Origin of the sequence: Microbacterium aquimaris, from assembly GCF_039531285.1 — a bacterium.
Classification (GTDB): Bacteria; Actinomycetota; Actinomycetes; order Actinomycetales; family Microbacteriaceae; genus Microbacterium; species Microbacterium aquimaris.
In genome coordinates this window covers 794,758-1,024,833 of the sequence record NZ_BAAAPT010000001.1, presented here as the reverse complement: position 1 = coordinate 1,024,833, position 230,076 = coordinate 794,758, and the positions used below count along the sequence as shown (strand labels likewise).

Genomic DNA, 230,076 nt, shown 5'->3' with positions numbered 1-230,076 from the left:
TTAGCCTGCTCGACTCTCCTCTTGAGCGTGACGCCAAGAACGGTGATCTCACTGATATCGGGCCAGAGAAGCAACACGACCAAGAACAGGAGGACAAGTACTGTGGCACTCGTGACCGTCGGCGGCGCGCAGGTCGCCTCCGCCGGGTCGGTCCCCACGCGGAGCACGCTGCATTCGCGATACCACCAAATTGCGGCGACCGCGTAGGCAGCCAACATCAAAAACGCCACGATCAGTCGTGTTCGCCTCCACGGCACGGGCGCGTCCACATTCTCCGTGGCGGCGGTCACATCGGTCACTCCCCAATCATGGCGACGGATCGATCGCAAGCCAATGATTCAGCGGCGCTCCGTTCGAAGAGCTCGGAGCCACGGGCTGGGTCGCCGGTATGTCCTGGTCGCGCGGATCGCCTGTGAGTCTCCGCCTTCGTCCGCGGTGCGGCAGAGGCGACGAAAACGATACGTCCAAGGGGAAGTGACGGGTCGAGATGCCGATGCTCGACCAGCGACAGTGTGACGCAGTAGGCGAAATGGCAGCGCCGCCTTTGTTTGACAAGAATGAACGTCCTATCGATGGGATGCGCACATTTAGCGGATCGAGAGGGACGCACTTTCCGCACCGGACGATGCGTCATGCGATCTAATACAGTCATGTCCACTCGCGACGTCGGCTTCGTTTCAGCTTCGGTCTGTTTGCGGCCGCCGCGCGTTGCCATCGTCGTCAGAGACGACAACCAGTGGCGATCCTGGGGGATGCTCGCCCTGGCCGCAGCTGCGCAGTACTGGGGCGGGGCGGGGTTCATCCTTGTGCCATTCGATCCGAGCACGAGCCGCCCAAACCACGTACTTGCGCCCGTCGTTCGCGCATATGACCCTGACCACGTGGTAACGCTCAACGCCGGTCCGGAAGTGTGGGAGGAGCTGTATCCGGGATCGGTGACCTTCGAGGGCGAACATTCTGAGGAGGAATGCCGGCGCATGATCGCTTCGGCGAGCTTTCCGGCACGAGATGAACAGGCAGCCCGGGCCCGGGCGACGGTGGCGGGCTGGTGCTCGCCGCTTCGCTCGGCGTTGCGAATGGAACGCCCGGGCGAGGACTACGAGACGATTCGTTCCATCGACACCGCACCGCGTCGCGACACTCGGAGCGGATCGCTGACGCCCCGTTCGGACCAGCACTACGGGCTTGCCGCCGCGAAAGACTGGCGTTCTGATCTCGGATTGCTCGCGGCGCTCCGGCTCGGGGCGGATGACTCCAAGGGACGCTCCGAGCCGTCCGAGTCTTCGATTCCCTGGCTGCTTCATCCCGACGGGGACGATGCACCTGAAGAGCTGCGAGTGGCTGACGCTGACGAATCTGGAACCGTCAACGACGGACTCTTCCGAGCCGGCCAGCGCTTGCTGTCCATCACGCGGGGATTTCAACCCGATGGCGTCGCTATTGTGGCGGGTGATACGGCCACCGACTTCGCACTCGCGCTTGCGTACGACCGCTTGCTGGGCCGGGCGATCTGGCTGCCCACGTCGGTGGTTGAGCCCGGGAGTGACTTCTGGCAACGGGCGAGACGTGCGATCCAACGCGTCATCTGGGATCGGCAGCACCATGGCGGGCCGATCCCACTCACCTCGTCCTCTGTCTCCGAGGAAGACTTGAGATCCTTGGCCGAACGACTCCGCGAGCCGGAGTTTCGAGCAATGTGGATCAGCCAGGACGGCGAGGAGGTTCCTGACGTTCCAGAGGAAGAGAAGCTCGCTGTTCGGAACCCCGACCTCACGTCCGGCTTGTCTGAGTTCGTCGCGGACGAGCATGTCGGCGCGAGCGTGTTCTTCCCCGTTGTTTCAACACCGGACGGATTTGAAGAAGCTCCGCTCGGCCTCGAGACTCCAATTCCAAGTCGGCTCCTCTTCGCCGAGGAAACGGGCTTGGTGCCGTACTGGTACGTCGATGTGCAGGTCGCAGATCGGGTACTGCCCACAGGGAGGAACCTGTCGGCGAACGCCCTGGCTGTTCAGGGAACACCATTCCCTGAGGTGAACATTCGATCCGCTCGGAACGGCGTGTCATTCACACCCCATTCGCAGGGCTTCGTGCCTGGCGGCGCGCTCCTGACATCTCGTATTGGACGCCCTCGCCTCAAGATTCCGACTATGGCCGCATGGGTCCGCACGATGGCGGCTCAGTCCGGGATGAACGTCCGCCTTTCGGATGCCGGACGGCGTGCGGAACTGGTAGCTGCCCGGGTCGGTTCGCGGTCTCAGCTTCTAGACCTGGTGTCACCCGTGCGTCTCCGCCTGCTTAAAGAGTTCGTGCGGCTTGACCATCCGCCTCGTGAGCGAGACCCGCGAACCGTTGTAGTTGGCGTCGACCCCTACCTGTCGTTTGATGCCATAGCCGCCCACCTCGGCGACCAAACCAGGAGCTTTGTTGACGAGCTCCTCGGGCAGCGACTTCTTCGCCGCGGGCTGGCTCTCGATTGCGCCGAGTGTGGCCGGTTGTCTTTCGTTGATGCCGACCGTGTTGGCCAAGAGTTCGAGTGCCCCCAGTGCTCATCCAGCAACACGCTGGTATCGGATCGGTGGAAGCGTTCAGCCGATGAACCCCGCTGGTTCTACGATCTCTACACCCCTCTTCGAGAGCTCCTCGGCGCACACGGCGATGTTCCGCTGTTGGCCAGCAGGAGCCTTCGGAGCGGCTCACGCTCCTTCACCGATGCGCCGGAGCTTGAGTTCATCGATGCGGAGTCAGGCACCCCAATCGCAGAGATCGACGTTCTCGCCTACGCGGACGGTCAGGTCGTGGTGGGGGAGGCGAAGTCAAACGGCACCTTCGGTGGACGAAAGGCGCGAGCAGACAGGTCCGCAAAGTTGCTTCGAGTCGCTGAGGCACTTCGAGCTGACCGGCTCCTCCTCGCTACAAATAGAAGCGAGTGGGCGCCAACAGATCTGACCCACCTAGCAGCTCATGCGCAAAAGGTGACTCCGTTCTCGCCGGAACTGACGGTTTTCTGCGACCTCGGAGCGCCGGACTAGGGAACAGAGCAGGCGTCGTGCAGGGTAACGCACCCAAACGCTTGCCCTTCGACTGACTGCCGGCGACGCTTGAGAATCCGGCCAAGGCGACGGCGTCGTTTTGGCTGGGAACTGGAGAGTCGTCGACACTGACGCGCTAACCTGCGTGCGTGCGATGGTCCGCTTCCGGGCATTGCTCGCAAGGGGATCGGCGCAAAGGGGATGTCATCCCATTGTTCGTTCCGTCCTTGTGTACGATCGCCCCCGTCCCACGGCCGAAGGCGTAGGCGACTGTCCGGCTATCCGGAGCGGGCCGCCGCAGTCTGCGTCAGGAACTACTGACGGCTGACCGCCGGCGCTCCAAAGCGAGCGGCGATGAGCTGAATTACCCCTGCCGGATCTGGTGCCGACGCGTAGACCGTGAACTCAGCGTACAGCGGGTCGTCGATCTGGAGCAGGGGTAGCGGATGCTCGCGCAGGCGGATGACTTTGAGTCCGGCTGCGAGTAGATCGAGGGACTTGTCCGTGTCGACCGCCACCTTGTCCGCGTGCCAGTAGGCCCCGTCATACTCGATGGCGACGTCACCGACGAGGATGTCAACTGTCCAGCTCCCGCGACGTCTAAACGCCTCGTGGCGGACTGTCCGGCCGGAGAGCGCCTCGCCATAGGTCTCCGCAGCGGCCGCCAGGTAGAGCACCTCGACCTTCGATTTGCCGGAGACTCGGCAATCCGGACAGCCAGCGCCGTTGACTCGAGAGGTGAGCGGTGCGGACCAGCGGTGTGCTGAGTCATGTGCGCACACCCACTCGGGCGTGAAGTCCATCCGTCCTGTTGGTAGAACATGGAACGGCGTGACGGGGTTGGTGTCGGCCCACTCTTCCGCTAGCTCCGGGTAGTTCCACCCGAACGAGTTCGTGCGCGTGCGGCAGATCGGGCAACGCCAGACGGGTTGCTGCATCCGTTCCCGTGGGGACGCCTCCCACTCATGTCCGCAGACGGGGTCCTTCCACCATCGCGGTCTACTCGAGCCTGGTGTGACCTTTTCGATGGGCGTCGAGTTTCTCTCGGCGTATTGGTTCGCGATCTCCGGCTCGAGGTTGACGACGCCGGCCCGCGCGCTTCGTGTCTTGGCTGCGGCACAGTGGTCGCACCCGTGGAGGTACCAGCGAGAGATCGATAGCCGCGGGTGGTGTCCGTTTGGGCACTTCCAGCGGAAGCCGACACCGAAGGTCGGTCGGTCATCGAGCACCATCACTTGCGCGGGGTCGTACGCGGGGTCATCCCAGGTTTCCGCGAGTTCTGAGACCTGGGAGATGGTCAAGTGCGCGATGGCTTGGATGCGGACCATGTCAGACAGTCGTGCCTCTTCGGCACACTCTCCGCAACGCGGAGTCTCGCTCATGGTGCGGATCGGGGCGGTGAAGCGGTGCCCTTTGGGGCAGATCCAGTCAGCTTCACGGTTCGCCTTCATGGTCGCCGTTGCGAGCAGGACCGCGTCGTTGTCCTCCGCCCACCAATCCAAGGCGGGCGAGCCCGAGTCTTTGAACAGCTTCTTCCGCGGCGGCGCTGTGCGGATTCGGCTCTTCGTGCAACCACAAACGAAGCCCATGTCGCCGACGCGCTGCACACTGCGCACCCCGCATCGCTCGCACTCGGTGAGGTGCGGATCATCAGGCAACGAAGGGTCAGTGAGCGGCCTGATGTAGACGTAGAAGTGCTCTTGGGCGAGCTTCGCGACAGCGTCGAGGTCGTTCGGCGTTGTTCGCGCGGAGCGTCCCGCCGTCGCCCTCGCTGTCTCCGCCCACGCACGCCACCTGCAGGCGTCGCACGCGGTTTCCCTATGGTCTGTGCGCTCCTCGACCGTCACCATGCGGTAGTCCGCCTCGACAGCACACGCTAGACAGCGGCAGCGCCGCATCTTTTCTGGCTTGTGGAACGTGCCGATCGGTTCAAGCCCGCCTCTGCGGAAGATATCGTCGACATGGGTCAGGCAGTACGCCGGCTTGGTCCTGGTGCGATACGCGGAGGGTGTCACGCACCCCTCGGCGCTACAGCTCTGTTGGGTGGCCGGCACGGCGCCATACTGCCAGAGTGGACGTCCAGGACCCCGCAAGCTGAGGTTTGGCAACACCCTGCGCAGGGAGTGAACGCGGTGGCCGCGTCGATCGGGAGCAAATCGCGCGTACGTGCACCGCCGCCCCCGAACGATCGGTGTGGTCAGGGCTGATCCTGGAGCGCACCTCCGTCCGGGATCGTTCCCGCACGTTGACGCGCCGTCACCGGGCATCGCCCGAAAGGGGATCCCCTTGCGGGCGATGCGTGTTGTATGGGGGCGGCGTGCATTCTCGAGGTTGATCGGCCGCCGCCCGGACACCGACCCGTAGGGTGGCGGTGTGAGCGACGACCACAATCCGTTGATCCCCGCCGGCTACGACCTCGTCTGGTCGATCGTCGTCGTGCTCGTCATTATCCTCACTATCGTTGCGCTCGCCACGCTCGCTCTGTCTGCGCGCCGGCTCACTGCGACGCAAGCATTGGTCTGGACGGTCGTCGTGCTTCTCGTACCGCTCATCGGTTCGGTCGCGTGGTTGACTGTCGGCCGGCGCGCCGTCCCCGTGGATCCGACTACCTGATCCTGGCTGGCAACGCCGCCACTCCATCCATCCCAGGTGCGCCTGAGCGCTGCGGCGAGCACGCTCGGCAGCATGAATGGAATACAGATTCGCTATGCCAGAGCCTCTACCGCCGATCAGGGCCCCACGTCACAGGCCTCCTCCGTCGAGTCGATCACCGTCGCCGGGAAACCGGCCCGGCCGGCGTGTTGACGAGTACGTCGACCTGACCGAACTCGGCGAAAGCGTAGTCGGCGAGCGCCTCGGCGTCTTCACGCTTGGAGATGTCGCACACCTGATAGCGCGCCTCGACGCCCTTGCCGGCGAGGTCCTCGACGGCCTCACGCAGCCGGTCCTCGCGCCGGGCAGCGAGAATCATCTTCGCGCCCTCCGCGCCGAAGCGGTCCGCAAGTGCCTTGCCGATTCCGGTCGCGCCACCCGTGACGACGACCACCTTGTCTGTGAAGTCCGTCATCTCCTACCTCCTTCTGCGCGCACCGTCGCGGCACGCTCATAGCTGACGCCGCGCAGGCGGCGCGATCTGTGTGGGGGAACACCCCGTCGATCACAAGTTCCACTCGAAGCCGACTTCCTTCTCCGACAGATCCCAGAGCCGACGCGTCGTGTTCTTGTCGTAGGCGAACGGCTCGAGCGTGCCCTTTCCGACCGGCCCGACCCACTCGTTGCGGCCGGTGGGGCCGTACAGTGCGCGCTGCTCCAGGCCGTCCTCCGTGGCGCACATGACCTCGGGATACGATCCCTTCTCGGCCGACTGGACCATCGGCGACAGCGACATGAGTCCGAACATCATGCGCGTGGCGAAGTTGCCACTGGTCGTGATCAGCGAAGTCCGCGAAGATCCCGGGTGGCAGACGTAGACCTTCACGTCCGTCTTGCCCGCCTTGGCCAGCCGGTCCTGCAGCTCGTAGGCGAACATCATCTGCGCCAGCTTCGACTGGCTGTAGGTCTTGTTCTGGTGGTAGTTGTGATCCCAGTTCATGTCATCGAACTGGATCGTGCGGATGCCCATCTTGTAGCCGAGGCTCGACACGACGACGATGCGCCCCTTCGACTCCTCGATTCGCTCGAACAGCAGGCCACTGAGCAGGAAGTGGCCGTAGTGATTCGTGCCCAACATGCTCTCGAAGCCGTCAGCGGTGATCCGCTGCTCGGGGACCTGGGCGATCGCGGCATTGCAGATCAACGCGTCGATTCGGGAGACGCTCTTCAACACCGTCGCGGCCGCTTCACGCACCGAATCCAGCACCGAGAGGTCCATCTTCACGAACGAGACCTCGGCGCCGGCGCCGAATTCCTCCTTCAGCTTCGTCACCGCATCCGTCGACTTCTCGACACTACGGTTCAACATGACCACGGTGGCGCCGTTGCTCAGAAGCGTGCGCGTCGCCTGGAATCCCGCACCGGCGGTCGCACCGGTGATCAGGTAGGTCTTCCCGGTCAGCGATCCCAGTCGCTCCGGCGTCCACCCCTGCGGTCCGAACGTCTTGTCTGCCATGTCTCAGTTCTCCTCGGTCTCGTTCACCATCTGACCTGATCAACGGTACGTATCACCGAGAGTTTGTTTCTAGGCGAAATGGTGTCGATTATTTGCCTATTCGTCTCTCCGCGTCGCAATCCGGTGCATATGACACGTATCGTCGTCGCATGAGCAAGCAGCAGATCCGCGACATCATCGATCGACGCCTCGCGCAAGACGGCCTCGTGGACAGCGGCATCACGGGCGTGCAGCTGTTCCGCGTGACCGAATCGGTTCGCTGCACGCCCGCGGTGTACGAGCCGAGTCTCATCGCGATCGTGAGTGGGGCGAAAGAGGCGATCCTCGACGGCCGCTCGCATGTCTACGACAGTGAGCGCTACATGGCGTGCTCGATGTCGATGCCCGTCGAAGCGGGCACCCCGATGGCCTCGCCCGAGAACCCCCTCCTGGGCGTGCAGATCTCCTTGGACACCAAGACCATGACCGAGCTGGTCCTCGAGACCGAGCGCGCCGCGGGCCCCATCCGCTCCCCCAAGGCAGGCCCCCTCCCGCAGGGGATCGCCCTCGCGAACTGGGACGACTTCTTCACCGATGCCCTCCTTCGGCTGGTGCAACTCGTCGAGGATCCCGGCGACACGGCCGTCCTCGGCGAAGGGCGCCTCCGCGAGGTGTACTACGCGTTGCTGAAGGGCGAAGCGGGCGAATCGGCTCGACGCGCCTTCGGTGTCGGCAACGAGATCGCCCGGTCGATCGAGTACCTGTCCGCCCATCTCGACGACACCGTCACCATCGACGACATGGCAGCGCAGGCGGGGATGAGTCGTGCGGTGTTCCACCGCAAGTTCAAACAGGCGACGACGATGTCACCCATCCAGTTCGTCAAGTCGATGCGCCTCAACAGTGCGGCCATGAACATCGCCAGCGGCATGAGCGTCAACGAGGCGGCCTTCGAGGTGGGCTACGTCAGCACCTCCCAGTTCAGCCGCGAGTTCAAACGCGCCTACGGCCAGTCCCCTCGGCAGTGGGGCACCACGCATCGTCCGGCCGTTCTCGCCTGATCCTGTCCGGCACCGTCAGCGGACGACCCGCCCGACGGCGCGGATCTGCCGCCTGGCCTCATCGATGGTCGCGAGGATCGAGATGGTCTCCTCGTGGGTGTGGAGTGGGGATTCCACACGCCCCTCGTCGACGTAGCGCGCCAACGCCGTCGCTTCCCATGACAGCCCGTCGAAACCGGTCATCCCGGTCGGTTCCCGCCATAGACGGGATTCGCCGAACAAGGCGGTGTCCGCCAGCCGGAACGAGGTCGGCATGAAGAACGGCGACGCGAGCTCGACGCGGGCCGCGGAGCCGGCGACGTTCGCGACGATCGGGGTACGTGTGAGCAACCCCGCGCTGAGCGCCGCATGAGCGTTCCCGTCGTGGTCGAGCGCGATGGTCGCCCACGCGTCGACCCCGGTGGATGTCACCATCCCCTGGGCGAGGATCTGCGTCGGCACCCCCAGCATTTCGGACGCGAACGCGATCGGATAGATACCGATGTCGCCGAGGGCTCCCCCGCCGAGCTCCGGCCGCCACAGACGGCGCGAGGGATCACGCGGTACGGCCTGGCCGTGATCGGCGAGCACCGACTCGACCTCGCCGAGCACACCATCGGCGAGGAGGCGGCGGATGACACTCGACTGCGGCAGGTATCGCGTCCACATCGCTTCCATCGCGAACACACCCGCGTCCTCCGCCGCGGCGAACAGCCGGCGCGCATCGTGGGCGGTCGTGGCCAGCGGCTTCTCGACGAGGACGTGTTTGCCCGCACCGACCGCGAGCAGCCCGAGACGCACGTGCTCGGACACGGGTGAGGCGATGTACACCACATCGACATCGCCCCGCTCGACGACCTCTTCGTATGAGCCGAACGCGTGGGGGATCTCGAAACGCGCCGCGAACGCCGCTGCGCGGTCCCGGGAGCGAGACCCGACAGCGACCACCCGCTGGTCGGTGAACCGGAGCAGAGCGCGGACGAACTCGACCGCGATGCCGCCGGGCGCGAGCACGGCCCACCGCAACGAGGGTGCGCTGTCCCGCACGAAGAACTCCGGTGCGGGGAACGCCTCGGGGAGGGTCACGCCGGCGCGCTTCCCGCGGGCATCGCTCCTTTCGCGGGGTCACCCAGGGGCACCGGGTCGAGGAACCACACATCGTAGGGCCGTTCGAGCAGGTCGGCATTGAGCTCGTTGAGCCGGGCCAGCGGTGCGCCCGCAGCGTGCGCGTCCAGATCGGCCCGGGTGGTCCACCGTTCGACCATCACGACGGTGTCGCCGTCCTGCTCGAGGTGAGCGGCGTAGAGCTCGCAACCGGGCTCGTCGTGCACGCGCGGCGAGACCTCCCGGAAAGACTCGATCACGGCAGGGCCCATCCCGGGCTTGGCGGTGAGGACGGCGACGACGGTGACGGCCATGATCACACCGTCCGGAAGTCGATGCCGAGCAGCGACGCCGCGGCCCGATACGTGGCCGAGCGGTGTCCGAGGGACAGGCTCCAGTGATGCCCCACCCCGGTCGCCGACCAGGCATCGACCCACTCCCCCGGATCCCGGCCGAAGTCCACGCGACTCGTGGTGTTGCCGATCTCCAGAAGCGGACCGGGGACCACCGTGCCCTCGGAGGCGATGAACGACAGCGCCCCGTCGCGGTCCTGTCCGAGTCCGAGGAGGGTCACCGGACCGTGCTGCACGTCGAACTCGACCGACACACCCCACCCACGCTTCCCGTGGTACACCCCGAGTCCGCGCAACAACGGGTCACGTGACGACACGGCCAGGTGGGCCGGCCCGTCGTGTCCCATTTCGACGACGTCGTCCTCGAAGTTCAGGGCCTGGATCTCGCAGAACGAACCCCCGGCGCCGACGACCTGGGTGGCCAGCTGGGCGAGAGTGGTCCGCAGCTCGTACTCCCCCGTGGTCGGGATGCCGCGGGCGGTGAGGAGCGAGGCCCCGAGGATCATCCCCGCACCGAGCCGCTCGTGCTGCTCTCCATCGAGTCCGCGATGGTAGTACGCGAGCGAGTCGAGGTCGAAGTCCTCCACGAGTCGGTCGAGACCGACCGACACGCGCGCACCCCACGCGAAGTCCTCGTCGACGACGGTGTCATCGAGCGTGAACACGCTGCGGGCCAGGTCCATCCGCGCGGCCGTCTCCTGCTCCGTCACCGCATCCACCCGCACGCGCAGGTCGTCGAACTCGAGCACCTCCACGTGCGAGCCGAACGTCACCGGCAAGAGCGTCAGATCGGTCGAGACATCGAGCATGCCCGGGTAGACGTGGCCCATCAGTCCGTGACGTGCGTGGCGAAGTGCCGCACGCACATGCGCCGCCGCGATCCACTGCTCGATGCGCCGCCAAGCCGACTCCTGCCGCAGGTGTCCCGACACCGACCGGAACGGGATACCGGCGCGCATGAACACGTTGCCGACCTCGGGCACCGGGCACTGACCGCAGTAGGCCAGCCACGCGCCGGTGTCGAAGGACGCGTGATCCATCTTCTCGGTGGGCTGCAGGTCGATCACCAACACCGGCGCTCCGGAGCGCTGCGCGATCGGCAAGACCATCGAGCTGGTCAGGTAGGTCGTGAGGAAGAGCACGATGAGGTCGCAGTCGGCCTTGCGCAGCGCTTCTGCCGCGGCCGCACCCTCCTGCGCATCGGAGATGAACCCGACGTCGGTCACCTCGGCGTCCATCTCGGCGAACCGCTCCGAGACGTACCGAGAAGACTCCTGCAGCTGCGGCAACAGACCCGGGAACTGCGGCCAGTAGGTACCGAGCCCACCGGCGACCAAACCGATCCGCGGCTTGCGCCGCGACTTCGGGGCCAGCACCGAGCTCAGCTCGTTGAGTGCGGTCGTCATATGCACCTTCTTTCGTTGTCGCGGCTATGCCGCGGTCTGTGTCCGGGTCGCGTGGCCGTCGACGGAACGCGCTTTCTCGGCGCGGCGCGCCATAATGAGAAGACCCGCGTCGGGTGTCGGCGGTTCGGGAGAGTCAGGGGGAGCGGTTCGATGGCGCGCGCACGGGTTCACATCAGAGACGTGGCGCGGGCCGCGGGCGTCTCGGTGGGTACGGTGTCGAACGTGCTGAACGGCCGCGCGACGGTGAAGCCGGAGCTCGTCGCCCGCGTCCACGCCGCGATGAGAGACCTCGAGTACGTGCCCAACAGCCACGCGAGACAGCTCTCGTCCGGTGCGAGCAAGACCCTGGGCCTGCTCGTCCTGAGCAACTACGACTCGTTCTTCAACGCGCTCGCCGAAGTCGCCGAGGACGCCGCGGAGAAGGCCGGTTTCTCCGTGCTTCTCGGCGGAAGCTCGCAACGGGCGGAGCGCGAGAGCCGCTACCTCGACCTGTTCGAGTCTCAGCGCGTCGGCGGGATCATGCTCGCGCCGATCGACGGTGTCACCGCCCGCATGCGCTCGATCCAGGCCGGCGGCACCCCGATCGTCCTCCTCGGCGTCCCGGACGCCGAGCCCGACTTCAGTGTCGTCCAGTCGGACGCCGAGCACGGCGGATACGTCGCGGTGCGGCATCTCATCGAACAGGGCCGGCGCGACATCCTCGTCGCCGGCGGTCCCATCCATCAGGTCCGCGGGCGCGTGGACGGCGCGACCCGTGCCGTCGCCGAATCCCCCGGCGTGCGCATGGACTACCTGTCGACGGTCACCCTCACCATCGACGAGGGACGCCGCGTCGGCGCGCGGATCCTCGCGACGCCGCCCGACCGCCGCCCCGATGCGATCTTCGCCGCCAACGACCTGCTGGCGATCGGCCTGATGCACGAGATCACCCGGGAAGGCGCCATCCGCATCCCGGAGGATCTCAGCCTGATCGGCCACGACGACATCGAGTTCGCCGCCACCGCGCAGGTGCCCTTGACCACCGTGCGTCAGCCCGTCGAGCTGATGGCGCAGGCCGCAGTCGACCTCACGGTCGCCGAGATCGCGGCGGGACCGGGCGTCGAACACGCGCGGCGCGTCTATTCGCCCGAGCTCGTCGTGCGCCATACGTCCCTGCCCACGTCCGTCGGCGCTCATCGGTAGAGCGCACCGCCGCCCTGGCGCCGGAGCTCGAACTCGTGCCCCCCGCGCGAGAGCTCGCGCACCTCTCCGCCGACGCGCACACGGGCGGCATCGGACAGGTCCAGCCGGTAGCGGATGAGCTCGTCGCCGACCTTCTGCCACTCCACCTCCGCGGTCCGGGCTCCCGCAAGGTGGGCCAGGCCCGCCACACGATCGCGGCCGAGGTCGTTGACCCGCAGGTCCGCGATCGGACCGTGGTCATCGACGTCGACATGCAGTCCGAGACCCCACCGCGACATCTGCCAGGTGGGCGCGCCACCCCAGTAGTGGCATTGGCTCCACCGCTCGTCGAAGACCTCCCACCATGTCGTGGCACCACGGTCGAGCATCCAGCCCCAGCCGGTGCGCCACAGGTCCGCGACCTGCTGGCCCCGACCGGAGTCGAGGAGGATCGGGAAGGAGTAGTTCGTGAAGTACGGTGTGGCCGCACCGGGGCGGACCTGGCTCGGATCACGCAGGCGATCCGCCGTGCGGTCGAACGGGAAGGCGCGGGAGACGTGGTCCTGGATGTGCTGCGCCGCGCCCTCGGGGTCGACGATGCCGCTGTGCACACCGAGGGTCCATGAGTGATACGGGTTCGCCGGGTCGACCATCCACCGTGCGAGCACACGCGCGAGCCGATCCTCGTCGGCTGCGTAGGCGGCCGCCTGCTCGGGCTTGCCGAGCAGCTCGAGCCAGCGCCGCCAGCTGCGCACCGCCTGATGGACGTGCGAGAGGACGGCGAGGTTCGGCTGATCCTGCGGCACGCCGTATCCCCAGTCGACGAACGACCACGGCAGATGGTGGTCACCGTTGTCCTCGATGCACCCGAGGAGAGCATCGACGTTGGCCCCGGCGCTCTCCTCCAGTTCGCGAAGGATGGCGAGCTCGCCTTCGACCCGCGCGACGTTGATGCACGCGGTGACCCACTGGGCGGCGTACGTCCCCAGGTAGAGCACCTCACCGGGGCCACACCCGGAGACGAGCCCGTCGTCGCGTGCTCCGGCGGCGGAGTGCAGCAGAGCACGACGCACGAGGCGCACATCCCCCCACCCGGCACTGAGCAGATGCAGCGCGCTGGAGACGACGTCGCCGACCCACTCCCCGCGCTCGCGAACGGAGTCGATGAGGCTGTCTTCCGCCGTGGCACGCAACGTGTCCAGTCCGGTCATCCAGATGCGGTCCAGCAGCGCGTCGCCCGACTCGAAGCGACCGGTGGGCGCTCCGAGGAAGTCGCGTTCGACGAAGCGCGCCTCGGTGACGTCACTGTCGAGACCGCCGCGGACACGCACCTCGACGTACCGACCCCCGAGTGACTGCAGCGGTTCGATGGTGGTCTCGCCGGCGTCGACGGTGAAGTGCTGGAGCATGCGCGTCGGGCCGGCCGACAGCGCCACGACCGGAGAGGGACGACCATCGGGCGTCAGCCGCTCGGCGAACCCGACGGTGACCTCCGCCCGCGCGGAAGAAGTGATCTTCAACGCGACCGATCCCACGCGTACGCGGCCGAGGTCGTACCGGAACCAGCGACCGTCGAGGTCGTCGAGCGGATCGGGGTCGTCGTCGGCGAGGAGGAACTGCGTGCCGATGTCATCGAACTCGTATCCGACGTACGTGTCGCGGTACACGCCGGACGACTGCGGTGTCAGGGTCCGTGACCGCCACGCGGGCAGCGAGATGTCCGCGCAGGTGGCCTCGGGTCCGAGGACCGACAGATCGACCGTTCGGGTCGCGGACCATCCGGTATGCAGATCGTCGTCCCACCACGCACCGGTGAACGGGACCGCCTGCCACTCGACCCATCCCAGCAGAGGGCTCACCCGAAGACCGGTGGCGTGGTACTCCTCCAGCTCACGCCCCCGCCACGCGAGCGGGATCTCGACGCCGTCGTCTCCGGCCAGGCGCACCCACACGAAGGGGGGCACCGCCGCAGACATGCGTGTGGTGAGGAGTTCGGCCTGCGCGTGCAGTGCCAACCGGTGGCGGCCGGCCGGCAGGTCGATGGACTGTTCGTGGTACTCCGGAAGCGCAGGTGCATAGCGCAGTGGACCGTGCACGACGGTCTCGGAGTCGATGCGAAGACGGAAGGCGCCCGACGCCTGCACGGCCAGACGATACGAACCGTCGGCGGGGACGACGACGTCCGCGACGAACCCCGCGTGCTGGTCGGGCCGCGGGTCCTCGGCCAACCAGAACGCGCCGGGGAAGGTCGGCTCGAGGGGCCGACGGACCGCACCGGCGGGCCGTCCTTCGAGTCCCGAGTACCCGTGCGGCTCGATCTGCACGCCTTCGACGAGGGCGTGGGTGCTGCGCGGGCTGTCCTGCGGGCGGATGGTCTGTCGGATGTCGACGTCACTCATGTCTGGTCTCGCTGTCGTTCTGGTGGCCTGCGGGCGCGGTCGGCTCCTGCAGGACGGGTGGGGCGCCGAGTGCACCGTGGGTGGGTGCCGCGGCGAAACTCGTCGCGATGTGGGCGATGAGCTCTGCCATGAGGTCCGCGCGCACCGCGAGGTGGGCGGGATCGTCGTAGAGGTTGTGCCACTCGCGAGGATCGGCCTGCAGGTCGTAGAGCTCGCCCTGCGCGCCGGCGGTGTTCGGATCGACGAACACGATCAGCTTGTAGCGGGCGGTTCGCCACATCCAGGCCGGTACCGGCTCGTGCATCTCGGCGAACGATCCCGACCGGGCGGCACGCTCCAGCAGGGACGCCCCCGCGGCGCCTGGATGGATGTCGAATCCGGCGGCGTGGGCGATGGTCGGATACACGTCCACCAGTGCCGCCGGCCTCTCGTCGACGGTCCCGCGCAGGTGCGGCGCGATCGCCGCGCCGGACAGGACCAGCGGCACGCGTACGCTGCTGTCGTAGAGGCAGTACTTGGAGAACTGGAAGTTGCGTTCGCCGAGCAGCTCACCATGGTCGCTGGCGAAGACGATCAGGGCGTTGTCGAGACGGCCACGCGCCGCGAGCCGGTCGAGGGCCTCCCCGAACAAGGAGTCCAGCCAGCTGCAGTTCGCCCAGTAGCGGAGCGTCGCAAGGCGGCGTTCGCGGGGGGTGAGTGTGCGCCACGCCTCACGCCACCGCTGACTGCGGGCCCCGAGGAACGGGGAGTTCTCGTCGCGCACCCGGATGTGGTCGTAGCGCGACTCGTCCCAGGGCGGCACCTCCAGGTCCGGGATCTCGTCGAGGTCGTACAGTGCCTCGAACTCCGCGGCCGGATTGTGCCCGGCGTGCGGCTTGACGAAGCTGAGGTAGAAGAAGAGCGGCTTGTCGGTGTCGAGATCCGGACCCTCGAGCCACTCGAGAGCCCGTTCCGCGATCCAGCCGTCGGGGTGGTTGCGCGTCGGGATGGTGGAGGTGGCGCCGAGGTAGCCGACCGGCTCCTCCTCGCCCGGTCCGTACTCGCGCGTCATCTCGAGATAGGCGGCACGCCCCTCGGGGTCTTCCTCTTCCTGCCAGCCGACCGCCCCGACCTCGAGACCGAGGTCCTGCGTTCCGACGACACGCACGTCGAATCCCCGGGTCGAGGGGGTCTCAGGGGTGCGCCCCCAGTGGGTCTTGCCGAAGCCGGCTGTGAGGTAGCCGGCTTCGCGCATCGCCTCGGCCAGAACAGGGGCGGCGATGGCGGCGTCGCCCGGGGTGGCCGATTCGTTCGAGCGCACGCCGTTCTGCGACGGGTACATCCCGGTCATCAGCGAATGACGACTCGGCACACACATCGGTGCCTGGCACGTCGCCTGGGGGAAACGGATCCCGGTCTGGATCAGCCGATCCAGGTTCGGGGTCTTGACGAGGGGGTTCTGGACGCCGAGGGCGTCCCAACGCTGCTGGTCCGTCATCAGGAAGATGATGTCGGGCCTGTCATCCGCGGTCATCGTGGATACCTTTCAAGAGGGCGGCGCGCTCGCGCGGGCCGGTGCGTCGGTCGCGGTGCGGATCACTCGAGGCCGGAGCCGACGATTCCGCGGGTGAACCAGCGCTGGAACAGCACGAAGACCAGCAGGACCGGGATCATGGCCACGACCGCCGCCGCGAATCCGACCGACGGCGAGATGTTGCTGAACTCTCCCTGCGCGAGCGGCGCGAGGGCGAGGGTCAACACACGCGTGTCGGGCCCGGGAGCGGCCACGAGCGGCCAGATGTACATGTTCCACGCGGTGAGGAAAGTCACCACCGAGTAGGACGCGATCACCGGCTTGGCCAGCGGCAGCGCGATCGAGAAGAACGTGCGGAACCATCCCGCCCCGTCGAGCCGGGCCGCTTCGATGAGGCCGCCCGGGAACGTGACGAAGAACTGTCGGAACAGCAGGATGCCCAGCGAGGCGTGCCCCACGACCGGAAGGATCAGTCCGGCGAAGGAACCGACCAGGCCCAACTCCAGCGTCACGATGAACGTCGGGATCAGGGTGAGGTTGGCGGGGAGGAAGATCGGCACCACGAACATGGCCAGCAGCACACCGGCGCCGCGGATCCGGATCTTCGCCAGAGCGAAGCCGGCGGGCAGACAGATCGCCAGTTGGAGCACGAGCACCGAGATCACGAAGATGAAGGTGTTAAGCACCGTGCGGGGAGTCAGGTACTCCCAGGCCTCGGCGTAGTTGCCCCACACCAGCTCGCTGGGCAAGAGCTTCGGCGGGTATTGCGAGATCTCCTGGAAGGACATCAACGACCCGGACAGGAGGTACAGCAGGGGGAAGGCGGTGATCAGGCCGAACACGACGATGGTCGTGTAGCGGCCGAACCGCATGGTCGTGGGTTTCATCGGGTCGACCTCGATCCCAGGACGCGCCCGAGGGCGACGATCCCGACGATGAGCAGAAGTTGGAAGATCGACAGGGCGCTGGCGTAGCCGACGTCCTGGAAGCTGAAGGCTTGTTCGTAGGCCAAGAGCGCGAGGCTTCGGGTGGCGCCGAGAGGTCCACCGCCGGTCATGATCAACGAGACGTCGAGCGAGTTCGCGACGAAGTTGATGACCTGCAGCACCACGACGACATACGTCGTCGGCATGACGTTGGGCCACGTCATCGACCACAGCATGCGCCAGGGCCCGGCGCCGTCGAGCGCGGCCGCGGAGTAGATGTCCTCGGGGACCCGCTGCAGACCGGCCAGGTAGAAGATGATCACGATGGGCAGGGCGAGCCAGATCATCATGAGCACCAGCGACGGCAGCGCGAGCACCTCACTGTTGAGGAAGTCGACCGGAGGAAGACCGAGCAGCCGGAGCAGGGCCGCGATCGGGCCCTGACGGGGGTCGTACATGAACGACCACAGCACGGCCGAGACCGCCACCGAGAGCACGACGGGCACGAAGTAGAGAACACGCAGGACCGGGACGCCGGGCATGTTCACGTTGATCAGCACGGCGATCATGAATCCGAGCAGGATCGTCGGGATGACGCCGAGGAAGACGTACTGGATGGTCACACCCAGCGCCTGCCACATGTCCGGGTCGGTGATCAGTCGGCTGTAGTTGTCGAAGCCCACGAAGGTCGGGGGATTGAAGAAGTCCCACTCCATGAAGCTCAGGGCGATTCCGACCACCGCGGGGACGATGACGAAGACGGTGAACATCACGATGGCCGGGGTGAGCATGCCCCAGGCCGCCATGACGTCGAATCGGCGCGCTCGGCCGCCCGCCGGGCGCGGGGGTTTCCCCGCGCCCGAACGAGTGACGATGCGCTGTGTCGCGCGGGTGTCGGTCATCACGGAAGGAGCGCGTTGAGCTCGTCCTGTGCGGCGGTGAAGGCGACCTCGATCGACTCATCACGCAGCATGACCATCTGGATGGCTTCCTGAAGGGCCGGCAGCACCTCAGGCGCGACGTCAGCCGGGTAGGGCTTCTGCAGGATGGCGTCCTCGATGGAGATCTGGACGGCCGGCACGAAGTTCGACGGCACGGGCGGCGGGTCCTGCTGCCAGGTACCGTTCTCGATTCCGTCGGTGGTCGCCGGAATGACGCCGTCGTCCTTGGCGGCCTCGAAGCCGCCGTCGACGGAGTAGAACCACGCGAGGAACTCCCACGCGGCGCTCTTGTTCTCGGACTTCTCGCTCAACGACAGCGAGTAGGCGCCACCGCCGGTGGTGCGCACGCCGTCGATGATCGGCATGGGCGCGACATCCCAGTCGCTCTGCATCTGCTCGCGCAGGGCGGCGATGCGGGCGGTCGAGGCCACCTCCATCGCGGCCTGCTCGCTCGGGAAGAGGTTCTTACCGGGGTCGTTCGCCAACGCCGAGTAGGGCACACCGAAACCGTCCGTGTAGGGCTCGAGGAGCGTGGTCCACGCTTCGATCCCCGCGGCGTCGGCGAAGATGAACTCGCCTGCCGCCTCGTCGTACATGTCGCTGCCGTACGCGCGGATCACCGGGTACCACTGGAACGGGGTCTCCGCCACACCCAGCGGGGTGACGATGCCGTACACGTCACCGCCGGAGCCGTCATAGATCGTGCGTGCGGCGTCGTACATCTCCTCGTAGGTCCAGTCATCGGTCGGCAGCTCGGCGCCGTACTTCTCGAACTGGTCGATGTTGTAGACGATCACGCCGCTGTCGGCGCTGACGGGAAGGCCGGTGATACGACCGTCCTCGGTTTCGAACAGACCGAGGAAGTTCGGCGAGAACTCGGCGGAGTCAAGGCCCGAACGGCCCTCCTCGAGCCATTCCGACATGTCCCAGAGAAGCCCGTTCGAGTCGAGGGTCTGGTTCAGTCCACCGGTGTTGAACAGGACGTCGGGAACCGAGTCGCTGAGGTTCTCCGTGGCGAGCTGCTGAATGTAGTCCGCCGGGGATTCGGCCACCGACTGAACGGTGACCTTGATGTCGGGGTGGGACTCCTCGAAGACCTTGGCGTACTCCTCGAACTGCGGGGTGAGCGACGCGATCATACCCACGCGGATCTCACCGCTGGCCTCTGACGGATCGGAGTCGTCCGTCGGGGAGGATTCCCCTCCGGTCGAGCAGGCGGCGAGCGAAACCGCGAGGGCGAGTGCACCGGTGCCGGCGACGAGCCGGGATGCTGACTTTCGTGTGGTGGCCACTGTGACAACCTTCTTTGCTTGGGACAGGGATCCGATCGGCAATGAATCGGTTCACGAGACGGTAGCAGACGATCCACCGATCCGCATAGCCCCCGCGTGACACCCGAGTCCGCGCAGCGCGGATATTCGCGAAAGACCGGGGCGATCGCCTGCCTTTCCGATGGAAACTGTGTCATGATGCCAAGCATGAACCGGTTCATTGACGAACAAGAAGAGTCCGATCCGACGGCGGCTTCCCCGCAACGGCCCAACCTCGTGTTCATCTTCTCGGACCAGCAGTCGCGTGACATGTTGGGCGCCTACGGACTCAGCGACGTGAAGACACCGCACCTGGATCGGCTCGCCGAACAAGGCCTCCTGTTCGACCACGCGGTCTCCAACTCGCCCGTCTGCACCCCCGCGCGGAGCATGCTCATCTCCGGCGAGCACCCGCTGTGGAACAACTGCTTCACCAACGACCGCCGGCTTGCGACCGATCTCGGTGAATCGTTCGCCGAGGTCACCCGCCGCCACGGCTACCGGAACGGCTACGTCGGCAAGTGGCACCTCTACGGCGGCGACCGGAACCGCCCGATTCCAGCAGGCCCCGACCGCCACGGGTTCGACGATGAATTCCTTTCCAACAACTGCGCGGTCAACTACGACCCCGACAACGCCTTCTACTGGGACGGCGACCAGAAGGTGCTGTTCGGATGCTGGGAAGTGGAGGGGCAGACCGATCAAGCGGTGAGGTTCATCGAAGACCAGACACCGGAAGACCCCTTCACCCTGTTCGTGTCCTACCACGCGCCGCACAACCACAACGGCGGAGACGACGCGAAGTACACCTCCTTCGACGCGCCGGAGGAGTTCAAGGACCTCTACGACCCCGAGGACCTGACTCTCCGCCCCACCGTCCCGGTCAACGAGCGCACACGTCTGATGACGCAGGGATATCTCGCCCTGTGCAGCGAGGTCGACACGAACGTGGGTCGCATCCTGGCCGCCCTCGACGAGCGGGGCCTGCGAGAGAACACCATCATCGTCTACACGAGCGATCACGGCGAGACATTCGGCGCGTTCAACAATCACTGGCACAAGTCGAGCCCCGAGGATGTCTCCGCCCGGGTGCCACTGATCATCACCGGTCCGGACATCGCGCCACGTGCCCGCAGGTCGGAGCTGATCGTCGGCACGATCGACCTGATGCCGACCCTTCTCGGGCTGATGGGCCTCGACGTGCCCGACCACGTCCATGGCAAGGACCTGTCATCGGCCATCCGCGCCGAGGACGACGACGCGGTCGAAACCGCCCCGCTGTTCTACTTCACGACACCGTGGCGCGGTGTGTACACGAAGGAATGGACCTACTCGACCGAGAACATCGACCGGTCCGACGGAACCGAGCCGCACCCCGAATCGGACGTCGGCCGCACGGTGCTGCTTCGCCGCATGGATACGCTGTTCCGTCGCGGCGACGACCCCCACCAGCTCGACAACCACTTCGGTCGCATCCCCCTCCCCGGCGTCCCGGGCACGGCGGAGATCCAGGCCTACCTGCACCAGAAGACCGAGGAGTGGCTGGCGTACTTCGAGGACCCCTTCCCGAACCAGCACGAGCTGTGGACCTACGTCGACTCCGATATGACACCACCGATCCACCGGATGCGGGAGATGAGTCCGGTCGCACGCGGGCCGGTGCCCCGATGAGCTGCGAAGCCGACACGACGGTGGACGCCGTGGAACCCGCGCAACTCCGCGGCCTCGTCGCCGAGGGCTGCGGGCGCTTTTCGACCGCCGATGTGCGCGACGACGACAACGCCCTCGCCACCATCCGTGCCGCCTACGACGCCGGCGTGCGCGTGTTCGACACCGCGCGCGCGTACGCGACCGTGGACGACGATCTGCACAACGAGCATCTCCTCGCCGACGCGCTCTGCGGGCGGGAGGACGTCGTGATCATGACCAAGGGCGGCCACTTCCGCACCGGACCCATGAGCTGGGACATCGAAAACACCGTCGACCGGGTGCGACGGGACGTCGAGGCGAGCCTTCGCGCCCTGCGTCGCGAGCGTCTCGACGTGTACTACCTGCACCGCGCGGACGGCGGCGGCGACCTCGAAGCCGTCTTCGGTGCGCTGGAAGACCTTCGACGCGAAGGCACGATCGGCGCCATCGGAATCTCAAACGCCACCGTGGCGCAGATCGATGCGGCGCAGTCTGCGTGCCGTCTGACCGCCGTGCAGAATCGTCTGGTGGCCGGCGAGCGCACCGCCGAGTTGACCCACGCCGAACGCCTCGGGCTGGCCTTCTTCGCATACTCGCCGCTGGGCGGCCCGACCCATGCCCGTGATCTGCCGGCTCGCCTGCCGGCGCTCGCCTCGCTCGCCTACGAACGCGGTGTGGGGGTGCACCGACTCGCGTTGCGCGGGATGCTCGCGAACTCGCAGGCGCTTTCGGTGATCGTCGGGATGGGCAGCCCCTCCCGAGCCGCAGAGGGCGCCGCGGCGATGACCGAGGAGTGGGATGCCGCCTGCACTGCGGCGTGGGAATCCGACACCACGCAGGGGTGAGCGGCGGGGTATAGGCCGAGACACCGCCGAAACGCGCCGTGTTCTCAGGGGAACCCGTGCTCCTGGTCGTATCCGCACGCTCGCCAGCCGGTGATGGCGGTCGCGCGTGCCGCACACGTCAACCCTTCACGCTCCCCGCAGCGAGCCCCGCCTGCCAGTACCGCTGCAGAAGAAGGAACGCCGCGATCAACGGAATGATGGTGAGGAGCGATCCGGTGATCACAAGGTTGTAGACCGCGTCACCGCCCACCGTCGCCGCCTGGTTGTTCCATGACGTGAGACCGATGGTCAGTGGATACAGGTCCGGGTTGCGCAACATGATCAAGGGCAAAAAGTAGTTGTTCCATGTTGCGACCACATTGAACAGCAAAACGGTCACCGTTCCCGGCGCCAACAATGACGCGACCGTCAAGAACGCGCGCCCTTCGCCGGCACCATCGATCCGCGCAGCTTCGAGCAGCTCCACGGGGATCGCGTCGCGCGCAAGCGCCCACATGAGGTAGAGACTGAAAGGCGCGACCAGCGAAGGCAGGATCACGGCGGCGGGCGTGTTCGTGATTCCGAGCTCGCTGAAGAGCAGGAACGTCGGCACTGCGAGCGCGGCCCCGGGCACAGCGACAGCCGCGAGCACCGTCGCGAGAACGATCTTCTTGCCACGGAACTCGTACATCGCGAGTGCGTACCCGGCAAGCACTGCAAGAAGGGTCGCGCCGCCCGCACCGAGTACAACGTACACAAGGGTGTTCCAGAACCAGCTCAGGAAGATTCCGTCCTGGTAGGTAAGGGTCTCGACGACGTTGTCCCACAGCGCAAACGACGTTCCGAACCACAAACCGAAGGTCGTTGCGAGCTCGTCCTCGGTCTTCGTCGCGTTGACGACGAGCCAGAAGAGCGGGATGACCGTGTAAATCACCGCGATGCCGGCGATGGCGGAGAGCGGAAGGCTCTTGCGCGGGTTCAGAGGACTCGCATAGGCGCGACTCATTGCGCGGACCGCCTCTCCGCGCGGGCCTGCACCGTGTAGGCGAACAGTACGGTGACGAGCCCGACCACGATCGCAACGGCGGCGGAGTAGTTCAGTTGTTGCCCGGCGAACGAAAGATTGTACGCATACATGTTTGGCGTGAAGTAGGTTGATATCGCGTTCGGCGCAAGACTCTGAAGAATCTGCGGCTCACTGAAGAGCTGGAACACTCCGATGATCGAGAAGACCGTGGTCACAAGGAACGCCCCCTGCATAGCAGGGAGCTTGATCGCGCGGGCGATTCGCAATTCGCCAGCGCCGTCAATCGCTGCGGCCTCGTACAACGACCGGTCGATGACACGCAACGCTGCGTAGAAGATGAGCATGTTGTAGCCGATGTACTCCCACGTGACGATATTCCCGATCGAGGCGAGGACGAACTCGTGTGCGAGCGGACTGGGGAGGTCGCTGCCGAGTGACCTGTTTATTTCACCGATGAGCCCGTACCTGGTGCTGTACATGAACCCCCAGATGAGGGTCGCGACGACAGCGGGAACCGCGTAGGGAAGAAAGACCGCAATCCGGAAAAAGCGCACTCCGTGCAAGCGTCCACTATCGACGACTATCGCGAGAAAGACCGAGATGGCGAGCATGATCGGGACCTGAATGAACAGGAGCAAGATCACGTTGAACACGCCTCGCCAGAGCTGTGCGTCGGTGAAGACGGTGACGTAATTGTCGATACCGACGAACTGTGTTCCCCCGACCAATTGGGTTCGAAACAGGCTCATGACGATCGCGTACGCGATCGGCGCCAGGAAGACGAATGTGAAGGCGATCACGAAGGGGGCAAGGAAGAGCCAGGGAGGCAGCTGCGCCCGCAGAGAACGACGCTTGCGCGTCGAGCGTGCGGCAACAGTTGGTGATGCTGTGACGATCGGGTGCATGGTGACCTCTCGACCCGTCGTCCCGAGCGCGATCAAGCGCTCGGAACCACGGTGGGCGGACTACTGGATGGTGAACCCTTGCTGGGCGCCGTAGGTGTCCAGCGAATCCTGCCAATTCGCAAAGCCCTCCGCGACCGTGACGCTGTGGTTGTACGCCTGGCCGACCGTGTCGTTGTAGATGCCGTTCGCGTATACCTGGAAGGGCAGGAACTGGAAGGTGTCCGGAACGTTCGCCGAAGCGGTCGCATACTCCTCGTTGACAGCTTGGCCGCCGAAGTACTCGGACGGTTCACTGAGGAACGCCTCGTCGTTCGCCGCATCGATGCTCGACGGCCACAGGCCGCGTTCCTTGAGGATCTCGACCCCGCCCCCCGCTGTTGCGAACTCGGCGAACTCGAACGCGAGGTCCTTGTGGTCACTGCCTTCCAGGATGGTGAAGCCGCCGCCGCCGTGCTCGGCCGAAGTCGCAACTCCGTCCTCCCACTCAGGCAGCTGGGCGACGCGCCACTTGCCCGCCCCCTCGGTCACAGCCTGTGTGAGAGTGCTGCCCATCCAGCTGCCGGCGGGAAGGGTGGCGATCTGATCCTCATTGAGCATCTTGGTCCAGTCGTCTGTCCAATCGGCCACGGGCGCGAGGAGGTCTTCGTCGATGAGTCGCTGCCACACGTCTGCATAGCGCTGCGTGCCTTCGTCGTCGGCGAGATCGATCGCGACGGCCTCGCCTTCGACCGAGAACGGCGTGCCTTGGGCCTGCCAGATCAGGCTCTCGGCGAGCCCGGCGTTGCCGACATCATTGAGGATGTAGACGGCAGGATCCGCCTGTTGGATTTGCTGCGCCGCAGTGACGTACTCATCCCAGGTCCCGGGGACGGCGACATCGAGTCGATCAAAGATCGCCTGATTGTAGAAGAGCACCATCGGGCCCGATGCCCACGGGAGCGAGTAGACGACGTCGTTGACCTTCGAGGAGGCCCACGGGCCGGGCGCGTAGGTAGACGCGAGCCCGTCGGCGCCGAGCGGGCCGAGGTCGGCGAGAGCCCCGGTGAGCGCGAACTGCGGCAGCGCGTAGTTCTCAATGAAGGCGACGTCGGGGAACCCCTCGCCCGCTGAGATCGCGTTCTGCAGCGCTACGTACTGATCGTTGCCGGTTCCGACGTTGACGACCTCTACATCGACATCGGGATTCTCCGCCATGAACGCATCGGCCGTTTCCTCCGCATTCAGATCCCAACTCCAGACGGTGATCTTCTGCGACTCCGCACCGCCGCCGTCACCACCCTCATCACTAGCGGCGCATCCCGCGATCGACGCGGTGCAGGCCACCACGGCGAGACCTGCGAGTCCTACTCGACCTGCTGTGTTCATCGTTCCTCCTCATTGAGCGAGATGGGGGGGCATCGAGGTTGCCGCCACGGATCTGCGTCACCGCAGACCCACCAATCCGTGCGTTATCTCCAGGCTAGATTCACCGTCGCTCGCGCAACAATGCGACGTTCTATGAACAACATGGACTATCGTCCACGAAGAGCACGTCAAGGTCAGGCGCGCGCATCGCCTCTGCCTACGCGTCGTACAGCGACGCTTCGCGGGCGAACAGGAGAAGCTCGGGCAGGCTGGTAGCGAAGTAGTCCGTCGCCCCATCATCGCGCCGCGCGAGAGGTGGCATGTATTGCGGCCGCGCCTCCCCGAGCGTCGGCGGCGGGTCGACCAGCGGGCGTCCCAACGCATGCAAAGTGAGGTCCCAGGCAGCCAGAGCTTCACCCTCTCCCCCTTCCCAGGGGTGGAAGGAACGCGAGGTGAGGATCTCGTACGCGCGATCGGCCATGCCCTGCGCGACCAGGAGTCGCACGTAGGCAATCGTGAAGTCGTCGCGTGTGAGGACCAGCGGCTCGACCGGCTCGAGCCGCTGAAACCGCTCCTGCGCGGATTGGTCGAGCCGAATCGCCAGCTGGTCCTGCTCATACCGCAAACGCGCGTCGTCCGGAGCGACAGCCACCGCCATCTCATAGAGTTCCCACGCCCGTGCGTCATCGTCCCCGACGTTGTATGCCGCCACGGCAGCGTTCCTGAGGAGCACGGGGTCGTGGTCGCCGAGAACGATCGCCCGCCTCCAGTCTGCGGCGCCGTCTCTTCGACGGCCGTGCGCGTAGAGCAGCATGCCCCGAAGATGGAGGGCGCGCGAGTCCTGCGCATCCGCATCGATGGCGGCACTCAGCGCGTCATGCGCATCGGCCCCGGAGGGGAACGCCCACAGTGCGTCCTCACGACGCGCCATCTCGCGAGCCTCACGCGCGGCGTCTATCTCCCCCGCGGCGTCGAGGATCGTGGCGCGGAGGTACTGTGCAATCGGTCTCAGATTGCCGGCCGGCGTCTGCGGCCCGCGAGCCACCTCGTCCAGAAGTGCCAGCGCCCTGCGTGTTTCGCCCGCGTCGCGCAGGGCGATCGCGACATCAAGGAGAACCCCCGCACCCGTCGGCTCCCGCACACCGGAGAGGACGCGCAGGGTGGCATCCAGCGGATCGCGCTCAAGCGCATCCGCAATAGTAGACGCGGCCTCGTCCTTCCGGCCCAGACGCTCAAGCGCGATGGCCTGCAACGCCGTCCGGCGCGTGTCGTGCCCCACGACGCCAGCCAGGGAGTCGAGCACGCGCAACGCGGCACGATTGACACCTCGGAACAGAAGGGATTGCGCGAGCGCAAACCCCGCGGGTGCCGCCCACGTCCCGTCCCACCCCGCCTTGCCCCAGGCCTGTTCTGCCTCAAGACGGCGCCCGAGCCTCATCAGCACGAGGCCCCGCAAGTAGAAGGCCTCGGCGTCGATGGGATTGGCATTACGGCGCGTCAATCGGTCGATCGCGAGCTCGACACGGACCAGCGCCTGTTCGTAGCGAAACGCTCGATAGTCCCGATCTGCCATCGCGAGGTTTGTGCGCACGTCCCCCGGATCCCGCGCGAGCGCAGCCTCCCAATAGGGAAGAGGTGAACGGGTCGGGTGGCGGTACTGGCTGAGGTGCAAGCCGGTGAGGTAGAGCTCTTCGACCGTCTCGATCTCCTCCGGCGCGGGCGGTTCGCTCGCCACCCACGGCTCACCGGGCTCGCCGTCCACCGGCTCCCAAGCCACCAGGAGCCGACCGTCGCCATCACGTAGTTCGACACGCGCCTCCAGAGGGTCAAACTCGGCATCGAGCTCGATCACCGCGCCGGGCTCGAGGTCTGCGGTGCGGGACGCCGTCGCGACGCCGCCTTCGAGGACCGACAGCACCACCCCGTCTCGCGGGGACGTGACTGCGGCGCGAACGGAAGTTCTTCCCTCCGCCCGGCCGACGTGCAACGCCGCGTCCGGCGTCGCCTGATGGGCGACCCCGATGGCGGGAATGGGATACCAATACTGGCTGAAGACCTTGGTCTCACCCGGGAGGATCCACGTGAAGTCCGGTTGGTTGTCGGTGTACACCCCGGCCATCAACTCGACATACGGCCCGTCGCCGTCAGTGAGTTGGTCGTCCCACGCGTGCCCGAACGGCGCGTCGCCCCACGTCCAGAGCTTCTTCCCCGGAGAAATGCGCCGCTCCGCCCAGTGCACGAAGCCGCCACCCGCCGCATGATCGTAGCCGCCGAAGAAGTCTTGCTGCGAGTCGACGATCATGTACGAAGTGGGGACAGGGATGTTCTTGTACCAGTCGATGCGGTCGGCACCGGGTCGCTCAGAGGCCAACGCCGGGTAGTCGACCCCGTAGTAGGGACGATCAGCTTCGGGAAAGGCTGTCAACGCGCGGCGTGCGTGGTCCGCCACGTACCTCACGTCTTCCGGGAAGAAGGCCTGGTAGTCGTCGTGGACGCGTGCCGCCACGTTGGCCCACCACAGGAACGTGTGACGCTCGTTCGTTCGATTATGCAGACGAACCACCAACTCGACCACCGAACTTTCCGGGCGGAGCCGCACACCGTGCTGCGCGGACATCCGCGCGAAGGGGTCGTGATCGTGGCACCACACCGTGACGGTCCCATCGGCGCCGGTTTCTATGCTGGTCTCGACCGGAAGATATGTGGCCGGGCGGTGATGCTGCGGCCAGTTGAACTCGACCCCTCCCGAGATCCATGGCCCGGCCAGTCCAACGAGGGCAGGCTTGATCACATTGTTTCGGTAGAAGAAGTCATAGCCGGTTCGCTTGTCGTAACCGATGTGGATCCGACCGCCGAGCTCGGGCAGAACCACCAAACGCACGTAGCGGTTCTCCACATGCACCGCGTCCCACTCCCGCAGAACGCCCTCGTCGGACACGCCCTCTGTGAACGGGAGGGGATAGACCTTGCCACTGGAGCCCTGATACACACGGTGATCGAGGAACATCGGATAGCGACTGGGCGCATCCGGCTCATAGGTCGTAATCGCCAGTGGCTCAGACCATGCAATCGCGGCACCCTCCGCCAACGACGCCGCCAACTCGCTCGGCGCGTGTGGCAGGGTAATTCCCGGCGAGTCCGCGCGAGCGTCACACCCCTGGATGGCTTCGGAACCGATGGTGGCCACCACTGACCTCCTCTTCTGATTGTGCTTGACCTGCCCGCTGCGTACAGCCGGGGCTTTCACACGAGCCTAGGAATCGGACGGAAGTCCCGGTATGGTGAGATCTCGGACAAACATGGATGATTCAACTGTGGGGACGCCGCACTATCGAGTGGACGGATTCGCAAACCAGCGTCTCTACGTCGTTCCGCGGCCACTCGTCGAGACTGCGCTCACTCAACCGGTCACGCGGCGGCTCGTGGTCACCGACGCCGGCTACTACCCGGCAGCGACAGGCCACCGGATGCACCGCGACCGCGGCATCGTAGAGACAGTCGTCCTGCTGTGCGTCGAAGGTCGAGGAAGCGTTCAGGTCGACGGGTCCGGGATCACCCTGGTCCCCGGCGCCGCCATCGTGATCCCTGCCGGAATGGCTCACCGATACTTCGCCTCCGAGACCTCGCCATGGACGATCTGGTGGATGCACGTTCGTGGCCCTGAAGTGTCCGAGCTCATTACCCCCCTCGTATCGCCGACCCCTCACCTCGTACACCTCCACTCCCTCGACCGCATCGTGTCGCTCTTCGACGAAGTGGTCTCGACCCTGAGCAAGCGTCCGACGCCCGTGCAACTACTCGCCGCCTCCGGGGCTGCCGCTCATTTGCTCACGCGTTTCGCGGTTGATGCCGCGCTCCCCGCCGAGGGGACACCGCTGGAGCGCGCGATGCGACACCTTGAGGCCCGGGTGGATGCGCGAGTGAGCGTCGCCGAGCTTGCAGCTGTGGTTCAGGTGTCGCCGTCCCACTTGAGCGCTCTGTTCCGACAGGCGACGGGAAACGGCCCGGCAGCCTTCCACGCGTCGCTCAAGATGACCCGTGCACGCCTGCTCCTCGACACCACACGCATGACGATCGCGGAGGTCGCGACGGCGGTCGGCTATGCCGACCCCCTCTACTTCTCGCGCCAATTCAGCCGTGTTCACGGAGTGAGCCCTCGCGCGTATCGCGCACAGCACAAGGCGTGAACGCCAGCGGAGCGCGGGCGCGCGGCTGGCGAACTAAGAGGCGATCGCGGTGTCAAAAAGAAAGCGATTCAGGTGCTGCTGCCATGCGACATTACGCCACCCGGGGTGGTGCGGCGCGGAGTTCGACCCGAGAACCACCCCCCACAATCCGAGGTCAACGGCCCGCTGGACCGCGTACTCGGCGATCGCCGTCCCCAGAGGTCCGTCCTCGTACTCACTGTGTAAAGGTGTGTAGCCGATCCATCCCTCGCCGACGACCGCGGGAATCCCACGCTGGCGTGCGAACGCCGAGATTGCGGTGAGCTTGTCGTCGATCGCCCATCGCATCGCTTCGGCATAGAGATGGTGCTTCTCATAGAGCCACCGATCCCATAGCCGCGGATCGACGTTGTCGTAGGTATAGAACATGCCGGGAGAGATGCCCGTGGCGTCGTACCGCCAAGAAGGAACCAAGCCCGTGCTGGCGCCTCCGAACTCCGGCGCCCCGTCCCGCAGCAACGATCTCAGATTCGCTGAGGGGTAGTCATCTCCGCCCCGAACACCGGCCCATCGCTCGAGCGCGCCGAGTGCGCCGTAGACATAGACATGGAAGTGCGCAACGTCGCTGTTCTCCGCCGCTGCCGGCATGTCCAGATAGGGGGTGATTCCGTAGCTTGTCGTGACCATGTGCTCGGGGCACTGCTCCCGTAACCACTCGATCGCCCGCTCATTGAACGGCTTCTGCGGCCAGTACGGATCCGCCTCGCTACCGCCCCCTGCATCTCGCAGATGCGAGAGGTCGACCTCGTTGTGGAGCTCGAGGTATGCAATCTGTCGGTCTAGCCCGCCAGCGGTTCGCAAGTAGTCCACAAGGCGAGCGAGACTCTTGGCGAGCGCCAGGAAGCGCTCCTCCGGCGGTATGGCTTCGAGGGCGCGATACCAGTTGTCACTTCGGGAGAAAGCCGGTGACTGCTGATACTCCCAAGACGAGACGATGACGCGTACGCCCCGCCGTCTCGCCGTCTCGAATAGCTCACGAAGGCGAGCGCGCCCGTCCACGCTCACCCCTCCGCGCACGTTGTACCACCGCGTCGCGTGGCCGACCCCAGGCGCCATCTCCTCAATGTCGAGGCGGGACGCGTCGATGTCATGGTCACCGAAGAGGAGAAACGGCATCGCGCAGATCCGGATGGTGTTGTATCCCCGCTCGACCGCGGCAACCATGGCCCCGTCGAGATCGGCGAATGGTTCGCCGGGCCCCGCTTGGGTGTACCAAGAGAAGTCCCATAGCGAGATCGTCAGGCGAGCGGGAAGATGCTCAGGAACGGCGTCGAGCAAGGACACTGCGGCAGAAGTCACATGCAGAGCGTATGCCCGACGTCGACGTACGCAACTGCCCATTTCCTATGCGAGGTATGGACGATTCTGCGGCTTCACAACGCACGGCGTCGGACGCCGGGGGCGACTCCGACGGAGAGGAATCGGGCGTTGCACTGCTGCTGAAGCTCGATGTCTCCCCACATCGGGTGCTGCGGGGCCGCGTTGGAGCAGACGATGGTCCCCCAGGCGCCCACGCGGATCGACTCCTCGATGGCGTGCCGACAAAACGCAGATCCGATCGGACCTTCCTCGAACGTGCCCTCAAGGGGCGTGTAGCCGATCCATCCCTCAGCAAACACCAGCGGAACGCCTCGGGCTGCGGCGAAGTCAGCCGCGACATCCAGCCACAGGCGGAGAATCGCCCGCATCTCGAAGTGGTGCACCTGGTACCGCTCGTAGAGGAACCGGTCGAATGCCCCCTCGTCGATCCAGTCCATGAGGAACGTTTCCGGCTTCCCCATGATCGTGGCATCCATCTTCCACGCGTCGTCACCCGACAGGACCCACGTCTGCGCGGGCGGCGCGTCGTCGCGAAGGAGACCCAGGGCGCGGACCTGCTGCTCGGGAAATGCCGCGAGATCACCGCGAAGATCGAAGGCGGCCGTCACTTCGTCGAGGACGCCGTAGACGTACGGGTGAGCGACGAAGACATCGATATTGCGGGGTACGTAGCGCATGGCGTCAACCGGCACTCCGGAGTAGTTGACGGTCACAGGATGTGCCGGATGCCTCTCGTGGAAGGTCGAGAGGCCGGCCTCGAGCCTCGGCCGGAGCGCGGCCATGAGACCGACGGGGTCCTCATACCAATTCGGCAACCCTTCCGTGAGATGTCCGCCCTGGACCTCGTTGTGAAGTTCGGTGAATGCGATGCGGTGCCCCAAGCCTGCTTCCTCGACGAAGTCCACGAGCGACGCCAGCGCCCCGGCGAGTGCCGTCGGACGGTCCTCGGCGGGAACGCCACGAAGGGCGTCCCACCAATCACGGGACTCGGCGAACGCCGAAGACTGCTGATACTCCCAGGAGGAGAGGATCACGAACAGATTGTGCCGCTCGAGCGTCTCGAACAACTCGAGAAGATGTCGACGCGCATCGATCAGCGTGCGCTCTTTCACGTTGTACCAGCGAACGCGCTGGCCGTACTCGCCCCCCAGCGGCCCGAGCGCAAAGGCCGACGTGTCGATCCCCGAACCGAACAGCAGGAAAGGCATCGCGCAGATGCGCACCGTGTTGTAGCCGCGCTCGACAGCTTCCGCCGCCGCACGATCAAGATCCTCGAATGGTTCCCCGGGCCCGGTGCGCACGTACCAGGAGAAGTCCCACAGCGTGATCGTCAGACGCTCGGGCAGCCCCTGTCGAAGCGGAACCGGGCGATACGAGGCATCGGCGGCGAGGTTCTCCTCCGCGACCGCAGGGGCGAGTGCATCGTCATGAGACATGTTCGTAGGCATCCTTCTCTCGTGCGGACGGGCTTTCCTTAGACGGCTTTGCGCTGGTTTCCGGCGGCCAGATGGCCCGACCCTCAGCGTCAGTGAGGGGGATCCGCGGTTGCGGGATCAAGCCGCCGACGTCTTCGATCCAGGTGTCCAACAGGCTTCGGAGTCGATCCGCCTCCCCGGGGAGGACCGCACACAGATCATGCTGCTCCGAGACATCCGCTTCGAGGTCGAACAGCAGTTCGGTGTCGTCCTCGTAGAGGCGGATGAGCTTGTATCGCCCGTCGCGAACCGCTGCCCCAGGGGTGCCGCCCTGGTTGGCATAGTGCGGGTAATGCCAGAAGAGCGGGCCCCGCTCCGCTGGCTGCCCCCGCCAATGCGACGACAGGTCGACTCCGTCCACGTGCTGTTCCGGGACAAGCGGCAGTCCGCACATCCCCAGCACGGTTGGGTAGATGTCTGCGGAGATCGCGGGCACGTCGGAGATGCTCGCGTGCGGCACGACGCCGGGCATGCTGACCAGAAGCGGGATACGGACACCTCCCTCCTGCATCCATCCTTTGCCTTCCGAGAGGGGAAGGTTCGAGGTCGGCGAGCCTTCGGCGGTCGCCAACCCGCCGTTGTCCGACGTGAAGATGATCAGCGTGTTCTCTCGAATGCCTTCGCCGTCAAGCGCATCAAGCAGTCGACCGACGCACGCATCCAGGTGTTCGACCATGGCGGCGTAGTCGGGATCTCCTTGCCGTTGGCGACGTCGTACATGAACGCCGCGCAGGTGCCACGTCGGCATCTCCTCCTCGTCTCGCAGGACATCGAGGTCGCGCCCCATCCGTCGGGCCTTCGCCTCGTACTTCGCCGACAGCCCGCCCGGGGGCTCGATTGGGGTGTGTACCGCGTAGTGCCAAAGGTTCAGGAAGAACGGACGCTCGTCACGCTCACGGATCAACGTGATCGCTTCATTCGTGAGCCTGTCCGTCAAGTACTCTCCTTCGGGGCCCTCCTCAAGAGTGTCGATGCCGTACGGCGAGTGATAGGTCGTCGGGGAACCCATGTGACACCCGCCGATGTTCACCTCGAATCCGTGACGGTCGGGCCACGTGCGTCTCGGACCGAGATGCCACTTGCCGACGTGCCAGCTGGCGTATCCGGCGTCGGCGAGGGCGCGCGCCAGCGTGTACTCGTCCTCCGGAAGCTCCCGGAAATACGGCACGTCTCGCAACGCACCGGTGGCGAAACCACCGATGTACTGTGTCACACCGACACGCGCCGGACTCTTGCCCGTCAGCAAGCTCGCCCGTGTCGGGGAGCACACCGGTGCGCTCGCATACGCGTCCGTGAACCGCATTCCCGACGCGGCCAGCGCATCGAGGTGCGGTGTCTCATAGAAATCCGAACCCGTGCAGGCGAGGTCCACCGCCCCCAGGTCGTCCACGACGATCAGGATGACGTTCGGGCGATCCTGTGCCGTCTTCTTGGCACTCACGCCGCGTGCCCTGCGGGCGCGACACGGCCGGTGCTCCGCACCGGTCCGAGCCCTTCCGGACGCTCGGGCACCGAGGGCGCGCCGGGGCGGAACTCGCCCGCGAAATGACACGCGACGCCGTGCAGGTCGGCATCGTCCACCATCGGACGCTCGGTCCGACAGATCTCCCGGTCGGTGTTCACCATCGGCCCGATGGGACACCGGGTGTGGAAGCGGCATCCGCTCGGCGGATCGAGGGGGGTGGGCACCTCGCCCTGCAGCACGACACGCTCACCCTTCGCCTGAGACGGGTCCGGGTCGGGTACGGCCGACAGCAGGCTGGCCGTGTAGGGGTGCAGCGGTCGCGCGATGACGTCTTCGGAGGGCCCCGACTCCACGATCTGCCCGAGGTACATCACAAGGATCCGATCAGCGACGTAGCGCACCGTGGCAAGGTCATGTCCGATGAAGAGGTAGGACAGGCCGAGACGCTCCTTCAGCTCCTTCAGCAGATTGAGGATCTGCGCTTGAAGTGAGACGTCGAGAGCGGCAACCGCCTCATCGCAGACGATGAGTTTCGGCTCCATCGCCAGAGCTCTGGCGATGACCAGTCGTTGCTTCTGCCCACCGGAGAACTCGTGTGGGTACCGGTCGAGGGCCGAGGCATCCAAACCGACGAGTTCGAGGAGTTCGCGGCTGCGCGTGTCGACGTCCGTGTCCTTCACGCCCTGACCCCGCAGGGTGAGTCCGAGCATCTTCCGGACGACCATGCGCGGGTTCAGCGCCGACATCGGGTTCTGGAAGACGATCTGCACGTCGCGGTTGTAGCGCCGCCGCGCGGCGGCGTTGAGGCCGGTCGCATCCTTCCCGTCGTAGACGATCGCCCCCGAGGAAGGCTCATCGATACCGAGAACGAGCCGCGCGATCGTCGACTTGCCACACCCGGACTCGCCCACAAGACCCACGGTCTCCGAGGCGCGGATCTCGAAGTCCACTCCATCGACGGCGCGCACTTCACGTCGGGAGAAGAAGCCCTTGCGCGAACCGGGGAAGTGCTTGACGAGGTCTCGGACCTCGAGGACCACCTCCTTCTCCGTCGACGAGATCGCGGACTCGGCGGAGCCTTCTTCGACGCGTGACGCCGGGAGAGGTGCGCCACCGAGCCAACACGCGTGTGAACGCCCCTCGCCTCCGGGCGTCAGCGCAGGGTCAGACACGAAACACTTCTCAAACGCGAGCGGGTCGCGCGGCGCATAGGCACAGCCTGTGATCTCTTCCCGCAGCGACGGCGGCCTGCCCTCGATCGAGGTCAGCGGAAGGTGCCGCGGATGCGTCAGCGTGGGGGTGGCCTTCAGAAGATCTCGCGTATAGGGGTGACGCGGGTCGGCGAACACCGACGCGGTGTCGCCGATCTCGACGATTCGCCCCGCGTACATCACCGCCACGCGCTGACAGAGCTGCGCGACGACGCCGAGGTTGTGGGTGATGAACAGGACACTGGTGTTCTGCTCCCTATTGAGCTTCGCGATGAGTTCGAGGATCTGCGCCTGTACGGTGACATCCAGCGCCGTGGTCGGCTCGTCGCAGATGAGGAGCTCCGGCTGGTTCGCCAGCGCGATGGCGATCATGACGCGCTGCGCCATTCCCCCGGAGAACGCCAACGGATAGTCCTTCAGACGCGCGGCGGGATCGGGGATTCCGACCATCTCCAGGAGGTGGACTGCTTCTTCGTGGGCGACCGTGTCGCTGACTCGGCGATGCGCGCGGATCGACTCGACGACCTGGTCCTCGATCTTCATGAGCGGGTCGAGCGCGGCGACGGAGTCTTGGAAGATCATGCTCATCCGGCGACCGCGAACGCCCCGTAGCTCGTCTGCGCCCATAGCGAGGACATCGCGCCCATCCAGCATGACCTGGCCGGCCTCGATGACGCCGGGCGATCGCACCATGTTCATGATCGACATCGCCGTCACCGACTTGCCCGAGCCGGACTCGCCGACCAGGGCCAGTGACTCGCCTCGGCGGAGGTCGAAGGAGACGCCGCGCGCAGAGGTGACGGGGCCACTGCTGGTGTGGAACGTCGTCGCGAGGTCGCGGACGCTGAGAAGAGTCGACACGTGAATTTCCTTCGTTCTGGATCAGCGCTTCAGCAGACCGCGGTTGAGCCCGTCGCTGATGACGTAGAAGCTCATGACGAGCGCGGTGAGGACGATCATGGGAGCGAGCGCATATTGAGGAGAGATGGACATGAAGTCGGTGCTGCTGCGCAGCAGCGCGCCGAGCGACGGCTCGGGTGGGACGACGCCGATACCGACGAAGCTCATCCCACCCTCGATGAAGACGGCGATCGAAAGGCTGAGCGCCGCCTGAACCACGAGCGGGTCCACCGCGTTCGGAAGCACATGCTGTCCGAGGACCCGGACGGGCCCCGCGCCCGTCACGCGCGCGGCGACCACATAGTCGCGACTGAGCTGCGCACGCGCGGCGCTGCGGGTGAGGCGACCGAAGAGTGGGATGTTGATCAACGTGACCGTGACGAGAACGGCCATGATGCCCGGCCCGAGGATGGCGGCGACGGTGACACCCATGACGATTCCCGCGAAAGCGAGCGACACGTCGAAGATTCGCTGCAGGACGATGTCGAGGTACTTCGATGTGGTGCTCACCAGGCCGAGCACGACGCCGATCGCCGCGCCGAGGGGGACAGCGATCGCTCCCACCAGTGCGTCCTGCCGAATGCCGTACACGACGCGGCTGAAGAGGTCGCGGCCGAATTCGTCCGTGCCGAGCCAGTGCTGTGCGCTGGGTGGCAGGAACGCGTCGGGGCTCTGCGCGTACGGAGAGGGGATGGGCAGGATTGGCGCGAGCAGTCCGATGGCGATGATGGACACCGCGACGATCACGCCGACGATGGTGGACGGATAACGCAGCCCGCGCAGGAGTCCGTTGCGGTCGCGCGCAGCCCGGCGCACGGGCGGGAGGACGGTCGGCTCGCTCATGCCGCCAACCTCAGTCGGACGCGGGGGTCGATGGCCGCGTCGGCCAGATCGGTCAGCAGCTGGGTCGTGATGAACACAGCCACAGCGAGCAGCAGAAGCGCTTGAGTCAAGAGGTAATCCCTCGTTTGCACGGATGTGAGGATGAGCTGCCCCACCCCTGGCCAGGCGAAGATCACCTCGACCAGGATCGCGCCGGCCAGGAGGTTGGCCACCTGGAGTCCGACGATGGTGAGGACAGGCGGGAGCGAGTTCGGCAACACATGGGTCCGGAACAGTCGGCCTGCTCGGAGACCACGCGCCGTCGCCGCGACGACGAAGTCTTCGTCGCGCTGCTGTCTCATCGAGACGGCGAGGAATCGGGCGATCGTCGCGCCCGTCGGAATCGCCAATGTCACGGCGGGGAGGACGAGAAAGGGAAGCATCCCGATCGGGTCGTCCAGGCCCGGCCCGATCCCGACCGACGGTAGCCACCCGAGCTGCACGGAGAACACCAAGGCGAGCAACAAGCCGACGACGTACGGCGGGATGGCGAACGCGAAGGAGTTGACGGCACCGACCAAAGCGGCGGTGTTCTTCCGTCGGGTGACTCCGAGGAAGATCCCGACCGCACCCCCGAACACCAGCGAGAGAATGATCGCCGCGCCGGCGAGCACGGCGGTGTTGGCAAGTGCTTCCCCCATGAGCTCGCCGATCGACGCGTTCAAGATGTAGGAGGTTCCGAGATCACCGGTTACGACGCCGCCGATCCAGAGCAGGTACTGCAAGATGAGCGGTTGGTCGAGACCGAGATTCGCGCGGATCGCGTCGACGGTTTCGGGAGAGGCATCCGGCCCGGCGAGGACCACGGCCGGGTCACCGGGAACGAGTCTGAGGATGAAGAAGATGACGATCGACGCGAGGAAGAGAACGACGATCGCCGACGGGATGCGTCGAAGGGTGTAGTAGAGCATGGAACTCCCGGGTAGAGAGGTCTCCAGCGGCGATGCTGAGACCCCGTTTCATCCGGGCCGGCGCGACGTTCGGATCCGCACCGGCCCGGGACGCCGTCAGTCGAGATACGCCGTGTCGAGGATGGGGTAATCGAGGATCGTGAAGTCCATGTCCTTGAGCTCCGCGGTCGTCGTGTAGGTGTGATAGCTGGCGATCAGGTCGGTGACGAACTGCTGGTCGATGAGGAACTCGTTGACCTTCTCGATGTTCGCCGACACGGCCGCTTCATCGGTTTCGACCCACAGGGCGTCCGCCAGCTCGATGTACTCATCGTTGACGAAGCCGGACACGTTCGAGTCCGCGCGGTACGGGAAAGCACCCTTGATGAGGCTGGCGGGCGCCATCTGACCGAAGCCGTGCGGGCTCAGCCACGCGCCGCCGAACGATGACCCGAGGAACTTGGTCTGGAAGTCGGCTTGCGGCAACGGATCCGCGACGGCCTTCAGGCCCGCTTCTTCGAGGTCGAACACGATGATCTGCGCGAACGCCGAAAGGATGCTGTTGCCCGAGGGGTAGGAGATCGTCAGCTCTTCTCCGACGACACCGGCGGCCTCGAACAGCTCGCGCGCCTTGTCGAGGTCGTACGAATAGTAAGCATCGAGCTCGGCGTCATATGCCGGTGAGACCGGGCTCCACGGAAGGGAGGCCGGCTCACCGTTGCCGAGGAGCACCTGGTCGATCAGCCGCTCGCGATCGATGGCGTACGCAAGTCCCTGCCGGGCCCGCTTGTCCTGGAGAACCGGGGAGTTCACGTCGGAGCCGATGTAGTACGCGGCGTCCTGCGCAGGGGCGTTGACCACGACGAAGTTCGAGTCGGAAGACACCGAGACGGCGTTGCTGGGCGCGAGATCGACCGCCATGTCCACCTCGCCCGAGCGCAGCGCGGTGACGGTGGACTGCGGGTCCGGGATGACCGTGACCTCGACGCCGTCGAGGTACGGCGCCCCGGCCCAGTAGTCCTCGAACTTCGAAAGCGACAGGCCCTGCCCGGGCTTGTAGTCATCCACCGAGAACGGACCCGTGCCGTTGAAGGCCGTCCCTTCGAGAAGGCCCTCGATGCTCTCATCGTCGACGATCGGAACCAGCGTGAACACATCGAAGAGGTTAGTGACCGAATGCTCCAGCGAGATCGACACCTCCGTGTCGCCGATCGCCTCGACCTCCGTGATGATGTTCGCCACCGACTTCATCTGCGACGGCACCTCGGGAAGCTTGACCGCCTCGATGCTGGCGATCACGTCAGCGGAGGTGAGCGGCGTGCCGTCGTGGAAGGTCACGTCCTCGCGCAGCTGGAAGGTGATGGTCCGCCCATCCTCGGAGAGCTCCCACGCCTCGGCGAGGGAGGGCTTGGGCTCCTTGGTCTCCAGGTCGAGTTCGATGAGGGTGTTGAAGATCATCCGCTGCACGGCGAGGTTCCCCTGCGCCTGGCTGAAGAAGCTGGCCGGCTGGATGTCCGTGCCCTGCGCAACCGTGAGGATTCCGCCCTCCTTGGGCTCCGAGGCCTCGCCCGAGTCGCTCTGTCCCGCGGCGCAGCCGCTCAGGACGAGCGCACCGACAGTGGCGGCGGCAGCGAGAATCGTCCCCGCCTTCGGTCGACGTGTGCTGTTTGTCATGTGACTTCCTTGTCTGGTAGCGATCTTTCAATCGATTGAAATGACTGTATAGAGGGATCCATCAGCCGTCAAGGCATTACTCCTCGCGACCCGCGAGAGCCCGAGCGCCCATCGTCATCCCGCCGTCGATACGCACCGTGTGAGCGGGCAGAGTCTCGGTCTGTGGAACAGAACGCAGAAGATCGCTGCGATGCACAGGCCAGGCCCCGAAGGTGGTCGAGACGTGGGCGATGAGGTCACGCACCAGCGCATCACGGATCAAGGCGGATTGCGGATCCTCGTAGATATTCACCCACTCGTTCGGGTCCGCGACGAGATCGTACAGTTCGCCCTGCGCCGTCCCCACGGCCGGGTCGACGAAGTAGATGAGCTTGTGACGCTCGGTTCGCCACATCCAGGCGGGCGCCGGCTCGTGCATCTCTGCGAAGCTGCCGCGACGGGCAGGTCCCGTCAGAAGCGACCGACTCGGATGGCCCGGCGCGTTGCCACCGGCACCCGCCACGTCAGAGAGCGTGGCGTAGAGATCCAGGATCTCCGTCGGGCGAGGGTCCACGGTCCCCCGGAGCGTCGCCGGCAGAGCCGTTCCCGACAACACCAGGGGAACACGTACGCTGCTGTCGTAGAGGCAGTACTTCGAGAAGTGGAAGAACCGCTCCCCCAGAAGCTCACCGTGGTCGCTCACGAACACGATGAGGGCGTTTCGAAGCCGCCCCCGGCGTTCGAGACGCTCCATCGCCTCGCCGAACAGCGAGTCCAGCCAGGTGCAATTCGCCCAGTACCGAAGCGTCGCCAGACGTCGCTGCTCCGACGACATGCCCTGCCATATCGTCCGCCAACGCTCGCTTCGCCCGTTGAGGAACGGCGAGTTCTCGTCGCGCACGCGGATGTGGTCGTACCGCGTGTGATCCCACGGAGGCATCTGCAGATCGGGAATGTCGGTGATGTCGTAGAGCTGCTGGAACTCGGCAGGCGGGATGTGCGCCGCGTGGGGTTTCGCGAAGCTCAGATAGAAGAACAGGGGCTGGTCGGTGTCGAGGTCGGGCCCCTCCAACCACTCGACCGCCTTCTCCGCGATCCACCCGTCGATATGACGACGCGAGGGCAACTCCCCCGGCGTCCCCACGTACCCGGCAGGCTCCTCTTCCCCCGGCCCGTAGTCCTTCACCGCCGCGGCGTACTGCGCATAGCCTTCGGGATCGTCTTCGTGCTGCCAGTGCGTGGCACCGTCCTCGAGCCCGAGATCAGGGTCGCCGACGACGCGCACGTCGAACCCTCGTGTGGACGGCGTATGCGCGGTCGTACCCCAGTGAGTCTTGCCGAACCCGGCGGTCAGGTATCCGGCGTCTCGCATGACCTCGGGAAGGACCCGAACGGGGAGTTCATCGTCGTCGGGCGTCGACCACCAGTTCGCCCTCACTCCGGACTGCGAGGGATACAGTCCGGTCATCAAGGAGAATCGGCTCGGCACGCACATCGGCGCTTGGCACGTGGCCCCCGTGTAGCGCACGCCGTGACGCGCGATGCGATCGAGGTGGGGAGTCAGGACGCGAGCATCCTCGACCCCCAAGGCGTCCCACCGCTGCTGATCCGTCATCAGGAAGATGATGTCCGGCCGCTGATCCGTCATGCCCGCACCTCTTCGCTCTCCCGGCCGACCCGATCTTCATGCCCGGCATGGTGGGCTGCGATCACATCGCGGTACCAGTGCGCAGAATCCTTGGGCCACCGGTCCAAGGTCTCAGGGTTGATTCCGTAGATGCCATACCGCTTCGTGAATCCCGCGTTCCACTCGAAATTGTCCATGAGGCTCCAGAGGTAATAGCCGCGGACATCCGCACCGTCCTCGATCGCTCGAGCGATCCACTCCAGGAAACCCTCGATGTAACGGATGCGATCCCCGTCTCGACGCGGATCACGTCCTTCCGAGTCAGGGTCGAAGACGCCGTTCTCGGTGATGACGATCGGCTTCCGCCATCCATACTCGTCACGCACCATCATGATCGCGTCGTACACGGACTTCGGGTAGAACTCGTTGCCGTTGTCGAGGAAGTTACCGCCTGGTTCGGGATCGCTCTGCGCCCATCCCGCCTGGTCCTGCTCCGAGTCGACGACCACCCGGGAATACACGTTCAGACCCAGGTAGTCGATCGGACGCGAGATGGCTTCCACGTCACCGTCACGGATGTCCGGCAGCTCGTCTTCCTCCTCGAGCCTGTCGAGGAGGTCAGCGGAATAGGCGCCTCGGAGCAGAGGATCCATGAAGAATCCGAATCCGTCTTGATCACCGCGACGCGCAAGTTCACGATCCGCGAGCGAGTCGGTCTTGGGATGCCGCTTCCACACGTCGAGGACGACTCCGATCTCACCCTGACGCGCGGCAGAGGAGCAGAAGGCGGAGACGGCTTCGCCGTGCGCGAGCAAGGCGTTGTGCATCGCTTGCCGGCCCGCACGCCGATCCGCGCGCCCGGGCGCGAACCAGCCCAATCCGTATCCCGCCCAGAGCGCGATCGGCTCATTGAGGGTCGCCCACGTATCAACACGGTCGCCCAATGCGTCGAACGCGACGGCCGCATACTCTCCGAACCACGAGGCGACATCTCGGTTCGGCCACCCGCCGAGGTCTTCCAGCGCTTGCGGGAGATCCCAGTGGTAGAGCGTGACATTGGGGCGCACTCCCGCCTCCAGCAGCGAGTCGATCAGGCGCTTGTAGAAGTCGAGGCCGCGCTGATTGACGGCCCCCACACCGTTCGGGAGTATCCGAGCCCAGCTGAGGGATAGTCGGTACCGGTCCACCCCCAGCTCCTTGAGCAGCTGGATGTCTTCGGGGTATCGGTGGAAGTGATCGCACGCAACATCGCCAGTACGACCGTCGACCACATTCCCCTCCCCATGCGTGAAGGTGTCCCAGATGGACGGCCCCTTGCCGTCTTCGGACCAGGCCCCCTCGATCTGGTAGGCGCTCGTCGCCACCCCAAACTCGAACCCCTTCGGCATACGCATGCTGTTCACCGCAGCCTCCTTGCCCTGGCAATCATGGTCGATCGTAATTTCAATCGATTGAAATTACCCTAGTCGGGCAAGGGTGACCGGGTCAACCGAACACCTCAGGAGTCCTGTGCGCACCCGCAGGATTCGCGAACGATGAGCTCGAGCGCCGGCTCGGCGGCTGGCTCGAATGTACTCCCCATCAGCGCCAGGAGCGTTCGCCCTGCCAACTCACCGAGGCCTCGGGCGTCTGTTCGGACCGTGGTCAGCGACGGCGTCATGTCGGCTGCGAAATCGAGGTCGTCGATCCCCACGACCGGTATCTGAATCCCCATGTTCGCCAGTGCGCGAAGGACCCCCATCGCCACGGTGTCGCTGTGGCAGATGACGGCATCGATCTCCATGCCACGCTCCGCCACGAGGGTCATGAACGTGTCGCGTGCCTCGCCGGTGCTCGTCGACGGTGGCGAAGCCCAGGCCGGGAATGACGGCAATCCCGCGGCGGCGATGCGCGACGCGAAGTGTTCGAGACGGTCTCGCCGGGGCGAGGCGTCGATGAAACCACCGAAGTAGGCGATACGGCGAGCGTTATGCGCGACGTAGAGGTGATCGAACGCCAGATCGACGATGTCGGCGGCGGAGCGCGCCACGACGGGCGCCGGAAAATCCTCCACCATTCTGTTAAGAAGGACGGCGGGGATCTGGGCATTGGCCAGGCCGGCGAGTTCTGCCGCTGTCGTCCCGATGACCGACGTGATGATGACTCCACCGACTTGCTCTTCGATGAGAGAGCGAAGCACTCGACGTTGGATCACGCTGTCCTCGAACGTGCTCGAGACCAACAGGACCCGCTCTTGCTCACCGACGACCCGCTGCAAGCCGGCCGCGGTCGCGGCGACCAAGGGGTTGGCGAAGTCTGGGACCACCAGGCCGACCAACCGACGCTGATGCGTCCGCAGCCTCGCGGCGCTGCGGTTCGGCACGAACCCGAGGCGGTCAGCTTCCTCTCGTACCGCCTGTCGCGTCGCCTCAGCGATCACCGGAGCTTCGCGAAGAGCAAGGGATACGGTCGATCGGGAGACCCCGAGGGAGTCCGCGATCGTCTGCATCGTCACCGCACGCCGGTCGACCATCCGGCCTCACCCTCCTCACGACGCTCCGTGGCACCGTTTCGGGAGTGACAGTATCAGCCGCGGTGCACCGGGGGCTCTTCAGGGGCTGACCACCGGAAGAACGTGCTCCCCCTCTTCGAGCTCGATGTCTGCCGTCCCCGCTACCCGCACAACCGCGGAGGCGCCCCGAGGAATTGTCACGTGCATTCTGACATCGCGTCCGCGCCGCTCCCACGACACCGCTGCCGGACCCTTCGGTGTCTCCAGCGATCCACGCGCCCACGACAAGTTCCGCGGGAAGATCGGCTCGACCAACAGTCGCCGGTACCCCGGCTCTAGCGGCGCCAATCCGGCGATCCGGCGATGCATCCAATCTGCGACGGCACCCAGCGCGTAGTGATTGAAGCTCGTCATCCTGCCCGGGTTCACACTCCCGTCCGGAAGCATCGAGTCCCACCGTTCCCACACCGTTGTCGCACCCATCGTCACCGGGTAGAGCCAGGATGGGCACTCGCGTTGTGTCATAAGCCGGACGGCCGCGTCGACATGCCCCGTATCGGTCAATGCGGGCAACACGAAGGGGGTGCCGGCGAACCCCGTCGATATGCGATATCCCGCTTCTTCCACCAGTCGCTCGAGCCTGTCACCCGCGAGCTGCAGTTCCGCCCCGTCGAGCAGCCCGAAGACGATGGCGAGTGCGTACACCGTCGCACAATCACTCTCGATCCGTCCGCCGTCGACGAACTGCGAGTGGAACCCTCGGCGAAGACGAGCTGCCAGACGGACCAGCTCCTCCGACGGGCGTCCAAGCAGCTCCGCCGCGCGCGCCGCGAGGGTCGCAGACCGAAATGCACATGCGGTAGCGACGACACGCGGGTCCGCCTTCGCCGCGCCGGGCCGGTCAGCCGGGGCGTCGGGATCGAGCCAGTCGCCGAACTGGAAACCCGTATCCCACACGCCCTCGGCCGACAGACGCTTCTCCACCTCGCGACAGTGAGCCGCCATCGCATCGAATGACGCCTCCAAAGTGGCCAGTTCGCCATACGCCTCCCAGAGCGCCCAGGGCACCCATACGGCCGCATCGCTCCATAGCGCGACAGGGTCCCCATGGGGCAGACGGTCCGACGGGGCCACCGCACGTTTGAGGACATCGGGCACAACGAGCGGGACCACACCTTGAGCGTCGGCCTGCTCGAGCGCGAGGTCGACCAACCAATCCGCGAGAAAGGTCTTCACGTCGAAGAGATAGGCGGCTGTCGGTGCGAACACGGCGATGTCCCCCGTCCAGCCCATCCGTTCGTCGCGCTGCGGACAGTCCGTGGGGATGTCGACGAAGTTCCCGCGGGCGCCCCACACGATGTTCTGATGCAGACGATTCAGGTCAGGATCGGAGCACTCGAAGTAGCCCGTTCGACAAAGATCCGACGAGACGACGACAGCCGATAGATCGTAGGTGTCGGGCAAATTCTCGATCTCGATGTATCGAAACCCGTGGAAGGTCATGGTCGGCTCGAAGTGATCGTCGCCGCCACTGAGCACGAACTCGTCCGTTGCCAACGCGGACCGGAGCGGACGCGTGCACAGCGCGCCCTCCTGCAGAACCTCCGCATGCCGCACGCGGACGATGTGGCCCTCGCGGCCCCGCGTACTCAGCCGCACCCAACCCACGAGGTTTTGACCGAAGTCCACGAGGGTCGACCCTGTCTCACTCTTCCACCACGACACCGGCCGCACCTCGTCGATGCGTCGTACCGGTGGCGCCTGATCCCGCACGAGCTCCGGCGTGTCGGACACGACCCGGACTGTATGCCACGCCGCGACGTCGTGGTCGACGTCCAGCCACGAAGAATCATGCAGTCGAGCATCGATCGTCTGTCCGTCGTAGAGATCGTCGCGGAGCACCTCGCTCCCGTTGGCATGCCACTCGCGGTCGGTACTCACCGTCTGGGTGGTTCCGTCGCGAAACACGATCCTCACGTGCGCGTAGGCTGCCGCCGCTTCGCCATAGGCGAGCGTCGGCTTCCACCCCAAACGTCCGCGGAACCACCCGTTCCCGATCAGGATCCCGATCACAGACGTCTGCGCCAAGAGATGCGTCACGTCGTACTCGCGGAAGTGAACGCGGTGCTCATACGCCGTCCAGCCGGGTGCCAGCACATCCTCTCCGACCGGCTGACCGTTGATCCATGCTTCGTAGATGCCCAGCGCGCTCAGACTCAGCGTTGCGGACGCGACGTCCTCCAGCTTCTGATCGAGGACGAATTGATGGCGGAACCGCGGCGCCCCCCGCACCGCGGTTCCTGTCGTGATGAAGGTCGCCGAGTCGACCTGACCCGCCGCCTCCCGGTCTGCGGCCGTCATCCCTTGATCGCTCCGCTGGTCATCCCTGCGACGATCTGACGGTTGAAGAAGATGAACATCACCAGCGGAGGAATCGTGATGAGCAGAATGTCCATGAACAAGAGGTTGTACTGACTCAGTTCCTGCGAGGAGAAGTTGTACAACGTCAACTGGACCGTGGCGTTCTGAGCACCTGGGAGGAAGTACAGCGCGTTCTGGAACTCATTGAACACGGCGACGGACTGGACGACGATGATGGTGATCAGCACTGGTCGAAGCAAAGGCAACACGACCTGAAAGAACAACCGAATCGGCCCAGCACCGTCAATCACCGCTGCCTCATCGAGTTCCCGCGGGATGCCAGCGACGAACGCGCGCACGAGCAGGATCCCGAACGAAAGCCCAAAGGTGGCTTCGATGAGGATGAGACCGGGAATCGTCTTGAAAAGCCCCAGGCCTTGAAGGATCCAGATGGTCGGAACAACAGCCGGGGGAATGATGAGACCCGCGAGCACGAAAAAGTTGATGATCGCATTCCACCGGGACTGCCGTCGCTGAAGTACGTAGCCCACCATCGCCGCGAAGAGCACCTTGAGAGTGACAGCAGCAACAGTGATCACCGTGCTGTTGATGAAAGCGCGCAGGACGATCCCGTCGCGGGTCGTCAGAACTGCGACGACGTTGTCCCATAGCGCCCACTCCGTCGGGAGCGAGAATGCAAGTTGATTCGCCTCGGGGGCGGTCTTGGCCGCAGTGACGAAGATGAACGCGAACGGGACGAGGAAGACGACCACCGTCACGAGGATCGCGAGGATCCCGACGACTCGGCCACGAAGGGCGACAGCTCTCATTGCTCTGCATTCCGACGGTTGAGGAAGTACGACAGGGGGAAGATGACGGCGGCGACAACGAGGAAGAGCACGACGTTTCCGGCTGTGGACAGACCGTAGAACCCTGCTTGGTATTGCTTGTAGATCACCGACGCCAACACATCGCTGGAGAAGCCGGGTCCACCGCCGGTCGTCGCCCAGATGAGGTCGAACGAGCGGAGGCCTCCGATCAGAGAGAGGATGACGACTGTCGCCATCGCGGGACGGACGAGCGGCAGCGTGATGTGCCACAACAAACGACGCCCGCCAGCGCCGTCAACGCGAGCAGCCTCGTAGTACTCGCGGGGAATCGTCGACAGTCCTGCGATGAAGATCAGCGTCGCAATGCCGACACCCTTCCAGATATCTATGCCGACGACCGTGAGAAGGGCCGTGCTCGGATCCGTCAGCCAGCCGGGGCCGTCGATGCCGATGACCGCGAGCGACTCGTTCACCAAGCCGTCGAACGGGTCGAGGAGCACCTTGAACGTAAGCCCGATACCGATTGTCGAGACCAGGACCGGGAAGAAGATGGTCGAGCGCAGGAAGCCCTGTCCGAGAATCTGCGACGTGAGCAGGAGCGCGAGCAAGAATCCCAGGACGACCTTCGCTGTTGCGGTCAGAACCGCGTAGATGAAGGTATTCGTCAGCGACTGCAGGAACTGGCGCTCGCTGAAGAACTGAACGAAGTTGTCAAGGCCGATGAACTCGACATCGAACAGCGTCCACCGCGTCAACGCGAAGTAGAAGGACGCGAACGTCGGTACGGCGAAGAGCACGAAGTAGAGGATTCCGGCGGGCGCGTGGAACCACATCGGGTACGGGCTCTTCATGCGCTTGCGACGAGGCTCTTCCGCCGTGGCGCCGGAAGATGCGCGCGTCGCTTCAGCTGTCTGCGACATTGCTGCTCCTGATCGTGGGGGTGCGGGTTCGGGCCAGCCGAAGCGGGCCCGAACCGAAGGCGATGCCACCCGGGTGGCGAGTGTGTCACCAGCCGGGAAGTCCGAGCTGTTGCGCCTGCTTCTTCACATCGGCGTCATACGCCTCTGCGCCTTGCTGAGCACTGCTGATTCCCGAGCCCACCTCGACGAGGATGTTCTCGAGGTTCGGGCCCTTGACGGGGGAAAGGAATCCGATGGAGAGTCCCGTCTTTCCTTCGTCGAACCACTGCTCGACGTCGGTCACAATCGGCGCAACGTCCTCCGGCAGCTCACATGAACTGATGACGTACGGCCCGCCGGGCTCGCTCTCGTTCTGGATCTCGCATCCAGCGGGCGAGTTGAAGAACTCAACGAATGCGAGTGCGGCATCACGTTTCTCACCCTCCGTGGACGCCGGCACGTAGAGCGCGTTCGGCTGCCACATCGTCAACCGCGTGTCTGCTGGGTCGTCGGCGGGAATCGGGAAGATACCGAGGTCGTCGATTGCGTCGGGGTAGTTCTGACGCACGTTTCTGATCATCGCGTTGGTCAGCAACGGGTACTGCGCCGCGGTGCCCTCGACAAGTGCACCCACCGCTTCGTTGTAGGTTGCCGAGGCGTAGTCCTCGTTGAACAACCCTGCGTCGGCCAGTTCCTGCAAGTGCTCGAAGCCCGCGAAAGCAGGCTCGTCAGCGTACTTGCGCTTTCCCGCCGTGAACTCCTCTGCCCAGTCCGGGTCGACGGCTGTCACGTTCGCGAAGGACCCGAGGACGATCATCTGCGCGGTCCAGGTATCGGCGTACGACTGGAACACGGGAGTGATCCCCGCTTCCTTGATCTTCTCGTTGTTCGCCATGAAATCGCCCCATGACTCAGGGACGCTCAGACCAAGCTCGTCGTAGACCTTCTTGCTGTAGATGATGCCGCCGGCCTGAGCTGTCCCGGTCGGGGCGCCGTACACCCCCTGGTCTGTGGCGACCGCCGCTTGGAAGTCATCCGCCACCTCTGCCATCCAGGGTTCGTCCGCGAGGCTGTACAGCGTGGAATCGGGATTGAGCGCTTGCATGAGCGCGCCGGAGTTGTAGAGGAAGACGTCGCTCATCTCGCCCGTTGCCAGGCGGGTCTTGACGATGTTGTCTCCTTCGGCGCCCGCTGGATAGGTGTCGAGGACGATCTCGATGTCTGGGTTCTCTTCTTCGAACGCGTCGATCATCGACTCGGCTTGCTGAACCGCCAAATCGTCAGTCCACGTCAAGAACGTGATCTTGGTCGGGCCTGCGTCGCCGCCGGGAGAGGAACATCCGGCGAGGACGAGCGCGGATGCCGCGACGATCGCCGGCAACGCGATCCGGGTGCTGCGTCTACGGAACATGTATGTGCTACCTCCTTGTAGTGGTCCGTCTGGACCGTTTCTAGTGAGCGCCGTGAATCGCCGGCTTCTGGTGGACGACCCGTTCGGGCGAGTCGGGGAATCCGTAGACGCCCCGCGACATGTCGAATTGATCGATCCGAACCAGAGGACGCTCGGTGTAGGGAAACTCGCGAAGTCGATCTTCCTCGAGGGCGTCGTGGACTCCGGCGCACCGCAGGTCGTCGAGGAGAGCATCGCGAAGATCCGCGACTACCTGCGGATACTGCGCCTGGAGCGGTGAGAGCTCGGAGGGGTCTTGGGCGACATCGAAGAGCAGAACCTCTCCGCCGTTCGCCATCCAGATGAGTTTCATGTCGCCACGGCGCACCATCGCCTTGAACTGATCTGTGCCCGGCCTTCCGTGATACCCGAACAGCGTTTCCCGTGGGGCTGCCGCGCCGGTCAGGGCTCCGACGATGTCGACGCCCTGCCGCAGATCTGTGTCGCCGGCTGCCGTCGTTGCGATTCCAAACAGATCAACGAGGCTGACCAGGTCGTTGCGTCTCTCCCCTGGTTCAATCCGGCCGGGCCAGCTGAGCAGGAACGGAATACGTGTCGACGCTTCGAAAAAGCTCTCCTTCTGCCACCCGTGGTGGTCACCCAGCAGGTCACCGTGATCGGAGTAGAAGCAGATGACCGTGTCGTCGGCTTGCCCCGACGCCTCGAGCGCATCCAGCAGGCGCCCGACGCAGGCGTCGATATAGGTGATCTCGCCGTAGTAGCGGGCCTTGAGCGCGCGAGCACGATGATCGTCGACATCCTCGGCATACACCGCGTAGTTCATCCACGGGATCTGCTGATCGAGGTGGTCGATTGCCTTCGAGCCGCGCACGGGAAGTTCCATCCGATCCGGGTCGTACATGCGGTTGTAGGGCAACGGCGGCGCGAACGGCGGGTGGGGACCGATGTAGGACACGAAGCCGAACCAGGGCCGCGGGTCCTCGCTCGTCGCCAGTTCGACCGCACGATCCGTCGCCCACGCTTCGACGGTGATCTCCGCCGGCAACGGACTCATCTGCGGCATGTAGTACATGTCGGTGCGCTCCCCCATGAGCGCCTCGATCCAGTCGAACTCGGGGTGCTCGTCGGCGATGTAGGCCGCGTAGGCGTCACCGCGACGGGCCTCGTCGGTGAAGTAGAGTTCCTCGCTACGCAGTTGCACATCGAATCCCAGCTCGGCGTTCCAGGGAATGGTGTGAAACTTCCCGACGCCCCACGTGCGATACCCGCGCTCCCCCATGGCCTCCGCGAGATACGGGCCGACGCGCTCGACGATACGGTCGTGCCCACCCTCAGGAACGGAGTTGTCGTAAACATCGGTCGCTGTCGGCTGCGCCCCGGACATCAGCGAGTAGCGAGAAGGTACGCACACCGGGCAGGTTGCATACGCGTTCTCGAAGACCGCGCCACGTGCGACGAGCCGGTCGAGGTTGGGAGTCGAGATGCGCTCGTTGCCGATCGCCCTCAGGGTGTCGAATCGCTGCTGGTCAGTCATGATGAACAACACGTTTGGGCGCGCATCCTGCGCTTGCTTCAACTCGATTTCCTCAACGTGGGACGACATCGTCACGCTCCTTCGCTTAGCGAGTTCACACTAGACAGCGGCGGCCACCGTCTGCAATTATTCGGATGAGATTCGAAAACTTTCAAGAAAAGTCGCTCGACCATCACCTGAGATAGTCCGTGCGGTGAAGGGATTTATGTCCGGCCCGACGCAGCGCCCGACCCTCTCGGCAGTAGCGAGCCGCGCCGCCGTCTCAGTGTCGACAGCATCGAAAGTGCTCAACGGCAAAGCCGATGTCTCGGAGGAGACGCGGCGCCGTGTCGAACGTGCGTTGACGTCTCTGGGCTACTCGCGCCGCGGAGATCCACGCCCGCACGGCGAGTTGATCGAGGTGGTCTTCGAGCGGCTGGGGCCCTGGGCAGTCGAGCTCTTGAAAGGCGTCGAAAGCGTCGCACAGCGTGAGGGCATCAGTACCGTCGTCACGATTGGCGGGACATTCGACGCGCAGCCGGAAACGTGGATCGATGCGGTCATGCGGAGGCAACCGATCGGCGTGATCCTGGTGTTCTCCACGCTATCTGACAAGGAGAAACGCCAGCTCCGCACTCGGAACATCCCCTTCGTGATCGTCGACCCGGCGGGCGACCCCGCCCCGGACATGCCAACGATCGGATCAGCAAACTGGGACGGTGGCGGTGAAGCCGTTCGACACCTCCTGGGTCTCGGTCATCGCCGAATCGGAACGATCTGCGGCCCGCCTCAGCTACGAAATGCGCGGGCGCGGTTGGCGGGCTACAAGTCCGCGTTGGAGGCGGCTGGCATAACCCCCGATCCCGAGCTGATCGTCGAAGGCGACTTCAGCACCGACGCCGGATTCCGCGGCGCCTCTACCCTCATGGACCTGCTGAACCCTCCCACGGCGATCTTCGCCCAGAGCGACCTGGAGGCGCTCGGCGCCTACCGTGCAATCCAGGGCAGAGGGCTGCGAATTCCCGAGGACGTCTCGGTGATCGGCTATGACGATCTGCCGATGGCAGAACTCGCCTACCCGACTTTGACCACGATTCGTCAACCGCTGTTGGAGATCGCGAGCACCGCGACACGCCTCATCCTCCGCCTGCGCAACGCCGAGCCCCCGCTCAACGTGCGTACGGAGCTCGCCACGACACTCGTCACGAGAGAAAGCACCGCACCGCCGAAGTCTTGATCTCGGCGCGGAGGACCCGCGATTCCGACGAGCATCGAAGGAAGGGCTTGCGAGACGGATCCGCCGATTCGGGTGAGAGAAGGGCACCCGGCACGCTTCGTCCGCGTCGTACACCACCCCCATCTGCCGGTGGATCTCATCCAGGGTGTGAATCACTGACAAAGTGTCCTTCCATGAGCGAGCAGGGCTCTCACGGGCGCCCATCGCGGTGTTGCGCACGCACTCCGCAACCTCGAAATCGAACCCGTTCTGGACCTCCTGGGAGAGAAGTGGGAGACGGTGCAGTTCTCTCGCGTGATCGTCAACGACGAAGGCCGCCAGACGGGACCCGCGACATCGATCCGTCCCGCTGTACCAACGCCTAGCGAGAGCCTTGTGCCGCTTGGCCTGATTCTTGGTCAGCGTAGTACGCGGTCTCGACCTCGGCGGGTGCGCATGTCAAGCGCACCTCCGGCTCGGTGACGTAGATGCGACGGAAACCGCCCTCGGTGGCGGCCAGGTCCGCGTCATGGAAGAGGAGCTCGTTCATCGACTCGAAGTCGAAGGCCAAACTGCCGCGTGAACCGTTGATCTCGATTCGTACGCTGTTCGGTGCAGATGTCGACGATGTCGATGTCGTCCCGAGCGACAACTTCCCGCCAGTCGGCGCTGCTCTCGCTCCACCCCAGCTTGGTGGCCGCCTCGCGCGTGCGCTGGGGGTCGCGCCCGCAGATCACGGCGCGCTCGACGGGCGTGATGTCGAACACGTGCGGCCGGTCCGCCACGCGTGCGAGTGAGCGGCGCCCATGAATCCGGTTCCGATCAAGGCGAGCCCGCAATCGTCCGGACCCACTCATGTGGCCACCTCCTTCCACGCAAGAGGGGCGGGTCGAGCCGTCGTGGTCGACAGATTCACCACTCCGTGGCCAGCACCCGCCTTGAGCACCGATTCCATGATCTCGAGCACGTGAAGTGCCAGCTCCCCCGAGGCACGATGCTCGCGATCCTCGCGCACCGCCTCAGCCATATCGATCAGTCCCAACCCGCGACCACCCTCACGATGACCGGCGCAATGGTCGACCGGGGTCCATTCGCCCGTGTCGGCGGTGTAGATCTCCACCGGGTCGAAGAACCGGTTCGGGTCGGGGACGGCCAGGGTGCCGGCGGTCCCGTAGACCTCGATTCCCGCCATGCGGGTGGCCCACACCTCGAAGCTCATCGTGACCGTCGAGGCGACACCGGAGGCATGCTCGAGCACGGCTGTCACATGCGTCTCGACATCGACCGGAACGGGAAGCCCTGTCTTGGGGCCTGTTGCCACCTCCCGCTGTCGCTCGGAACGCGACGCGTGACCGGACACACGGACGACGGGTCCGAGCATCGATACCAGCGCGGTCAGGTAGTACGGGCCCATATCGAACAGCGGACCGGCTCCCGGCTGGTAGTAGAACTCCGGTGAGGGATGCCAGAGCTCATGCCCGGGGGCCGCCCAGACAGCAGAGGCTCCGACCGGGACCCCAATGTCGCCCCGGTCGATGACCGCCAGTGCGGTTTGGACACCCGCACCGAGGACGGTATCCGGAGCGCACCCCAGCCTCACCCCCGACTCGCGCGCAGCGCGCACGAGCTCCACACCGTCGGAGGCACTCAGGGCGAGCGGCTTCTCGACGAACACGTGCTTACCTGCAGCGATCGCCCGGCCGCAGATGTCCGCGTGAGCGGCGGGCACGGTCAGGTTGAGCACTGCGTCGACGGCATCCGAAGCGATCAGATCGTCTACGGACATGGCCGAGACACCGATCTCGGCGCCGACCGTCTCGGCCCGCAGTTCATCGAGATCGGCCACCGCGACGATCTCGATGTCGTCTCGGTCGGACAGGGTATTCAGGTACTGCCCGCTGATCTTCCCGAGGCCAACGACCCCGATCTTCATCGACTCGCCCACAGCATTCCCCTTTCGACGATGGTTCGGACGTTCTCGTCGGCGAGCACCGACGGGTCGTGACCGGGCGTCGCGACGAACACCTTCCCTTCGCCCCATGTCCTCGTCCAGACCGCCGGGCAGGTCACCTCACGGCTCCAGGGGTCACCAGGCTTGCGAGGATGGGTGGTGGTGGCCAACACATCGTTGTACTCATCGGTGAGCACCCAGTACTGCTCCGTCATGAGGTCGAACGACCCGATCCCCGCAGTGATCGGGTGCGTCGACCCGAGCTCGGTCACTTCCACGGTGTACGGCACGAGATTGTCGCTCGGATCCCCCACGCGCTGCTCCGCCGGCTTCTGCGGATGAGTGGCGAACTGCCCACCCACCAAGTGCAGGTAGTGGTTGCTGTTGCGAAAGGAGTCAGCGATGCCCCCGTGCCAGCCCGCGAAGCCCATGCCCGCACGGACTGCGCCCTCCAGGCCACGAAGCTGCTCGTCTTCGATCGTCGACATCGTCACACATTGCACGAGGAGGTCCACCTCGCCCATCGCGGAACCGTCGGCATACACTGCGGTGTCCTCTTCAACCTGAACGTCATATCCGGAGTGCTCCAGGAAGGGGAGGAAGGCATCTGTCGCCGCGACAGGCTGATGCCCCTCCCAACCGCCTCTCACGACCAATGCGTTCTTGCGTCGGGTCGATGTCATCGGTGGGTCAACTCCTTAGTTGATGGATCACTTGCCGAAGCCGGCGATGAGCTGGCGACGACCGAAGAGGTGGCGGACGAGCCCGGCGCAAGGCCGACCGCACGACCGCGGCCATAACGCCTCGGGCATGTTCGTCGTGCACTCGCCCTGGGATGACCACAGGGAGAGTGAACGCGGGCAGATTCAGAGAAACACGCGCCACCTCCGAGCGCAATATTTTGCGACCGATACGAAACTTTTCGCTACATGAGAACGAGCACCGGCCAACCGTGCACCGCGGCTTCGCCTTTGAGGTCGCCGCGAGCGATGGTCGAGAAACGTGCGCGTCACCTTGCGATGCACGGTCGTGCGGGCCGGAGAGCGGACACTCAATTTATGGGCGCCAATGTGCCGATAATGGCGCCGCGCGTCCGGTGACTGCCATCGTCGCCGCGACGACAGGACTCACAGAGGCCCGGACGGACGAACCGCCCCTCCTAGACCGAAGTAGGGCCCGAACTCAAGCACCGAGTGCGGGTCAGTGCGGGGTTACCGAGAAGGTCGACACCGCGGGCCCTGTCGTCGCCGCGACCTGCAACCCGACGGTCATAGTCTGGCCCGGGTAGAGCGACCTGGCCCATCCCGCACCGTCGCAGGTGATCGTCGCGCCGGCGAGGGTGCAGTCCATGCCCCACGCGTTGACGATGCCCGTCGCGTTCGGTGAGGTCCACGACACCGTCCACCCGGACTGGTTGGAGGACGCCGAGACCACGACGTTCGCCACGTACCCCTGCGCCCATACGCTCGTCGGCTGCAGCGACCCCGACAGTGCCGCGGTCGGCGCGCTGGGGGTCGGAGTGGGCGTCGGGGTCGGAGTGGGCGTCGGCGTCGGCGTGACGGTCGGAGTCGGCGTCGGAGTCGGGGTCGGCGTCGGCGTCGGCGTCGGGGCGGGAGTCGCGCCATCCCCCAGGATCGGCGCGAGGGCGTCGAGCTTGCCGGTCTCGGGGGTGCGCCAGTCGTCGGCGACGATGCCGCCGGTGTCGCCGGAGTTGGGGTTGAACGACCAGAAGGCGAAGCTCATGTCGTTCTCATCGAGATAGGCGATGATCTCGTCGAACCACAGCCGGTCGCTTTCGCTGGCCAGCTTCGTCCCGAATTCGCCGAGCAGCACCGGGGCCAGGCCCTGCTGCTGGATGTATCCCCAGTTGGTGTCCCACAGTGAAGTGAGGTTGTTCGGGTAGTCGGCCGCGCCGAACCAGTTCTGCCATGCGACCGAAACGGGGTAGTCGTGCGGCGAGTAGACGACGCGGTCGGCGACGTCGAGCACCACCGGGTCTTCGGCGACACCGCGCAGGCCCCCTCCCCACCACGTGTAGCTGCCGTCGACGTCGCGCCCGACGCCCTCGACGACGATGAGCAGATGCGGGTTCACCTCGAGGATGGCGTTTCCCGCCCGGGTCGCGGCAGCCTGCCAGTCGACGCTCGCGTCGCCGCACCCCCAGCACGCGCTGTCGTGGGGCTCGTTGTGCAGGTCGGCACCGATGACCGTCGGATCCTCGGCGTAGCGTTCGGCGAGCATCACCCAGTCGTCGATCCACTGTTGCTCGTCGACCTGGGCGGTGTACCACAGCGCGGACTGCCCCGACGTGGTGGGGCGATGACGATCGAGGATGACGTCCAGCCCGTGGGCGTCGGCGCGTTCGATCACGGCATCCATCACCTGGAGCGGGGTGAGGCCGACGAGGTCGGGGTTGGCGTTGGCGTCGATCGACGACGTGCTCGAGGCGGTGAGGCACTCGTTCGCGTACGGCAGGCGGATCGCATTGAAGCCGAGCCCGGCGATGGTCTGCAACCCCTCGTCGAGGGAGATGGTCCACAGCCCGTGGGGTGCACAGTTCGACGTCTCGAGCCCGAACCACGACACGGCGCGGATGATGTGAGGCTCTCCGCTGTCGGTGACGATCTGCGCGCCGTCGGTGTGAAGCCAGCCGGACTCCGCGGCCGAAGCGGGGGCCGTGGCGACGCCGACCCCGGCAACGAGGGCGAGCGCGGCCAGAAGGGCGGCGAGTCGGGAGCGCACGCGCAGGGGGGTCTGCTGTGACATCGGGTCGTGCCTCCGCTTCCTCCCCAGCGAGACACCACCGTAGCGCGTCCGGCGTTTCGCGCGGGTGAACTCTCACCGCCGCCTCAGCCCAGCGGCTCCGTGAACGGTTCCCGAGCGGGATCGGCCGGGGGGCGACGACCCGCCTGGTGCCCCGTGTCGTCGGCCCGACCCGGCTGGTCCACCTCCTCGCGCGATGCGGTCTGGACCGCGCCGATGCTCGCGACGATCACGAGCCCGATCCCCACGATCTCCAACCACGACAGGTGCTGCGCGAGGAGCACGAATCCGGCGAGCGCGGCGGTCGCCGGGGCGAGACTCATGAGGATTGCGAACGCGGCCGCGGGTAGTCGGCGCAACGCGACCAGTTCGAACGCGTAGGGGATCGTCGAAGACAGCAGCGCGACCGCGGCTCCGAGACCGAGCAGCTCGGGGCGCAAGAGCGCGGCGCCGGCGGATGCGATGCCGAACGGCAACGCGATGAGCGCCCCGGCGGTCATCGCGAGAGTCAGCCCTTCGAGCTTGGGGAACTCGGCCCCGACACGGGCGGAGGCGAGGATGTAGAAGGCCCAGCTCGTGGCCGCCCCGAGCGCGAACAGCACACCGATCGGGTCGAGCCTGTCCCAGCCGCCTCCCCCGAGCGCGACGACGCCGGCGAGCGCGATCGCCGCCCACAGCCACGCAGAGGCTCGGCGGCTCGCGATGATCGACAAGGTCAGCGGGCCGAGCACCTCGATGGTGACCGTGACCCCGAGGGGAAGCCGTTCGAGCGCGAGGTAGAACAACCCGTTCATGACGGCGAGCACGACCCCGAACCACACCACCGCACGCCACCCCGCGCGGGAGTGCCCACGCACGGCAGGTCGGGCGATGACCCACAGCAGGAGCGCGGAGAACACCAGCCGCAGCATGACCATGCCGAGGGGGCCGACCTCGGGGAACAGCAGAACGGCGAACGATGCACCGATCTCCTGACACGCGAGGCCGGTGACGACCAGCAACACCGCGGAGGCGTTGCCGGCGCGCAGGCTCACCGAGGCGTCAGCCTTCGTCGTCGGGGAGGGGGCACACCGCGCGCTCGGCGATGCCGGTGTGGAACTGCTCGGCCGTCCACGGCAGCCCCGCGTCCGGGACCTCCTGTCCGGCCGCCGCCGGCGCCTTCGACGCGATCGCGGCCAGCTCCCACGCGAGGTAGCCGGGGATCGCGGCGCCGCCGGCGGAGTTGTTGAGCACCAGGGCGACGGTCAGGCCCGTGTCGGGGTCGGAGAACGCCGCCGTCGAGTAGCCGAGGGTCGTTCCGAACTGTCCGATCAGGGAACCGGTGATCCGCGCTCCCCCGGCAGTGGTCTGCCACGACGGGGCGTCGCCGTAGGCGGGCAGGGCGCCGTCGAAGCGCTCGCTGTCCTCGGCCAGCAGCGCACCGGTGGCGAGGGCCTGGGCATAGCGGCCCAGGTCGTCGATCGAACTGGTGACACCGGAGTCGGTGAAACCGATGCTGGATGACGCCTCGGTGAAATCGGTCGGCTCGGCGCAGTTGAGGCCGTCTTCCCCCCGCAGCGACTGGTAGCCCGGCAGCGGGTTCGCGCCCGGCTCGGCCGGAGCCGGGTCCGGAAGCTCGGTCGAGGTGAGCTCGAGGGGTTCGGTGACGTACTCGGCGATCAGGTCCGATGCCGACATGCGCGTGGCGTTCTCCAGCGCCTGGCCGAGCAGCACGTACCCCGCATCCGAGTCGCGGAACGCCGAGCCGGGCTCGGCGTCGCTCTGATCGCCCAGCCCGAAGCTCGCGAGGAAGGCAGGGTCCCACTCGCGGCCCGGGAAGTCGATCCAGTCGGCCTTGAGGTAGGGCTCGTAGGAGCCGATGCCGGAGGTGCCGTCGCAGAGCATACCCAGGGTGACGTCCTGGAGGTCGGGGACACCGGGCACGTAGTCGGCGACGCTGTCGTCGATCGACACGGTGCCCTTCTCGTCGAGGCGGTAGAGCACGTCGCACGTCATCGCGCGGGTCACGCGGCTTGCACGGAAGGTCATGTCGTCGGCGACCGCGGCTCCGTCGGGTCCCGTGGTGCCGAGCCCGGCCACCCACGATCCGCTCCACGGCGCCCATACGCCCACGATCGCCCCCGTCGCACCGGTCGCCGCCATCGCGTGCTCCGCAGCCTCCTGCAGCTGCTGCTGGAGCTCATCGGGGAAGCCGCCCTCGACCTGTGCCGGCACGTCGATCTCGACGGTACCTCCGCCCGAGCACGCCGAAGCGGTCAGGGCGACGGCGACGGCCATCGCCGAGATTCCCAGAATCCTGCGGCGCATCATGTTCTTCGGCTCTCCACCCCCCGGTGACAACTCCTGAATTCAAACACACCCACGTAACGACTCGGTCACAGGCCGGCGTGCATCCGCCCTACGCTATGCTCCGTGACCCACATCTTCGACGACGACGTGCAGGCCGGCGTGCTCCGCCACATGAACAGCGACCACACCGACGACAATCTGCTCATCACCCGGGCCCACTCCCCCGGGCGCGACATCGCCTCGGCGGCCATGGTCGGCTTCGACGGAGACGGCGCGACGTGGGAGGTCACCTCCTCCACCGGAGAGACCGGACACGTGCGCATTCCGTGGCCCGGCGGAACCATCACCGAACGCCCCCACGTGCGCCGCGAGGTCGTGGCGCTCTACGACGACGCCTGCCGCCGCCTGGGTGTTCCCCCTCGCCCCCACACCTGATCCGTGGCCGCTTCATCGGAAACCAGGGGTTAGGTGCTCCTAACCGTTCCCCTACAATGGCGGCATGAGCGAGGTCATCTCCTTCTCCACCGCCCTGCGTGAGCGTTCCAGCACCGCACACGCATCCAGTGAGCACGCCGGCTTCATGGCCGACCTCGTCCGCGGCGACGGCACGCGCGACGACTACATCGCCCTCACCGCGCAGCACTGGTTCATCTACGAAGCTCTCGAAGCGGCCGCCGACCGCATGCGCAACGACCCGGTCGCGAAGGTCTTCATCAGCGACAAGCTCACCCGCCTGCCGGCCCTCGAAGCCGACCTCGAATTCCTCATCGGCCCCGACTGGCGCGAGAAGATCGCCCCGCTCCCGACGACACAGCGCTACGTCCAGCGCATCAACGAAGTGGGCTCCACCTGGGCGGGCGGCTTCGTCGCCCACCACTACACCCGCTACCTCGGCGACCTCTCCGGCGGTCAGTACATCGGTCGCCTCATGAGCCGCCGCTTCGGTTTCGAGACCAACGGCATCGGCTTCTACCTGTTCGACGACATCGCCGACCCGGCCGCGTTCAAAGAGGTCTACCGCGAACAGCTCGACGCGGCCCCGTGGGACGACGCGGAGAAGGAGCGGGTCATCGACGAGGTCTTGGTGGCCTACCGGTTCAACACCGAACTGTTCGACGACCTCGCGCGCGCCAAGGCCGCCGCGATCGCCTGACTCACCGCGCCGCGGCCGCCTGCCGCACGTCGCGCATGAAGCGGCGCACATCCTGATCGACCCGGATGTCGCTCGGACGCAGCGGGCGCGAGAGGTACAGCCCGTCGAGGGAGGTCAGCCGCGAGAGGGCGACATAGGTCTGCCCCGGCGCGAACGCCCCCGACCCCAGATCGATGATGGCCCGGTCGTAGGTCTTCCCCTGCGACTTGTGGATGGTCACCGCCCAGGCAAGGCGCAACGGGAACTGCGTGAACTCTGCCACGACCTCACGCGTCAACGACTTCGACGCCGGATCGTACGCGTATCGGAATCTCTCCCACACGGCCGGCTCCACATCGAACTCCTCGCCGTCGACCTCGACGCGTACGTTCTCCCCGGCGATCCGGGTCACCGTGCCGATCGTGCCGTTGACCCAACGCGGGGGCTCGCCGAACGACGCCGTGTCGTTGCGCAGGAACATCACCTGCGCGCCGATCTTGAGCTTCAGTTCCGCGTCGGCCGGATGCGCGTCGCCGCGCCCGAAGTCGCCGGTGATCTGGGCCTCGGCGGTCTGGGATCGTCCCGGCAGCGCGTCGAGGTGGCGCCGATTGATGGTGTTGACGATGTCGTTGCGGGTCGCCAGCGTGATGATCGGTGTCTCATCCGCGGTCGGGTCGGGAGGGGTGCGCGCACCGGTGTCGTTGAGGACCTTCGCGATGTCGGCGGTGACGATGCCGTGGCGAACGGCGTTGAGCATCGCCTTGAACTCCGGGTCGGCCTGGCGGTGGATCTCCGCCAGCTCACGCACGTGCAACTGCGCGCCGTGCGAGCCGACGTCGATGATGCCGTCCCCGCCGACGTCGCCCGCCCACACCTTCGCGTCGAAGAACCAGAACGACCGGTAGTGGTCGTTGATGTATCGCAACTCGTCGCCGCGCGGCGGGACCGGGGCAAGCTGATACGGGTCGCCGAACATCACGATCTGCACGCCGCCGAACGGCTCGCCACGTCGTCCGCGCGCTTGGCGCAACGACCGATCGATGCCGTCCATGAGGTCGGCGTTGACCATCGAGATCTCGTCGATCACGAGCGTGTCGATCGCGTTGAGGATCTTGCGCGTCGCATCCGACTGGTCGATGTCGCCGTCGGCGATCAGACCGATCGGCAACCGGAACAGCGAATGGATGGTCTGGCCCTCGACGTTCAACGCGGCGACTCCGGTGGGCGCGCACACGGCGATCTGCTTGGAGGTGTTCCAGGCCAGATGCTGCAGGAGCGTCGACTTGCCGGTGCCGGCGCGACCGGTCACGAACACGTGCTCGCGCGTGTCTTCGATCAGCCGGAACAGCGACTCCTGCTCGGCGGAGAGGGCGCGCGTGGTCACCGATTCATGGTAGCCATGCGACGCCACGTGACGACATCCGGCTGTCGGTCAGGCTCGCTTTCCTAGACTGGGCGTGTGGATCGGGGGGCGACGGACGCCGCACCGGAGGCGACACGTGTGCCTCCGGTTCCCGACGCGCCCGCGACCCGCCGCTCCCGCACGGTGTCTCCCCCACCCAAGCGCGACCGCCGGCTGGGGCGCGACCTCACCGTCATCGCACTGATCACCACCGTCGTGCTCGGCGCGCTGGTCGCCGCCGGTGTGATCGTCTACCGCGAGCTCTACAGCCCGTCGGCCTTCGTGCGGCACTACCTGCACCTGCTGCACGAGAACCGTGCCGCCGAGGCCTTGGCCCTACCCGGTGTCGCGATCGACACCGCCGACCTCGAAGCGGCCGGTCTCGACATCCCCGACTCGGACGCGCTACTCCGCGCCGCGGCGATGAGCTCCCTCACCGACATCGAGATCATCTCGGAGCAGACGGCAGGCGAGCTGACCGACGTGACCGCGCGCTTCGACGCCGGAGGCGTCACCGGTACCGTCACCTTCGAGGTCGAGCACACCGGATGGATCGGCATCGCCCCCACGTGGTCGTTCGCGACGAGCCCGCTGGCGGTCATCGATTTGGCCGTCGACGGCTCGATGGCCTTCTCCGTCAACGGTTTCGACATCGACAAGCGTCAGGTCTCCCCCGACGGCGTCGACGCCGACCCCACGGCACCCATCTCGATGCTGGTGTTCTCGCCCGGCCTGTACTCGGTGTCGGTGGACACCGCCATCGCCGCCACCCCCGGGGTCGCCGTGCTCTCCGACGCGCCCCTCACCGAGGTGCCGGTGACCGTCTCCGCCCAGCCGACCGAAGAGTTCGTCGCGGTGGTCCAGGAGCGGGTCGAGGAGTTTCTGGCCTCGTGCGCGACACAGGAGGTCCTCCAGCCGACGGCGTGCCCGTTCGGCTACACCGTCGACGACCGCATCGTCGGTCTGCCGTCGTGGTCGATCGCTTCACAGCCCACCGTGTCGGTCGAGCCTGACGGGGCAGGTTGGAAGATCCCGGCGACCGCGGCGGTCGCGCACATCGACGTGCAGATCCAGTCGTTGTTCGACGGCAGCATCCGCGACGTCAGTGAAGACGTCCCGTTCGCCGTGACCGGGACCATCACCGTGCTGCCCGACGGCACCGCGTCGATCGTCGTCGGCGGGGGCTGAGGAACGATTCGCCCTCAGCGATGCGCCGTCTGTGCGCTGAGCTCCTCCTCCGACCGGGCCGAACCTCGCCCCAGGGCGAAAGTCGCGCCGAGACCGATCACGAGGAAACCGGCCGCAGTGAGAGCCGACAAACGCGTGCCATCCGAGAAAGCAGCCTTGGCGGCATCCGGGATCACCCCGGAAGGGTCCGACTCCTCGAGCCCGGCGATCGCCGCCCCCGCGCTGTCGACGACCGCCGAGACGACCTCGTCGCGCTGCGCTTCGGGCACACCGGCATCGTCGAGACTGTCCGACAGGATTCCGCCGGTGGAGGTGAACAGCACCGTGCCGAGGATCGCGATCCCCAGCGCCGACCCCACCTGGCGCGACGTCGACTGCGTCCCCGACCCTTGCCCGGACAGGTCGACCGGCACATCCTGCAAGATGACACCCGTCAGCTGGGCGGTCGCAAGACCCACCCCCAGTCCGTAGACGAACAGTGCCGGCAACAACCAGCCCCACGTCGCGTCGGGCGAGATGACGAAGGCGACGGCGACGACACCGATGATCTCGGCGATGATGCCGAGACGGACGATCACGACCGGATCGACGCGGCCGCTGGCGGCCCCCGCGATCCCGCTCGCGACGAAGGAACCGACGGCGAGCGCGAGGAGCACGAGGCCGGTCTGCAGGGCATCGAAGCCGAGCACGAACTGCAACCACAGCGGCAGCGACAGGATGAGGCCGAACTCTCCCAGGGCGATCACGAGCGCGGCGATGTTGCCGTTGGAGAACGACCGGATGCGGAACAGGGAGAACTCCAGCAGCGAGGGGCGTCCGCGACGACTGCGCGAGAGCCCCCAGGAGATGAAGCCGACCAGCGCCAGGGCCGAGACCGCGAACGCGACCGGAACCGGCGAGATCGCCCACGGCCACGTGAACCCACCGAGGGTGAAGGTCTCGGTCCCGCTCCACCACCCGTACGTGCGGCCCTCGATGAGGCCGAACACGAGCCCGCCGAACAACACCACCGACAGGATCGCCCCGACCACGTCGATGCCCTTCGCGCGCGTCTCCTTCGACTCGGCGACCGCGAACGCGATGCCGACGAACACGGCGATGCCCAGCGGGATGTTGATACCGAACGCCCAACGCCAGGAGAAGTCCGTCGTCAGCCACCCTCCCAACAGCGGCCCCACCGCCGCCATACCTCCGATGGTCGACCCCCACACCGCGAAGGCGATGCCGCGTTCGCGGCCCCGGAAGGTCGCGTTGATGACCGACAGGGTGGTCGGGAGGATCATCGCCCCACCCACGCCCTGCACCAGGCGGGCGAGGATGAGCAACTCGCCGGTCGGTGCCAGTGCGGCCAACACCGACGATGCGGCGAACACGACGATCCCGATCAGCATCAGCCGCTTGCGTCCGAACCGGTCGGCGAGGCTTCCGAACAACAGCAGCAACGACGCGAAGACCAGCGTGTACGCCTCCTGCACCCACTGGACCTGGGTCGACGAGATGCCGAGGTCTTCGACGATCGAGGGTACGGCGACATTGACGATGGTGGAGTCGACGATGATCAGCGACACCGCGATGCTGATGAAGACGAGTCCGACCCAACGCCGGCGGTAGTGATCGGTCATCGGTGCACGGCCTCCTCGGCGCGCTTGTCGCGTTCGGCCAGCTTCGCCAGACGCGCGTTGTACTCCTCGAGTTCGGCGTCGCCCGACCGGTCCGCGGCGCGGTCGCGGCGACGCTGCATCCGCTCGTCACTGCGACTCCACTGAATCGCCAGGGTGATGGCCACCGTGAGGGTCGGGATCTCCCCCACCGACCACGCGATCCCGCCGCCGAGGTACTGGTCCTCCAGGGGTGGCAGACCCCATGTGCGTCCCATGGCCCCGTACCACTCGGCGGCCATCAGCCCGGTCTGCATCATCATCGCGACGCCGAAGAACGCATGCATCGCCATGACGCCCACCAGCAACAGCAGGCGGCCCGCGTACGGCAGCCGATACGGCACCGGGTCGATGCCGATGAGGGTGAGGGCGAACAAATAGCCGGTGAGCAGGAAGTGCGCCACCATCCACACGTGCCCGACGTGGTCGTACAGGGCCCACCGGAACAGGTCGGTGTAGTAGAACAGCCACAGCGACACCACGAACAGGCCGGCGGCGACGAACGGGTTGGTGAGCACCCGCATGTAGGGCGAGTGCACCGTCCACAGGATCCACTCGCGCCCACCCCGGGTTCCGTCGTCGCGCTTGCGGATCGCGCGCGCCGCGAGGGTCACCGGGGCGCCCGCCACCAGCAGCACCGGGATCCCCATGCTCAACAGCATGTGCCCCAGCATGTGCACGCTGAACAGGTAGTCCTGGTAGGCGTTGGGGGCGCCGCACGTGACCCACAGGAGCATGAGCAGCCCCGACACCCACATGACCGTGCGGTAGATCGGCCACGCGTCGCCACGACGGTGCAGGCGCCAGACGCCGGCGAGGTAGAAGAACAGGCCGAACCCGACGACGAAGGCCCACAACACGTCGACGTCCCACACGGTGAGCCACCGGATGGGGGTCAGCTCGGGAGGAAGCTCGGCGCCGGTGAGGTAGTACGCGGGGGAGACATTCTCGGGGATGTTGCTGTCGGTCGGCGGAGCGGTACGGGCCAGCGCCGAGGCGGCGCCGCTGGCGATCCCCATGAAGACCAGTTCGAGGGCGATCAGCGCCCAGAAGACGCCTCGGGCCGTATCGGTCATGCGCGCGATGAGGCGATTGCGGTACACGGCGCCGAGCAGGCCGATACCCACGAGAGCCGCGGCCTTGACCATCACGATCACCCCGTAGGGCGTGAGGAGCCCCTCGAGGTCGCCGACGCCGACCGCGGCGCGCACCGTGCCCGAGACCGCCACCACGATGAACGAGACCAGTGCGAGCGTGGAGTAGCGCCGCATCGCCGCGCGCATCGTGGCACCCGAGACGATCGGGCGGATGAGCACCATGAGCAGGAGCCCACCGAGCCAGACCGCTGCGCCGATGATGTGCAGCACCAGAGACGACACGGCGAGATTGTGGTTCGCCTGATCGCCCGAGTGCCCCTGCGTCCCCATGGGTACCAGTGCGGCCACGGCCAGCAGAGCGAGGAAGAACGTCGAGGTCCACGAGCGGACGGCGAAGGCGATCACCGTGATGACGGCGCCGAGCACGGTGGTGATCAACCACACCCGGCCCAACTCGGTCTCGACGAGGAAGCGACCCAGCTGGGCCCCGAACTCCGGCCCGAGGCTGAGCTGGGCGTTGAAGGAATCGAGGAAGACGAGAAAGCCGTTGGCGCCCGCGGCGACGGTGAACACCGCAGCCGAGATCGAGGCGGCGTCGAGCGCGACGTCGAACTCGCGCTCCCCCGCCTTCAGCGCGTACAGGGCGACGACGAGAGTGCCGACCATGCCTGCGGCGGCGAGGTTGACCGCGAGTTTGACCACGGGGATCCCCCACCGCACGATCGGCCCCGCGTCACCGAGGATGAGGGGTGCGGCTCCACCGCCGTAGGCCAGCGCCCAGACCAGGGTCAGGAGCGCGGCCGCGGCGAGGATCACGGGCCCGGCGGCCCGCAGTGCGCGGGGGTTCACCCCATAAGCGTAGATCGTTCCCGCTGGAGAACGACCGGAGGGGGCGCCGCCGAGCGGCACCCCCTCCGGGAAGTCTGCGTGCTGTCTTACTTGACGGCAGCCTTCAGCTTCGAGCCTGCGGTCACCTTGACGCGCTTGCCCGCGGGGATGGCGATCTCCTCGCCGGTCTGCGGGTTGCGGCCGGTGCGGGCCGAGGTCTCGACCTGCTCGAACGACAGCCAACCGGGGATCGAGACCTTGTTGCCCTTGGCCACGGCCTCCGAGACGGTGGCGAAGAGGGAGTCGAGCACGCTCGAGACGGCGGACTGGCTCTGGCCGGTCGCGCTGGCGATGCTCGCGACGAGTTCGGTCTTGGTGATGGACTTGTCAGCCATGTATTTGTCCTCCAAGGCGACGGATCGTCGCCTCTCGTTTCTTGGACCGAGTGGCGACTGCCTCCCGGCTTGGTCGGAACGACCGCCTCGAATATACCCACGAACCGCGTAATCACGCGGATTTCACGCCCTGAGAGGGGGGTTGTCCGGCGTGTCGCGGTCTTCCTGGGGCCCGTGTGACGTGTGAGACACCCCACGCCGCGCGAGAAACACGGCAATGCGCGGTTTCTCGCGGCATTCGCGGTGTCTCAACGAGGGGGGCGGCTCGAGCCCGCGCGGGGGCCCGCAGCAAGCAGGGGGACGGCAGCACCGCTCCCGTGCACCGACTCAGGCTGGGCGCGCGGGCCGCGTCCTTATTCCGGCCGTGTGGCCGGAAACGGAGGCCCGCAGCCTGAGACAGTGCACAACGCGAGCACCGACGGGCCTTCCGGGATGCGCGAAGGCCCGGATCCGACAGGATCCGGGCCTTTACTGACCGTCGGGTGAGATCACCCACCCGACGGTGCCGTCACGGCGGCTGACTTACCAGCTCGACTTGGTCACGCCGGGCAGTTCGCCACGGTGCGCCATGTCGCGGAAGCGCACACGCGAGATGCCGAACTTCTTCAGGTGGCCGCGCGGGCGACCGTCGATGACGTCGCGGTTGCGCAGACGCACCGGCGACGCGTTGCGGGGCAGCTTCTGCAGGCCCACACGAGCGGCTTCACGCTGCTCGTCGGTCGAGGTCGGGTCGACGAGCTGCTTCTTCAGCTCGAGGCGCTTCTCCGCGTAACGGTCCACGACCTCCTGGCGCTGCTTGTTGCGCGCGATCTTGCTCTTCTTGGCCATGATCAGCGCTCCTCTCGGAAATCGACGTGCTTGCGGACGACCGGGTCGTACTTCTTCAGCACGATGCGGTCGGGGTTGTTGCGGCGGTTCTTGCGCGTCACGTAGGTGTACCCCGTGCCGGCGGTCGAACGCAGCTTGATGATCGGACGGACGTCCTGAGCCTTCTTCGCCATTAGAGCTTCACACCCTTCGCGACGAGGTCCTTCACGACCGACTCGATACCGCGCGCGTCGATCACCTTGATGCCCTTGGCGGACACGTTCAGGGTGACCTTACGACCGAGCGAGGGAACGTAGTAGGTCTTCTTCTGCACGTTCGGGTCGAAGCGGCGCTTCGTCCGGCGGTGCGAGTGGCTGATGTTGTGACCGAAGCCGGGAACCGCTCCGGTCACCTGGCACACTGCGGCCATGGTGTCTCCTTCTGTACCGTGAGGCCGGACGGCCTCACCCAAGATCCCTTGTCTGCGCCCCGCACCGAAGACGTCCCGTCGCCGGGCTGAAGAGGGTGTGGGATGCGAACTACGCGCTGGAGTGCGCGCAGACAAACAACAACCTTAGCATGCCGGGCGTGTCGGGCTTGACAGCTCCGCCGCTCCCCTGCCCCACCGGAAGGCGGACACGGTCGGGTCGCCCTCGATCCAGAACCGCCACGGGTACTCCGCGGTGCCGGCGACACCGGCCACACCCACGCGCGGCCCGCACGCGGGGGCGATCACCGGGTGCGCGGGAAGCCACAGTCGCGCCGTCGTCTCCCGGTCGCCCTCAGGGCCGATCGCATCGAGACCGTCGTGCACCGCATGCCGCAGGCCCACCGCGTCGCCCAACCGTCCCGGGCCCCGTGCGATGTCGCGGTCGCGACGCACCACGCCTCGACCGGTGGTGCGTCGCCGGATGGCCACATCCCGACCCTCGACGACCTCGCCGGCGCGGAACAACACCGCGCCGGCGACCCCGGACGGTCCGCACACGACGTTCACGCAGGAGTGGATGCCGTGGCTGAGGTAGACGTACAGGTGGCCCGGGTCACCCCACATGGTCGCGTTGCGGCTGGTCGGGCCCCGGCGCGCGTGGGATCCGGGATCGGGCACCTCCCCGGTTCCGAGACCGAGATACGCCTCGACTTCCGTCAGACGCACCGCGACCCTGTCCCCGTCGACCTCGGTCACGAGGACTCCGCCGAGCAGTCGCGGCGCGACCTCCAGCGGGAGCCCGATGAGGTCCGTCCGACCGGCCGCGCGCACCGGAACCCCGCCCACGACAGAGGTCATCCGGGAGGCAAGCGGCACCATGAGGCGTCGAAGCCGGACAGTGCGACGATCTCATCGGCGTCATCCAGGGCGAGGATGTGGGTTTCGACACGGTCGGGAAGCGGCAGCAGGTAGCCGTCGTAGCGGTTGGAGACGACGTCCGGGGCGACGAGCACGGCGGCGTAGCGGCCGCTCGGCGAGACACACGTCTGCAGGACGGCGTCCCCGTTGGGCACATCCATGACGATGTCGGCTGCCCCGTCCGCGTCGACGGTCGCGACGGTGGTGGCGATCGGCTGCCCGGATGCATCCCGCAGTGACAGGGTGCGCAGCGTGCCGCCGCCGGGGATCGGCTCGACGTCGTTCAGCGTGCCGATCTCGTCGGAGGTCTGCACGAGGTCGGTCTCGTCACCGGTGGACAGGTCGAGGATGACCCACCCCTCGGGGCGGTCGATGATCGCCTCCGACGTTCCGGGAGTGATCCCGGCGATGGTGTTGGCCAGTCCGAACGAGGCGGGGTTCTCCCCCGTGGGACCGGTGAGGGTCAGCGCACTGTCGAAGCCGACGAACAGCACACTGTCGGTGTCGGGGACGAACGACCACGAATCGACGCGGGGATCGCTGCCCTCGACGACGACCTGGACCGGCTCGTCGTCGGCCGCGGAGTCGTCGACCGAGGCGGTGAACAACGCGCTCTCGAGAGCGCCCTCCGTGCCGACGGCGTCATCCGTGTAGGTGTATCCGATGCGGTCGCCGCGATCCGCGGACTGCAGGTTCGCGATCGTCCCCTCCCCGGGTAGCGCAAGGGTGCGCTCGTTCTCTCCGTCGTGGTCGGTGACGATCAGCTGCGAGCGGTCCTGTTCGTCACGCACCGAGATGACGAGGTGGTCCGCGGTGACGCGGAAGTCTTCGATGGCCGGATGCGTGAACACGGGGATGGCCTGTTCCCCCCCGAGGTCGGTGACGAACACGCTGTCGCCGTTCTCACCGCCGCGCTGCAGCAGGTAGAGGTCGATCGCCGGGGTGGTGAACGTCTCGCTGAGGGTGGCGCTCGGCCCCCCTCCGAGGCCCGTCACACCGTCGATCGTGACGGTGTATTCGGTCTCATCCCACAACGGCAGGGTGAACCGCACGCCCACACTGCGGCCCGAGGTGTCCACGGCGAAGGGCACGTCGGGGGTGACGGTCACCTGCGACGCGTCGACCTCCTGCAGCGACTGCGTGGTCGTGAAGATCAGACGGGTGCCGGATGCGTCCACCGCGGCCTCGGGATCGACCGCGACGTCGGTTACGCGGGGGCCCTGCGCCACGCTCACGACCGCACCGGTGGTGGCCAGCACGGCCAGGATCGCGACCACGATCGCGAACACCGCGCCGAAGCCGAGCCTTCGGGTGCCCCCGGCCGCGTCAGTACTCATACGGGTCCTCGGGTTCGTCGATCTCGGTGACCTCGGCGGCGTCGATCGTGAAGGTCCCGTCGCTGGCCGCCCTGACCGTGCCCGACACTTCGACCCACTGACCCGAGGCCGGCACCTCGCCGGTCGAGCTGACCGGGACGCTCGCGGTCTGCGCGTCGATCACGCAGTGGGTGATGACCAGACGTGTCAACCCGAAACCGTCGTCGCCGGGCGCGACGAAACCGGTGAGGGTGACCTCCTGCCCGTCGAAGGTCTCCGGAGAAGTGGAGGTGGCGAACACGGTCGACCATTCACCGATGCCGAAGGCCGACGTGTCGCCGGATGCGGCGAGCTGCACCGCATCCTGGCCCGCGAACAGCGGTGTGACGCCGACATCGCGCGAGAGCGCCAGCTCGGCGGACAGCGACGACGGCGGCAGGAACAGGGTGAGCAGCACGACGCCCGACGCGATCACCCCGCCGGTGACCGATGCGGCGAGGGCGGCCGGATGCGCAGGCGGGTGCGCGTGGGCCTGGCCCGCGGACTCTTCGTGCGGTGGGGCCGGGGCCTGGCGTTCCTCGGCCGCCTCGCGGGCGGCACGCAGCTCGGCGCGGGTCAGCGGACGCCCGAGGGTCTCCTCGCCGACGGCAGGATTCGGCTCCGGGGCCGGCCCGGACATCACCGGGTCGGGCTCCGCCTCCGCCCCCCGTCGACGCGGGCCCGGCGCCGGCTCGGTCGGGCCGTGGTCGTGACCGTGGTCGGCTTCGGCCCCGAGGGGCAGGGCGAACGAGGCCACCGCGCCGATCACGAGCACGACGGCCATCAGCACCGCGAACCACGACGAGTCGGGGTTGATGTACAGATCGAGATCGCCGGTCATCGCCAGGGACAGGGTGACCACCGCGATGATGGTCGACAACCCGACGCCGAGCCAACGACTGCCGAGCGCACCGAGGTCAGGCAAAGAGGTTCACCCCCGTCGCGATGGCGAAGGCGCTGAACACGACCACGACCACGATGCCGGCGAGGGTGCGGGTGGTGAACGTCGTCCGCAACAATGCGAGCATCTTCACGTCGACCAGGGGACCCACCAGGAGGAACGCGACGATCGACCCGGGCGTGAAGGTCGAGGCGAAGGAGAGCGCGAAGAACGAATCGACGTTCGAGCAGATCGACACCACCATCGCCAGGGCGATCATCGCGACGATCGACAACGCCGGGTCGGATCCGATCGCCAGCAGCAGCTCCCGTGGCACGAGCACTTGCACGGCCCCGGCGATCGCCGATCCGATGATCAGTGCGGGCATCACCGCCCGCAGCTCGACGACGAACTGCGCCAGGCTGCGCCGGAACCGTCCTCCGGTCTCGTGGGTGACGAGCTCGCACGTGTCCCGGAAACGTTCGGTGAGCAGCCCGTCCGGGTCGCGGTGCAGGCTGTACAGCCACCCGATGAGGTTGGCGATGAGGTAGCCGCCCAGGATGCGCGCGACGAGGATGCCGTCGTCGAACCCGAACGCCGCGTGGGTCGTGATGATCACGATCGGGTTGACGATGGGCGCCGCGATGAGGAAGGTCATCGTCTCGGGAACGCTGAAACCGCGCATGAGCAGGCCGCGCGCGAAGGGCACATTCCCGCACTCGCATACGGGGATCAGCATCCCGAGCAGGGACAGCACCGCACGTCGCGCCCATGCGGCGCGCGGCAGCCAGCGCTCGATGACGCCCGGGGGGACCCACACCTGCACGACGATCGAGAGCACCACGCCCAGGGCGATGAACGGGAGGGACTCGATCAGCACGCTGATGGCGAGTGTCAGCCCGTCCTGGGCGCGCGTGGACAGCGCCATCGGGTACAGCGTCGGCAGCAGCAGGTCGATGGCGAACAGCGCGCCGATCACCGCGACACCGACGCCCACCCACAACAGCGCGCGGGCGGTCGATGACGGCTCGACCGCGGAGGGTGCGGAACGGCGCCCGGCGTCAGTCGTCGGCACGCTCGTTCGCCTGGGCGGCCGTGCACGCCGGGCACAGGCCGAAGATGTCGACGACGTGTTCGGCGGCGGTGAAGCCGTGCTCGGATGCCGTCGAGTGCGCCCACTGTTCGACATCGGAGGCGGCGATCTCGACGGTCAGACCGCAGGAGCGGCAGATGAGGTGGTGATGGTGGCCGGGCGACTCGCAGGCCCGATAGAGGTTCTCCCCCTCCGGACTCTGCAGGGAGTCGGCCTGCCCCTTGGCGGCGAAGCCGGCGAGGGCGCGGTAGACGGTGGCGAGTCCGATCCCGGTGTTCTCCTCGCGGAGCGTGGCGTGCAACGTCTGTGCGCTGACGAAACCGCGGGCGTCTCCGAGCGCCTCTCGCACGCGCTCGCGCTGCCAGGTGTTGCGCTCGGCCATGGTGGGGAGTCTACCCGCGGGCGCCTGAAGATGACCCGGGCGGTGCCTATGCGACGCGTGCGCGCAGGACGCGGCCCCGACGGGCTCCGATGACGCGGCACACCAGATAGATCACGAACGAGATCGTCGTGATGTAGGGGCTGACCGGGAGCGTGCCCGCGATCGCGAGCAAGATGCCTCCGACCGCGGAGACGAATCCGAACAGCGCGGACAGCAACGGCACCGACAGGGCCCCGGACGCCACCCGCATCGCCGCGGCGGCCGGGGTGACCAGCAGGGCCATCACCAGAAGCGCGCCGATGATGTGCACGGCGACCGCGACGATGAGGCCGAGCAGCAGCATGAACCCCAGAGAAACGGCCGTCGTGGGGACCCCGCGGGCGCCCGCTGCCTGCGGGTCGAGCGAGTCGAACCGCAGGGGGCGCCAGATGAGCAGGAGACCGAGCAGCACGAGCGCGCCGATGCCGATCAGCCACGTGAGCTGACTGGATTGCACCGAGACGATCTGCCCGGTCAGGAGGCTGAAGCGGTTCGCGGTGCGACCGCTGTAGAGCGAGAGGAACAGGATGCCCAGGCCCAGGCCGAAGGGCATCAGGACCCCGATGATCGAGTTGCGGTCGCGCGCCCGCGCACCCAACCAGCCGATGAGGGCCGCGGCCACGAGCGACCCGACGATCGAGCCGGTGACGACATCGAATCCGAACAGGAGGAACGCGGCGGCGCCGGCGAACGACAGCTCACTGATGCCGTGGACGGCGAAGGCCATGTCGCGCTGGATGACGAAGACACCGATGAGCCCGCCGACGAGCCCGAGCACGGCACCGGCGACGACGGAGTTCCACACCAGCTCGAGGATCTGACCGTAATAGGGCAGCCCGCCGAACATGGCGTCCCAGACGTCGGCCCAGTTCATACGTCGTCCTCGTCGTGGTGGTGGTGATGGTGCTCCTCGGCGTCCGGAGCGCCGACGACGACCAGTCGCCCGCCGGCCTCCAGCACGTATACGGGCGTGCCGTACAGGCGCGTGAGGGTCGACGACTCGAGCACCTCTTCGGGACGCCCCAGTTCGAAGCGGCCGTTCGCGATGTAGAGGATGCGGTCGACCCGGCTGAGGATCGGGTTGATGTCGTGGGTGACGAACAGCACCGCGGCGTCGGTGTCGCGCCGGTGCCGGTCGATGAGTCCGATCACCGCCTGCTGGTTCGCCAGGTCGAGGCTGGTCAGCGGCTCGTCGCACAGCAGGAGGGCGGGTTCGTCGGCGAGCGCCTGCCCGACGCGTAGGCGCTGCTGCTCACCACCCGAGAGTTCCCCGACCCGTCGGTCGGCGTACTCGGCGGCGCCGACGGCCTCGAGGAGCCCGTCGACGCGTGCGCGATCGCCACGTCGCGGGATCGGCAGGCCGAACCGGTGGCCGTCGACGCCGAGGGCGACGAGGTCACGCGCTCGTAGCGCTGTCTCGGGCGGGAGCGGTCGCTGCTGCGGGATGTACCCGATGCGGCGGTTGCCGGCGCGACGCACCGGATCGCCGAGGGCGGTGATCCGCCCCTCACTCAACTGCTCCAGCCCGAGGATCGCGCGGAGCAGGGTGGTCTTGCCGGAGCCGCTCGGACCGAGCACGGCGATCAGCTCACCCGGCTGCACCTCGAGGTCGAGGCCCTCCCACAGGTCGCGGCCGTCGCGCCGCAACGCGGCGCCCCTGATCTGGAGCGGAGGGGTCACTCCGCCAGCGCGTCGGCCATCGCCACGACGTTCGCCTGCATCCACGAGACATAAGTCTCCCCCTCGGGAAGGGTTTCGGCGAACTCGATCACGGGGATGCCGAGCGCTTCGGCCTCGGTGATGATCTGGGTGGTCTCGGCACCACCGGTCTGCGCGTTGACGATGACCATGCGCACATCGCCCGACTCGAGCAGTGTGATGGACTCCAGCAGCGTCGCGGGAGCCACGTCCTGCCCCTCTTCGACGGCCTCGGTGAAGGCATTCGGCGAGACGTTGACGAGCCCGGCGGCGGCGGTCAGGTACAGCGGCACCGGTTCGGTGACGAAGATCTCGTCTCCGCCGTACTCGGTCGCCATCTCGTCGAGCTCGGCCTCGATCCCCTCGATCCCCTCGACGAACTCGGCGAGGTTGGTCTCGAAGACATCCGCCTGCTCGGGGTCGAGTTCACTCAGCTCGTCGGCGATCGCCTCGGCGACGTGCTCGATGGTGTGCGGGTCGTACCAGACGTGCTCGTTGAAGCCCTCGATGTGATCGTGGCCCTCGTGGTCGTGCTCGTCCTCATCGGAGCCCTCGTCCTCGGCGTGATCGTGATCCTCGTCCTCGGCGTGCTCCTCTTCGGCGTGATCCTCGTCCTCGGCGTGATCGTGCTCCTCCTCAGAGCCCTCCTCATCGGAGTGATCGTGATCCTCGTCCTCTTCCTCGGAGTTCTCCTCGTCGTGGTCGTGCTCGTCCTCGTCGCCCGGGTAGTCGTGCGAGAACTCCACGGCGGTGATGACGTGCGCGTCGGAGTCGCTGGAGTCGATCATCGCGTCGATGAACGAGTCGTAGCCGCCGCCGTTCTCGACGATGACGTCGGCGTTGCTCACGAGCAGCTGGTCCTGTGCGCTGCCCTCGTACTCGTGCGGGTCCTGGGCCGCGCTGTCGATGATCGAGGTCACCGTGACGGCGTCTCCCCCGATCTGCTCGGCGATCTGCCCGTACACGTTCGTCGACGCGACAACGGTGATGGTGTCGTCGGCCGCACCGGCGTCGTCACCGTCCGATGCGCCGCATCCGGCGAGGACGAGAGCGGAACCGGCGGTGATGCCGATGACGGGGAGGATTCGGGGAGCACGCATGAAAATCAGTGTACGCCCAAATGATAATCGTTCCCAAACTCACGTATTGGCGTCCTCCGAACGGAGCACACGGTGCAACGCGAAACCGGCCAGGTGGGGGTGGGGCTACTCGACCAGGAGCGCGGGCTCCTCGAGCACACTGGCGATGTCGGCGATGAACCGCGACACCTGGTCACCGTCGACCACGCGATGGTCGAAGGATCCCGAGACGGTGGTCACCCACCGGGGCCGCACCTCGCCGTCGACGACCCACGGCTTCTGGCGGATCGCGCCCAGCGCCACGATGCCGACCTCCCCCGGATTGATGATCGGGGTTCCCGCATCGACGCCGAAGACGCCGATGTTGGTGATGGTGATCGTGCCGTTCTGCTGATCCGCGGGCGTCGTCTTGCCCTCACGCGCCGTCAGCGTCAGCTTCTCGAGCGCCTTGGCCGTCTCGCGCACGGACAGCGTGTGGGCGTCCTTGATGTTCGGCACGAGCAGTCCGCGCGGCGTGGCGGCGGCGATACCGAGGTTCACGTAGTGACGGACGCGGATCTGCGCACCGTCGTCGGTGTCGACCCACGCCGCGTTTACCATGGGCGTGCGGCGCACGGCCCATACGACCGCGCGGGCCATGATCAGCAGCGGCGAGACCTTGGTGTCGGCGAACTCCGGCGACGACTTCAGACGCTTGACGAGCTCCATCGTGCGGGTCGCGTCGACATCCACCCACACCGACACGTGGGGGGCGGTGTAGGCCGAACGCACCATCCCGCTGGCGGTGGCCTTGCGCACACCGCGCACCGGGATCGTCTCTTCGCGGTCGTCTGCGGCCGCGGGGGTCGGGGCCGGGGCCGCGGCGGGGACGGGGATCGTCTCCTCACGCACGGCGCCCCACTCGGGTGTCTCGATGTTGCGGAACACGCTCGCCTGAGAGGCGTGCTTGACGACGTCGTCCCGCGTCACCTCACCGGCCGCCCCGGTGGGTGTCACCGCTGAGAGGTCGACGTTCAGATCGCGGGCGAGCTTGCGGATGGGGGGCTTGGCGACCACACCGACGGAGGAGGTGATGCGCTCGGTCGCGGTTGCCTGTGGCTTGCGCCGGCGCGACTGCACCGGTCCTCCCGAGCCGTAGCCGACCAGGACCGACCCCGACCCCTCCGCGTCGGCGGGCTCGGCGGCCTCTCCGTGCTCGGAACGCCCCACCGTGGCATCGGCGCCCGTGGCGGCGTCGGCGATCGTGATGATCGCCGCCCCGACCTCGACCGTGTCGCCCTCGGCGACGAGGAGTTCGCCGACCGTGCCGGCGAACGGGGAGGGGAGCTCGACGAGCGACTTGGCGGTCTCGATCTCGACGAGCACGTCGTTGACGGCGATCTCGTCGCCGGCGGCAACCTTCCACGAGACGATCTCCGCCTCGGTGAGGCCTTCACCGACGTCGGGGAGGACGAAAGTCTGCGTACTCATGGCGTTCCTCTGGTCGGGGTGTCAGTAGGCGAGGGCGCGATCCACGGCCTCGAGGATGCGGTCGGGGTCGGGCAGGTAGACGCCCTCGAGCTTGGCCGCGGGGAAGGGGGTGTCGAATCCCGACACCCGCAGCACCGGCGCCTCGAGCGCGTAGAACGCCTTCTCGGTGACGGTCGCGGCGATCTCCGACCCCAGGCTGACGAAGCCGGGGGCCTCCTGCGCATAGACCATGCGTCCGGTGCGGCGCACCGAGTCGAGGATCGGACCGTAGTCCACCGGCGACAGCGACCGGACGTCGACGACCTCACAGCTGGTGCCCTCCGACTCCGCGAGAGCAGCGGCCTGCAGAAGGGTGGTGACCATCGCGCCGTGACCGACCAGGGTCACGTCGGTGCCCCGGCGCACCACACGGGAGGCGTGCAACGGCACGGCGGGGGCGGTCAGATCGACCTCCCCCTTCTGCCAGTAGCGCGCCTTCGGCTCGAGGAAGACCACCGGGTCGGGTGAGGCGATGGCCTCCTGGATCATCCAGTAGGCGTCGTTCGGGGTCGACGGGCTCACCACGCGAAGGCCGGGGGTGTGCGTGAAGTACGTCTCCGGGGACTCCTGGTGGTGCTCGACGGCACCGATGTGACCGCCATAGGGGATGCGGATCACGACGGGCATCTGCACCGCCCCCTCGTGGCGGTTGGTGATCTTGGCCAGCTGGGTGGTGATCTGGTCGAACGCGGGGAAGACGAATCCGTCGAACTGGATCTCGATGACGGGCCGGAAGCCCCCCATCGCCATACCGATCGCCGTGCCGACCAGGCCGGATTCGGCGAGCGGTGTGTCGAGGACGCGACGTTCGCCGAACTCCGCCTGGAGCCCCTCGGTCACCCGGAACACGCCTCCGAGACGGCCGATGTCCTCCCCCATGAGCAGGACCCTGTCGCTGGCGGTCATCGCCGCGCGCAGGCCGGCGTTGAGGGCCTTCGCGATCGGCATCGCGGCGGTGCTCGGCGTTTCGGTGGCCGGCATGCTGGTGGCGGCATCCGTACTCATCGGTCACCTTCCTGGAAGGACGCCTCGTACGAGGCGAGCCACTCGCGCTGCTCGGCGATGACCGGATGGTCGGCCGAATAGACGTGCGCGAACATCGCTTCGGCGTCTATGCCGCCGAGGGCATTTGTGCGGACCCGTGCGTCGTCCGCGACCGCCTGCGACTCCGCCTCGACGTCGGCGAAGAACTCCGCCGACGCGCCCCGACGCTCCAGATAGGCGCGCATGCGGGCGATCGGGTCGCGCCGCGCCCAGGACTCCTCCTCGTCGGAGGTCCGGTACTTCGTGGGGTCGTCGCTGGTCGTGTGCGCGCCCATCCGGTAGGTCAGCGCCTCGATCGCGCGCGGACCGTCACCGGCACGCGCCTCGTCGAGGGCGCGCCGCGTGACGGCGTAACTGGCGAGCACGTCGTTGCCGTCGACCTGAACGCTCGGGATGCCGTAGCCGGTGCCGCGCTGCACGAGCGGGGCGCGCGACTGCGTCGCCACCGGCACCGAGATCGCCCAGTGGTTGTTCTGCAGGAAGAACACCTCGGGTGTGCGGTAGCTGGCCGCGAAGACCATCGACTCGTGCACGTCGCCCTGGCTGGAGGCGCCGTCTCCGTAGTAGACCATGACCGCCTCGTCGCGATCGGGGTCGCCGGTACCGCACTTCCCGTCGAAGACCATCCCCATGCCGAGACCGGTCGCGTGCAGCGTCTGCGCACCGAGAACGAGCGTGTAGAGGTGGGTGTTTCCGTTCTTCGGATCGGTCGGATCCCATCCACCGTGCGTCAGCCCGCGCATGAGGCGGATGATGTCCACCGGATCCACCCCACGTATGCGACAGACGGCATGCTCTCGGTACGACGGGAACAGGTGGTCCTGCGGGCGAGCCGCCCGCGCGGATCCGACCTGCGCCGCCTCCTGACCGAAGCTCGGCGGCCACAGCGCGAGCTGACCCTGGCGTTGCAGGTGCGTCGCCTGCTGATCGAAGGCCCGGATGACCGCCATGTCGCGGTAGAAGGTCTCCAGGTCGCCGTCGCTGAGGGCTTCGACGTACGGAAGGTATTCGTCGGCGGTGGCACTCGGGGCGAACGACCCGTCGGCGTCGAGCAGACGCACGACGTCGGGGTGCTCGGACATGCCCGGTGCAGGCGCTTCAGGCGTGGTCACGTTCCTACGCTAGCCCGCACGCCGGGGTGCTCCGGTGGGAGATCGCGCACAACGGATGCCGCGACGTGTAGGACCTTCTCCACAGATTCCTCCTCTCCGACGGAGATGCGGATGCCGTCTCCGTCGAAGGGGCGGACGATGAGCCCCGCGTCTTCGAACGCCGTCGCGATCGTCATCGACGCCTCGCCGGCCGGAAGCCACACGAAGTTGCCCTGGGCCTGCGGCACGCGCCATCCCGTCTCGCGCAGGGCGGCGGCGAGGCGGTCGCGGCGCTCCGCGATCACACCGACGCGTTCGCGCAACTCGTCTTCGAGCTGCAGGCTCGCGATCGCCGCGACCTCGGACTGCCCCGTGACCGACAGCGGGATGGCCGTGCTGCGGGCCGCATCCAGCACACGCGGATGGCCGAGGGCGTAGCCGACGCGGAGTCCGGCCAGACCGAACGCCTTGGAGAAGGTGCGCAGGACGACGACGTTGGGTTGCTCGGCGGCGAGGATCCGGGTGCCGTCGACGGCGTCGGGGTCGGTGACGAACTCGGCATAGGCCTCGTCGAGGATGATGAGCAGATCGGCCGGCATGCGGGCGACGAAGGCGTCGAACTCGGCCTGGGAGACGACGGGCCCTGTCGGGTTGTTGGGGGAACAGACGATGACCGCGCGGGTCCGGTCGGTGACCGCGGCGGCCATCGCGTCGAGGTCATGGCGGGCGTCACGGGTGAGGGGCACCTGCACGCCGGTGGCGCCGGCGAGGACCGTCAACCACGGATAGGCCTCGAAGGACCGCCACGCGTAGACGACCTCGTCACCGGGGGTCGAGACCGCTTGCACGAGTTGAGCGAGGATCGACACGCTTCCGGCGCCGATGTGCACGCGCGAGACGTCGACGTCGTACCGCGCGGCCAGGCGCTGTCGCAGCAGAGTGGCGGCGGCGTCCGGATACCTGTTGACGCCCACCGACTCGCGCAGCACCTCGACGACGCCGGGCAGCGGGTCGAACGGGTTCTCGTTGCTCGAGAGCTTGTAGGCGTCGGCGCCCGCCTGCCTGCCCTGTCTGTAGGGCGGGAGCGCCGCGATCTCGGCGCGGACGCGAACGGGGATGTCGGATGCGTCGGTCACGGCCCGAGTCTATGACCCGCCGCCTGTCGAGCGGGGTGGGGGTCGTGGGAGACTGAGGGCACTATGGGCTTCCTGCTTCGAGTCGTCGTCAACGCGTTCGCCATCTGGATCGTCACCCTCATCCCGGCTCTCGGTGTGAGCGTCATCGCCTTCGAGCCCGGCGAGACACTGCAGTTGGTACTCACCCTGCTGCTGGTGGCCGCGGTGTTCGCGGTGGTGAACACCATCATCGGCACCGTGGTCAAGGTGCTCGCGTTCCCGATCTACATCCTCACCCTCGGTCTCATCGGCCTGGTCATCAACGGTTTCCTGTTGTGGCTGACGGCCTGGATCACCGGGTTCTGGAACTTCGGTCTGCGGGTCGAAGACTTCTGGTGGGGTGTGGTCGCGGCCATCGTGATCTCGCTGATCAACTGGATCGCCGGGATCATCCTGCGCCCGAGCGACAAGCGCTGACCTCCTCCGACACGTCCGGCGTGGGGGCTCACCGTCCCCCTCCGCCGCCGGACCGGTCTGAGCGTCGGTGTGCCGTGTACTCGAACACCTCCACCGCATCCGCCTCGGCCAGTTCGTCGACGAGGTCGTGCACCCCGGCCGCACGCGGGTCGTCGCCGGCGTCGACCAGCGCCGCGGTCTCGGCGTAGACGGCCATGTCGTGCGCGGGCATCGTGATGTCGTCCAGGCCGGCATCCGGGTCGGCGCTGCGTTCGACGACGAAGCTGCCCGGCGCACCGACGGGGTGGGAGTGCCCGCCGCTGGCGAGCGCCGCGACCGGATCGTCGGTGTGGCGGACGGCGATCGAGAGCACGTCGTCGCCGACGTCGACGTGGACGGGGGAGCCGAACGTGACGAGCGTGCGGGTGTCGTAGTCGCCCGCCAAGGCGATGTGGGAGGTGATCATCGCCGCCTGCGAGTGCGCGGCGGTGTGCACGATGTCACCGGGTCGGATGCCGGCGTCGGCCATCGCGGCGATCGTCGCGTCGTACGACGCCGAGCGCTGACCGCTGTAGAGCTGCAGGTTGGAGCGGTTGTCGAACGGCTGGGTGCCCCCGAACCCCGCGGAACGCGTCCCGGCGACATAGACCACGTACTGGGCCGGCGCCCCGGCGAAGGTGTACTTCTCGATGCGGACTTGCGCGGCCCCGGACGGCATCCGCTGCGCCAGGTCGGCAAAGGATCGCGGAGCGGTGGGCGTGGGTGTGTGCGGCGTGCGGTGCACCGTCACGGCCGACGCCGCCCCGGTCAGCCCGGCTCCGGGCGGCACACGACCGAACCCGCGCCCGCGGACCCCGTACGCGAGACCGCCGACGAAGAAGCCGACGGCACCGTACGGACTGAGCAGGGCACCGCTGGTCTGCGCCTGCCCGATCAAATCGCTCGGCCATGTCAGGGTGTGCCGCGCCATCAGGACGGCCGCGTCGAAGGCGGCGTCGGGATGGTCGCCATGGAGGGCGCGGATGCGTCGTTCGATCAACCCCACCCGCGCGTCGTCACCGGCGAGCTGGGCCGCGCGGCGCTCGGCCCACAGCTCGACCGTCTCGTACACCGCAGCCGCTTCGCGCAAGGCCACAGCCACGTCACGCGCCGCATCCGCCCGATCGCGGGCCCGGACGCGGAGCGCATCGACGTCGCCGCCCAGGCGTTGCGACGTCGCCGGACCGACGGCGAGGTCGTCGGCGGCGGAGGCCAGCAGACCCACGACATCGTCGAGATCGGCCCCCACCGCGTCGAAGCCGCGCGCGGCATCCCGCAGCGTGTCGGTGTCGACGGCGACCGCACCCCCGGCGGAGATGTCGAGCTCGTCACTCACCCCCACGCCACCTCATCGGCCAGACGTGCGGCGTGGGCGGCGACCTCGTATCGGAGCGCGTCGCCGTGCGCGGCGGCCCCGGAGACCTCGTCGCACCAGCTCTGCGCGGCGGTACGGAACCCTTCCCCTCCGCGTGAGCGCCAGGAGGTCGCCTCCGCCAATCGCACCGCGTCGGTCTCCACCCGGCGGAGCCGGTCGACGGCGAGCGCGAGCCGTCGCTCGGCACGCTCGGCGGCCTCGACGTCGGCAGCGGTGAAGGACATCACGGGGGAGGGGGACCACGACAGCATGCATCGAGCGTGCCGCCGCCGTCGCGACGCCGGATCGCGCCCGGACGACTCTGCGGACAGCCGACGGGACCCGGCCACTGTGCAGGGGGAGAGGTGGCGGGGAGAGGTGCCTCTTGCGCGAGACGCGTCCCGTGCACACACAATGGGAGCCATGACCGCGAACGTGCACGAACCGTTCCGTGTCGTCTTCGTCTGCACCGGCAACATCTGCCGGTCCCCCATGGCCGACGTCGTGTTCCGCTGGTTCGCCGAACACGCCGGGCTGGGCGACCGGGTGGTCTCGACGAGCGCGGGCACGGGGGAGTGGCATGTCGGCGAACAGGCCGATCAGCGCACGCTGCGTGCCCTCGAACGCAAGGGATACGACGGTTCGAAGCACCGTGCCCGGCAGTTCACCCGTGAAGACTTCGAACGCAATGATCTGATCGTGGCGCTGGACCGCAGCCACGAACGCATCCTGCACGAGTGGGCGCACACCGAAGGCGACACCGACAAGCTCGCCCTGCTGATGTCGTTCGAGCCGGAGGCGCACACCCTCGACGTGCCCGACCCGTACTACGGCAGCCCCGGGATGTTCGACGAGGTGCTGACTATGATCGAGGGTGCGAGCCGGGCGCTCTTCCGGCAGCTCGAACCCGCCATTCGACCGGTGCACTGACGCCGGTCTCCTCACGCGCGACGACGGGAGTCTCCGGTGACCGCTCTGCCCGACCAGCCCCTCAGCCCGCTCGACGGCCGATACCGCGCCGCCGTGGCGCCGCTGTCCGACTACCTCTCCGAGGCGGGTCTGAACCGCGCCCGCGTCGAGGTCGAGGTCGAATGGCTCATCACCCTGACCGACCGCTCGCTGTTCGGGACCTCGCCGCTGGACGATGACGACAAGGCGAGTCTGCGCGCCCTCTACACCGACTTCGGGGCGGAGGAGATCGACTGGCTGGGTGAGAAGGAACGCGTCACCCGCCACGACGTCAAGGCCGTCGAATACCTGGTGCGCGACCGCCTGGACCGTCTCGACCTCGGCGGAATCGCCGAGCTGACCCATTTCGCGTGCACCAGCGAAGACATCAACTCCACCGCATACGCCCTCACGGTGCAGCGCGCGGTGACCCAGGTGTGGCTGCCGAAGCTGCGGTCGGTCATCGCCACGCTCGAGACGCTCGCCGTGGAGCACCGCGACGCCGCGATGCTCTCGCGCACGCACGGGCAACCGGCGACCCCGTCGACGATGGGCAAGGAGCTCGCCGTGTTCGCGTGGCGTCTGCGGCGCGTGGTCGACCAGATCGACGGAGGCGACTTCCTGGCGAAGTTCTCCGGCGCCACGGGCACCTGGTCGGCGCACCTGGCCGCCGAACCGGATGTCGATTGGCCGGGGCTTTCGCGCGCGTTCATCGAGGGTCTGGGGATCGGCTTCAACGAGCTGACCACACAGATCGAGTCGCACGACTGGCAGGTCGAGCTCTACGACCGGGTGCGGCACGTCGGCGGTATCCTGCACAACCTCGCCACCGACGTGTGGACCTACATCTCCCTCGGCTTCTTCGCACAGATCCCGGTCGCCGGCGCGACGGGATCGTCGACGATGCCGCACAAGATCAACCCGATCCGGTTCGAGAACGCCGAGGCGAATCTCGAGATCGCCGGTGGGCTGTTCGGCACCCTCGCCCAGACCCTGGTGACCAGCCGCATGCAGCGCGATCTCACCGACTCGACGACGCAGCGCAACATCGGCGTCGCCTTCGGCCATTCCCTGCTCGCCCTCGACAACCTCGAGCGCGGGCTCGGTGAGATCTCCCTGTCGCAGCACGTGTTGGATGCCGACCTCGACGCCAACTGGGAGGTCCTGGCCGAGGCGATCCAGACCGTCGTGCGCGCCGAGATCACCGCCGGCCGCTCTCAGATCACCGACCCGTACGCGCTGCTGAAGGAGCTCACCCGCGGGCGCCGTGTGGGTGCGGCGGAGCTGGCGGAGTTCGTGCGCGGACTCGATATCGGCGACGACGCGAAGCAGCGCCTGATCGCGCTCACCCCGGCCGGATACACCGGTCTCGCATCATCCCTCGTCGACGTCCTCTCGTAAGGACGCCGGCGGCCGGTCGCGCCGCAGCCGGAGGTCGGGTCAGGTCGTGGAGGGCTCGTCGCCGCCGGGGGCGTCGGGCTCCTCCGGCAGGAGGACGGGGCGGTCCACGGGCTTGTCCATCTCGGCAGGATCCACCGCCAGGAGCAAGAGCGCCACGATCAGCAATGTCGCGATGAAGCTCACCCCGGCCACGACGAGAGCGACGATGAGCGCGCGCTGGTGGTCTTCCGCGGGGAGCGCCTGGAAGAACCCCATCGCCACCAGGGTCACACCTCCGGCGAAAGCGGCGGCGATGAAGGCCAGTCCGAGCAGCTGAACGGGCTTGAGCAGGTCGCGTCGGGTGGGCTTGTCGGTCACGCGTCAGCGCCCTTCTGCTCGGCGGCACGATCGTGCGCGGCCGTCTCGGCGGGTGAGGTCCGGGGCCGGGGGCTGGCGCCGGCGATCCCGAGGTGCACCGCCACGATGGCGGTGTAGAAGCCCAACACGCCGACGGCGATGATGGTGCCCGTCAGTTCGAAGGTGCCGGCTTCGTCGATCGTGTAGGTCAGGGAGTACTCGGGCGAGACCACGACCGTCGCCACCGCGAACACGAGGGTGATCGCGCCGGTGATGAGCGCATCGCGCGCCTCCGTACGGCTCGGGATGCTCGCCGCACCGCCACGCACCCCGCGGATACCGGCGATCAGCTCGACGATGCCGGTGAGCACCGCCCACGCGACGACGACCACGAAGAAGAGCGTCGTCGTGCGCCACGGCGGGATGCCCGCGGCCATTCCCGCCGCCGCCGAGAGCAATCCCAGCAGCACGGAGGGCCAACGGGATCCGGCCGGATAGACCAGCCACGCGGCCGCGAAGTGCACGAGGGAGGTGGCGAGGGTGAATCCGCTGAAGACCGCGAGCCCCACAGCCGCCGAGTGGTCGCTCGAGAAGGTGATCATCACCGCGGCGATGGCGGCGAACACGGCGCGGGCGACCTGCACGTGGCGCACCTCGAAGGCGCGCGAAGACGGGGTTTCGGTCACGATGGTTCCTGTGGAGGGGGTCCTGGCGGACAGGACGGGATGCATCCAGTCTAAGTCGTCGCCCTGGGCGGGCACTCCACGCCCGGGTCTGCGGGCAGAGAGGGGTGGGGCGGCATCATGCAAGGAGGGTTTCTCCGATGTACCCGCCCTCGGCGCACCCGGGCGGGATGGCGAAGACGGCGGATCCGATCGGGGTGGTCCACTCGTTGAGCAGATCCAGCTCATCCAGCCGGCGCTGGATCGGCGTGAACTGCGCGTCGACGTCGGCTTGGAACGACACGAAGATGAGCCCCGAGTCCGACACCCGGTCGCCGGTCGGTGGCTCGTCGTAGTTGTAGGCGCGGCGGAAGATCCGCTGCGTCGTGTCGTCTGAACGCGCCCGTCGCATGTGGGAGAACTCCGGGATCACCGGGAACCCGATGGCCGTGGTCGCCTCGAAGTCGGGGTCGTCGTGCTCGTCGGTGCCGGTGAGTGGGGCGCCGTTGTGCAGGTAGCGGCCCACGGACTGCTCCCGCCCAGTCCGGTCGAGCATGTCCCACGTGTCGAGATCCATCTGGATGCGACGAACGACCGCCCCGGTTCCTCCGGCCATCCACCCCTCGGCACTCCACACCACCGTGTCGAAGTCACGGGTGCCGGGGGACGGGTTGGCGGTGCCGTCGACTTGTCCGAAGAGGTTGCGCATCGTCGTGCCGGGTGCCACCGACCCGTACGCGCGACGGAACCCGTGCTGCATCCACTTGACCTCGGCGAAGCTGCGCGCATCCTTCAACAGCATGCGCGTCGCGTGCGCGACGGTCGTGGGGTCGTCACCGGCGAACTGAATGAGCAGGTCGCCGTCGCTGTACTCGGGTTGCAGCCGGTCGATGGCGAACGCCGGGAGGGGCGCAAGCCATGACGGCGCGACACCGCCCGCGCGGGCCACGAACCCGGGTCCGAAGCCGAAGGTGACCGTCAGACGCGCGGGCGGGCTCGCCATCTCGGGTTCCGAATCGGCCAGAGCCGGTTCCCCCCGGGTCAGACGCGAGGCGTCGTCGGTGAGGATCCGCATGAGCCGGCGCAGGCCGTCGCGGTCGACGTCCTCGCGCAAGGTCAGGCCGACGAACGTGCCGTGCGCCTGCGCGTCGGTGTCGATGCCGGCCTGGTGGACACCGAAGAAGGGGACGACGGTGTCGCCGTTCAGCGGCACGGAGACCTGCTCGGCGGAGGAGTCGTTCTGGTTGAGGGCGAGATCCACGCCGATCGCTGCGGCGGCCCCGACGCCGGCGACAGCTCCTCCGAGGAGGAACTGTCGCCGGGTGGAGCCGGATCGACGTGCGCCCGAGTCGGGCGCGGACATCAGTGGTCGTGGTCTTCGTGGTCGTCCGACTCGTCCATGTCGGAGTCGTCCATGTCGTCCATGTCGTCCATGTCCGAATCGTCGCCGACGTAGTTCTCGTTGGCGCCCGAGTAGTCCTTCACCGGCGCGGTGAACTCGGCCGTCGAGTCATCGGCGAAGGTCAGCGTGAAGGTGACCTCCTCACCGGCGAGCATCGGCTGCTCGAGTCCCATGAGCATGATGTGGTTGCCACCGGGTTCGAGCAGGTAGGTGCCCTCGGCGGGGATCACGAAGCCGCCGTCGATCTCCTGCATGACCATCTCGCCGGCATCGTCGGCGACGGTCTCGTGCAGTTCGATCATCGGCGAGACCTCACTCGAGGCGGCCACGACGACGATGTCTTCGCCGGAGGCGTTCTCCAGTTCGCCGAACGCCGCCGACATGCCGGAATCGGCGGCCTTGACCCAGGCATCCTCGATCGCGAATGCCTCCGCCTGTGTGGCGGTGTCGGTGTCGGCAGCCGGCTCGGTGCTCGTGGACGCGCAACCGGCGAGCACGAGCGCGCTCGCCGCGAGGAGGGCGCCCAAACGGAATGTGGTGTGGGGAGAAGTGTTCACAGGGTGTCCTTTCAGATGAAGACGACGGGTCAGGTTCCGTCGTCCGTGCCGGTCTTGCGCCGGCGGATGAGGGAGAGGAGCGCGAAGGCTGCGACCGCGATGGCCGCTCCTCCCGCTCCGATGAGCACCAGACGCATCGCGCCCGCGCTCTCCTGTGTGCTCTGACTCTGCGTAGTCGCCTCGTCGTCCGGGGTGTCGACGGCGGTGTCCTCCGCTGCCGCGCGTTCGAGCGGCTCCGCGTCACCGATCGTGAACGGGATGAGCCCGCTGATCGGGTGACCGTCCTCCGACACGACGCGCCACCGCACCTCATATCCCGCTTCCGGCATATCCGGTTCCAGGGTCACCGTCACGACGTTGTCGCGTCGCTCGGGTTCCCCGACGACCCAGTCGCGTCCGTCACCGTCGGCGACGACGACGGCAGCGCCCATCGGCAGAATGTCGCCCGAGAAGGTGAGGGTCACCGACTCGGGTGCCACGGCGAGGCTCTCGCCCTCGCCGGGATCGCTCGAGATCAGCTCGTCGTGCGCGGTCGCGGGGGCTGCGACGACGAAGACCGATCCGAAGGTGAGGCCCACCGCGACGATGGCCGCGGCGAAGCGTGTGTGGATGGAGACCATCGACAACGCCCTTCTGCGCGCACGGTGCGCGCGAGTACTCCGCCCGGTCGTCGCCGGACGTGGACGAGTCGCCGCCGAGAGGCGACGGGAATGTCAGAGCACGCGGAGGGCGGGCGGCCCGCGGCGGCGCAGCGGCGCGAGCCGCGGGGCGTCATCGACCGACCAGGCGGTGACGGCCGAAACCGGCGCGCGAGGCGCATCCGGAAGAGGGGACAGTACCGACGCGGGGAGGCGGCGGCGCAGCCAGTCGGCGAGCTCGCCGGCGAGGGTGCGCATGGCGGCGACGATCCGTTCGCCGCGGTGGATCGCGGCGACGGTCACGACCCCCGCGAACACATGCCATCCCCACATCGCCGCATCGGCATACAGCGCCGCCGTCGCCTCCGCGGACAATGGCGACAGGGCCGCGACACCGTGATGGTGACCGGCCGTGGCGGCTCCGGCATCGGCGGCGCCGAGGACGAACAGCGTGTGGAAGAGCACCTGACTCAGCGCGACCGACAGCGAAAGGCGGATCAGCGACAGCCGGCGACCGGTCAAGAGCGTCGAGACGAACACCGACAGCACCCAGGGCACGGCGATACCCAGCCACCCGGGCATCGCACCACCCCCGGCGACGTGGGACAGCAGAGCGACGAACGTGGCGACCGAGGCGGCGGCGACGCCACGGGCGACACGAGGTGCCCGTGACTGACGCATGGTGGCCATTGTCTCACTTCTCCGTGCAGGCACCGCCCGGCTCACTCATCGAGGGAATGCCCGAGCACCGACAACGTCGCCGAACGTGCGTCACGCCCCTGCTCTCCCCGGCGGGCCACGACGAGCCCGACCAGCGACTCGGTCACGAGCATCAGCGCCGCCCGCGACGCATGCTCGAGCTCCTCGCGGAACGATCCCCTCACCGGCGGGATCACCAGGGCCACGTCGGCGGACTCCGCGACCGCGGAACGTGCGAACGACGTGACCGCGAGCACGCGCGCCCCACTCTCGCGCGCCGCGGTCATGACCGACAGTGTCGCGCGGTTGACCCCGGAACCGGAGATCACCACGCACACCGACCCCGCACCCAGCTGGCGGGCGGCGATCTCCTGCCCGAGGGCGTCCGGGAGGTACTCCGCGGGGCGCCCCGCGGCCGTCAGCCGCAACACCAGATCGAGTCCGAGCGGCGCCGACAGCCCGTTGGCGGCGACCAGCACCCGCGTGGCGCCGTCGAGCGACTCGACGAAATCCTCCAGCTGCGGGTCGGTGAGCGCCGTGACCGTCTGCGGCAGTCGCGCACTGAAGGCCTCCACCTCGGCACGCAGCGCCCCCAACATCGATCCGTCGACCGATTCGTCCACGGGCATCGGGCCCGATGCGAGCTCGCGGGCCAACGCCACGCGCAGCTGCGGGTAGCCGTCGTAGCCGAGCGTCTGCGCGGTGCGGATCACCGTGGCGCGGCCCACACCCACGATCTCAGCGACCTCCTGGGCCGACCGGTCGATGGCCGACTCGATGTCGGCGGCGATCGCCTCCGCGACCCGCCGTTCGCTCGGCTGCATCGACGGGGCGAGTGCGGCGACGCGCGCGCTCGGCGGCGCGTCAGAGGATCCGGCCCAGGTCACGCGTACCCGCTCCCTCCATGATCCGGCGGCGGATCGCACCGGAGATCGCATCCATCACCATCGTCGCGGCGACCACGACGATCAAAAGCATGCCGACCGTATCCCACTCCCGGAAATTGGTGTAGTTCGACAGCATGTTCCCGATGCCCCCGGCACCGATCAAACCGAGCACGGCCGAGGTGCGGATGTTGATCTCGAAACGGTACAACGCGAACGACATCAGTCCCGGAGCCGCGGCCGGCCACAGCGCCCATCGAGCGACCTCTGCCGTGCTCCCCCCGGCCGCGCGCACCGCATCCGACGCCCCCTCCTGGACCGATTCGATCGTCTCGTAGGTCCACTTGCCCTGCGTGCCGATACCGGCCAGTCCCAGCGCGAGGGCCCCCGTGAACGGCGTCAACCCCGTGACGGTCAGCAGGATGAGCGCGATCACCACCTCCGGCACGGCGCGGATCACGGCGAACAGGCCCCGCAGGGGGATCCGCACCCATGCCGGCCCTACCCCGTGTGCGGCGAGCATCCCGAGCGGGATGGAAAAGAGCACGCACAGGATCGCGCCCAGCCACGCCATCGAAATCGATCGCCACGTCTCCAGCAGCGCACGGGGCAATTTCTCCCAGTTCGGATCGACGAACATGAGCGTGCCGTAGTGCCAGACCTCGCCCGGGATGGTCAGCAGGTCCTCCCAGGTCACGTCCAGGCCCGCAGCGGACAGCAACACCACCGCGCCCACGACGACCGCCGTCAGGGTCGGGATGAGCTTCGAGGGCTTGGGCGGGACGGCCGGCGCCGTCCGGGCGGGCGGGAGCGGGGCGGTGAGGGTCATACGAGCCTCCGTCGCAGGAAGTTCGAGAACCACTCGATCGCGATGACGACCACGAGGATCTCGAGGATGATGATCGCCACATCGTCGTAGGCGAAGAAGGCCCGGCGCTCGTCGAGCAGACGCCCCACGCCGCCGGCGCCGACGATGCCGAGGATGGCCGAGATGCGCACATTGAGTTCGAGCGCGTACAGCCACTGGTTCGCGAACAACGGCCACGACTGGGGCAACGCCGTGACCCGGTTGATCTGGCTCTGGGTGCCACCGGCGGCACGGCCGGCCTCCATATAGGGATGGTCGGCCGAGTCGATGGCCTCGGAGACGAGCTTCACGACGATGCCGATGTCGAACAGGAACAGTGTCAGCAGGCCCGGCAACGCCCCCACACCCACCATCGCCACCAGGATGGTCGCGTAGACGAGGTCGGGGACGGCGCGGATCACATTGATCACCGCACGCACGGCGCCGCGGGTGAACCCGTTCGGGTTGGTCGGACGCGCGGCCCACAAGGTCAGCGGCACCGAGACCACCGCGGCCGCCGCGGCCCCCACGATCGCCATCTGCACCGTCTCGAGAACCGGCTCGAGGGTGCGGGGCACGAAGGAGAAGTCCGGCTGCATCAACTGGGCGACCTTGTCGGCACCGTTCTGCCAGTTCTTCACGATCGCACCGAAGTCGAGCTCGACACCGCCGATCGCCGGCAGGCATGTGGCGACGGTGAACGCGGTGAACGCCAGCGCGATCAGCGCCACACGCAGACGCCGGGTGGGCTTCGGCGGCACCCGCAGAGAGGTGTCGGACATCTCAGGCCCCCATGCGGTCACGCGACTGGATGGGGCGCCCGTAGATCTGCTCGAAATCGGCGTCCGTGGCCGCGCCGGCCGGGCCGTCGTAGACCAACTCCCCGTCGCGCAGACCGATCATGCGTGTCGTGTACTGGCGCGCCAGGTCCATCAGGTGGATGTTCACCAGCACCGTCAGACCGCGCTCCACGTTGATGCGACGCAGGTCGTCCATGACCGCGTGCGCGGTCGGCGGGTCCAGGCTCGCCACCGGCTCGTCGGCGAGCATGACCGCCGGTTCCTGCGTCAGCGCCCGCGCGATCGCGACCCGCTGCTTCTGCCCACCCGACAGCGCGCCGGCGCGCATCCACACCTTCTCGAGCATCCCCACCGAGTCCAACGCGGTCAGCGCGAGGTCCCGGTCGTGCGCGGAGGTGAGCCCGAGCATCGTCCGGGCGGTGGAGGTGTGCGCGAATCGGCCGACGAGGACGTTGCGGTACACACTCGTCCGCTCGGCGAGGTTGAACCCCTGGAAGATCATGCCGATGTGGCCGCGCAGTTCGCGCAGCCGTCGACCGTGCAGGCCCGTGACCGTCGTCGGACCGACCGCGACGGTGCCACCGCTCGGCTCCACCAGACCGTTGATGGTGCGGATGAGCGTCGACTTGCCGGAGCCCGACAGGCCAACGATCGACACCATCTCGCCCGCGGCGATCTCGGCCGAGACGTTCTTGAGGGCGCGCGTACCGTTCGGATACGTGACCGAGACGTCGTCGAGTCGGATGGACCACGGCGTGGAGGCCGGGGTGGCCCCGACCTCCACGCGGTGCGTGTGATCACGCATGCTGATGCGTTCCTCCGCGTCAGATGATCAGCCGGCGAAGGTCGCGAGGACCTCGCCGTAGCGGTCGATCTCGTCCTGCGCGGTCTCAGCGGTCCAGTCGGAGAGGCCGACGAGCTCGAACATGACCGTCGCGGCCTCCTCGGACGAGTCGGCGTACTCGTCCATCAGCGTCGTGAGCTGCTCGACGAGGTCGGCCGGCAGGCTCGGGGCGACGGCGACGCCACCGTTGGGGATCATGTCGGTGTAGGCGAAGGCCACGACCTTCTCCGCGATGTCGGGGACCTCTTCGGTGACGGTGGTGCGCGCATCCCAGTAGGCGAAGCCCACTTCGGCATCACCGTTGGCGACGGCCAGGACGGCGTTGTTGTTGCCCTCGACCGGGATCTGCTCGATGTCGGCGTCGGTGTCGATGCCGGCCTCGCGCATGGTCACGACCGGGTACTGGTAGCCGGCGGGGGAGGTGGCCGCCTGCAGGGCGACCTCGGTGCCGGCGTCGATCTTCGAGAACGTCTCGATGGCTGCGGGGCCGCTGCCGGTGGCCGAAGCGCCCTCCTCCTCGATGCCGTTGCAATACGACAGCTCGATGCCGCTGGCGTCGTAGGTCGACATCACGGGCTCGTCGTCGCAGTACTTGTCGGGGTTGTTCGTCATCGCCACCGACGCGTACGAGGTCGCGCCGAAGCGCACGTCGCGCAGGATCAGCTCGGCGTCGTACCGGTCGATCGCGTTGTACAGCGACCCGGCGTCGGTGATGATGACCTGCGCCTGGTCGGCGCCGAGGGCCTCGACCGTCGCGGCGTAGTCGGTGGCGACGACACCCTCGACCTCGATGCCGAGGTTCTCGGAGAGGTAGGTGGTGAGCGGGTCGAGGGCCTCGGCGAGGTCTTCGCCCTCGACCGAGGGGACCAGCGAGATGGTGATCGACTCGGGCCAGGCGGCCTCGGTGTCGGAGGCGTTTGAGGTGTCGGCGTCGGTGCTGGAGCAGCCGGCGAGGGCGAGGAGCGCCGTGGCGGCGACGCTGGTGGCGATCAGGCGAGTACGCATGTCGAACGGACCTTTCGGGTGTCGGGTGAGGTGGGTCAGACGGTCAGGTGGGCAGGGGAGGTGCCGGATGCCGCTGCGGCGGCCCAGGCGCGGATGTCGTCGGAGAGGTCGGTCACCGTGCGGCCGCGCATCGTGGCGGGAAACGGTGAGGAGTCATAGGTGGCGCCGACCAGGGCGGTGTCGGCGCCCAGGGCGGCGGCCGGTGCGAGGTCGAACTCGGCGATGTCGCCGATGGAGAGCACCGGGCCGAACTGCTGGGCGTGGCGGATCACCGCGGTCAGGCCGTCGGGCTTGCCGACGGTGAAGTGCATGGCGGTGAACAGATCCGCGATGCCCCAGTCGAGCAGGAGCTCCCGCACGCCCGCGTCGGGCGCGTTGGTCGCGAGGACCAGTCGGGTCCCGTCGGCGACGTCGCGCAACAGGGCTGCGATCCCGGCGGGAGGCTGGACGGGGGCGGCGGGCGTGCCGAGGGCCCGCCGGCTGGCCTCGTAGGCTGTGCTGATGTCGTCCGCGGCGACCCCGGCCTGCTCCGCGACCGTTCCCACGGCGTGGTAGCCGTCGCGGTAGTCGGATCCGCCCGTCGCGAAGGAGGCGAGTTCCTCCTCCGCACGGGTGAGGAGTCCGTCGCCGGCGACCCCGGCGAGGGTGCGGGCGTAGGCGACGATCGGTCCGTCGCCGAGGGCGAGCGTTCCGTCGAGGTCGAAGACGATGGTGCCGGTCACGAGGATCCTTCCCGCATCCGCGTGGACGCAGCGTCCAAGCTAGACGGCGTTTATGGACGGATTGCTCACCGGCAGGTGAACAGCAGGTGACAAGACCCACCGAAGCGGTCATCGTGCCGCGCGGCGGTGCGGACACACGGCGCCGTTCCCCTCCGTCGACCAAGCGCGGCTCCGGCCCGCCTCCGCGGCGGCAAGGCCCCGCCAGTGGATCGGGACGGGCGCCCTCAGGCGGCGACCACCGACAGCCACGGCACCGCAACGCGCCCCGCACCAACCGACCCGACCCGTGGATCAGGGCGCGCGCGATCAGATGCGACCCCGGCCCGCCTCAGCGGTGGCGACCCCATTCGGCGGACTCGGCCGAGAACGGTCAGGCGGAGGCGAGGCCTTCGATCACCTCGACGCCCGGAAGCGCGCACAGTGTGGCGCCCGGAAGCGCGATCTTCGCGCCACGGATGCCCGCACCGATGATCGCCGACTCCACATCGCGAACCCGACCGTCGACGAGGATGCGCCACTCGGAGGGGAGGCCCAGCGGGGTGATGCCGCCGTACTCCATGCCCGTCATCGCAACGGCGTCGTCCATCGGCGCGAAGCTCGCGCGGCGGGCGTCGAGGAGGCGCCGCACGACACCGTTCACGTCGGCGCGGGTCGTCGCGAGCACGACGCAGGCCGCATAGGTGACGCGATCGCCGCGCTTGCCCGCGACGACGATGCAGTTGGCCGAGTCGGCGAGGCGGACCCCGTAGGCGTCGCAGAAGGCGGCCGTGTCGGCGAGCGCCGCATCGATCGGGGCGACGGAAACGGTGGCGGCGAGGTCGGGCGGAAGCGCCGCGAGCGCCGCAGCGGTGGGCGGCGCGACCAGGTGCGGGGCGTCGAGCGCGGGAACGAGGTCGAGAGCCATCGCCGACACCCTACTCCGCCGTCACGCCCCGCACCGCGGGCAGTCGAGCCAGCCCCCGCCACGTGCACCAACTCAGGCCACCCACACACCCACCCCGCCCGAACACCCGCCCCCGGCACTCCGACGCACGACCAACCTGAATTGCGGCACCCCCGCCCGCGCGACCCGGGACGAATCCGACCTTCTGGGCCCATCCGGACGCGCGGGAGGGGATGACCTGTGTCGGCAGGGGGAGTGCCCCGTCTACGCGGGGGGCACTCACTATTTCGCGGCGGCGCGGCGGAGGCGGAAAGCCCCGACGAGACCGAGGAGCAGGAAGACCGACGCGACCAGAAGGGCCCAGCGGGTTCCGTCCGCGAAGCCGGATGCCAGCGCGTCGACGGCCGTGGTCGTCTGGTCACCCAGAGAGCTCGAGGTGCCCTCGGCGCGAAGCTGCGAGATGGTCGTGCCCGCGGAGTCGCGGGTGCTCGTCGCGAGGGTGTCGGCGGTCTTGCCACTGATCCCGGCGTCCGCGAGCGAGGACGGGAGCGTGATCGCCAATGCGACGGAAAGGGCGGCTCCCGCGAAAGCTGTGCCGAGCGCGGAGCCGACCTGGCGCACCGTGCTTTGGGTAGCCGACCCCTGGCCCGACACTTCCACCGGCACGTCGCGCAGGACGGTGCCGGTCAGCTGAGCCGAAGCGAGCCCGAGGCCGAGCCCGTAGACGACCAACGGCAGCGCGACGATCCACCCGGGGGTCGTCGCCTGGACGATGAGGGCGAGCACCACCACACCCGCCACTTCCAACGTCAGACCGATCAGCACCGTCCCGGGGGAGCCGAATCGCGCGGCGAGGTGCCGGGCACCCGCCCCCGCGAAGAATGCTCCGACCGCCATCGCGGCGAGCACGAGCCCGGCACCCATGACGTCGAGTCCGAGCGCATTGATGAGATACAGCGGCAGCACGAAGATGATGGCGAACTCGCCGACGGCCACCGCGGCAGCGGTGATGTTGCCCCACGAGAACGTGCGAAGGCGGAAGAGATTGAGGTCGAGGAGCGCCGATCGGCGCACCTTCTCGCGGTGCCGTTCCCAGACGACGAACAGCGCCAAGGCCGTCGCAGCGACGACGAACATGATCGGGATGATCGAGATCGGTGCGTCGGCGGGCCAGGTCCACCCGAAGACGACGAACTCGGATGCCGGTGTCCACCAGCCGAGGTCCGGCCCTTCGATCACCGCGAACACGAGTGCACCGAACCCGATTGCGCTGAGCAGGGCGCCGTCGACATCGGCACCGGGACGCCCCTTCGCTCCCGTGGTCTCGGGCACCGTGAGGACGGCGGCGATGAAGACGAGGATGCCGAGGGGGATGTTCACGAGGAAGATCCAGTGCCACGAGGCGTACTGGGTGAGTGCACCCCCGGCGAGCGGGCCGACCGCTGCGGCACCGGATATCACCGCGCCCCACACCCCGAAAGCGGCGGCGCGGTAGCGTCCGCGGAACACGGCGTTGACCGTGGACAGCGTCGACGGCATGATCAGCGCGGCACCGATCGCCTGCACGGCACGAGCGGCGATGAGCGGTGCCGCGGAGCCGGCGAGCGCCGCCAGGAGCGAGCCGCCCGCGAAGATCACGATGCCCGCGAGGAAGAGGCGCTTGCGCCCCCACCGATCCGCCAGTCGTCCCGTCGACAGCAGGAGGGCGGCGAGCAGGACGGCATAGAGGCTGTTGACCCACTGCGCGTCGGTCAGGTCCAGGCCGAGGTCGGCGATGATGTCGGGAAGTGCGACGCCCACGATCGTGCCGTCGAGCACGATCAGGCCGAGGCCGAGGGAGAGGACCGCGAGCGCACCCCATTCCCTGCGGGTGGGAGCCCGCTCGGCGTCGGCGGCAGTGGGCGAGGGTGGAGGTGTACTCATGGAAACTTGATCTCCGGTCGGGACACGTCCACTTTGGCAGAGCGCGGCCGCGGGCCCGCAGCCTCGGCCTCAGCGGACCGGCCGCGGTCGACGTCAAGAACACAGGAAGCGTGTGGGTCGGCCGCGGCACAAGACCCATGCCGTGTACCGGATGCGGGCGGATCTCCTGTGTTGTTCACGAGTCGCGCGGTGGCGCGGACTCGACAGGCAGCGTCGCGGCCGGGCCGGTGGGTCGGTGGGCAGCGACGCGGCCGGCGTGGCGACGTGGCGACGTGGCGACGTGGCGACGTGGCGACGTGGCGACGTGGCGACGTGGCGACGGTGTGAAGAACACAGGAGAAGTGAGCCAGAGAGCGGCGTCGACCCGGGTTTCGCGCCGGATCCGGCCAGATCTCCTGTGTTGTTCACCGGAACTGCCAGACGGGACAACCGAGCGGGGCGAAGGGGGTCGACTCAGACGCGGCGGGCAGCGGCGAAGCGGGTGATGAGTCCGGGGTGGTCGAACGGCATGGCCAGAACGGAGTCGGGTGGGCGGGCGGCGAGGTGGGGGAACCCGGCCGCGGCGAGGAGGTCGTCGTCGAGCGCGAGCAGCTCGGCGTCGACGAGCGGCCAGGGCTCGTGTTCGTTCGCGGCCCAGATGGTGCGGCCGAGGTGACGCTCGTGGAAACCCCATCGGGCGGTGAGGAATCGCGAGAGGGGCGTGTCGACGGGTGCCTCACCGATCGCGACCCGGATGCGCGTGCGGGGTGCTCCGGGTCGTCCGCTCGGGCTGCGGCGGCGGGAGCGGACTTCGCGCACCCGGGCCTCCGACTCGTCGCGCATGCCGATCTGCGCCCACCGGTAGGGCAGGCCGAACAGTGCCCGCGCCGTCAACACGGGCACGAGGTGCTGGGCTTCGAGGGTCTGGAAGACCACGCCGCGGCGTCCGTCACGGTCGATGCCGTAGGTGCGGATGTTGATCTCGTGGAATGTGCCGAGCCGCGGCACGGGTCCGAAGGGCAGGAAGCGGAAATCCGACAGCACGAAGGGCACGAGCGCGATCCAGGCCGAGCCGTCGAACACGTCGGGTTCGATGCCGGGCGGAAGGAGGGGGCGGATGAGGTCGGGGGCGACGCGCCAGTGGAGGAACATCGCCTTGCTCCACCGCTGCGCGATGACGGCGCTTCCCGGCAGGTCGGGAGCGTGGGGGTCGAGGGGAGGCGGCGTGTCGGTGATCATCGGCTCGGGTCGATCAGGGTCATGCCCGCAGGCGAGTGGGTGTCGAGGGCGGGGAGGAGTCGGGCCACTTCCTCGAGGGGGACGACCCGTTCGATCAGCTCCTGTGGTCGCAGGTCGCCGCGGTCGATGAGGTCGAGCATGGCGGGGTAGTCGGCGGCGGCCATGCCGTGGCTTCCGAGCAGGTCGAGTTCCCACGCGATCGCGCGTGCCATCGGAACCGGCGACAGGCCGCTCTCGGTGGGGAGGAGGCCGATCTGCACGTGACGGCCACGACGTCTGAGGGAGAGGATGGCGTCGACGCATGCCTGTTCGGTTCCGACGGCGTCGATGGAGACGTCGCCGCCCCCGTCGGTGAGGTCGTGGATGCGTGCCGGGACGTCAGTCTCGGTCGCCGACACGGTGTGGTCGGCGCCGAGCCGAGCGGCGGTCTGCCGCGCGCGGTCGCTGCGGTCGACGACGACCACCCGCGCGCCGAGGGCCTTGGCGATCATGACCGCGCTGAGGCCGACCCCTCCGGCGCCGACGACGGTGACCCATTCCCCGGCGGCCAGGCGGGCGCGGGCGGTGAGGGCCCGGAAGGCGGTGGCGAAGCGGCACCCGAGCGACACGGCGGCGTCGAAGGAGACCGCGTCCGGGATGCGGACGAGGTTGGTGTCGGCGGCGTGCAGGGCGACGAGCTCGGCGAACGATCCCGCGTGTGTGAATCCGGGTTGCTGCTGGTCGGGGCACACGTGCGCGTCGCCCTGGCGGCACCAGCGGCATCGGCCGCACCCGCAGACGAAGGGCACGGTCACCCGGTCGCCCTCCCGCCACCTTTCCACGCCGGCCCCGACGGCGCGGACGACGCCGGCGAGTTCGTGTCCGGGGATGTGGGGGAGGGTGATGTCGTCGTGTCCGACCCAGGCGTGCCAGTCGCTGCGGCACAGGCCCGTGGCCCGGACCTCGACGACCACGCCGCCGGGCGGTGGCACGGGCGCAGGCACGTCGCGGACCGCGAGGGGTCCGGCGATCTCCTCCATGACCAGTGCGCGCACATTCTCACGCTACCGCCGCCGGGTGTCGACCCCTCGATCCCGAACGGTCGCGCCTCCCTATGGTGGGCCGCGTAGACCGACCGGAATCGAGGAGCACCATGGCCCAGTCCATCGCCGAGCAGTCCGTCGAGATCCTCGAACGCGCCGGGGTCGAGCGCGTGTGGGGGCTTCCGGGGGACTCGCTCAACGCGTTCACAGATGCGCTGCGCACCAGCGGGATCGACTGGATGCATGTGCGGCACGAGGAGGCCGCCGCGTTCGCCGCGGCCGCGGAGGCCGAAGTCACCGGGGAACTGGCGGTGGTGGCCGGCAGTTGCGGTCCGGGGAACCTGCACTTCATCAACGGCCTGTTCGATGCGCACCGCAGTCGCGTGCCGGTGCTGGCGATCGCGTCGCACATCCCGTCGTCGGAGATCGGGTCGAACTACTTCCAGGAGACCCATCCGCAGGAGCTGTTCCGCGAGTGCAGTGACTATTGCGAGCTCATCGCCGACCCGTCGCAGTTCCCGTGGGTGCTGGAGACGGCGATGCGCACGGCGGTGGAGAAGCGCGGGGTCGCGGTCGTCGTGGTCCCGGGAGACATCTTCTTCGCAGATGCGCCTGATCGCCGACCGGCCGCCGCGATCCAGGCGGCTCAGCCGCGGATCGTGCCGGCCGAGAGTGAGTTGTCGGCCGCGGCGGGACTTCTGGATGCGGCGGAGGCGGTGACGATCCTCGCGGGGGCGGGGGTGGCGGGTGCGCGTGATGAGGTGATCGCCCTCGCCGACCGGTTGCAGGCGCCGATCGTGCATGCGTTGCGCGGCAAGCAGTACATCGAGCATGACAATCCGTTCGATGTCGGTATGACGGGTCTGCTCGGCTTCGCGTCGGGCTATCGGGCGATGGAGAAGTGCGACACGTTGCTGATCCTCGGCAGCGACCTTCCCTACCGGCAGTTCTATCCGGCTGACGCGACGATCATCCAGGTCGACGTGCGTGGTGAGCAGCTCGGGCGTCGCGCACCGGTCGATCTCGGCATCGTGGGCGATGTCGGCGAGACCGCCCGCGCCCTCCTGCCGCTGCTGCGCGTGGGCCGCGACAGCGGCCACCTCACGTCTGCGCTCGACCACTACGCCAAGACGCGGCGGGAGCTCGACGAGCTCGCCACCGACGACGGCAAGGCGCCGATCTATCCGGAGTTCCTGACGCGGCTGGTCGACGAGGTGGCGGATCCGGATGCCGTGTTCGTGCCCGATGTCGGGTCGCCCGTGACATGGGCCGCCCGGTATCTGCACATCCATGCGGAGCGGCATCTGGTGGGGTCGTTCTCGCACGGTTCGATGGCCAACGCGCTTCCCCACGCGCTGGGTGCGCAGGCGGTGGATCGGGATCGTCAGGTGGTCGCGCTGGCCGGTGACGGCGGCTTGGCGATGCTCATGGGCGATCTGCTGTCGCTGCGTCAGAACGACCTGCCGGTGAAGATCGTCGTGTACAACAACTCGTCGCTGAACTTCGTGGAGGTGGAGATGAAGGCGGCCGGGATCGTCAATTGGGGCACCGGGTTGGACAATCCCGACTTCGCGGCCGTGGCGGAGTCTGTCGGGATCACGGGCATCCGTGTCGAGGAACCGGGCGATCTGCGTGGGGCGCTCGAGCGGGCGTTCGCGGAGCCCGGGCCGGCGTTGGTCGACGTCGCCGTCGCCCGTCAGGAGCTGTCCATCCCCCCGTCGATCAGCGCCGCGCAGGCAAAGGGGTTCGCCCTCTACGCGTTGCGCACGGTGATGTCGGGGCGCGGCGACGAGTTGCTCGACCTGGCCGACACGAACGTGTGGCGCCGGCTGTTCTCCTGATCGCGACGCCGGCGCCCGGGCGAGATGGCGCGGTGACGGGGCGTGGCCCTAGGCTCTCAACCGACCGGAGGGGATCCGATGACCACACCCGCAGCACCCGAGTCGGATGACGCATCGTCCGGCGCCACGCCGACTTCGGCGGACACCCCGGTCGCCTGGTCGAGCCCTCCGCCGCGCCCGAAACGCGATGTGTACGGCATCGTCGCGACGATCATCGCGGCGATCGGCCTGGTGCCGACCCTCGCCGTGGTTCTCATCGGGCTGATACCCGCGTTCAATCTGGTGTGGTGGTACCTGCTCGTCCTGTTCCCCTTCACGGCCCTGCTGGCGGTGTTGGTGTTGCCCTTGGCGACGGTGGGGATCATCGTCGGGATGCGCCGCGCGTCGCGGATCCGCTGGTCGATCACCGCCGCCGTCCTCGGCGTCGTGATGGTCGCCCCGATGGCGCTGATCTTCCTCAGCTCCCTCGCCGTCTGACGCGGCGCCCCGACCGGTGGTGACCGACCTCAGCGCTGGCTGGCCAGGACGCGCGCCGACTCGCGTTCGGCGGTGATGTTGCGCACGCCGGCGCGGGACCCGGCGAGCTTGGCGGCGATGTGCTCGCCGACGGTGACCGGTTCGTACAGGTCGGGGTGTTCGTCGTCGATGCACGAGGGAAGGGTGCGGATGACGGCGTCGACGTCGCCGTCATGGAAGAACGCGGCGCTGCGGCGACGCTCGATGGTCCCGCCGATCACCGGCGGCTTGACGCGATGCAGTGTCGACATCCAGCGTTCGTTGGTCAGGCGCGCGGTGACGTCGCCGAGGTTGATCAGCAGGGCACCCTCTTCGGGCTGCACGTCGTTCCACGTGCCGTCGGTGCCGAGCACCTGCAGCCCGCGGACCTGGTCGGCCCACAGGATCGTGACGATGCCGTAGTCGGTGTGCTCGCCCATGCCGGTGAGATCGCCGTCGAGGGTGACGTCGGTGCCCGGCGGGAGGGCGTAGTTGTTCATGCGGAACACGTCGAGGGAGTGCCCGGTGCGCGCGGCGAAGAACTCCGGCTCCAGACCGAGCGCGTCGGCGAAGATGCTCGTCATGGTGCGGGCGACGCGGGCGGCTTCGCCGAAGTAGGTCTGCACCTTCTGTTCGAAGCCGGGCACGTCGGGCCAGACGTTGTCGGCGTAGTCGGGCTGCGGGAGGTCGGGGGAGTCCGGGTAGTCGGCGGCGGTCGCGCCGACGTTGAACGCTTCGAAGAAGTCGTTCATGCGCGTGGCCGACTCGACGCCGAGGGAGAGGGAGAGCGATTCTGACTTCGGCGGCGAGTAGCCGCGGTTGATCTCAGGCGGCGTCCGATAGGTCTTCTTCGTGTCGAGGTCGAGCTCGAAGAACGCGTCGATCGCCTCGGTGAGCCCGTCGATGATCTCGGCCCGGATGCCGTGCCCGTGGATCTGGATGAACCCGACGGTGCGGCAGGCGTGGTCGATGGCCGCGGCGACGGCGGCGCGCTCTTCGGGCGAGCCGTCTCCGACGTAGGCGGAGATGTCGACGGAGGGAACGTGGAACGTCATGGTGACTCCTTCGGTGAAGGCGGTCCGGGCGACCGCGGTGGGTTGCCGCATCAGGCTTTCCCCACCCGTGGAGGGCGTCGCTTTCCGTGCGTGTGCTCCGACGGTAGCCGCCGTCTGTTTCCACCGCGTGAAGATTCGCCCCGGATGCCCTTTCCGGGCCGATCGGGAGGATCCGGCGCGGGTAGGTTCAACGGGATGAACGTCCCCGCCACTGCCTCCGCCCCCGTCTTCCTCGACTGCGACACGGGGGTGGACGACTCCCTCGCCCTCGCCTATCTCGTCTCGTCGCCGGCGGTGCGCCTGGTGGGCGTCGGCACCGTCAGCGGCAACACCAGCAGTGAGCAGGCGGCACGGAACTCCCTCGACCTGCTGGCGCTGCTCGGCGCGGCAGAGGTGCCGGTCGCGATCGGTGCCCGCGACCATCTCGCCAAGGCGTACGACGGGGGTGTGCCGCACATCCACGGGCAGAACGGTGTCGGCGGCGTCGATCTGCCCCCCTCACCGCACGAACCGGTGGAGGTGTCGGCGGCGCGGTTGCTGATCGAGATGTCGCATGAGCACACCGGTGACCTGCACATCGTCGCGATCGGGCCCTTGACGAATCTGGCGCTGGCGCTACGCGAGGATCCGACGTTGCCCTCGCGCATCCGGGCGGTGACGATCATGGGCGGTGCGGCGCGGGCCCCCGGCAACATCACGGCCGTCGCCGAGGCGAACATCGGCAACGACCCCGAGGCGGCCGCAGCGGTGGTGGAGGCCGGGTGGGACCTCACGATCGTGCCGTTGGATGTGACGATGGAGAACGTCCTGCACGAGGAGGACCGTCTGGCGCTGCTGGCCTCGGATGTGCCGGCGGCCCGCGCGCTCGGCGAGATCCTCGACCACTACTTCGACTTCTACCTGCCCACCTACGGCACCCGCAGCTCCGCGTTGCACGACCCGCTCGCGGCGGCCGTCGCCGCCGGCGGCGTGACTCCGACGGTCGCACCGCGCGTGCCGGTCGTGGTGGACACCACCGATGGACCGGGACGCGGACAGACCGTGGTCGATCTCCGCGGGCAGCGGTTGGGGGCGGTGGATCACCCGGGTGTGCGCACCCGCGTGGTGCTCGCAACCGATCGCCAACTCGGCCCGCACCTGCTCGAGGTGATCACCGCGCCGACCCGGCGCGCGGTCCCCGTCGAGGGGTGATGCCGACGCCGGTCAGCACCTTCTCTGTCGGCGGATGTTCGGGCGCCGTGGGGCGTTCGCCCAGGGGGGCCATAGCGAGATCGTGCAGGGTGACGCGGTGAACTATTCCGCTCATCGCCCCGGCCGGTTCGGCTCCGACGGCCAGATCGAGTTCCCGGTCGACGGTGACGACGAGCCCCAGTACCTCTCCGATTTGAAGCCCGTGCCCGAGGAGACCATCGAACCCGTCGACGCCTCCGCCGACACCCGCGATCCGCTCACCCCCGACGAGCCGGTCGTCTCCGAATCCGTCACCGTCCCCGTCGATCGCACCGACTCGGTCGACCCCGAGGCCGCGGAGGAACTCGCACCCCGCGGTCGACGAACCCGCGAGGGCCGTCGGCGTCGCATGCCGTGGACGCGACGGCTGGCGATCCTCGGCGGTGCGGACGGCGACATCCTCGACGACGTGCCGGCTGAGACGCCTCGGTTCGTGCAGATGTTCTTCGTCCTGTTGGGCACCGCGGTGGTCTCGGCCTTGTCGATGTTCTTCGCCCTGCTCACGGGCGTGCAGATCGTCGCGTGGATCGCGGTTCCCCTGGCGCTGGTGTGGGCGCTGATCATCTTCAACCTCGACCGGTTCCTCACCTCGACGATGACTTCGACGCGCAACCCGTGGCGCCTGTTGGGGCTGGCGTTCCCGCGCATCCTGATGGCCGCCCTGATCGGCATCGTCGTGGCCGAACCTCTCGTGCTGCAGATCTTCCAGAACGACATCGCGCGCGAGATGAACTCGACCAACGTGGTCCAAGCGCTCGAGGATCAGACCGCGGTCGCCGACGGTCCCGAGGCGCAGGCGCTGGAGGCGGCCTCCGAACGTGTGGCCGAGCTCGAAAACCAGGCCGCCACCGGAATCGTCGCCGGCACATCGTCGACCTCCGCCGAGGCGGCCGCGGCGCAGGCCACGGTCGATCAGCTCACGGCGCAGCTGGCCGAGAAGCAGGAGGTCATCGACGAGGCCCGTCTGCTGTACCAGTGCGAGCTCACCGGGACAGGCGCCGGCGAGGTCGAGGGCTGTTCCGGCGTCACCGGGGAAGGGTCCAGCTCGGCGGCCGCCGAGGCTCAGCTCACCGCCGCCCAGGCCGCCTACGACGAGACCGCGGCGCAGCTGCTGGAGGCACAGAACGCCCTCACGGCGGCCAACGGCGCCAGCGCCGATGCGGCCGCGAGCGCATCGGAATTGAACAAGCAGCAGGCCGAAGACGAGCTGCCCCTCGCGCGGGAACAATATGACATGGCGCTGGCGGCATACAACGAACAGGCCGAGTCGGTCGCCTCGGGCAACTCCGGCGCGACGGGTCTCCTCAGCCAGATGAGCGCGATGGAACGTCTTGCCGAGGAGGAGCCCGCGATCGGCTGGGCGCATCTCCTCATCGCGCTGCTGTTCTTCATGATCGAGCTGCTGCCGGTGATCGTGAAGGTGCTCACCAGCTACGGCGATCCGTCGCTGTACGAGAAGGCTCAGGCGATGCGGCGCCAGGTCGACCTGGACCGCGTCACGGCGAAGACCTGGAAGGAGCGCGCCTCGATCGCCACCGCCGGCACGGCGTAGACGAACAGGCTGATGTTCGGTGGTTCGAACACCGATGTTTGGTAATTTCGAGGCATGTCGGTCTCCACGCTGTCCACGAGCAGCCAGAACTATCTGAAGGCGATCTGGGGGCTCAGCGAGTGGTCGGATGAGCCGGTGACGCCCACGCGTGTGGCCGAGCGGGTGGGCGTCAAACTGTCGACGGCGTCGGACGCGGTGCGCAAGCTCACCGAGCAGGGCCTGCTCGAGCACGCCCCCTACGGTGCGGTATCCCTGACGGCAGAGGGCCACACCTTCGCGGTGGCCATGGTGCGTCGGCACCGCCTCATCGAGACCTTCCTCGTGGAGATGCTCGGCTACCGGTGGGATCAGGTGCACGACGAGGCGGAGGCACTCGAACATGCCGTTTCGGACTTCATGGTCGACCGCATCGACGAGCGACTCGGGCGCCCCGAGCGCGACCCGCACGGAGACCCCATCCCCGCCGCCGACGGCACCGTGACCCGCCCGGACGCCGTGCTGCTGTCGAGCGCGCCAGCGGGCGGCCGGGTGCGTGTCGAGCGCATCTCGGACGACGATCCGGGCCTGTTGCAGTACTTCGCCGAACACGGTGTCGCGTACGGGACTGTGCTGGCGACCGACGCCGGCGCCCCCTACTCCGACGTGCTCAACGTCGCCGTCGAGGGAGGTTCGCCGTTCCCGCTGGGGCGTGCCGCGACCGACGCCGTGTGGGTCACGCCGGCCTCCTGAGCCGCGGGGCGGGCCACCGGGCGCGCCTGCATCGCCGCGAGCGCGCGGGCGCGACTGCCGCGCCGGGTGAGGCGGCTGAGGCCGAACACCGCGATGAAGATCAGCCCGTAGAACACCGCCATGCCGGCGCTGGTGGCCGCATCGAGCACATACGCCAGCCAGAATCCGGCGAGGGCACCGAAGACCGCGATCACGACCGTGAGGGTGATCATCACCGACAACCGCCTGCTGATCAGATAGGCGGTCGCCGGCGGCACGATCATCAGCGCGACCACCAGGATGGCTCCGGCCCCGTTGAACGAGGCGGTCACCGTCACCGAGACCAGGAGCATGAACGCGCCGTTGAGCAGACCGGTGCGGATGCCGATGGTCCGGGCGAAGGCGGCGTCGAACGTGGTGAGGGTGAGGCGGGCAGAAAAGGCCGCGAGGAAGGCGATGTTCAGCGCGAGCACGCCGAGCATCAGGTAAAGGTAGGCGGGGCCGATCGAGACGCCGCCGACGACGATCGGCACGAACGCCGCGAGATTGAGGTCACCGACGAGGACGGCGTGGGTGTCGAGGTGCACGTCGGCGAAGTTGAGGGTGACGAGGATGACCCCGACGCTGAACAGCGCAGGGAAGATGAGACCTTGCGGGGCGTCGCCGGTGAGCAGTCCGGTCCGGCTGAGCCATTCGCTGCCGAGCACGACGACCAACCCCGCCAGCGCCGCCCCGAACACGAGCAGCGGCGAGTCGAGGTCGCGGGTGAAGAAGTATCCGAGCACGATGCCCGGCAGTACGGCGTGACTGATCGCGTCGACGAGCATCGAGTTCTTGCGCAACACCACGAAGGCGCCCGGCAGGGCACACGCGACCGCGGTGACGACGGCGAGTAGCACCGTTGCGACGAGGAAGCTCATCGGATCGCCGCCTCCCGTTGGAGCTCCCGCTTGAGGTCGGCTCGTGCGCGCGAGCGGCGGATGGCGCGCAGCACGATACTGCGCCGCGGGGAGAACAGCATCGAGAAGACGAAGATCGCGAACAGGGTGAGCACGATCAGCGGCCCGGTGGGGATCCGCCCGAGCGCGACCGAGAGGTAGGCGCCGAGCCCGCTGCCGACCGCGCCGATGCCGGCCGAGACCATCACCATCCCCGGGAGGGTGCGCGTCCACTGCCGGGCGGCGGCGGGCGGGGTGACGACGAAGGCGACCATCAGCACGAGCCCGACGGCCTTCACCCCGATCACCGTCGCGATGACGATCGTGGTGAACATGAGCGCGTCGATCACCCGGGGCGCGAACCCGAGCACGGTGGCGTGGTCGGGGTCGAAGGTGCGCAGGGCGAATTCCTTCCAGAAGACGATCATGAGGAGCAGAGCGATCGCGCCCACGCCGATGCTGGTGGCCAGGTCGGCGATGGTGATCACCGACGCATTGCCGAACAGGTAGTCCTGGATGCCGCCCTTCCCCGGGAACGAGCCGTTCGAGACGATGCGCAGCAACAGCATCCCGACCCCGAAGAAGATCGTGAGAGAGACGGCCATCGCGGTGTCGATGCGGATCTTCGAGGTGCGGGTGATGGCGTTGGCGAGCAGAGCCGCGATCGTGCCGACGATGACGGCGCCGAGGATGAGGCCGATCATGTTGCGCCCGTCGGTGCCGAACACGACCACCGCCGCGAGGAACGCCAGCAGGGTTCCCGGAAGCGCGGCGTGCGAGACCACGTCGCTGATCAGGGACTGCTTGCGCAGGTAGGCGAAGGTGCCCAGTGCCCCGGCGACCAGGCCGATCGTCATCGTGCCGAAGAACACCATGCGATAGGTGTGGTCGGCGAAGAACTCCACCGGGCTCACGGTGCCGCCCTCACGAGGCGAACTCGAGGAAGCCGGCGTCGCCGTCGGTGACCTCGTAGGCGGTGCGGATGTTGGCGGCGGTGAAGACCTCGTCCACCGGTCCGGAGGCGACCACGCGGCGATTGAGCAGGGTGACGTGGTCGCAGTACTCGCGCACGGTCGCAAGGTCATGGTGCACGATCACGACGGTCTTCCCCTGCGCGCGCAGGTCGTGGAGCACCCGGACGATGGCCTGCTGGCTGCGGGCGTCGACGCCCTGGAACGGCTCATCCATGACGTACAGATCGGGTGCCTGCACGAGGGTGCGGGCCAGGAACACGCGCTGCCGCTGGCCGCCGGAGAGTTCGCCGATCTGCCGGGATGCGAGCTCGAGAATGCCGGTCTTGTCCAGGGCGGCCCGGGCCCGGTCTCGCTCGCGCCGGCCGGGTCGGCGGATCCATCCGAGTGTCCCGTAGGTGCCCATGGTGACGACATCGAGCACCGTGGTCGGGAAGTCCCAGTCGACGCTCGTGGACTGCGGCATGTATCCGACCCGTTGGCGCACGGCCGCGAGGGGCTGCCCGAAGAAGGTGCTCGACCCGGTCAGGGGAGTCACGAGTCCCAGCATCGCCTTGATGAGCGTGGATTTTCCGGCGCCGTTGGGGCCGACGACGCCCATGACCACGCCCTGCGGAACGGCGAGGTCGACACTGCGGAGCACGGGTTCGGAGTGGTAGGCCACCGAGAGGTTGCTCGTGGCGCAGGCCGCTGCCGGCGATGTCACCCGAGGATCGCCGGCAGCGGAGTCGGAGCGGGGGCTCACTCGGGGCTCCCGAGGGCTTCGGCGACCGCCGTGGCGTTGTGCGCGAACACCCCGAGGTAGGTGTCGACGCCGGCGTCGGCACCGAGCGAGTCGGCGTAGAGCTCTTCGTCGGAGATTTCCACGTCCCACCCGAGGGCGCGCACCGCCTCCTGCAGGCTCGTGATCGCCTGTGGGTTGGCCTGGTTGTCTTGGAAGATGACGGGCACCTCATTCTCGGCGATCAGCGAGGCGAGATCGCTGAGTTCTTCGGCGCTGAGGGCCGCTTCGGTCGAGATGAAGTCGGTCGCGTGCACGTCGAGGCCGTAGGTGTCGCCGAAGTAGGCGAAAGCGTCGTGGCCGGTGATGAGGATGCGCGGTTCAGGCACGGTGGCGAGCATCGCCTCGGCCTCGGCTGCGGCCGCGGCGATCTGCTCCTGATAGACGGTTGCGTTCTGCGTATATTCGTCGGCGCGATCGGGGTCGATCGTGGCCAGGTGATCGGCGACGTACCCGACCACCAGGGTCCAGGCTTCGGGGCTGTTCCACACGTGGGGGTCGTGCAACAGCTCCCCGCCGTCGTCGGTGTCGGGCCAGGCGAGCAACAGCTCTTCGGGGAGCTGGTCGCCGACGGCGAGCTGACGGTCGCCGAGGCTCTCGAGCTGGTCGATCATGTGCGCCTCGAGGTGGAGGCCGTTCCAGAGCACGGCATCGGAGGTCTGGATCTTCTGGATGTCCCGCGTGGAGGGCTGGTAGGTGTGCGGGTCACCGCCCGGTCCGACCATCGTGGTGACCTCGGCGTCCGGGGCGATGTTCGCGACGGCATCGGCCAGATAGCCGGTCGTCGCGTAGACCGTGAGGGGGCCGTCGCCGCCGGCCGGAGTCATGTCTGCGGCACACCCCGCGGTGGCGAAGATGGCGGCCACGGCCCCGAGGCCGAGCGTCAAACGTATGCGGGCAACCATGGACTTCCCCTCGGTGGAATCGAAACTTCGGCACGTCGTAGTTCTTCATCCTAGCGACCGATGATCCCCGCTGCACCTTTATCGAGAACTATTCTCACATCGCAAGCACTCCGCGCCGTGACACCCCCGCTCGACCCATGATCGTGGCACTGTGGTGCCCATGACCGAAGCCCTCGAACAGCTGCTCGCGCGGCATGTCGACCGCGGCACGGTGCCGGGAGCCGTCGCGGCCGTCGTCCCGGCCGGCGGGGATCTTCGCCCGGTCGCGGCCGGATCGTCGTCCCTCGACGGGCCGAGCCTGGAGCCCGACGCCATCTTCCGCATCCAGTCGATGACCAAGGCTGTCACGAGCGTCGCCGCGCTCCGCCTCGTCGAACGCGGGCTTATCGGGTTGGACGATCCGGTCGACCCGTGGCTCCCCGAGCTCGCCGACCGCGTCGTGCTGTCCTACCCCGACGCCCCGCTTGATGACACCCACCCGTCTCCGCGCCCGATCACGATGCGCCACCTGCTCACCAACACCAGCGGGTACGGCATGATGACCTCCGACTCGCCGCTGGCACGCGAGATGGTCGCAACCGGCGTCGAGGCCGGGCCGGTGCCGAGTGGCCTGGATGCCGGCGAATGGCTTTCCCGCACGGCGGCACTTCCGTTGGCGTTCGCGCCGGGCGAGGGATGGCGCTATCACCACTCCTTCTCCATCCTCGGCGTGCTGATCTCGCGGGTTACCGGCCGCACGACGCCGGAGCATCTGCGCGACGACATGTTCGCCCCGCTCGGGATGGTCGACACCGGCTTCTGGGTGCCGCACGAGGCGGCGCATCGGCTACCGGCGACCTCCCGTCGCGACGAGGGGCGCCTCGTGGAGGGCGAGCCGGCCGGCGGCGGCTTCTACGCCGGTCCGCCCGCGCATGATGTCAGCCACGAAGAGCTCGTGTCGACCCTCGCCGACTATGTGCGCTTCCTCCACGCGCTCACCGGCGGCGCCATGATCGACGGGGAACCGATGCTGGCGCCGGCCTCGGTGGCGGCGATGACCTCCGACCAGGTCGCCGACGACCTGAAGCTCCCCGACAGCTTCTTCCCCGGATTCTGGGAGCAGATGGGGTGGGGTTTCGGTGTCGGCGTGCACACCGGTGGCGAGCATGTCGGACGGTTCGGCTGGTCGGGCGGACTGGGTACGGACTTTTTCGTCGACCCCGACGGCACGATCTCCGTGCTGATGACCCAGGTGGACCTCGACGATCGCGTCATGGAGCTGTTCCACGACGTCCAGCAGGTCACGACGAACGGCCCCTCGGACCCGCTCGGGCCGTGACGGCTTCCGCTCACACGGTGAGGATCGGCCGGGTGTCCTCGTCGAGGCGCGTCGGGGGCACGACGTCGGGGGTCGCCTCGCCGCCGCCGGGGCCGCGGCGGGTGAGCGTGCGCGCCAGGATCATCACGAGGAGCCCGGCGCTCGTGATGATCGCGCCGATCCAGATCGGAGCGGTGTAACCCAGGCCCGCGGAGATACCGAGTCCGCCGGCCCACGCGCCGAGCGCGTTGCCGAGGTTGAAGGCTCCGATGTTCGCGCCGGAGGCGAGCGTGGGCGCGTGCCCTGCGTAGGCCATGACGCGGCTCTGGAGGCCCGGCACCAGCCCGAAGCCGACACCGCCCATGAGGAACAGCGAAACGACGGTGGCGACGGGGGATCCCGCCGTCAGCGCAAAGCCCACGAGCACGACGACGAGCGTGACGATCAGGCCCGTGAGGGCGCCGTCGATCGAGCGATCGGCGAGGCGGCCGCCCACCACATTGCCGAGCACAAGGCCCACCCCGAGAAGCACGAGCAGCCACGGCACGGTCGTCGCGGCGAAGCCGCTGACTTCGGTCAGCGTGTAGGCGATGTAGGTGAAGGCACCGAAGACGCCGCCGTAGGCGAGCACGGTGAGCAGCAGCGAAAGCCACACCTGGGTCGAGCGGAAGGCACCGAGTTCGCGACGAAGGCTTACCTGCGTCGCGGCACTGTCGCCACGCGGGACGAGCGCGACGATTCCGGCGAAGGCGACCACACCGATCACGACGATCACCCAGAACGCCATGCGCCATCCGTACTGCTGTCCGATGAACGTGCCGAAGGGCACACCGATGACGTTGGCGGCGGTCAGTCCGGTGAACATGATCGCGATGGCGCCGGCCTTCTTCTCAGGGGGCACGAGGCCGGCGGCGACGACCGAGCCGATGCCGAAGAACGCCCCGTGACACAGCGACGCGACGATGCGGCCGAGCATCGCCATGTCGTACGTGGTCGCGAGTGCGGTGATGGCGTTGCCGATGATGAACAGCACCATGAGACCCAGAAGCACGGGCTTGCGGGGCAGTCTCGTGGTGGCGGCCGTGATGCCGAGGGCACCGACGACCACACTCAGGGCGTAGCCGGAGATCAGCCATCCGGCGGCGGCCTCACTGACGGCGAAGTCGGCCGCGACCTCGGGCAGCAGTCCCATGATGACGAACTCGGTGAGTCCGATTCCGAACGCGCCGAGAGCGAGCGCGATCAAGCCGAGGGGCATAGGGCTTCTCCTGTTAGGATCGGGGTAGTTGCAAGCGCGGGATATTGCATCCGCGATGAAGATAATTGCACACGCAATTAGAACGCGCAAGCAAGTACTTTCCGCACGCTCGACGAGGAGGGCACATGGGCATCGCCGACGACGCCGTCGAAGTGCGCGCACAGGGCTGGCGCACCCTCGCGGCACTGCACGGACTCATCGAGTCCGAACTCGAGAAGGCCATGGGAACCGACGACATCGCCCTGTCGGTGGTCGAATACACGGTGCTCGACGCGCTGAACCGTCAAGACGGGTGGCACATGCGGATGCAGCAGCTCGCCCGCGCCGCCGCGCTCAGCCCGAGTGCGACGACGCGACTGGTCACCCGCTTGGAGAGCCGGGGGCTGCTCACCCGCATCCTCTGCGACGAAGACCGTCGCGGCATCTACACCGAGCTGACCTCGGACGGACGCGACCTGCTCGAGCGGGCGAGGCCGGTGCACGACGCGGCGCTGGAACGGGCCCTCGACGAGGCCGCGGCACGGCCCGAACTCGCGCCGATGGCGCACGTGGTCCACTCCCTCGCCCCCACCGCGGTCTGACGACCCGCGCACGAAACACGTGCGCACGTAGGCTGTGCTCGTGAACGGCCCGACCCTCCCCGCGCAGCTTCCCGCGGAGCACGCGATGATCCCCGTCGTCGTCTCGTACGCGAGCGAGACCGCGCGACATGACGCGGCCTTCGCCGACGAGCTGCGCGCCCTCGCGCAGGGAGCGGCTCGGGCGATCTCCGCCACCGGGCTCGATGCGCGGTGGGTCAACGCCGCCGCGCCCGACGCCGACGCCGACGACCTCGTCGCCGCGGCCCGCGGCGTGATCGTGCTCGGCGGGGCCGATGTCGATCCGGCCCTGTACGGCGCGCACCCCGACGGCGCCTGGATGGACTCGGCCGATGCCGCCGCGGACGCCTTCGAAGCCGCCCTGATCGGCGGCGCCCTCGAGCGGGGCGTTCCGCTGTTGACGATCTGCCGCGGCACGCAGCTGCTGAACGTCGTCTGCGGCGGAACCCTCATCCAGGACCTCGGCGACGGGATGCACCGCGAACCGAATCAGGACATGGTCACCCACCCCGTCGAGATCCACGCTGGCACCCACCTGGCCGAGGTCCTCGGAGCCGGGGCGCACGACGTGCGGTCGGGGCACCATCAGGCCGTCGGCACGCTCGGCACGGGGCTGGTGGTCAGCGCGATCGCCCCCGACGGAGTCGTCGAGGCGATCGAGGGTCAGGACGCGCGGTGGATCGTCGGGGTCCAGTGGCATCCCGAGGAGGCGGAGAGCGATCCGGCCCAGCTGCAGCTGCTGCTCGCCGACTTCGCCTCCGCAGCGCGCGAATCGGGTCCGATCGTCGATGAGCCGGCCAGGATACCCGCGGCGTAACCCACGCGCACGGCGGGTGCCGGGCGGAGTATTCCGCGCCTACGACGCGACGAGCTCGCGGCGCACGTGGGCAGCGGTCCACCGCCCCAGGAGGGCGCCCGCGACCACGTCGGAGATGTGGTGCTGGCCGCGGTAGATCCGCGAGAACGCGATCGCGGAGGGGATTCCGTACCGCAGGATCGGGCCGAGGATTCCGGCGCCACCGCGATGGCGATCGAGCAGGTCGGCGAGCGTGCCGTGGAGCGCGAAGGCGGCCGCCGTGTGGCCGGAGGGGAATGACGCCGTGCCGTGCGGCGTCTCCGGACGCCACACCCGTTGCGGCCGGAGCCGCCCCACCAGCGCCGCGGAGCTGACGAAGCACGCGGTCTCGACAGCGAGCGCCGCGCCGGGTGCGATCGCGGAACGCGCACGGCGGGTGAGTAGCCACGTGACGCCGCACCAGATCGCCCCGTTCGCGATCGTCTGCGGCACCCCGGAGTACCACGACAGCGGTGCGGTGACGCGGTCGATCCGCTCGCGGGCGGCGGCGGTGACATCAGACTCGGCGGTGAGGGCCGCGCCCGCCACGTCGGGATGGTGGCCGAATCGCTCCTGCAACGCCCGCACAGCGCGATCCTCGCGCGGCTCGTCGCCGCCGATTCGCCGGATCACGCGTCCCGCCGCCGCGAACGCGGCCGTCACGCCCAGGGCGGGGACGACGACGCGTCCCACGAGGGCCGGGACCGAGGTCGCCGCGCGTCGCGCACGCGTGGGTCGTCGGAGCCTCGTCGTCATCGGGCGGGCCTCACCATCGCGGTGACGTCGGGGGTATCGAAGCCGAACTGGCGGTACAACCCGTGCGCGTCGGCGGTGAAGAGCACCCAACGGAAATCCCGGCCGGGGCCGTCTTCGACCATGAGCTGCAGCATCCGCTTGCCGAGGTCGTTGCCCCGGTGGCCGTCGATGACGAACACGTCGGCGAGATAGGCGATGTTGACACCATCGGAGACGGCGCGGGCGAAGCCGACCTGCTCGCCCGTGTCGGCCCGGTAGGCCCCGACGACGCGCCAGGCCGCGGCGATCTGCGTGTCGACATCGGCGCGGCTGCGCTCACGGCCCCAGTAGGCCTCGGTCGACAGCCACTTCCACACGACATCCGGCTGGATCCGTGCGGGATCGTCGTCGAGCTCGTACTCCATCCGACGATTATCGTCCGCCGGCCACGCGGGCGGAGATCACCGTCCGTTTCCGCCTGCTATGCACCGGCGAGCGCGAGGCCCAGGGCGTGCCCGGATTCCCACGCGGTGCGCACGGCCGAACGGTCACCCCAGGCGTCGCCGCAGGAGGAGAGCCCGGGTGTGGAGAAGAACGGTTCGCCCGTCGTGCGGGTGGGGCGGGCGAACGTCCAGCGGTGGGCGTAGGTCGCGACGGGGTCGACCTCGATGCCCAGCAGGTCGCGCGTGGCCGCGATGACGGTGGGGACCGCGCCGTTCGGATCGTCGAGGTGGTCTCGCGCGCGCGACGTCGTGGTGTGCACCACGAGCACGGGTGCGGCGTCACCGCGTCGATCACCGTCGTCGGCGATGAAGGCCACGTCGGGATGGTCGTCGACGAACGCGCCGTGCAGATCGGCGGGCCACCGGCGCGTGTCCCACCGCAGTGCGACGGCGATGACCGGCTCCCAGTCCACGTCGGCACCGGGCGCGCGTGCGGTCAGGCGTGCCGCCTGCGGCCCGGGCATGGCCAGGACGACCTCCCCGGCGTCCTCACCGTCGACGCGGTACGGCTCGACCGCCGCGACCGTGGTCTCGGCACAGATGTCGAGACCCTCCGCAAGGTCCACCGCGAGGGAGCGAAGTCCGCGCGGAGCAGCCCAGCGCATCGGCCCGCTCTTATGCGTCTGGTCACCGTCTGCGCCGATCACGGCGAAGGTGTCGGTCCACGGCCGGGCGAGCCCCCGTTCACGCCACTCGGCGACGACCCGTTCGAACGGCGCGGATTCACCGACCACGAAGTAGGAGGCGCCGAGGTCGACGGGTCGGTCCCAGAGCGTCCGGCTTGCCAGACGCCCACCGACACGACGGCCGCGGTCGAGAACGCGGACTGACTTTCCGGCGGCCGTCACCGCCCGCGCACACGCAAGGCCCGAGATCCCGCCACCGACCACGGTCACATCCACTGCCATGCACCCATGTCGACTACGATCTCGAGACCTTCTGTTCGGCCATCTTCCGGATGACATCAAGGAAACCCGGGACAAAGTCGCCCACCGAGTCGTTCACCTTGTCGAGTTCAATCTTGCCGGTGTGTACTTGCTCGCACAGACGGGTCCAGCCCTCCCCGGTCGCGGCGGTGAGCGCTGCGGCGACACCGGCGTTGATGACGCTTCCCGCGCCGGGGATCAGCTTGAACAGGCTGCTCGCAAGCGCGCGCCCTGCCAGCTGCACACCGACCTGTGCAAGCGCGCCCGCGGAGAGCATCGTCTTGATCTCGAGGTCGTAGATGGTGGCGATGCGACCCATCATTCCGAGCTGGATCGGCGCCAGAACCGCGGCATCTGCGACGGGAACGGGTACGGCGGCAGCTCCGGCAGCTGTGGCCGACGCCGCAGCGACAACCGTTCGCGCCATGTCCCGCTTCCAGGGGAGGTTGAGTCGCTGCGCGATGCGAAAGGCATCCTTCTCGTCTTCGGGTGCGAGGGCGAGGGTCTCAGCGACGAGCTCACCGAGGCCATGCTTCGATTCCTTTCCGTTCCGATCGCGAGTAGAGGTGAGGATGACGCACCGATAAGGAATGTTCAGCGCCACGTCGTTCTCATCGACAGGGTTCTGCAGCCATTCGACAAACTCCTCGACACCCTTCGGCACCGATCGATTGCCCGTGATCGGGTTGCGTGGCCCCCAGTCCACCTTGGTCACTACGAGGATGACGGGCAGCCCTTCGTCATCGAGCTCTCGGATCATCTCGATGTCGGCCGGAGTGAGTCGGTCATCGGTCGCTTTCACGCAGTACCAGACGACGGCGATCTGACGGTCCGCGTCATGTTTAGCGATGGCCGCGAGATGGTTCTTGAGCTGCTCCCGTGGGCGCAGTTGGGAACCGATCTCGAAACCCTCCACATCCCAGATGCCGAGGGAGTCATCGTTGAAGTACTGCACGCCACGCGTGACCGGCAGGCCTTTGCCCGTCTTCGCCCAATCACGGCCGAAGACAGCGTTCACGAGCGAGGACTTTCCGACACCGGAGCCGCCGATCACAGCAAGATTGAACCGCCCATAGCGCGACTTCGCGTCGGAGGTTGCATCGAGGAACGGTTGCTCGTCGATGTCGGGAGTCGATGGTGTCGATTCGACCGCCTCAGCCGACTCGTGATCCTGCGTTCCGGATTCGTTCGGCATCGGCGGGTCTTCTTTCTGTCGCGGCATTTGGAACTCACTCAGTGAAGTGAAATTGGAGCGTGATCGCAGGGTCGATCGCGTGGACGATCCGCGTGTAGAACAGCTCCGCCTGATCCTCCAGCGTCAGCTGGAAGCCATCGATGTGCTGCTCCACAGCCTGTTCCGACAAGAGCTCTTCGAACACCGCCGTGGTGTCGATCTCGGGTGTCGTCCAGCTGAGGAAGCCGTTCTCCTCGTGCGCGACACTCAGATCGGGGTTGGTGTAGCCGAGGTAGACGAACTCCGGGATTGTGATGAGGTAGGAGCCGTCACCCGTCCGGGTGATCGCGACGTCCTTCCCCTCGATCCCGAACTTCGCGTCGTATTCGTAGCGGACCAGCACTGACCGCTCGCTACCGGGGAGTGTGAAGAAGTCCCAGTCACCGATCGCGAGCGTGAGACCTTCGCCGTTCTCCTCCTGAACATCCGTCATCCCCGCGGTGACGAGGATCACCTGCTCCTCCCCGGTGATCGAGCGAATCACCTGCGTGTCGCGCGACTCCGTGGCACCGAAGAACTTCCCCACGTTGAAGCTCACCAGAGCGGCACCGGCGATCGACGCGAGAATCACGACGACAAGAAGGACCTTCGCCCAGATCGGTGTCTTCTTCACAGGCCTCGGTGAAGAAGACGATGCGGGACGCGGCGTAGCCGTTGTTGTCATGCGGCGAATCCCCCCAGATTCAGGCGTCGATGCAGTCCTGCGAATCTATCCCGTCTCGGAGGAGATCGCTCACGCCCCGGCGTTGGGTGCGTTTCTGTCGAGTGCCGCGGCGACGGACGTCGAACGAGTCGAGACGCGAGAGTCGCAGGCGCGCGCGATGCCCGTGAGATGAAACCGTGGCAGAACTGGGCCGACCCGGGTCAGTCGGATGCGGTGGCGTCGTGCGCGAGGAGGTCGAGCACGACCTTGTCGCCCTTCGCCTGCGCGGACAGCCAGGAGACCGAGCCGTGGAGTTCGACGGCGTGCCCGGTGGGGCGGTCGGTCAGCGTGAGGATCCGGCTGAGGCCGATGTTCGCGATGTGGATGTCGACGGCGTCACGGCGGAAGGTCGCCACTTCGGAGTCGAGGCGCCCGCCGGTGTCGCGGTTGAGCAGGTGGATCTGCTCGGGGGTGATCGCGACGATCATCTTCATCGTGACCCCCTGCGCTTCGGCGGATGCCTTCACAGCCGCGAGGCCGCCGAGTCCGACACCCAAAGCGGAGCTCGTGCCGCTGTCCCAGACGGAATCTGCGGCGACGCCGCCGGCGGTTCCACCGGCGATCTGCGCGATGATCAGGTTCGCGAGACCGAAGTGTCCGGCCGCGATGACCTCTTCCTGATTTCCCAGGATCTGCCGAGCCTCGGCGATGATCTCGGCTTCACTGTCCTTGGCCACGGACTCCTCGTCTCCCGCCGAACCCGGCGATGTCCCGGATCCGACCGTAGCAGTCGACCGACCGTCACAACGCGGAGAGGGCGGCTACCGTCTCCTCCCAGTCAGCGCGCGGGAGCCGGGTGGCAGGATGACGGTGATGACCAGGGAGAGCGCACGACCCGGCGCCCGTCGGCGAACACGGCGACAGGTGATCGTGGGGACCACGATCGCGCTGGTGATCTCTCTCGCCGTCGCCGCGCTTCCCTATCTCGAGATCCGCGGAGTGGCCGCGATCCCGATCGCGCAGGCGCTCGTTCCTCTGGCCGCGGTCGGCCTCCTCGTGCTCGCCGTGATCTCGATGCTCGTGCGGTTGTGGCTTGCGGCGCTGGTCTTGGTGATCGGCGCCGCGATCAGCGGCATCCCGACCCTCACCCCCGTCGAGGCGCAGCAAGCATGCCAGGCCGGCACGCCGATGACCATGCTGTCGTTCAACGCCAAGCTCTCCGGTGCCGATCCCGACGGCCTGGCCGAGTTGATCCGGACGACGGAGCCGGATGCGGTGGCGCTGGTCGAGGTGGACGAGACCCTCATCGACGCCGTGCGGAGCGAGCCCGATCTCGCCGCCGCGCTCCCCCACCGCACCCGCGAGGTCACGCAGGGCCAGGCGAGCGGAAGCGTGATCCTCTCCGCCTTCCCGCTGTCGTCCGAGGAGGACGTGCCCGGCAGCGAGTTCGACCAGGTCAGCGCGATCGCGACGGTGCCGGAGGCGGGCGAGGTGCGACTGGCCGCCGTGCACCCGCCCCCGCCGGTGTGGCAACCGAACGGCTGGCTCAGCGGACTCGACGAGATCGCCGCGTGGGTGGACCAGACCCCCGATCACACCCTCATCATCGCCGGCGACTTCAACGCCTCGTTCGCCCACCCGGCGCTTCGCCGGCTGTCGTCGGGGCTGCGCACCGGTGCCGAGGCTGCGGGGCCGATCCCCTGGCCCACCTGGCCCGAAGAGAAGGTGGTGCCCGCCTTCACGGCGATCGATCACACCTTCGCCCGAGGGGCCGATCCGGTGGGCTGGGAGAGCTTCGCGGTCGAGGGAAGCGACCACCGCGCGGTCGTCACCGAGTGGCGGCTATGCGCGGAGGCCTCCCGCGCGGGGTGACCCGATCGCGCCGCGTCCGCACCAGCGGGGTCAGCGTGCGGAGGGAAGGGTGAGGATCTCAGCCCCGGTCTCGGTGATCGCGATGGTGTGCTCGGTGTGCGCGGTGCGGCTGCCGGTGGCGCTGCGAAGGGTCCAGCCGTCGTCATCGACGACGAGCTTGTCGGTGTCGGCCATGATCCAGGGCTCCAGCGCGAGCAGGAGCCCGGGGCGCAGCTGGTAGCCGCGGCCGGGGCGGCCGGTGTTGGGAACGTGCGGGTCGCCGTGCATGGTCGTGCCGATCCCGTGACCGCCGAACTCGGTGTTGATGAGGTAGCCGTCACCCTTGAGGACGGTGCCGATGGCGCGCGAGAGGTCGCCGATCTTCGCGCCGGGGCGGGCCGCGGCGATACCGGCGGCGAGCGCCCGCTCGGTGGTGTCGATCATCGCGAGGTCGGCCGGATCCTGGGTGTCGCCGACGATGAAGCTGATCGCGGCATCCGCGGCGATCCCCCCGGTCATGACGGCGAGATCGAGGGTGAGCAGGTCGCCGTCGACGAGGGCGTAGTCGTGCGGCATCCCGTGAAGCACGGCGTCGTTCACGGCGGTGCAGATGTAGTGGCCGAAGGGTCCGTTGCCGAAGGAGGGGGCGTAATCGACGTAGCAGGAGACCGCTCCGGCGCTGAGGATCATCTCCTTGGCCCACTCGTCGATTTCGAGCAGGTTCGTACCGACGGTGGCGCGCGCTTTCATCGCCTGCAGGACATCGGCGACGAGCGCGCCGGTCACCCGGGCCTGGTCGACCTGCGCGGGGCTCAGAATCTCGATCAACGTTCATTCCTCCAGGGTCGCCACGCCATCCTTCCAGACCGTCGCATGGAAAGCCGCGTCAGCCTGGCGGCGTCGCTTGCGCCTCCGCCGCCGCGACGGCCTCGCCGCCGGGCCCGATCGCGGTGAGTGTGAAGCGCGCGCTCTGCGGGCCGCAGCGTTCGGCGACGCCCGTCAGAGTCACCTCATCGTCGCCCCAGCTGCCGCCGAGGCGCGCGGTGTCGGCGTCGCTCGCCGACCAGGTGACGCGATAGAGGAACGGTGTCTCTTCCGGGCACCCGTCCACGCCGACCCAGACTGCGGACACCCGAACGGTCGGTGCCGGCGATGCGGGCTGAGTCGTCTCGGGGGCGGGCTCGCTCGGCGCCGGAGGCGGCACCGTCGGAGTGGGCACCGGTGATGACGGCGCGGGCGTGACCGGTGGCGTCGTCGAAGCGACCGGCGTCGGGCTCGCAGAGACCGGGATCGAAGGGGCCGGGCTCGGGGTCGTCGTTTCGACCGGTGCCGGGGATCCCCGCACGCCGGCGACCACACCGACACCTCCCGCGAGGAGCAACACGCCGGTGACGGCGAGGACGATCATCCCGGTCCGCGGCGACCGAGCGCGGTTTGCACGAGCCGTGCCGGCCGTCGGCGACACCGCCCCCTCACCGTCCCCGGCCCCGACCCCGTCCCCGGGTGCCGACGCGGCCATCCACTCCGCGGGCACCGGAACGCCGTGGGCGGCGAGCGCCTGCGCGCTCGTGGCCCGCAACGTCGGCGCCAGGGCGACGAACGGCACCGCCGCGAACGCGGCGAGGGTGACCGCGGCACGCCGCTCGCGCTCGGTGCACTCCTCGCAGCTCTTCACGTGCCGGTCGATCAGGCGCACCAGACGCGTGTCGAACGTCGTCGAAGGTGCACGGTGCAGGTCGGCGGCGAGCGCCGCGCAGTCGGGGTTGCCCTTGCGCCACAGCACCCGGGCACGGATCGCGGCGCCGAGCCGTCCACGCATCCGGTGCAGGGCCTGGTTGGCGGCGTTCGGGTCGATCCCCAGTTCCCCGGCGAGCTCTCGCGGTTCGAGGCCGTGGCGCAGGTGGAGGTCGAGGATGCTCGCGTCGCGTTCACCGAGGGCGGCCGCGGCATCCCACACGAGGTCGTACGCTTCGGAGCGGACGGCTTCGCGTTCGGGGTCGGCGAGGGCGGTGGCAGTGGGGTCGCGGGGCTCAAGCGTCCACTCCTCGTCGGTCGGCTGCACACGGCGTTCGTGGGAGAGCCGATCGAGCGACCTATTGCGGGACATGCGGAGCACCCACCCGCCGAACGCCCCCGGGTCGGCCAGGGTGTCGAGTTTCTGCCAGGCCGTGAGGAAGACGTCTTGGGTGACGTCGGCGGCCCGGTCGCGGTCGCGGAGGATCCGCCACGACACCTCCCAGCACCGGTCGAACCAGGCTTCGACGAGGCGCGCGAAGGCGTCTCGGTGTCCGGCGCGTGTGGCCTCGACCAGCTCGGCGTCGCGCCGCGTTTCGGGGCGTTCGTGACGCTCCACCAGGGTGTCCTTCCGCGGTCACGAGATCGTCACCGGTGTACCCAGGGGTAGCAGAGCGGCCAGTTCTGCGACAAGGGCGTTGTCGATGCGCGGGCACCCGTGCGAGACGGCCTGCCCGATGCTGTCCGGCACGTTGGTGCCGTGGATGCCGATCTGTCCGTCACCCCCGGCGAACTCGGTGAGCACGTCGGACCGGGCCGACAGCCCCAGCGCGTACGGGCCGTACGCGCCGTTCGGGTCACCGGTGTCGAGTTTGTCGGTCACGTAGAACGATCCGGTCGGGGTGGGATGCTCGGGGTCGCCGATGGCGGTCGGGGTCGTCCACACCACCGTCCCCGCGTCGAGGAGCGACAGCTCCCGGGCGGCGAGGTCGATCTGCACTTCGAGGGCGACCTCGCGCACCTCGGCAGCATCGGAGCGGATCCACCCGAGCGCCCCGTTCGGCCGGCCCGGCAGCATCACTTCGAGCCACCCCGTGCGGTCTGCATCGGTGACGAGCAACACGGTCTGCGACCCGAAGCCGGTCGCCGCATCGAGGGTGCGGACCACGACGCCGGCCGGGGCGTCGAAGACGTCGACAGCGGCGGTGAGGCGGGCGACGTGGGCCGGCTCGGCGGCGGCATCCGGGGCGGCGGTGTCGGCGGCGGTGCCCGGGGAGGCGGGGGCGGTCTGCACCGTCGCCTCCCCGGTGGTGCCGCATCCGGTCACGGTGAGTGCGCCGATCGTCAGGGTGCCCACGAGGGCGAGCGCATTGCGCAGAGCTGCGGTGTCCATCACGGTGTCCTGGTGGTCTCAGCCCGTGAAGTCCGGGGTGCCGCGCAGCGGCAGGTCGGTGTCGCAGTCGACGACGACCTGCTGCCAGTCGGAGGCGGAGAACCCGGTGGTGGTGTGTAGGAGCGCCCGCACGTCGAAGACACCCTCGCCGGAGGGCACGGTGTCGTGCTCGGCGAGGTTCTGCGAGGTCGCACCGTTCTCGTCCATCCACTGCATCTCGATGCCGGTGGCGTTGTCGGGGGAGTGGTGGGTGGTGATCACGTAGGTGATGCCGGCGTCCGGCTCGCACGTCGCAGATGCCTCGATGAAGACCTTGGGGTCGGGCTCGAGGTCGCCGTCGAAGTCGTCGATGTCGGTGTGGGCCGTCGCGGTCGTCGGTGCCGCGGCCGCGGGTGCGGCGAGCAGCGTCGCGGGAAGGCCCGCGACCAGGGTGAGAGCGAGGGCGGTTGCCGAGGTGAGGGTGGCGTTCATGATCGTCTCCTTGTCGGATGACGGGGCGGCTTGTCCGCTCCCGTTCACCAGGCCTGACGATCGACCGGCATCGCTCTTACAGGTTCGTGCGGATTTCTTTCCCGAGCCGCGTCGACACCGACGGAGGACGACCGATCACGATGCGGTTCATGCCGTGCCGGCGGGCGGCGTTTCGTGTCGAACGCTTTGCGCGCGCCGGGCCGCCAACCGTCGCTCGCGCATCGCCAGCCACAGCGGAAAGGTGAAGGCGAACGCCGTCACCGCCGAGCCGACGATGTACAGCCACGCGAACCGCATCCCGATGCGGCGCGATTCGACGATGATCAGGATGCTGCCCGCGATGGCCACCACCAGCAGATCGTTCGTGATCGACGACACCGCCGGCCCGCTCGAGACGAGATCGCCGATGAAGTCGTTCCCCTCGGCGATCGCGATCGCATTGAAGGTCCAGGTGACGACAAGGCCCGCGATCGCCAGCACGAGGTAGGCGAGGGCGAGCGGGGTCCAGTGACGGGTCATGCGCCCATTGTCGCGGCCCGATGCGGTGGCATCTTCGCCGCGAGTTCGATGCCGTCACCCTCGATGCGCCGGCGACCGATCCCCCTGCCCGTCACGACGCGATCGCTGACGGGGGCGAACGTCTCGACCGGTGATGGCCCGCGAGTGCTACGGTGGCCGCAATCCAGCGGGGAGGTGACGGCGCGATGATCGACGCTCTCACGTCCTTCCTGCAGGTCCTGCTCTTCTCTTCGACTCTTGTCGGCGCATCCGCCGCCGACTCGGCACCGATGTGGGCTCTGGTGTTGGCGGCGGTCGTCGTCATCGTCCTGCTGCGGGCCGCCGGTTCTCCCCGATCGATCCGAGCCTCCCTGGCCCGTCCGGGCAGGGCCATCGGTGTATCGGCGACGGTGGCGCATAGCGACCCGGATGCGGCGGGCCATCCGCGTTCGCGCGCTCCGGGGATCGCGGCTTCGGCCGCGTAGCACTCGACGCTCCTCCACCTCCGCTGCGGGGGTGATGTCTGTGTTCGTCGATGTCTGGCGTGGCCGCTCTGCGACCACCTCTCACCTCACCGGACGGACATCATGGACCTCTTCTCCTTCCCACCCCTCTCGGCCACCCTCGACGCGGCGTACGCCGTGATGATGGGGGTTGCGTCACTGCTGCAACCGGTCACCGGCGGGCTATCCGCCGCCGTCGCCGTCGTCATCCTCACGCTCGTGGTGCGGACGATCCTGCTCCCCACGGGGGTCGCGCAGGCCAAAGCCGATCAGACGCGGGCGCGTCTGGCACCAAAGCTCCAGGCGCTGCAACGCCGACACAGGAACGACCGCGAGCGGCTGCAACGCGAGACGATGAAGCTCTACGCCGACGAGAACGCTTCCCCGTTCGCCGGCTGCGCCCCGGTGCTCATTCAGGCGCCGATCGTCGGAATCATCTACGCACTGTTCCTGCACAACGTCATCGCCGGCCACCCCAACGAGCTGCTCACCGAAGAGCTCTTCGGCGTCCCGCTCGGCGCGAGCCTCATCGGATCGATCGGAAGCGGATCACTGACGGTGCCGGCCATCGCCGTCTTCGGCGTCGTGATCCTGGTGATCGCGGCGGTCGCCGAGCTCACCCGCCGGTTGCTGCGCCCGACTCCATCGGCGTCGACGTCGACATCGGGTGGCGAGGGGATGCTGCGTATGGTGGGCGTCTTGCAGTTCGGCACCGCCGTCGCGGCGATGTTCGTTCCGCTCGCCGCCGGGCTCTACCTTCTCGTCACGGTCGCCTGGACCCTCGGCCAAAGGCTCATCCTGCGCCGCAGGTATCCCCTCGAGCCTTCCAGCCATGGGAGTTAGGAACCTCAGTCGTGGATAGTTCACGAGATCAAGACAGGACCCGTATACGGGCGGTGCGCGTCTGACGAACGGGCGTGTGCGTTCGGCTAATCGGTCATTCGGGCCGGGATGTCGCGCTTGGAGTGGAGCACGTGCCGGACGTCGATGAACTCGGCGCTATCGAAGTAGATGATGACGTAAGGGTAAGTACGCAGGGCGAAGACTCGGACGCCGGGGATGCCGAGTTCGACCTCGAGTCGAGGGGATCCGATGGCCGGATGGTTGCCGATCGCTGCCAATGCGGCTTCGAACTCGTCCACCAGGCCGAGCGCGGCATCCAACGCACCTTCGTCCGTGTAGAAGGCAATCGCGGACCGCAGTTCCGCCTCGGCGGTGGTGCGGGTGCGCACCCGCTTCCCGGTCACCGGGCGGCAGTGTCGTCGCTTGCGGCGCGGATTACGCCGCGGAGCCGTTCGAAGTATGCCCCGTCCATCGGCTCGGAGTAGTCCGCATCCGCTGAGGCCAGGATGCGCTCACGGAGAAGAGATCGATCCCGGTCATATCGAATCAGTTCGCGGACATACTCGCTGGTGGTGCCGAAGCCTCGTTCAGACACCTGCTCATCGACGAACTGCCGGAGCGAGTCGGGTAGCGAGACGTTCATCGTGACCATGCACCCAGGATAGAAGCGTTGGCAAGAATTGCCAACGCTTTGGATCGTTGACGCCGCGCGGGCGAGTTGTCGTCGAGGTCTTCGATCCATGCCGACCAGGAATCCGCGGGCTGAATGTCGTCAAGCGTGATTCCGTGCGTCAAGCGGCGACTCGGAGGGATGACCGGAATCGGAGCCGCGGGTTACCAAGCCATGAACCTGCGCTAGCACGGTCGCCGGCGTGAGCGACCAGAGGTCGTGGGCAGCGTTCCTCAGCAGTAGGCTGCGACTTCCCAGCAAGTACGCCTTGGTTCACGCGTCTCGCGGAATGGGCGAAGTCGAACGCTCGCGTCGCCTTCGACTGCCAGCTGGTAGCTGCGTAGTGAATATCCGATGTCGTGAGCTGGAGCGACCGGCGACCACTACCGGCAGGTCTAGTCTGAGACTGCTCGTTCACCGGTCCATCAACGCGTGCCCTCCCACCAGCTGGTGCAGCCATCTCCGACCAACGCGTGCGTGTCGCACAAGACCCGCACGGTCAGATTCTCAATGCGCGTTCCCTCCTCGCGCGGGAGATGCTCGATCAACTGAGCCCGGAAGCCAGAGCAGCACTGCGTCGGCTGCCGCTCCGCGACGAAGACACGAGCGGTCCGCTCGGCCGCGGACTCCTCAGTCGAGGCGTGCTCGCCACGAACATCCGCGCCATCCAAGCGGGTCTAGGGTAGGCGGAATCAATCCTCCGCGCTGATTCCCAGCGCTTGGGCAAGAGCGACGGCGTGGAGCTCCGCCTGCCGCTCATGGATCGTCGCACCTGCGAGACCGCGCACGTCCGTGAACGCGACGACGTCCAGCCCACGCAGATCCAGGTCCTTCGCGCGCAAGCCGCGGGTATCGAGCTCGTCGGCGCGGGAGCTCTCGAAGCGCACGCGCGTCAGCGATGCCTCCGGCACATCGAGCGTTCCGATCGTGCAATCGACGATCAGCACATCCGAAACCTCGGCCGAGGGCAGCGACAGGAAGTCGATGCGAAGCCCGCGCAACGTTACGCCGTCCCAATCTGCACGCACGGCGTCGAACGTTCCCACACGGCCACCGTTCACGACGACGTTCCGCCACCTGCCGTCTCGGGCGGAAACCTCGATTGCGCCGAGATCCTCGATGGCGACATCCACGAGCGTCGACCCCGTGAGGTCGATCCGTCCCAGAGTCCCCACCTGGAGGACAGACTCCAAGATCCGACTATGCGGCGCGTCGACGTTCCCGTTGCCCAGCACGATTCGAGCGCCTTCTCGTTCTTCGCGCGGCGCCAGCGTGGCGTGGTCCTCAAGCACCCGGGGCAGATCCGGATCATGCTCGCGTGGTGCGGTCAGGCTGCCGCGACGACGTACCATCTGGCGAGTCTAGAGCGCGAAGGCGACCCCGCCGGAGACCGACCAGCGACACCTGACTTGCCCGTCTCCCACGCGGCTACCGCAACATCCGTGCGTCGGTGATCGACGGGGCGTGGGGGTCGACCTGTTCGACACCGTCGAATCGGAATCCATTGCGCAGATAGAACGCCGTCGCGCGCGGATTCTCCTTGGCAACCCACAGCATGGCCGGACCGTCCCCAAGGGTCTCATCCAGCAGCGCCTGCCCGGCCCCAGTCCCGTAGTGCACGGCCAGAACGTAGATCGCGTACAGGAGTCGATCCCGCGGCGGCTGCTCGCCATCGATTCCTTCGCCCGGCCCTGCCCAAGCGAATCCGACGATCTCGCCATCGGTCTCGGCCACGCGAACGACCATGTCGTCGCGCGGGTGAGTCAGGATGTGCTGCCACATCCGATGACGGTCCGCCACGTACTCCTCCGAGAAGTAGTCCTCAGGGAGCAGCTCCGAGTACGCCTCCTTCCACGTCGCGACGTGAATGTCGGCGATTGCGGAGGCCTCGCCCGTGAGGGGTTCCCTGATCGTGAACGCCATGCGCCAATGCTGTCAGAGCTCGCAACGCTCGATCGAGATGTCCGATGGACCGTCGTGGACTCGTGATCCTCGAAACGAACGAATCTGAACGGACCCCAGGAGACGGGCTCAGACCTCGGGGGCCATGTCCGTGAAGCGGGAGAAGTGGCCCTGGAAGGCGACGGTGATGGTGTCGGTGGGGCCGTTTCGGTGCTTGGCGACGATCAGGTCGGCCTCGCCGGCGCGGGGGCTGTCTTTCTCGTAGGCGGCCTCGCGGTGTAGCAGCACCACCATGTCGGCGTCCTGCTCGATCGATCCCGATTCACGCAGGTCGCTCAGGGCGGGCTTCTTGTCTTGACGCTGTTCCGGACCACGGTTCAGCTGCGACAGCGCGATCACCGGCACACCGAGTTCCTTCGCGAGCAGCTTCAGTGCACGCGAGAACTCACTGACCTCTTGCTGACGCGACTCGACGCGCTTACCGCTGGTCATCAGCTGCAGGTAGTCGATGACGACCATCTTCAGCCCCGCCCGTTGCTTGAGCCGTCGACACTTCGCGCGGATCTCGACGAGCGTCATGTTGGGGCTGTCGTCGATGTAGAGCGGGGCGTCGTTGATCTTGCCTCGGGTGGCGGCGATGGTCGTCCAGTCGCGGTTGTCGAGGGTTCCCTTGCGCATCGACTGCAGCGGAATCGCGCCCTCGGCGCTCATGAGACGCATCGCGATCTCGCTTCGCCCCATTTCCAGGGAGAAGAAAATCGTGGGCATGTCGTGCTTGATCGCCGCGGCGCGGGCGAAGTCGAGCGCGAGCGTTGACTTACCCATCGCGGGACGGGCGGCGATGATGATCATCTGCCCGGGGTGCAGGCCGTTCGTGAGCTGGTCGAGACCCGAGAACCCGGTCGGGATGCCCGTCATCTGACCGTCCCGGCCGCGCGCGGCCTCGATCTCCTCCACGGCCGCATCCACCGCGATGGTCAACGGCACGTAGTCCTCGGCGGTGTCATCGCCCGACACGTTGTAGATCTCGGCCTGCGCGTTGTTGACCAGGTCGAGCGGGTCACCCTGGCCCTGGTAGCCCATCTGCACGATGCGGGTGCCGGCATCGACCAGCCGGCGCAGCAGGGCGCGCTCCGAGACGATCGACGCGTAATAGCCGGCGTTCGCCGCGGTGGGCACGATCGAAGTGAGCGTGTGCAGGTAGTCCGCGCCGCCGGCGCGCTGCAGCTCACCGGTCTTGATCAGTTCGTCGGTGACGGCGACCACGTCGGTGGGTTCACCGTGCGAGTAGAGGCTGAGGATCGCCTCGAAGATGAGCTCGTGCTTGGGCACATAGAAGTCGGTGCCGCGGAGGGTCTCGATGACGTCGGCGACGGCATCCTTCGACAGCAACATTCCGCCGAGGGCGCTCTGCTCGGCCAGGAAGTCGTGCGGCGGGGTGCGCTCGTTCTCGCGGGGTGCACCGAGTCGGTCGGGTGAGATGTCGGCGATCGACACGGGTATCCCCTTCTGGTTGACTTCGGCACCCCTGGCACGGTGCGCCGCACCGGCGCACGCGTAGGGCGGCATGACAAACGAGTCAGCTGTTGCTCCCGTGTTCTGATGGGAGCACGAACCCCCGACACGGTCGCCGGCGCTGACGATTCCACGCCCACCCCCATGGGCAGACCTTCACGGTAGAGACACCCTTTCCCCGGTGCAAGAGCACCTGTGGATAACTCTGTGGACAGAGTGAGAACAACTCGGGGACGGGTGTGAACAACCCCTGTGGAAAACTCGAGCATCCAAGGCCTGCTCCAACTTTTTTATGCCTCTTGACCTGGCTGTTCTTTATCCACGGGCTGTGGACAGTGAATGTGTTTGAAGTTCGTGTTGAGAGTTGCCCGCCGTGGTGCTGTCTGTGCACAAATCTGTGACATGTGCAACTGCGCGACACGCCGGGCTCCGCCGCGAAGGGTCTTTACACCCGTCCCGCTGCAGGAGTACATTCCTACCCACACCGCGGCATCCCGAGACGCACCGAACGCCGCTCCGGGGGGAGCAGGGATGACGCGAAGGGGGTGATGAGGGGATGCGTGAACCGGTAGCACGGTCCCTGACCCACGCACAGCGCGTCCTGCTGGTCGCGCTCGGCCTCGGCCTGCTCTGGGCCGCCGCCGCGATCCTTCTGCACACCCCGTCGGCGGGCGCCGCTGAAGACGACGACGCAGGCCTGCTCGGCGCGGCCACGTCGGTCGTCGAGGGCGCGACGGGCGCGGTCGACGACGTCGCCGGTGCGACGCTCGACACGGCCGCGACCGTCGTGGCGCCCGTCGTCGAAACGGTCACCGAGCCGGTCGCGAAGCAGGCACCCGCGCCCGTTGCCGCCGTCGTCGAAGCCGTCCCCGAGGTCGTCGCCCCCGTCGTCGAGACGGTGACGCAGACCGTGACCACCACGACCGATGTCGTCGAGAACGGCGCCGGCGCGGTCGCCGAGACGGTCGAGACCGTCGTCAGCTCCGGCCCCGTCTCCTCCGTCACCACCCCCGTCGTCGAGCTCGTCTCCGAGGTGCCGATCGTCGGGGATGTCGCCGAAGGCCTCGGCGTTGGCGAAGCGATCACCGACACCGCCGCCGTGATCGACACGACCGTCGGCACCGTCCTGGTCGGCGACACCACCGACCCGGCCCCGCCGGTCGTGGTGATCCCCGAACTCGACCTGCCCGTAGCGCCGGCCGTTCCGGCTCTCCCCGGAACTGTTCCGGCGCTCATCGCCGCACACGTCTCCGTGGGCGAAGCCGCTATCGCAACAGCCGTGGCGAGTGTCGCGACCGCCATGGGCGCCGCCTGGTGGTCGCAGAACGGGTCGTGGGCGCCGTCTGCGATCGCCGCCGCCATAGGGGCTACAGCGGTCGTCGGCGCCGCCGGGTCGCGTCTGCTGACCCCTCACGCCGCGCCCTCCCACGCTCCCGGTGGCAACGGAAGCGCCCTCGGCGCCGCTGCCGCACAGCCCGCCGGCATGCTCGGCGACACGTGGCGCAGCCTTCTTCACGCGGGCCCGCCCCACTCCCACGTCGACGACGCTCTGCCCGGAGCGCCGGTCTACGACACCGACTCGACTCCTGACTGACGGTATCGAGCCGCACCGTCCTGCGTGCGGCAGATGATCCGGCACGCCATCCGGCGTGCTGTCGATACCTCACTCAAGGAGTTTTGAAATGCACACCATCGTCAAGCGTGCCCTGTGGGGCGCGGTCATCGGAGGAGGAATCTCCCTCCTCGGTGCCGGGGTCGCCCAGGCCGCCGACACATCCGGAGAAGACGGGCTGCTCTCGGGCACCCAGGCCATCGTCGACGTCGACGCACCCATCACGGTGAGCGGCAACGCCATCTCGGTGCTCGGCGACTCCCACTCGGAGGGTGCCGACACCCAGGCACCCGCACCGGCTCCCGCCCCGGAGGCCTCCACCTCCGGGAGCGACGGCGCCGCATCCGGGTCGCAGGCGATCATCACCGTCGAGGTGCCGATCACCATGTCGGGCAATGCCGTCTCGGTCGCCGGCGACAGCCATTCCGACGGGGCACACACCTCGTCGGGTGGCTCTTCGGAATCGGCGCCCGAAGCGTCCACCTCGGGGGATGACAGCGTCGCGGGCGGCACCCAGGGCGTCGTCTCGGTCGAGGCGCCGGTCACCGTGAGCGGCAACGCCATCTCGGTGCTCGGTGACAGTGAGTCGACGGATGCCTCCACGGGCACCACCGGAAACGGCAACGGCGGAAACGACACCGCTGCGAACACGTCGGGAGACGACAGCGTCGCCGGTGGCACTCAGGTCGTCGCGCCGGTCGAGGCACCCGTCACCGTCGGCGGCAACGCCATCTCCCTCATCGGCGACAGCCAGTCCACCGACGCCACCACCGGCAACGGCGGGGGACACGGCAGCGAGACCAACGGCACCACCAACGGAGACGACAGCCTCCTCGGCGGCACCCAAGTCATCGCATCCATCGAGGCACCCGTCACCGTCGGCGGCAACGCCATCTCCCTCATCGGCGACAGCGAATCCACCGACGCCACCACCGGCAACGGCGGCGGTTCGAACGGTGGAGACAGCATCACCGGCGGTTCGGACTCGATCCTCGGCGGCACCCAGGTGCTGCTGCCGATCGAGCTGCCGATCACGATCGGGGGGAACGCCATCTCGGTGATCGGCGACTCGGAGACGACCTCGCCGACGACGCCGGGTACGCCCGGTGACCCGACGGACCCGACCGACCCGACCGACCCGGGGACGCCCATCGATCCCGGTACGCCGGCCGGCCCGACGACACCCTCGACTCCGGTGACCGCGGCGTCGTCTGGTAGCCCGGTGACGGCGATGCCGGCCGCGGCGGGTACCACGGCGGTCCTAGCCGCCACGGGCGGGCATGTCGCCGGCTGGGCGGCAGGTCTCGGTCTGCTGGTGCTCCTCGCCGGCCTCGTGCTGGCACGTCGCAGGGCGTCGATCGGCTGACCCCACCCGCTCCACCCGCACAAAAAGCGGATGCCGCGGCCCCGAATCGGGACCGCGGCATCCGCGGTGCTCGGGCGAGGCCCGAAACAGCCTTACTTCGCGGCGACCACCTGGAGGGCGATCACGGCGGTCAGGTCGTCGCGCAGACGAACCGTGGCCTCGTGCTCGCCGACCGCCTTGATGGGCGACGTGATGTGGATCTTGCGCTTGTCGAGGTCACCGAGACCGGCGTCCTTGACCGCGTTGGCCACGTCGGTGGTCTTGACCGAACCGAACAGGCGACCTTCGGCGCCGGCCTTGACCGACAGCTTGACGGTGGCGGCCTCGAGGGCCGTCTTCAGCGCCACGGCTTCTTCGTGGTCGTGGATCGTGCGGGCGTCACGAGCAGCGCGGATCGACGCGACCTGCTTCTCGCCACCGCGGCTCCATGCCACTGCGAAACCCTGGGGAATGAGGAAGTTGCGGGCGTACCCGTTCTTGACCTCGACAACGTCACCGGCACTACCCAGCCCGGAGACCTCGCTCGTGAGAATCAGCTTTGCCATCAGATACTCCTTAGCGGCCAGCGCCGGCGTAAGGCAGGAGCGCCATTTCGCGCGCGTTCTTGATCGCCTTGGCGATCAGACGCTGCTCCTGCACCGAGACACCGGTGATACGACGGGCACGGATCTTGCCGCGCTCGGAGATGAACTTGCGAAGCGTGGCGACGTCCTTGTAATCGATGACGCCCACGCGGATCGACTTCGCGGGAGCGGCGTTCTTCGCGCCCTTCCGCGTCTTGCGGCGGTCGCCGCTCGACTTTCCAGCCATGGTTTTCCTTTACGTATGAATCTGAGTCAGGTTGCGGTACTCGATCAGAACGGCGTGTCGTCGCCGTACGAGGTACCGGGAGCGCTCCATGCGTCGGCGCCGCCCTGGTTCGACCCGGGGGTCGACCACGGCTCTTCCGACACCTGCGGACGGGACTGTCCACCGCCGCCACCGCCGCTGCCGCCACCCTGCGTGCGGGTGACCTGCGCGGTCGCGTAGCGCAACGACGGGCCGATCTCGTCGACCTCGAGCTCGATGGAGGTGCGGTTGTTGCCCTCGCGGTCCTGGTAGGAACGCTGGCGCAGACGACCCTGGGCGATGACACGCATGCCCTTGGTCATCGAACCGGCCACGTGCTCGGCGAAATCGCGCCAGCAGGACGCGCGGAGGAACAGCGCTTCGCCGTCCTTCCACTCGTTCGCCTGGCGGTCGAAGGTGCGCGGTGTCGACGCGATCGTGAAGTTCGCGACGGGAAGTCCGTTCTGCGTGTAACGCAACTCCGGGTCGGCGGTCAGGTTGCCGACGACGGTGATGACGGTCTCACCGGCCATATGCGTTACGCGTCCTTCTTGGCCTTCGCGGGAGCGGCAGCCTTGCGGGCAGCCTTCTCCTCGGCGCGCTTCTGCTCGGCCTCGACCAGGGCGATCGCCTCTTCGGCGCGCAGGACCTTGGTGCGCATGATGCGCTCGTCGAGCTTCAGCTGACGGTCGAGCTCCTGAGTGGCCTCGCTCGTCGCGGTGAAGTTCACGACGGCGTAGATGCCTTCGGTCTTCTTCTGGATCTCGTAGGCCAGACGGCGGCGGCCCCAGATGTCGACGTTGTCGATCGAGCCACCATCGTTCGTGATGACCTTCAGGAACTTGTCGAGGTTCGGAGCGACCTGGCGCTCGTCGACCTCGGGGTTCAGGATCACCATGAGTTCGTACTGATGCGTCACTTACCCACCTCCTTCGGACTAGAACGGCTGACGGGCATTTCCCATCAGCAGGAGGGTGTGTTGCATGTCGCCACGACACGCGGCATGATGCTGCGCGCAGACAACCCTCCCATGGTAGCGGAAGCCACGCGGCCGACCGAATCCGTCCACACGTGCCTCGCGCAACCTGAGTAGCGTGGGCGCCATGTCGTTCGACGCACGACCTCTCACCGCGCCCGTCGACCCCGCAGCCGTCCGAGCCCACGCGGAGGTGATGCGCAGAGCGACCGGCTCGCCGTGGAATGCGGGACGAATCGGAACCGTTATCGCGTTCGCAGTGATCGCGATGATCGTCCTGCCCATCTTCTTCGTGATGTGCCTCGCGATCGCCGTGGGACTCGCCTCGCAGATCGGATGGGGAGCGCTGTTGATCGTCGCGGTCCCCGTTCTCGCGGTCGTCGGCATCGTGATCGCCATCGCCGTCGGCATCATGTCGTCCTCCCGAGGCACACGCGATCGCCGGTACCGACTCGACGCGTTCGCGCGGGCGAACCACCTTCGCTATCTCCCGAGGATCTCCTCACCCCCGCTGCCGGGGATGATCTTCGGCCGCGGCTCGGGGCGCCGGGCCACCGATGTCCTGCGCGGAGACCGGCCGCGTTTCGTCGAGTTCGGCAACTACCGCTACTCCACCGGGAGCGGAAGAAACCGCTCCACACACCGCTGGGGCTACGTGGCGGTGAAACTCGACGTCCCCCTGCCGCACATCGTGCTGGACGCCACGAGCAACAACGGCCTGTTCGGTTCGAACTTGCCGATGTCCTATCGCAAGGAACAGCACCTGAGCCTCGAAGGCGACTTCGACCGGTACTTCTCCCTGTTCTGTCCCGCCGGCTACGAGGCGGATGCGCTCTACCTGTTCACCCCTGACATCATGGCGAGGTTCATCGACAACGCCGCGGCGCTGGATGTCGAGATCGTCGACGACTGGCTCTTCTTCTACGCCAAGCGCCAGTTCGTGACTCTGGACCCCGCCACCTGGGCGTGGCTGTTCGGTGCCGTCGGGGCCATGCTCGACAAGCTCGCCCAATGGGAGCGGTGGCGAGACGACCGCCTCCGTCATGCCGCGCAGGCATCCCCGAATCCGACGCCGACGGGAGCGCCGACGGAGTTGAGCGCACCCCACCCACCGGCGATGGATGCGGTGGCCGGCGCGGGCGCTTTCGACGCACCTGCTTCGCCAGAGCCCGTCACGGCGCGCGCGGCCACGCCGTTCGAGGCGCCACCAGGACTGTTGCGACCACCGCCGGGAGTCGCGCCACCGGGCCGGCGTCTGAGCACCGGAGTCCGGCGCTCCACCATCATCCTCATCGGGATCATCGTCGGATGGTGGGCGCTGACCTGGGTGCTACCGCTGCTAATCGCCGGGTAGCGACCGGCCCGGGCCGGAGGAGTCTCGGGCGTTGAGCGCACCCGCGGGGGTCGCCGCAGCGGGATCCGGTGCATCCATCCGCACGCGCTGTAGCGGAAGGGCCTCGGGATACTCGTTTCGCACCCATACCGCGAGCTTCTCCCGCACCAGGCAACGCAGCGACCACATCTTGTCGGAGTCGGCCGCGCTGACCATCACCCGCACCTGGAGCAGACCACCGCTCGCGTCGGTGACGACGACGCCGCTGCCGACCCGATCCCACAGGTCGGTCTCGGCGAGCACGCGGTCGAGCTCCTCGCGCATCGCGTCGACATCGACGCGCCAATCGAGGTCGAAGTAGACCGTGCCCAGCAGCGCCTTGCCGAGTTTGGTCCAGTTCTCGAACGGGGTCGTCGTGAAGTAGGTGCACGGCAACACCAGAGTGCGCTGATCCCACACCTCGAGCACGACGTAGCTGAGGGTGATCTCACGGATCTTGCCCCACTCGCCCTGCACCACCACGACGTCGCCCACACGGATCGCCTCACTGAAGGCCAACTGCACACCCGCGAACAGGTTTCCGAGAATCGATTGGGCGGCGAGACCGGCGACGATGGATGCCACACCGGCCGACGCGAGCACGCTGGCCCCGACCGCGCGCACCTGATCGAAGGTCATGAGGATCGCACCGAGCGCGAAGATGACGATCACCGCGACGACCAGGCGTCGGATGATCTGCAACTGCGTGCGCGCCTTGCGCGCCGAGAAGCTCTCGCTCTCGGTCAGCTTGTACCGCTTCGTCCCACTGTCGACGAAGAAGAGGAACACCTGCGCGAGCAACCATGCCGACGAGGCGATGAGCGCGATACCGAGGGTGTGTTGCACCCCCTTCCGGAGGTCGTCTCCGGGCAACGCGATCGTCGCCACGAAGACGGAGATGATCAGAATGGTGACACGGAACGGCCACGCGAGTCGGGCATGCAGATCGTGCGCCCACGGCATCCGTCTACCCACGAGGGAGAGGATGACGGCCACGACGATGGCGATGCCGATCGCGATGCCCACCGCGATCGCGAGGGCCACACTGAAGCCGGTCCAGGTGCGCCAGCCTTCTTCGAGAGCCTCCGCGACGTTCTCGCCGAGGGTGTCGTCATCGGTGGTGAAGAACACACCACTCCCTTCCGTTGCGTGACTCCACGGTAGGCATCCCACGGGGGTGCCACGCGAATCGACGCAGATTCTCTGATCGATCCCTCAGGCGCGGATCCGGAGTACCACTTTCTGCACGACGGGACGCAAGGCGAGGAGCAGCAACGCCGCGTAGCTGACCACCGGGACGACGATACTCACGATGAGCGCCACCACGAACAGCCCGGTGACGATCCACCCGCCCACGATTTCGTCGCGCATCGCACCCGGCGGTTCGTCGTGCAGACCGGGGTGACGAGCGAGGTACAGGCGTGTCAGTGAGAGTACGGCGGAGGTCACCGTGAGGGTTCCGATGTAGACGACCAGCTGGATCGTATCCTCCGCGAATGCGGTGGTGATCGCCGTGGCCACCGGCATCCACACGATCGTGAACATCCACAGCACCGTCAACCACAGCAGGGGGGTGTCGACTCGTTCGACCTTGGCGAAGAGGCGGTGATGGACGAGCCAGAAGTTCGCGATCAGCACGAAACTCAACGCGAAGGCGACCAACGCCGGCCACTCCTCCACGAACCATTCCGCGACCGGCGCTTTCCCGGTACCGGCGTCGCTCACGCTCTCCATGAGCGGGAGGATCAGCAACGTCATCGCGATGGCGACCACCGCGTCGGTGAAGGCCTTCAGCCGCTCTGCGCTGGGCAGCGGCTGGGTGTCGTCGCGGGTGCGGGCGGCTTCCTCCATGCGCACACGGTAGCGCAGGCTTCCCGACCGTTCACGGCGATCAGGCCGTGCTCTCCGGGCCCAGCCCGAACGCCTCCAACTCCGGTTCGGTCAGCATCCGCGATCGGATGATGAACCGCTTGCCCGTGGGCCCCTCGACGCTGAACCCCGCCCCGCGCCCGGGGACCGCGTCGATGGTGATGTGGGTGTACTTCCAATATTCGAACTGCGCCTCCGAGATGTACACCTCGATGGGGTCGTCCAACCCCACCTCGAGTGACCCGAGGTGCACGTCGGACGGTCCGGTCAGGAACATCCCGACCGGATAACACATGGGGGCGCTGCCGTCACAGCAGCCGCCGGACTGATGGAACATCAGCTTGCCGTGCGTCGCGGTCAGCTCCCGCAGCAGACCCGCGGCCGCGTCGGACACCGCGACCCGACTGTAGGTCGTCGTCTCTGTCATCGCCTTCTCCTCTCATTCGACGTCGGTCGCCCGACGAGGTGGGCCCTTACTCAGGTGGGGGGCCGGACTCGGGTACCGAACCGGCCACCCACCTGCGGTCAGCCTGAGTAAGGACTCACCTGTCGTGGCAAGGAGGGGTCAGAAGAAGCCCATCGCGCCTTCCGCGTACGACACCAACAGGTTCTTGGTCTGCTGGTAGTGGTCGAGCATCTTCAGGTGGTTCTCGCGGCCGATGCCGGACTGCTTGTACCCACCGAACGCGGCATGCGCCGGGTACTGGTGGTAGGTGTTCGTCCACACGCGCCCGGCCTCGATGGCGCGCCCGGCCTTGTACGCGATGTCACCCGACCGGCTCCACACCCCGGCTCCGAGGCCGTAGAGGGTGTCGTTGGCGATCGAGATCGCATCGTCGAAGTCGTCGAACGAGGTGACCGAGACGACCGGTCCGAAGATCTCCTCCTGGAAGATGCGCATGTCGTTCGAGCCCTCGAACACGGTCGGGGCGACGTAGTAACCCTCACTGAGGTCGCCGCCGAGGTCGACGCGCTCACCCCCGGTGAGAAGCTTCGCACCGCCGGCCTTGCCGATGTCGATGTAACTGAGGATCTTCTCCAGCTGGTCGTTCGAGGCCTGCGCACCGATCATCGTCTCGGGGTCGAGGGGGTTTCCCTGCTTGATCTTGCCGACCCGGTCGAGGCTGTCGCCGAGGAACCGGTCGTAGATCGACCGCTGGATGAGCCCGCGCGACGGGCACGTGCACACCTCGCCCTGGTTCAGCGCGAACATCGTGAAGCCCTCGAGGGCCTTGTCGTAATAGGCGTCGTCGGTGCTCTGGGCGACGTCTTCGAAGAACATGTTCGCCGACTTGCCTCCGAGCTCAAGGGTGACGGGAATGAGATTCTGCGAGGCGTACTGCATGATCAGTCGCCCCGTGGTGGTCTCTCCGGTGAAGGCGACCTTGCGGATGCCCTTGTGCTGCGCGAGCGGAGCGCCGGCTTCGATGCCGAACCCGTTGACGATGTTGACAACGCCGGCCGGCAGCAGGTCGCCGATGAGGTCGAACAGGAACAGGATCGACGCCGGGGTCTGCTCGGCGGGCTTGAGCACCACGCAGTTGCCGGCGGCGAGAGCGGGGGCCAGCTTCCACGTGGCCATGAGGATGGGGAAATTCCACGGGATGATCTGCCCGACCACCCCGAGCGGCTCGTTGAAGTGATAGGCGACGGTGTTCTCGTCGAGCTGGCTGAGCGAGCCCTCCTGCGCGCGGAGCACTCCGGCGAAGTAGCGGAAGTGATCGACGGCGAGCGGGATGTCGGCGGCGAGGGTCTCACGGACCGGCTTGCCGTTCTCCCACGTCTCGGCGACCGCGATCATCTCGAGATTCTGCTCGATCCGGTCGGCGATCTTGTTCAGCACGACGGCACGGTCGGCCGGCGTCGTGCGTTTCCACGACTCGAACGCCTGCCACGCGACGTCGACGGCGCGGTCGACGTCTTCGACGGTGCCTCGTCCGACCTCGCAGAACGGCTTGCCGTTCACGGGTGAGATGTTCTCGAAGTACTGGCCTTTGACGGGTTCGACGAACTCGCCGCCGATGTAGTGGCCGTAGCGGGAGCGATAGTCGGCCAGCGATCCTCGCTGGCCCGGGGCGGCGTAGACGCTCGAAACGCCTTCTTCAACGATGGTCATGGTGTGCTGTCTCCTTCGACTGGCTGCGCGACGGACACTGTCGCGACGTGCCGACGACGCTAGGGCGCGCCACGTTGCATCCGGTTGCACGCCGGGTCCGCCTCGCGAAGCGGGGTCAGGATGTCACGGCGTCAGGCGGTCGAGACGGGCGACCAGGCCGGCACGCTTGGGGGAGCGGGCGGGCAGCATCTCGAGACACAGGCGGAGCAATTCAGCGTCTTCGGCCCCCTCATCGGTGTCGGCATAGGCCAGGAGGACGTCGACACCCGCATCCTCCATGAGCGCCTCGCGAAGAGTGGCACTGACCGACGCCCGCAGCTGCTCCACTCCGGGCGCGACCGAGTCCGGCAAGACCGCCCCGGTGTAGGCGGCGAGCGCGACACGGTGTGCGCCGCGGTCGAGTAGCGAGACCACGTGCTGCGCATCGGTGTCGAGGTCGACCGTCAGCCGGTAGGGGCGGGATGCCGGCACCAGCGCGGGCGCCACGCCCTCGAGCACCTTGCGAAGCCTCACCATCTCGGGGCGGAGCGTGTCTGTCGCCCCGTCTCCGTAGACAAGCTCGCCCAGGGCTCCCGCCGACAGCCCGGCGCGATGAGTGGCGAGCATCAGCAGAATCTCCGCGTGACGAGCGCTGAGCTCGACGGATGTGGTGGGTTCGGCGGGGTTGCCCGTCTCGAGCACACCGCGATCCCGACCGAGCACGCGCAGCGTCGCGCGCACCGGCGCACGTCGCGCCTTCCGACGTTTCGGGGTCTCGGAGCGACGTCGCAGGCGGGCGACCAGCAATTCGCTTTCGATCGCGCGAGCGGTCGCATCGACGAGCAGCTGCGCCTGCGGCGTGACCGCCTCCACGCCGCCGGTGACGTCGATCACACCCAGTAGACGCCGGGTCTCCGGGTCGTGCAGCGGCGCCGCGGTGCACGACCACGGCTGCACGAGCCGGTTGTAGTGCTCGGCACCGTGGATCTGCACGGACCGGTCCAGGCGGAGGGCGGTGCCGGGTGCGGCGGTGCCGACGGCGTCCTCCGACCAGTTCGCGCCTTCGACGAATCCCATGTCGCCGGTTCGTCCGCGGATGTCGTGGTCGCCCTCGACCCACAGCAATCGACCCGATGCGTCCCCCACGGCTACGACGACACCCGAGTCACCCGCTTCGCCGGGGAGCAACAGTCCACGGACCATGTCCATCACGGTCGCCAGCGGGTGCGCGCGACGGTACTCCTCAAGCTCTTCCGGGGAAAGATCCATCGGGGGGAGGCCCTCGGCGCCGACGAGGGACGCGAGCGACCGCTCCCAGGAATCACGAACGAGCGGACGGACGTCGGCGAGACGGGTGTCACCTGGGTTACCGGCGACGAGTTCTTCATGGGCGCGTTCGATCAGCAAACGGGACGTCTCGGGTGAGACCCCGCGCTGGCGCGACCACGCAGAAGACATCCGGCTCCGATCGGCGGTGGAGGAGCGTACCGCCAGTGTAGATCGCGCGCCGTCGAGGCGCACCGTCCCCTCTGGCGCGCCGTGTCCGCTCCCTGACAAGCTGGAAGGTGCCCCGTACCCGAAGAGAACACCGGAGGTTCCCATGAAGGCTGTGCAGTACCGCGAGATCGGCAAAGGCCCCGAGGTCGTCGAAATCGACACCCCCGAGCCCGGACCCGGCCAGATCCGCCTGAAGGTGACCGCGGCAGGGCTCTGCCACTCCGACTGGTTCCTGATGGACCTGCCCGAAGAGCAGTACGCCTACCCGCTGCCCCTCACCCTCGGCCACGAAGGCGTCGGCGTCGTCGACATGCTCGGTGACGGTGTCGAAGGCGTGGAGATCGGCGGCTCGTACGCGATCTACGGGCCGTGGGGATGCGGGCAGTGCCACGCCTGTTCGAAGGGTGCAGAGAACTACTGCCCGTACGCCGCTGAAATGGGTATCGCCCCTCCCGGTCTGGGCGCGCCCGGAGCGATGGCCGAGTACGTGATCATCGACGACAAGCGCCACTTGATCCCGCTCGGCGACCTCGACCCGGTCGAGACGGTGTCACTGACCGACGCCGGCCTTACGCCGTACCACGCGATCACCGCGGCGGAGCACAAGCTGCGTCCCGGGTCGACTGCCGTCGTGATCGGCGTCGGCGGTCTGGGGCACGTGGGCGTCCAGATCATCCGCGCCATCAGCGGCGCGAAGGTCATCGCGCTGGATGTGAGCGATGAGAAGCTCGAGCTGGCCACCGAGGTCGGCGCACACCACACCGTCATCTCCGACGAGAATGCCGCGGACCGGGTCCGCGAACTGACCGGCGGCCTGGGAGCCGACGCGGTGTTCGACTTCGTGGGCATGCAGCCCACCCTCGATCTGTCCCGCGCCGTCGTCGCCGTCGACGGGTACATCCACATCGTCGGCATCGGCGGCGGCACCCTCGCCACCGGCTTCTTCTCCACGCCGTTCGGTGCGGCCGTGCGCGCACCGTACTGGGGCACCCGCTCCGAGCTGCGCGAAGTGCTCGACCTCGCCCGCGAAGGCTCGGTCGGCGTGCATGTCGAGCGCTACAGCATCGACGACGCGGTCGAGGCGTACGCCAAGCTGCACAAGGGCACGGTGCGCGGGCGCGCCGTGGTGGTCCCGAACGAAGCCTGACCGGTCCGACCGGCCGACGGCCCGCGCTCTCGATCGAGGGTGCGGGCCGTTCTCGTCAGGAGCGGGCCGCCCACCACTCGCGAAGACGCTGTTCGGCGGCATCCGGCCCGATCAGCCCCTCGTCGAGGCGGATGTCGAGCAGGAACCGGTACGCCTCGCCGACCTCACGACCGGGGCGGATGCCGAGCACTTCCTGGATGCGGTTGCCGTCCAGCTCCGGACGCATCGCGTCGAGCTGCTCCTGTTCGGCGAGCTCGTCGATGCGGCGTTCGATGTCGTCGTACGCGGTCGCCAGTCGGTTCGCCTTGCGCCTGTTGCGGGTCGTCACATCGGCCCGGGTGAGGATGTGCAGGCGCTCGAGCTCGGAATCCGCGTCCCGCACGTAGCGACGCACGGCCGCGTCGGTCCACGCCCCCTCGGCATATCCGAAGAAGCGCAGGTGAAGTTCGATCAAGCGGCACACGGCCTTGGTGGTGTCCGAGTCGAAGCGGAGGGCGTTCAGGCGCTTCTTCGCCATGCGCGCGCCCTTGACGTCGTGGTGGTGGAAGGTCACGCCACCTCCGGGCTCCAGGCGGCGCGTCGCGGGCTTGCCGATGTCGTGCAGCAACGCCGCGAGGCGCAGCGGGACATCCGGAGCCGCACCGGGGTGGCGTCTCTTCTCCAATGCGATCGCCTGCATCACGACGGTGAGGGAGTGTTCGTAGACGTCCTTGTGGTGGTGGTGCTCGTCGACTTCGAGGCGCAAGGCGGGGACCTCGGGAAGGAACTCCGCCATGAGGCCGGTGTCGACGAGCAATCGGATCCCCCGCACCGGATCGTCGGTGCCGATCAGGCGCACGAGTTCGCCCTGCACCCGTTCGGGACTGACGATACGGAGGGTCTCGCGCAGCTCTGCCATCGCCTCGGTCGTCCCCGGGTCGACCTCGAACTCCAACTGCGAGGCGAACCGGGCCGCGCGCAACATCCGGAGCGGGTCGTCGCCGAAACTGACCCGAGGATCGATCGGGGTGCGCAGACGTCCGGCGAGGAGGTCCTCGACGCCGCCGGTCGGGTCGACCAGAGTCCGTTGCGGCACCCGCATCGCCATGGCGTTGACGGTGAAGTCGCGCCGCACCAGGTCGCCCTCGAGACTGTCACCGAAGGCGACGACCGGCTTTCGGGTGGTGCCGTCGTAGCTGTCGGCACGGTAGGTGGTCACCTCGACCTGCTCGCCGCGGACACGCGCGCCGATCGTTCCGAACTCGCGCCCCACATCCCATTGGGCGGTGCTGATGGGCGTGATGATCCGGAGGATCTCGTCGGGATGCGCGTCTGTCGTGAAATCGAGGTCGTGCACCGGGCGGTCCAGCAGCGCGTCGCGCACCGGGCCACCCACGATCGACAGTTCCCGACCCGCGTCGGCGAACGCCTCGGCCAACGTGGCGACGATCGGGGACTCGGCGAGCGCGCCGAGGCGCGCGACACCCTCGGCCATGTTCAGCATGGTCTCGAGCCTACCTATCCGACCCGGGCGGCCCGTCAGTCGACGATGCGGAGAAAGCCGGTGGCGATCAGCTCGCGGACACGGGGGAGGAGGTCGGCGCGCAGGTCGGCGGCATCCACCTCCATCAGCTGGGCGATCGCGTCGATCAGCACCCCGACGGCGAGATCGCCGTCGCATGCCCCGACCAGCGCCGCCAGCCCCGGGTCGACGCCGACGGTCCGGCCGTACCCGCCGCCCTGGCGTAGCTCGATCACCATGGGGTCTTCGGCCCCGGGCATATGGTGTCGGGCTTCGGTCACATCGGATGCCGTGCGCAACACCCGTGCGGAAAGCTCACGGTCGTCGAGGGCCGCGATGCGGTCGTGCGCGACGAGCACATCGGCGATGTGGCCGCCGAGCGCCCCCGGGCCGGTCACGGTTCCGACCCGCTCGTAGCGGGCGAGGGTCGGCGACCCCTCGGCGCGCCGCAGCAGCACCGACCCGAACCCGACCCCGGTCACACCACGGGCCTCGAAGTCGTCGAGCCATGCATCCACCAGCCGCGCGAAACGGTCACTGGTCGGAACCGTCCCGCCGTCCCGGATCCACAACTCCGCGTACCCCAGCGGGTCGAGCCGCTCGCGTTCGACCACCCACGCATCAAGCGGCACCGGGGACGCCTCGACCCACGCACGGACCCGCTCGAGACCGTCGACGCCGTCTTTCGACTCCCAGTTGGCGAGGAACTGCGCCACGCCTCCCGGCGCGAGGACCCCACCGACCCCGGTCACGACCGCCTCGACGAGCGCATCGCCCACCAGCCCGCCGTCGCGGTAGTCGTACGCGGGTACGCCCTTGGCCCGGGGGGTGATGACGAACGGCGGGTTGGAGACGACCCGGTCGAACCGTTCCCCCGCGACGGGCTCGAACAGGCTGCCCAGCCGCGTGTCGATCCCGTCCACGCCGTTCAGCAGCACGTTCAGGCGCGTGAAGCGCAGAGCGCGTTCCGATACGTCCGTGGCCACGACCGCGTCGGCGAAACGGCGCGCACGCAGGGCCTGGATGCCGCACCCGGTTCCGAGGTCGAACACCCGCGAGGCATCTGTGGGCATCTGCAGGGCAGCCAGGGTGAGGGATGCGCCCCCGACCCCCAGGACGTGGTCTTCGGGAAGAGGTCCACCCAAAGCCATCTCGTCCAGGTCGCTGGCGACCCACCACTCGCCGTCGCCGGTGGCGTCCCCGAATGACTGCGGGCGGACGAGCGCGGCGGGGTGCACCGTGTCGCCGCTGACGGTGGCCAGGCCGAGCCGCTCCAGCCCGTCGACATCGCACGAGGGCAGCGCGGTGTGCACCGCGGCCCTCGGCTGCGGGACGCCGAGGGCGAGCAAGCGGCCGAGGACGGCGAGGGGATCGGTCCGCGCACCGAGCGCCCGCAGCGCCGGTGCCCGCAGCTCCCGCCCGGTGGCGTCGTCGGCGCTCTCACCCCACGCGGCCCGAAGCTGCTCCGAGGTGAATCCGGCGGCGCGGAGATCGTCGGCGAGGGCGGCGCAGGTTGCGGCATCGGGTTCGGGAAGCACCCGCCCATTCAACCGTGTCGACCGCGGCGTCGACCGGTCGCGCGGCACGGCTCACAGATCACCACAGGCGCGAACCGTAGAATCGCACCGATCGTGCGGTCATGAATCGCACCGGAGCTCCCCATGACCGACACCGTTTCCCCTCCGCGCGCCGCGCGCCGTCCCCGGCGCCCCGCCGCGCGTTCGCGCATCCTCACCACGGTATCCGCCGCGGCACTGTCGATCGTCACGCTGTGCGGCACCCTCCTCCTCACCCCCGCATCCGCCTGGTCGGCACCGGTCGAACCCGAACCGGAGACCTCGGACGGCCCGATGCTGAGCGGCGAGGTCTCGTACACGATGGCACCCGCCGGCAACGGCATCCTCGATGACGGGGATGCGCTCACGGTGTCGTTCGTGGTCGACAACGGCACCCTTGAAGCCCTGGACGCGGTGGACGTCTCACTCGGCCTCGCCGACGACCCGCTCGCCAGCAGGACGTCCCTGTCCTCCTGGCTGGAGGGCGACTCCGCGGCGCGCACCGAAGAGATCGGGACGACGTCGTTCGGGGCGACCCTGTCCGGCGCCGAACAGACCGCGCGTCTGACGATCGACGGCGACGACGACGCTCTCGCGGGCCGCGCACCCGGGGTCTACCCTCTCGCGGCCACGTTCGCCGTGGGAGACGACACGATCGAGGTCCGCAGCGCCGTGACCGTTCCCGACGATGACGGTGCCACGCCTCTCACCGTCGTCGTGCCGATCACGGCCCCCGCGATCGACACGGCCACGCTCACCGCCGCGCAGCTCGAGGAGCTCACCGGAGAAGGCGGCTCCCTGGCCTCCCAACTGGATGCCGTCGCCGGCACCCCCGTCGTCCTCGCGATCGATCCGGCGATCCTCGCCTCCATCCGGGTTCTCGGGACATCGGCGCCCGAGTCGGCGCTGGAGTGGCTCGCTGAGCTCGACTCGCTGCCGAACGCCCGTTTCGCCCTGCAGTACGGCGATGCCGATATCGCCGCGCAGGTGGAGGCCGGCTTCGACGCGCTGCTTCAGCCCGGCTCACTCACCGCGCTGATGCGCGAGGGTGATTTCAGCTCCCCGGTCGTGCTCGACGAACCCGACACGGCCGCATCGGCGACGCCCACGCCGACCCCATCGGCGACGCCGACGGACCTCGACGAGCAGGCGGGTCGACTGCCCGCGCTCGAGGACCTCCTGGGCATGGACACCGCCGCATCGGATGTGCTCTGGCCGGCCACCGGCACCGGCGGAGCGACGGTCGCCGACGCCGTTTCGCCCGTCTCCGGTGAGCAGGATGAGGCGCCGCTGATCCTCACCGAGTCCGATCTGGTGACCGGGACCGGGGCGACCGTCCCGGCACGTGCGTCCGCGACCGACACGCAGCTGCTCGTCTACGACTCCGACATCTCCCGTGAGCTGCATGCCGCATCCATCGAAGACGACACGACGCTTCGCGCGGCGCCGCTCGCGGCCGCAAGCGCGTACCTGCACTTCGCCGCCGACGACGCCGGGGACGCACCTCTTCTCGTGACCGTCGACAGGTCATCCGACGAACGCTCCCGCCTCGCCCTTCGGGCCGCGGTACTCGCCGCCACCCAGGCGCCCTCGACGACCGCAGCGACATTCGCCGGACTGATCGCAAAAGACCCCACGCCGGTGCAGCTCCTCGATGGCGTCCCCGACGAAGCACGCGCATATGCCGCGGCCGACATGCACGGCGACGAACAGGCACTTGCGCAGTTCGCGACGGTCCTCGACGATCCCCAGCTGCTGACCGGCCCGAACCGGGACGAGATCCTCCAGGTGCTCGGCAACGCGTGGCGAGGTGACGACACCTGGCCCGCGGTCGTGGCCTCCCAGCGCGAGAGGACCCGCGAGACGATCGACGCGGTCGGCCTGCTCCCCCCCAGCACCATCCAGCTTCTCGGGTCGAGCTCGACACTTCCCGTGTGGGTGCGCAACGACCTTCCCTACCCGGTCAACCTCACCCTCTACGCCCAACCCGAAGACCTCCGCCTGGATGTCGAGAACACGGTCACCGTGGTGGCGAGCCCCGCATCGAACACCCGCATCGAGGTACCCGTGCAGGCTCGCATCGGCAACGGCGAAGTCGATGTGGCCCTCGAGATCCGCAGCCCCACCGGGGTGCAGATCGGATCCGCCGAACGCGCCGAAGTGTACGTCCGCGCCGAGTGGGAGGGCATCGGCATCACAGTGCTGGCGGTCCTGGTCGGCGGGCTGCTCGTGATCGGCCTCGTCCGAACGATCCGTCACCGGCGCCGTGATCAACCCGAAGACGAAACAGCGGGCGACGACACCGACGAGACAGGCGACGAGGAAGCCGAGGACGATCGATGAGCGGTATCGGCCGCGCCAGTGTGCTCATCGGCGCCGGCACCGTCTTCTCCCGACTGACGGGACTGCTGCGCACGGTGGTGCTCGTCGCCGCAGTCGGCTCTGTCCCGAGCGCCGCGGCCGACGCGTTCGCCGTGGCCAATCAGCTCCCGAACAACATCTACGCGATCATCTCGGCCGGGCTGCTCAGCGCCGTGGTCGTTCCGCAGATCGTCAAGGCGGCGGCGCACGCCGACGGGGGCAGCGCATTCGTGTCCAAGCTGTTCACGCTCGGAACGGTCGGCCTGCTGATCACGACGGCGATCGCGACGGCCGCCGCACCGTGGCTCGTGCAGCTCTATGCACCCGAGTACTCGCCGGCCCAGACCGCCCTCGCGACGGCGTTCGCCTATTGGTGTCTGCCGCAGGTGTTCTTCTACGGGTTGTACGCCCTCGTCGGCGAAACCCTCAACGCCCGCCGCATCTACGGACCGTTCACGTGGGCACCGATCGTCAACAACGTCGTCTCGATCGCCGGGTTCCTCGTCTTCATCGCGCTGTTCAGCGGGCCCGTCACCGAGGTCGCCGGGTGGACCCCCGACATGATCGCCCTGCTCGGCGGTACCGCCACCGCGGGGATCGTCGTACAGGCCGCACTCCTCCTGCTCTTCTGGCGTTCGGCGAAACTTCGCGTCCGTCCGGACTTCCGGTGGAAAGGTGTCGGCCTCGCACAGATCGGCCGCCTCGCGGGGTGGACGTTCCTCATGATGCTCGCCGGCCAACTGGCGGGCCTCGTGCAGACGCGGGTCCTCTCCGAGGCCTCCAATGACGGTCCGTCGGTGTTCGCGTTCCAGAACGCGTGGCTCCTGTTCATGTTGCCGTACTCGGTCATCGTGCTCTCGATCGGTACGCCCTACTACACACGCCTCAGCGAGCACGCGTCCGCCGGCCGCGAAGGGGAGGTACGCGACGACATCGTCAGCAGCATCCGCACCCTCGGTCTGTTCGTCGTCCTGGCCACCGCTGCGCTGGCCGTCGCCGCCGTGCCGGCCAGCCGCATCTTCACCAACGACGCCGCCGGCGCCCTGCAGGCCGCTCCCGTCCTGCTCGCCTTCCTCGTCTGCCTCATCCCGCTGGCGGTCCTGTTCGTCATCCAGCGCACGTTCTACGCCTACGACGACACCCGCACGCCGTTCTTCTTCACCCTCGTACAGGTGGCTCTCGTGATCGTCGGAGCGCTCGCGTCTGCCGCGCTCGTCGATGCCGGCCTCATCGGCCTGCCGCAGCTCGCGTCCTCGGTCGCCCTGACCCAGTCGCTGGCATCGGTCGTGCAGGTGATCATCGCGACCTGGCTGCTCCAGCGGCGGATCGGCGGCCTCCGCGTAGGGGTGTGGCTGGGCTCGCTCGCCCGCTTCACCCTCGCCGCCGTGCCCGCTGCGGCGGCCGGATGGGGCGTGTACCTGCTGCTGGGAGGGCCGGACGGGTGGACGACCTCCAACCCGCTGCTCGCCGCGATCGGCACGGGCGTCATCGGACTGGGGGTCGCCGTGATCTACATCGTGACGCTCGCCGTGCTCCGTGCACCGGAGCTGCAGACCGCGGTGGGATTGGTGCGGCGCTTCCTCCCCGGAGGTCGCTGAGGCGCCCGAATCCGGTCGTTCACCTTCGGGGAATTCCGTGCCGTTACCATGTGTTGTCACTGCCGGCACCACAACGAAGGAGGCGCAGTGCGTCAGGTCATCATCATCGGCTCAGGTCCCGCGGGTTACACGGCGGCGATCTACGCCGCGCGGGCGAACCTCGAACCCATCGTCGTCGCCAGCTCGGTCGAAGCCGGTGGCGAACTCATGAACACCACCGAGGTCGAGAACTTCCCCGGCTTCCCCGAAGGCATCATGGGGCCCGACCTCATGGCGAAGATGCAGGAGCAGGCCGAGAAGTTCGGCGCGGAGGTCCTTTACGACGATGTCGTCGAGCTCGACATCGACGGCCCGGTCAAGAAGGTCACGCTCGGCAGCGGCAAGTCCTACGAGTCCAACGCGGTCGTCTTCGCGACCGGATCCGCACCGCGAAAGATCGGTATCGAAGGCGAGCAGCGGCTGTCGGGCCGCGGCGTTTCGTACTGCGCGACCTGCGACGGCTTCTTCTTCCGCGAGCGTGAGATCGCCGTCGTCGGCGGCGGCGACTCCGCGATCGAAGAGGCGACGTTCCTTACGAAGTTCGCCTCGAAGGTCTACGTGATCCACCGTCGCGACGAACTGCGCGCATCCAAGATCATGCAGGAGCGGGCGTTCAACAACGACAAGATCGAGTTCGTCTGGAACAGCCAAGTCGTCGATGTGCTGGGCGAGGACGCCGTCTCAGGTGTCGTCCTCGAAGACACCGTCGACGGCAGCCGTCGCGAACTCGCGCTCGAGGGCCTGTTCGTCGCGATCGGCCACAACCCCCGCACGCACCTCGTGCACGGAAAGCTCGATCTCACCGAGGCCGGGACGGTCTGGGTCGATGGGCGTTCGTCGCGCACGTCGGCGGCGGGTGTGTTCGCCGCCGGCGATGTCATCGACCCGACCTACCGCCAGGCCGTGACCGCCGCGGGAAGCGGAACGATTGCGGCCCTCGACGTCGAGCATTACCTCGCCGCGCTCGGCGAAGCCGGCGCCCCCGACGCCGACGCAGACCTCATCGAGAGCCGTCCGGGCGCCGATGACGAAGCGCCCCTGGAGACTGCGGAACAATCCGCGGCCGCGGCACGTTGATCCGATAGACGCAAGAATCCCTGAAGGAGAGTGGAAATGACCGCCAAGGCGACCACGTCGGCGACTTTTGAGCAGGATGTCCTGCAGGCCGACGGCCCCGTGCTCGTGGATTTCTGGGCGGAGTGGTGCGGCCCGTGTCGCATGGTCTCGCCCGTGCTCGACGAGATCCAGTCGGAGAACTCCGACAAGATCACCGTCCTCAAGCTCAACGTCGACGAGAACCCCGACCTCGCGATGAAGTACCAGATCACGTCGATTCCGGCGATGAAGGTCTTCCAGGGCGGCGAAGTGAAGTCGACCATCATCGGCGCCAAGCCGAAGTACGCCCTCGAGCAGGATCTGGCCGAGTTNGGGGGCTGGGCTTCTGTCTGGTCGGGCGGCTCTGTGGCCGTCAGGAGACATCCGCGTGAGCGGAGGCATCCCAGCGTCGATGCTTCTCTTCACCGAGCAGACGCCATACCGCTTTCGTCAGGGGCGGATAGTCCAGCGCGATCTGTCGGAGGACGCGGTAGTGCCGAGCCTGAGAGGGTCGCACCCCGCCGTTGGCGGCGATGTTCTCGGCGCGGAGCGTGAGGACGACGAGTTCGTCGACGGTGGGGAGGTCTTCCATGAAGTCCCAGGGGTCTTCACCACCGTGCAGTCGTTCGTCGACGAGAACAGACAACTCGTCCGCCGCCTCCGCGCGCAGCAGCTCCAGGCTGGCTCGCCGGGGGGTGTTCTCGTCGTGCGTCACCCATCCAGAGTACGCCGCACACCGGACATCGGCGCGGCGGGCTGGAGGTTGTGGAAACCCGGCCTACGAGGTCGAACCGAAGCCGTTCTCCCCGAGATCCTCGAGGATGCGGTTGAGGTCTTGAATGCTCGCGAAATCAATGCTGATCTGGCCTTTACGCATTCCGAGACTGACCTTGACGCGCGTATTGAGGCGGTCTCCCAGGCGCTCGGCCACCTCGTCGAGGTAGGCCTTGCGCGCGCCGGCCTGCGGCTTGACGGTCTTGCCGGCCCCGGGCCCTGTCGCCTTCGCCGCGGCTTCGGCGGCGCGCACCGAGAGGTCCTCGTTCACGATCTTGTCCGAGAGTTTCTGCATCGCCTCGGGGGAATCGAGCGACAGGATCGCGCGGGCGTGACCGGCGCTGAGCACACCCGCGGCGACGCGTTGCTGCACGGGTACGGGCAGCTTCAGCAGACGGATGGTGTTGCTGATCTGGGGACGCGAACGGCCGATCCGCGTCGCGAGTTCCTCCTGGGTGATGCCGAAATCGTCGAGCAACTGCTGGTAGGCGGATGCTTCTTCGAGCGGGTTCAGCTCGGAACGGTGGAGGTTCTCCAGGAGCGCGTCGCGGAGCAGATGCTCGTCGGCGGTCTCGCGGATGATCGCGGGCATCGACGTGAGCCCGGCCGCTCGTGCCGCACGTGTGCGGCGCTCACCCATGATCAGCTCATACTGGCCGTCACCGGTGTCGCGGACGACGACCGGCTGGAGCACACCGAACTCGCGCACGCTGTGGATGAGCTCGTCGAGGTCTTCCTGGTCGAAGTGCGTGCGTGGCTGCCGCGGGTTGGGGACGACCGTGTGCGGATCGACGTGCGCGAGTCGCGCGCCGGGAACGGCGACAAGTTCGGGGGAGTCCTCCGACGCTTCGGTGGCCCTGTCGGCGGCGTCGGGTGCGTCGATGTCGGATGCCTGGACCGATGACTCGGCCGTCCCCTTGTCTTCGGCGGCCGCCTTCGGGAAAAAGACGTCGGACGGACGATCCTCCGTCGCTTCGTTGGTGGGGATGAGGGCCCCGATACCCCGTCCGAGTCCCGTGCGCTTCGGCATCAGGGTGTCCCTTCGATCGTTACCGAACTGTCTTTGTCACGCCCGATGATCTCGACCGCGGCTTCGCGGTAGGCGATGGCCCCGGCAGACTGACCATCGTATGCGATGACGGTCTGTCCAAAGCTCGGCGCCTCGGAGACCCGCACCGATCGCGGAATCATCGTGTGGAGGACCTCCTCGGGGAAGTGCTCCCGCACCTCCTCGGCGACCTGCTGTGCCAGGCGGGTTCGCCCGTCGTACATGGTGAGCATAATCGTAGACAGGTGCAGCGTCGTATTCAGGTGCTTCTGAATCATCCGCACCGTCCCGAGCAACTGGCTGAGACCCTCCAGCGCGTAGTACTCGCACTGAATCGGGATCAGAAGTTCGTGTGCGGCGGTGAACGCGTTGATCGTCAGCAGGCCGAGAGATGGCGGGCAGTCGATGATCACGAAGTCGAGACGCTCGGTGAGCTCTGTCAGGTAGGTGTCGAGCGCCGTCTTCAGGCGGTGCTCGCGCGCGACCTGGGAGACCAGTTCGATCTCCGCGCCGGCAAGGTGGATGGTGCTCGGTGCACAGAGGAGGTTGGGCGACTCGGGGCTCGTTTGCACGATGTCTGCGATCGGGAAGTCGTCGATCAATACGTCATAGACGCTCGGGGTCTCGGAGTCGTGCGGGACACCGAGCGCGGTGGAAGCATTCCCTTGCGGGTCGAGGTCGATCACGAGGACACGTGCCCCCATGGAGGCCAGAGCCGCGGCGAGGTTCACCGTGCTGGTGGTCTTTCCGACGCCACCCTTCTGGTTCGACACCGTGATGACACGGGTTCGGCCGCTGAGCGAGATGTCGACTCCCTCGAGATTGCGTCGACGTGCAGAGAGGTCGGCGATCTCGCGGGCCAGGGGAGTGTCGTCGAACGAGAAAGGGGATTCCGCGGCCGATTCGTCGGGCTGTTTCACGTGAAACGCTCTCTCTTTCGCGTCCGTTCGAGCATCACTCCACTCTAACCCTCACCCCTGACGTCACCGACCCCACCCCACCCGCCGACCGAGTAGCGCGCGCAGTGCGCGTACCGAGATCCCCTGCCGCCCGGGTCTCGATACGCCGGCTTCGCCGCCTACTCGACCACCGCGGGAAGCTACGCGCCGATCGAGTAGCGCCCCTCGGGCGCGTACCGAGATCCGCCCACGTTTCACGTGAAACAACGCTCGCAGCGGGTGCCTACTCCGACCACTCCCCAGAGCTCCCGTCCGCCGATCGAGTAGCGCCCCGCGGGCGCGTAACGAGATACGTCCACGTTTCACGTGAAACGCCGCTCACAGCGCGCCGACTTCGCCGCCTACTCGACCACCGCGGGAAGCTACGCGTCGATCGAGTAGCGCCCCGCGGGCGCGTACCGAGATCCCCTGCCGCCCGGGTCTCGATACGCCGGCTTCGCCGCCTACTCGACCACCGGGATCCTCCAACGCCGATCGAGTAGCGCCCCGCGGGCGCGTACAGAGATCCGCCCACGTTTCACGTGAAACAACGCTCGCAGCGGGTGCCTACTCCGACCACTCGCCAAAGCTCCCGCCCGCCGATCGAGTAGCGCACGCAGTGCGCGTACCGAGATACCGCGTCGCAGCAGGTCTCGATACGCCGGCTTCGCCGCCTACTCGACCATCGGGATCCTCCGACGCCGATCGAGTAGCGCCCCTCGGGCGCGTACCGAGATCCGCCCACGTTTCACGTGAAACAACGCTCACCGCACGCCGCCTACTCCGACCACTCGCCAAAGCTCACTCCCGCCGACCGAGTAGCGCGCGCAGTGCGCGTACCGAGATACCCTGCCGGCCGGGTCTCGATACGCCGGCTTCGCCGCCTACTCGACCACCGGGATCCTCCGACGCCGATCGAGTAGCGCCCCTCGGGCGCGTACCGAGATCCACCCGCCGGCGGGGTGCCGACACCCATCCGCCCGCCCCGCCCCGTCCCGGGCGTGAGAACCCTCCGGTGTCCCTCGACGCCGGCGTTTCACGTGAAACACGAGCCGCTCGCACTGACGGTCTCGCTCACGACAGCGAGAGCCGGGCCACCCATTGCGCGTAGGCGTCAGCCGCTCTCCTCACGAGGAGCCCGGCTCGGCTTCTTGCTCAGGGGTCGCAGGGCATGAGTGTCGCCCGCTATCAGCGCGATCCGCTTCGCACGGCCCCACCCTTGCACCTGCTTCTCGCGCTGGAAGGCTTCATCAATGCGCTCGTACTCCTCGAAGTAGACGAGGCGCACCGGTCTGCGCCTGAAGGTGTACTCGGCGCCCTCCCCGTAATTGTGCTGGGCGGCCCGGAAGTCCAGATCACGGGTACTGCCCACGTAGAACGAGCGATCGGCACACTCCAAGATGTACATGTACGGCATCCCCTCAGCGTCTCGCGCCGATCCGAGTCGCACGCTGCGATCGCCCCGGTAGTGGATTGATGCCATGGCGTCGCGCCTGGGGAGGAGCGTACTCACTTGGCTGCGGTAGAGGAGCCGGCTGTGGTGTTTCGATACGCGTGGCGGTGGGGATCTCGATACGCCCGCAGTGCGGGCTACTCGATCGGCGGGGCTGTGCCGGTGTGTCGCGACCGGCAGGGGTGGGGATCTCGATACACGCCCCGCGGGCGCTACTCGATCGTCAGGGTTTTAGGGGGACGAGGCGCACGGTGCGAGCGACTCGATCGGCGCGGGGGAGGGGGAGTCAGCGGGAGACTGTCGCTCGGAGCACCCTTGTCGGCTCGGAGATGACGCCATCCCCGACCAGCTCCACGCGCACGTGCGTCAGCTTGAATTTGCGGATCTGCTTCTCCGCCGCGGAGATCTCCTTGGGGGCGTTCGACCCCTTCAACAAGATCAGCTCGCCGCCGTCGCGAACCAGGGGAGCGGTCAACGGGATCAACGTTCGGAACGCACTCACCGCACGCGCCGTCACCTGATCCAACACCGCTCCTTCAGACCAATCCTCCGACCGAGCACGCACCACCTCGACGTTGTCGAGCCCGAGCGCATCCACCTGCTCGTTCAACCACACACACCGTCGTTCCATCGGCTCGATCAGAACCCACCGGACATCCGGGCGCGCAATAGCCAGAACCAGACCCGGAAGGCCCGCACCCGACCCGACATCTCCTACACGACCCGAGAACAGGGGAGCAGCCACGACACTGTTGAGGATGTGACGCGTCCACAATCGAGGAAGTTCGAGCGGGCCGATCAACCCACGCTCTTCCCCATGCTGCGCCAGTGCGCGCGTGAAGCGTCGCGCAAGATCGATACGGTCACCGAACAGTTCGGCGGCAACGGCCGGTTCGGCCTCGAGTTCAGTCATGCGTGTTTCACGTGAAACGGGAGAGAACGCACTCAGTGGCGGCGGATCACGGTGTGGCGGTCTGCGCCCTCACCGTACGACTCGGACGTGAGGCCCCGCTCCGCGACGATGTCATGAACGAGCTTGCGCTCGTAGCTCGACATCGGGGGGAGCGACGCCTGCGAAGCGCCGTCATCCAGCCGCGCGATCGCACGGTCGACGAGGTTTGCGAGCTCAGTCTGACGAGCGTCACGCGACCCGCCGATATCCAAGATCAGACGTGAGAAGCGCCCGGTCTTGTTCTGCACGGCGATGCGGGTCAGCTCCTGGAGCGCCTGAACCGTGTCCGGCGCGGAGATCACGCGCACAGACTCATCGTCCTCCGCCTCGACCGACAGGTACGCGCGGCCGGCTCGGACGTCGAGTCCCAGATCACCGTCGATGTCGGCGATGTCGAGGAGCTCCTCGATGAAGTCCGCGGCGACGTCACCTTCTTGTTCAAGCTCCTCGACCGTCGCGGGGGTGCGGTCGGGCGCGGACGTCGTTGCCGTGTCGGAGTTGCTACTCATCATTCCTCAGTGGTCGATGCGGGTCAGGACTTCGGGTTTCCGGATGGCCCGGTGCCACCCGACGACCCGGACTGCTTCTGGGCCTGCTTCTTCGCTCGCTGCTTGCCCACCGGCTGCTGGCGCTTGGGCTGCGTGGCCTTCGCCCGCTCCGCCTCTTCGAGGAGACGCTGCTGTTCCGCTTCGTACTTCTCCATCGTGACGACCTTGCCCGACGAGTCGATCGCCTTGCCCTTGCGAGCCAGACGCTCTTCGCGAGCCTTCGCCGCATCCGAACCCGGAGTGGGCATTTCACGGATGACGAGGAACTGCTGACCCATGGTCCACAGGTTGGACACGAACCAGTAGATGACCACACCCAGCGGGAAGAAGACACCCGAGAACACGAAGGCGAACGGCAGAACGTACAGCATGATCTTCTGCATCTGGTACGCCTGGCCGGTCTTGGCCTCGGGGGAGAGGTTCTTCGAGATGATCTGCAACTGCGTGAAGAACTGCGACGCGATCATCAGAACCACGAGCGTCACCAGGGTCATGATCGCCGTGACGTTGCCGGCGTTGATCGCGTCGATCAGGGTCTCGTGCAACGAGACGGTGCCGAACAGATTGGCGTCGTAGAACTCCTGGGTCAGCTCTGTGTTCAGCAGTCCGACACCACTGAAGTTCGGGTCGTCCCCGATCTTCTGCACATCGTTCAGCACGCTGAACAGCGCGAAGAACACGGGCATCTGCACCAGGAGCGGCAAACAGCTCGACACGGGCGTCGTACCGTGCTTCTTGTACAACGCCATCGTTTCGCGACTCATCGCCTCACGAGAGAGCTGATCGCGCTTGCCCTTGTACTTCTCCTGGACTTTCCGCAGTTCAGGAGCGATTTCCATCATCTTGCGCTGGCTCTTGATCTGCCGCACGAACAGCGGGATCATCGCCGATCGGACAACGATCACCAGTCCGACGATCGACAAGACCCACGTGAACCCGTCCGCCGGCGGCATGCCGACCGCGGTGAACAGAGCGTGCCAACCGACGAGCACGAGCTCGACCAGCCATTTGAGGGGCCACAGGATGGTTCCGATCAGATCGAAACCACCGCCGCCCGAAGAATCGGTCGCCGATGCAGCGAAGCTCAGAAGATCCATGCGCGGGATCAGTCCTTTCCGGTGGAGCCAGGAACGACGAAACCCCGCGGGGTGATGTCGTGACGGAAGTTCTCGCGAAGCGGCACGTCATCGACGCCGCCCTTCGCCCAGGGGTTGCACCGTACAAGGCGCACGGCGGTCATCGCACTCCCGACGACGGCGCCGTACTGCTGCACGGCCGCCACCGAATAGGCGGTGCACGAGGGGTAGTACTTGCACACGTCACCGTATGTATGCGAGATGGTCGCCCGGTAACCATGCAGCAACGCCAACGCGGCGTTCCGGGGGAGAAGAGGTATCGCCCGGAGTGAACCGGATGCGGTCAGGTGCCCGTCGCCGATGGCATATGAAGGAAGAACGCTCACGCAGCCCGCCTCGCCAGACACCGCGTGACCTCGTCGCGCAACTGGAAGAAGTCGGCGGTGGCCGACCCCGGGAGTGCACGGATGACGACATCCGCACCGGGGCGCACATCGGTCAACGCCTCCGCGCAGACGGCCTTCAGCCGTCGCCGCACGGTGTTGCGGACGACGGCGGAACCGACTTGCTTGCTCACGATGAAACCGAAACGTGCGGCGCGATCGTCACTCGAGTGGGTCACGTACGTGATCGAGTTCGCTCCGGCACACCGCGCACCCCGGCGGACGACGGCCTTGTATTCCGCTCCGCGGGTCAGTCGGTTCTGCCTCGCGAGCACCGTGTGATCAGGCCGAGAGAGCGTCGCGACCCTTGGCGCGACGAGCCGAGAGGATGGAACGGCCGGCGCGGGTGCGCATACGGGCGCGGAAGCCGTGCTTCTTGGCGCGACGACGGTTGTTGGGCTGGAAAGTGCGCTTGCTCATGAGATCTCTTCCGGATCGGGTGTCCTCGGGACGCTCTTCCGGGGACGGGGTACAGGACTGCCACAAGGGCATAAGTCAACTGAGTAAGGATACGTCGACAGCGGGCAGGACTCAAACCTGCGCGCCGGAGGCGACATTATCCACAAAGGCTGGGAGCCCGCTGGTCAGGACACGCGGCCCGGAACTACAGTGGAGTTTGCTCGCAGCTCTGCCGCTGGCTAGCGTGGCACGGTCAGTTATCCACAGGTTGCGCGGGTGTCATCTCGCGGGCGCGAAACACCTACTTTCCCCGGGAGCTTCATGTCGCAGCACGAGATTCCAGATGTCCCCATCTGGGGACGTGTTCTGGAGGCCCTCGCTGTCGATGATCGGGTCACGCCCCAGCTACGAGGCTTTCTGAATCTGGCCGTTCCTCAGGGTGTGATGGGCGGGACGCTCTACCTCGACGTCCCCAACGACCTCACCGCCGCCCAGCTCAACAAGCGACTGCGCGCCCCCATCATGGAGGCCCTCGCCCACGTCGAACAAGACCCCGCCTACGACCCGCCGGCGGCGACCTTCCGCGTCGTGGTCAATCCCGACATCGTGGACGCGCACCTGACGGCCCCGGTCCCGATCCAGGAGCTGAACGTCCCCGCGCCGGCGGTGACCCCGGTGCCCACCGCGCGGCAGGTCTTCGAAGAGCAGGCGCCAGCGCCCTCCGGCGGCACATCGCGCGACGACACCCGGCTGAACCCGAAGTACACCTTCGACAACTTCGTCATCGGCCAATCCAACCGGTTCGCCCACGCGGCCGCGGTCGCCGTCGCCGAAGCGCCCGCGAAGGCCTACAACCCGCTGTTCATCTACGGCGACTCCGGCCTCGGCAAGACCCACCTGCTCCACGCCATCGGTGACTATGCGATGAGCCTGTATTCCGGCATCCGGGTGCGGTATGTCTCGAGCGAAGAGTTCACGAACGACTTCATCAACTCGATCGCCAACAACCGCGGTTCGGCTTTCCAGGCGCGCTATCGCGACGTCGACATCCTGCTGATCGATGACATCCAGTTCCTCCAGGGTCGTGCCGAAACGCAGGAGGCGTTCTTCCACACCTTCAACACGCTCCACGATCACGACAAGCAGGTCGTCATCACCAGCGATGTGCCGCCGAAACACCTGACCGGCTTCGAAGACCGGATGCGCTCGCGCTTCGAGTGGGGACTGATCACCGATGTGCAGGCACCCGACCTGGAAACCCGCATCGCGATCCTCCGCAAGAAGGCACAGAGCGAGCGGCTTCACATCCCCGACGAGGTGCTCGAGTACATCGCGACGGTCGTCTCGTCGAACATCCGCGAACTCGAAGGCGCCCTGATCCGCGTGTCGGCGTTCGCCAGCCTGAACCGGTCGAACCTCGACATGTCGCTCGCTCAGACCGTCCTGCGCGACATCGTCGACCAGGACGACGCGAACGTCATCTCGCCGACCGACATCATCCAGGCGACCGCACAGTACTTCAAGCTCACCGTCGACGACCTGTACGGCTCGAGCCGCTCGCAGGCGGTGGCGATCGCCCGACAGATCGCCATGTACCTGTGTCGCGAACGCACGAACCTCTCGCTCCCCAAGATCGGGCAGCTGTTCGGCAATCGCGACCACACAACGGTCATGTACGCGTATAAGAAGATCAGCGACCTCATGAAGGAGCGTCGCTCCATCTACAACCAGGTGACCGAGATCACCGCTCAGCTCGGCCGCACCCGCTGAGCGAGCCCCTCCAGCTCGATTCACCGCCCGTCGCGCGCGGATTCCGGTATGCCCGCCGCCCGCGACGCGCCCGCATGCATTCGCACTTGACAGCGAACGCATAGAGACGCGATCATGTGCGTTCTTCACAGTGTGGACAACCTGTGGATAACTGGGGATGCATCGCCTCGACATGTGAACGAAACGGCATCCGCCTGTGGAAGACGACATGAACGTGTTCGTCGCCTGGGAACGGAATTCCGCATGATTCCGCATCGCTTCCACATCTCACACGTCTGTAGTTCCCTAGAACGCACTGGGATCCACCGAGTTATCCACAGTTTCCACAGTTGTTAACAAGATGAAGAACAAGAACTTAAGCAGAGGTCGATTCGATGACCTTGCCTGTGGGAAGACCCCAGCCGGTCGGTGAACGAACCCGGATGCCTCTCCGAGCCGGTCCGGCACTAGCATGGGCCGGACAGGGCAGTAGCATGAGTAACCCCATGCCCGAAGTCGAGGGAGCGTACGTGAGATTCCAGGTCAATCGCGATGTCTTCAGCGAAGCCGTCTCATTCGTCGTAAAGCTCCTTCCGCAGCGCAACCCGCAACCGATCCTCGCGGGCGTGCTCATCGAAGCTTCTGAGACCGGCTTGTCGCTGTCGGCATTCGACTACGAAGCATCCGCTCGGACCACGATCGATGCGACGGTCGACGAGCCGGGGACGATCCTCGTCCACGGCCGGCTGCTGTCGGACATCGCCAGCCGGCTCCCCAACGCGCCGATCCAGATCACCAAAGACCCCGAGGACGGTGTCGTCCTGACATGCGGCTCGGCACGCTTCACCCTCTCGTCGATGCCCGTCGAGGAGTATCCCGCGATCCCCGAGGTCTCGGGTGAGTCCGGTCTCGTGCCCGGTGAGGACTTCGCCACGGCCATCGCCCAGGTGGCGTTCGCGGCCTCGCGAGATGACGTCACCCCCGTCCTCACCGGCGTCCAGCTCGAGGTCAACGGCAACCGTCTCAGTCTGGTCGCCACCGACCGCTACCGCGTCGCGTTGCGCGAGATCCCCTGGGACGGCGGTTCCGGTGCATCCGACGAATCGACGACCGCGCTGGTTCCGGCACGAACGCTGACCGAGGTCGGCAAGACCTTCGCGCACTCGGGTGACATCTCCATCGCGTTCTCCGGCAGCGGCGACCGCGAGATCATCGCGTTCACCGCGGGCAACAAGACGGTCACGTCGCTGCTGATCAAGGGGAACTTCCCACCCGTGCGGCGTCTGTTCCCCGAGCAGAACGACCACCACGCCGTCGTGAACACCGCCGACCTCGCCGAAGCCGTCCGCCGTGTGGCCCTCGTACTCGACCGGTCGGCGCCGTTGCGGTTCACCTTCACGGCGGAGACCGTGTCGATGGATGCTTCGGGCACCGAGCAGGCGCGGGCGACGGAATCGGTGGATTCCACCCTCTCCGGCGGTGACGATGTGACCCTGGGCCTGAACCCGCAGTACCTTCTGGAGTCGCTCGGTGCGGTGCGCAGCGAGTTCGCGCGAGTGACCTTCACCTCCAGCGAGAACGCCAACAAGCTCAGCCCGGTCCTGATCACCCCGCAGACGTCGGTCGACAAGGGCGGCGAAGACTCGTTCAAGTACCTGCTCCAGCCCAATCTGCTGTTGCGCTGAGTCCGAGCGGCGCGGCGCCACGACATCCAGGAGCGATCAATCGGTGACGTCCGAGGCGATCATTAGGCTGTTCCGGTGATCGTGGAGCAGCTCTCACTCGTCGACTTCCGCAACTATGCGGCTGCCGACGTGTCGTTGCACCCCGGACCGAACGTGTTCGTGGGCCGGAACGGGCAGGGGAAGACGAATCTGGCCGAGGCGATCGCCTATTTCGCCACCCTCGGCTCGCATCGGGTTTCTCAGGATGCCCCGATGGTCCGCGAAGGAAAAGATGCCGCGTTCATCCGGACCCGACTGGGGCACGGCGAGCGTCGCGTCACCCTCGAGATCCAGCTCAACAAGCAGGGGTCGAACAAAGCCCGTGTCAACGGTGCCCCCGTCAAGACGGCGGAGCTGCCGCGCTACGCGCAGGTGGTGCTGTTCGCTCCGGAAGACCTCCAGATCGTGCGGGGGGATCCGTCTGCACGTCGCCGTTTCTCCGACCAGCTGCTGATCCAGCGCGCCCCGCGGATGGCGTCGGTCCTGCAGGACTACGACCGGGTGCTCAAACAGCGCAATGCGCTGCTGAAGTCGGCACGTGCGCGAGGGGTGAGAGGCGACGGACTGTCCACGCTGGATGTATGGGACGACAAACTCGTCACACTCGGTTCCCAGGTCATCGAGGCACGGCTGCGTCTCGCGGATGATCTCACCCAGCCGCTCACCGACGCCTACACGGCCATCGCCGGAGCCGATCACCAGCCCGGTCTGCACTGGGCGATGTCGGTGGCCGGCGCTGATCCGGAAGAGGACGACGCGGGCGCGGAAGGAGAGAGGTCGGCCACTCCGATCCACGATCAGTTCCGGGCGGCGCTGGCCGCTCGGCGGGCATCCGAGCTCGAGCGCGGGGTGACCCTGGTGGGACCGCATCGCGACGACCTCGTACTGAAGGTGCGGGGACTGCCGGTGAAGGGCTACGCCTCCCACGGCGAGTCCTGGTCGGTCGCTCTGTCGTTGCGCCTTGCTTCCGCCGAGCTGCTGCGCGCCGAGTCGTTGCTGGGCGACCCGGTCCTCATCCTCGACGACGTCTTCGCCGAACTCGACACGGACCGGCGCGTGCGGCTGGCCGATGTCGCTCAGGGGTACGAGCAGGTGGTGGTCACCGCCGCCGTCGAGCAGGACGTGCCGGCACCCCTGCGCACCCAGGTGGTGCGGGTCGATTCGGGGCGCATCCTCCCCGAGGCCCCGGAGGCGAATGATGGATGACACCCCCGAGCAGGTTCCCGAGACCGTTGCGACCTACCTTCGGTTGCGCGGGCTGAAGCCCTCCTCGAAATCGTGGCGTCGTCGTCGACGCGTGCGGACGGACGACGAGAACCAGCCCTTCACCGCCGGTCGCGATCCGCGGGGTGTGGGAGACGTGTTGACGGAGCTGACCAGACAGGCCGGGTGGGAGGGTCAACTCGCCCGCGAAGACGTCGTCCGGACCTGGGCGGAAGTGGCCGGGGCCGACACCGCCGAGCGCACCCGCCCGGTGTCGTTCCACGAGGGGACCCTCACGATCCAGGCCGATTCGACGGCCTGGGCCAAGCAGCTCCAACTCATGCGTTCGCAGATCCTCACCGAGATCGTCCGCCGATACCCCGAGGCCGGCGTCGTGGCGGTGCGATTCATCGGCCCCGACGTCCCCTCTTGGAAATGGGGCACCAGAGCCGTTCCAGGCCGCGGCCCTCGCGATACCTACGGATAAGCCACGTCCCGCAATGTCGGCCACGATTTCATCGCGCCACAGGGCCGCAGAAGCGGTCTGAGGGGGCCGGAGTTGATAGAGTGGGAAGGATCCGGCCGACAGATGTGGAGCGCCCTCACCCATGACGTCCCAGAACCCCGACAGCGTTCCCGAGGAACCGGCGGAAGACGCCGCGACGACCCCCACCGGGAAACCCAACGAATACGGGGCGGACGCCATCCAGGTGCTCGAAGGCCTGGAGGCGGTGCGCAAGCGTCCCGGCATGTACATCGGTTCGACGGGGGAGCGCGGTCTGCACCACCTGGTGTACGAGATCGTCGACAACTCCGTCGATGAAGCCCTCGCCGGATACTGCGACACCATCCAGGTGACGATCCTCGAAGACGGCGCGGTCCGCGTGGTCGACAACGGTCGAGGCATCCCGGTCGACATGCACCGCACCGAAGGAAAGTCGACCGTCGAGGTCGTCCTCACGGTGTTGCACGCGGGCGGCAAGTTCGGCGGCGGCGGGTACGCCGTCTCAGGAGGCCTGCACGGCGTCGGTTCTTCGGTGGTCAACGCCCTGTCGAACCGCCTCGAGGTCGAGGTGCACCGACAGGGGTCGGTCTGGCGGCAGTCCTACCGGGACGGTGGTCACGCGGTCGCCCCGCTGGCGAAGGGTGAGGACAGCGAGCTGACCGGAACGACCATCACGTTCTGGCCGGACCCGGAGATCTTCGACACGGTCGAGTTCGACTACGACACGTTGCGCACGCGCTTCCAGCAGATGGCGTTCTTGAACAAGGGGCTGCGGATCGACCTCCGCGACGAGCGTCCGCAGGCGTACGTCGAAGACGTCGAGCCGAGCAACGGCACCGAGACGCCCGACGCCCGTCACGACAGCTTCTTCTACGAGCGCGGCCTGGTCGACTACGTCGAGTACCTCAACAAAGTGCGCCACGCCGAGGTGGTCAACGACGAGATCATCGAGGTCGAGTCCGAGGACACCGATCGCAGCATCGCCATGGAGATGGCCATGCAGTGGACGACGAGCTACAGCGAGAACGTCTTCACCTTCGCCAACACGATCAACACGCACGAGGGCGGAACCCACGAAGAGGGCTTCCGGTCGGCTCTGACCGCGTTGGTCAACCGGTACGCACGCGCGCAGAATCTCCTCAAGGAAAAGGACGACAACCTCACCGGCGAGGACATCCGCGAGGGACTGACCGCGGTCATCTCCGTGAAGCTGTCGGAGCCGCAGTTCGAGGGCCAGACCAAGACGAAGCTCGGCAACACCGAAGCCCGTGCGTTCGTGCAGAAGGTGGTCGGCGACCAGCTCGGCGACTGGTTCGACCGCAACCCGCAGCAGGCCAAGAACATCATCCGGAAGGCGATCGACGCCGCCAGCGCCCGCATGGCCGCGAGGAAGGCCCGCGAGACCGCACGACGCAAGAGCGTCTTCGAGTCCGCCGCGATGCCGGACAAGCTCAAGGACTGCACGAGTAAGGACCCGTCGATCAGCGAGATCTTCCTCGTCGAGGGGGACTCCGCCGGCGGTTCGGCGGTGCAGGGACGCGACCCGCACACCCAGGCGATCCTGGCGTTGCGCGGCAAGATCCTCAACGTCGAGCGCGCTCGTCTGGACAAGGCGCTGTCGAACAAGGAAGTCCAGGCGATGATCCAGGCCTTCGGTTCGGGTATCGGTGAGGACTTCGACATCACCAAGGCGCGGTACCACAAGATCGTGTTGATGGCCGATGCCGATGTCGACGGCCAGCACATCACGACCCTGCTCCTGACGCTGCTGTTCCGCTACATGCGCGGCCTCATCGAGGCCGGCTTCGTCTACCTGGCGCAGCCGCCGCTGTACCGCCTGAAGTGGTCGAATGCGCCCCACGAGTACGTCTTCAGCGACCGGGAGCGCGATGCGCTGCTGGCCGACGGCGTCGCCGGCGGGAAGCGGATCCCGAAAGACAGCGGGGTGCAGCGCTACAAGGGTCTCGGTGAGATGAACGCCAAGGAACTGTGGGAGACGACGATGGATGTCACGACCCGCACCCTGAAGCAGGTGACGATCGACGACGCCGCCGCGGCCGACGAGATCTTCTCCGTGCTCATGGGAGAAGACGTCGAATCGCGCCGCGGGTTCATCCAGCGCAATGCCAAAGACGTCAGGTTCCTCGACATCTGAACAACAGGTCGTGGGCGTTTCGTCTCGCTTCGCTCGCTCAACGACCAAGCCTTCGCAGGGGGCTTCCTTCCGGGAGCTGAGCGGAGTGCGAAGCGAAGAGACGAAACGCACGGACACGGAGAAACCACATGGCTGACGAAGAACGCCCCACTCCCGAGCACGATCACGGCCGGATCGACCAGGTCGATCTGCAGCTGGAGATGCAGCGCAGCTACCTCGACTACGCGATGGCGGTCATCGTCGGCCGTGCGCTTCCCGACGTGCGCGACGGCTTGAAGCCGGTGCACCGTCGTGTGATCTACGGCATGTACGACGGCGGCTTTCGTCCCGACAAGTCGTTCTCCAAGTGCGCGCGCGTCGTCGGCGAAGTCATGGGTCAGTACCACCCGCACGGCGACAGCGCGATCTATGACGCGTTGGTGCGTCTGGTGCAGCCGTGGTCGATGCGATACCCGCTCGCCCAAGGGCAGGGCAACTTCGGCTCACCGGGAAACATGGGGGCCGCGGCGCCGCGATACACCGAGACGAAGATGGCGACCATCGCCCTCGAGATGGTGCGCGACATCGAAGAGGAGACGGTCGACTTCCAGGACAACTACGACGGGCAGACCCAGGAGCCCGCCGTGCTGCCGTCGCGGTTCCCGAACCTTCTGGTCAACGGATCGGTCGGCATCGCCGTCGGTATGGCCACGAACATCCCGCCGCACAACCTCCGCGAGGTGGCCAACGGTGCCCTGTGGGCCCTGGACAACCCGGATGCGCCGCGGGACGAGCTGCTCGAAGCGCTCATCGAGCGCATCCCCGGTCCGGACTTCCCCACCGGCGCGCAGATCCTCGGCACCCGCGGCATCCGCGAGGCGTATCGGACCGGACGCGGCTCGATCACCATGCGCGCCGTCGTCGCGATCGAGGAGATCCAGGGCCGCACCTGCCTGGTGATCACCGAACTGCCGTACCAGGTCAACCCCGACAACCTCGCGGTGAAGATCGGTGACCTGGCCCGTGACGGGAAGATCACCGGCATCGCCGACATCCGCGACGAGACCAGCGACCGGACCGGGCAGCGACTGGTGATCGTGCTCAAGCGCGACGCGGTCGCCAAGGTCGTGCTGAACAACCTGTACAAGCACACCCAGCTGCAGGAGAACTTCGGCGCGAACATGCTCGCGATCGTCGACGGTGTGCCGCGCACGCTGGCGCTGGACGGGTTCATCAGCCACTGGATCGACCACCAGATCGATGTGATCGTGCGCCGCACCCGCTACCGCCTGCGCAAGGCCGAAGAGCGCATGCACATCCTGCGCGGATACTTGAAGGCTCTCGACGCCCTCGACGAGGTCATCGCCCTCATCCGCCGCTCGCCCACCGTCGATGACGCGCGGGACGGACTGAAGACCCTCCTCGAGATCGACGACGTACAGGCCGACGCGATCCTGGCGATGCAGCTGCGTCGTCTGGCCGCCATGGAACGACAGAAGATCATCGACGAGGCCACCGAGCTCGAGGCGCAGATCGCCGATTACCACGACATCCTCGGCGACCAGACCCGCCAGCGCGCCATCGTCCGCGACGAACTGCGCGCGATCGTGGACAAGTTCGGTGACGACCGTCGCACCCACATCCTCCCCGGGTTCGACGGCGACATGTCGGTCGAAGACCTGATCCCCGAAGAGGAGATGGTCGTCACCGTCACGCGCGCCGGCTACATCAAGCGCACACGCAGCGACAACTATCGCTCGCAGCACCGTGGCGGCCGTGGCGTCCGCGGCGCACAACTGCGCGCCGACGATGTCGTCGAGCACTTCTTCGTCACGACCACCCACCACTGGCTGCTGTTTTTCACCACCAAGGGCCGGGTCTATCGCGCGAAGGCGTACGAAGTGCCCGAGGGAGGTCGTGACGCGAAGGGACAGCACGTCGCCAACCTGCTCGCGCTCCAGCCGGACGAGGAGATCGCGCAGATCCGCGACATCCGCGACTACAACGTGGCCGACTACCTCGTGCTCGCCACCCGCAGCGGGCTGGTCAAGAAGACCCGCCTGACCGACTACGACACCAACCGTCAGGGCGGTGTCATCGCGATCCGTCTGCGCGACGAGGACGAGCTGGTCAGTGCGCTTCTCGTGGATGCCGACGAGGACATCCTCCTCATCAGCCGCAACGGCATGTCACTGCGTTTCACCGCGACCGACGAGGCGCTGCGTCCGATGGGGCGCGCGACGGAGGGCGTGAAGGGCATGACCTTCCGCGATGACGACAGCCTGCTGTCGGCCTCGGTGGCCAAGGACGACGAGTTCGTGTTCGTCGTGACCGACGGCGGCTACGCCAAGCGCACCGAGGTGGCGCAGTACCGCACCCAGAGTCGCGGCGGCCTCGGCATCAAGGTGGCCAAACTCCACGATGACCGGGGGGTTCTCGCCGGCGGTCTGCTCGTGCACAGCGACGACGAGGTCTTGGTGGTCCTTGCCAGCGGCAAGGTGGTACGCTCTGCCGTGGCCGAGGTCCCCGCCAAGGGTCGCGACACCATGGGTGTGGTTTTCGCTCGTCTGGGAGACGACGACAAGATCCTCGCGATCGCTCGCAACACCGAGCGGGGGCTGGCCGAAGAAGCCGCCGAGGAAGAGAGTCCGTCTGCACCCTCGGACGATTCCCCCTCGACTGAGAAGAGTATGGACGCATGAGCACGGTAGCCGACAAGCTCGCGAAGAAATCCAGTTCCAAGGCCAGCACGAAGCAGGTGCGCCTGCGCCTGGTGTACGTGGACTTCTGGTCCGCGGTGAAGCTGTCCTTCCTCGCGGCGGTCGCCGTCGCGATCGCCACGGTGGTGTCGTACCTCCTGGTCTACGCCATCGTGTCGACGACCGGGATCATCAGTCAGGTGGACGAGTTCTTCACGAGCTTCTCGGACGGCGGCATCTCCATCACCGCGTTCGTGGGGTTCCCGCAGGTGCTGGCGTATTCGTCCGTCGTGGCGATTTTGAACCTCGTGGTCATCACCGTGATGGGCGCCGTCGTCGCCGGCGTCTACAACCTCGCGGTGAAGGTCACCGGTGGACTGCTGGTCGGATTCACCTCCAACTGAGCGCTGCCGACCCGATTTCGTGAATGCCGCGCACATCGGGTAAAGTCTTGGAGGTTGACGGCTCCGGCTGTCACTCCACAAGGGGCTATAGCTCAGGCGGTTAGAGCGCTTCACTGATAATGAAGAGGTCCCAGGTTCAAGTCCTGGTAGCCCCACTCACAGCCCCGGGGCCTTAGCTCAGTTGGTAGAGCGCCTGCTTTGCAAGCAGGATGTCAGGAGTTCGAATCTCCTAGGCTCCACAGTTTCTTCGCCTGTCACGCTTCGGTTCAGATGCGCGTGATCCGCGAATTCATGGCTCATCGCACCGTCGTTGCTGAGCACCGCGTCCCCATCCCGTGGCGAGGCCCGCTATGGTTCCTTCGTGGACGCGAACAGGGTCGAGATCGACTGGCATTCAGCGCGGGAGACCAACCTCAGGAACTGGGACGAGCGTGTACCCATGCATGTCGAGGGGTACGAGCTTCACAAGTTCGACGACCCTGAGTACTTGAGCGACGTCGTCGAGGACGACCTCGTTGCACTCTCGTCGTTTTTGCCTGCGCAGCGGCTTCGGGGACTCGATCTCTGCCATCTCCAATGTCACATCGGGACTGACACGCTATCCCTCGCGCGCGCAGGCGCCCGCGTGACCGGCGTCGACTTCTCGGCCCCCGCACTTCGCGCCGCGAGGACGTTGGCCGAGAGGTACGGCGTGGATGCAACCTGGGTCGAGTCCGACGTGCTCGACGCTCGCTCAGCCGTGACAGGCGAGTTCGACGTGGTGTACACGAGCATCGGTACGATCGGTTGGTTGCATGACCTGGATCGTTGGGCGACGCAGATCGTCGAGCTCCTGCGGCCCGGGGGCACGTTCTACATTCGCGACGGGCACCCCGCGCTGTTCGCGCTCGATGAGTTCTCTGAGACGCTGACGACGCGGTATGCGTACTTCGGAGACAGGCGAGCGTTGCAGTGGGATCAGGAGTCAAGCTACGCCGGCGAGGGTACTCTCGCGAACACGCGCACGTACGAGTGGCCGCACCCGCTGTCCGAGATCTTCGGCGCGCTCCTCCGGGCCGGTTTGCGGATTCTTCACTTCGATGAAGGAAAGACGATTCCGTGGCGGTTCAGCTCTCGCATGGTCGAGGTGTCGCGCGGTTTCTCCTGGCCAGAAGCCGAGCGCAACCTCATTCCGTGCACGTACACGATTGTGGCTCGGCGAGATTGAGGTGGGCGAGGCCGTCGTGAGCGGTCAGCGGATGTGAGGAGTTCGAATCTCCTCGGCTCCACGCCTCGACAGCCCCGGCCCGACCGGGGCTCCGTCATTCACCGCCGGATAGTCTGTCCGAATGGACATGCGGGTCGCTGCCTACGCCGTGGTCGTGGACGAGGACCGCCGCCTGCTCCTGGCCCATTGGATCGAGGGTCGGCGTGCCGCGTGGACCATGCCCGGCGGCGGCCTTGAACCGGGGGAGGACCCCGAGAAGGCGGCCCGCCGAGAGGTGCGGGAGGAGACCGGCTACCGCGTCGAGATCGACGAGCTCCTCGGGATCCATTCACGCGTCATCCCCGAGGGTCGGCGTCTCTCCGATGACGCGGAGGGTCCGCTGCACGCGCTGCGGATCGTCTACCGCGCGCACATCACCGGCGGAAAGCTGCGCAACGAGGTCGACGGGTCGACCGATCGGGCGGGGTGGTTCCCGCTCGACACCGTCCGCGGCCTGCAGCGGGTCAAGCTCGTCGACATCGCGTTGCGGATGTCAGGCGATCTGTGATCAGTCGGCGTCGAGAGGCTTGGTGATGTCGGCGACGACGGCGCCGTAGGACGCGATGATCGCGTCCGCGTCGACGAACATGCTGTACCGGTGCGCGCCGGCCCCCATCGCGATCCGCTCGCCCACGATGGATTCGTCGGCAAAGATCGGAAGATCGTTGGTGCTCCCCACGGGAACGATGGTGCCCCGCTCGTATCCGGTGGCGGCGTGTGCAAGATCCGGCGGCGCGAGCTGAAGGCGATTCACGCCGACCAGGGCGCGCAGCTTCGGCCATGAGATCGCACGGTCGCCCGGCACCAACGCGAAGAGGCAACTGTCGTCGGATCGCTTGACCACGAGCGTCTTGACGATGCTCCGGGGTGGGATGCCGAGCGCCTCCGCCGCTTCGGGAAGACTCTTGGCGGCCGGGCGTTCCCGGAAAGACACGTCGAGCCCGCGCGCCTGGGCGGCGTCACGGGCTCGACGTGGTGAAGACGGAGCGTCGCTCACGCGTCGGGCGCGCGCAGCGGGTCGTCGGCAACCCACAGCTCGTCGTCCGCGCGCAGCGTCTGCCAGGCTGCGTAGAGCACACCGGCAGCAGCGGCCACGCCGAGGATGATGGCGATCACACCTCCGGCTCCGATGCCCTTGGGCTCGGGCTCGAGAGCGGCCAGCTTCTTGGCGAGCTTCTTCTGCACGTCCTTGCCGTACTTGTCGGCCTTCTTGGCGTACTTCTTCGAGTCCAGCTCGCCCAGACCCTTGCCGGCCTTGAGGCGATCGCGGGTGTCGTTCGCGGCATCCCACACCGACAGTGCGGATCCCACGAGGGCACCGGTGGCCGGAACGACCCTGTCGCTGAGGACGTTCTTCGAATACGCGACACTCTTGTCGACGTACGGTGCGGCGTACTTTCCGTAGGCCTGCTGCACCTGAGGAACGATCTGCTCGCGGTTGTAGTTGCCGAGCTGGCGGCTGGCCTCGCGCGCCATACCTGCGGCCTCGTCAACCAGTACCTGCTGCGAATCCCACAGCTTGTTCGCCTGCTGCTGGAGCTTGCGGAGTTCCTTCTTGCGCTTGCGGCTCAGGCTCACGGGGGCCCTCCCTAAATCCGGGACTGTCGGTCTGTCCCCATCTTGCCAGACGCATCCTCCAGACGGAGGGCTTGCACGCAACTCTGCGAGAATATACACATGCCTCAGCACACCGCGGTCGCCACAATCCACACCAACCACGGCGACATCGTCGTCAATCTCTTCGGGGACCACGCCCCCCGCACCGTGAAGAACTTCACGGGACTCGCCGACGGGACGGGTTCATGGACCCACCCGGCCACCGGACAGCCCGGTGAGGGCCCGCTCTACAAGGATGTCGTCTTCCATCGCATCATCCCCGGCTTCATGATCCAGGGCGGCGACCCGCTCGGGCAGGGCGTCGGCGGACCGGGCTACACCTTCGACGACGAGATCAACGGCGAGCTCAACTTCAACGACCCCTACAAGCTCGCGATGGCCAACGCCGGCCTGCGCCGCAACGCGATCACCGGCAAGCCGGAGGGCACGAACGGTTCGCAGTTCTTCATCACCACGGACCCCACGCCGTGGCTCCAGGGAAAGCACACCATCTTCGGCGAGGTCGCCGACGAAGACTCCAAGAAGGTCGTCGACGCGATCAGCAAGGTTCCCACCGCCGCCGGTGACCGTCCGATCGAGCCGGTCGTGCTCGAGTCGGTCGACATCGTCGCGGTCTGACGCCTCGACCACGCCCTTCCATGACCTCGGCCGACTTCCAGAAGAACACCGACAACTACTGCTACCGACACCCGGAGCGGCAGAGCTTCGTGCTCTGTCAGCGCTGCCTGCGGACGATCTGTCCGGAGTGTCAGACCCAGGGTGCCGTCGGTGTGATCTGTCCGGAATGCATGGCCGAGCAACGCAAGAACCGCACCACCGCCCAGCGCAAGGCGGAGAGGCGTTGGTCACGGCCACGGGCGGTCGCCACCTACGGCGGCCGCCCCGTGGTGACCTACGCGATCATCGCGCTGACCGCCCTCACCTACCTCATCACCCTCATCCCGGGTATCGGTGACGTCGTCCAGAGCACGTTGCTGTTCTGGGCACCCAGCCTGTACCCCGTCCTTCCCGTCGCGTTCGAGCCGTGGACGGTGCTCACGGTCGCCCTCGTCCACTCGAGCTTCTGGCACATCGGATTGAACATGCTGGCGCTGTGGCTGATCGGTCGCAGCCTCGAGCCGCTGCTCGGACGGTGGCGGTTCCTCGCGCTCTACGTGCTCAGCACACTGGGGGGATCGGTCGCCGTCGCCCTCCTGTCCTTCTCGACGCCCGTCGTGGGGGCCTCGGGTGCGATCTTCGGCCTGTTCGGAGCCCTTCTCGTCATCGGACGACACCTCGGAGCGAATGTCACCGGGATCGCCATCATCCTCGGGCTCAACCTCGTCATCGGGTTCATCCCAGGCTTCAACGTCTCCTGGCAGGCGCACGTGGGCGGACTCGTCGTCGGTGCTCTCGTCGGATTCATCTTCTCGGTGACGCGGTCACCGCGTCGGCGGATCCTCCAGATCGCCTTGCTGATCGCCGTCGCGGTCGGACTGCTCGCGCTTCTGCTCATCCCGCCGTTCCTCTACTTTTGAGCGGGAGTTATCCACAGGTTCTTCCACAGGTGGGGAGAAATCACACCGGTGTAATTATCCACATGCGGACAACGAAAAACACCGCCCCATCAGGGACGGTGTCGTTCTCTCCGGAGACGCCGGTCAGCGCCAGCGCGTGGTCATGAGGAAGCCGACGAAGGCGATGCCGAAGCCGATCACGAGATTCCAGGCGCCGATACCCGGGATCGGGAACTGCGTGGCGCTCAGATAGAACACCAGCACCCACACCAGTCCGAGCAGCATCAGGCCGAGCATGATCGGCTTGAACCACACCGGGTTCGGGGCCGGTTCGCCTTCGGGGCGTTCCGCCATCGCGTCGTCGTCTCGTCCGGGGCGTGCCATGCCGACAGTCTACTGCCAGCGGTGCCACAGCATGTGGTCATTAGACTCGCCGTGTGGGCGAGCAGACCAGTGTCGAACCTCAGCCGGCCGCTGCGTTGCGCGATCGTTCCGGTCGTCGACGGACAGCCCGGCCACGCCGCCGTGCGTCGGTGACGGGTGTCATCGGGGAACTCTTGATCACCGCCGGGGTCATCGCCATGCTCTACGTCGCCTGGCAGCTGTGGATCGGCGATTTCATCTACGGCGCACAGCGCAACGCCGAGGGGACCGAACTCTCCGAGCAGTGGGCGCAACAGGCACCACCGGTGATTCCCGAGCCGTCGGCGTCCGAGACGCCGGACGAGACCGCCGACGACGTCGAAATACCCGTCCTCGCCGAACCCGCCGACACCGAGGTGTTCGGCGTCATGCACGTGCCGCGGTTCGGAGAGGACTATGCGGTACCGATGGCGGGAGGGGTCACTCGCGCCGGCACACTCGACCCGATCGGCATCGGACACTACCCGGGTTCACCGATGCCGGGGGAGACGGGCAATTTCGCCGTCGCCGCGCATCGCACGACGTACGGCAAGCCGTTCAACCAGATCGCCGACCTCCGGGTGGGCGACGCAATCGTCGTCGAGGTCGAGGAGGGGTGGTACACCTACCGCTTCCGCACTCTCGAGTACGTGACGCCGAACGAGGTGGACGTGCTGGCCGCCGTTCCGCAGCAGCCGGAGATCGAAGCGGACGGCAAGTTCATCACCATGACCAGCTGCAGCCCCATGTACTCCCTGGCGGAACGGATCATCGCCTACGGCGTATTCGAGTCGTTCACGCCCCGGGAGGCGGGTGCCCCGGCAGCCCTCACCGAAGGAGTGTCCGCCTGATGTACGCCGCACTGTGGCGAGCCCTGCCCGGACCGTGGTGGGTGCGCCTGTTCCTGGTGCTCCTGCTCGTGGCCGCCGTACTGTACGGGCTCTTCTTCTACGCCTTCCCGTGGATCAGCGAGTACGTGAATCCGCAGGAAGTCACCGTCGAGTGAGGCCGGTCGGACGGATCCTCGTGGTCGACAACCACGACAGCTTCGTCCACACGCTCGTCGGCTACCTGCACGAGCTCGGCACCGACACCCGACTCGTCGAGGCCGATGAGCTGGACCCCCAGCGCATCCAGCCCCTCCTGGACGGCGTCGCCGCCACCCTCATCTCGCCCGGCCCGGGCGCTCCCTCACGCGCCGGCGCATCGATCGACGTCGTCCGGGCCGCCGCGGTGACGGGCCACCCCGTGCTGGGCGTGTGCCTCGGTCACCAGGCGATCGCCGAAGCGTTCGGCGCGCGCGTGGACCACGCCCCGGAACTGATGCACGGGATGACCTCCCCGGTGCGACGCACCGCCGACGCCACCACGCTCTACGACGGGCTTCCCGCGCCGTTCACCGCGGCGCGATACCACTCGCTCGCGGTCGTCCCCGAGACGCTGCCGGGGGATCTGGTGGTCACAAGCGAGACCGTCGAGGGCACCGTCATGGGGATCCGTCATCGCCGCCTGCCGATCGAGGGTGTGCAGTTCCACCCCGAGAGCGTCCTGACCGAGGGAGGCTACCGGCTCCTGGCGAACTGGCTCGGCACCGTCGGCGTCGATGACGCTGTCGCGCGCAGCCGAGGCCGCCACCCCTGACCCTCGTCCGGAGGGTCAGGCCGTGCCGGAACAGAACGTCAGCGTGATCTCCGAGTGCACCGGCACCTCGCCCGGTGCCAGCGATTGTGTCTGCACCACCGGAGGCGCGGACGCCGGGCACGACTGATCTTCCTGGGTCAGCACCGACAGGCCGACGGCTTCGAGCTCGCGCGTCGCGGCCTCCACGGTGTAGCCGGTGACGTCGTTGATCACCACACGGCCGCTCGCGACCGTCAGGTTCACGGTGGTGCCGACGGGGACCTCCGCCCCGGCGGTCTGATCGGCCGCGATGACGATCCCCTCGGACAGGTCCGGGTCGTTGGTCCGGTTGATCGTGCCCAGCGCCAGCCCGGCGCCTTCGAGCGCCTGCGTCGCCGCATCCTGCCCGAGGCCCTCGAGCACCGGCACTTCGGCGAGCTCCTGACCGGTCGAGACGAACACGTCGATCTCCTGCCCGGGGTTCACCGAGGTCTCGGCTTCGGGCTCGGTGCGGATGACGTTGCCTTCGGCCACGTCGGCACTGGACTCTGACTTCTCTGCTGCGACGAGATCGAGAGCGGCCAGTGTCTCTTCTGCGCGCTCGAACGTCATGCCCGTGACATCGGGAACGACGCGGGCCGTGGACGGCGCATCCGTGGTCGGTCGGACCGACAGCGCCCAGAACAACACCGAGATCAGCAGCACCGCCACGATGGCCACACCCGCCCAGATCCACGCGATCGGCGGGCCCGGCTGGGTGCGCTTCATGGTGGTGTCGGTGCTCAACTGGCGCAGCGACCGAGCCGTCTCCGCGGCCTGACGCGGGTTGGGCCCGTACAGCTCGCTCGTGAGTGCGCCGACCTGGCGCTTGGACGGCGCCTTGCCGTCGATGGTGGCATCCAGCGCCTCGCGGAAGCTCGCGGCATCCTGGTAGCGCTGGTAGGGATCCTTCGCCAGCGCGCGCAACGCGATCGCGTCAAGCGAGCGGGGAACGGTCTCGTTGATCTCACTGGGCGCGACCGGCGTCTCACTGACGTGCTGGTAGGCGATCGCCACCGGGGTCTCCCCGCGGAACGGCTGCTTGCCCGAGAGCATCTCATAGAGCACCACGCCGGCGGAGTACAGGTCGGCACGCGCGTCGACCGGATCGCCCTTGGCCTGCTCGGGGGAGAAGTACGCCGCCGTCCCGAGGATCTGCGTGGTTTCGGCGACCGTCGACGAGGAATCCGACACCGCGCGCGCGATCCCGAAGTCCATCACCTTGATCTGGCCGGCTTCGGTGATCATCACGTTGCCCGGCTTGATGTCGCGATGCACGACACCCGCACGGTGCGAATACTCGAGGGCTTCGAGGATGCCGTCGACGTAGCGAACGGTGTCCTCCACCGGGACGGGGCCCTCGGCGATGACATCCTTCAGCAGACGTCCCTTGACCAGCTCCATCACGATGAAGGGAACGGCCCGGGTGGAGCCGTCCGGGTTCCGCTCGGTGTCTTCGCCGGCGTCGTAGACGCGCACGATCGCCGGGTGGGACATCCTCGAGGCGGCCTGCGCCTCGAGGCGGAACCGGGTGCGGAACGAGTTGTCGTCGGCGAGCTCGCGATCGAGGATCTTGATCGCGACGTCGCGCCCGAGGGTCAGGTCGTATCCCCGGTAGACGGTGGCCATACCCCCACGGCCGATGATCTCGTCGACGCGGTAGCGTCCCGAAAGCACGCGTGGTTCAGCAGTCACGTTCACTCCCCCGGTGTGGCGTCCTCAGCCTAGTCGACCTCGGTCCCGGGAATCATTCGCACGGACGGCCTTACGGCGTCGGCGAGGTGGTCGGGGCGGGCTGGATGGCCGCCGTGGCCTCACCGGACTGGGGTGACTGGCGCTGGCCGGCCTCGCCACCGCTGCACGTGACGGTGTATGTCACGATGACGGTGCCGCTGGCGTTGTTGGGCACGGTGATCTGCGCGTTCCGATCGCTCTGTCCGAACGCCGAAGTCGACTCCCCGTTGGAGAAGGTGCCGTTGGTCGCCGAGAAGTTGTACGCGCTCGGTGATCCCTCGCCGGCCGGGCAGCTGTAGCCCTCCCACGTGACGGTGAGGGTTCCGCCGGGAGTGACGGTCTGGGTGTCCAGCGACGGCGTCGTGGGTGTGGGCATGGCGACCTGCTCGCCGTAGGCGGTGAGCGTGATGGTCGTGCCCGGCTCGACCCGACCGGTGGGGTTCACCTCGTAGATCACGCCGACCTGTTCCGCGGTGCCGGCGGAGTTTCCGGTCTGGCAGTCCGCCACCAGATCGTTCTCCTCGAGGATGCCGCGGGCGGCGTCGCAGGTCTGGCCCGTCAGGCCGAGCGAGCTCACGTCGACGCGCTCTTCGGTGGGCGTCGGGGTCGGCGTCGTGGGCGTGGGCGTCGGGGTCGCCGAGGACGTGCTTTCGGTCGGCGTCGGCTCCGGCTGCGGGTTCCCGAAAAGCGCCCACAGCGTGCCGCCGAGGACGAGGGCCAGCAGGATGATCAGGGCGATCAGCGGCCACGTCCACGGGCTGCGCTTCTTCTTGCCCTCCTCCTCGCCGTCGGTGAGCGGAGCGGCGGCGGTGTCGGTCGGAAGCAGCTGGGTGGCGGCGGCGGTCGCGCCCCCGGCGGTCAGCAGCTGCGTCACGTCGTCGCCGACCTCACCGGCGGCGATCGCCGGAACCGCGGCGGCTGCGGCCGCCAGATCGCCGCGACGAAGCGCGGTGGCCGCACGGGCGACCGTCGCCGCAGAGCCGGGCCGCTCCTCGGGCTTTTTGGCGATCATGGCCGTGACGAAGTTCTGCACGGGCTGCGCGACGGTGGCCGGCAGCGGCGGCGCCTGTTCGTTGATCTGCGCCATCGCGATGGCCACCTGCGACTCACCCGTGAACGGGCGCTTCCCGGCGAGCGATTCGTACGCGACGATACCCAGCGAGTAGATGTCGGTGGCGGGCGATGCGGGGTGGCCCGACGCCTGCTCCGGCGACAGGTACTGCACCGTCCCCATCACCTGACCGGTCGCCGTCAACGGCACCTGGTCGGCGATGCGGGCGATGCCGAAGTCGGTGATCTTGACCCGGCCGTCCGGGGTGATCAGCAGGTTTCCCGGCTTGATGTCACGGTGCACCAGACCGGCGGCGTGCGCCGCCTGCAGCGCGGCCGAGGTCTGCGCGACGATGTCGAGGGTCTTGTCGGTCGACAGCGACGTGTCGCGCTCGAGGATGGTCGACAGGGCTTCGCCGGGGACGAGCTCCATGACGAGGAAGGCGCTGCCGTTCTCCTCGCCGTAGTCGAACACGCTGGCGATGCCCTCGTGGTTGACGAGGGCGGCGTGGCGCGCCTCGGCGCGGAACCGCTCGAGGAACCCGGGGTCCCCCATGTACTCGTCCTTGAGGATCTTGATCGCGACGGTACGTCCGATGACGTGGTCGGTAGCCTCCCACACTTCGCCCATACCGCCGACCGCGATACGAGAATCCAGTTCGTAGCGCCCACCGAAGGTCGCACCCTGCGTCGGTCTCATTGTCCTAGCACCGCCTCCATGACCTTCTTCGCGATGGGTGCGGCGATCGTGTCGCCACTCCCGGATTGCCCTTGTCCGCCACCGTCTTCCACCACGACCGCTACTGCGACCTCGGGATCTTCGGCGGGGGCGAATCCTGTGAACCAGAGCGTATACGGGTCATCCGTCCCGTTCTCTGCGGTGCCGGTCTTACCGGCCACATCCACTCCGTCTATTCTTGCACCGCTCGCCACGCCGTTTTCGACGTTGTCGACCATCATGGCCACCAGCTCGGCGGCGAGTTCCGCCTCGAGGGCCCGCCCGAACTCGGTGTCCTCGAAGCTCTGCTGCACCGACAGGTCGGGCCCGATCACCCGGTCGACCATCCGCGGGTTCATCACGATGCCGTCGTTGGCGATACCCGCCGAGACCATCGCCATCTGCAACGGCGTGGCCGTCACCTGCCCCTGCCCGAAGCCGGTGAGAGCGGTCTGCGCGTCGTCCAGGCCGCGGGGGTAGCTCGACGCGGTCGAGACCAGCGGTGTCTCGAAAGACATGTTGAAGCCGTACTTCTCGGCCTCTTCGAGGATCGTCTGATCGCCCAGTTCGACCGCGAGCTCCGCGAACGGGATGTTGCAGCTCAGACGCAGTGCATCGGCGATGGTGACGGTGTCGCCGGACCCGCACGTGCCGCCGGTGGCGTTGCGGATGACGCTCGAGGAACCGGGGAGGGTGTAGGTCCCGGGGTTGGGCAGTTCGGAGTCGGGCGTCCACTCGCCGGTGGCCAGGGCGGCCGAGACCGTCACGAGTTTGAAGGTCGACCCCGGAGGGTTCAAGTCACCGGCGATCGCGCGGTTCGACAGCGGCTTGGTGGGGTCGGACTCGAGCTGGCTGTAGACGTCGATCACGTCGGCGGTGTCGTGCGAGGCGAGCGCGTTGGGGTCGTAGTCGGGGCTGGTGACCATCGCGAGGATGCGTCCGGTGTCGGGCTCGATCGCGATCACCGCCCCGGTCAGGTCACCCAGCGCGTCGTACGCTGCCTGTTGCACCGTCGCATCCAGCGACAACACGACGTTCGACCCGGCGGCGGGCTGGCCGGTGATGATCCGCTCGATCCGCGACAGGAACTGGGTGCTCCCGGTGCCGCTCAGCTCGGCGTTCATCGCCTGCTCGATACCGGTCGCCGACCCGAGTGCCGGGTTGATGTAGCCGGTCACCGGAGCCCAGAGCTCGCCGTTCTGATAGACGCGCTGCCAGCTGTAGACGTCGTCGGAGGGGACCGAGGAGGCGATCGCGGCGCCGCTGGCGATGATCGATCCGCGCTGGACCTCGTACGAATCGTACAGAGCCCGTGTGTTGGCCGGATTCTCGGCGAGGGCGTCGGCGTGGATCACCTGGATGTAGCTCACCGACGTGAACAGGGCGAGGAACATCGCCAGCAACACGATGCTCAGACGGCGCAGTTCGCGGGTCATCCGATCACCACCCGGGGCTTGTTGCGCACCGCATCCGAGATGCGCAGCAGGAGCGCGACGATCAGCCAGTTCGCCACGAGGGAAGAACCACCCGCGGCCAGGAACGGCGTCGTCAGACCCGTCAGCGGGATCACGCGGGTGACGCCGCCGACCATGATGAACACCTGCAGGCCGATCGTGAAGGCCAGGCCCGTCGCGAGCAGCTTGCCGAAGTCGTCTTGTCCGGCGAGCCCGATGCGGATGCCGCGGCTGATGAAGACCATGTACAGGCACAGGATCGCGAACACCCCGACCAGGCCGAGCTCTTCGCCCAGGCTCGGCAGGATGTAGTCGCTCTCGGCGACCGGGGTGAGCTCGGGTCGGCCCTGACCGAGGCCGGTGCCGATCAGACCACCCTGTGCCAACCCGAAGATCCCTTGCACGAGCTGATAGCTCGGACCGTTGATCGTGTCGGGGTTGAACGCGTCGAGCCAGTTCGTGAACCGCTCGCCGACGTACGGGAGCACGCGCGAGGCGAGGAAGGCCCCCAGCGCGGCCAGGGTGACACCGATGAGAGCCCAACTGGTCTTGCCGGTGGCGACGTAGAGCATCGCGATGAACATGCCGAAGATGAGGATGCCGGTGCCGAGGTCGCGCTGCATCACGATGATCCCGAGCGAGACCCCCCACACGACCAGCACCGGTCCGAGCTCGCGTGCGCGCGGCCACGTCAGACCCAGGAAGCGGGTTCCGGTGGAGGTGAGGGATTCGCGGGTGCGGACGAGGTAGCCGGCGAAGAAGATCGCCAGGGCGATCTTCGCCAACTCACCCGGCTGGAACGAGACGAACCCGAGTGAGACCCAGACATCGGCGTTGGCGTCGGTTCCCAGGCCCGGGATGAAGGGCAGCACGAGCAGGAGCAGGCCGACGAAGCCCGAAACGTACGTGTAGCGGAACAGCACACGGTAGTTGCGCAGGATCAGCACGAGCGCGATGGCGCCGGCCAGGGCGATCGCCGCCCACGCCAATTGTCGGGTGGAGAACGCATCCCACCCCTCGGCGCCCTTGGCGATGTCGATCCGGTAGATCTCGGCCAGGCCGAGGCCGGTCAGCAGCGTCGCGATCGGCACCACGAACGGATCGGCCGACTGTGCGACGAACCGCAGCACCACGTGCAACGCGAGCACCAGGACCGCGATCGCCGCCGTGTAGATGAGGAACGACCAATCGATCGCCCCCAGCGCACCGAGCTGCACCAGGGCGACCGCCGAACCGTTGATGAGGGTCGCGAACAGGATGAGGGCGAGTTCGCGGTTGCGACGGGTCTGCGGAACGCGGATCTTGCGCAGCGCGCGCACGACCGCGGTGTCGGTGGACACCTGGTCGGTCATGTCGGCGGGCGCGCTCATCCGTAGGCCTCCGCGGTGTCGCGCAGCCGGTCCACGATCACTTCGGCCGCTTCGAGGGAGTCGGCCGAGATCGTGCGTTCGACGGTGCTGCGGGTGAACGAGGGCAGGTCGTCGAGGGCGATGCCGGTGTCTTCGTAGGGTGTCGACAGCGAGATCGGACCGATGTCCTGCTGGATGCCCTGGTAGATGACCACCGTGTCCTCGTCGGCGCCGATGAAGTAGCGGGTCTGCGTCCACTGGTAGGCCATGACGCCGGCGGTGGCGAGCATCCCCAGGACCAGCACCAGCCCGACGATCCATCCCACGCGGCGCCGGCGGGCGCGGCGTCGGTCTTCTTCGATGAGTTCCTCGAGGAAGTCGGCGTCGGGTTCGAAGTGCGTGGGTTCGTTGGCGGCCTGTCGGTTCGGGTGCAGCCAGCTCGTGCGCCCGGGACGCGCGGCCGGGACTTCGATGCCGGCCGGGTGCGAGGCCGATCCGACGATGGTGGCGGTGCCGGTGAAGACGGGGTGGGCGCCACCGACGTCGACCAGCACGATCGTGACGTTGTCGGGGGCGCCCCCGTCGAGGGCCTGTTTGAGGAGGGTGTCGGCGGTGCGCCCCGGGGCGTTGCCCGCGGCGAGGGCCTTCTGGGTGTGCGCATCGTCGACGACCCCCGACAGCCCGTCGGAGCACAACAGCCACCGGTCGCCGGGCTGTGTCGGCATGATGAACGTGTCGAGCTCGGGATCGGGATCCATGTCGCCCAGCACGCGCATCAGCACGGAGCGCCGCGGGTGGTACCGCGCCTCCTCCGGGGTGATGCGTCCGGAGTCCACCAGCCGCTGCACGAACGTGTGATCCGTGGTGATCTGGGTGAGGGAACCGTCCCGGTAGAGGTAGATGCGCGAGTCGCCGATGTGGGCGATCACGGCGAGGTCGTCGACCATCAGCAGCGCACTGACGGTGGTCCCCATGCCCGCCAGCTCGGGGCGGCGACCGACGGTGTCGATCAGCTCGGTGGCGCTGTCGGCGATGGCGTCGCGCAACGCCCGCTCGGCGACGGTGGGGGAGGCGAAGGGGTCGTCGTCGAGGTGCTCGAGGCGGTGGATGACCAGCGCGGAGGCGACGTCACCGCCGGCGTGGCCGCCCATGCCGTCGGCGACCACGAAGAGGTTGGAGCCGGCGTAGCCGGAATCCTGGTTGTTGGAGCGGACCTTACCCGTATGGGAGATCGCCGCGCTGGAGCCCTGGAAGACCATCCGTGTCGTCCTCGACGCTTACTTTCGCAGCTCGAAGGTCGTCGCGCCGACCTTGATCGGGGCGCCCACCTTGATCGGAACGGGGGCGCTGACGCGGGTGCCGTCGTGCCACGTGCCGTTGGTGGAGTCCAAGTCCTGGATCATCCACTGCTCCCCACGCTGGATGAGCCGGGCGTGGTGGCTGGAGGTGTAGTCGTCGCGGATCACGAGGCCCGATTCGCTGGAGCGCCCGATCGTGACGGTGTCATCGCCGAGGGGGACCTCGAGACCGGCCTTCGGCCCGCTGGTGATGACGATGCGGGTCACCGTGTCTCTGGTGGCCATGCCTCCGGACTTCGCGGGGGCGGTCGAGCGGGACACCGCGGCCGTGGGAGCCTCCGACGACGAGGTCGGGGCCTTCGTCTGCGCGCCGGCTGCTGCCGGCTCCGGCATCTTGCGCACCTTCACCCCGAAGAGGTCTGCGCGCAGTGAGTACACGACCGCGAAGACGAAGAACCACATCAGCACGAGGAAGCCGATGCGCAGGAGCAGCAGGGTCAGTTCGCTCACGACAGCCCCTCGCGCTGGTCGAATACCCGCGTCGCGTCGCTCACGGGACGCGGCGAGCGTGACGGTGCCGCGTGTGCGACGACACGGAACACGATATCGGTGCGGCCGATGGTGATCGTCGAATCCGGCGCGAGTGCCGCCTCGCCGATCTTCACGCCGTTGAGCTTGGTGCCGTTCGTCGAGCCGAGATCGCGCACCATGGCCCGCTCGCCGTCCCACAGGATCTCGACGTGCCTGCGGCTGGTACCACTGTCGGAGATCGTGATGTCGGCGTCGCTGCCGCGACCGATCACGGTGCGGGAGGTGGCGAGCGGGTGTCGCTTTCCTTCGACGTCGACCACCGCGCGCCACGAGACCTGCCCCTGGGCTGTTTCGGATTCCACGCGGAGGGTGCCGGTCGACACCGACTCGTCGCGGCGCAGATCGATCGTCACGGCGCCCGCGAAACTGTAGCCCTGTGCGCGCGCGTGCTTCTTGACCAGCGCGTCGAGCTCGTCGAGGAGTGCGGGACCGACTGCCGCCATCTTCTCTTCATCGGCGGGGGAGAGCCGCACAGTGAAGGAGTTGGGGGCGAGGATGCGGTCCCGGCTGACGACGGCGGCGTTCTTGTCGAGTTCGGAGCGCAGCGCCGATGCGATCTCGACAGGCTGAATTCCGCTGCGGAAGGTCTTCGCGAACGCGCTGTTCACAGCGCGTTCGAGACCCTTCTCGAAGCTGTCCAGTAGTCCCACGGGGCTCCTCAGGCAGGCAGACGGTTCGGTACATGCTAATTGCACACGCTGAATGCGCCATGGTGATGCCATCTCGTGGCGGGTCGCCCGATGCGGAGCCACCTGTCGCGTCGTGTTATTCTCGATAAGTTGAGTGCCCCGGCCTGCCAGGGCATCTCGCGCGAGTGGCGGAATTGGTAGACGCGCTGGCTTCAGGTGCCAGTGCCCGCAAGGGCGTGGGGGTTCAAGTCCCCCCTCGCGCACAAGAGAAACCCCCCGGTATCCGGGGGGTTTTCGTGTTCCCGGGCACGGCCGACCTACTCGAGGACGGGGGCGAGGGTGAGGGTGAGCTCCTCGACCTCACGACCGAGAGCGGGGGCGAGAGCCAGAGTGCGGGAGACCTCTGTGAAGCCGGCCTTGGTCAGCACTGCGAGTGATGCGGCGTTGGTGGCCGCGGTACGCGCGAACAGCGGACGCTCCGGTTCCTGCGACACCAGCAGACGCAGGGCCTCGCTCGCGACGCCACGCCCCCACGCGTTCCGGGCGATCCAAAAGGTGACCTCGCGCTCGCCGTCGACGGCGAAGACGGCGGCGGTGCCGGCGAAGCCGCCGTCCTCCGTGACGACGTACATGTGCACGCCCGGTGACGACCGTTCACGCGCGATCCACGCGTCGAAGGATTCGCGATCGTCGGGATCCGCGGCGGTGAAAGCGGCCATCTCGACCGCTTCGGGCGTGCGCATCATCTCGAAGACGGCGTCGAGGTCGTCGTCATCGAGGTCCCGCAGTCCGACGTGTCCAGCCACGTCCTCCAACCTAGCCCCGACTGCGCACGACGGGGAGGGTCAGTCGAGTCCGTAGACGGCGCGCACACCCTGCTCGGCGCGTGCATCGTCACGGTCGGCCAGAGCATCACGCACGGAGCGGTACTTGCCGGTTCGTTCCGTCGGGTCGGTGAAGAAGGGGCGCCACTGACTGGTGTAGCGCCGGATGGCCGGTTGCGCCTCCTTCATGACGGTGAGGACGGTCGTGTTCCCCGCCGTGAACATCAGATGGGCGAACAGGCGCGAGGAAGTCTCGACGATGCCTTGGTAGTCGTCGGCGGCAGACGCCTCGACCACCGCGTCGGCGAGCTCGACGGCCATCGTGAGCTCCTCTTGTGTGCCGCGTCGGATGGCATAGCGGGCTGCGTTGGATGCCGCGAGGACCAGGAACTCCCGCACGTCCTCGCGGCTCTTCTGAGTGGGGATCGACACACGGGTGTAGCGGTTGGGTGCCACCTCCACCAGACCCACCCGCTCGAGTCGCTGGAGTGCCTCGCGCACCGGCGTGCGCGAGACGCCGAGACGGTGGGCGAGGTCGTGGTCGCGCAGACGTTCGCCGGCGGCGAGCGAGCCGTCGATGATCGCCTCGCCCAGGCGCGCGTAGACCTCGTCACCGAGGACGGTTCCCCGGGGGTCGAAGGGCTCGAGAGGCGCGGACATGACGGCGCCAGTGTAGGGCGGGGGCCTATGGGCGGCCTGATTTGGCAACGTTTGTGTCACTGTCTGGTGGGAGGGGTTTACAGGGGGGCCTTCGCCAGTAGCGTGGAGCGTGATTCGCGCCGAACGTGCGCGGACACCAGCAAGAACGGCAAGTAATGAGCACGCAGGGTACGGTCAAGTGGTTCAACGCGGAGAAGGGCTTCGGCTTCATCGCTCCTGATGAGGGCGGCGCAGACGTCTTCGCGCACTACACCGCGATCGAGTCCAAGGGATATCGCTCCCTCGAAGAAAACCAGCGGGTCGAGTTCGAGATCGCCCAGGGCCCCAAGGGCCTGCAGGCAGAGGCCATCCGACCCCTCTGAGACTGAGATCCGCGCCTCGCGCGCGGATCGACGGCGTCGCCCGGTCCGACCTGCTCGGACCGGGCGTCAGTCGTGTCCGCCGCGCACCAGCTCCCAGCCGGCGCCGGCGAACTGACGCAGGGTCGCGTCTGGCAGGAACGCCTTGGTGAGACCCGCGGCGATTGCAGGGAGATCCCCCTCGTCGCGGTAGAGCAGGTACATCGTCTCGTAGCGCGGGTTGAACTTCTGCTTGAACCGGTGCAACGACCGGAACCCGTACACGGGTTCGAGGGTCTCGGCCAGCTTTCCGGTCAGATCGGCGATGAGGCCGGAATCGGCCGGTTCCTCATGCGCCAGCGGCGCCCCGGACAGGGACAGGATCTCGGCACCCTCCTCGGCGAAGTATTTCGCCGAGGATCCGATGAGGAACTCCATCACCGGGGGGAAACCGCCCTCTCGGCGACGCATGAGGTCGAGCGTCCATCCGCGAACCGCACCGCCGGGGCCATACACCGGAAGCCACGACAGGAAACCGTCCACGTCTCCGCTCGGAGAAAGGGCGAGCGCCAGGCGCACCTCGGGATCGCGCGCCTCGGTGAGCGTGCCGAGGGTGAAGCCCATCTCCGGAAGACCCTTGTCGCCCACCCACATCTCCGAGATCGCCCGGATCTGCTGCTGCACGCCCCATGGTTCGTCGGTGAAGCGGCTCATCCGGAAGGTCATCTCTTCGCGTCCGGCGCGGTTCATCGACGAGCGCACCGAGTTCCAGGCTTTGCCCTTGAACTCCAGCCCCGGGAGGTCGACGATCGTGTCGTCCGCCACGACGAGCGAACGCCATCCCGCCGGGACCGCCGCCCGCGTCGCCTCGCCCGCGCTGAAGAAGCACGGGGTGAGCGCGTTGCGCTCGGCCGTCTCGATGAATCCGCGCACCATCTCGGGTCGCCGCTCCTCGGGCCCCAGCGGGTCGCCCAGGGCGATGGCAACTCCGCGACGCACCTGGAATCCGACGACGCCGCCCGCGACGGGTGCGTACGACATGTCATCCCACGTGGTCATCCACGACAGGGTGCCGCCACCGTCGCGGCGGATCACCTCTTTGACCTCGTCCACGGTGAGGGCTGCGTCGTTGCCGAGCCGCGTGCGGCGGCGAACCGCGAAGGCGCCCCTCGCCCACAGGATATAGACGAGCATGAGCAACCACATCACGGCGCTGGCCATCGACAGCTCGGTCTCGGCGTCGATGACCGCTTCGAGCTCCGCCTCGCTCGAGATGCCGATGACCGCGAACACGAAAGCACCGGTGAGGACGTTTATCGCGGCCAGGACCACGCTGACCACCCACGCCCATCGCCGGCCGCGCCGCATCCCGTTGGCCACCAGTGCGATGATCACGACATCGATCGCGGCATCGATGTAACCGCCCGACGCCGGTTCCGTCGGACCGAAGATCCCGTCGGTGGGCACCAGCAGCACGATCACCTGGATGGCGCCGATCACGACCATGCTGAAGAACGCCAGGAACCGTTGCTCGCGCACGCTCGAACGCTGGATGGTCAGCGAGCGGTCGACGAAGAGGATCAACAGGACCGCGAGCAGATGCTCGACGTCGGCGATGTGCCCCCAGAACAGCAACGCGAGGAATGACAGCGCCAGCACCAGCAACCACGCGCGCACGCGCCAGGGCGAGGCGAACAGCCCCACGGCCGCCGCGATGCACGCCATGGTCCCCCCGGAGGCACCCACATCGAGTGCCGCCGCCTGCGCCTGCGCCCACTGCCACGGCGTCATCGCCGCCAGCCACAGCACCAGCGCGGTGGCGAAGACGGCGAAGAGTTGGCCGATCGTGTAGTAAAGCAGGGCCACGCGGCTTCCGCGGCGGAACTCGAGGTAGGCCATCCCGGCGAAGCTTCCGAGCGTGAAGACGTATACCCACGGCTGATTGACGAAGAAGGTGCCGGTGACGACGGTCCACCACCGGCCCTCCGCGAAGGCCGGGAGACCGTAGGCGACAGCATCGAACAGATCGGTCTCCTCGAACGGTGACCACAGCCCTCCCCAGACCACACCGACGACCAGGAGGGCGGCGACGAAGGTCAGCGTGGCGGGGATGCGACGGAGGAAGACGACAACCGGATGGGGTGCTCTCGCCGGGGCATCGCTCATGGCCCTCACCCTATCGACAGCGGCGCACCTGGCTGGAGCGGTCGGTGGTCACCGGCCGTGCAGGCGCTCGTAGTCGGCCAGTGCTTTGGCGTCTTCGGCTTCGCGCATGGCCCGGCGGGCGGCGTCGAGCGCGGCGACGGGGTCGGCGGAGGAGCGGGCGTTGGCCAACTCGCGCTGTGCGGACCGCAACCGTGAGCGTGCGTCCGCGCTTCCGTGGGTGTGGGTGGCGACCGCTTCGGCCATCGCCACGGCGTTCCGCGCCGCGGCCAAGGTCCCCGGAAGTGCGGTCCGGGCGCCCCGGAGTCGCTGTTGTGCGGTGCGCGCGTCGCCCATCGCGAGGTCGAGGCGGTCGCGCAGCCGGGCGATGCGGTCGATCGCCCAGGTCGGTCGGCGCGCCGCGTCCCGTTCCAGGGTGTTCAGCTCGGTTTCGATCGCCCGGATGTCTTCGGCGAGGCGGTCGGCGTCGTCCGGCGGAAGGGAACCGCGGGCCAGGACGGCCTGCCGCATCGCGGTGCGGAGCGCCTCGAACTCGCCGGCCAGGGCGTGCGAGGCCTGGGTGATGAGGCGGTGCGACTCCTCGAAGGCGCGGGCATCGGCCTCTGCCTGGCGCAGAGCCCGCTCCGCGGCGGCGATGTCGCCCAGCGCACTGCGCGACGGGTCGTCGACCGCTTCGGCCGCCGCATCCAGTCTGACCTGGGCCTCTGCGGCCTCGGTCACGGCGTTCGTGGCCGCGTCGGAAGCCGCGCGCCACTCGTCCTCGGCGAACGAGGACGCCAGCTGATCCAGCAGGGGGCCGGGGTCGCCCATCATGGCGCGAAGGTCGTCGAGGCGTTTCCGGGTCGCCTGGAGCTGGGATCCGGCGGTCACGTGGCGCCCCATCCACTCGACGTGGTCGGATCGGGCGTGGCGAATGGCCGTGGCCGCCTTCTCGGCTTCGTCGCGGATGCGCCGGGCGCCCCGTCGCACGTCCATCGGCGTGGCCGAGGGCAGGGAGATCGTGCGGTACAGATCGAACCCGGCGTCCCGGGTATGTTGGGCGGTCAGTCTCGCACGACGCAGCGATGCCGGAGCGTTGCCGCCGTACAGGGCGCCGGAAAGGCCCACCTCCAGTTCGAGCTCGGCGATCGCGTCGTCGAGCCTCACGAGGACCGCGCCCGCCTCCAACCGTTGCTCCTCCGCGCGTTGCCGTGCCGCGGGGGAGCGGCGGGCGCGCCGCACCGCCCACACCAGCACGAGGAGAGCGAGCGCCGCGACGCCGAAGACGACGATCGCCGGGACGACCCAGCGGATCACCTCGGCGGCGACATCATCCATCGCTGTCCTTCACCAGCAACAGATCGCGCAACTGATCGACCGTTTCGACCGAGGCCTGTGCACCCTCGGCCTCGTGGGGCCAGCTGAATCCCCACCCGACGAAGATCACCGGGACGTCGTGGGCGGCGCCGCCCTCGACATCGTGATGGCGGTCTCCGACCAGGACGGGGCGGGACGTGTCCACGCCCGCGGCCGAGAGCCGACGGAGGGCTTCGCCCACGATGTCGGCCTTCGTGGCGAGGGTTCTCTCGTCGGGTGTCGATCCCACCGTGGCGGTGAAGCAAGGGGCGAGGTCGAAGTGGTCCATGAGGGCGACGACCTGGTTCTCGGGCTTCGAGCTGGCGGTGGCCTGCGGGAGGCCGCATGCCTCCGCCTCGCGGATGAGCTCGCCGACGCCGGGGAAGAGCTTGGCGCCGGTGGTGTAGCCGTCGGCCTTGCCGAGCGTGCGGTAGAAGGCGACCGCCTCGGTGGCCTGCTCCGGGGTCATACCGATGTTCGTCTGAAACGATTCGTACATCGGCGGACCGATCCAGTGGACCAGCTCGGCGCGGGTCGGCTTGGGCTTGCCGAAGTGCTCGAGGGCGATTGTCAGGCGTCGCAAGATGCCGTCCGAAGCATCTACGATCGTGCCGTCGACATCCCAGAGGATGCAGGTCCAGGGGGAGCGCGTCGCCATGCTCCCAGCCTACGGGGCCGGGGCGTGACCGAGCGTCGGCCTGCGCGCCCGGGCGGCGTCAGAACAGGCGCGGGGCGCCCGACTCGATGCCCTTCATGCCCTCGTAGTCGAGAGTGACGCATCGGATGCCGCGATCGGTGGCGAGCACCTTCGCCTGGGGTTTGATCTCCTGCGCCGCGAACACCCCGGTGACCGGGGCCAGGTGCGGATCTCGGCCCAGCAGCTCGAGGTACCGGGTGAGCTGCTCGACCCCGTCGATGTCGCCGCGCCGCTTGACCTCGACCGCGATCGTCCCCCCGGCGGGGTCGCGCAGCAGGAGGTCGACGGGACCGATCGCCGTCGGGAACTCGCGGCGCACGAGAGTGAGGTCGTCGCCGATCACCTCGACCTGCTCGGCGAGCAGGCGCTGCAGGTCGGCCTCGACACCGTCCTTCTGCAAGCCGGGATCGACACCGAGCTCGTGGGACGTGTCGTGCAGCACCTCGTAGATGCGCACGAGGAGGGCGTCTCCCGACTTGGCGTGCGTGACGCGCCAATGCTCGAGTACGCCGGCGCTCGCCGACTCCTCGTCCGGCTCTTCGACCTCGAGTCGGCACGGCGGGCTCATCCAGTTCAGCGGCTTGTAGGAGCCGCCGTCGGAATGCACCAGCAGGCTGCCGTCGCCCTTGTGCACCAGCAGGCGGGTCGCGAGGGGGAGGTGGGCGTTGAGTCGACCGGTGTAGTCGACCGAGCAGCGGGCGATGACGAGGCGCACCCGAAGAGCCTAACCCCGCGGTCCCTCCGCGCGATCGTGGGGGTGCCCCGCTCCGACGGTCGATCCGGCGATGGGCCGGGCGGCGCTCGAGGCGATCCCGGAGGCCACGACGAGCGCGACGAGGATGTACAGGGTGTTCAGCAGGCCGATCCGGTCGCTGATGAAGCCCAGCGCGGGCGGACCGGCGAGGAATGCGACGTATCCGATGGTGGCCGCCGCGCTCACTCGGGCGGCGGCTTTGGCGGGGTCGTCGGCGGCGGCCGACATCCCGAGCGGGAAACCGAGCGACGCGCCCACCCCCCACAGCGCGGCTCCGACGAACACCAGCGGAAGGTTCGGCGCGAGGATGAACAGCAGTATCCCGACGGCCGCCGTCGCGGACAGAACGCGCAGAGTGGCCACCCGACCGAAACGGTCGACGAGCGGGCCGCCGAACACGCGCACGACTGTCATCGCGACCGAGAAGACGGCCAATGCCGCCGCGCCGAGGGGCGCGCCGCCGCCGTGCTCCTCGCTCACACCGAGCGCGAGCCAGTCGTTGGCGCCGCCCTCGGCGAACGACATGCCCAGCATGATCACCCCGAGCGCATAGGTGCGCGGCTCCCGCCAGGCCGACAGCGACACCGCGAGCCGCTCCCGCCATCGGGGCTTCGCCTCGCCGACCGGGTCGCCGGCAGCCTCACGGGTCGGCACGTTCAGGAAGGCCGTCGCCGCGATCACGACGATGACCGCCGCGATCACGAGGGCGTGAACGGCGACATCCACGTCCAGCGCGGCGGCCAGCGCACCCAGTCCCGCGCCGATGACGGTGCCGAAGGAGAAGAACGCATGGAACAGCGGGAGGATCGTCTTGCCGGAGTGCGTCTCGATCGCCGCTCCCTCGACGTTCATCATCACGTCCACGGCGCCGTTGCCGAATCCGAAGAGCGCAAGCCCGAGGACCACGACCGGGAACGAGGCCCACACGTCGGTACCGAACCCGATGAGGGCCACGCCGACGGCGAAGACCAGCATCGCGCCGAGCATTCCGCGCCGGGTGCCGAACCGCGCGATGACCACCGACGCCAGCGACAGGCCGATGATCGAGGCCACGCCCATGCCGAGCAGCAGCAGACCGATCTGGCTGTTCTCGATCGCGAGGGTGCTCTTGATGTCGGGGACCCGGGAGGCCCACGTCGCGATGCTCAGGCCGCTGGCCAGGAAGATCGCGAACACCGCGGTGCGCCAGCGCACATACTGCGCCCGGGTCAGGAGCTGATCCATGACCGCCATCGTATCCCCGGATCGATCGGTATCGAAACGATTCGGCGAGCGATCTCGGACGCGCTAACATCGTCCCAGGATGAGCACGCGCCGAGCCACGATCTCCGACGTCGCCCGCGAGGCGGGCGTGTCTCCTTCGACCGCGTCGGTGGTCTTCAGTGGAAAGACCCCCGTCACCGACGCGACCCGCGCCAAGGTGCTCCACGCCGCCGAACGGCTCGGCTATGCCGGCCCTGATCCGCGCGCCGCGTCGTTGCGTCGAGGGCGCAGCGGAATCGTCGCGGTCGTCTTCGAGGAACACCTCGGTGCGGCATTCCTCGATCCCGTCAAGACCCTCATGATGGACGGCCTCACCGACGGTGTCGCCCCGCTCGGCGCGGGTCTGCTGCTGCTGCGCGACCACGATCCGTCCGGCGCGGGTCCTTCGCTCACAAACGCTCCCATCGACGCGGCGGTACTCATCGGATGCAGCGGAATGTTGCGCGAGTCCCTCGCGGCGGTCTCCGCCCGCGGCATCCCGGTCGTGGTGATCGAAGGCGACGCCGGTGACGGGGTCCCGCGCATCACCCTCGACAACCGAGACGCACAACGGCAGGCCGCGAGCCACGTGAAATCCCTCGGTCACCGACGGGTGGTCTTGCTCACTCTGCCCACGCGGGCCCGGCGCCCACGCGGGTGGCTCGCCGACGACGAGACCATCGAGATCGACGTGACCCGTGACCGGTCGCTCGGCGCGCGGGACATCTTCCCCGACGCACCGGCCTACGCTGCCGAGGCGAGCTCGATGGACGAGGGGTTCCTCGCGGCCCGCGAGATCCTGTCCGTGCCGGCGCCACGGCGCCCGACCGCGATCATCGCGCAGAGCGACCTGCTCGCAGCCGGTGCGGTGCGTGCGGCGGAGGACCTCGGGATCCGGGTACCCGCAGAGCTCAGCGTGACCGGTTTCGACGGGGTGGCCGTCGACGGTCTGGCACCACATGAGCTGACCACGCTGGTGCAGCCCGCCGTGGAGAAGGGACGCGCCGCGGGGCGTGTCGTCGCGGCGATGCTCGAAGGCCGACCCCCGCCGGTGGTCACGTTCACCTGTGAATTCCGCGAAGGGAATACCACCGCGGAGCCGCCGCGGGGCTGAGGGTCAGGACGGCGGATCCAGCTGCGTGACCTGCACCGGTGTCACGTTCAGTTCGAGCCCGATGGGTTCGATGAAGTCCTCCTGCAGCGCGTCGAGCAGATCCTCCGCTGACGGGGTGTCGCCGGGGCCGGTGAGATCGACCACCACGGTGTCCTCGGCGACGGTGACATCGGTGATGACGAACTCCGTGTCCTCGCCCAACCACTCCTCCACCGTCTCGGATGCTTCGCGGGCCCGTGTCTCGGAGTGCAGCAGACTCTCGGAGTTGGTCATCAGCGGAACGAGGATGATCGCCGCCCCGGCGACCACCGGCGCGACCGTCGACAGCAACTGGCGCGGACGGTGACGCAGTGCGAACGGCCGGGCGAACCCGGTCAGGACGAAGACAAGGGCCGCGGCGAGCACGATCGCGACGAAGTTGGTCAGGAACAGCAGCGCCGCCCCGCCCGCATCCGAGAAGCGCCCTCCGTTGAGCGAAATGCCCACGACGGCCAGCGGAGGCACCAACGCGACGGCGATCGCGACACCGGCGATGCCGCTGGCCACGCGGGAGTTGACGGTCGCGAACGCCCCCGCCGCACCCGCGGCGATCGCGATGAGCAGATCGACGGTGTTGGGGGAGACGCGCGAGGTGATCTGTGAGTTCGTGGCGAAGGAGATCGCCACCGGCGACCAGCCGGCGATGCCGTAGGCCAGCACGACGGAGGCGACGGTCCCCGTTCCGACCAGCACCGCGGAGTGCACCGCCCGTCTCGCCCAGCCGTTGACCATGGCACCGGCCAGCCCGAGGATGGGCGTCATGAGGGGGGCGACGAGCATCGCCCCGATGACCACCGCGGTGGAATCGGCGATGACGGCGAACGACGCGATCGCCACCGAGAGGATCAGCATCACCCACCAGGTGCCGAGCTTGTTCCGTCGGCCGGGCTTTTCGAAGTACAGGGTCGCGGCCTGCGCGGACCGCTCCCGTCGGCCGATGTCGGAGCCGACGATCCAATCCCACACCACCTCCGGGACGGTGGCGGTCGCGGGGTCCAGGCCAGAGCGGGCCGACGGGCCCCGGAACGCCCACGCGATCATGACCAGACCCAGCAGGATGGCACCGGTGGCGAGGGTCACGATCGAGGCGGTGACCACTGAGGTGGGCACCGTCAAGGCGAGGACGGCGAGCAGGATCGCGATCCCGCCACGTGCCAGGCCGGGCACCCAATCGCGTTCGCGTCGGTTGACGATGGCCGACACGAGGGCGATGACCCCCCGGACGGCGAGGTAGAGCCCGAACACGCCGACGGTGAGGCTGAGGGTGATGAACCCCGCGCCGAGGACCGTCAGAGCCACCATCGCCACCGCGAAGGCGATCGCCGCCAGGCCACGAGGCGCGGCCAGGAGCCGCGGCGTGCGCCTGCCGAACCATCGCTTCCCGGTCAGTGCGTACCAGATGTCCATACCGCCTGCGACGAACATCAACGCGATGACGACGAAGGACACCAGCGTGGTCGTGGCATCGGGCAGCAGGAGGACGAGGGCGCCGATCGCGGTGCTCACCAGGCCCCGCACGGCGACCTGGTTCGCGGTGATCGCACGCGCATCGCGCACGATCGCCCTCATCCAGCCGTCGGAAGACCCGTCGGCGGGCGGCGTCGGATCCTCCTCCTGCAGCTCTCCACGCTCCACCCGGATCCCCTCCCTCGGCACCCAGACTAGAGGGCGCGACGTTCGGGGGGCGGGCGGCCCGGGTAGACTGGGATGCCAGACCCCCTATCGCCCGAGCCGGCGGCGCAGGCCGCACGACTGACGACTCCGAGGAGGCCGCCATGCTGGTCCTCCTTGCTGCGTTCGCGATCGTCCCGCTCGTGATGCCCTGGCTGGTCCACCGACTCGGCTCCCGGGCCTTCTTCATCGCGGCGTTGCTGCCGACGATCGCGTTCGTGCAGGCGCTCCTGCAGACGCAGGCCGTCGCCGCGGGGGAGGTCCCGTTCGAGTCGGTCGCATGGATCGCGCCGCTGGGCATCGACCTGTCGATGCGCATGGACACCCTCTCGTGGCTCATGACCCTCATCGTGACGGGTGTCGGCGCGCTGGTGATGCTCTACTGCCGGTGGTACTTCGCCGACGGCGGCGCCGGTCTCGGCCAGTTCAGCGCCGTCCTGCTCGCCTTCGCCGGCGCGATGTACGGCCTGGTGCTCACCGACGACCTCGTCGTGCTCGTGATGCTGTGGGAGGTCACGAGCGTGCTGTCCTATCTGCTGATCGGCTATTACAACCGCCGTGCGGCCAGCCGTCGCGCGGCGTTGCAGGCGCTGTTGGTGACCACGCTCGGCGGTCTGGTGATGCTGATCGGTGTCGTGCTGCTGGTGGTCGACGCCGGAACCTCGAGCATCTCGGCGATCCTCGCCGAAGCGCCGACGGGACCGATCGTGGATGCGGCACTGGTCATGCTGCTGGTGGGGGCACTGTCGAAGTCGGCGATCTTCCCCTTCCACTTCTGGCTGCCCGGTGCCATGGCCGCACCCACGCCGGTCAGCGCGTACCTGCACGCGGCCGCGATGGTCAAAGCGGGCATCTACCTCATCGCCCGGTTCGCGCCGGTGTTCGCGTTCTCCCCGGTGTGGCAACCGATCGTCATCGGTCTCGGCGTCTTCACGATGCTCCTGGGTGGGTTCCAGGCGCTGCGCGAGACCGACCTCAAACGCATCCTCGCGTTCGGAACCGTCAGCCAACTCGGATTCCTGACCGTCGTGCTCGGGTACGGCACGCGCGACGCAGTCCTCGCCGGCCTCGCACTCGTCCTCGCCCACGCGCTGTTCAAGTCGGCGCTGTTCCTGGTGGTCGGCATCATCGACCACCAGCTCTCCACCCGCGACATCCGGGAGATCAGCGGGTTGGGGCGTCAGACCCCCGTGCTCGCGACGGTGAGCATCATCACGATCGGATCGATGTCCGGCGTCATCCCGACCCTCGGCTTCGTGGCCAAGGAGGCGGCACTGACCGCCCTGCTGGACGAGGCCCTCCAGGGAGCGCCGTACGCGATCATCGCCCTGGTCGGCGTGACGCTCGGTTCGGTGTTCACGGTCGGGTACGGCATCCGCTTCATCTGGGGCGCGTTCTGGACCAAACGAGACCCCGAGGGCGGCACCCGTGATCCGGTCGAGTGGCCGCGTCCCCGCGTCGGTTTCGTCGCGGCACCCGTCATGCTGGCCCTCCTCACCCTCGCCGCCGGTCTCGCCGCCCCGCTCCTGGACATCGTCTTCGCTCCCTACGCCGACACGGCCCCACTCGCCTCGCCCGGTCTCGAGGCGCCGGAATCGACCTACCACCTCGCGCTGTGGCACGGACTCGAACCCGCACTGTTCATCTCACTGGGAACCCTCGCGCTCGGCGCCTGGGTGTTCTGGAGCACCAAACGACGCCCGTGGGGTGCGCGGATGCTCCCCTTCGGCGCACCCGACGTCTACAACGCCGCGCTGCGCGGCGTCGCCCGCCTCTCCGTGCAGGTCACCAGCCTCACCCAGCGCGGTTCGCTGCCGATCTACGTGGGCACGATCTTCATCGTGTTCGTCGTCGGCGAGTCGGTGGCCCTGTTCTCGGGGGCCGAGTGGCAGGCCGAGCTGGCGGCGTTCCAGACACCGATGCAGGTGATGGTCGCGCCGATCATGATCATCGCCGGCCTCATCGCCGTGCGCGCCCGCAAACGCTTCACCGGCGTCGTGCTCGTGTCGGTCACCGGCTTCGGCATGGTCCTCCTGTTCGCCTCCAGCGGCGCGCCCGACCTGGCCCTGACGCAGATCCTCGTCGAGACCGTGACGCTCGTGGCGTTCGCGCTCGTGCTGCGCCGCATCCCCTCGCGCCTCGGGCAGCACAACGCCTCCGTGCGACCGATCGCCCGGGCCGTGCTGGGAGCGGCGGTCGGTGTGACGATGGCGGCCGTCGCGATCGTGGCGACCGCCTCCCGCACGTTCGAGCCGATCTCCCGCGAATGGCCCGACCTCGCCTACGGCATCGGCCACGGCAAGAACGTCGTCAACGTCGCTCTGGTCGACATCCGCGGGTGGGACACGATGGGTGAGCTGTCGGTGCTGGTGCTCGCCGCCACGGGCGTGGCATCGCTCGTTTTCGTCACCCACCGCTCCGACACGCTCTCGGAGTTCACGGCGCCGCTGCCGCGCCTGGACGCGCGACGCCAGCCGCTCATCGAGACCGACGAGGGGATCAAGCCCCGCACCGACAGCTCTGAAGGTCGCCGTCTCGCGTGGCTGCTGGGCGGCACCCGGGTGCAGGCGGAGAACCGCTCGATGATGCTCGAAGTCGTCGTGCGTATCCTCTTCCACACCATCATCGTCGTTTCGCTCTACCTGCTCTTCGCCGGCCACAACCTCCCCGGCGGCGGGTTCGCCGGCGGGCTGGTCGCCGGTATGGCACTGGTGATGCGCTATGTCGCCGGGGGGCGCTACGAACTGGGTGCCGCGGCCCCGGCCGACGCCGGCCGTCTGCTGGGTGTGGGCATGACGATCGCCGTCGCCTGCGCGATCGTCCCGCTGCTGTTCGACGCGGCGCCGCTGACGCGGTGGTTCGTCGAGGCCGAAACCGATCTGCTCGGACACATCGAGTTCGTCACGTCGACGCTGTTCGACATCGGCGTCTACCTCGTCGTCGTCGGTCTGGTGCTCGACGTGCTGCGTAGCCTCGGCGCCGAGGTCGACCGTCAGGCCACCGCCCAGCGCAGCGAGGCGGTGAGCGTGCGATGACCGTCTCCCTCGTGCTGATCATCATCATGGCGGTGCTGTTCGCCTGCGGCGTCTACGCGATGCTCGAACGCAGCCTCACGCGGGTGCTCATCGGCTTCCTCCTCCTGGGCAACGCCGCCAACCTGCTTCTGCTGATCGTGATCGGGCAGCCCGGGATCGCGCCGTTCTACGGCTCCGGGGAGGCCGACCAGATGAGCGACCCGTTGCCGCAGGCACTCATGCTGACGGCCATCGTCATCACCTTCGCCATCTCCGCGTTCCTCCTGGCCCTCATCTACCGGTCGTGGCAACTCGGTCAGGCCGACACCGTGCAGGACGACGAGGCCGACCTCGCCGTGCGCGCCCGGGACGCGGAGACCGAAGAGGTCATGGACGACGAAACCGAGCTCGAGGACGACGACGCCACCACCGACTTCATCGGCACCGTCACCTCACCCATCCGCGTCGTCCACAGCCGGGACTTCCCCGGCGTGCAGGACAACGCGCCCGTCGACCGTCCGCGCACCCGTCTCGCCGACCCCGCGGCCGACGGCACCGATGAGAAGAAGGAGGACGACGCATGATCGCCCTCGTTCCGCTCCTGGTGACCCTGCCCCTGCTCGGCGCCGCGATCGCACTGATCGCCGGGAAGCACCGGCGCGTGCAGGTGGCCGTGTCGGTCACCACGCTGACCGTCGTGGCCGCCATCGCGGCTGTACTGCTGGTCGTCGTCGACGTCGGCGGGTCGCCGCTGGCGGTCTCCGTCGGAGGGTGGCCCATCCCGTTCGGCATCGTGCTCTACGTCGACCGGTTGTCGTCGCTGCTGATCGTGGTCTCCAGCATCGTGTTGCTCGCTGTGCTGCTGTTCTCCGTCGGTCAGGGTGCCGCCGACGGCGACGACGACACGCCGGTGTCGATCTTCCACCCCTCCTACCTGATCCTCTCGGCTGGGATCTTCAACGCGTTCATCGCCGGCGACCTGTTCAATCTCTACGTCAGCTTCGAGATCCTCCTCGTCGCCTCGTACGTGCTCATCACCCTCGGCAGCACCGAGTCGCGCATCCGGACCGGTGTGGTCTACATCGTCGTTTCGCTGGTCTCGTCGATCCTGTTCCTCGCGGCCATCGCGATGATCTACGGTGCACTCGGTACCGTCAACATGGTCCAGATCGCCGAACGCATGGGCGAGTTGCCGCAGGAGACGCAGACGGTGCTCCACTTCATGCTGCTGATCGCGTTCGCGATCAAGGCGGCGGTGTTCCCGTTGTCGTTCTGGCTGCCCGACTCGTACCCGACCGCGCCCGCCCCGGTCACCGCCGTGTTCGCGGGCCTGCTGACCAAGGTCGGCGTCTACGCGATGATCCGCACCGAGGCGCAGCTGTTCCTCGACAACGACCTCAACCTGTTGCTGTTGATCGCGGCCCTGGCGACGATGATCGTCGGCATCCTCGGCGCACTCGCCCAGGCCGAACTCAAACGCATCCTGTCGTTCACCCTCGTCAGCCACATCGGCTACATGGTCTTCGGGCTCGCCATCGCCACACCCCTGTCCATCGGCGCGACCATCTACTACATGGTCCACCACATCGTGGTGCAGACCACGTTGTTCCTGGCGGTCGGACTGGTCGAGCGTCAGGCCGGGTCGACGTCGATCCTGCGGGTGAAGGGACTCATGCGCGGGGCTCCGCTGATCGCCGCCCTCTACTTCATCCCCGCCATCAACCTCGGCGGTCTGCCACCCTTCTCGGGATTCATCGGCAAGTACGCGCTGTTCGACGCCGCCGCCGAGGTGGGTACGCCGATCATGATGGTGATGATGGTCGGCGGCATTCTGACCAGTTTGCTGACCCTCTATGCACTGATGCGCGCGTGGAACCTGTCGTTCTGGCGCGAGGAGGACGACTCGGCGGAGACCGAAGCGCGTATCTCCTATCTCGACGCCTCACCCGAGGCATCCGTGCAGACCGAGCGCCGTGTCATCCCCCGCATCATGACCGCCTCGACGGCGGGGATGGTCGCCATCACCGTCGCCCTGACGGTGTTCGCGGGGCCCATCTACGACGTGTGCACCCGCATCGGTTCCGCCCTGCTGGAACCGATGACCCTCGTGCAGCTCGAGCAGGATGAGATGGAGTCGGAGTCGTGACCTCCACCCCCGCCGACCGCCGCACCGAGCGCCGCAGCGCGCTGGTGAGAGCGTGGCGTCAGCTGCCGTTCCTGCTCTGGCTGGTCGCGGTGTGGATGCTGTTGTGGGGTCAGTTCACCCTGCTTGCGTTCCTCACGGGTCTGGTGATGGCGATCTTCGTCACGCGGGTGTTCCGGCTCCCGGCGGTCGAACTCTCCGGTCGGGTCAACCTCTGGTACGGCGCGATCTTCATCGTGACGTTCTTCGCCTCCCTGGTCCGTGGCTCGCTCACCGTGGCCTGGCAGGTCATCTCCCCGCGCCCCGTGCCCGCCTCGGCGATCATCGCCGTGCCTGCTGTGGTGGCGGATGACCTCATCATGACCCATACCGCGATCACGGCGTCGCTGATCCCGGGATCCCTGGTGATCGACATCGACCGCGACCGCCGGGTGATGTACCTGCACGTCCTGGGTGTGCGGACCCTCGCCGACGTCGAGCACCAGCGTGAGAGCGTGATGGTGTGGGAGCGCCGGATCGTGCGGGCGGTCGGATCGCGCGCGCAGGTCGAGCAGATCCGTGAGGCCGAACGCAAGACGAAGGACGCCGCGCGCCCCGCGCAGAGCCGGGAGGGACGATGACCGAGATCCTGTTGTTCGCGATCTACGCCGTCTTCACCGTCGCGGCGTTGCTGACACTGTGGCGTGTGGTGGTCGGGCCCTCGATCCTCGACCGCGTCGTGGCCTCCGACGTGCTGCTCACCGAGATCCTCTGCGTCCTCGGGGCGGAGATGGCACTCAACGGACACACCCGGTCGCTACCGGTCATGCTCATCATCGCCGCCGTCGGGGTGTTCGGGTCGATCACCGTCGCCCGGTTCGTGGCGAGAAGGGACAACCTCGAGCGATGAACGCGATGCTCTCCCTGCTCGTCCCCGCCGAGACGATCACCGACTCCGCCTACCCGGCGGACGGCTGGGTCGACATCGTGGCGCTGGTGCTCATCCTCTTCGGCGCGGTGCTGTGTCTGACCGCCGCGATCGGCTTGCTGCGGCTGAAAGACGTCCCCTCCCGTCTGCACGCGGCGACCAAACCGCAGGTGCTCGGTCTCATCGTCATCTGCATCGCCGTCGCGCTGTCGTTGCGCTCGTGGCCGGTGGTTGCCTTCCTCGTGCCGGTCGTCCTGATCCAGATGGCCACCGCCCCGCTTTCCGCCCACGTCATCGGACGGCAGGCCTATCGCAACGGCACCGTCGACGAGCCGGGGCTCATCGTCGACGAGCTCGGCGAATCGACCCAGACACCTCCCGGCGCGGGCGGCTGATCGGCCCCCGCGCGCATCCTCGCGGCCGGGCGCGGATGTCCATCGGTCGCGGAGGTCGGAGTTCCGTCCCGATGTCGGAGGATATGACGCGAACTCTCCGACATCGGTGCGATTCTCCGACATCGGATGCCGGGCGTCGGCAGGTGGGTCAGTCGGTAGCGGGGGTGAGGGTCAGCGTGTGCTGGGCGTTGGCGGTCACCGCGGGGGCGGAGAACGGCCACGGTGCGAGCTCGACGGTGCGCCACAGCTCGACCTGGTCGGTGTAGTTGTCGTGGAAGACGTGGCCACTGACGCCGGTGAGCTGCTGCCACGCGGATGCGTCCAGGTCGCCGAGGTCGACGATCATGCGCATCGAGGGCACGGTGAGTGTTTCGAAGCCGCCGCCGAGATCCCATCCGGTCGCGTTCGCCACCGACGACCCGCCGCCGACCGGGACCGGGCCACGGTTGAACAGCCATTCGAGCGGGGCGATCCCCGACGATCCGAAGGTCTCACTGCGCAGTTCGAGCGCGTGCAGGTCTCCCCAGTTCCACAGGGTCATGTTCTCGCCCTGGAGTTCGGTGAGACGCGCGTACGCCCCCTCGGCCGAGACGGTCAGCATCTCCTCCTGCGAGCGGACGCCGATCCCGTCGTTGGTCCACCACTCCGACTCGGGGTCGGCGAGCAGACCCTCCACGACGAGGAACAGTCGACTCTGGTTCGACAGGGGTGCAGGGGATTCACGCTCGCGGGTGAAGAGATTCTGGGCGAGTTCATCCCACAGCACGTTGGCGTACGCCGCAGCCGACGAGTCGGCGTCGTTCTGCGCGTCCCACGTCGCGAGCAGGTCGAGTGCGGCGTCCACGTCGGCGTCTCCGGTGCGCACGTCGGTCATTGCGGCGAGGAGTCGGATACCCACCTGGAACTGGTTGTCCGCCTGGATCTGACGCATGTCCTCGGCGCTGAGCGGGCCGTTCGCAGCGCGACGCTCGATCATGTCGGTGATCCGCGCGGCGCGGTACCCGTAGTCCCAGTCGCGGGTCAGCGTGTAGGGATAGTCCTCGTCGACCAGGGCATTGTTGGCCGTCACGATGAACCCCTCGTCGGGGTTGTAGACCACGGGCAGCTCGTCGAACGGGATGAAGCCCTCCCAGTCGTAAGCCGAGTCCCATCCGGGGTGCGGCAGTGCCCCGTCGCCGGCGCCACGGATCGGCAGGCGACCCGGGGTCTGGTAGCCGATGTTCCCGTCGACGTCGGCGTAGACGAGGTTCTGGGCAGGCACGTCGAACGCCGCAGCGGCATCGCGGAAGTCGGAGAAGTCGCGCGCGGTATTGAGGGTGAAGATCGCCGTGGCGGTGGTGCCGGCATCCAGTGCGGTCCAGCGCAGACTCACGGCGTACTCACCGTCGGGCACGTCCGAGGGCGGTGCGGCGTCGTCCGAGGTGCCGACGTACGGGTCGGCTGCGATGGCGGCGTACTGCGCCGACACATCGGAGACGATCGGGCCGTGGTCGGTCTCACGGATGGTGAGCTCGACGTCGTCTCCGCCGGCGACGACCACGGTCTCGGTACGCACCTCCAACGGCACCAGCGTGCCGTCCTTCCAGGCGGCATCCCCGTCGAGCCGTTCGATGTAGAGGTCGGTGACGTCGGCCGCGAGGTTCGTGAAGCCCCATGCGATGCGGTCGTTGTGTCCGATGATCACGCCGGGCAATCCGGCGAAGCTGAATCCCGCCACGTCGAACGGGCAGGACTCGTCGACCGTGCGGCACTTCAGACCGATCTGGTGCCACACGCTGGGAAGCGACGCCCCCAGGTGCGGGTCGTTGGCCAGCAACGGCATGCCGGTTTCGGTGAGTCGACCCGCCAGCACCCACGAGTTGGATCCGATGCCCTCGCCGACGCCTCCGACCAGAAGGCCGACAGCTTCGACCACGTCGCCCACTTCGGTCCACGCCACGGACGCGGTGGCGCCGGCATCGGCGTCCGACGTGGCGCTCGCCGTGTCGGCGTCGGTCTCGTCGGCGTCCTCCTGGTCCTCGGCAGGTGCGACGATCTCCGGGACGATCACCGGGTGCTCGGCGAACGGATACTCGGGGTAGAGCACCGCGAGCTGCTCCGAGGTGAAATCCTGAGCGGCCAGGGCGCGGGTCGCCTCCGTCTCGATGTTCGCCCGAAGATCCCAGGCCATCGCCTTCAGCCAGGCGACCGAGTCGGCCGCCGTCCAGGGTTCGATCTCGTAGTCGGGGTTCTGCATTCCCAGGACGGCGTACTCGAAGGACACGTCCGCCCCGTCGTGGTCGGCGAGGTAGGCGTTCACGCCGTCGGCGTAGGCGTCGTAGTAGCTCCGGGTGGTCTCGTCGAGCGCGGCAACCTCCTCTTCGGCGATCGCCCGCCAGCCGAGTGTGCGCAGGAACATGTCGGTGCCCAGCTGGGATTCGCCGAACAGCTCCGACAGGCGCCCGCTGGTGACGTGGCGGCGGAAGTCCATCTCCCAGAAGCGGTCCTGCGCCTGCACATACCCCTGTGCGAAGAACAGGTCATCGGTCGAATCGGCGGTGATCACCGGGACGCCGAGCGCGTCGCGTTCGACGACGACCTCGGAGGCGAGCCCGCTGAGGGCGATCTCTCCGTCTCGCTGCGGGAAGGAGCGCGCGATGGTGTAGGTGATCACGCTCGCGGCGATGAGGGCGAGCACGATGACGCCGGCCACCACCGAGAAGGCGATGATGCCGACGCGTCGCCCCCAGACGGGGCGGGTGGTCGCTTCAGGTGTGGATGCCGTGTCCGGCCTCGTCATCGAAGTCCTCCGAACTGCCGGACTCGGTGTCACGCAGCGTGGTTCTCAGTACCGCCGGCTCGGGTCGCCGACGCTGGTGAGCATGCTACCGGCCGTACGGCCCGCCAACGAATGTCGCCGACGACGCTCCGTTGCCCTCAGCCGATGAGGCTCGGGGCCAGGTCGCGCAGGGTGCGACGGTGCGTCATGCGTGTGACCCCGATCGCGGCCAGTACGAGGGCACCGATCATCCACGTCAGCAGGACGACGCCGTCATCCGCGAGGCGGGTGAGGTCACCGCCGTACATCAACTGGCGCATCGCGTCGACGACGTATCCCATGGGAAGGAGGTGGTGCAGCCAGGACAGCGGTCCGGGCAGCGTCTGCCAGGGGAAGGTTCCGCCGGCGGTGACCAGCTGCAGCACCATCAGCACGAGGCCGAGGAACTGTCCCACGGATCCGAGCCAGACGTTCAACGCGAGGATGATCGCTGCGTAGACGAACGACGCGAGCACCATCACCCCGAGCGTTGCGAGGGGGTTGGCGAAGGTGAAACCCAAGGCGACGGCGAGCACGCCGAACAGCGACACCATCTGCACCCCGCCCAGGAGCGCCGGGGTCAGCCAGCCGGCGAGGGTGGTGCGCACCGGATTGTGCAGCGCCGTGATGGCGCGCCGGGAAATGGGTTTGACGATGAGGAACAGGGCGTATATGCCGATCCACCCCGCCAGGGCGGCGAAGAACGGGGCGAGGCCGGCACCGTAGTCCTCCGCCGAGGCGACGTTGGTCGAGGTGATCGTCACCGGGTCGGAGATCGTATCGGCCTGCGCCTCGCGGAGCGCGCCATCGGAGTCAGGCAGGCTCGCCACACCCTCCTCGAGACCGTCGCGAAGCTGCACGGTGCCCGACAGGAGCTCGCTGACTCCGTCGCGAAGCTCACCGGCACCGGTGAGAAGGCTCGAGGTTCCCTCGTGCAGCGCGTCGGCACCGGACGCCACCGACGCGGCGCCGTCGGAGAGCTGCGCGGCGGCCGCGGCGGCGCTCGCCGACCCGGCGGACACCTGCGCCGCCCCGGCGGACAGCGCATCCACCTGGACGACCGCGGACTGCACGGTGTCATCGACCGAGCGGATCCGTCCGTCGAGGGCGTCGAGTTCGTCGACGACCGCCGCGATCCGGTCGTCTCCGAGGCCTGCGGCACGCAGTTCGGCGACGATGTCGTCGCGGACGGCGGGCAGGGCATCGACCACCGACCGGGATGCCGCGCCGGCTCGCGCCGCATAGTCGTCGAGGGTCGCCACGCCGTCCGCGACCTGCGCGGCGCCGACGGCGAGGTCGGCTGTGCCCGTGGCCAGCGCTTCGCTGCCGGAGGCGAGCTGCGCGGTGCCACCCGCCACCTGTGCGGCGCCGTCGTCGAGCCCGATGGCTCCGGACACCAGACTGTCGGTGCCGTCGGCGGCGGTCGCGGTGCCGTCGACGAGTTGGGTCGCCCCGTCGGCGGCCTCGGCGATGCTCCCACGGATCTCGGCGATGCCGTCGAGCAATTGCCGGGTCGCTTCCCGTCCGACCAGCTCGGCGACCGAGGCGCGGATCTGCTCGATCGCCTGTGAGCCGATCGTCGAGGCGAGGTAGTTGTTGGCGTCATTGGTCTGCAGTTCCAGGCGCGCCCGGTGCGGGTCGTCTCCGGAGGCGGACACGAGCGCCTCGGAGAAGTCGGAGGGGATGGTCACGATGAAATCGACCTCTCCGTGCTCCAGGGAGGACTCCGCGGCGGCGGCGGTCATTTCGATCCATCCGAACGTGGCGTCGGCGAGGAGGTTCTCGGCCACGTCGGCGCCGTAGTCCACGGACTCGCCGTTCAGGGTCGCTCCGGTGTCGGCGTCGACGAGGGCCACAGGCACCTGGTCGAGCCGCCCATAGGGGTCCTGGTTCGCCCACAAGTAGAGCCCGCCGTAGAGCACGGGTACCGCGACGAGGGCGATGAGGGCCAGCACCGACATCCGGGTGGCGGTGAGGCGCCGCAGCTCCGCCATCAGCATCGCGGGGACCTTCACCGTTCGACCGCCGAGTCCGTGGCACCGACGTCGGAGAGCACCGCGCCGGACGCGGCGCCGGCGACAACGAGGACGCCGAAGCCGCGTTCGGCGAACTCCTCGCACAGCATCCACCAACTGTGGGGGCTGCCCCCGTGGCGGTCGGGGGAGACGAGGACGAGTGATTCCACGCCGTGGCGCAGGACGGTCAGCTCCATCAGGGTTCGCAGGCGGATGGTGGGGGAGAGGTCACCGAAGGGGGTGCGCCACATCGCATCGAGACCGTTCCGCAGCAGCCAGGTACGGGCGGCGAGCGGGTCGGCGTGGCGGCCGGCGAACATGAGCTCCTCGGCGACGACCCCGTACAGCGAGACATCGGGTGCGGGATCGCACACCCGAGGGGCGTCCACCAGAGCGACGCGACGACGCAACCGGCCCGGCTGTGCCCTTCCGTCCAGCGTCACCGTGCCGGTGTCCGGTGACATCCTGCCCGAGGCGATGAGGCCGAGGACCGTGGGCCGCTGCTCCGTCTCGGCGGTGGCGAGGGCCACCCCCTCGCCGAACTGCAGGGTGGTCTCGGGCAGGGCGAGTCCGCGCCGGCCCTTCGACACCTTGTCGAGGACGATGTGCATCAGTGGGTCTCCGAAGGGACGGCCCGGAGGAGATGGGGGTGCGCGGACAGGACCGAATCGCACTCGGTCCACGACAGGCCGGAAACGCTCAATACGAGGCGCAGGGCGATCTCGCGCGACGCCGCGTCGTCGGCGTCGAGCCGGGAGACGGCCGCGCGGGCGGTCTCCTCGATCACGCGGGCAAGAACCGGCTCGGGGACGTCTCGCCGGAGTACCCCGGTGTGGACGCCGTCGGCGACGATCGCGCGCACCCGTGCCCGAAGGGGGGCGAGCGCCGCGGCGGTCTGTGCGACGTGGGTGTCATCGAGGGCGATCGCCGCAGTGACCTGCACTTGTGCGGCTTCCACCCACAGGCGTCCCGCGAGGAGGGCCAAGGCGACGGGTGCGGGCACGTCGTCGTCGATCGCCGCGACCGCGTTGAAGCGCTCCGCTCCGCGGCGGATCAGCTCGCGGAGCAGATCATCCCGGTCGGTGAAGTGCCCGTAGACGGCTCGACGTGACAATCCCGCGGTGCGGGCGATCGCATCCATCGACGCGTTCGGGTCGGTTGCGAGAAGGGTCCGTGCCGCCTCGACGATCGCTTCGCGGTTGGCCAGCGCATCTCGACGAGTCCGAGGGGTCGATGTATCGGTCACGCAGCGAGCGTACATCCAAAACTACACACTAGTGTGCATGTTTGCTGAATATCCCTCGGTGACGACGACGCCCCCGGCCTCGCGGCCGGGGGCGTGTGATCGACATCACGTGCGTCAGTCGGCGCCGAAGTCGAAAGAGGCCGATTCGTTGGCCTCGTCGACCGCTTCGGCGAGCTCCTCGCGGTCGGCGTCGTAGTCGAGGGCGTGTTCGGTGATCTCCTGCGCGCCGCCCCTCTCGAGTTCACCGACGAGCTCCCCGGTCGCGCCGCCGATGAAGCCGGCGGCGGCGTAATGCTCCAGGCGGAAGCGGGAATCGGCGATGTCGAGGTTGCGCATGGTCAGCTGTCCGATACGGTCGGTCGGGCCGAAGGCCGCATCCCCGACCCGCTCCATCGACAGCTTCTCGGCCGCGTAGGAGAGCATCGGTGAGGTCGTGTCGAGGATCGTGTAGTCCTCGCCGCGACGTAGGCGCAGTGTGACCGAGCCGGTGATGGCCGAACCGACCCACTTCTGGATCGACTCGCGCAGCATGAACGACTGCGGCTCGAGCCAGCGGCCCTCGTACATCAGGCGCCCGAGGCGGCGACCCTGCTCGTGATAGGTCGCGAGGGTGTCTTCGTTGAGGATGCCGTTGACCAGGCGCTCGTACGCGATGAACAGCAGAGCCATTCCGGGTGCCTCGTAGATGCCGCGCGACTTCGCCTCGATGATGCGGTTCTCGATCTGGTCGCTCATGCCCAGGCCGTGCCGCCCGCCGATGGTGTTCGCCTCGCGCACGAGATCCACCGGGTCGGAGTACTCCACGCCGTCGATGGCGACCGGACGCCCGGCCTCGAAGGTGATCGTGACGTCTTCCGTGTCGATCCGCACCGACGGATCCCAGAACTTCACGCCCATGATCGGCTCGACGATCTCGAGCGACACGTTCAGGTGCTCGAGCGTCTTCGCCTCGTGCGTGGCGCCCCAGATGTTGGCGTCCGTCGAGTAGGCCTTCTCCGCCGAATCGCGGTAGGGGAAGCCGTGTTCGACGAGCCACTCGCTCATCTCCTGGCGACCGCCGAGCTCGGTGACGAAATCAGCATCCAGCCACGGCTTGTAGATCCGCAGCGCGGGGTTGGCCAGCAGGCCGTAGCGGTAGAAGCGCTCGATGTCGTTGCCCTTGTAGGTCGACCCGTCGCCCCAGATGTCGACGCCGTCCTCCTTCATCGCCCGCACGAGCATCGTGCCGGTCACGGCACGGCCGAGAGGAGTGGTGTTGAAGTAGGTGCGACCGCCCGAACGGATGTGGAACGCGCCACACGAGAGGGCGACGAACCCTTCCTCGACGAGCATGGTCTTGCAGTCCAGCAGCCGCGAGGCCTCGGATCCGTACTCGGTGGCTCGGCCCGGAATCGACGCGATGTCGTCCTCGTCGTACTGACCGAGGTCACCGGTGTAGGTGTAGGGGATCGCGCCCTTGTCGCGCATCCACGCGACGGCCACGGAGGTGTCGAGACCACCGGAGAAGGCGATGCCGACGCGCTCGCCGACGGGCAGGGACTGGAGGACCTTCGACATGCTTCCAGCCTACCGATGCCCGGGGGCACGACCTATCCAGGGTCGACACCGACTGGACAGCCCGCGGCGGAGGCGTCAAGGTGAAGGGGACCGGGTGACCCGGACCCGGCGCGACCCCACGGAAGCACATTGATGACCTCGCCGATCTCCCGCCGTCCCGTCTTCGCCACCGCGGCGCTCGCCGCCGCGCTCGTCGCGGTCACCGGGTGCACCGCATCCGACGCAGACATCTCCTCCGATCTCGCGTCGGCGGTCGACGAGGCGATCGCCGACACCGGACTGGACGGTGGCGGCTGGGGGATCCTCGCGGTCGACCGCGGATCAGGAGAGGTCGTCTACGAGCGCGGGTCCACCCTTCCGTTGGTGCCCGGCAGCATCCAGAAGAGCTTCACCACGGCGGCGGCGCTGGACATCCTCGGCGCCGCGTCGACGATCACCACGCCGGTCTATGCCGCCGGCGGTGTCACCGACGGCACGGTCGAGGGGGACCTCGTCCTCGTCGGGCGCGGCGATTTCAGTTTCGGTCTGCGCGACCAGCCGGACGGCACGCTCGAGATCACGTCCTTCGACCACAACGAGGCGAACACCGGCCTTCTCCCGGTGGGTCTGAACACCGGCGATCCGCTCGCCGCGTTGCGATCGCTCGCCGACCAGCTCGTGGAGGCGGGCGTGACCACCGTCTCGGGCGGTATCGCCGTCGATGACACGTACTTCGAGCCCGAGACGGCGTGGCCGGACGGGCGCATCGACTCGATCTGGGTCAACGAGAACCTCATCGACGTGGTGCTCGAGCCTGCCGGAGTCGGCGAAACGGCGGGGGTCCGAGTGATCCCGCAACTGGCTTCACTCACCGTCGAGAACGACGTCGAGACGGTGGCGGGCGACGAGGTCGACGTGGTCGTCGAGCAGGTCGGGGACGAGGTGGTCGTTTCGGGGTCGATCGGTGTCGATGCGGGTGAGACGGTGCGCAACACCCAGGTCGATGATCCGGTCGCCTTCGCGGCGATGGCCTTCGCCGATGTGCTCGCCGAAGCGGGCATCGAGGTGCAGGGCGAAGCCGGCGTACCCGTTCCCGCATATGCCGGAGACCCTGTCGCCACGTGGGAGTCGGCACCGATCTCCGAATTCGCCCGAGTCGTGCAGAAGATGAGCTACAACCGCGGCGCCGATCTGCTCGCCTGCCTCATCGGTGTCCAGGAGGGTGGGAGCACGTGCACGGCGGGCTTGGCCGCCGTGCTCGAACACGCCGGGCGTCTGGGTGTCCCCACCGACGAGGTCCGCCTGTTCGACGCGGCGGGCAGCAACGACTACAACCGCACCAGTGCCCACGCTCAGGTGGAGTTGATGAAGGCCGCCGCCGACGGCGACCACGGCAGTATCTTCGTCGACATCCAGCCGCTCGCGGGCGTCGACGGATCTCTGTCGGGGACCGGGGCGGGCACCGATGCCGAGGGGATGATCCAGGCCAAGACCGGGACGCGGGTGGTCTTCTACCCCACGACCGATCAGCTGTTCGTCCTCGCTCAGGCGTACTCGGGCTATATGACCACCGCGTCGGGACGCGACCTCGTCTTCGCGGTGATCTTCAACTCGGCGTTGGTCGACACGGTTCCCGAAGTCCTCGAGGCCTCGGAACGTGTGGCGAGCGTGATGCTCACCCTTCAGCGCGAGGGCTGAAGGCGCGGCGCCGCCGTCGACTCGCGGACCACCAGTTCGGTGGCCAGCTCGAGCCGGTGGGTGGTCAAGGTCTGCCCGGTCAGGAGCTGATGCAACACCTGGACCGCGGTCGATCCGATCTCGGCGAACGGCTGCCTGATGGTCGTCAGGCGGGGTGCGGCGGAGACGGCCTGGATGGTGTCGTCGAAGCCGACCACCGAGAGGTCGTGCGGGACGGAGACGCCCCGGCTGCGTGCGGCGTCGAGGACGCCGAGGGCTTCGAGGTCGTTCGCGGCGAAGACGGCGGTGGGGGGAGTGGGTAGGGACAGGAGCTGGTTCCCGGCCTCACGACCGCGGTCGTAGCGGAAGTCGCCGTCGACCCGGTACTCGGGGCGTGCGACAAGGCCGGCCTGCTGGAGGGCCGAGTGGTATCCGGCCAGACGCGCGTTCGCGCACTCGGAGGAGATCCCCGGAATGATCGCGATGTCGCGGTGCCCGAGTTCGATCAGGTGCTGGGTCGCCAGGTATCCGCCGGAGAAGTTGTTCGCCCCCACCGACGGCAGGGGGCGGATGGGGGTGTTCACGGGGTCGATCAGCACGACGGGTATGCCGGCTCGGGCGAACTCCGTCTGCTGGGCGTCGTCCAGCAGGGATGTCACGAGGATGACTCCGGCGTGGTGGGCGTCGACGACCGATCCGGCCCAATCCCGGTCGGCGGGTTGCGGGGCGACCTTCACCACGACATCCAGCCCCGCGACCTCTCCCGCGGATACGACACCCTCCATGATGCGCAGCACGTTGGCGTTGTCGAGCGAGTCGAAACGAAGCTCGATCGTCCGCGTCGTGCCCGATGTCGACGCGCCGCGATAGCCGTGTTCCTCGAGGAGCCGTTGCACACGCGCCCGAGTGCCGGGCGAGACGTCCTTGCGCCCCTTGACGACCTTGGACACGGTCGGGACTGAGACCCCCGCCTCCGCGGCGATGTCCCGGAGCGTCGTCCGTCTTTCCCGGGTCTGGTCGGATGCCACGGTGCCTCCATGCGGTTGACAGAGCAATTTGTTGCAGAGTACTCTTTTTCGCGCGGAACCGAAACATTTCGCGCAAACATTTCGATAACAGCGTCGATACGCACAACGTAGTGAGGATCTGTGATGAACACAGCAGGATGGCGACGAGCGGCCGCCGTGACGGTGACCGCGGGCATGGCGATCGGTGTGGTCGGGTGTGCCAGCGATTCGTCCGGCGGGAGCTCCGAAGGCTCCGCCGACACCGTGTCGGTCTGGGTCACCGCGGGCACCGATCAGGTGCTCGCCTCTTCCGAAGAGCGATGGAACGCGCAGAGCGACGTGATGCCCATCGCCATCGAGACCTTCGAGAACGACCCGTACAAGACGAAGCTGCGCACCGCCATCAGTGCCGGTGAGGGCCCGACGGTCTTCTCCGGATGGGGCGGCGGCGGACTCGCCACCTACGTCGACGCGGGTGAGGTCGCCTCCCTGCAGGCGGCATTCGACGCGGCGCCGGAGCTGCGCGACCGGATCTTCCCCTCCGTCCTGGCCGGCGGCCAGGTCGACGGCGAGATCTACGGCACCCCCTTCAACGGCGTGCAGCCGGTGGTCATCTACTACAACGAGGACGTCTTCGACGCGGCAGGCGTCGAGGTCCCGAGCACGTGGGCGGAGACCATGGACGCGGTCGCCGCGCTCCAGGAGCAGGGAATCACCCCCTTCTCCATCGGAGGCGCCAGCCGGTGGCCCTACCTCATGTGGATCGCCTACCTCACCGACCGCATCGGCGGCCCCGAGGTCTTCGACGCCGTCGTCGCGGGCGAGCCCGACGCGTGGGAGGACCCCGCGATCATCGAGGCGGCCGGCATGATCCAGGAGCTGGTCGAAGCCGGTGGCTTCGGCGAAGGCTTCTCCTCGGTCGACGCGAACCAGGGTGCCCCGGAGGCGCTCGTCTACACCGGCAAGGCGGCCATGCAGCTGCAGGGAGCCTGGGCCTACTCCGGCACCTACTTCACCGCGGCTCCGGAGTTCACCGAGGACGGCCTGGGGTGGACCACCTTCCCCACCGTCGCGGGCGGCGTGGGTGACCCCACAGACGTGACCGGAAACCTCTCCTCCTTCTTCTCCGTCACGGCCGACGCCTCCGAGGACCAGCAGGAGGCAGCCACCGACTGGCTGCTCAACGGCGTCTTCGACGACGAGTACATCGACGAGCTCATCTCGACCGGGGCCGTTCCCCCGATCTCCGGCATCGAAGACAAGATCGAGGCATCGGACGCCCCGGACTGGAACAGCTTCATCTACGAGATCTCGCAAGAGGCCGGCAACTTCCAGCTGTCGTGGGACCAGGCGCTCGGCGCCGAGGAGGCCGAGGCGCTGCTGACCAACCTCGAGAAGGTCTTCCTGCTCTCGATCACGCCGGAAGAGTTCGCCACGAACATGAACGCGGCCGCTTCCTGACAATGGCCGTCGTCACTGACGGAGGGACCCGGGTGCTCGCGCGCCGGGGTCCCTCCCCCCTCCTCACGCTCCCCGCACTGATCTTCTTCGGCGTCTTCGCGATCGCCCCGTTGGGCGTGGCGCTCTACCTCAGCTTCACCCGTTGGAGTGGCCTGGGAAGTCCCGAGTGGATCGGCCTGGAGAACTGGCAGACGCTGCTCACGACCCCCGGAACCTGGCATTCGCTCTGGCTCACCGTCGCCCTGATGGCGTTGTCGTGGCTGGTGCAGACGCCGATCTCGATCCTCCTGGGCGTCTTCCTGTCCGGACACCAGCGCTACCGTGAGCTGTTCGCGGTGATCTACTTCGTCCCGCTGCTGCTGTCCTCCGCCGCCATCGCCATCGCGTTCCGCAACCTGCTCGACCCGAACTTCGGGCTGTTCACGATGCCCGGACTCGAGTGGCTCAATCTCAGCTGGTTGGGAAACCCCGACCTCGCCTTCTACACGATCGTGTTGATCATCGCGTGGCAGTTCATCCCGCTGCACACGCTGCTGTACCAGGGTGGTGCGCGTCAGATCCCGCAGTCCCTGTACGAGGCGGCCGCCCTGGACGGCGCCGGCCGGGCCCGCCAGTTCTTCGAGATCACGCTCCCGCAGCTGCGGTACACGATCGTCACGTCGTCGACCCTCATGCTGATCGGCGCGCTGACCTACTTCGACATCATCTTCATCCTGACCCAGGGAGGCCCCGGGGACGCGACGCGCATCCTGCCGTTGGACATGTACCTGACCGGGTTCGTCGGCAACCAGATGGGGCTCGCCAGCACGATCGCGATCGTCCTGGTGGTGCTCGGTGTCGCCCTCTCCGTGAGCATCTCCAAGTTCTCGGGGTTCACACGGATGGAAAGCCAGCTGGACGGTGAATGACATGACGACGACCACCTCGCGATCCGCCACCGCGCGGATCATCACCTCCGGCGCGAAGGACCGACCCGACCCGACGCGCCGCCGCTCGGGACGACGGACCCCCAACGTCCTCGGAGCCCTCGGCGCGACCTTCTGGTTGGCGATCGTGGCGATCCCGCTCTACTGGATCGTGATCACCAGCTTCCGCACGCAGGCGGGATTCTTCACCGAGAACCCGCTCCTGCCGCCGAGCGAGCCGACCCTCGACAACTACGTGCTGGTGTGGGAGAACGACTTCCTGCGCTACCTGGCCAACTCGCTGATCGTGACGGCCGGCTCGGTCGTGCTGATCGTGGCGTGTGGCTTCCTGTTCGCGTACACGATTGCCCGCACCACGAGCCCCCGCGTGCGCGCGTCGTTCAACGTGATGCTGATCGGGCTCGCGATCCCGCTCCAGGCGACGATCATCCCCGTCTACCTGATGATCGTGCAGGCGGGTCTGTACGACAGTCTCCTGGCGATCGTGCTGCCGTCGGTCGCGTTCGGTCTGCCGATCACCGTGCTCATCCTGGTCAACTTCCTCCGCGACATCCCCGAGCAGCTCTACGAGGCCATCCGCCTGGACGGGGCATCGGAATGGCAGACGATCCGACGTCTCGCCCTGCCGCTGTCGCGCCCGGCGATCACGACCGTGGCGATCTACAACGGGCTCACCGTCTGGAACGGCTTCCTGTTCCCGCTGATCTTGACCCAGAGCCCGGAGACCCGCGTGCTTCCGCTCGCACTGACCTCCTACCAGGGCTTGTTCAGCATCAACGTGCCCGCGGTGGTGGCTGCGGTCGTGCTGTCGAGCCTGCCCATCATCGCCCTGTACATCTTCGGCCGCAGGCAACTGCTGGCCGGTATGACCGCCGGTTTCGGCAAGTGATCCGAGAGAGTGACATGACCTTCGCACCCGAACCGCCGCGCGGACTGCGCAATCCGATCCTGCCGGGGTTCAACCCCGACCCGTCGATCGCGCGCCGGGGAGACGATTACTACATCGCCACCTCGACCTTCGAATGGCTCCCGGCGGTGCAGCTGCACCACTCCACCGACCTCGCGCACTGGGAGCTGGTCGGCCACGCCATCACCGATCGACGGATCGACCTGCGCGGCATCCACCCGTCGGGCGGCGTGTGGGCACCGTGCCTGTCGGTCGACCCCGAGGACGGGCGCTTCTACCTCGTGTTCTCGATCATGAAGAGTCAGACGGTCGATGTGTTCGACGTCGACAACTTCGTCATCTGGGCGGATGAGATCACCGGGCCGTGGTCGGAGCCGCTCTACGTCAACAGCGTCGGGTTCGACTCGTCGCTGTTCCACGACGACGACGGCTCGAAGTGGCTCGTCACGCTGGAGTGGGAGACGCGCCCCGGCTATCAGCATCCCGGATCGATCGTCGCGCAGCGTTTCGACCCCGCCACCGGCGAGGTCGGCGCGCCCGTGCGGATCCACCAGGGGACCTCGGACCGGGGCGCGCTCGAGGCACCGCACCTGTACAAGCGCGACGGTCGCTACTACCTCATGACCGCGGAGGGCGGCACCGGGTACGGACACAGCGTCTGTCTCGCGCGGGCCGAGCGCGTCTGCGGTCCCTACGAGTCCGACCCGATCGGCCCCTTCCTCACCAGCGCGCCTCAGCCGTACTTCGGCCGCGACTACCGTGACTTCCTACGCCCGGAGTTCTTCAACCCCGACGCTCCGATGCAGAAAGCGGGGCATGGCAGTCTCGTGGAGTCGACCGACGGACGGTGGTGGGTCGCGCACCTGTCGTCCCGACCGCTGCCGGGGACGACGTCGTGCGTGCTGGGGCGGGAGACCTCCCTTCAGGAGGTGCGCTGGAACGATGACGGTTGGCTGCGGATGACCACCCCGGGGCCGATGCCGCAGGAGTACGTCGACCTCCCCGGCGAGGACATCTCGACCTCCGACCTCGACGTCGAGATGGGGGCCGCGGGGGCCCTCTCCCCGCACTTCGCCTCGCTGCGCGCGCCGATCGACCCCTCGTGGTGCGTGTCGGCCCCGGAGGGGCTGCGGGTGCGCGGCAGGGACTCGCTGCATTCGCGGTTCGACGTGTCGCTGGTGGCGACGCGCCTGCGGGCGTTCACCGCGGTGGCCGAGACCACCTTCGAGGCCGCCCCGGTGCGCTACTCCCAGGCCGCCGGCATGACGCTGTTCTACGACGACCGGAACTTCCTCTTCGCCCGTGTCTCGTGGTCTGAGCAGTACGAGTCCCGCACGATCGCGCTCGTGCGCGCACGGACGGTCGACGAGTTCGACGAAGTACTGGTCGAGCAGCCGATCCCGGACGGACCCGTCACCGTGAGGCTGCAGGTCGATCAGGGCTTGGCCACGTTCGCGTGGCGGCCCGAAGCGGGTGCGTGGCACGACCTGGGCGGCTCGGTCGACTCGCAGTTCATGTCGGATGATGTGATCCGCGGGTTCACCGGGCAGTTCATCGGGATGGCCGTCGTGGACGCGTTGGGCAAGTCGCTCGAGGCGACGTTCACGGACTTCGCGGTGCGCTACCCGGCGGCGGAGGTGCGCGACGCGGCGGATGATCGGCGTCTACCGACCCACACCACTCCGTAGGCGACGACGATGATCGCGGCGGCGATGCCCACGACGTAGACGGCGACGCCGGCGTATCCCGGCGGCACGAGGTCGGGGTTGTTCGGATCGAGGAACGGGTAGGGGTACCAGTACCCCGGCCCGATCGTCGGGTCCGTCACGAGGGGGCCGCGTACCAGCGTGTAGACCACCCAGACGACGGGGAACAGCAGCACCCAGACGGTCTCACGCCAGGCCAGTGGCCGCCGGCGCACGGCGACGAACGCGTCCGCGAACAGGAACAGCGGCGCGACCACGTGCAGCACTTCGTTCGACCACGGCACCGGCTCAGAGCCCTGCGGTAACTCGACGCCGCGCAGCAGCAGGTTGTAGACGATCCCGGTGATCACCATGTAGGTCGTCACCGACACCAGGGCCACGGCCAGAACGTGCGGCTCCCGATCGCCCGCACCTGCGGTGTGCCTGCCTCGTGTGACGAACCACACCACCGCACCGGCGAGCACGACCGCCGACGCGGCGTTGGAAAGGATCGTGAAGAAGCTGAAGAAGTTCATGATCACCGTGCCGACATCGCGGCCGTACTCCACGGCCGAGCCGATGGATGCGGCGAGCTGACGGACGATCGCGGCGACGATGAGCGCGGCCATGACGGCGCGCAGCACGGTCCACGTGCGCTCGAGGGCGGGCGACATGGACGTCAGGCTATCCCGTCGGGCGCGCAGCCACCGTGTTCCGAGATCGCACCGTCGGAGAATCGCGCCGATGTCGGAGGATGCACACCCGATCATCCGACATCGGGCTGATTCTCCGACATCGCGGACGGGCGCGGGATGCGGGGAGTGGTATGCGGACGACTCCCCGCATCCGCGTCACTCGGCTCCGTCGGTCCCGATGCCGTCGGGGCCTGCGGCCTTCGTGCGCGCAGCGGTCCCCCGCGGGTCGCGCGCGGGGGCGGCCTGTTCGGGGCGCGCGGACGCGTCGGCGAGGCCCTCGCCGACGCCGCGTCCGAAGGTCTGGCCCTGGATGAGCGCGGCGAGGTCGAGGCCGGTGGCAGCCTCCACGCTGTCGAAGACCGAGCGCATCGCCTTGGCGCTGTCTCCGCCGACGACGCTGGAGGCGCCGTCCTCGCCGGATCCACCGATGATCGACACGTTTCCGATCGCGGCGTACCCCTTGGCGAACTCGGTCATGATCGACGGCAGCACCTCGAGCACGCGCTGCGACAGGAACGCCTCCTGGTTCGACGCGATGGCCTCTGCCTCGGCCTGGACCGCCGCGGCGCGTGCCTCACCCTCGGCGCGGATCGCCTCGGCCTCGGCCTGAGAGGTCAGGCGACGTGCTTCGGCCTCGGCGTCGGCGCGGGCGCGAAGGGCGCCGGCCTCACCGGCGGCCTTGGCCTCGGCCGCGGCGGCTTCACCGGCGGCGCGGGCCTTGTCGGCCTCGGCCTGCTGTTCGGCGATGCGGGTGCGCGCCTCAGCCTGCTTGACCTGCTCGATGGCCGCGGCCTCGGCGGCACGCTCGCGTGTGTACAGCTCGGCCTGCGCACGGGTCTCGGACTCATAGCGTTGCGCGTCGGCGACACGCTTGACGTCGGCGTCGAGCTGGGCCTGCTTGTTCTCGGCCTGCTGTTGCAGGACGCCCTGCTCGGCCTGCGCCCGCGCGAGTTGCTCGGCCTGCTCGGCCTCGGCGCGGGCGCGTCCGACCCCGGCAGCGGCGTTCGCGGTGTTGGTGTCGAGCGCGGTCTGCTCGATCAGGTTGGCTTCGTTGTTGGCGATGTTCTTCTGGTTGATCGCGCGGTCGGCGTTGGTCTGCGCGATCTCCGCGGCCTGACGCTTCGCTTGGATCTCGGGGGAACCGAGTGACTGGATGTAGCCGACGTCATCGGTGATGCCCTTGATCTGGAACGAGTCGAGGATGAGCCCCTGCTCGGCCAGTTCGTGCGACACGTCGGCGGCGATCTGATCGGAGAACTTCTTCCGCTCCCGCATGAGTTCCACGACCGACAGCGTCGCGACGATGCCGCGGAGGGCACCCTCGAGCTGCTCGGTGGTGAACTGTTCGATCGCTGCATCCTGGGAGGCGAAACGCTCGGCGGCCCGTCGCACGAACAAGGGGTCGGAGCCGATCTTCACGATCGCGACGCCGTCGACGTTCAGCGTCACGTTGTCGAGGGACTGCGCCTCGGCCTGCAGGATCACCTGGCGCGACCGCAGCGAGATGATCTCGTGGCGCTGCGTGATCGGATTGACCAGCGATTTGCCGTTGACGATGACGGTGACCGGCGACTCCGAGAGCTCGGACCGGCTCGAGCCGTCGGCATCGAGCACGGTGCTTTGCACCTTCTGCTTGCGACCCGAGATCACCAGCGCCTCGTCGGCGCGAGCGACCTTGATCCAGCTGCGCGCGAACAGCAGCAAGATCAAGCCGACGATGATGACGGCGACGACGGCGATGCCGACGATGATGAGAATGCCGACGAGTCCGGCGACTTCCATGAAACCCCCCGTGAGAACGGGCGCGCGTCGTGCGCACCCGCTTCCACCCTCTCAGACTGGACGCCGCCAGGCTCGGGCTTTCCACAGCATCCGGCTGCGATCGGGCAGGTCCAGTGGTCACTCGATGTCGCCGAGCGGCGCAATGGCGACCCTCAGCGGGGGAGGCGGGGGACCGACGCGAGGAGGGTGCGGGCGTAGTCGCTCTTCGGAGCGGTCAGTACGTCGGCGGTCGCGCCCTGCTCGACGATGTGCCCGTCGCGCAGCACCGCGGTGCGCTCGCACACCGCCGCGACCGCGCCGAGGTCGTGGGAGACCATCACCAGTGACAGACCGTTCTCGTTGCGGAGTCGTTTGAGAAGGTCGATCACCTGGACGCGGGTGGTCAGATCGAGCGCCGAGACCGGCTCGTCGGCGAGCAGCACGCGGGGTTTCGAGACGAGCGCCCGGGCGATCGCGATGCGCTGACGCTGGCCGCCCGAGAACTCATGCGGGTAGCGCCGCATCGTGTCGTCATCGAGGCCGACCGCCCGCAGGGCCTCGGCCACGGATGCGCGAGCTTCGTCCCCGGTGGAGATGTGCAACGACCGCAGCGGTTCGCCGACGATGCGATCGATCCGCTGGCGGGGGTCCAGCGACGAATAGGGGTCCTGGAAGACCGGCTGCACGCTGCGTCGGAAACGCCGCATCAAGGTTCGGTCACGCCGGTCCAGACTCTCCCCTTGGAAGACGACGCGGCCGTGACTCGGGGTGTCGAGACCCAGCAGCAGGCGCAGCGCCGTGGACTTGCCGGCGCCGGATTCCCCGACCAGGCCGACCGCCTCGCCGGCCCCGACCGTCAGGGAGACGTCGTCGAGCACCGGGGTGGCGCCATAGGCGAATCCGGCGGACTCGAGGGCGAGCAAAGTCATCGCGCCTCCCCATTTCGATTCGATTCGACCCCGTGGGAGCCAGCGCCGACGTCGAGCGCGGCGTCGAGGTAGCGGGCGCTGTCGACGAGGGAACGGGTGTACGGATGCTGTGGGGCGCCCAGCACGCGACCCACGGTGCCTTCTTCGACCAGTCGCCCGCGCTGGAGCACCAGGACCCGGTCGACCATGCGCGAGACCACCGCCAGGTCGTGGCTGATGAACAGCAGACCCATGTCACGGTCGGCGACCAGACGTTCGAGGAGGGTGAGCACCTCGTCCTGCACCGTCACATCCAGAGCCGTGGTGGGCTCGTCGGCGATGAGCAGCCGTGGGTCGGCGGCCAGGGCGATCGCGATCGCGACCCGCTGACGCTGGCCGCCGGAGAGCTCATGCGGATACGCCCGGGCGATGCGGTCGCCTTCGAGCGACACGTCCGCGAGGGCGCGGGTCACTGCATCTCGCAACGCGGCACCGCGCAGTCCGCGGTGGCGGCGCAACGGCTCGGCGATCTGGCGCCCCACCCGCATCAGCGGATCGAGAGCGGTCAGCGGTTCCTGGAAGACGATGCCGGCGACGGGACCGCGCAGGCGCCGCACGGCGGCGTCGGCCGCTCCCACGACCTCGTGCCCGTCGAGCAGGGCAGAGCCGGTCGCGGTGACGGCATCGGGGAGCAGGCCCAGCGCGGCCAGGGCCGTCATCGACTTGCCCGATCCCGACTCGCCGACCAGCCCCACGCGCTCGCCGGCGGCGAGGGAGAGGGCGAGGTCGTCGACGAGTGCCGCAGTGCCCGCGCGCAGCGTCAGGCCGGTGATCTCGAGCAGACTCATCGGCTCCTCCTCCGCGTCGGGTCGGTGACATCGCGCAGACCGTCGGCGAGGAAGTTCACACCCAGCACGAGCACGATCACGGCCACGCCCGGGGCGATCGCGCCGACCGGGGCGGTGAGAACCGTCCCCTGGGCTTCCTGCAGCATGCGGCCCCACGAGGCGTTCGGCGGCGGCGCACCCAGTCCCAGGTACGACAGGCTCGCCTCGGCGAGCACCGCGACACCGAACTGCAGGGCGAGGGCGACCGCGAGGGTCGGGGCGATGTTGGGCAGGATGTGGTGCCACACGATCCCGACGGTACGCGTGCCGCTCGTCCGGGCGGCGGTGACGAACTGCTCCTGCAGGACGCGGCGGGACAGGATGCGGGTGAGTCGGGCGACCACGGCCGACATCGCCAGGCCGATCGCGAGGATCGCCGACCCGAGTGAGGGGCCTTGGACGGCGACGACGAGCATGGCCAGCAAAAGCACCGGGAAGGCGATCACGACGTCGAGACCTGCGGAGAGGGTGTCGTCGAGCCACGGACGGGCGAAGGCCGCCGCCAGACCGATGGTGGTGCCGAGCACGGCCGCGATCATGACGGCGCCCGCGCCGACGGTGAGAGCGATGCGGGCGCCGACCATCAGCTGCGACAGCAGGTCGCGCCCGAGTCGGTCGGTGCCGAGCGGATGCGCGAGGCTCGGTGCGCTGAGCCGCCCGCCGCTGATGTCGGTGAGGGGGTAGGGCAGCCAGACGAGTGAGACCGCGGCGACGACCACGACGAGCGCCGTGAGCGTGAGGCCGATCACCAGGGTCGCGCGCCGTCCGTGCCGGCGCGCGGGGCCCGGGGTCGGGTTCTGCGGTGCGGTGGCAGATACGGGGGCGGTCATCGCAGGTTCCCCGAGATGCTCGTGCGCAGCCGCGGGTCGATCAGGCGCTGGGCGATGTCGGCGGCGAACCCGACGAGGACGACGAACAGCGTGCTCACCACGAGCACGCCCTGGATGTTGGCGAAATCGTGCTGCTCGATACCCGTCAGCAGCATGCTTCCCAGGCCCGGCAGCGTGAAGACGCTCTCGACGACCACCGCTCCCAGCAGCGTCGTGGACAGCTCGATGCCGAGCACGGCCACCACGGGCACCGAGCCGTTGCGCACACCGTGTCGGAGGAGGGCCCCGCGCATGCTCGCGCCGCCCGCGCGGGCGGTGCGCAGGTAGTCGCTGCCGAGCACGTCGATGGTCGTCGAGCGCACATACCGCGAGAGCGACGCGCTCATGACGAACGCGATCGTGATCACCGGCAGGGCGAGGGAGCGAAGTGCGTCGGCCGGATCCTCCCAGTCGTCGCGGGGGAACCCGCCCGAGGGCAGCATCCCGAGCTGGAGGGCGAAGATCCACACCAGGATGACGCCGACCCAGAACACCGGCACCGCGACGCCCAGCTGCGAGAAGCCCGACAGGGCGATGCCGTACCAGCGGTCCGCCTTCATCGCCGCGGTGATGCCGATCACCAGGGAGAGGACGAGCGCGAGGGCGAAGGACAGTAGCGTCAGCGGGATCGTGACGCCGAGTCGGGCGGCAATCTCGGGCCCGACCTCGCGCGAGCTGATGTACGACTCGCCCAGGTCGCCCTGGAGCAGTTGCGCCGACCATGTCGCGAATTGCTGCCATACCGGCTGATCGGAGCCGACCTGGGCGCGTGCCGCGGCGATCTGCTCGGGGGTCGCATCCACCGACAGCAACGCGTTCGCCGGGTCGCCGGGCAGCAGCCGCAGCAGCACGAAGATGACGACCATCGCCACCGCGAGCGAGAGCACGAGGAGGGCGGAACGGCGCAGCATGTAGATGAGCATGAGGGAGGACACCGCCGGTGCCGGACGCGGGCGCCCGACCCCGGCGAGCGGGTCAGTCCTTGACGATGTCGTAGACGAAGAACTGCGAATTCAGGCCGTTGACGGGGTATCCGGACAGGTCGCTGTCGGCGACGACGATCTGCGGGTACAGGTACAGCCACACGCTTGCGGCGTCTTCGGCGATCTGACGGTTGACCTCGACGAGCAGTTCGGTCTGCTGTTCGACGGTCTCGGCTTGCTCGGCCTCGGCGACCCACTGCTGCACGTCGGAGTTGTCGTAGCCCCAGTAGAAGTCGGGGTTTCCGTACCAGACCACGTCGCGGTCGTTGACGTGTTCCTGGAGCGTGGCCTCGAAGTCGCGTTCGGCGAAGATCTTCGTGTACCACTCGTCGGCGCTGATCGTGTTGATCTCGACGGTGATGCCGACCTCGGCCAGCTGCGCCTGCAGGAACTCCGCCACGACGGGGTGGGGGTCGTAGTTCGGCGTGTCCAGGGTGAAGGTGAACCCGTCGGGGTAGCCGGCGGCCTCCAGCAGCTCCTGCGACAGCTCCGGGTCGTAGGGGTTCACGTCGGTGAGGTCGACGTACCAGGGATCGGTCGGCGGGACCATCGAGCCGATGAGGGTGCCGTAGTCGCCCCAGATCGAGGTGAGCAGCTGCTCGGTATCGATCGCGGAGTAGACGGCCTTGCGCACGAGCGCGTCGTCGAACGGCGCGACGCGATCGTTGAAGGCGAGCAGCTCCTTGGTGGTGGAGGTGCCCTCGCTGACGGTGAAGTCGTCGTTGTCCTCGAACTGCGCGAGCGAGTCGGGGTTCTGGATGCTGGTGACCAGGTCGACCTCGCCGCTGAGTAGCGCGTTGTTCTCCGCGGTCGCGTCGGTGAAGTACGTGAAGACGACCTCGGCGTTGGACGCAGCCTCGCCCCAGTAGTCGTCCCAGCGCAGCAGCGTCAGGGTGGAGCCTTGGCGCCACTCGTCGAGGGTGTAGGGCCCGGTGCCGTCGGTGGTGTCGACGCTCGCGTCGGGGCCGGTGATCCACACGTAGGTGAGGTTGTAGAGGAACGAGATCGACCGCTCGGAGAGGTCGAACACGACCGTCTGCTCGTCGGGGGTGCTGATCTCGGCGATGGGACCGAAGCTCGACTTGCGGGCCGACTGGGAGTCCTCGGCGATGACCGCCTCCACGCTCGCCTTGACGTCGGCCGAGGTCAGCGGCGCTCCGGAGTGGAACTGCACCCCTTCGCGCAGGGTGATCGTGTAGGTGAGGCCGTCCTCGCTCAGCTCGGACGACTCCGCCAGCAGCGGCTCGACGTCACCGTCGTCGGTGAGGCGGAACAGTCCCTCGTAGACGTTGCCGTTCAGAGCTTCGGTGACGCCCTGGCCACCGCCCTGCGTGTTGCTGAGGTTCTGGGGCTCGTAGAGCGAGCCGACGTAGATGGTGGCGTCCTCCGATGCGGCGTCTCCGGCGTCGCCCCCGGCACTGCAACCGGCAAGGACGAGTGCCGAGGCGGCGACGGCGGACAGGACGATCAGTGACTTCTTCGGGCGCAGGGGGTTTCTCATTCGGATGCTCCGGTGCTGTGGATGCGGGGTGGGCGGGGGCAGGCGCGGCTCAGGCCGCGTAGATGTCGAAGCCGTCGCGGAAGACGACGTTCTTCTCACCGGCCGGGATCCGGAAGGGGAACCGGTTGGAGGCCGGGGGCAGGGGGCAGTTGAACTGCGCCGAGAACCCGCAGGGCGGGACGAAGGCGCGGTTGAAGTCGAGCACCACGGGACCGGGTTCGCCGCCCATGGCGGCGTCGCGGGGCACGAACAGGAAGCGGCCCGGGGCGTAGGTCTCGGAGCCGTTGGTGCGGTCGCCGAAGACCAGCAGCAGAGTGCCACCGTCGTCGAAGGCGGCGACGGTGAACTCCTCGCCGCCGATGGTGATGTGGATGTCGCCGGGCACGACGAGGTCACGTGTGCCGCCGTTGTCGCGGATGTGCTCGAACGGCACGGTTCGCGCAGAACCCTCACCGTCTCCGTCCACCGGGGTGAAGCGTCCTTCGAGGACCCACTCCGGGTCGTACGCGAATGTGTCGATGCGCTCGAACGCGCGGATCGCGGCGGACCCTGCATCCCACCGACGCAGGCCGTACTCAGGCTCCCCGGTCTCGATCGAGGTGCGCGACAGCTCCGTGATCGTGACCGAGGGCGCCGCAGCGGCGCGCTCGGCGTCGATGTCAGGGCGCTGCGCGCCGGTCCAGCGGGTTTCGACGAGGGCGAGGTTGCCGGTGGGTCCGGTGACGGCGCGAGCGCGTTGTTCGCGCCAGAGGGCGTGGGGGGACTCAGTCATGGTGGAGGACGATTCTCTCGCGAATGGGGGCTGACGGCACATCGACCGCCCTGAGGGGTAATGCGGCGGGTGGCCCCGGTATTCCCGACCGCGCCGACTCGTGCTTATCGCACACCGGACATGTCGGCAACGCCCGTGACGCACATCCGGCGCGTTTGTACCGTGGCGCGGGACCGTCAGAGGGAAGGAAGGCACATGGCGCAGGAGAGCCGACTGACGCTGGCCGGATCGATCTCGCTCGGGACCGGTGTGATGATCGGGGCGGGTATTTTCGCCCTTGTCGGGCAGGTCGCCGGGTTCGCGGGGGAGTGGTTCCCGGTGGCGTTCCTGCTCGGGGCTGTGGTGGCGGGGGTGAGTTCCTTCTCCTACATCCGCTACTCGAGAGTCAATCCGTCATCGGGCGGCATCGCCATGTTGCTGAAGGACGCCTACGGGCCGGCGGTGGTCGCCGGAACGTTCTCCTTGTTCATGTACGTGTCGATGGTGGTCGCCGAGAGCCTGCTCGCCCGAACCTTCGGCACGTACCTGTTGCGACCGTTCGGCCTCCAGGACTCCGTCGTGCTCGTGCCGGTGCTCGGTATCGTCGCGATCGTGGCAGCAGCGGCGGTCAACCTCGTGGGGAACCGCCTCGTCGAGGGTTCGGCGACGATCACCGCGGTGCTGAAGATCGTCGGTATCGCGGTTCTCGCCGTCGCCGGGCTGATCGGAGCGGCGCTCTCGGGCAACGGATTCCTCGCCGAGGCGTCGGGTGATTCGCCCGACATCATGGGCCTGTTGGCGGGCACGACGCTGTGCGTGCTCGCGTACAAGGGTTTCACCACGATCACCAACCAGGGCGCCGACCTGCGCGATCCGGAGAAGAACATCGGGCGTTCGATCATCGTCTCGATCCTGATCTGCGCGGTGCTGTACCTGCTGATCACCCTTTCGGTGAAGTCCTCGATCGGAGCCGAGGGCGCTCGGCAGGCGCAGGACTACTCGCTCGCGGAGGCGGCCGAACCGCTCTTCGGTCCGTGGGGTGTGGGCATCACGGTCGCCGTCGCCGTGATCGCGACGCTCTCGGGTCTGTTGGCGAGCCTCTACTCCGTCTCACGCCTGTACGCGATGCTGCAGGACATGGGGCAGGCCCCGTCTCTCCTGAAGTCGGTGCCGCATCAGCCGATGCTCATCACCGCGGGACTCGCGATCGTGACCACCGCGTTCCTGGACCTGTCGCAGATCGCCTCGATGGGCGTCTTCCTCTACCTGACGATGGATGTCGTGGTGCAGTGGGGTGTCCTCCGGCGGCTTCGCTCGAAGCTGGAGGCGAAGCCGTGGTTGCCGACGGCGACGATCCTGCTGGATACGGCGATCCTCATCCCCTTCACGGTTCTCAAGGTGCGGCACGACCCGGTGACGGTCGTGGTGGCCGTCGCAGTGGCCGCCTCCATCGCCACCGCGCAGTTCATCGTGGTCCGCCGTCGGGATCGGCGGACCGCCGCGGGGGACGATCGACGCGCTGGCTAGACTGGGACGGGACGGTCGGCACCGGGGTGCGCGTCCTGCCGGCGTCGTGCGGCGTCGGACCGCCATTCGAGGGGGCTCTCCCATGCCAGGCATCGTGATCGTCGGCGTCCAGTGGGGCGACGAGGGCAAAGGCAAGGCCACCGATCTGCTCGGTGACCGCACCGACTGGGTCGTGAAGTTCAACGGCGGCAACAACGCCGGCCACACCGTCGTCATCGGCAACGAGAAGTACGCGCTGCACCTGCTGCCCTCGGGCATCCTCTCGCCCGGCGTGAACGCCGTGATCGGCAACGGCGTCGTGGTGGACCTCGAGGTGCTGTTCGATGAGCTCACCGCCCTGCAGGCGCGCGGGCTGGACACCTCGCGCTTGAAGGTCAGCGCGAACGCGCACATCATCACGCACTACCACCGCACTCTCGACAAGGTCACCGAGCGCTTCCTCGGCAAGCGTCAGATCGGTACCACCGGGCGCGGCATCGGCCCGGCATACGCCGACAAGATCAACCGCGTCGGCATCCGGGTGCAGGACCTGTTCGACGAGAACATCCTGCGCCAGAAGGTCGAGGGTGCCCTCGACCAGAAGAACCACCTGCTGGTGAAGGTCTTCAACCGCCGCGCGATCACGTGCGACGAGGTCGTGGAGGAGCTGCTGTCGTATGCGGAGCGGCTGCGTCCGATGGTCGCCGACACCGGTCTTCTGCTCGACGAGGCCCTGAAGCGCGACGAGGTCGTCGTCTTCGAGGGTGGGCAGGCCACAATGCTCGACGTCGACCACGGCACCTACCCGTTCGTGACCTCGTCGTCGGCGACCGCCGGTGGCGCATCGACGGGGTCGGGCGTCGGCCCGGGACGCCTGGACCGCATCGTCGGCATCGTGAAGGCCTACACGACCCGGGTGGGTTCCGGCCCGTTCCCGACGGAGCTGTTCGACGAGAACGGCGACTTCCTGCGGTCACGCGGTTTCGAGTTCGGCACCACCACCGGTCGCCCGCGTCGGGTGGGCTGGTACGACGCGCCCATCACGCGCTACGCCACGCGCATCAACGGCATCACCGATCTCGTGCTGACCAAGCTCGACATCCTCACCGGCCTCGAGCGGATCCCGGTCTGCGTCGCATACGACGTCGACGGGAAGCGGTTCGACGAGGTCCCCGTGAACCAGACCGATTTCCACCACGCCAAGCCGATCCTCGAGTACTTCCCCGGCTGGCAGGAGGACATCTCGGGAGCGCGCAGCTTCGAGGATCTGCCCCAGAACGCGCAGGACTACGTGCTCGCGCTGGAAGCGATGAGCGGCACCCGGATCTCGGTGATCGGCGTCGGACCGGCCCGCGATGCGGTCCTCGTCCGGCACGACCTGATCTGACGCGCGGACCCATGCGGTTGTTCACCGGCGGCTACACCGCCGACATGGGTGGCCAGGCCACCGGCATCGGAATGCTCCAGGCCGGCTCGTCCGACTCCGCCTTCGTCGACGGTGCGCTCGGGTTCGGCGGCGAGGTGGTCGCCGCCGACTCGCCGTCTTGGTTGGCCGCGCATCCCACTCGGGACGTCATCTACGCGACGCTCGAGAAGACCGGCGCAGTGCAGGCGTACACCCGGACGGGGGAGTCGACCCTCGCACCGCTGGGAGACCCGGTACCGGCGGGCGAGGCGACCTGCCATGTGGCTGTGGCGCCCGATGGCCGCGAGTTGTTGGCGTCCTGTTGGGGCGACGGCGGCGTGGTGCGGATGATGCTCGACGCCGACGGACGTCCGTCCGACCCGCGCCGCGCACCCGCCGCATCCGACCCGTACGACGCCGAGCCGGACTTCGACGCGATCCGCGCCCAGGTGCTCGGCGCAGCGGCGGAGGACGCCGGTGAAGACCCTGTTTCGCGTCCCTCGCGCGCCCACGAGGCGCGGTATCTCGCGGATGGCACCGTGGTGACCACCGATCTCGGACTCGACCTGGTGCGCATCTGGCGCCCCGTCGAGGGGCGACTGCGCGCACATCAACAAGTGGCGCTTCCCCGCGGCTGCGGTCCGCGTCACACCGCGTGGCACCCGAGCGGGCACCTCTACGTCGTGACGGAGTTCTCGGGCGAGGTGTTCGTGCTCGCCCCGGATGCGACCGGATCGTGGCGCGTCCTCGGCGGCGTGCCGCTCGGGGCCCTGCCGGGTGACACCGGAGCCGAGATCGCCCTCGGCCGCGATGGGTCGTTCGTCTACGCGGGCCTGCGCGGTAGCGACACGATGGCGGTCCTCCGCGTGCGCGGCGGGGGTGACGCGCTCGAGCCGGCGGCTCTGGTGGAGACGGGGGTGGCGTGGCCGCGCCACCACATCGTGGTGCGCGACACGCTGCTGGTGGAGGGCGAGCGCTCGCACGAGGTCGTCTCCTCGACGCTCGACCCGCGCACCGGGGTGCCCGGACGCATCCGGCACCGCACGACGGTGCCCTCGCCGACGCATCTGCTCCCCGTCCGCTGACGCCGCGAGCCCCGATGCATGGGCGCGCGATGGTGACAGTCGGGCTACGTGCCCCCTACGGCAGCACGATGTCGAAGTCGGGGTCGCCCGGGTCGAGAACCGAGAACAGCGCCTCCAACACGCCCGCGTCACCGTCGATCAGCAACCCGGGAGAGGTCATGTCGCCGGCGGCGAGGGCGATCATGCGGGCCTTGGTCAGCGAGAGGTGCAGCGCCGCGTCGGCGGCCGGTTCCTTCTCGATGTAGATCAGCACGCCGTTGCGCAGCGTCACCCGGAAGCTGCGGCCGAGATCGGTGAAGGTCACGTCGGTGACGAGATCGAGATCCCAGGCACGTGGACCGTCGACCTTCACGGCGAACGCGTCGAGGAGTTGCTCGGCGGTCAGCTGAGCGATGATCAGCGGCGCGTCGGTCTTGGTGGGCGTGCCGAAGCTGCCCTGACGGAGCTCGCTGGCCCCGGAGAGGAAGAAGTTGCGCCAGGTGCCGTTCTCGGCTCCGTACCCGAGCTGGGTGAGGGTGTCGGCGTACAGCGCGCGACCGGCCTCGTGGCCGGGCTCGGCGAAGACGACGTGCGAGAGGAGGGTCGCGGCCCACCGGAAGTCGCCGTCGTCGTAGGCGGTCTGCGCAAGCTCGACGACCCGGTCGACACCGCCCATCGCAGCGATGTAGCGGGTGGCCTCCTCGGCGGGGGGATGCGGCCACAGGTGCGCGGGATTGCCGTCGAACCACCCCATGTAGCGCTGGTAGACGGCCTTGACGTTGTGGCTGACCGAGCCGTAGTAGCCGCGGGCGTTCCACGCGTTCTCGAGGGAGGGTGGAAGCTGGATCGTCTCGGCGATCTCGGCACCGGTCAGTCCGGCGTTGAGCATCCGCAGCGTCTGATCGTGAAGGTAGGCGTACAGATCGCGCTGGGTCGAGAGGTAGTCGACGATCTCCTCGCGGCCCCACGTCGGCCAGTGGTGCGACGCGAAGACGACGTCGGTCGTCTCGGCGTAGCGCTCGATCGCCTCGGTGAGGTACTGCGACCACACGTGGGGATCCCGGACCAGGGCCCCCCGCAGGGTCAGCAGGTTGTGCTGCGTATGCGTGGCGTTCTCGGCCATGCACAGGGCGCGAAACCCCGGGAAAGAGAAGTGCATCTCGGCCGGCGCCTCGGTGCCCGGTGCCATCTGGAAGTCGATCTCGACCCCGTCGATGATGTGCTCCTCGCCCGTGGTCGCGATCTCGAGCGTGGGTGGCAGGATTCCCGAGGAACCCGTCGAGGTGGTCTGACCGAGACCGGCTCCGACCTGCCCGTACGCGCCGCGTTCCAGCGCGGCGCCGTACATGTATCCCGCTCGGCGGCCCATGGCTGTTCCGGCATATACGTTCTCGGCGACGGCATGCTCGAGGAAACCCTCCGGGGCGATCACCGCGACCTCCCCCGCGTCGACGGCTTCCTTCGTGGTGACGCCGAGGATCCCTCCGAAGTGGTCGATGTGGCTGTGGGTGATGATCACCGCGACCACCCGGCGGTCGCCGCGATGCCGCCGGTAGAGCGCGAGCGCGGCCGCCGCGGTGTCGGGGGAGATGAGCGGGTCGATGACGATGACGCCCGTGTCGCCCTCCACGAAGGAGATGTTCGACAGGTCGAATCCGCGCACCTGATAGATACCCTCGACGACCTCGTAGAGGCCGTGCTTGGCGACCAGCGTCGATTGACGCCACAGGCTCGGGTTGACCGAGGTCGGGGCATTGCCGGTCAGGAAGGTGTAGCTCTGTCCGTCCCAGACGACCTCGCCGGCCGTGTCACGGATGACGAGGGGGTCGATCGTCCCCAGAAAGCCGCGCTCCGCCAGCTCGAAGTCCCTGGTGTCGTCGAACGGCAGGGATGCCCGCAGACGTTGATGGGCGGCGGCGACGGCAGGGGTGGGCTCAGAGGGGTTCATGACGCTCCTTTTCCACCTCGAAGCCTGCCCCATCCGAGGCCCCTCCGGAAGGGGGCCGTCGCGACGAGACCTTCGCGTCTTGTCGGGGGATCAACACCTGCTTGATGATCAGCAGGATCGAGGCGGTGACGGGGATCGCCACCAGGGCGCCGAGGAGGCCGAGAAGCGTGCCGCCGACGAGGGCGCCGATGACCACGAGGGATCCCGGGATCGAGATGGTGCGGTTCATGACGCGCGGCGTGAGCACGTAGGCCTCGATCTGCATGTACAGCAGGTATGCGGCGGCGAAGATCAGTGCGAGCAACGGGTCGGCGAAGAGGGCGACGGTCGACCCGATGATCCAGAACAGCACCGGTCCGACCAGCGGGATGATCGTGATGCAGAAGGCCGTCACCGCCAGCAGCGCCGGGAAGGGCAGGCCGAGCACGATGTACATGATCAGCGTGAACATCGAGTTGAAGAACGCCAGGATCACCATGCCCATGAGGTATCCGCCGACCGAGTCGGTGATCTGCTCGGTGAGGTCGGCGATGCCGGGCCGATTGCGCGCCGGAGCGAGGCGGTAGAAGGCCTGCTTCATCATCGGCAGTGACGCGAGGAAGTACAGGCTCAGCACGATCACGATGACGCCGCCGGAGATCGCCGTGGCGATCGTCACACCCGCCTGCAGGACGCCTCCGCCGATCGCGGCGATGTTGCTCGGGTTGGTGACGAACTTCTGCGCCTCGGTGAGCATGTCGCCGAGGGAGTCGCCGAAGTTGCTTTCGGCCCACTGGAAGAGATCGCTCTTCATGAAGTTGTTGATCAGCGTGGGCAGGTCCTTCACGAACTGCGCGATCTGCTCGACCACGGTCGGCAGCACGAGCAGCAGCACCCCGGCGAGGACGATCGCGAAGCCGAAATACACGATCACGATGCTCCACACCCGTGTCACGTTCTTGCGC

The 230,076-nt window shown here is 67.8% G+C and carries 214 protein-coding genes, 3 tRNA genes and 1 pseudogene (2 of these 218 cut by a window edge); 66 read left to right on the top strand and 152 right to left on the bottom strand.

Annotated elements, in window-relative coordinates; translation table 11 throughout:
- Positions 1-299, bottom strand: the 5' portion of a protein-coding gene (locus tag ABD204_RS04810) for a hypothetical protein (RefSeq protein WP_194423530.1). The gene continues 637 nt to the left of window position 1, outside the view; the window shows 299 of its 936 coding nt (coding positions 1-299); its start codon is at positions 297-299; its stop codon lies off the left edge, out of view.
- Positions 300-650: 351 nt separating this feature from the next.
- On the opposite strand from ABD204_RS04810, the gene ABD204_RS04805 reads away from it, so the two are divergent.
- A complete protein-coding gene (locus tag ABD204_RS04805; RefSeq protein ID WP_194423529.1) occupies positions 651-3,029 on the top strand; it encodes a hypothetical protein in 2,379 nt (792 codons plus the stop codon).
- A gap of 314 nt (positions 3,030-3,343) precedes the next feature.
- On the opposite strand, the gene ABD204_RS04800 is transcribed toward ABD204_RS04805, so the two are convergent.
- A complete protein-coding gene (locus ABD204_RS04800) occupies positions 3,344-5,044 on the bottom strand; it encodes a zinc-ribbon domain-containing protein (RefSeq protein ID WP_194423528.1) in 1,701 nt (566 codons plus the stop codon).
- A 358-nt stretch (positions 5,045-5,402) separates the two neighbouring features.
- Here ABD204_RS04800 and ABD204_RS04795 point away from each other — a divergent pair, with 358 nt between their 5' ends.
- Positions 5,403-5,642: a PLDc N-terminal domain-containing protein gene (locus ABD204_RS04795; protein ID WP_194423527.1), complete on the top strand. Its 240-nt coding sequence runs from the start codon at positions 5,403-5,405 to the stop codon at positions 5,640-5,642.
- A 154-nt stretch (positions 5,643-5,796) separates the two neighbouring features.
- Here the strand turns inward: ABD204_RS04795 and ABD204_RS04790 are convergent, their stop codons facing one another.
- Both ABD204_RS04790 and ABD204_RS04785 read right to left on the bottom strand, forming a co-directional pair.
- Positions 5,797-6,096 (bottom strand): SDR family NAD(P)-dependent oxidoreductase, encoded by a 300-nt coding sequence (locus tag ABD204_RS04790; protein ID WP_194423526.1) that lies wholly within the window; start codon positions 6,094-6,096, stop codon positions 5,797-5,799.
- Between the two features lie 90 nt (positions 6,097-6,186).
- Positions 6,187-7,137, bottom strand: coding sequence for an SDR family oxidoreductase (locus ABD204_RS04785; protein WP_194423525.1), 951 nt, complete (start codon positions 7,135-7,137; stop codon positions 6,187-6,189).
- A 149-nt stretch (positions 7,138-7,286) separates the two neighbouring features.
- Here ABD204_RS04785 and ABD204_RS04780 point away from each other — a divergent pair, with 149 nt between their 5' ends.
- On the top strand, positions 7,287-8,177 hold the full coding sequence (locus ABD204_RS04780; protein WP_194423524.1) for an AraC family transcriptional regulator: 891 nt from the start codon (positions 7,287-7,289) through the stop codon (positions 8,175-8,177).
- Positions 8,178-8,192: 15 nt separating this feature from the next.
- Here the strand turns inward: ABD204_RS04780 and ABD204_RS04775 are convergent, their stop codons facing one another.
- From ABD204_RS04775 to ABD204_RS04765, 3 genes are read right to left on the bottom strand one after another with little or no spacing between them, the layout of a single operon-like run.
- Positions 8,193-9,242: a Gfo/Idh/MocA family protein gene (locus ABD204_RS04775; RefSeq protein WP_194423523.1), complete on the bottom strand. Its 1,050-nt coding sequence runs from the start codon at positions 9,240-9,242 to the stop codon at positions 8,193-8,195.
- Positions 9,239-9,574, bottom strand: a complete 336-nt coding sequence (locus tag ABD204_RS04770) for a putative quinol monooxygenase (protein ID WP_194423522.1) — start codon at positions 9,572-9,574, stop codon at positions 9,239-9,241. Before ABD204_RS04770 ends, ABD204_RS04775 begins: the two co-directional genes overlap by 4 nt.
- Positions 9,575-9,576: 2 nt before the next feature.
- The gene (locus tag ABD204_RS04765; RefSeq protein WP_194423521.1) at positions 9,577-11,019 is read right to left on the bottom strand and encodes an L-fucose/L-arabinose isomerase family protein; all 1,443 of its coding nucleotides are present in this window, start codon (positions 11,017-11,019) and stop codon (positions 9,577-9,579) included.
- Positions 11,020-11,199: 180 nt separating this feature from the next.
- Between ABD204_RS04765 and ABD204_RS04760 the strand changes: the two genes are divergently transcribed.
- On the top strand, positions 11,200-12,201 hold the full coding sequence (locus ABD204_RS04760) for a LacI family DNA-binding transcriptional regulator (protein ID WP_194423520.1): 1,002 nt from the start codon (positions 11,200-11,202) through the stop codon (positions 12,199-12,201).
- Here ABD204_RS04760 and ABD204_RS04755 read toward each other — a convergent pair.
- The 5 genes from ABD204_RS04755 to ABD204_RS04735 all read right to left on the bottom strand — a co-directional run bounded on the left by ABD204_RS04755 (position 12,192) and on the right by ABD204_RS04735 (position 19,251).
- Entirely contained in the window at positions 12,192-14,579 is a 2,388-nt protein-coding gene (locus ABD204_RS04755) for an alpha-L-rhamnosidase-related protein (protein WP_194423519.1), read from the bottom strand. The genes ABD204_RS04760 and ABD204_RS04755 overlap by 10 nt on opposite strands.
- Positions 14,572-16,092: a sulfatase family protein gene (locus ABD204_RS04750; RefSeq protein ID WP_194423518.1), complete on the bottom strand. Its 1,521-nt coding sequence runs from the start codon at positions 16,090-16,092 to the stop codon at positions 14,572-14,574. Before ABD204_RS04750 ends, ABD204_RS04755 begins: the two co-directional genes overlap by 8 nt.
- 62 nt (positions 16,093-16,154) lie before the next feature.
- The gene (locus tag ABD204_RS04745) at positions 16,155-16,979 is read right to left on the bottom strand and encodes a carbohydrate ABC transporter permease (RefSeq protein ID WP_194423517.1); all 825 of its coding nucleotides are present in this window, start codon (positions 16,977-16,979) and stop codon (positions 16,155-16,157) included.
- The gene (locus ABD204_RS04740; RefSeq protein WP_194423516.1) at positions 16,976-17,920 is read right to left on the bottom strand and encodes a carbohydrate ABC transporter permease; all 945 of its coding nucleotides are present in this window, start codon (positions 17,918-17,920) and stop codon (positions 16,976-16,978) included. Before ABD204_RS04740 ends, ABD204_RS04745 begins: the two co-directional genes overlap by 4 nt.
- Positions 17,920-19,251: an ABC transporter substrate-binding protein gene (locus ABD204_RS04735; protein WP_194423515.1), complete on the bottom strand. Its 1,332-nt coding sequence runs from the start codon at positions 19,249-19,251 to the stop codon at positions 17,920-17,922. The genes ABD204_RS04740 and ABD204_RS04735 overlap by 1 nt, the downstream gene beginning before the upstream one ends.
- A 186-nt stretch (positions 19,252-19,437) precedes the next feature.
- Between ABD204_RS04735 and ABD204_RS04730 the strand changes: the two genes are divergently transcribed.
- The gene (locus ABD204_RS04730; protein ID WP_194423514.1) at positions 19,438-20,940 is read left to right on the top strand and encodes a sulfatase family protein; all 1,503 of its coding nucleotides are present in this window, start codon (positions 19,438-19,440) and stop codon (positions 20,938-20,940) included.
- Positions 20,937-21,803, top strand: a complete 867-nt coding sequence (locus tag ABD204_RS04725; RefSeq protein ID WP_194423513.1) for an aldo/keto reductase — start codon at positions 20,937-20,939, stop codon at positions 21,801-21,803. The genes ABD204_RS04730 and ABD204_RS04725 overlap by 4 nt, the downstream gene beginning before the upstream one ends.
- A 118-nt stretch (positions 21,804-21,921) precedes the next feature.
- Here ABD204_RS04725 and ABD204_RS04720 read toward each other — a convergent pair whose 3' ends face one another.
- From ABD204_RS04720 to ABD204_RS04705, 4 genes are all read right to left on the bottom strand, one after another.
- A complete protein-coding gene (locus tag ABD204_RS04720) occupies positions 21,922-22,788 on the bottom strand; it encodes a carbohydrate ABC transporter permease (protein ID WP_194423512.1) in 867 nt (288 codons plus the stop codon).
- Positions 22,785-23,714 (bottom strand): carbohydrate ABC transporter permease, encoded by a 930-nt coding sequence (locus ABD204_RS04715; protein ID WP_194423511.1) that lies wholly within the window; start codon positions 23,712-23,714, stop codon positions 22,785-22,787. The genes ABD204_RS04720 and ABD204_RS04715 overlap by 4 nt, the downstream gene beginning before the upstream one ends.
- Positions 23,715-23,774: 60 nt before the next feature.
- The gene (locus ABD204_RS04710; RefSeq protein WP_194423510.1) at positions 23,775-25,079 is read right to left on the bottom strand and encodes an extracellular solute-binding protein; all 1,305 of its coding nucleotides are present in this window, start codon (positions 25,077-25,079) and stop codon (positions 23,775-23,777) included.
- A 196-nt stretch (positions 25,080-25,275) separates the two neighbouring features.
- Entirely contained in the window at positions 25,276-28,245 is a 2,970-nt protein-coding gene (locus ABD204_RS04705; RefSeq protein ID WP_194423509.1) for a DUF5107 domain-containing protein, read from the bottom strand.
- Between the two features lie 112 nt (positions 28,246-28,357).
- Here ABD204_RS04705 and ABD204_RS04700 point away from each other — a divergent pair, with 112 nt between their 5' ends.
- Positions 28,358-29,245 (top strand): helix-turn-helix domain-containing protein, encoded by an 888-nt coding sequence (locus tag ABD204_RS04700; RefSeq protein WP_194423508.1) that lies wholly within the window; start codon positions 28,358-28,360, stop codon positions 29,243-29,245.
- Positions 29,246-29,278: 33 nt separating this feature from the next.
- Here the strand turns inward: ABD204_RS04700 and ABD204_RS04695 are convergent, their stop codons facing one another.
- The 15 genes from ABD204_RS04695 to ABD204_RS04625 form a co-directional block, all read right to left on the bottom strand.
- Positions 29,279-30,568, bottom strand: a complete 1,290-nt coding sequence (locus tag ABD204_RS04695) for a cellulase-like family protein (protein WP_322597566.1) — start codon at positions 30,566-30,568, stop codon at positions 29,279-29,281.
- A gap of 89 nt (positions 30,569-30,657) precedes the next feature.
- Positions 30,658-32,040 carry a cellulase-like family protein gene (locus ABD204_RS04690; protein ID WP_194423506.1) on the bottom strand — a complete coding sequence of 461 codons (1,383 nt, stop codon included), beginning with the start codon at positions 32,038-32,040 and terminating at the stop codon, positions 30,658-30,660.
- Positions 32,030-33,520, bottom strand: a complete 1,491-nt coding sequence (locus ABD204_RS04685) for a sulfatase (RefSeq protein WP_194423505.1) — start codon at positions 33,518-33,520, stop codon at positions 32,030-32,032. Before ABD204_RS04685 ends, ABD204_RS04690 begins: the two co-directional genes overlap by 11 nt.
- Positions 33,517-35,616, bottom strand: coding sequence for an ABC transporter ATP-binding protein (locus ABD204_RS04680; protein WP_194423504.1), 2,100 nt, complete (start codon positions 35,614-35,616; stop codon positions 33,517-33,519). The genes ABD204_RS04685 and ABD204_RS04680 overlap by 4 nt, the downstream gene beginning before the upstream one ends.
- Before the next feature lie 21 nt (positions 35,617-35,637).
- Entirely contained in the window at positions 35,638-36,498 is an 861-nt protein-coding gene (locus ABD204_RS04675) for an ABC transporter permease (RefSeq protein ID WP_194423503.1), read from the bottom strand.
- On the bottom strand, positions 36,495-37,448 hold the full coding sequence (locus tag ABD204_RS04670; RefSeq protein WP_194423502.1) for an ABC transporter permease: 954 nt from the start codon (positions 37,446-37,448) through the stop codon (positions 36,495-36,497). Before ABD204_RS04670 ends, ABD204_RS04675 begins: the two co-directional genes overlap by 4 nt.
- 96 nt (positions 37,449-37,544) lie before the next feature.
- Complete coding sequence (locus tag ABD204_RS04665) at positions 37,545-39,101, bottom strand: ABC transporter substrate-binding protein (RefSeq protein WP_194423501.1); 1,557 nt, start codon at positions 39,099-39,101, stop codon at positions 37,545-37,547.
- 76 nt (positions 39,102-39,177) lie between these two features.
- A complete protein-coding gene (locus ABD204_RS04660) occupies positions 39,178-40,728 on the bottom strand; it encodes a sulfatase family protein (RefSeq protein ID WP_194423500.1) in 1,551 nt (516 codons plus the stop codon).
- Positions 40,725-42,101 (bottom strand): GH1 family beta-glucosidase, encoded by a 1,377-nt coding sequence (locus ABD204_RS04655; protein WP_194424234.1) that lies wholly within the window; start codon positions 42,099-42,101, stop codon positions 40,725-40,727. Before ABD204_RS04655 ends, ABD204_RS04660 begins: the two co-directional genes overlap by 4 nt.
- 104 nt (positions 42,102-42,205) lie before the next feature.
- Positions 42,206-43,219 (bottom strand): LacI family DNA-binding transcriptional regulator, encoded by a 1,014-nt coding sequence (locus ABD204_RS04650; protein WP_194423499.1) that lies wholly within the window; start codon positions 43,217-43,219, stop codon positions 42,206-42,208.
- Between the two features lie 78 nt (positions 43,220-43,297).
- Complete coding sequence (locus ABD204_RS04645; protein ID WP_194423498.1) at positions 43,298-45,559, bottom strand: alpha-L-rhamnosidase; 2,262 nt, start codon at positions 45,557-45,559, stop codon at positions 43,298-43,300.
- Entirely contained in the window at positions 45,556-46,389 is an 834-nt protein-coding gene (locus tag ABD204_RS04640; protein WP_194423497.1) for a carbohydrate ABC transporter permease, read from the bottom strand. The genes ABD204_RS04645 and ABD204_RS04640 overlap by 4 nt, the downstream gene beginning before the upstream one ends.
- Positions 46,386-47,309 carry a carbohydrate ABC transporter permease gene (locus ABD204_RS04635; protein WP_241747775.1) on the bottom strand — a complete coding sequence of 308 codons (924 nt, stop codon included), beginning with the start codon at positions 47,307-47,309 and terminating at the stop codon, positions 46,386-46,388. Before ABD204_RS04635 ends, ABD204_RS04640 begins: the two co-directional genes overlap by 4 nt.
- An 85-nt stretch (positions 47,310-47,394) precedes the next feature.
- Positions 47,395-48,669, bottom strand: a complete 1,275-nt coding sequence (locus ABD204_RS04630) for an ABC transporter substrate-binding protein (protein ID WP_241747774.1) — start codon at positions 48,667-48,669, stop codon at positions 47,395-47,397.
- 70 nt (positions 48,670-48,739) lie between these two features.
- Positions 48,740-50,302 (bottom strand): sulfatase family protein, encoded by a 1,563-nt coding sequence (locus tag ABD204_RS04625; RefSeq protein WP_277816625.1) that lies wholly within the window; start codon positions 50,300-50,302, stop codon positions 48,740-48,742.
- A gap of 136 nt (positions 50,303-50,438) precedes the next feature.
- Here ABD204_RS04625 and ABD204_RS04620 point away from each other — a divergent pair, with 136 nt between their 5' ends.
- Positions 50,439-51,449, top strand: a complete 1,011-nt coding sequence (locus ABD204_RS04620; protein WP_194423494.1) for a LacI family DNA-binding transcriptional regulator — start codon at positions 50,439-50,441, stop codon at positions 51,447-51,449.
- 361 nt (positions 51,450-51,810) lie between these two features.
- Here the strand turns inward: ABD204_RS04620 and ABD204_RS04615 are convergent, their stop codons facing one another.
- The 7 genes from ABD204_RS04615 to ABD204_RS04585 all read right to left on the bottom strand — a co-directional run bounded on the left by ABD204_RS04615 (position 51,811) and on the right by ABD204_RS04585 (position 58,452).
- On the bottom strand, positions 51,811-51,978 hold the full coding sequence (locus ABD204_RS04615; protein ID WP_322597507.1) for a hypothetical protein: 168 nt from the start codon (positions 51,976-51,978) through the stop codon (positions 51,811-51,813).
- Positions 51,956-52,195 carry a hypothetical protein gene (locus ABD204_RS04610; protein ID WP_194423493.1) on the bottom strand — a complete coding sequence of 80 codons (240 nt, stop codon included), beginning with the start codon at positions 52,193-52,195 and terminating at the stop codon, positions 51,956-51,958. Before ABD204_RS04610 ends, ABD204_RS04615 begins: the two co-directional genes overlap by 23 nt.
- An 86-nt stretch (positions 52,196-52,281) precedes the next feature.
- Positions 52,282-53,373, bottom strand: a complete 1,092-nt coding sequence (locus ABD204_RS04605; protein WP_194423492.1) for a Gfo/Idh/MocA family protein — start codon at positions 53,371-53,373, stop codon at positions 52,282-52,284.
- A complete protein-coding gene (locus tag ABD204_RS04600; protein WP_194423491.1) occupies positions 53,358-54,062 on the bottom strand; it encodes a ThuA domain-containing protein in 705 nt (234 codons plus the stop codon). The genes ABD204_RS04605 and ABD204_RS04600 overlap by 16 nt, the downstream gene beginning before the upstream one ends.
- A 517-nt stretch (positions 54,063-54,579) precedes the next feature.
- Complete coding sequence (locus ABD204_RS04595; RefSeq protein ID WP_194423490.1) at positions 54,580-56,145, bottom strand: cellulase family glycosylhydrolase; 1,566 nt, start codon at positions 56,143-56,145, stop codon at positions 54,580-54,582.
- Positions 56,146-56,228: 83 nt separating this feature from the next.
- The gene (locus tag ABD204_RS04590) at positions 56,229-57,176 is read right to left on the bottom strand and encodes an EamA family transporter (RefSeq protein WP_194423489.1); all 948 of its coding nucleotides are present in this window, start codon (positions 57,174-57,176) and stop codon (positions 56,229-56,231) included.
- Positions 57,177-57,183: 7 nt separating this feature from the next.
- A complete protein-coding gene (locus ABD204_RS04585; RefSeq protein ID WP_194423488.1) occupies positions 57,184-58,452 on the bottom strand; it encodes a serine hydrolase domain-containing protein in 1,269 nt (422 codons plus the stop codon).
- Between the two features lie 102 nt (positions 58,453-58,554).
- On the opposite strand from ABD204_RS04585, the gene ABD204_RS04580 reads away from it, so the two are divergent.
- Positions 58,555-58,866, top strand: coding sequence for a DUF2470 domain-containing protein (locus ABD204_RS04580; RefSeq protein WP_194423487.1), 312 nt, complete (start codon positions 58,555-58,557; stop codon positions 58,864-58,866).
- Positions 58,867-58,930: 64 nt separating this feature from the next.
- The gene (locus ABD204_RS04575; protein WP_194423486.1) at positions 58,931-59,584 is read left to right on the top strand and encodes a biliverdin-producing heme oxygenase; all 654 of its coding nucleotides are present in this window, start codon (positions 58,931-58,933) and stop codon (positions 59,582-59,584) included.
- Position 59,585: 1 nt separating this feature from the next.
- Here the strand turns inward: ABD204_RS04575 and ABD204_RS04570 are convergent, their stop codons facing one another.
- Positions 59,586-60,947 carry an ATP-dependent DNA helicase gene (locus ABD204_RS04570; protein ID WP_194423485.1) on the bottom strand — a complete coding sequence of 454 codons (1,362 nt, stop codon included), beginning with the start codon at positions 60,945-60,947 and terminating at the stop codon, positions 59,586-59,588.
- Positions 60,948-61,022: 75 nt separating this feature from the next.
- Between ABD204_RS04570 and ABD204_RS04565 the strand changes: the two genes are divergently transcribed.
- Positions 61,023-62,153: a hypothetical protein gene (locus ABD204_RS04565; RefSeq protein WP_322597506.1), complete on the top strand. Its 1,131-nt coding sequence runs from the start codon at positions 61,023-61,025 to the stop codon at positions 62,151-62,153.
- Positions 62,154-62,167: 14 nt separating this feature from the next.
- On the opposite strand, the gene ABD204_RS04560 is transcribed toward ABD204_RS04565, so the two are convergent.
- The 18 genes from ABD204_RS04560 to ABD204_RS04475 all read right to left on the bottom strand — a co-directional run bounded on the left by ABD204_RS04560 (position 62,168) and on the right by ABD204_RS04475 (position 79,592).
- A complete protein-coding gene (locus ABD204_RS04560; protein ID WP_194423484.1) occupies positions 62,168-63,775 on the bottom strand; it encodes a DHA2 family efflux MFS transporter permease subunit in 1,608 nt (535 codons plus the stop codon).
- Positions 63,772-65,757 (bottom strand): bifunctional copper resistance protein CopD/cytochrome c oxidase assembly protein, encoded by a 1,986-nt coding sequence (locus ABD204_RS04555; RefSeq protein WP_322597505.1) that lies wholly within the window; start codon positions 65,755-65,757, stop codon positions 63,772-63,774. The genes ABD204_RS04560 and ABD204_RS04555 overlap by 4 nt, the downstream gene beginning before the upstream one ends.
- An 86-nt stretch (positions 65,758-65,843) precedes the next feature.
- Positions 65,844-66,131 carry an HU family DNA-binding protein gene (locus ABD204_RS04550; RefSeq protein WP_071045226.1) on the bottom strand — a complete coding sequence of 96 codons (288 nt, stop codon included), beginning with the start codon at positions 66,129-66,131 and terminating at the stop codon, positions 65,844-65,846.
- 522 nt (positions 66,132-66,653) lie between these two features.
- A complete protein-coding gene (rpsN, locus tag ABD204_RS04545; protein ID WP_194423483.1) occupies positions 66,654-66,959 on the bottom strand; it encodes a 30S ribosomal protein S14 in 306 nt (101 codons plus the stop codon).
- Positions 66,960-66,961: 2 nt separating this feature from the next.
- Positions 66,962-67,132 (bottom strand): 50S ribosomal protein L33, encoded by a 171-nt coding sequence (rpmG, locus tag ABD204_RS04540; RefSeq protein WP_013584775.1) that lies wholly within the window; start codon positions 67,130-67,132, stop codon positions 66,962-66,964.
- Entirely contained in the window at positions 67,132-67,368 is a 237-nt protein-coding gene (gene rpmB / locus ABD204_RS04535) for a 50S ribosomal protein L28 (protein WP_071045229.1), read from the bottom strand. Before rpmB ends, rpmG begins: the two co-directional genes overlap by 1 nt.
- 144 nt (positions 67,369-67,512) lie before the next feature.
- Complete coding sequence (locus ABD204_RS04530; RefSeq protein ID WP_194423482.1) at positions 67,513-68,226, bottom strand: DNA-3-methyladenine glycosylase; 714 nt, start codon at positions 68,224-68,226, stop codon at positions 67,513-67,515.
- The gene (locus tag ABD204_RS04525; RefSeq protein ID WP_194423481.1) at positions 68,223-69,623 is read right to left on the bottom strand and encodes a hypothetical protein; all 1,401 of its coding nucleotides are present in this window, start codon (positions 69,621-69,623) and stop codon (positions 68,223-68,225) included. The genes ABD204_RS04530 and ABD204_RS04525 overlap by 4 nt, the downstream gene beginning before the upstream one ends.
- Positions 69,613-70,566 carry a TIGR03943 family putative permease subunit gene (locus tag ABD204_RS04520; RefSeq protein WP_194423480.1) on the bottom strand — a complete coding sequence of 318 codons (954 nt, stop codon included), beginning with the start codon at positions 70,564-70,566 and terminating at the stop codon, positions 69,613-69,615. The genes ABD204_RS04525 and ABD204_RS04520 overlap by 11 nt, the downstream gene beginning before the upstream one ends.
- A complete protein-coding gene (locus tag ABD204_RS04515) occupies positions 70,559-71,449 on the bottom strand; it encodes a permease (RefSeq protein ID WP_241747894.1) in 891 nt (296 codons plus the stop codon). The genes ABD204_RS04520 and ABD204_RS04515 overlap by 8 nt, the downstream gene beginning before the upstream one ends.
- A gap of 133 nt (positions 71,450-71,582) precedes the next feature.
- Entirely contained in the window at positions 71,583-71,996 is a 414-nt protein-coding gene (locus ABD204_RS04510) for a Fur family transcriptional regulator (RefSeq protein WP_194423478.1), read from the bottom strand.
- Positions 71,997-72,042: 46 nt separating this feature from the next.
- On the bottom strand, positions 72,043-72,909 hold the full coding sequence (locus ABD204_RS04505; RefSeq protein WP_194423477.1) for a metal ABC transporter permease: 867 nt from the start codon (positions 72,907-72,909) through the stop codon (positions 72,043-72,045).
- On the bottom strand, positions 72,906-73,715 hold the full coding sequence (locus ABD204_RS04500) for a metal ABC transporter ATP-binding protein (RefSeq protein ID WP_194423476.1): 810 nt from the start codon (positions 73,713-73,715) through the stop codon (positions 72,906-72,908). Before ABD204_RS04500 ends, ABD204_RS04505 begins: the two co-directional genes overlap by 4 nt.
- Positions 73,712-74,833: a metal ABC transporter solute-binding protein, Zn/Mn family gene (locus ABD204_RS04495; RefSeq protein WP_194423475.1), complete on the bottom strand. Its 1,122-nt coding sequence runs from the start codon at positions 74,831-74,833 to the stop codon at positions 73,712-73,714. Before ABD204_RS04495 ends, ABD204_RS04500 begins: the two co-directional genes overlap by 4 nt.
- A gap of 105 nt (positions 74,834-74,938) precedes the next feature.
- On the bottom strand, positions 74,939-76,282 hold the full coding sequence (locus ABD204_RS04490; RefSeq protein ID WP_194423474.1) for a dihydrolipoamide acetyltransferase family protein: 1,344 nt from the start codon (positions 76,280-76,282) through the stop codon (positions 74,939-74,941).
- Positions 76,283-76,303: 21 nt separating this feature from the next.
- Complete coding sequence (locus ABD204_RS04485) at positions 76,304-77,326, bottom strand: alpha-ketoacid dehydrogenase subunit beta (protein WP_409263974.1); 1,023 nt, start codon at positions 77,324-77,326, stop codon at positions 76,304-76,306.
- Entirely contained in the window at positions 77,323-78,447 is a 1,125-nt protein-coding gene (locus ABD204_RS04480; RefSeq protein ID WP_194424229.1) for a thiamine pyrophosphate-dependent dehydrogenase E1 component subunit alpha, read from the bottom strand. Before ABD204_RS04480 ends, ABD204_RS04485 begins: the two co-directional genes overlap by 4 nt.
- Before the next feature lie 26 nt (positions 78,448-78,473).
- Entirely contained in the window at positions 78,474-79,592 is a 1,119-nt protein-coding gene (locus ABD204_RS04475) for a histidinol-phosphate transaminase (RefSeq protein WP_194423473.1), read from the bottom strand.
- Positions 79,593-79,655: 63 nt separating this feature from the next.
- Between ABD204_RS04475 and ABD204_RS04470 the strand changes: the two genes are divergently transcribed.
- Positions 79,656-80,048, top strand: coding sequence for a phage holin family protein (locus ABD204_RS04470; protein ID WP_194423472.1), 393 nt, complete (start codon positions 79,656-79,658; stop codon positions 80,046-80,048).
- 28 nt (positions 80,049-80,076) lie between these two features.
- On the opposite strand, the gene ABD204_RS04465 is transcribed toward ABD204_RS04470, so the two are convergent.
- Both ABD204_RS04465 and ABD204_RS04460 read right to left on the bottom strand, forming a co-directional pair.
- A complete protein-coding gene (locus tag ABD204_RS04465; protein ID WP_194423471.1) occupies positions 80,077-81,402 on the bottom strand; it encodes a hypothetical protein in 1,326 nt (441 codons plus the stop codon).
- Positions 81,399-81,692 carry a hypothetical protein gene (locus tag ABD204_RS04460; RefSeq protein WP_194423470.1) on the bottom strand — a complete coding sequence of 98 codons (294 nt, stop codon included), beginning with the start codon at positions 81,690-81,692 and terminating at the stop codon, positions 81,399-81,401. The genes ABD204_RS04465 and ABD204_RS04460 overlap by 4 nt, the downstream gene beginning before the upstream one ends.
- 151 nt (positions 81,693-81,843) lie before the next feature.
- On the opposite strand from ABD204_RS04460, the gene ABD204_RS04455 reads away from it, so the two are divergent.
- On the top strand, positions 81,844-82,350 hold the full coding sequence (locus ABD204_RS04455) for a low molecular weight protein-tyrosine-phosphatase (protein ID WP_206697140.1): 507 nt from the start codon (positions 81,844-81,846) through the stop codon (positions 82,348-82,350).
- Positions 82,351-82,386: 36 nt separating this feature from the next.
- A complete protein-coding gene (gene purB / locus ABD204_RS04450) occupies positions 82,387-83,769 on the top strand; it encodes an adenylosuccinate lyase (protein ID WP_194423469.1) in 1,383 nt (460 codons plus the stop codon).
- A 39-nt stretch (positions 83,770-83,808) separates the two neighbouring features.
- Here purB and ABD204_RS04445 read toward each other — a convergent pair whose 3' ends face one another.
- The 16 genes from ABD204_RS04445 to ABD204_RS04370 form a co-directional block, all read right to left on the bottom strand.
- Entirely contained in the window at positions 83,809-84,126 is a 318-nt protein-coding gene (locus ABD204_RS04445; protein WP_194423468.1) for an amino acid transporter, read from the bottom strand.
- Positions 84,123-84,791 (bottom strand): acyl-CoA synthetase, encoded by a 669-nt coding sequence (locus tag ABD204_RS04440; protein ID WP_322597504.1) that lies wholly within the window; start codon positions 84,789-84,791, stop codon positions 84,123-84,125. Before ABD204_RS04440 ends, ABD204_RS04445 begins: the two co-directional genes overlap by 4 nt.
- Before the next feature lie 115 nt (positions 84,792-84,906).
- Positions 84,907-86,130 (bottom strand): Dyp-type peroxidase, encoded by a 1,224-nt coding sequence (locus ABD204_RS04435; RefSeq protein ID WP_194423466.1) that lies wholly within the window; start codon positions 86,128-86,130, stop codon positions 84,907-84,909.
- Complete coding sequence (locus ABD204_RS04430) at positions 86,130-86,726, bottom strand: copper chaperone PCu(A)C (protein ID WP_194423465.1); 597 nt, start codon at positions 86,724-86,726, stop codon at positions 86,130-86,132. The genes ABD204_RS04435 and ABD204_RS04430 overlap by 1 nt, the downstream gene beginning before the upstream one ends.
- Positions 86,727-86,755: 29 nt before the next feature.
- Entirely contained in the window at positions 86,756-87,346 is a 591-nt protein-coding gene (locus ABD204_RS04425; protein WP_194423464.1) for a copper resistance CopC family protein, read from the bottom strand.
- A gap of 93 nt (positions 87,347-87,439) precedes the next feature.
- Positions 87,440-88,054: a hypothetical protein gene (locus ABD204_RS04420; protein ID WP_194423463.1), complete on the bottom strand. Its 615-nt coding sequence runs from the start codon at positions 88,052-88,054 to the stop codon at positions 87,440-87,442.
- Positions 88,055-88,086: 32 nt separating this feature from the next.
- Positions 88,087-88,950: a MurR/RpiR family transcriptional regulator gene (locus tag ABD204_RS04415; protein WP_206697139.1), complete on the bottom strand. Its 864-nt coding sequence runs from the start codon at positions 88,948-88,950 to the stop codon at positions 88,087-88,089.
- Positions 88,928-89,776 (bottom strand): phosphonate ABC transporter, permease protein PhnE, encoded by an 849-nt coding sequence (gene phnE / locus ABD204_RS04410; protein ID WP_194423461.1) that lies wholly within the window; start codon positions 89,774-89,776, stop codon positions 88,928-88,930. The genes ABD204_RS04415 and phnE (ABD204_RS04410) overlap by 23 nt, the downstream gene beginning before the upstream one ends.
- Positions 89,773-90,576, bottom strand: a complete 804-nt coding sequence (gene phnE, locus ABD204_RS04405; RefSeq protein ID WP_194423460.1) for a phosphonate ABC transporter, permease protein PhnE — start codon at positions 90,574-90,576, stop codon at positions 89,773-89,775. The genes phnE (ABD204_RS04410) and phnE (ABD204_RS04405) overlap by 4 nt, the downstream gene beginning before the upstream one ends.
- A 1-nt stretch (position 90,577) precedes the next feature.
- Entirely contained in the window at positions 90,578-91,399 is an 822-nt protein-coding gene (gene phnC, locus ABD204_RS04400) for a phosphonate ABC transporter ATP-binding protein (RefSeq protein ID WP_194423459.1), read from the bottom strand.
- 27 nt (positions 91,400-91,426) lie between these two features.
- Positions 91,427-92,443 (bottom strand): phosphate/phosphite/phosphonate ABC transporter substrate-binding protein, encoded by a 1,017-nt coding sequence (gene phnD / locus ABD204_RS04395; RefSeq protein WP_194423458.1) that lies wholly within the window; start codon positions 92,441-92,443, stop codon positions 91,427-91,429.
- 35 nt (positions 92,444-92,478) lie between these two features.
- Entirely contained in the window at positions 92,479-93,165 is a 687-nt protein-coding gene (locus tag ABD204_RS04390) for an HAD family hydrolase (RefSeq protein WP_194423457.1), read from the bottom strand.
- 370 nt (positions 93,166-93,535) lie between these two features.
- Positions 93,536-94,069, bottom strand: a complete 534-nt coding sequence (locus ABD204_RS04385; protein ID WP_194423456.1) for a YbaK/EbsC family protein — start codon at positions 94,067-94,069, stop codon at positions 93,536-93,538.
- A gap of 261 nt (positions 94,070-94,330) precedes the next feature.
- Positions 94,331-95,971, bottom strand: coding sequence for a DHA2 family efflux MFS transporter permease subunit (locus ABD204_RS04380; protein WP_194423455.1), 1,641 nt, complete (start codon positions 95,969-95,971; stop codon positions 94,331-94,333).
- Between the two features lie 453 nt (positions 95,972-96,424).
- Positions 96,425-97,189 (bottom strand): YqjF family protein, encoded by a 765-nt coding sequence (locus ABD204_RS04375; RefSeq protein ID WP_194423454.1) that lies wholly within the window; start codon positions 97,187-97,189, stop codon positions 96,425-96,427.
- Positions 97,186-98,223 carry a zinc-binding dehydrogenase gene (locus ABD204_RS04370; RefSeq protein ID WP_194423453.1) on the bottom strand — a complete coding sequence of 346 codons (1,038 nt, stop codon included), beginning with the start codon at positions 98,221-98,223 and terminating at the stop codon, positions 97,186-97,188. Before ABD204_RS04370 ends, ABD204_RS04375 begins: the two co-directional genes overlap by 4 nt.
- A gap of 98 nt (positions 98,224-98,321) precedes the next feature.
- On the opposite strand from ABD204_RS04370, the gene poxB reads away from it, so the two are divergent.
- Together poxB and ABD204_RS04360 are read left to right on the top strand one after the other, a co-directional pair.
- Complete coding sequence (gene poxB / locus ABD204_RS04365) at positions 98,322-100,052, top strand: ubiquinone-dependent pyruvate dehydrogenase (protein WP_194423452.1); 1,731 nt, start codon at positions 98,322-98,324, stop codon at positions 100,050-100,052.
- A gap of 78 nt (positions 100,053-100,130) precedes the next feature.
- Positions 100,131-100,529, top strand: coding sequence for a hypothetical protein (locus ABD204_RS04360; protein WP_194423451.1), 399 nt, complete (start codon positions 100,131-100,133; stop codon positions 100,527-100,529).
- Positions 100,530-100,558: 29 nt separating this feature from the next.
- On the opposite strand, the gene ABD204_RS04355 is transcribed toward ABD204_RS04360, so the two are convergent.
- Entirely contained in the window at positions 100,559-101,602 is a 1,044-nt protein-coding gene (locus tag ABD204_RS04355; RefSeq protein ID WP_194423450.1) for an isopenicillin N synthase family dioxygenase, read from the bottom strand.
- Between the two features lie 195 nt (positions 101,603-101,797).
- On the opposite strand from ABD204_RS04355, the gene ABD204_RS04350 reads away from it, so the two are divergent.
- The 3 genes from ABD204_RS04350 to ABD204_RS04340 all read left to right on the top strand — a co-directional run bounded on the left by ABD204_RS04350 (position 101,798) and on the right by ABD204_RS04340 (position 105,113).
- Complete coding sequence (locus ABD204_RS04350) at positions 101,798-102,793, top strand: nucleoside hydrolase (RefSeq protein ID WP_194423449.1); 996 nt, start codon at positions 101,798-101,800, stop codon at positions 102,791-102,793.
- A gap of 97 nt (positions 102,794-102,890) precedes the next feature.
- Complete coding sequence (locus tag ABD204_RS04345; RefSeq protein WP_194423448.1) at positions 102,891-104,384, top strand: DUF4407 domain-containing protein; 1,494 nt, start codon at positions 102,891-102,893, stop codon at positions 104,382-104,384.
- Between the two features lie 54 nt (positions 104,385-104,438).
- Positions 104,439-105,113 carry a metal-dependent transcriptional regulator gene (locus ABD204_RS04340; RefSeq protein WP_194423447.1) on the top strand — a complete coding sequence of 225 codons (675 nt, stop codon included), beginning with the start codon at positions 104,439-104,441 and terminating at the stop codon, positions 105,111-105,113.
- Here ABD204_RS04340 and ABD204_RS04335 read toward each other — a convergent pair.
- Genes ABD204_RS04335 through ABD204_RS04320 form a run of 4 tightly spaced genes read right to left on the bottom strand, consistent with a single transcriptional unit; the run spans position 105,017 to position 108,687 of the window.
- Positions 105,017-106,012, bottom strand: a complete 996-nt coding sequence (locus ABD204_RS04335; RefSeq protein ID WP_194423446.1) for a metal ABC transporter permease — start codon at positions 106,010-106,012, stop codon at positions 105,017-105,019. The two genes, ABD204_RS04340 and ABD204_RS04335, sit on opposite strands and share 97 nt — an antisense overlap.
- Positions 106,009-106,944 carry a metal ABC transporter permease gene (locus tag ABD204_RS04330; RefSeq protein ID WP_194423445.1) on the bottom strand — a complete coding sequence of 312 codons (936 nt, stop codon included), beginning with the start codon at positions 106,942-106,944 and terminating at the stop codon, positions 106,009-106,011. The genes ABD204_RS04335 and ABD204_RS04330 overlap by 4 nt, the downstream gene beginning before the upstream one ends.
- A 10-nt stretch (positions 106,945-106,954) precedes the next feature.
- On the bottom strand, positions 106,955-107,707 hold the full coding sequence (locus tag ABD204_RS04325) for a metal ABC transporter ATP-binding protein (protein WP_194423444.1): 753 nt from the start codon (positions 107,705-107,707) through the stop codon (positions 106,955-106,957).
- A gap of 35 nt (positions 107,708-107,742) precedes the next feature.
- Positions 107,743-108,687 carry a metal ABC transporter substrate-binding protein gene (locus ABD204_RS04320; protein ID WP_194423443.1) on the bottom strand — a complete coding sequence of 315 codons (945 nt, stop codon included), beginning with the start codon at positions 108,685-108,687 and terminating at the stop codon, positions 107,743-107,745.
- 160 nt (positions 108,688-108,847) lie between these two features.
- Between ABD204_RS04320 and ABD204_RS04315 the strand changes: the two genes are divergently transcribed.
- A complete protein-coding gene (locus ABD204_RS04315; RefSeq protein WP_194423442.1) occupies positions 108,848-110,005 on the top strand; it encodes a serine hydrolase domain-containing protein in 1,158 nt (385 codons plus the stop codon).
- Positions 110,006-110,015: 10 nt separating this feature from the next.
- Here the strand turns inward: ABD204_RS04315 and ABD204_RS04310 are convergent, their stop codons facing one another.
- Positions 110,016-111,242 carry an MFS transporter gene (locus ABD204_RS04310; protein WP_194423441.1) on the bottom strand — a complete coding sequence of 409 codons (1,227 nt, stop codon included), beginning with the start codon at positions 111,240-111,242 and terminating at the stop codon, positions 110,016-110,018.
- A gap of 125 nt (positions 111,243-111,367) precedes the next feature.
- On the opposite strand from ABD204_RS04310, the gene ABD204_RS04305 reads away from it, so the two are divergent.
- Positions 111,368-111,823, top strand: coding sequence for a MarR family winged helix-turn-helix transcriptional regulator (locus tag ABD204_RS04305; RefSeq protein WP_194423440.1), 456 nt, complete (start codon positions 111,368-111,370; stop codon positions 111,821-111,823).
- A gap of 40 nt (positions 111,824-111,863) precedes the next feature.
- The gene (locus ABD204_RS04300; protein ID WP_194423439.1) at positions 111,864-112,658 is read left to right on the top strand and encodes a gamma-glutamyl-gamma-aminobutyrate hydrolase family protein; all 795 of its coding nucleotides are present in this window, start codon (positions 111,864-111,866) and stop codon (positions 112,656-112,658) included.
- Positions 112,659-112,697: 39 nt separating this feature from the next.
- Here ABD204_RS04300 and ABD204_RS04295 read toward each other — a convergent pair whose 3' ends face one another.
- The 6 genes from ABD204_RS04295 to ABD204_RS04270 all read right to left on the bottom strand — a co-directional run bounded on the left by ABD204_RS04295 (position 112,698) and on the right by ABD204_RS04270 (position 117,454).
- A complete protein-coding gene (locus ABD204_RS04295; protein WP_194423438.1) occupies positions 112,698-113,432 on the bottom strand; it encodes a phosphatase PAP2 family protein in 735 nt (244 codons plus the stop codon).
- Complete coding sequence (locus ABD204_RS04290; RefSeq protein ID WP_194423437.1) at positions 113,429-113,836, bottom strand: GNAT family N-acetyltransferase; 408 nt, start codon at positions 113,834-113,836, stop codon at positions 113,429-113,431. The genes ABD204_RS04295 and ABD204_RS04290 overlap by 4 nt, the downstream gene beginning before the upstream one ends.
- Positions 113,837-113,892: 56 nt before the next feature.
- Positions 113,893-114,822: an NAD(P)/FAD-dependent oxidoreductase gene (locus tag ABD204_RS04285; RefSeq protein ID WP_194423436.1), complete on the bottom strand. Its 930-nt coding sequence runs from the start codon at positions 114,820-114,822 to the stop codon at positions 113,893-113,895.
- Between the two features lie 13 nt (positions 114,823-114,835).
- On the bottom strand, positions 114,836-116,035 hold the full coding sequence (locus ABD204_RS04280) for a GTPase family protein (RefSeq protein WP_194423435.1): 1,200 nt from the start codon (positions 116,033-116,035) through the stop codon (positions 114,836-114,838).
- 34 nt (positions 116,036-116,069) lie between these two features.
- Positions 116,070-116,687 carry a hypothetical protein gene (locus ABD204_RS04275; protein ID WP_194423434.1) on the bottom strand — a complete coding sequence of 206 codons (618 nt, stop codon included), beginning with the start codon at positions 116,685-116,687 and terminating at the stop codon, positions 116,070-116,072.
- Positions 116,688-116,938: 251 nt separating this feature from the next.
- Positions 116,939-117,454 carry a hypothetical protein gene (locus ABD204_RS04270; RefSeq protein WP_194423433.1) on the bottom strand — a complete coding sequence of 172 codons (516 nt, stop codon included), beginning with the start codon at positions 117,452-117,454 and terminating at the stop codon, positions 116,939-116,941.
- A 136-nt stretch (positions 117,455-117,590) separates the two neighbouring features.
- Here ABD204_RS04270 and ABD204_RS04265 point away from each other — a divergent pair, with 136 nt between their 5' ends.
- Entirely contained in the window at positions 117,591-118,589 is a 999-nt protein-coding gene (locus ABD204_RS04265; protein WP_194423432.1) for an endonuclease/exonuclease/phosphatase family protein, read from the top strand.
- Positions 118,590-118,619: 30 nt separating this feature from the next.
- Here the strand turns inward: ABD204_RS04265 and map are convergent, their stop codons facing one another.
- From map to ABD204_RS04240, 5 genes are all read right to left on the bottom strand, one after another.
- Entirely contained in the window at positions 118,620-119,396 is a 777-nt protein-coding gene (map, locus tag ABD204_RS04260; protein WP_194423431.1) for a type I methionyl aminopeptidase, read from the bottom strand.
- Positions 119,397-119,454: 58 nt separating this feature from the next.
- Positions 119,455-120,921 carry an RNA polymerase sigma factor gene (locus tag ABD204_RS04255; RefSeq protein ID WP_194423430.1) on the bottom strand — a complete coding sequence of 489 codons (1,467 nt, stop codon included), beginning with the start codon at positions 120,919-120,921 and terminating at the stop codon, positions 119,455-119,457.
- Positions 120,922-120,939: 18 nt separating this feature from the next.
- Positions 120,940-121,695 (bottom strand): L,D-transpeptidase, encoded by a 756-nt coding sequence (locus ABD204_RS04250; protein ID WP_194423429.1) that lies wholly within the window; start codon positions 121,693-121,695, stop codon positions 120,940-120,942.
- A gap of 18 nt (positions 121,696-121,713) precedes the next feature.
- Entirely contained in the window at positions 121,714-122,166 is a 453-nt protein-coding gene (locus ABD204_RS04245; RefSeq protein ID WP_194423428.1) for a hypothetical protein, read from the bottom strand.
- Between the two features lie 147 nt (positions 122,167-122,313).
- Positions 122,314-122,685 (bottom strand): DUF2834 domain-containing protein, encoded by a 372-nt coding sequence (locus ABD204_RS04240; RefSeq protein WP_194423427.1) that lies wholly within the window; start codon positions 122,683-122,685, stop codon positions 122,314-122,316.
- A 185-nt stretch (positions 122,686-122,870) separates the two neighbouring features.
- On the opposite strand from ABD204_RS04240, the gene ABD204_RS04235 reads away from it, so the two are divergent.
- Together ABD204_RS04235 and ABD204_RS04230 are read left to right on the top strand one after the other, a co-directional pair.
- Complete coding sequence (locus tag ABD204_RS04235; RefSeq protein WP_194423426.1) at positions 122,871-123,149, top strand: DUF6412 domain-containing protein; 279 nt, start codon at positions 122,871-122,873, stop codon at positions 123,147-123,149.
- Positions 123,150-123,251: 102 nt separating this feature from the next.
- Entirely contained in the window at positions 123,252-124,010 is a 759-nt protein-coding gene (locus ABD204_RS04230) for a YidC/Oxa1 family membrane protein insertase (RefSeq protein ID WP_194423425.1), read from the top strand.
- 86 nt (positions 124,011-124,096) lie between these two features.
- Here ABD204_RS04230 and ABD204_RS04225 read toward each other — a convergent pair whose 3' ends face one another.
- The 5 genes from ABD204_RS04225 to dnaB all read right to left on the bottom strand — a co-directional run bounded on the left by ABD204_RS04225 (position 124,097) and on the right by dnaB (position 128,079).
- Positions 124,097-124,414 carry a type II toxin-antitoxin system RelE/ParE family toxin gene (locus ABD204_RS04225; protein WP_322597503.1) on the bottom strand — a complete coding sequence of 106 codons (318 nt, stop codon included), beginning with the start codon at positions 124,412-124,414 and terminating at the stop codon, positions 124,097-124,099.
- Positions 124,411-124,662, bottom strand: coding sequence for a ribbon-helix-helix domain-containing protein (locus ABD204_RS04220; protein ID WP_194423423.1), 252 nt, complete (start codon positions 124,660-124,662; stop codon positions 124,411-124,413). Before ABD204_RS04220 ends, ABD204_RS04225 begins: the two co-directional genes overlap by 4 nt.
- A gap of 710 nt (positions 124,663-125,372) precedes the next feature.
- On the bottom strand, positions 125,373-126,032 hold the full coding sequence (locus tag ABD204_RS04215) for a hypothetical protein (protein ID WP_194423422.1): 660 nt from the start codon (positions 126,030-126,032) through the stop codon (positions 125,373-125,375).
- Positions 126,033-126,108: 76 nt separating this feature from the next.
- On the bottom strand, positions 126,109-126,603 hold the full coding sequence (locus tag ABD204_RS04210) for a GNAT family N-acetyltransferase (RefSeq protein ID WP_194423421.1): 495 nt from the start codon (positions 126,601-126,603) through the stop codon (positions 126,109-126,111).
- Positions 126,604-126,711: 108 nt separating this feature from the next.
- On the bottom strand, positions 126,712-128,079 hold the full coding sequence (dnaB, locus tag ABD204_RS04205; protein ID WP_194423420.1) for a replicative DNA helicase: 1,368 nt from the start codon (positions 128,077-128,079) through the stop codon (positions 126,712-126,714).
- A 574-nt stretch (positions 128,080-128,653) separates the two neighbouring features.
- On the opposite strand from dnaB, the gene ABD204_RS04200 reads away from it, so the two are divergent.
- Together ABD204_RS04200 and ABD204_RS04195 are read left to right on the top strand one after the other, a co-directional pair.
- On the top strand, positions 128,654-129,691 hold the full coding sequence (locus ABD204_RS04200; RefSeq protein WP_194423419.1) for a hypothetical protein: 1,038 nt from the start codon (positions 128,654-128,656) through the stop codon (positions 129,689-129,691).
- Between the two features lie 88 nt (positions 129,692-129,779).
- Complete coding sequence (locus ABD204_RS04195; RefSeq protein WP_194423418.1) at positions 129,780-131,075, top strand: LPXTG cell wall anchor domain-containing protein; 1,296 nt, start codon at positions 129,780-129,782, stop codon at positions 131,073-131,075.
- Positions 131,076-131,167: 92 nt separating this feature from the next.
- Here the strand turns inward: ABD204_RS04195 and rplI are convergent, their stop codons facing one another.
- The 4 genes from rplI to rpsF are packed head-to-tail and all read right to left on the bottom strand — an operon-like array spanning position 131,168 to position 132,822.
- Positions 131,168-131,620 carry a 50S ribosomal protein L9 gene (rplI, locus tag ABD204_RS04190; protein ID WP_194423417.1) on the bottom strand — a complete coding sequence of 151 codons (453 nt, stop codon included), beginning with the start codon at positions 131,618-131,620 and terminating at the stop codon, positions 131,168-131,170.
- Between the two features lie 10 nt (positions 131,621-131,630).
- Entirely contained in the window at positions 131,631-131,885 is a 255-nt protein-coding gene (rpsR, locus tag ABD204_RS04185; protein ID WP_071044191.1) for a 30S ribosomal protein S18, read from the bottom strand.
- A gap of 44 nt (positions 131,886-131,929) precedes the next feature.
- Positions 131,930-132,436, bottom strand: a complete 507-nt coding sequence (locus ABD204_RS04180; RefSeq protein WP_194423416.1) for a single-stranded DNA-binding protein — start codon at positions 132,434-132,436, stop codon at positions 131,930-131,932.
- Positions 132,437-132,441: 5 nt separating this feature from the next.
- Positions 132,442-132,822 (bottom strand): 30S ribosomal protein S6, encoded by a 381-nt coding sequence (gene rpsF / locus ABD204_RS04175; protein WP_194423415.1) that lies wholly within the window; start codon positions 132,820-132,822, stop codon positions 132,442-132,444.
- Positions 132,823-133,006: 184 nt separating this feature from the next.
- Between rpsF and ABD204_RS04170 the strand changes: the two genes are divergently transcribed.
- Positions 133,007-134,233: a hypothetical protein gene (locus ABD204_RS04170; protein WP_194423414.1), complete on the top strand. Its 1,227-nt coding sequence runs from the start codon at positions 133,007-133,009 to the stop codon at positions 134,231-134,233.
- Here ABD204_RS04170 and ABD204_RS04165 read toward each other — a convergent pair.
- The 5 genes from ABD204_RS04165 to ABD204_RS04145 form a co-directional block, all read right to left on the bottom strand.
- Positions 134,219-135,382 carry a mechanosensitive ion channel family protein gene (locus tag ABD204_RS04165; protein ID WP_194423413.1) on the bottom strand — a complete coding sequence of 388 codons (1,164 nt, stop codon included), beginning with the start codon at positions 135,380-135,382 and terminating at the stop codon, positions 134,219-134,221. The two genes, ABD204_RS04170 and ABD204_RS04165, sit on opposite strands and share 15 nt — an antisense overlap.
- Before the next feature lie 84 nt (positions 135,383-135,466).
- Positions 135,467-136,102: a TMEM175 family protein gene (locus tag ABD204_RS04160; protein ID WP_194423412.1), complete on the bottom strand. Its 636-nt coding sequence runs from the start codon at positions 136,100-136,102 to the stop codon at positions 135,467-135,469.
- A gap of 40 nt (positions 136,103-136,142) precedes the next feature.
- On the bottom strand, positions 136,143-136,547 hold the full coding sequence (locus tag ABD204_RS04155) for a DUF779 domain-containing protein (protein ID WP_194423411.1): 405 nt from the start codon (positions 136,545-136,547) through the stop codon (positions 136,143-136,145).
- A 138-nt stretch (positions 136,548-136,685) separates the two neighbouring features.
- Entirely contained in the window at positions 136,686-138,236 is a 1,551-nt protein-coding gene (gene exaC / locus ABD204_RS04150) for an acetaldehyde dehydrogenase ExaC (RefSeq protein WP_194423410.1), read from the bottom strand.
- Between the two features lie 123 nt (positions 138,237-138,359).
- Entirely contained in the window at positions 138,360-139,673 is a 1,314-nt protein-coding gene (locus tag ABD204_RS04145; protein ID WP_194423409.1) for a GAF domain-containing protein, read from the bottom strand.
- A 142-nt stretch (positions 139,674-139,815) separates the two neighbouring features.
- Here ABD204_RS04145 and ABD204_RS04140 point away from each other — a divergent pair, with 142 nt between their 5' ends.
- Entirely contained in the window at positions 139,816-140,859 is a 1,044-nt protein-coding gene (locus ABD204_RS04140) for an NAD(P)-dependent alcohol dehydrogenase (protein ID WP_194423408.1), read from the top strand.
- Positions 140,860-140,914: 55 nt separating this feature from the next.
- Here ABD204_RS04140 and ABD204_RS04135 read toward each other — a convergent pair whose 3' ends face one another.
- On the bottom strand, positions 140,915-142,342 hold the full coding sequence (locus tag ABD204_RS04135; protein ID WP_194423407.1) for a CCA tRNA nucleotidyltransferase: 1,428 nt from the start codon (positions 142,340-142,342) through the stop codon (positions 140,915-140,917).
- 35 nt (positions 142,343-142,377) lie between these two features.
- The gene (locus tag ABD204_RS04130) at positions 142,378-143,898 is read right to left on the bottom strand and encodes a DUF7059 domain-containing protein (RefSeq protein WP_194423406.1); all 1,521 of its coding nucleotides are present in this window, start codon (positions 143,896-143,898) and stop codon (positions 142,378-142,380) included.
- A 123-nt stretch (positions 143,899-144,021) separates the two neighbouring features.
- Here ABD204_RS04130 and ABD204_RS04125 point away from each other — a divergent pair, with 123 nt between their 5' ends.
- The 4 genes and pseudogenes from ABD204_RS04125 to trxA form a co-directional block, all read left to right on the top strand.
- The gene (locus ABD204_RS04125) at positions 144,022-146,259 is read left to right on the top strand and encodes a DUF6049 family protein (RefSeq protein WP_194423405.1); all 2,238 of its coding nucleotides are present in this window, start codon (positions 144,022-144,024) and stop codon (positions 146,257-146,259) included.
- Positions 146,256-147,875 carry a murein biosynthesis integral membrane protein MurJ gene (gene murJ / locus ABD204_RS04120; protein ID WP_194423404.1) on the top strand — a complete coding sequence of 540 codons (1,620 nt, stop codon included), beginning with the start codon at positions 146,256-146,258 and terminating at the stop codon, positions 147,873-147,875. The genes ABD204_RS04125 and murJ overlap by 4 nt, the downstream gene beginning before the upstream one ends.
- A gap of 87 nt (positions 147,876-147,962) precedes the next feature.
- The gene (gene trxB / locus ABD204_RS04115; RefSeq protein WP_194423403.1) at positions 147,963-148,991 is read left to right on the top strand and encodes a thioredoxin-disulfide reductase; all 1,029 of its coding nucleotides are present in this window, start codon (positions 147,963-147,965) and stop codon (positions 148,989-148,991) included.
- Positions 148,992-149,027: 36 nt separating this feature from the next.
- Positions 149,028-149,336, top strand: a pseudogene (gene trxA / locus ABD204_RS04110) (thioredoxin); the annotation flags it as partial.
- 46 nt (positions 149,337-149,382) lie between these two features.
- On the opposite strand, the gene ABD204_RS04105 reads toward trxA, so the two are convergent.
- From ABD204_RS04105 to rpmH, 10 genes are all read right to left on the bottom strand, one after another.
- Positions 149,383-149,724 (bottom strand): tryptophan synthase subunit alpha, encoded by a 342-nt coding sequence (locus tag ABD204_RS04105; RefSeq protein ID WP_194423401.1) that lies wholly within the window; start codon positions 149,722-149,724, stop codon positions 149,383-149,385.
- Positions 149,725-149,787: 63 nt separating this feature from the next.
- The gene (locus tag ABD204_RS04100) at positions 149,788-150,813 is read right to left on the bottom strand and encodes a ParB/RepB/Spo0J family partition protein (RefSeq protein ID WP_194423400.1); all 1,026 of its coding nucleotides are present in this window, start codon (positions 150,811-150,813) and stop codon (positions 149,788-149,790) included.
- Complete coding sequence (locus tag ABD204_RS04095) at positions 150,813-151,751, bottom strand: ParA family protein (RefSeq protein ID WP_194423399.1); 939 nt, start codon at positions 151,749-151,751, stop codon at positions 150,813-150,815. Before ABD204_RS04095 ends, ABD204_RS04100 begins: the two co-directional genes overlap by 1 nt.
- 1,132 nt (positions 151,752-152,883) lie before the next feature.
- Positions 152,884-153,186 carry a GIY-YIG nuclease family protein gene (locus ABD204_RS04090; protein WP_194423398.1) on the bottom strand — a complete coding sequence of 101 codons (303 nt, stop codon included), beginning with the start codon at positions 153,184-153,186 and terminating at the stop codon, positions 152,884-152,886.
- Positions 153,187-153,508: 322 nt separating this feature from the next.
- Entirely contained in the window at positions 153,509-154,135 is a 627-nt protein-coding gene (rsmG, locus tag ABD204_RS04085; RefSeq protein WP_194423397.1) for a 16S rRNA (guanine(527)-N(7))-methyltransferase RsmG, read from the bottom strand.
- Positions 154,136-154,167: 32 nt separating this feature from the next.
- Positions 154,168-154,683: a Jag family protein gene (locus ABD204_RS04080; RefSeq protein ID WP_194423396.1), complete on the bottom strand. Its 516-nt coding sequence runs from the start codon at positions 154,681-154,683 to the stop codon at positions 154,168-154,170.
- Positions 154,684-154,706: 23 nt separating this feature from the next.
- Positions 154,707-155,819 carry a membrane protein insertase YidC gene (yidC, locus tag ABD204_RS04075; protein WP_194423395.1) on the bottom strand — a complete coding sequence of 371 codons (1,113 nt, stop codon included), beginning with the start codon at positions 155,817-155,819 and terminating at the stop codon, positions 154,707-154,709.
- 8 nt (positions 155,820-155,827) lie between these two features.
- Positions 155,828-156,184, bottom strand: coding sequence for a membrane protein insertion efficiency factor YidD (yidD, locus tag ABD204_RS04070; RefSeq protein ID WP_194423394.1), 357 nt, complete (start codon positions 156,182-156,184; stop codon positions 155,828-155,830).
- The gene (gene rnpA, locus ABD204_RS04065) at positions 156,181-156,516 is read right to left on the bottom strand and encodes a ribonuclease P protein component (RefSeq protein WP_194423393.1); all 336 of its coding nucleotides are present in this window, start codon (positions 156,514-156,516) and stop codon (positions 156,181-156,183) included. The genes yidD and rnpA overlap by 4 nt, the downstream gene beginning before the upstream one ends.
- Before the next feature lie 7 nt (positions 156,517-156,523).
- Positions 156,524-156,661: a 50S ribosomal protein L34 gene (gene rpmH, locus ABD204_RS04060; protein ID WP_194423392.1), complete on the bottom strand. Its 138-nt coding sequence runs from the start codon at positions 156,659-156,661 to the stop codon at positions 156,524-156,526.
- Between the two features lie 300 nt (positions 156,662-156,961).
- Between rpmH and dnaA the strand changes: the two genes are divergently transcribed.
- The 11 genes from dnaA (at position 156,962) to ABD204_RS04005 (ending at position 168,812) form a co-directional block, all read left to right on the top strand.
- Positions 156,962-158,410: a chromosomal replication initiator protein DnaA gene (gene dnaA, locus ABD204_RS04055; protein ID WP_194423391.1), complete on the top strand. Its 1,449-nt coding sequence runs from the start codon at positions 156,962-156,964 to the stop codon at positions 158,408-158,410.
- 509 nt (positions 158,411-158,919) lie between these two features.
- Positions 158,920-160,074, top strand: coding sequence for a DNA polymerase III subunit beta (dnaN, locus tag ABD204_RS04050; RefSeq protein ID WP_194424227.1), 1,155 nt, complete (start codon positions 158,920-158,922; stop codon positions 160,072-160,074).
- Positions 160,075-160,149: 75 nt separating this feature from the next.
- The gene (gene recF / locus ABD204_RS04045) at positions 160,150-161,319 is read left to right on the top strand and encodes a DNA replication/repair protein RecF (protein WP_194423390.1); all 1,170 of its coding nucleotides are present in this window, start codon (positions 160,150-160,152) and stop codon (positions 161,317-161,319) included.
- Positions 161,309-161,803: a DciA family protein gene (locus tag ABD204_RS04040; RefSeq protein ID WP_194423389.1), complete on the top strand. Its 495-nt coding sequence runs from the start codon at positions 161,309-161,311 to the stop codon at positions 161,801-161,803. The genes recF and ABD204_RS04040 overlap by 11 nt, the downstream gene beginning before the upstream one ends.
- Positions 161,804-161,924: 121 nt before the next feature.
- Positions 161,925-163,976 carry a DNA topoisomerase (ATP-hydrolyzing) subunit B gene (gene gyrB, locus ABD204_RS04035; RefSeq protein ID WP_194423388.1) on the top strand — a complete coding sequence of 684 codons (2,052 nt, stop codon included), beginning with the start codon at positions 161,925-161,927 and terminating at the stop codon, positions 163,974-163,976.
- A gap of 128 nt (positions 163,977-164,104) precedes the next feature.
- Positions 164,105-166,657: a DNA gyrase subunit A gene (gyrA, locus tag ABD204_RS04030; protein WP_194423387.1), complete on the top strand. Its 2,553-nt coding sequence runs from the start codon at positions 164,105-164,107 to the stop codon at positions 166,655-166,657.
- Positions 166,654-167,058: a DUF3566 domain-containing protein gene (locus ABD204_RS04025; protein ID WP_194423386.1), complete on the top strand. Its 405-nt coding sequence runs from the start codon at positions 166,654-166,656 to the stop codon at positions 167,056-167,058. The genes gyrA and ABD204_RS04025 overlap by 4 nt, the downstream gene beginning before the upstream one ends.
- A gap of 81 nt (positions 167,059-167,139) precedes the next feature.
- A tRNA-Ile gene (locus tag ABD204_RS04020) sits at positions 167,140-167,213 on the top strand.
- A gap of 11 nt (positions 167,214-167,224) precedes the next feature.
- Positions 167,225-167,297: transfer RNA gene (locus tag ABD204_RS04015), tRNA-Ala, on the top strand.
- Between the two features lie 122 nt (positions 167,298-167,419).
- Positions 167,420-168,265, top strand: a complete 846-nt coding sequence (locus ABD204_RS04010) for a class I SAM-dependent methyltransferase (protein ID WP_194423385.1) — start codon at positions 167,420-167,422, stop codon at positions 168,263-168,265.
- A 121-nt stretch (positions 168,266-168,386) separates the two neighbouring features.
- Positions 168,387-168,812 (top strand): NUDIX hydrolase, encoded by a 426-nt coding sequence (locus ABD204_RS04005; protein WP_194423384.1) that lies wholly within the window; start codon positions 168,387-168,389, stop codon positions 168,810-168,812.
- Here the strand turns inward: ABD204_RS04005 and ABD204_RS04000 are convergent, their stop codons facing one another.
- Positions 168,813-169,238, bottom strand: a complete 426-nt coding sequence (locus ABD204_RS04000) for an aminoacyl-tRNA deacylase (protein WP_194423383.1) — start codon at positions 169,236-169,238, stop codon at positions 168,813-168,815.
- A gap of 59 nt (positions 169,239-169,297) precedes the next feature.
- Positions 169,298-169,882: a DNA helicase gene (locus tag ABD204_RS03995; RefSeq protein ID WP_194423382.1), complete on the bottom strand. Its 585-nt coding sequence runs from the start codon at positions 169,880-169,882 to the stop codon at positions 169,298-169,300.
- 99 nt (positions 169,883-169,981) lie between these two features.
- Between ABD204_RS03995 and ABD204_RS03990 the strand changes: the two genes are divergently transcribed.
- A complete protein-coding gene (locus tag ABD204_RS03990; protein ID WP_194423381.1) occupies positions 169,982-170,539 on the top strand; it encodes a peptidylprolyl isomerase in 558 nt (185 codons plus the stop codon).
- 20 nt (positions 170,540-170,559) lie between these two features.
- Positions 170,560-171,438 carry a rhomboid family intramembrane serine protease gene (locus ABD204_RS03985; RefSeq protein ID WP_194423380.1) on the top strand — a complete coding sequence of 293 codons (879 nt, stop codon included), beginning with the start codon at positions 170,560-170,562 and terminating at the stop codon, positions 171,436-171,438.
- A gap of 123 nt (positions 171,439-171,561) precedes the next feature.
- Here the strand turns inward: ABD204_RS03985 and ABD204_RS03980 are convergent, their stop codons facing one another.
- Entirely contained in the window at positions 171,562-171,801 is a 240-nt protein-coding gene (locus ABD204_RS03980; protein WP_194423379.1) for a cell division protein CrgA, read from the bottom strand.
- Positions 171,802-171,854: 53 nt separating this feature from the next.
- Between ABD204_RS03980 and ABD204_RS03975 the strand changes: the two genes are divergently transcribed.
- The 3 genes from ABD204_RS03975 to ABD204_RS03965 are packed head-to-tail and all read left to right on the top strand — an operon-like array spanning position 171,855 to position 173,460.
- Entirely contained in the window at positions 171,855-172,670 is an 816-nt protein-coding gene (locus tag ABD204_RS03975; protein WP_322597502.1) for a class E sortase, read from the top strand.
- The gene (locus tag ABD204_RS03970) at positions 172,670-172,825 is read left to right on the top strand and encodes a hypothetical protein (RefSeq protein ID WP_194423378.1); all 156 of its coding nucleotides are present in this window, start codon (positions 172,670-172,672) and stop codon (positions 172,823-172,825) included. Before ABD204_RS03975 ends, ABD204_RS03970 begins: the two co-directional genes overlap by 1 nt.
- 20 nt (positions 172,826-172,845) lie before the next feature.
- Positions 172,846-173,460 (top strand): anthranilate synthase component II, encoded by a 615-nt coding sequence (locus tag ABD204_RS03965; RefSeq protein WP_194423377.1) that lies wholly within the window; start codon positions 172,846-172,848, stop codon positions 173,458-173,460.
- Between the two features lie 15 nt (positions 173,461-173,475).
- Here ABD204_RS03965 and pknB read toward each other — a convergent pair whose 3' ends face one another.
- The 7 genes from pknB to ABD204_RS03930 form a co-directional block, all read right to left on the bottom strand.
- Positions 173,476-175,173 carry a Stk1 family PASTA domain-containing Ser/Thr kinase gene (gene pknB / locus ABD204_RS03960; RefSeq protein ID WP_194423376.1) on the bottom strand — a complete coding sequence of 566 codons (1,698 nt, stop codon included), beginning with the start codon at positions 175,171-175,173 and terminating at the stop codon, positions 173,476-173,478.
- Positions 175,174-175,243: 70 nt separating this feature from the next.
- Positions 175,244-176,962, bottom strand: a complete 1,719-nt coding sequence (locus ABD204_RS03955; RefSeq protein ID WP_194423375.1) for a serine/threonine-protein kinase — start codon at positions 176,960-176,962, stop codon at positions 175,244-175,246.
- Complete coding sequence (locus ABD204_RS03950; RefSeq protein ID WP_194423374.1) at positions 176,959-178,416, bottom strand: peptidoglycan D,D-transpeptidase FtsI family protein; 1,458 nt, start codon at positions 178,414-178,416, stop codon at positions 176,959-176,961. Before ABD204_RS03950 ends, ABD204_RS03955 begins: the two co-directional genes overlap by 4 nt.
- Positions 178,413-179,786, bottom strand: coding sequence for an FtsW/RodA/SpoVE family cell cycle protein (locus tag ABD204_RS03945; RefSeq protein WP_194424225.1), 1,374 nt, complete (start codon positions 179,784-179,786; stop codon positions 178,413-178,415). Before ABD204_RS03945 ends, ABD204_RS03950 begins: the two co-directional genes overlap by 4 nt.
- A 14-nt stretch (positions 179,787-179,800) precedes the next feature.
- Positions 179,801-181,042: a PP2C family protein-serine/threonine phosphatase gene (locus tag ABD204_RS03940; protein ID WP_194423373.1), complete on the bottom strand. Its 1,242-nt coding sequence runs from the start codon at positions 181,040-181,042 to the stop codon at positions 179,801-179,803.
- A gap of 18 nt (positions 181,043-181,060) precedes the next feature.
- Positions 181,061-181,591, bottom strand: coding sequence for an FHA domain-containing protein FhaB/FipA (locus ABD204_RS03935; RefSeq protein ID WP_194423372.1), 531 nt, complete (start codon positions 181,589-181,591; stop codon positions 181,061-181,063).
- Positions 181,588-182,322 carry an FHA domain-containing protein gene (locus ABD204_RS03930; protein ID WP_194423371.1) on the bottom strand — a complete coding sequence of 245 codons (735 nt, stop codon included), beginning with the start codon at positions 182,320-182,322 and terminating at the stop codon, positions 181,588-181,590. The genes ABD204_RS03935 and ABD204_RS03930 overlap by 4 nt, the downstream gene beginning before the upstream one ends.
- Before the next feature lie 158 nt (positions 182,323-182,480).
- Between ABD204_RS03930 and ABD204_RS03925 the strand changes: the two genes are divergently transcribed.
- Positions 182,481-182,564, top strand: a tRNA-Leu gene (locus ABD204_RS03925).
- A 54-nt stretch (positions 182,565-182,618) separates the two neighbouring features.
- Here ABD204_RS03925 and ABD204_RS03920 read toward each other — a convergent pair.
- Both ABD204_RS03920 and ABD204_RS03915 read right to left on the bottom strand, forming a co-directional pair.
- Positions 182,619-183,107: a GNAT family N-acetyltransferase gene (locus ABD204_RS03920; RefSeq protein WP_194423370.1), complete on the bottom strand. Its 489-nt coding sequence runs from the start codon at positions 183,105-183,107 to the stop codon at positions 182,619-182,621.
- A 39-nt stretch (positions 183,108-183,146) separates the two neighbouring features.
- On the bottom strand, positions 183,147-183,785 hold the full coding sequence (locus ABD204_RS03915; RefSeq protein WP_194423369.1) for a GntR family transcriptional regulator: 639 nt from the start codon (positions 183,783-183,785) through the stop codon (positions 183,147-183,149).
- A gap of 155 nt (positions 183,786-183,940) precedes the next feature.
- Here ABD204_RS03915 and ABD204_RS03910 point away from each other — a divergent pair, with 155 nt between their 5' ends.
- Complete coding sequence (locus tag ABD204_RS03910; RefSeq protein WP_071044236.1) at positions 183,941-184,147, top strand: cold-shock protein; 207 nt, start codon at positions 183,941-183,943, stop codon at positions 184,145-184,147.
- A 66-nt stretch (positions 184,148-184,213) separates the two neighbouring features.
- On the opposite strand, the gene ABD204_RS03905 is transcribed toward ABD204_RS03910, so the two are convergent.
- The 5 genes from ABD204_RS03905 to ABD204_RS03885 are packed head-to-tail and all read right to left on the bottom strand — an operon-like array spanning position 184,214 to position 190,296.
- Positions 184,214-186,289 (bottom strand): bifunctional lysylphosphatidylglycerol flippase/synthetase MprF, encoded by a 2,076-nt coding sequence (locus tag ABD204_RS03905; protein WP_194423368.1) that lies wholly within the window; start codon positions 186,287-186,289, stop codon positions 184,214-184,216.
- Between the two features lie 48 nt (positions 186,290-186,337).
- On the bottom strand, positions 186,338-187,603 hold the full coding sequence (locus ABD204_RS03900; RefSeq protein WP_194423367.1) for a hypothetical protein: 1,266 nt from the start codon (positions 187,601-187,603) through the stop codon (positions 186,338-186,340).
- Positions 187,596-188,279 (bottom strand): HAD hydrolase-like protein, encoded by a 684-nt coding sequence (locus ABD204_RS03895; protein ID WP_194423366.1) that lies wholly within the window; start codon positions 188,277-188,279, stop codon positions 187,596-187,598. Before ABD204_RS03895 ends, ABD204_RS03900 begins: the two co-directional genes overlap by 8 nt.
- Positions 188,280-188,337: 58 nt before the next feature.
- Entirely contained in the window at positions 188,338-189,033 is a 696-nt protein-coding gene (gene nucS / locus ABD204_RS03890; RefSeq protein ID WP_194423365.1) for an endonuclease NucS, read from the bottom strand.
- 9 nt (positions 189,034-189,042) lie between these two features.
- Positions 189,043-190,296, bottom strand: coding sequence for an MFS transporter (locus ABD204_RS03885; RefSeq protein ID WP_194423364.1), 1,254 nt, complete (start codon positions 190,294-190,296; stop codon positions 189,043-189,045).
- Between the two features lie 79 nt (positions 190,297-190,375).
- On the opposite strand from ABD204_RS03885, the gene ABD204_RS03880 reads away from it, so the two are divergent.
- Positions 190,376-191,428, top strand: a complete 1,053-nt coding sequence (locus ABD204_RS03880) for a LacI family DNA-binding transcriptional regulator (protein ID WP_194423363.1) — start codon at positions 190,376-190,378, stop codon at positions 191,426-191,428.
- 3 nt (positions 191,429-191,431) lie between these two features.
- Here the strand turns inward: ABD204_RS03880 and ABD204_RS03875 are convergent, their stop codons facing one another.
- Positions 191,432-193,102, bottom strand: coding sequence for a DUF389 domain-containing protein (locus ABD204_RS03875; protein WP_194423362.1), 1,671 nt, complete (start codon positions 193,100-193,102; stop codon positions 191,432-191,434).
- A 140-nt stretch (positions 193,103-193,242) separates the two neighbouring features.
- Between ABD204_RS03875 and ABD204_RS03870 the strand changes: the two genes are divergently transcribed.
- Genes ABD204_RS03870 through mnhG form a run of 6 tightly spaced genes read left to right on the top strand, consistent with a single transcriptional unit; the run spans position 193,243 to position 199,597 of the window.
- On the top strand, positions 193,243-196,173 hold the full coding sequence (locus ABD204_RS03870) for a Na+/H+ antiporter subunit A (RefSeq protein WP_194423361.1): 2,931 nt from the start codon (positions 193,243-193,245) through the stop codon (positions 196,171-196,173).
- A complete protein-coding gene (locus ABD204_RS03865) occupies positions 196,170-196,736 on the top strand; it encodes a Na(+)/H(+) antiporter subunit C (protein ID WP_194423360.1) in 567 nt (188 codons plus the stop codon). Before ABD204_RS03870 ends, ABD204_RS03865 begins: the two co-directional genes overlap by 4 nt.
- On the top strand, positions 196,733-198,298 hold the full coding sequence (locus ABD204_RS03860) for a Na+/H+ antiporter subunit D (RefSeq protein WP_194423359.1): 1,566 nt from the start codon (positions 196,733-196,735) through the stop codon (positions 198,296-198,298). The genes ABD204_RS03865 and ABD204_RS03860 overlap by 4 nt, the downstream gene beginning before the upstream one ends.
- Entirely contained in the window at positions 198,295-198,915 is a 621-nt protein-coding gene (locus tag ABD204_RS03855) for a Na+/H+ antiporter subunit E (RefSeq protein ID WP_194423358.1), read from the top strand. Before ABD204_RS03860 ends, ABD204_RS03855 begins: the two co-directional genes overlap by 4 nt.
- A complete protein-coding gene (locus ABD204_RS03850) occupies positions 198,912-199,184 on the top strand; it encodes an MrpF/PhaF family protein (protein WP_194423357.1) in 273 nt (90 codons plus the stop codon). The genes ABD204_RS03855 and ABD204_RS03850 overlap by 4 nt, the downstream gene beginning before the upstream one ends.
- Positions 199,181-199,597, top strand: coding sequence for a monovalent cation/H(+) antiporter subunit G (gene mnhG, locus ABD204_RS03845; RefSeq protein WP_194423356.1), 417 nt, complete (start codon positions 199,181-199,183; stop codon positions 199,595-199,597). The genes ABD204_RS03850 and mnhG overlap by 4 nt, the downstream gene beginning before the upstream one ends.
- 148 nt (positions 199,598-199,745) lie before the next feature.
- Here the strand turns inward: mnhG and ABD204_RS03840 are convergent, their stop codons facing one another.
- The 5 genes from ABD204_RS03840 to argG form a co-directional block, all read right to left on the bottom strand.
- Positions 199,746-202,376: a penicillin acylase family protein gene (locus tag ABD204_RS03840; protein ID WP_194423355.1), complete on the bottom strand. Its 2,631-nt coding sequence runs from the start codon at positions 202,374-202,376 to the stop codon at positions 199,746-199,748.
- A gap of 137 nt (positions 202,377-202,513) precedes the next feature.
- The gene (locus ABD204_RS03835) at positions 202,514-204,409 is read right to left on the bottom strand and encodes a YhgE/Pip family protein (RefSeq protein ID WP_194423354.1); all 1,896 of its coding nucleotides are present in this window, start codon (positions 204,407-204,409) and stop codon (positions 202,514-202,516) included.
- A complete protein-coding gene (locus tag ABD204_RS03830) occupies positions 204,406-205,020 on the bottom strand; it encodes a hypothetical protein (RefSeq protein WP_194423353.1) in 615 nt (204 codons plus the stop codon). The genes ABD204_RS03835 and ABD204_RS03830 overlap by 4 nt, the downstream gene beginning before the upstream one ends.
- Entirely contained in the window at positions 205,020-205,655 is a 636-nt protein-coding gene (locus tag ABD204_RS03825; protein ID WP_322597501.1) for a TetR/AcrR family transcriptional regulator, read from the bottom strand. Before ABD204_RS03825 ends, ABD204_RS03830 begins: the two co-directional genes overlap by 1 nt.
- A gap of 114 nt (positions 205,656-205,769) precedes the next feature.
- Positions 205,770-207,212, bottom strand: a complete 1,443-nt coding sequence (gene argG / locus ABD204_RS03820; RefSeq protein WP_194423351.1) for an argininosuccinate synthase — start codon at positions 207,210-207,212, stop codon at positions 205,770-205,772.
- A 132-nt stretch (positions 207,213-207,344) separates the two neighbouring features.
- On the opposite strand from argG, the gene dacB reads away from it, so the two are divergent.
- Positions 207,345-208,889, top strand: coding sequence for a D-alanyl-D-alanine carboxypeptidase/D-alanyl-D-alanine endopeptidase (gene dacB, locus ABD204_RS03815; RefSeq protein ID WP_194423350.1), 1,545 nt, complete (start codon positions 207,345-207,347; stop codon positions 208,887-208,889).
- Here dacB and ABD204_RS03810 read toward each other — a convergent pair.
- On the bottom strand, positions 208,874-209,896 hold the full coding sequence (locus ABD204_RS03810; protein ID WP_194423349.1) for a LacI family DNA-binding transcriptional regulator: 1,023 nt from the start codon (positions 209,894-209,896) through the stop codon (positions 208,874-208,876). The two genes, dacB and ABD204_RS03810, sit on opposite strands and share 16 nt — an antisense overlap.
- 123 nt (positions 209,897-210,019) lie before the next feature.
- Here ABD204_RS03810 and ABD204_RS03805 point away from each other — a divergent pair, with 123 nt between their 5' ends.
- Genes ABD204_RS03805 through ABD204_RS03790 form a run of 4 tightly spaced genes read left to right on the top strand, consistent with a single transcriptional unit; the run spans position 210,020 to position 214,857 of the window.
- On the top strand, positions 210,020-211,336 hold the full coding sequence (locus ABD204_RS03805; RefSeq protein WP_194423348.1) for an extracellular solute-binding protein: 1,317 nt from the start codon (positions 210,020-210,022) through the stop codon (positions 211,334-211,336).
- A gap of 2 nt (positions 211,337-211,338) precedes the next feature.
- Entirely contained in the window at positions 211,339-212,244 is a 906-nt protein-coding gene (locus ABD204_RS03800) for a carbohydrate ABC transporter permease (RefSeq protein WP_194423347.1), read from the top strand.
- 1 nt (position 212,245) lies between these two features.
- The gene (locus ABD204_RS03795; RefSeq protein WP_194423346.1) at positions 212,246-213,151 is read left to right on the top strand and encodes a carbohydrate ABC transporter permease; all 906 of its coding nucleotides are present in this window, start codon (positions 212,246-212,248) and stop codon (positions 213,149-213,151) included.
- A gap of 14 nt (positions 213,152-213,165) precedes the next feature.
- Entirely contained in the window at positions 213,166-214,857 is a 1,692-nt protein-coding gene (locus ABD204_RS03790) for a glycoside hydrolase family 43 protein (protein ID WP_194423345.1), read from the top strand.
- Here ABD204_RS03790 and ABD204_RS03785 read toward each other — a convergent pair.
- The 8 genes from ABD204_RS03785 to ABD204_RS03750 all read right to left on the bottom strand — a co-directional run bounded on the left by ABD204_RS03785 (position 214,791) and on the right by ABD204_RS03750 (position 223,230).
- Positions 214,791-215,528, bottom strand: coding sequence for a Pr6Pr family membrane protein (locus ABD204_RS03785; RefSeq protein ID WP_241747769.1), 738 nt, complete (start codon positions 215,526-215,528; stop codon positions 214,791-214,793). The genes ABD204_RS03790 and ABD204_RS03785 overlap by 67 nt on opposite strands.
- A 177-nt stretch (positions 215,529-215,705) precedes the next feature.
- A complete protein-coding gene (locus ABD204_RS03780; RefSeq protein WP_194423344.1) occupies positions 215,706-217,331 on the bottom strand; it encodes an SPFH domain-containing protein in 1,626 nt (541 codons plus the stop codon).
- A 152-nt stretch (positions 217,332-217,483) separates the two neighbouring features.
- Positions 217,484-218,239 (bottom strand): ABC transporter ATP-binding protein, encoded by a 756-nt coding sequence (locus ABD204_RS03775; RefSeq protein WP_194423343.1) that lies wholly within the window; start codon positions 218,237-218,239, stop codon positions 217,484-217,486.
- Positions 218,236-219,066 carry an ATP-binding cassette domain-containing protein gene (locus ABD204_RS03770; protein ID WP_194423342.1) on the bottom strand — a complete coding sequence of 277 codons (831 nt, stop codon included), beginning with the start codon at positions 219,064-219,066 and terminating at the stop codon, positions 218,236-218,238. Before ABD204_RS03770 ends, ABD204_RS03775 begins: the two co-directional genes overlap by 4 nt.
- A complete protein-coding gene (locus ABD204_RS03765) occupies positions 219,063-219,935 on the bottom strand; it encodes an ABC transporter permease (RefSeq protein WP_194423341.1) in 873 nt (290 codons plus the stop codon). The genes ABD204_RS03770 and ABD204_RS03765 overlap by 4 nt, the downstream gene beginning before the upstream one ends.
- On the bottom strand, positions 219,932-220,897 hold the full coding sequence (locus ABD204_RS03760; protein WP_194424223.1) for an ABC transporter permease: 966 nt from the start codon (positions 220,895-220,897) through the stop codon (positions 219,932-219,934). The genes ABD204_RS03765 and ABD204_RS03760 overlap by 4 nt, the downstream gene beginning before the upstream one ends.
- Before the next feature lie 52 nt (positions 220,898-220,949).
- Entirely contained in the window at positions 220,950-222,458 is a 1,509-nt protein-coding gene (locus ABD204_RS03755; protein ID WP_194423340.1) for an ABC transporter substrate-binding protein, read from the bottom strand.
- Between the two features lie 49 nt (positions 222,459-222,507).
- Complete coding sequence (locus tag ABD204_RS03750) at positions 222,508-223,230, bottom strand: DUF1684 domain-containing protein (RefSeq protein WP_194423339.1); 723 nt, start codon at positions 223,228-223,230, stop codon at positions 222,508-222,510.
- Between the two features lie 195 nt (positions 223,231-223,425).
- Here ABD204_RS03750 and ABD204_RS03745 point away from each other — a divergent pair, with 195 nt between their 5' ends.
- The 3 genes from ABD204_RS03745 (at position 223,426) to ABD204_RS03735 (ending at position 227,205) form a co-directional block, all read left to right on the top strand.
- The gene (locus tag ABD204_RS03745; RefSeq protein ID WP_194423338.1) at positions 223,426-224,736 is read left to right on the top strand and encodes an APC family permease; all 1,311 of its coding nucleotides are present in this window, start codon (positions 223,426-223,428) and stop codon (positions 224,734-224,736) included.
- Between the two features lie 82 nt (positions 224,737-224,818).
- Entirely contained in the window at positions 224,819-226,102 is a 1,284-nt protein-coding gene (locus ABD204_RS03740; protein ID WP_194423337.1) for an adenylosuccinate synthase, read from the top strand.
- A gap of 11 nt (positions 226,103-226,113) precedes the next feature.
- Positions 226,114-227,205 carry a lactonase family protein gene (locus ABD204_RS03735; protein WP_194423336.1) on the top strand — a complete coding sequence of 364 codons (1,092 nt, stop codon included), beginning with the start codon at positions 226,114-226,116 and terminating at the stop codon, positions 227,203-227,205.
- 55 nt (positions 227,206-227,260) lie between these two features.
- Here the strand turns inward: ABD204_RS03735 and ABD204_RS03730 are convergent, their stop codons facing one another.
- Positions 227,261-229,132, bottom strand: a complete 1,872-nt coding sequence (locus ABD204_RS03730; RefSeq protein ID WP_194423335.1) for an alkyl/aryl-sulfatase — start codon at positions 229,130-229,132, stop codon at positions 227,261-227,263.
- On the bottom strand, positions 229,119-230,076 hold the 3' portion of the coding sequence (locus ABD204_RS03725; RefSeq protein WP_194423334.1) for an AI-2E family transporter. Its footprint extends 245 nt past the window's final position; only the last 958 of its 1,203 coding nucleotides appear in the window; its start codon lies off the right edge, out of view; its stop codon occupies positions 229,119-229,121. Before ABD204_RS03725 ends, ABD204_RS03730 begins: the two co-directional genes overlap by 14 nt.

What these genes read in the sequence shown, in the direction of transcription:
- ABD204_RS04805 (WP_194423529.1), top strand. Translation starts at nt 651, where the DNA reads ATGTCCACTCGCGACGTCGGCTTCGTTTCAGCTTCGGTCTGTTTGCGG.
- ABD204_RS04790 (WP_194423526.1), bottom strand. Translation starts at nt 6,096, where the DNA reads ATGACGGACTTCACAGACAAGGTGGTCGTCGTCACGGGTGGCGCGACC.
- ABD204_RS04785 (WP_194423525.1), bottom strand. Translation starts at nt 7,137, where the DNA reads ATGGCAGACAAGACGTTCGGACCGCAGGGGTGGACGCCGGAGCGACTG.
- ABD204_RS04780 (WP_194423524.1), top strand. Translation starts at nt 7,287, where the DNA reads ATGAGCAAGCAGCAGATCCGCGACATCATCGATCGACGCCTCGCGCAA.
- ABD204_RS04770 (WP_194423522.1), bottom strand. Translation starts at nt 9,574, where the DNA reads ATGGCCGTCACCGTCGTCGCCGTCCTCACCGCCAAGCCCGGGATGGGC.
- ABD204_RS04765 (WP_194423521.1), bottom strand. Translation starts at nt 11,019, where the DNA reads ATGACGACCGCACTCAACGAGCTGAGCTCGGTGCTGGCCCCGAAGTCG.
- ABD204_RS04755 (WP_194423519.1), bottom strand. Translation starts at nt 14,579, where the DNA reads ATGAGTGACGTCGACATCCGACAGACCATCCGCCCGCAGGACAGCCCG.
- ABD204_RS04750 (WP_194423518.1), bottom strand. Translation starts at nt 16,092, where the DNA reads ATGACCGCGGATGACAGGCCCGACATCATCTTCCTGATGACGGACCAG.
- ABD204_RS04745 (WP_194423517.1), bottom strand. Translation starts at nt 16,979, where the DNA reads ATGAAACCCACGACCATGCGGTTCGGCCGCTACACGACCATCGTCGTG.
- ABD204_RS04740 (WP_194423516.1), bottom strand. Translation starts at nt 17,920, where the DNA reads ATGACCGACACCCGCGCGACACAGCGCATCGTCACTCGTTCGGGCGCG.
- ABD204_RS04730 (WP_194423514.1), top strand. Translation starts at nt 19,438, where the DNA reads ATGAACCGGTTCATTGACGAACAAGAAGAGTCCGATCCGACGGCGGCT.
- ABD204_RS04725 (WP_194423513.1), top strand. Translation starts at nt 20,937, where the DNA reads ATGAGCTGCGAAGCCGACACGACGGTGGACGCCGTGGAACCCGCGCAA.
- ABD204_RS04720 (WP_194423512.1), bottom strand. Translation starts at nt 22,788, where the DNA reads ATGAGTCGCGCCTATGCGAGTCCTCTGAACCCGCGCAAGAGCCTTCCG.
- ABD204_RS04715 (WP_194423511.1), bottom strand. Translation starts at nt 23,714, where the DNA reads ATGCACCCGATCGTCACAGCATCACCAACTGTTGCCGCACGCTCGACG.
- ABD204_RS04710 (WP_194423510.1), bottom strand. Translation starts at nt 25,079, where the DNA reads ATGAACACAGCAGGTCGAGTAGGACTCGCAGGTCTCGCCGTGGTGGCC.
- ABD204_RS04700 (WP_194423508.1), top strand. Translation starts at nt 28,358, where the DNA reads ATGGATGATTCAACTGTGGGGACGCCGCACTATCGAGTGGACGGATTC.
- ABD204_RS04690 (WP_194423506.1), bottom strand. Translation starts at nt 32,040, where the DNA reads ATGTCTCATGACGATGCACTCGCCCCTGCGGTCGCGGAGGAGAACCTC.
- ABD204_RS04675 (WP_194423503.1), bottom strand. Translation starts at nt 36,498, where the DNA reads ATGAGCGAGCCGACCGTCCTCCCGCCCGTGCGCCGGGCTGCGCGCGAC.
- ABD204_RS04670 (WP_194423502.1), bottom strand. Translation starts at nt 37,448, where the DNA reads ATGCTCTACTACACCCTTCGACGCATCCCGTCGGCGATCGTCGTTCTC.
- ABD204_RS04665 (WP_194423501.1), bottom strand. Translation starts at nt 39,101, where the DNA reads ATGACAAACAGCACACGTCGACCGAAGGCGGGGACGATTCTCGCTGCC.
- ABD204_RS04660 (WP_194423500.1), bottom strand. Translation starts at nt 40,728, where the DNA reads ATGACGGATCAGCGGCCGGACATCATCTTCCTGATGACGGATCAGCAG.
- ABD204_RS04655 (WP_194424234.1), bottom strand. Translation starts at nt 42,101, where the DNA reads ATGCGTATGCCGAAGGGGTTCGAGTTTGGGGTGGCGACGAGCGCCTAC.
- ABD204_RS04650 (WP_194423499.1), bottom strand. Translation starts at nt 43,219, where the DNA reads ATGGTCGACCGGCGTGCGGTGACGATGCAGACGATCGCGGACTCCCTC.
- ABD204_RS04645 (WP_194423498.1), bottom strand. Translation starts at nt 45,559, where the DNA reads ATGACGGCCGCAGACCGGGAGGCGGCGGGTCAGGTCGACTCGGCGACC.
- ABD204_RS04640 (WP_194423497.1), bottom strand. Translation starts at nt 46,389, where the DNA reads ATGAGAGCTGTCGCCCTTCGTGGCCGAGTCGTCGGGATCCTCGCGATC.
- ABD204_RS04635 (WP_241747775.1), bottom strand. Translation starts at nt 47,309, where the DNA reads ATGTCGCAGACAGCTGAAGCGACGCGCGCATCTTCCGGCGCCACGGCG.
- ABD204_RS04625 (WP_277816625.1), bottom strand. Translation starts at nt 50,302, where the DNA reads ATGTCGTCCCACGTTGAGGAAATCGAGTTGAAGCAAGCGCAGGATGCG.
- ABD204_RS04620 (WP_194423494.1), top strand. Translation starts at nt 50,439, where the DNA reads ATGTCCGGCCCGACGCAGCGCCCGACCCTCTCGGCAGTAGCGAGCCGC.
- ABD204_RS04615 (WP_322597507.1), bottom strand. Translation starts at nt 51,978, where the DNA reads ATGAACGAGCTCCTCTTCCATGACGCGGACCTGGCCGCCACCGAGGGC.
- ABD204_RS04600 (WP_194423491.1), bottom strand. Translation starts at nt 54,062, where the DNA reads ATGACATCGACCCGACGCAAGAACGCATTGGTCGTGAGAGGCGGTTGG.
- ABD204_RS04595 (WP_194423490.1), bottom strand. Translation starts at nt 56,145, where the DNA reads ATGTCACAGCAGACCCCCCTGCGCGTGCGCTCCCGACTCGCCGCCCTT.
- ABD204_RS04585 (WP_194423488.1), bottom strand. Translation starts at nt 58,452, where the DNA reads ATGATGCGCCGCAGGATTCTGGGAATCTCGGCGATGGCCGTCGCCGTC.
- ABD204_RS04575 (WP_194423486.1), top strand. Translation starts at nt 58,931, where the DNA reads ATGAGCGAGGTCATCTCCTTCTCCACCGCCCTGCGTGAGCGTTCCAGC.
- ABD204_RS04560 (WP_194423484.1), bottom strand. Translation starts at nt 63,775, where the DNA reads ATGACCGATCACTACCGCCGGCGTTGGGTCGGACTCGTCTTCATCAGC.
- ABD204_RS04550 (WP_071045226.1), bottom strand. Translation starts at nt 66,131, where the DNA reads ATGGCTGACAAGTCCATCACCAAGACCGAACTCGTCGCGAGCATCGCC.
- rpsN (WP_194423483.1), bottom strand. Translation starts at nt 66,959, where the DNA reads ATGGCCAAGAAGAGCAAGATCGCGCGCAACAAGCAGCGCCAGGAGGTC.
- rpmG (WP_013584775.1), bottom strand. Translation starts at nt 67,132, where the DNA reads ATGGCGAAGAAGGCTCAGGACGTCCGTCCGATCATCAAGCTGCGTTCG.
- rpmB (WP_071045229.1), bottom strand. Translation starts at nt 67,368, where the DNA reads ATGGCCGCAGTGTGCCAGGTGACCGGAGCGGTTCCCGGCTTCGGTCAC.
- ABD204_RS04530 (WP_194423482.1), bottom strand. Translation starts at nt 68,226, where the DNA reads ATGACCTCTGTCGTGGGCGGGGTTCCGGTGCGCGCGGCCGGTCGGACG.
- ABD204_RS04525 (WP_194423481.1), bottom strand. Translation starts at nt 69,623, where the DNA reads ATGAGTACTGACGCGGCCGGGGGCACCCGAAGGCTCGGCTTCGGCGCG.
- ABD204_RS04515 (WP_241747894.1), bottom strand. Translation starts at nt 71,449, where the DNA reads ATGGCGCTGTCCACGCGCGCCCAGGACGGGCTGACACTCGCCATCAGC.
- ABD204_RS04510 (WP_194423478.1), bottom strand. Translation starts at nt 71,996, where the DNA reads ATGGCCGAGCGCAACACCTGGCAGCGCGAGCGCGTGCGAGAGGCGCTC.
- ABD204_RS04505 (WP_194423477.1), bottom strand. Translation starts at nt 72,909, where the DNA reads ATGAACTGGGCCGACGTCTGGGACGCCATGTTCGGCGGGCTGCCCTAT.
- ABD204_RS04495 (WP_194423475.1), bottom strand. Translation starts at nt 74,833, where the DNA reads ATGCGTGCTCCCCGAATCCTCCCCGTCATCGGCATCACCGCCGGTTCC.
- ABD204_RS04490 (WP_194423474.1), bottom strand. Translation starts at nt 76,282, where the DNA reads ATGAGTACGCAGACTTTCGTCCTCCCCGACGTCGGTGAAGGCCTCACC.
- ABD204_RS04485 (WP_409263974.1), bottom strand. Translation starts at nt 77,326, where the DNA reads ATGAGTACGGATGCCGCCACCAGCATGCCGGCCACCGAAACGCCGAGC.
- ABD204_RS04480 (WP_194424229.1), bottom strand. Translation starts at nt 78,447, where the DNA reads ATGTCCGAGCACCCCGACGTCGTGCGTCTGCTCGACGCCGACGGGTCG.
- ABD204_RS04470 (WP_194423472.1), top strand. Translation starts at nt 79,656, where the DNA reads ATGGGCTTCCTGCTTCGAGTCGTCGTCAACGCGTTCGCCATCTGGATC.
- ABD204_RS04460 (WP_194423470.1), bottom strand. Translation starts at nt 81,692, where the DNA reads ATGCTGTCGTGGTCCCCCTCCCCCGTGATGTCCTTCACCGCTGCCGAC.
- ABD204_RS04455 (WP_206697140.1), top strand. Translation starts at nt 81,844, where the DNA reads ATGACCGCGAACGTGCACGAACCGTTCCGTGTCGTCTTCGTCTGCACC.
- ABD204_RS04435 (WP_194423466.1), bottom strand. Translation starts at nt 86,130, where the DNA reads ATGTCCGCGCCCGACTCGGGCGCACGTCGATCCGGCTCCACCCGGCGA.
- ABD204_RS04425 (WP_194423464.1), bottom strand. Translation starts at nt 87,346, where the DNA reads ATGGTCTCCATCCACACACGCTTCGCCGCGGCCATCGTCGCGGTGGGC.
- ABD204_RS04420 (WP_194423463.1), bottom strand. Translation starts at nt 88,054, where the DNA reads ATGGCCACCATGCGTCAGTCACGGGCACCTCGTGTCGCCCGTGGCGTC.
- phnE (WP_194423461.1), bottom strand. Translation starts at nt 89,776, where the DNA reads ATGACCCTCACCGCCCCGCTCCCGCCCGCCCGGACGGCGCCGGCCGTC.
- phnE (WP_194423460.1), bottom strand. Translation starts at nt 90,576, where the DNA reads ATGTCCGACACCTCTCTGCGGGTGCCGCCGAAGCCCACCCGGCGTCTG.
- phnC (WP_194423459.1), bottom strand. Translation starts at nt 91,399, where the DNA reads ATGCGTGATCACACGCACCGCGTGGAGGTCGGGGCCACCCCGGCCTCC.
- phnD (WP_194423458.1), bottom strand. Translation starts at nt 92,443, where the DNA reads ATGCGTACTCGCCTGATCGCCACCAGCGTCGCCGCCACGGCGCTCCTC.
- ABD204_RS04385 (WP_194423456.1), bottom strand. Translation starts at nt 94,069, where the DNA reads ATGGCTCTCGACCTCGTTCCCGCGCTCGACGCCCCGCACCTGGTCGCG.
- ABD204_RS04380 (WP_194423455.1), bottom strand. Translation starts at nt 95,971, where the DNA reads ATGAGTACACCTCCACCCTCGCCCACTGCCGCCGACGCCGAGCGGGCT.
- ABD204_RS04375 (WP_194423454.1), bottom strand. Translation starts at nt 97,189, where the DNA reads ATGATCACCGACACGCCGCCTCCCCTCGACCCCCACGCTCCCGACCTG.
- poxB (WP_194423452.1), top strand. Translation starts at nt 98,322, where the DNA reads ATGGCCCAGTCCATCGCCGAGCAGTCCGTCGAGATCCTCGAACGCGCC.
- ABD204_RS04360 (WP_194423451.1), top strand. Translation starts at nt 100,131, where the DNA reads ATGACCACACCCGCAGCACCCGAGTCGGATGACGCATCGTCCGGCGCC.
- ABD204_RS04355 (WP_194423450.1), bottom strand. Translation starts at nt 101,602, where the DNA reads ATGACGTTCCACGTTCCCTCCGTCGACATCTCCGCCTACGTCGGAGAC.
- ABD204_RS04350 (WP_194423449.1), top strand. Translation starts at nt 101,798, where the DNA reads ATGAACGTCCCCGCCACTGCCTCCGCCCCCGTCTTCCTCGACTGCGAC.
- ABD204_RS04340 (WP_194423447.1), top strand. Translation starts at nt 104,439, where the DNA reads ATGTCGGTCTCCACGCTGTCCACGAGCAGCCAGAACTATCTGAAGGCG.
- ABD204_RS04335 (WP_194423446.1), bottom strand. Translation starts at nt 106,012, where the DNA reads ATGAGCTTCCTCGTCGCAACGGTGCTACTCGCCGTCGTCACCGCGGTC.
- ABD204_RS04320 (WP_194423443.1), bottom strand. Translation starts at nt 108,687, where the DNA reads ATGGTTGCCCGCATACGTTTGACGCTCGGCCTCGGGGCCGTGGCCGCC.
- ABD204_RS04315 (WP_194423442.1), top strand. Translation starts at nt 108,848, where the DNA reads ATGACCGAAGCCCTCGAACAGCTGCTCGCGCGGCATGTCGACCGCGGC.
- ABD204_RS04310 (WP_194423441.1), bottom strand. Translation starts at nt 111,242, where the DNA reads ATGCCCCTCGGCTTGATCGCGCTCGCTCTCGGCGCGTTCGGAATCGGA.
- ABD204_RS04305 (WP_194423440.1), top strand. Translation starts at nt 111,368, where the DNA reads ATGGGCATCGCCGACGACGCCGTCGAAGTGCGCGCACAGGGCTGGCGC.
- ABD204_RS04295 (WP_194423438.1), bottom strand. Translation starts at nt 113,432, where the DNA reads ATGACGACGAGGCTCCGACGACCCACGCGTGCGCGACGCGCGGCGACC.
- ABD204_RS04290 (WP_194423437.1), bottom strand. Translation starts at nt 113,836, where the DNA reads ATGGAGTACGAGCTCGACGACGATCCCGCACGGATCCAGCCGGATGTC.
- ABD204_RS04285 (WP_194423436.1), bottom strand. Translation starts at nt 114,822, where the DNA reads ATGGCAGTGGATGTGACCGTGGTCGGTGGCGGGATCTCGGGCCTTGCG.
- ABD204_RS04280 (WP_194423435.1), bottom strand. Translation starts at nt 116,035, where the DNA reads ATGCCGAACGAATCCGGAACGCAGGATCACGAGTCGGCTGAGGCGGTC.
- ABD204_RS04265 (WP_194423432.1), top strand. Translation starts at nt 117,591, where the DNA reads ATGACCAGGGAGAGCGCACGACCCGGCGCCCGTCGGCGAACACGGCGA.
- ABD204_RS04250 (WP_194423429.1), bottom strand. Translation starts at nt 121,695, where the DNA reads ATGGACACCGCAGCTCTGCGCAATGCGCTCGCCCTCGTGGGCACCCTG.
- ABD204_RS04245 (WP_194423428.1), bottom strand. Translation starts at nt 122,166, where the DNA reads ATGAACGCCACCCTCACCTCGGCAACCGCCCTCGCTCTCACCCTGGTC.
- ABD204_RS04240 (WP_194423427.1), bottom strand. Translation starts at nt 122,685, where the DNA reads ATGACCCGTCACTGGACCCCGCTCGCCCTCGCCTACCTCGTGCTGGCG.
- ABD204_RS04235 (WP_194423426.1), top strand. Translation starts at nt 122,871, where the DNA reads ATGATCGACGCTCTCACGTCCTTCCTGCAGGTCCTGCTCTTCTCTTCG.
- ABD204_RS04230 (WP_194423425.1), top strand. Translation starts at nt 123,252, where the DNA reads ATGGACCTCTTCTCCTTCCCACCCCTCTCGGCCACCCTCGACGCGGCG.
- ABD204_RS04220 (WP_194423423.1), bottom strand. Translation starts at nt 124,662, where the DNA reads ATGGTCACGATGAACGTCTCGCTACCCGACTCGCTCCGGCAGTTCGTC.
- ABD204_RS04215 (WP_194423422.1), bottom strand. Translation starts at nt 126,032, where the DNA reads ATGGTACGTCGTCGCGGCAGCCTGACCGCACCACGCGAGCATGATCCG.
- ABD204_RS04210 (WP_194423421.1), bottom strand. Translation starts at nt 126,603, where the DNA reads ATGGCGTTCACGATCAGGGAACCCCTCACGGGCGAGGCCTCCGCAATC.
- ABD204_RS04200 (WP_194423419.1), top strand. Translation starts at nt 128,654, where the DNA reads ATGCGTGAACCGGTAGCACGGTCCCTGACCCACGCACAGCGCGTCCTG.
- ABD204_RS04195 (WP_194423418.1), top strand. Translation starts at nt 129,780, where the DNA reads ATGCACACCATCGTCAAGCGTGCCCTGTGGGGCGCGGTCATCGGAGGA.
- rplI (WP_194423417.1), bottom strand. Translation starts at nt 131,620, where the DNA reads ATGGCAAAGCTGATTCTCACGAGCGAGGTCTCCGGGCTGGGTAGTGCC.
- rpsR (WP_071044191.1), bottom strand. Translation starts at nt 131,885, where the DNA reads ATGGCTGGAAAGTCGAGCGGCGACCGCCGCAAGACGCGGAAGGGCGCG.
- ABD204_RS04180 (WP_194423416.1), bottom strand. Translation starts at nt 132,436, where the DNA reads ATGGCCGGTGAGACCGTCATCACCGTCGTCGGCAACCTGACCGCCGAC.
- ABD204_RS04170 (WP_194423414.1), top strand. Translation starts at nt 133,007, where the DNA reads ATGTCGTTCGACGCACGACCTCTCACCGCGCCCGTCGACCCCGCAGCC.
- ABD204_RS04160 (WP_194423412.1), bottom strand. Translation starts at nt 136,102, where the DNA reads ATGGAGGAAGCCGCCCGCACCCGCGACGACACCCAGCCGCTGCCCAGC.
- ABD204_RS04155 (WP_194423411.1), bottom strand. Translation starts at nt 136,547, where the DNA reads ATGACAGAGACGACGACCTACAGTCGGGTCGCGGTGTCCGACGCGGCC.
- exaC (WP_194423410.1), bottom strand. Translation starts at nt 138,236, where the DNA reads ATGACCATCGTTGAAGAAGGCGTTTCGAGCGTCTACGCCGCCCCGGGC.
- ABD204_RS04145 (WP_194423409.1), bottom strand. Translation starts at nt 139,673, where the DNA reads ATGTCTTCTGCGTGGTCGCGCCAGCGCGGGGTCTCACCCGAGACGTCC.
- ABD204_RS04140 (WP_194423408.1), top strand. Translation starts at nt 139,816, where the DNA reads ATGAAGGCTGTGCAGTACCGCGAGATCGGCAAAGGCCCCGAGGTCGTC.
- ABD204_RS04135 (WP_194423407.1), bottom strand. Translation starts at nt 142,342, where the DNA reads ATGCTGAACATGGCCGAGGGTGTCGCGCGCCTCGGCGCGCTCGCCGAG.
- ABD204_RS04125 (WP_194423405.1), top strand. Translation starts at nt 144,022, where the DNA reads ATGACCGACACCGTTTCCCCTCCGCGCGCCGCGCGCCGTCCCCGGCGC.
- murJ (WP_194423404.1), top strand. Translation starts at nt 146,256, where the DNA reads ATGAGCGGTATCGGCCGCGCCAGTGTGCTCATCGGCGCCGGCACCGTC.
- ABD204_RS04100 (WP_194423400.1), bottom strand. Translation starts at nt 150,813, where the DNA reads ATGCCGAAGCGCACGGGACTCGGACGGGGTATCGGGGCCCTCATCCCC.
- ABD204_RS04090 (WP_194423398.1), bottom strand. Translation starts at nt 153,186, where the DNA reads ATGCCGTACATGTACATCTTGGAGTGTGCCGATCGCTCGTTCTACGTG.
- rsmG (WP_194423397.1), bottom strand. Translation starts at nt 154,135, where the DNA reads ATGACTGAACTCGAGGCCGAACCGGCCGTTGCCGCCGAACTGTTCGGT.
- ABD204_RS04080 (WP_194423396.1), bottom strand. Translation starts at nt 154,683, where the DNA reads ATGAGTAGCAACTCCGACACGGCAACGACGTCCGCGCCCGACCGCACC.
- yidC (WP_194423395.1), bottom strand. Translation starts at nt 155,819, where the DNA reads ATGGATCTTCTGAGCTTCGCTGCATCGGCGACCGATTCTTCGGGCGGC.
- rpmH (WP_194423392.1), bottom strand. Translation starts at nt 156,661, where the DNA reads ATGAGCAAGCGCACTTTCCAGCCCAACAACCGTCGTCGCGCCAAGAAG.
- dnaA (WP_194423391.1), top strand. Translation starts at nt 156,962, where the DNA reads ATGTCGCAGCACGAGATTCCAGATGTCCCCATCTGGGGACGTGTTCTG.
- ABD204_RS04040 (WP_194423389.1), top strand. Translation starts at nt 161,309, where the DNA reads ATGATGGATGACACCCCCGAGCAGGTTCCCGAGACCGTTGCGACCTAC.
- gyrB (WP_194423388.1), top strand. Translation starts at nt 161,925, where the DNA reads ATGACGTCCCAGAACCCCGACAGCGTTCCCGAGGAACCGGCGGAAGAC.
- gyrA (WP_194423387.1), top strand. Translation starts at nt 164,105, where the DNA reads ATGGCTGACGAAGAACGCCCCACTCCCGAGCACGATCACGGCCGGATC.
- ABD204_RS04025 (WP_194423386.1), top strand. Translation starts at nt 166,654, where the DNA reads ATGAGCACGGTAGCCGACAAGCTCGCGAAGAAATCCAGTTCCAAGGCC.
- ABD204_RS04005 (WP_194423384.1), top strand. Translation starts at nt 168,387, where the DNA reads ATGGACATGCGGGTCGCTGCCTACGCCGTGGTCGTGGACGAGGACCGC.
- ABD204_RS03990 (WP_194423381.1), top strand. Translation starts at nt 169,982, where the DNA reads ATGCCTCAGCACACCGCGGTCGCCACAATCCACACCAACCACGGCGAC.
- ABD204_RS03985 (WP_194423380.1), top strand. Translation starts at nt 170,560, where the DNA reads ATGACCTCGGCCGACTTCCAGAAGAACACCGACAACTACTGCTACCGA.
- ABD204_RS03980 (WP_194423379.1), bottom strand. Translation starts at nt 171,801, where the DNA reads ATGGCACGCCCCGGACGAGACGACGACGCGATGGCGGAACGCCCCGAA.
- ABD204_RS03970 (WP_194423378.1), top strand. Translation starts at nt 172,670, where the DNA reads ATGTACGCCGCACTGTGGCGAGCCCTGCCCGGACCGTGGTGGGTGCGC.
- ABD204_RS03955 (WP_194423375.1), bottom strand. Translation starts at nt 176,962, where the DNA reads ATGAGACCGACGCAGGGTGCGACCTTCGGTGGGCGCTACGAACTGGAT.
- ABD204_RS03950 (WP_194423374.1), bottom strand. Translation starts at nt 178,416, where the DNA reads ATGACCCGCGAACTGCGCCGTCTGAGCATCGTGTTGCTGGCGATGTTC.
- ABD204_RS03945 (WP_194424225.1), bottom strand. Translation starts at nt 179,786, where the DNA reads ATGACCGACCAGGTGTCCACCGACACCGCGGTCGTGCGCGCGCTGCGC.
- ABD204_RS03940 (WP_194423373.1), bottom strand. Translation starts at nt 181,042, where the DNA reads ATGGTCTTCCAGGGCTCCAGCGCGGCGATCTCCCATACGGGTAAGGTC.
- ABD204_RS03915 (WP_194423369.1), bottom strand. Translation starts at nt 183,785, where the DNA reads ATGTCCGCGCCTCTCGAGCCCTTCGACCCCCGGGGAACCGTCCTCGGT.
- ABD204_RS03910 (WP_071044236.1), top strand. Translation starts at nt 183,941, where the DNA reads ATGAGCACGCAGGGTACGGTCAAGTGGTTCAACGCGGAGAAGGGCTTC.
- ABD204_RS03905 (WP_194423368.1), bottom strand. Translation starts at nt 186,289, where the DNA reads ATGAGCGATGCCCCGGCGAGAGCACCCCATCCGGTTGTCGTCTTCCTC.
- ABD204_RS03900 (WP_194423367.1), bottom strand. Translation starts at nt 187,603, where the DNA reads ATGGATGATGTCGCCGCCGAGGTGATCCGCTGGGTCGTCCCGGCGATC.
- ABD204_RS03895 (WP_194423366.1), bottom strand. Translation starts at nt 188,279, where the DNA reads ATGGCGACGCGCTCCCCCTGGACCTGCATCCTCTGGGATGTCGACGGC.
- ABD204_RS03885 (WP_194423364.1), bottom strand. Translation starts at nt 190,296, where the DNA reads ATGGATCAGCTCCTGACCCGGGCGCAGTATGTGCGCTGGCGCACCGCG.
- ABD204_RS03880 (WP_194423363.1), top strand. Translation starts at nt 190,376, where the DNA reads ATGAGCACGCGCCGAGCCACGATCTCCGACGTCGCCCGCGAGGCGGGC.
- ABD204_RS03870 (WP_194423361.1), top strand. Translation starts at nt 193,243, where the DNA reads ATGCTGGTCCTCCTTGCTGCGTTCGCGATCGTCCCGCTCGTGATGCCC.
- ABD204_RS03865 (WP_194423360.1), top strand. Translation starts at nt 196,170, where the DNA reads ATGACCGTCTCCCTCGTGCTGATCATCATCATGGCGGTGCTGTTCGCC.
- ABD204_RS03860 (WP_194423359.1), top strand. Translation starts at nt 196,733, where the DNA reads ATGATCGCCCTCGTTCCGCTCCTGGTGACCCTGCCCCTGCTCGGCGCC.
- ABD204_RS03850 (WP_194423357.1), top strand. Translation starts at nt 198,912, where the DNA reads ATGACCGAGATCCTGTTGTTCGCGATCTACGCCGTCTTCACCGTCGCG.
- mnhG (WP_194423356.1), top strand. Translation starts at nt 199,181, where the DNA reads ATGAACGCGATGCTCTCCCTGCTCGTCCCCGCCGAGACGATCACCGAC.
- ABD204_RS03840 (WP_194423355.1), bottom strand. Translation starts at nt 202,376, where the DNA reads ATGACGAGGCCGGACACGGCATCCACACCTGAAGCGACCACCCGCCCC.
- ABD204_RS03830 (WP_194423353.1), bottom strand. Translation starts at nt 205,020, where the DNA reads ATGCACATCGTCCTCGACAAGGTGTCGAAGGGCCGGCGCGGACTCGCC.
- argG (WP_194423351.1), bottom strand. Translation starts at nt 207,212, where the DNA reads ATGTCGAAGGTCCTCCAGTCCCTGCCCGTCGGCGAGCGCGTCGGCATC.
- dacB (WP_194423350.1), top strand. Translation starts at nt 207,345, where the DNA reads ATGACCTCGCCGATCTCCCGCCGTCCCGTCTTCGCCACCGCGGCGCTC.
- ABD204_RS03805 (WP_194423348.1), top strand. Translation starts at nt 210,020, where the DNA reads ATGAACACAGCAGGATGGCGACGAGCGGCCGCCGTGACGGTGACCGCG.
- ABD204_RS03800 (WP_194423347.1), top strand. Translation starts at nt 211,339, where the DNA reads ATGGCCGTCGTCACTGACGGAGGGACCCGGGTGCTCGCGCGCCGGGGT.
- ABD204_RS03795 (WP_194423346.1), top strand. Translation starts at nt 212,246, where the DNA reads ATGACGACGACCACCTCGCGATCCGCCACCGCGCGGATCATCACCTCC.
- ABD204_RS03790 (WP_194423345.1), top strand. Translation starts at nt 213,166, where the DNA reads ATGACCTTCGCACCCGAACCGCCGCGCGGACTGCGCAATCCGATCCTG.
- ABD204_RS03785 (WP_241747769.1), bottom strand. Translation starts at nt 215,528, where the DNA reads ATGTCGCCCGCCCTCGAGCGCACGTGGACCGTGCTGCGCGCCGTCATG.
- ABD204_RS03780 (WP_194423344.1), bottom strand. Translation starts at nt 217,331, where the DNA reads ATGGAAGTCGCCGGACTCGTCGGCATTCTCATCATCGTCGGCATCGCC.
- ABD204_RS03775 (WP_194423343.1), bottom strand. Translation starts at nt 218,239, where the DNA reads ATGACTTTGCTCGCCCTCGAGTCCGCCGGATTCGCCTATGGCGCCACC.
- ABD204_RS03770 (WP_194423342.1), bottom strand. Translation starts at nt 219,066, where the DNA reads ATGAGTCTGCTCGAGATCACCGGCCTGACGCTGCGCGCGGGCACTGCG.
- ABD204_RS03765 (WP_194423341.1), bottom strand. Translation starts at nt 219,935, where the DNA reads ATGACCGCCCCCGTATCTGCCACCGCACCGCAGAACCCGACCCCGGGC.
- ABD204_RS03760 (WP_194424223.1), bottom strand. Translation starts at nt 220,897, where the DNA reads ATGCTCATCTACATGCTGCGCCGTTCCGCCCTCCTCGTGCTCTCGCTC.
- ABD204_RS03755 (WP_194423340.1), bottom strand. Translation starts at nt 222,458, where the DNA reads ATGAGAAACCCCCTGCGCCCGAAGAAGTCACTGATCGTCCTGTCCGCC.
- ABD204_RS03750 (WP_194423339.1), bottom strand. Translation starts at nt 223,230, where the DNA reads ATGACTGAGTCCCCCCACGCCCTCTGGCGCGAACAACGCGCTCGCGCC.
- ABD204_RS03745 (WP_194423338.1), top strand. Translation starts at nt 223,426, where the DNA reads ATGGCGCAGGAGAGCCGACTGACGCTGGCCGGATCGATCTCGCTCGGG.
- ABD204_RS03740 (WP_194423337.1), top strand. Translation starts at nt 224,819, where the DNA reads ATGCCAGGCATCGTGATCGTCGGCGTCCAGTGGGGCGACGAGGGCAAA.
- ABD204_RS03735 (WP_194423336.1), top strand. Translation starts at nt 226,114, where the DNA reads ATGCGGTTGTTCACCGGCGGCTACACCGCCGACATGGGTGGCCAGGCC.
- ABD204_RS03730 (WP_194423335.1), bottom strand. Translation starts at nt 229,132, where the DNA reads ATGAACCCCTCTGAGCCCACCCCTGCCGTCGCCGCCGCCCATCAACGT.